207 protein-coding genes and 1 pseudogene (2 of these 208 running past the window's edge) are annotated in these 230,686 nt (G+C 70.7%); 119 read left to right on the forward strand and 89 right to left on the reverse strand.

Annotated elements, in window-relative coordinates; translation table 11 throughout:
* The 4 genes in view from CLV68_RS07415 to CLV68_RS07430 are tightly spaced (each overlapping or abutting the next) and all read right to left on the reverse strand, a layout consistent with a single transcriptional unit that may run on beyond the window.
* Positions 1–1,112 carry the 5' portion of a phospho-sugar mutase gene (locus tag CLV68_RS07415; protein ID WP_121389724.1) on the reverse strand. The gene continues 532 nt to the left of window position 1, outside the view, so 1,112 of the gene's 1,644 nt are visible here — the first part of the coding sequence; the start codon lies at positions 1,110–1,112; the stop codon falls past the left edge of the window.
* On the reverse strand, positions 1,109–1,921 hold the full coding sequence (locus CLV68_RS07420; protein ID WP_121389725.1) for a purine-nucleoside phosphorylase: 813 nt from the start codon (positions 1,919–1,921) through the stop codon (positions 1,109–1,111). Before CLV68_RS07420 ends, CLV68_RS07415 begins: the two co-directional genes overlap by 4 nt.
* A complete protein-coding gene (locus CLV68_RS07425) occupies positions 1,918–2,364 on the reverse strand; it encodes an ABA4-like family protein (protein WP_121389726.1) in 447 nt (148 codons plus the stop codon). Before CLV68_RS07425 ends, CLV68_RS07420 begins: the two co-directional genes overlap by 4 nt.
* Positions 2,361–3,263 (reverse strand): hypothetical protein, encoded by a 903-nt coding sequence (locus CLV68_RS07430; RefSeq protein WP_211346439.1) that lies wholly within the window; start codon positions 3,261–3,263, stop codon positions 2,361–2,363. Before CLV68_RS07430 ends, CLV68_RS07425 begins: the two co-directional genes overlap by 4 nt.
* Positions 3,264–3,329: 66 nt before the next feature.
* Here CLV68_RS07430 and CLV68_RS07435 point away from each other — a divergent pair, with 66 nt between their 5' ends.
* Positions 3,330–4,016 carry a MerR family transcriptional regulator gene (locus CLV68_RS07435; protein ID WP_246009703.1) on the forward strand — a complete coding sequence of 229 codons (687 nt, stop codon included), beginning with the start codon at positions 3,330–3,332 and terminating at the stop codon, positions 4,014–4,016.
* On the opposite strand, the gene CLV68_RS07440 is transcribed toward CLV68_RS07435, so the two are convergent.
* A complete protein-coding gene (locus CLV68_RS07440) occupies positions 4,013–5,650 on the reverse strand; it encodes a serine/threonine-protein kinase (RefSeq protein ID WP_170224346.1) in 1,638 nt (545 codons plus the stop codon). The two genes, CLV68_RS07435 and CLV68_RS07440, sit on opposite strands and share 4 nt — an antisense overlap.
* Before the next feature lie 155 nt (positions 5,651–5,805).
* On the opposite strand from CLV68_RS07440, the gene CLV68_RS07445 reads away from it, so the two are divergent.
* From CLV68_RS07445 to CLV68_RS07465, 5 genes are all read left to right on the forward strand, one after another.
* Complete coding sequence (locus tag CLV68_RS07445) at positions 5,806–7,644, forward strand: methylmalonyl-CoA mutase family protein (RefSeq protein ID WP_121389728.1); 1,839 nt, start codon at positions 5,806–5,808, stop codon at positions 7,642–7,644.
* Positions 7,641–9,824: a methylmalonyl-CoA mutase gene (gene scpA / locus CLV68_RS07450; protein WP_121389729.1), complete on the forward strand. Its 2,184-nt coding sequence runs from the start codon at positions 7,641–7,643 to the stop codon at positions 9,822–9,824. The genes CLV68_RS07445 and scpA overlap by 4 nt, the downstream gene beginning before the upstream one ends.
* Entirely contained in the window at positions 9,817–10,815 is a 999-nt protein-coding gene (meaB, locus tag CLV68_RS07455) for a methylmalonyl Co-A mutase-associated GTPase MeaB (RefSeq protein WP_121389730.1), read from the forward strand. Before scpA ends, meaB begins: the two co-directional genes overlap by 8 nt.
* 42 nt (positions 10,816–10,857) lie before the next feature.
* The gene (locus CLV68_RS07460) at positions 10,858–11,157 is read left to right on the forward strand and encodes a hypothetical protein (RefSeq protein ID WP_147459900.1); all 300 of its coding nucleotides are present in this window, start codon (positions 10,858–10,860) and stop codon (positions 11,155–11,157) included.
* A 203-nt stretch (positions 11,158–11,360) separates the two neighbouring features.
* Entirely contained in the window at positions 11,361–12,665 is a 1,305-nt protein-coding gene (locus CLV68_RS07465) for a M20 family metallopeptidase (RefSeq protein ID WP_121389732.1), read from the forward strand.
* Between the two features lie 55 nt (positions 12,666–12,720).
* Here CLV68_RS07465 and CLV68_RS07470 read toward each other — a convergent pair whose 3' ends face one another.
* The 3 genes from CLV68_RS07470 to CLV68_RS07480 form a co-directional block, all read right to left on the reverse strand.
* Entirely contained in the window at positions 12,721–13,272 is a 552-nt protein-coding gene (locus CLV68_RS07470; RefSeq protein WP_121391031.1) for an AMIN-like domain-containing (lipo)protein, read from the reverse strand.
* 12 nt (positions 13,273–13,284) lie between these two features.
* Entirely contained in the window at positions 13,285–13,854 is a 570-nt protein-coding gene (locus CLV68_RS07475) for an AMIN-like domain-containing (lipo)protein (RefSeq protein ID WP_121389733.1), read from the reverse strand.
* Positions 13,855–13,953: 99 nt separating this feature from the next.
* Positions 13,954–14,415, reverse strand: a complete 462-nt coding sequence (locus CLV68_RS07480) for a gamma-glutamylcyclotransferase family protein (protein ID WP_092778361.1) — start codon at positions 14,413–14,415, stop codon at positions 13,954–13,956.
* A gap of 138 nt (positions 14,416–14,553) precedes the next feature.
* On the opposite strand from CLV68_RS07480, the gene CLV68_RS07485 reads away from it, so the two are divergent.
* On the forward strand, positions 14,554–15,954 hold the full coding sequence (locus CLV68_RS07485) for an NAD(P)H-quinone dehydrogenase (RefSeq protein ID WP_121389734.1): 1,401 nt from the start codon (positions 14,554–14,556) through the stop codon (positions 15,952–15,954).
* An 892-nt stretch (positions 15,955–16,846) separates the two neighbouring features.
* Positions 16,847–17,143: a hypothetical protein gene (locus tag CLV68_RS07490; protein ID WP_147459901.1), complete on the forward strand. Its 297-nt coding sequence runs from the start codon at positions 16,847–16,849 to the stop codon at positions 17,141–17,143.
* A 13-nt stretch (positions 17,144–17,156) separates the two neighbouring features.
* Here the strand turns inward: CLV68_RS07490 and glpK are convergent, their stop codons facing one another.
* Together glpK and CLV68_RS07500 are read right to left on the reverse strand one after the other, a co-directional pair.
* The gene (gene glpK / locus CLV68_RS07495; protein ID WP_121389736.1) at positions 17,157–18,674 is read right to left on the reverse strand and encodes a glycerol kinase GlpK; all 1,518 of its coding nucleotides are present in this window, start codon (positions 18,672–18,674) and stop codon (positions 17,157–17,159) included.
* Between the two features lie 34 nt (positions 18,675–18,708).
* Positions 18,709–19,449 (reverse strand): MIP/aquaporin family protein, encoded by a 741-nt coding sequence (locus CLV68_RS07500; protein WP_121389737.1) that lies wholly within the window; start codon positions 19,447–19,449, stop codon positions 18,709–18,711.
* A gap of 213 nt (positions 19,450–19,662) precedes the next feature.
* Here CLV68_RS07500 and CLV68_RS07505 point away from each other — a divergent pair, with 213 nt between their 5' ends.
* Positions 19,663–21,426 carry a glycerol-3-phosphate dehydrogenase/oxidase gene (locus CLV68_RS07505; protein ID WP_121389738.1) on the forward strand — a complete coding sequence of 588 codons (1,764 nt, stop codon included), beginning with the start codon at positions 19,663–19,665 and terminating at the stop codon, positions 21,424–21,426.
* A 46-nt stretch (positions 21,427–21,472) separates the two neighbouring features.
* On the opposite strand, the gene CLV68_RS07510 is transcribed toward CLV68_RS07505, so the two are convergent.
* The 6 genes from CLV68_RS07510 to CLV68_RS07535 form a co-directional block, all read right to left on the reverse strand.
* Positions 21,473–22,204 carry an ESX secretion-associated protein EspG gene (locus tag CLV68_RS07510; RefSeq protein ID WP_121391032.1) on the reverse strand — a complete coding sequence of 244 codons (732 nt, stop codon included), beginning with the start codon at positions 22,202–22,204 and terminating at the stop codon, positions 21,473–21,475.
* Positions 22,205–22,217: 13 nt separating this feature from the next.
* Positions 22,218–23,552 carry a PPE domain-containing protein gene (locus tag CLV68_RS07515; protein ID WP_121389739.1) on the reverse strand — a complete coding sequence of 445 codons (1,335 nt, stop codon included), beginning with the start codon at positions 23,550–23,552 and terminating at the stop codon, positions 22,218–22,220.
* A gap of 14 nt (positions 23,553–23,566) precedes the next feature.
* Positions 23,567–23,950 (reverse strand): PE domain-containing protein, encoded by a 384-nt coding sequence (locus CLV68_RS07520; RefSeq protein ID WP_147459902.1) that lies wholly within the window; start codon positions 23,948–23,950, stop codon positions 23,567–23,569.
* Positions 23,951–24,100: 150 nt separating this feature from the next.
* Positions 24,101–24,649 (reverse strand): GNAT family N-acetyltransferase, encoded by a 549-nt coding sequence (locus CLV68_RS07525; RefSeq protein WP_121389741.1) that lies wholly within the window; start codon positions 24,647–24,649, stop codon positions 24,101–24,103.
* A 47-nt stretch (positions 24,650–24,696) separates the two neighbouring features.
* On the reverse strand, positions 24,697–25,191 hold the full coding sequence (locus CLV68_RS07530) for a DUF1707 SHOCT-like domain-containing protein (RefSeq protein ID WP_121389742.1): 495 nt from the start codon (positions 25,189–25,191) through the stop codon (positions 24,697–24,699).
* Between the two features lie 67 nt (positions 25,192–25,258).
* Positions 25,259–27,034: an acetyl/propionyl/methylcrotonyl-CoA carboxylase subunit alpha gene (locus CLV68_RS07535; RefSeq protein WP_121389743.1), complete on the reverse strand. Its 1,776-nt coding sequence runs from the start codon at positions 27,032–27,034 to the stop codon at positions 25,259–25,261.
* 141 nt (positions 27,035–27,175) lie between these two features.
* Between CLV68_RS07535 and CLV68_RS07540 the strand changes: the two genes are divergently transcribed.
* Positions 27,176–27,877 carry a hypothetical protein gene (locus CLV68_RS07540; RefSeq protein WP_121389744.1) on the forward strand — a complete coding sequence of 234 codons (702 nt, stop codon included), beginning with the start codon at positions 27,176–27,178 and terminating at the stop codon, positions 27,875–27,877.
* A gap of 42 nt (positions 27,878–27,919) precedes the next feature.
* Here CLV68_RS07540 and CLV68_RS07545 read toward each other — a convergent pair whose 3' ends face one another.
* From CLV68_RS07545 to CLV68_RS07570, 7 genes are all read right to left on the reverse strand, one after another.
* A complete protein-coding gene (locus CLV68_RS07545) occupies positions 27,920–29,281 on the reverse strand; it encodes a dicarboxylate/amino acid:cation symporter (RefSeq protein ID WP_121389745.1) in 1,362 nt (453 codons plus the stop codon).
* A 42-nt stretch (positions 29,282–29,323) separates the two neighbouring features.
* Positions 29,324–29,401 carry a putative leader peptide gene (locus CLV68_RS35960; protein ID WP_425426285.1) on the reverse strand — a complete coding sequence of 26 codons (78 nt, stop codon included), beginning with the start codon at positions 29,399–29,401 and terminating at the stop codon, positions 29,324–29,326.
* 87 nt (positions 29,402–29,488) lie between these two features.
* Positions 29,489–30,103 carry a Maf family protein gene (locus CLV68_RS07550; protein ID WP_121389746.1) on the reverse strand — a complete coding sequence of 205 codons (615 nt, stop codon included), beginning with the start codon at positions 30,101–30,103 and terminating at the stop codon, positions 29,489–29,491.
* Positions 30,104–30,568: 465 nt separating this feature from the next.
* Entirely contained in the window at positions 30,569–32,395 is a 1,827-nt protein-coding gene (locus CLV68_RS07555) for a Xaa-Pro dipeptidyl-peptidase (RefSeq protein WP_121389747.1), read from the reverse strand.
* A gap of 11 nt (positions 32,396–32,406) precedes the next feature.
* Entirely contained in the window at positions 32,407–34,011 is a 1,605-nt protein-coding gene (locus CLV68_RS07560) for a DHA2 family efflux MFS transporter permease subunit (RefSeq protein ID WP_170224151.1), read from the reverse strand.
* 219 nt (positions 34,012–34,230) lie between these two features.
* Positions 34,231–34,443 (reverse strand): acyl-CoA carboxylase subunit epsilon, encoded by a 213-nt coding sequence (locus CLV68_RS34955; RefSeq protein ID WP_246009704.1) that lies wholly within the window; start codon positions 34,441–34,443, stop codon positions 34,231–34,233.
* Between the two features lie 10 nt (positions 34,444–34,453).
* Entirely contained in the window at positions 34,454–36,076 is a 1,623-nt protein-coding gene (locus tag CLV68_RS07570; RefSeq protein WP_121389750.1) for an acyl-CoA carboxylase subunit beta, read from the reverse strand.
* Positions 36,077–36,246: 170 nt separating this feature from the next.
* Here CLV68_RS07570 and CLV68_RS07575 point away from each other — a divergent pair, with 170 nt between their 5' ends.
* The 8 genes from CLV68_RS07575 to CLV68_RS07610 all read left to right on the forward strand — a co-directional run bounded on the left by CLV68_RS07575 (position 36,247) and on the right by CLV68_RS07610 (position 43,121).
* A complete protein-coding gene (locus tag CLV68_RS07575; protein ID WP_121389751.1) occupies positions 36,247–37,041 on the forward strand; it encodes a biotin--[acetyl-CoA-carboxylase] ligase in 795 nt (264 codons plus the stop codon).
* Between the two features lie 86 nt (positions 37,042–37,127).
* Entirely contained in the window at positions 37,128–37,724 is a 597-nt protein-coding gene (locus CLV68_RS07580) for a PH domain-containing protein (protein ID WP_121389752.1), read from the forward strand.
* A 1-nt stretch (position 37,725) separates the two neighbouring features.
* Positions 37,726–38,667 carry a hydroxymethylglutaryl-CoA lyase gene (locus tag CLV68_RS07585; RefSeq protein ID WP_121389753.1) on the forward strand — a complete coding sequence of 314 codons (942 nt, stop codon included), beginning with the start codon at positions 37,726–37,728 and terminating at the stop codon, positions 38,665–38,667.
* A gap of 55 nt (positions 38,668–38,722) precedes the next feature.
* Entirely contained in the window at positions 38,723–39,454 is a 732-nt protein-coding gene (locus CLV68_RS07590) for an SAM-dependent methyltransferase (RefSeq protein ID WP_121389754.1), read from the forward strand.
* A gap of 153 nt (positions 39,455–39,607) precedes the next feature.
* Positions 39,608–40,033 carry a YbaB/EbfC family nucleoid-associated protein gene (locus tag CLV68_RS07595; RefSeq protein WP_246009705.1) on the forward strand — a complete coding sequence of 142 codons (426 nt, stop codon included), beginning with the start codon at positions 39,608–39,610 and terminating at the stop codon, positions 40,031–40,033.
* Complete coding sequence (locus CLV68_RS07600) at positions 40,033–40,338, forward strand: WXG100 family type VII secretion target (protein ID WP_121389755.1); 306 nt, start codon at positions 40,033–40,035, stop codon at positions 40,336–40,338. Before CLV68_RS07595 ends, CLV68_RS07600 begins: the two co-directional genes overlap by 1 nt.
* Positions 40,339–40,347: 9 nt before the next feature.
* Positions 40,348–42,852 carry a glycohydrolase toxin TNT-related protein gene (locus CLV68_RS34960; protein ID WP_246009706.1) on the forward strand — a complete coding sequence of 835 codons (2,505 nt, stop codon included), beginning with the start codon at positions 40,348–40,350 and terminating at the stop codon, positions 42,850–42,852.
* Entirely contained in the window at positions 42,849–43,121 is a 273-nt protein-coding gene (locus tag CLV68_RS07610; RefSeq protein ID WP_121389756.1) for a hypothetical protein, read from the forward strand. Before CLV68_RS34960 ends, CLV68_RS07610 begins: the two co-directional genes overlap by 4 nt.
* On the opposite strand, the gene hisN is transcribed toward CLV68_RS07610, so the two are convergent.
* Complete coding sequence (gene hisN, locus CLV68_RS07615) at positions 43,098–43,877, reverse strand: histidinol-phosphatase (protein WP_121389757.1); 780 nt, start codon at positions 43,875–43,877, stop codon at positions 43,098–43,100. The two genes, CLV68_RS07610 and hisN, sit on opposite strands and share 24 nt — an antisense overlap.
* 39 nt (positions 43,878–43,916) lie before the next feature.
* Between hisN and CLV68_RS07620 the strand changes: the two genes are divergently transcribed.
* Complete coding sequence (locus CLV68_RS07620; RefSeq protein WP_092778371.1) at positions 43,917–44,585, forward strand: response regulator transcription factor; 669 nt, start codon at positions 43,917–43,919, stop codon at positions 44,583–44,585.
* Between the two features lie 3 nt (positions 44,586–44,588).
* Positions 44,589–45,887: a sensor histidine kinase gene (locus tag CLV68_RS07625; protein WP_121389758.1), complete on the forward strand. Its 1,299-nt coding sequence runs from the start codon at positions 44,589–44,591 to the stop codon at positions 45,885–45,887.
* A 5-nt stretch (positions 45,888–45,892) separates the two neighbouring features.
* On the opposite strand, the gene CLV68_RS07630 is transcribed toward CLV68_RS07625, so the two are convergent.
* Both CLV68_RS07630 and CLV68_RS07635 read right to left on the reverse strand, forming a co-directional pair.
* Positions 45,893–46,432: a GtrA family protein gene (locus tag CLV68_RS07630; RefSeq protein ID WP_092778066.1), complete on the reverse strand. Its 540-nt coding sequence runs from the start codon at positions 46,430–46,432 to the stop codon at positions 45,893–45,895.
* 71 nt (positions 46,433–46,503) lie between these two features.
* Positions 46,504–48,744: a sigma-70 family RNA polymerase sigma factor gene (locus CLV68_RS07635; RefSeq protein ID WP_246009707.1), complete on the reverse strand. Its 2,241-nt coding sequence runs from the start codon at positions 48,742–48,744 to the stop codon at positions 46,504–46,506.
* A 184-nt stretch (positions 48,745–48,928) separates the two neighbouring features.
* Here CLV68_RS07635 and CLV68_RS07640 point away from each other — a divergent pair, with 184 nt between their 5' ends.
* The 8 genes from CLV68_RS07640 to CLV68_RS07675 all read left to right on the forward strand — a co-directional run bounded on the left by CLV68_RS07640 (position 48,929) and on the right by CLV68_RS07675 (position 57,983).
* On the forward strand, positions 48,929–49,753 hold the full coding sequence (locus CLV68_RS07640) for a GGDEF domain-containing protein (protein ID WP_121389760.1): 825 nt from the start codon (positions 48,929–48,931) through the stop codon (positions 49,751–49,753).
* A gap of 686 nt (positions 49,754–50,439) precedes the next feature.
* Positions 50,440–51,441, forward strand: coding sequence for a glycosyltransferase 87 family protein (locus CLV68_RS07645; RefSeq protein ID WP_246009708.1), 1,002 nt, complete (start codon positions 50,440–50,442; stop codon positions 51,439–51,441).
* A 12-nt stretch (positions 51,442–51,453) separates the two neighbouring features.
* Positions 51,454–52,638: a 5-(carboxyamino)imidazole ribonucleotide synthase gene (locus CLV68_RS07650; protein WP_121389762.1), complete on the forward strand. Its 1,185-nt coding sequence runs from the start codon at positions 51,454–51,456 to the stop codon at positions 52,636–52,638.
* A gap of 138 nt (positions 52,639–52,776) precedes the next feature.
* Positions 52,777–53,247: a 5-(carboxyamino)imidazole ribonucleotide mutase gene (gene purE / locus CLV68_RS07655; protein WP_121391035.1), complete on the forward strand. Its 471-nt coding sequence runs from the start codon at positions 52,777–52,779 to the stop codon at positions 53,245–53,247.
* A 1,356-nt stretch (positions 53,248–54,603) separates the two neighbouring features.
* Positions 54,604–55,041 carry a hypothetical protein gene (locus CLV68_RS07660; protein ID WP_121389763.1) on the forward strand — a complete coding sequence of 146 codons (438 nt, stop codon included), beginning with the start codon at positions 54,604–54,606 and terminating at the stop codon, positions 55,039–55,041.
* A 74-nt stretch (positions 55,042–55,115) separates the two neighbouring features.
* On the forward strand, positions 55,116–55,940 hold the full coding sequence (locus CLV68_RS07665) for a hypothetical protein (RefSeq protein WP_121389764.1): 825 nt from the start codon (positions 55,116–55,118) through the stop codon (positions 55,938–55,940).
* Positions 55,941–55,942: 2 nt separating this feature from the next.
* Positions 55,943–56,743, forward strand: coding sequence for a hypothetical protein (locus tag CLV68_RS07670; protein ID WP_121389765.1), 801 nt, complete (start codon positions 55,943–55,945; stop codon positions 56,741–56,743).
* A 73-nt stretch (positions 56,744–56,816) separates the two neighbouring features.
* On the forward strand, positions 56,817–57,983 hold the full coding sequence (locus tag CLV68_RS07675) for an acyl-CoA dehydrogenase family protein (RefSeq protein WP_121389766.1): 1,167 nt from the start codon (positions 56,817–56,819) through the stop codon (positions 57,981–57,983).
* Between the two features lie 131 nt (positions 57,984–58,114).
* Here the strand turns inward: CLV68_RS07675 and CLV68_RS33310 are convergent, their stop codons facing one another.
* The gene (locus CLV68_RS33310; RefSeq protein ID WP_147459903.1) at positions 58,115–58,657 is read right to left on the reverse strand and encodes a hypothetical protein; all 543 of its coding nucleotides are present in this window, start codon (positions 58,655–58,657) and stop codon (positions 58,115–58,117) included.
* A 216-nt stretch (positions 58,658–58,873) separates the two neighbouring features.
* On the opposite strand from CLV68_RS33310, the gene CLV68_RS07680 reads away from it, so the two are divergent.
* From CLV68_RS07680 to CLV68_RS07690, 3 genes are all read left to right on the forward strand, one after another.
* Positions 58,874–59,083: a hypothetical protein gene (locus CLV68_RS07680; protein WP_147459904.1), complete on the forward strand. Its 210-nt coding sequence runs from the start codon at positions 58,874–58,876 to the stop codon at positions 59,081–59,083.
* 156 nt (positions 59,084–59,239) lie between these two features.
* Positions 59,240–59,515 (forward strand): hypothetical protein, encoded by a 276-nt coding sequence (locus CLV68_RS07685; RefSeq protein ID WP_147459905.1) that lies wholly within the window; start codon positions 59,240–59,242, stop codon positions 59,513–59,515.
* Positions 59,516–59,610: 95 nt separating this feature from the next.
* Positions 59,611–60,141, forward strand: coding sequence for a DinB family protein (locus tag CLV68_RS07690; protein WP_121389769.1), 531 nt, complete (start codon positions 59,611–59,613; stop codon positions 60,139–60,141).
* Here CLV68_RS07690 and CLV68_RS07695 read toward each other — a convergent pair.
* From CLV68_RS07695 to CLV68_RS07705, 3 genes are all read right to left on the reverse strand, one after another.
* Entirely contained in the window at positions 60,101–60,898 is a 798-nt protein-coding gene (locus tag CLV68_RS07695) for an SDR family NAD(P)-dependent oxidoreductase (protein ID WP_121389770.1), read from the reverse strand. The genes CLV68_RS07690 and CLV68_RS07695 overlap by 41 nt on opposite strands.
* Positions 60,899–61,022: 124 nt before the next feature.
* On the reverse strand, positions 61,023–61,688 hold the full coding sequence (locus CLV68_RS07700; RefSeq protein ID WP_121389771.1) for a TIGR03089 family protein: 666 nt from the start codon (positions 61,686–61,688) through the stop codon (positions 61,023–61,025).
* 10 nt (positions 61,689–61,698) lie between these two features.
* A complete protein-coding gene (locus CLV68_RS07705) occupies positions 61,699–63,273 on the reverse strand; it encodes an LCP family protein (RefSeq protein ID WP_246009709.1) in 1,575 nt (524 codons plus the stop codon).
* 262 nt (positions 63,274–63,535) lie between these two features.
* On the opposite strand from CLV68_RS07705, the gene rfbB reads away from it, so the two are divergent.
* Positions 63,536–64,528 (forward strand): dTDP-glucose 4,6-dehydratase, encoded by a 993-nt coding sequence (rfbB, locus tag CLV68_RS07710; RefSeq protein WP_121389772.1) that lies wholly within the window; start codon positions 63,536–63,538, stop codon positions 64,526–64,528.
* An 8-nt stretch (positions 64,529–64,536) separates the two neighbouring features.
* The gene (gene rfbD, locus CLV68_RS07715; protein ID WP_121391037.1) at positions 64,537–65,427 is read left to right on the forward strand and encodes a dTDP-4-dehydrorhamnose reductase; all 891 of its coding nucleotides are present in this window, start codon (positions 64,537–64,539) and stop codon (positions 65,425–65,427) included.
* Between the two features lie 765 nt (positions 65,428–66,192).
* Here the strand turns inward: rfbD and CLV68_RS07720 are convergent.
* Positions 66,193–67,275 carry a glycosyltransferase family 4 protein gene (locus CLV68_RS07720; protein ID WP_211346441.1) on the reverse strand — a complete coding sequence of 361 codons (1,083 nt, stop codon included), beginning with the start codon at positions 67,273–67,275 and terminating at the stop codon, positions 66,193–66,195.
* Between the two features lie 399 nt (positions 67,276–67,674).
* Here CLV68_RS07720 and CLV68_RS07725 point away from each other — a divergent pair, with 399 nt between their 5' ends.
* On the forward strand, positions 67,675–68,538 hold the full coding sequence (locus CLV68_RS07725) for a glycosyltransferase family 2 protein (RefSeq protein WP_121389773.1): 864 nt from the start codon (positions 67,675–67,677) through the stop codon (positions 68,536–68,538).
* 37 nt (positions 68,539–68,575) lie between these two features.
* Here the strand turns inward: CLV68_RS07725 and CLV68_RS07730 are convergent, their stop codons facing one another.
* Both CLV68_RS07730 and CLV68_RS07735 read right to left on the reverse strand, forming a co-directional pair.
* Positions 68,576–68,998, reverse strand: coding sequence for a hypothetical protein (locus CLV68_RS07730; protein WP_121389774.1), 423 nt, complete (start codon positions 68,996–68,998; stop codon positions 68,576–68,578).
* A 132-nt stretch (positions 68,999–69,130) separates the two neighbouring features.
* The gene (locus CLV68_RS07735) at positions 69,131–70,240 is read right to left on the reverse strand and encodes a mannose-1-phosphate guanylyltransferase (protein WP_121389775.1); all 1,110 of its coding nucleotides are present in this window, start codon (positions 70,238–70,240) and stop codon (positions 69,131–69,133) included.
* Between the two features lie 74 nt (positions 70,241–70,314).
* On the opposite strand from CLV68_RS07735, the gene CLV68_RS07740 reads away from it, so the two are divergent.
* Complete coding sequence (locus tag CLV68_RS07740) at positions 70,315–71,217, forward strand: DNA-3-methyladenine glycosylase family protein (RefSeq protein WP_121389776.1); 903 nt, start codon at positions 70,315–70,317, stop codon at positions 71,215–71,217.
* A 6-nt stretch (positions 71,218–71,223) separates the two neighbouring features.
* On the opposite strand, the gene CLV68_RS07745 is transcribed toward CLV68_RS07740, so the two are convergent.
* From CLV68_RS07745 to CLV68_RS07765, 5 genes are all read right to left on the reverse strand, one after another.
* Positions 71,224–71,715, reverse strand: coding sequence for a tetratricopeptide repeat protein (locus tag CLV68_RS07745; RefSeq protein ID WP_121389777.1), 492 nt, complete (start codon positions 71,713–71,715; stop codon positions 71,224–71,226).
* Positions 71,716–71,839: 124 nt separating this feature from the next.
* Positions 71,840–72,367: an NUDIX hydrolase gene (locus CLV68_RS07750; RefSeq protein WP_121389778.1), complete on the reverse strand. Its 528-nt coding sequence runs from the start codon at positions 72,365–72,367 to the stop codon at positions 71,840–71,842.
* Complete coding sequence (locus CLV68_RS07755) at positions 72,364–73,695, reverse strand: coenzyme F420-0:L-glutamate ligase (protein WP_121389779.1); 1,332 nt, start codon at positions 73,693–73,695, stop codon at positions 72,364–72,366. The genes CLV68_RS07750 and CLV68_RS07755 overlap by 4 nt, the downstream gene beginning before the upstream one ends.
* On the reverse strand, positions 73,688–74,686 hold the full coding sequence (cofD, locus tag CLV68_RS07760) for a 2-phospho-L-lactate transferase (RefSeq protein WP_121389780.1): 999 nt from the start codon (positions 74,684–74,686) through the stop codon (positions 73,688–73,690). Before cofD ends, CLV68_RS07755 begins: the two co-directional genes overlap by 8 nt.
* 70 nt (positions 74,687–74,756) lie before the next feature.
* The gene (locus tag CLV68_RS07765; protein WP_092778106.1) at positions 74,757–75,506 is read right to left on the reverse strand and encodes a site-2 protease family protein; all 750 of its coding nucleotides are present in this window, start codon (positions 75,504–75,506) and stop codon (positions 74,757–74,759) included.
* Between the two features lie 230 nt (positions 75,507–75,736).
* Between CLV68_RS07765 and CLV68_RS07770 the strand changes: the two genes are divergently transcribed.
* Entirely contained in the window at positions 75,737–76,051 is a 315-nt protein-coding gene (locus CLV68_RS07770; protein WP_092778108.1) for a WhiB family transcriptional regulator, read from the forward strand.
* A 183-nt stretch (positions 76,052–76,234) separates the two neighbouring features.
* Complete coding sequence (locus tag CLV68_RS07775) at positions 76,235–79,609, forward strand: glycosyltransferase (protein ID WP_246009710.1); 3,375 nt, start codon at positions 76,235–76,237, stop codon at positions 79,607–79,609.
* On the opposite strand, the gene CLV68_RS07780 is transcribed toward CLV68_RS07775, so the two are convergent.
* Positions 79,567–80,025, reverse strand: a complete 459-nt coding sequence (locus CLV68_RS07780) for a metallopeptidase family protein (RefSeq protein ID WP_121389781.1) — start codon at positions 80,023–80,025, stop codon at positions 79,567–79,569. The genes CLV68_RS07775 and CLV68_RS07780 overlap by 43 nt on opposite strands.
* Before the next feature lie 107 nt (positions 80,026–80,132).
* On the opposite strand from CLV68_RS07780, the gene CLV68_RS07785 reads away from it, so the two are divergent.
* The 6 genes from CLV68_RS07785 to CLV68_RS07810 all read left to right on the forward strand — a co-directional run bounded on the left by CLV68_RS07785 (position 80,133) and on the right by CLV68_RS07810 (position 85,619).
* The gene (locus tag CLV68_RS07785; RefSeq protein WP_211346442.1) at positions 80,133–80,492 is read left to right on the forward strand and encodes a DUF3499 domain-containing protein; all 360 of its coding nucleotides are present in this window, start codon (positions 80,133–80,135) and stop codon (positions 80,490–80,492) included.
* A gap of 121 nt (positions 80,493–80,613) precedes the next feature.
* Positions 80,614–81,966, forward strand: a complete 1,353-nt coding sequence (locus CLV68_RS07790) for a phosphomannomutase/phosphoglucomutase (protein ID WP_121389782.1) — start codon at positions 80,614–80,616, stop codon at positions 81,964–81,966.
* A gap of 52 nt (positions 81,967–82,018) precedes the next feature.
* Positions 82,019–82,234, forward strand: a complete 216-nt coding sequence (locus CLV68_RS07795; RefSeq protein ID WP_121389783.1) for a Trm112 family protein — start codon at positions 82,019–82,021, stop codon at positions 82,232–82,234.
* A complete protein-coding gene (locus tag CLV68_RS07800; RefSeq protein WP_121389784.1) occupies positions 82,231–83,325 on the forward strand; it encodes a hypothetical protein in 1,095 nt (364 codons plus the stop codon). Before CLV68_RS07795 ends, CLV68_RS07800 begins: the two co-directional genes overlap by 4 nt.
* A gap of 88 nt (positions 83,326–83,413) precedes the next feature.
* Complete coding sequence (gene manA, locus CLV68_RS07805) at positions 83,414–84,643, forward strand: mannose-6-phosphate isomerase, class I (RefSeq protein WP_121389785.1); 1,230 nt, start codon at positions 83,414–83,416, stop codon at positions 84,641–84,643.
* 52 nt (positions 84,644–84,695) lie between these two features.
* Positions 84,696–85,619, forward strand: a complete 924-nt coding sequence (locus CLV68_RS07810) for a cation diffusion facilitator family transporter (RefSeq protein ID WP_121389786.1) — start codon at positions 84,696–84,698, stop codon at positions 85,617–85,619.
* A 171-nt stretch (positions 85,620–85,790) separates the two neighbouring features.
* On the opposite strand, the gene CLV68_RS07815 is transcribed toward CLV68_RS07810, so the two are convergent.
* From CLV68_RS07815 to CLV68_RS07835, 5 genes are all read right to left on the reverse strand, one after another.
* On the reverse strand, positions 85,791–87,074 hold the full coding sequence (locus CLV68_RS07815; RefSeq protein ID WP_121389787.1) for a glutamate mutase L: 1,284 nt from the start codon (positions 87,072–87,074) through the stop codon (positions 85,791–85,793).
* Positions 87,075–87,084: 10 nt separating this feature from the next.
* Positions 87,085–88,620, reverse strand: coding sequence for an amino acid permease (locus CLV68_RS07820; protein WP_121389788.1), 1,536 nt, complete (start codon positions 88,618–88,620; stop codon positions 87,085–87,087).
* Positions 88,621–88,754: 134 nt separating this feature from the next.
* Positions 88,755–89,720, reverse strand: coding sequence for a hypothetical protein (locus CLV68_RS07825; RefSeq protein WP_147459906.1), 966 nt, complete (start codon positions 89,718–89,720; stop codon positions 88,755–88,757).
* A 3-nt stretch (positions 89,721–89,723) separates the two neighbouring features.
* Positions 89,724–89,942, reverse strand: coding sequence for a hypothetical protein (locus CLV68_RS07830; RefSeq protein ID WP_147459907.1), 219 nt, complete (start codon positions 89,940–89,942; stop codon positions 89,724–89,726).
* Between the two features lie 229 nt (positions 89,943–90,171).
* Positions 90,172–92,457, reverse strand: coding sequence for a hypothetical protein (locus CLV68_RS07835; RefSeq protein ID WP_170224349.1), 2,286 nt, complete (start codon positions 92,455–92,457; stop codon positions 90,172–90,174).
* Positions 92,458–92,619: 162 nt separating this feature from the next.
* On the opposite strand from CLV68_RS07835, the gene ahcY reads away from it, so the two are divergent.
* The 3 genes from ahcY to CLV68_RS07850 all read left to right on the forward strand — a co-directional run bounded on the left by ahcY (position 92,620) and on the right by CLV68_RS07850 (position 97,715).
* Entirely contained in the window at positions 92,620–94,110 is a 1,491-nt protein-coding gene (ahcY, locus tag CLV68_RS07840; protein ID WP_121389792.1) for an adenosylhomocysteinase, read from the forward strand.
* A gap of 292 nt (positions 94,111–94,402) precedes the next feature.
* Positions 94,403–95,041: a dTMP kinase gene (locus CLV68_RS07845; protein WP_121389793.1), complete on the forward strand. Its 639-nt coding sequence runs from the start codon at positions 94,403–94,405 to the stop codon at positions 95,039–95,041.
* 19 nt (positions 95,042–95,060) lie between these two features.
* Positions 95,061–97,715 (forward strand): NACHT domain-containing protein, encoded by a 2,655-nt coding sequence (locus CLV68_RS07850; protein WP_121389794.1) that lies wholly within the window; start codon positions 95,061–95,063, stop codon positions 97,713–97,715.
* Here the strand turns inward: CLV68_RS07850 and CLV68_RS07855 are convergent.
* A complete protein-coding gene (locus CLV68_RS07855) occupies positions 97,641–98,123 on the reverse strand; it encodes a VOC family protein (RefSeq protein ID WP_121389795.1) in 483 nt (160 codons plus the stop codon). The genes CLV68_RS07850 and CLV68_RS07855 overlap by 75 nt on opposite strands.
* 92 nt (positions 98,124–98,215) lie before the next feature.
* Here CLV68_RS07855 and mtrA point away from each other — a divergent pair, with 92 nt between their 5' ends.
* From mtrA to secA, 6 genes are all read left to right on the forward strand, one after another.
* A complete protein-coding gene (gene mtrA / locus CLV68_RS07860; RefSeq protein WP_121391040.1) occupies positions 98,216–98,893 on the forward strand; it encodes an MtrAB system response regulator MtrA in 678 nt (225 codons plus the stop codon).
* A gap of 13 nt (positions 98,894–98,906) precedes the next feature.
* Positions 98,907–100,586 carry an MtrAB system histidine kinase MtrB gene (gene mtrB, locus CLV68_RS07865; RefSeq protein ID WP_121389796.1) on the forward strand — a complete coding sequence of 560 codons (1,680 nt, stop codon included), beginning with the start codon at positions 98,907–98,909 and terminating at the stop codon, positions 100,584–100,586.
* Positions 100,583–102,298 carry an LpqB family beta-propeller domain-containing protein gene (locus CLV68_RS07870; protein ID WP_121389797.1) on the forward strand — a complete coding sequence of 572 codons (1,716 nt, stop codon included), beginning with the start codon at positions 100,583–100,585 and terminating at the stop codon, positions 102,296–102,298. Before mtrB ends, CLV68_RS07870 begins: the two co-directional genes overlap by 4 nt.
* A 171-nt stretch (positions 102,299–102,469) precedes the next feature.
* Positions 102,470–103,195, forward strand: a complete 726-nt coding sequence (locus tag CLV68_RS07875) for a ComF family protein (protein WP_121389798.1) — start codon at positions 102,470–102,472, stop codon at positions 103,193–103,195.
* A 525-nt stretch (positions 103,196–103,720) separates the two neighbouring features.
* A complete protein-coding gene (gene hpf, locus CLV68_RS07880; RefSeq protein ID WP_121389799.1) occupies positions 103,721–104,428 on the forward strand; it encodes a ribosome hibernation-promoting factor, HPF/YfiA family in 708 nt (235 codons plus the stop codon).
* A gap of 365 nt (positions 104,429–104,793) precedes the next feature.
* On the forward strand, positions 104,794–107,667 hold the full coding sequence (secA, locus tag CLV68_RS07885; RefSeq protein ID WP_121389800.1) for a preprotein translocase subunit SecA: 2,874 nt from the start codon (positions 104,794–104,796) through the stop codon (positions 107,665–107,667).
* A gap of 847 nt (positions 107,668–108,514) precedes the next feature.
* Here secA and CLV68_RS07890 read toward each other — a convergent pair.
* Positions 108,515–108,946 carry an Rv3235 family protein gene (locus tag CLV68_RS07890; RefSeq protein WP_147459908.1) on the reverse strand — a complete coding sequence of 144 codons (432 nt, stop codon included), beginning with the start codon at positions 108,944–108,946 and terminating at the stop codon, positions 108,515–108,517.
* Positions 108,947–109,037: 91 nt separating this feature from the next.
* Between CLV68_RS07890 and CLV68_RS07895 the strand changes: the two genes are divergently transcribed.
* Positions 109,038–109,457, forward strand: a complete 420-nt coding sequence (locus CLV68_RS07895) for an HAD-IA family hydrolase (RefSeq protein WP_121389802.1) — start codon at positions 109,038–109,040, stop codon at positions 109,455–109,457.
* On the opposite strand, the gene CLV68_RS07900 is transcribed toward CLV68_RS07895, so the two are convergent.
* Positions 109,395–110,183 (reverse strand): TrmH family RNA methyltransferase, encoded by a 789-nt coding sequence (locus CLV68_RS07900; RefSeq protein ID WP_246009712.1) that lies wholly within the window; start codon positions 110,181–110,183, stop codon positions 109,395–109,397. The two genes, CLV68_RS07895 and CLV68_RS07900, sit on opposite strands and share 63 nt — an antisense overlap.
* 66 nt (positions 110,184–110,249) lie before the next feature.
* Here CLV68_RS07900 and CLV68_RS07905 point away from each other — a divergent pair, with 66 nt between their 5' ends.
* The 3 genes from CLV68_RS07905 to pruA all read left to right on the forward strand — a co-directional run bounded on the left by CLV68_RS07905 (position 110,250) and on the right by pruA (position 113,929).
* Positions 110,250–111,653: a WS/DGAT/MGAT family O-acyltransferase gene (locus tag CLV68_RS07905; RefSeq protein ID WP_121389804.1), complete on the forward strand. Its 1,404-nt coding sequence runs from the start codon at positions 110,250–110,252 to the stop codon at positions 111,651–111,653.
* A 5-nt stretch (positions 111,654–111,658) separates the two neighbouring features.
* Positions 111,659–112,162, forward strand: a complete 504-nt coding sequence (locus tag CLV68_RS07910) for a DUF6912 family protein (RefSeq protein WP_121391041.1) — start codon at positions 111,659–111,661, stop codon at positions 112,160–112,162.
* A 138-nt stretch (positions 112,163–112,300) separates the two neighbouring features.
* Positions 112,301–113,929, forward strand: a complete 1,629-nt coding sequence (gene pruA, locus CLV68_RS07915) for an L-glutamate gamma-semialdehyde dehydrogenase (RefSeq protein ID WP_121389805.1) — start codon at positions 112,301–112,303, stop codon at positions 113,927–113,929.
* A gap of 68 nt (positions 113,930–113,997) precedes the next feature.
* Here the strand turns inward: pruA and CLV68_RS07920 are convergent, their stop codons facing one another.
* The 4 genes from CLV68_RS07920 to aroA form a co-directional block, all read right to left on the reverse strand.
* Positions 113,998–114,579, reverse strand: a complete 582-nt coding sequence (locus tag CLV68_RS07920; RefSeq protein ID WP_121389806.1) for a response regulator — start codon at positions 114,577–114,579, stop codon at positions 113,998–114,000.
* A gap of 136 nt (positions 114,580–114,715) precedes the next feature.
* Positions 114,716–115,561: a PhzF family phenazine biosynthesis protein gene (locus tag CLV68_RS07925; RefSeq protein ID WP_211346523.1), complete on the reverse strand. Its 846-nt coding sequence runs from the start codon at positions 115,559–115,561 to the stop codon at positions 114,716–114,718.
* 62 nt (positions 115,562–115,623) lie between these two features.
* Positions 115,624–116,631 carry a ribosome small subunit-dependent GTPase A gene (rsgA, locus tag CLV68_RS07930; RefSeq protein WP_121389808.1) on the reverse strand — a complete coding sequence of 336 codons (1,008 nt, stop codon included), beginning with the start codon at positions 116,629–116,631 and terminating at the stop codon, positions 115,624–115,626.
* Position 116,632: 1 nt separating this feature from the next.
* The gene (gene aroA / locus CLV68_RS07935) at positions 116,633–117,901 is read right to left on the reverse strand and encodes a 3-phosphoshikimate 1-carboxyvinyltransferase (protein WP_121389809.1); all 1,269 of its coding nucleotides are present in this window, start codon (positions 117,899–117,901) and stop codon (positions 116,633–116,635) included.
* Positions 117,902–118,036: 135 nt separating this feature from the next.
* Here aroA and CLV68_RS07940 point away from each other — a divergent pair, with 135 nt between their 5' ends.
* The 4 genes from CLV68_RS07940 to CLV68_RS07955 all read left to right on the forward strand — a co-directional run bounded on the left by CLV68_RS07940 (position 118,037) and on the right by CLV68_RS07955 (position 120,614).
* Complete coding sequence (locus CLV68_RS07940; protein WP_121389810.1) at positions 118,037–118,804, forward strand: SOS response-associated peptidase; 768 nt, start codon at positions 118,037–118,039, stop codon at positions 118,802–118,804.
* Between the two features lie 3 nt (positions 118,805–118,807).
* Positions 118,808–119,428 carry an alpha/beta hydrolase family protein gene (locus CLV68_RS07945; RefSeq protein WP_121389811.1) on the forward strand — a complete coding sequence of 207 codons (621 nt, stop codon included), beginning with the start codon at positions 118,808–118,810 and terminating at the stop codon, positions 119,426–119,428.
* 65 nt (positions 119,429–119,493) lie between these two features.
* The gene (locus CLV68_RS07950) at positions 119,494–120,321 is read left to right on the forward strand and encodes an SCO4651 family lipoprotein (protein WP_121389812.1); all 828 of its coding nucleotides are present in this window, start codon (positions 119,494–119,496) and stop codon (positions 120,319–120,321) included.
* A 104-nt stretch (positions 120,322–120,425) separates the two neighbouring features.
* On the forward strand, positions 120,426–120,614 hold the full coding sequence (locus CLV68_RS07955; RefSeq protein ID WP_092778166.1) for a hypothetical protein: 189 nt from the start codon (positions 120,426–120,428) through the stop codon (positions 120,612–120,614).
* A 24-nt stretch (positions 120,615–120,638) separates the two neighbouring features.
* Here CLV68_RS07955 and ybaK read toward each other — a convergent pair whose 3' ends face one another.
* Positions 120,639–121,115 (reverse strand): Cys-tRNA(Pro) deacylase, encoded by a 477-nt coding sequence (gene ybaK / locus CLV68_RS07960; RefSeq protein ID WP_121389814.1) that lies wholly within the window; start codon positions 121,113–121,115, stop codon positions 120,639–120,641.
* 251 nt (positions 121,116–121,366) lie between these two features.
* Between ybaK and CLV68_RS07965 the strand changes: the two genes are divergently transcribed.
* Positions 121,367–121,933 (forward strand): sigma-70 family RNA polymerase sigma factor, encoded by a 567-nt coding sequence (locus CLV68_RS07965; RefSeq protein WP_121391042.1) that lies wholly within the window; start codon positions 121,367–121,369, stop codon positions 121,931–121,933.
* Positions 121,930–122,241 carry a mycothiol system anti-sigma-R factor gene (gene rsrA, locus CLV68_RS07970; RefSeq protein WP_121389815.1) on the forward strand — a complete coding sequence of 104 codons (312 nt, stop codon included), beginning with the start codon at positions 121,930–121,932 and terminating at the stop codon, positions 122,239–122,241. Before CLV68_RS07965 ends, rsrA begins: the two co-directional genes overlap by 4 nt.
* A gap of 84 nt (positions 122,242–122,325) precedes the next feature.
* Here rsrA and CLV68_RS35965 read toward each other — a convergent pair whose 3' ends face one another.
* Positions 122,326–122,400, reverse strand: a complete 75-nt coding sequence (locus tag CLV68_RS35965) for a 50S ribosomal protein bL37 (RefSeq protein ID WP_096498094.1) — start codon at positions 122,398–122,400, stop codon at positions 122,326–122,328.
* 134 nt (positions 122,401–122,534) lie between these two features.
* Here CLV68_RS35965 and CLV68_RS07980 point away from each other — a divergent pair, with 134 nt between their 5' ends.
* Together CLV68_RS07980 and CLV68_RS07985 are read left to right on the forward strand one after the other, a co-directional pair.
* Complete coding sequence (locus CLV68_RS07980) at positions 122,535–122,750, forward strand: biotin/lipoyl-binding carrier protein (protein WP_121389816.1); 216 nt, start codon at positions 122,535–122,537, stop codon at positions 122,748–122,750.
* A 4-nt stretch (positions 122,751–122,754) separates the two neighbouring features.
* Entirely contained in the window at positions 122,755–124,266 is a 1,512-nt protein-coding gene (locus tag CLV68_RS07985) for a sensor histidine kinase (protein ID WP_121389817.1), read from the forward strand.
* 357 nt (positions 124,267–124,623) lie between these two features.
* Here CLV68_RS07985 and CLV68_RS07990 read toward each other — a convergent pair whose 3' ends face one another.
* Positions 124,624–124,878, reverse strand: a complete 255-nt coding sequence (locus CLV68_RS07990) for a WhiB family transcriptional regulator (RefSeq protein WP_054051690.1) — start codon at positions 124,876–124,878, stop codon at positions 124,624–124,626.
* A 264-nt stretch (positions 124,879–125,142) separates the two neighbouring features.
* Positions 125,143–126,072: a diacylglycerol/lipid kinase family protein gene (locus CLV68_RS07995; protein WP_121389818.1), complete on the reverse strand. Its 930-nt coding sequence runs from the start codon at positions 126,070–126,072 to the stop codon at positions 125,143–125,145.
* Between the two features lie 284 nt (positions 126,073–126,356).
* On the opposite strand from CLV68_RS07995, the gene CLV68_RS08000 reads away from it, so the two are divergent.
* Entirely contained in the window at positions 126,357–126,755 is a 399-nt protein-coding gene (locus tag CLV68_RS08000; RefSeq protein WP_121389819.1) for a hypothetical protein, read from the forward strand.
* The gene (locus tag CLV68_RS08005; protein WP_211346443.1) at positions 126,752–127,231 is read left to right on the forward strand and encodes a GNAT family N-acetyltransferase; all 480 of its coding nucleotides are present in this window, start codon (positions 126,752–126,754) and stop codon (positions 127,229–127,231) included. Before CLV68_RS08000 ends, CLV68_RS08005 begins: the two co-directional genes overlap by 4 nt.
* On the opposite strand, the gene CLV68_RS08010 is transcribed toward CLV68_RS08005, so the two are convergent.
* From CLV68_RS08010 to sodN, 4 genes are all read right to left on the reverse strand, one after another.
* Complete coding sequence (locus CLV68_RS08010; protein WP_121391043.1) at positions 127,212–127,676, reverse strand: GNAT family N-acetyltransferase; 465 nt, start codon at positions 127,674–127,676, stop codon at positions 127,212–127,214. The two genes, CLV68_RS08005 and CLV68_RS08010, sit on opposite strands and share 20 nt — an antisense overlap.
* Positions 127,677–127,678: 2 nt before the next feature.
* Positions 127,679–128,215, reverse strand: a complete 537-nt coding sequence (locus CLV68_RS08015; protein WP_121389820.1) for a histidine phosphatase family protein — start codon at positions 128,213–128,215, stop codon at positions 127,679–127,681.
* Positions 128,216–128,230: 15 nt separating this feature from the next.
* A complete protein-coding gene (locus CLV68_RS08020) occupies positions 128,231–129,031 on the reverse strand; it encodes a DUF3885 domain-containing protein (protein ID WP_121389821.1) in 801 nt (266 codons plus the stop codon).
* Between the two features lie 132 nt (positions 129,032–129,163).
* A complete protein-coding gene (sodN, locus tag CLV68_RS08025; protein WP_092778191.1) occupies positions 129,164–129,571 on the reverse strand; it encodes a superoxide dismutase, Ni in 408 nt (135 codons plus the stop codon).
* A 64-nt stretch (positions 129,572–129,635) separates the two neighbouring features.
* On the opposite strand from sodN, the gene CLV68_RS08030 reads away from it, so the two are divergent.
* Complete coding sequence (locus tag CLV68_RS08030; protein WP_246009713.1) at positions 129,636–129,956, forward strand: S26 family signal peptidase; 321 nt, start codon at positions 129,636–129,638, stop codon at positions 129,954–129,956.
* On the opposite strand, the gene CLV68_RS08035 is transcribed toward CLV68_RS08030, so the two are convergent.
* Positions 129,953–130,555, reverse strand: a complete 603-nt coding sequence (locus tag CLV68_RS08035; protein WP_121389822.1) for a dTDP-4-dehydrorhamnose 3,5-epimerase family protein — start codon at positions 130,553–130,555, stop codon at positions 129,953–129,955. The two genes, CLV68_RS08030 and CLV68_RS08035, sit on opposite strands and share 4 nt — an antisense overlap.
* 388 nt (positions 130,556–130,943) lie before the next feature.
* On the opposite strand from CLV68_RS08035, the gene CLV68_RS08040 reads away from it, so the two are divergent.
* Positions 130,944–132,125: an NAD(P)-dependent malic enzyme gene (locus CLV68_RS08040; RefSeq protein WP_121389823.1), complete on the forward strand. Its 1,182-nt coding sequence runs from the start codon at positions 130,944–130,946 to the stop codon at positions 132,123–132,125.
* A gap of 61 nt (positions 132,126–132,186) precedes the next feature.
* The gene (locus CLV68_RS08045) at positions 132,187–134,745 is read left to right on the forward strand and encodes a GGDEF domain-containing phosphodiesterase (protein ID WP_121389824.1); all 2,559 of its coding nucleotides are present in this window, start codon (positions 132,187–132,189) and stop codon (positions 134,743–134,745) included.
* 22 nt (positions 134,746–134,767) lie between these two features.
* Here the strand turns inward: CLV68_RS08045 and CLV68_RS08050 are convergent, their stop codons facing one another.
* Both CLV68_RS08050 and CLV68_RS08055 read right to left on the reverse strand, forming a co-directional pair.
* Positions 134,768–135,595, reverse strand: coding sequence for a hypothetical protein (locus tag CLV68_RS08050; protein ID WP_121389825.1), 828 nt, complete (start codon positions 135,593–135,595; stop codon positions 134,768–134,770).
* 179 nt (positions 135,596–135,774) lie between these two features.
* Positions 135,775–137,262 (reverse strand): bis-aminopropyl spermidine synthase family protein, encoded by a 1,488-nt coding sequence (locus CLV68_RS08055; protein ID WP_246009714.1) that lies wholly within the window; start codon positions 137,260–137,262, stop codon positions 135,775–135,777.
* 152 nt (positions 137,263–137,414) lie between these two features.
* Between CLV68_RS08055 and CLV68_RS08060 the strand changes: the two genes are divergently transcribed.
* From CLV68_RS08060 to CLV68_RS08080, 5 genes are read left to right on the forward strand one after another with little or no spacing between them, the layout of a single operon-like run.
* Positions 137,415–138,542, forward strand: a complete 1,128-nt coding sequence (locus CLV68_RS08060; RefSeq protein WP_121391046.1) for an ABC transporter ATP-binding protein — start codon at positions 137,415–137,417, stop codon at positions 138,540–138,542.
* The gene (locus CLV68_RS08065; protein WP_121389827.1) at positions 138,539–139,201 is read left to right on the forward strand and encodes an ABC transporter permease; all 663 of its coding nucleotides are present in this window, start codon (positions 138,539–138,541) and stop codon (positions 139,199–139,201) included. Before CLV68_RS08060 ends, CLV68_RS08065 begins: the two co-directional genes overlap by 4 nt.
* Entirely contained in the window at positions 139,198–139,935 is a 738-nt protein-coding gene (locus tag CLV68_RS08070; RefSeq protein ID WP_121391047.1) for an ABC transporter permease, read from the forward strand. Before CLV68_RS08065 ends, CLV68_RS08070 begins: the two co-directional genes overlap by 4 nt.
* Before the next feature lie 14 nt (positions 139,936–139,949).
* Positions 139,950–140,885, forward strand: a complete 936-nt coding sequence (locus CLV68_RS08075; protein ID WP_121389828.1) for an ABC transporter substrate-binding protein — start codon at positions 139,950–139,952, stop codon at positions 140,883–140,885.
* Positions 140,886–140,940: 55 nt separating this feature from the next.
* A complete protein-coding gene (locus tag CLV68_RS08080) occupies positions 140,941–142,197 on the forward strand; it encodes an MFS transporter (protein WP_121389829.1) in 1,257 nt (418 codons plus the stop codon).
* A gap of 150 nt (positions 142,198–142,347) precedes the next feature.
* Here CLV68_RS08080 and CLV68_RS08085 read toward each other — a convergent pair whose 3' ends face one another.
* Both CLV68_RS08085 and CLV68_RS08090 read right to left on the reverse strand, forming a co-directional pair.
* Positions 142,348–142,695, reverse strand: a complete 348-nt coding sequence (locus CLV68_RS08085) for a hypothetical protein (protein WP_147459909.1) — start codon at positions 142,693–142,695, stop codon at positions 142,348–142,350.
* A 315-nt stretch (positions 142,696–143,010) separates the two neighbouring features.
* On the reverse strand, positions 143,011–143,790 hold the full coding sequence (locus CLV68_RS08090) for an IclR family transcriptional regulator (protein ID WP_092778215.1): 780 nt from the start codon (positions 143,788–143,790) through the stop codon (positions 143,011–143,013).
* Between the two features lie 72 nt (positions 143,791–143,862).
* On the opposite strand from CLV68_RS08090, the gene CLV68_RS08095 reads away from it, so the two are divergent.
* From CLV68_RS08095 to hutI, 9 genes are all read left to right on the forward strand, one after another.
* Positions 143,863–144,360 (forward strand): SigE family RNA polymerase sigma factor, encoded by a 498-nt coding sequence (locus CLV68_RS08095; protein ID WP_121389831.1) that lies wholly within the window; start codon positions 143,863–143,865, stop codon positions 144,358–144,360.
* Entirely contained in the window at positions 144,357–145,367 is a 1,011-nt protein-coding gene (locus CLV68_RS08100; RefSeq protein WP_147459910.1) for a hypothetical protein, read from the forward strand. The genes CLV68_RS08095 and CLV68_RS08100 overlap by 4 nt, the downstream gene beginning before the upstream one ends.
* A 57-nt stretch (positions 145,368–145,424) precedes the next feature.
* Positions 145,425–145,931 (forward strand): RNA polymerase sigma factor, encoded by a 507-nt coding sequence (locus CLV68_RS08105; RefSeq protein WP_246009716.1) that lies wholly within the window; start codon positions 145,425–145,427, stop codon positions 145,929–145,931.
* Positions 145,928–146,956, forward strand: coding sequence for a hypothetical protein (locus CLV68_RS08110; protein WP_121389834.1), 1,029 nt, complete (start codon positions 145,928–145,930; stop codon positions 146,954–146,956). Before CLV68_RS08105 ends, CLV68_RS08110 begins: the two co-directional genes overlap by 4 nt.
* Positions 146,957–147,642: 686 nt before the next feature.
* Positions 147,643–149,169 (forward strand): histidine ammonia-lyase, encoded by a 1,527-nt coding sequence (gene hutH, locus CLV68_RS08115; RefSeq protein WP_121389835.1) that lies wholly within the window; start codon positions 147,643–147,645, stop codon positions 149,167–149,169.
* Complete coding sequence (gene hutU / locus CLV68_RS08120) at positions 149,166–150,827, forward strand: urocanate hydratase (protein ID WP_246009717.1); 1,662 nt, start codon at positions 149,166–149,168, stop codon at positions 150,825–150,827. The genes hutH and hutU overlap by 4 nt, the downstream gene beginning before the upstream one ends.
* The gene (locus CLV68_RS08125) at positions 150,824–152,014 is read left to right on the forward strand and encodes an allantoate amidohydrolase (RefSeq protein ID WP_121389836.1); all 1,191 of its coding nucleotides are present in this window, start codon (positions 150,824–150,826) and stop codon (positions 152,012–152,014) included. Before hutU ends, CLV68_RS08125 begins: the two co-directional genes overlap by 4 nt.
* The gene (locus tag CLV68_RS08130) at positions 152,011–153,291 is read left to right on the forward strand and encodes a formimidoylglutamate deiminase (RefSeq protein ID WP_121389837.1); all 1,281 of its coding nucleotides are present in this window, start codon (positions 152,011–152,013) and stop codon (positions 153,289–153,291) included. Before CLV68_RS08125 ends, CLV68_RS08130 begins: the two co-directional genes overlap by 4 nt.
* A gap of 713 nt (positions 153,292–154,004) precedes the next feature.
* Positions 154,005–155,162: an imidazolonepropionase gene (gene hutI, locus CLV68_RS08135; protein ID WP_121389838.1), complete on the forward strand. Its 1,158-nt coding sequence runs from the start codon at positions 154,005–154,007 to the stop codon at positions 155,160–155,162.
* Here hutI and CLV68_RS08140 read toward each other — a convergent pair.
* Positions 155,110–157,677: an NACHT domain-containing protein gene (locus CLV68_RS08140; protein WP_121389839.1), complete on the reverse strand. Its 2,568-nt coding sequence runs from the start codon at positions 157,675–157,677 to the stop codon at positions 155,110–155,112. The two genes, hutI and CLV68_RS08140, sit on opposite strands and share 53 nt — an antisense overlap.
* Positions 157,678–157,751: 74 nt before the next feature.
* Here CLV68_RS08140 and CLV68_RS08145 point away from each other — a divergent pair, with 74 nt between their 5' ends.
* From CLV68_RS08145 to CLV68_RS34485, 8 genes and pseudogenes are all read left to right on the forward strand, one after another.
* The gene (locus CLV68_RS08145; protein ID WP_121389840.1) at positions 157,752–158,735 is read left to right on the forward strand and encodes an aldo/keto reductase; all 984 of its coding nucleotides are present in this window, start codon (positions 157,752–157,754) and stop codon (positions 158,733–158,735) included.
* 61 nt (positions 158,736–158,796) lie between these two features.
* Positions 158,797–159,789: an aldo/keto reductase gene (locus tag CLV68_RS08150; protein ID WP_121389841.1), complete on the forward strand. Its 993-nt coding sequence runs from the start codon at positions 158,797–158,799 to the stop codon at positions 159,787–159,789.
* A 250-nt stretch (positions 159,790–160,039) separates the two neighbouring features.
* Entirely contained in the window at positions 160,040–160,351 is a 312-nt protein-coding gene (locus tag CLV68_RS08155; RefSeq protein ID WP_147459911.1) for a hypothetical protein, read from the forward strand.
* Between the two features lie 73 nt (positions 160,352–160,424).
* A complete protein-coding gene (locus CLV68_RS08160) occupies positions 160,425–162,044 on the forward strand; it encodes a SulP family inorganic anion transporter (protein WP_121389843.1) in 1,620 nt (539 codons plus the stop codon).
* On the forward strand, positions 162,041–164,746 hold the full coding sequence (locus tag CLV68_RS08165) for a DUF2309 domain-containing protein (RefSeq protein ID WP_121389844.1): 2,706 nt from the start codon (positions 162,041–162,043) through the stop codon (positions 164,744–164,746). Before CLV68_RS08160 ends, CLV68_RS08165 begins: the two co-directional genes overlap by 4 nt.
* An 82-nt stretch (positions 164,747–164,828) precedes the next feature.
* The gene (locus CLV68_RS08170; protein ID WP_121389845.1) at positions 164,829–166,046 is read left to right on the forward strand and encodes a proton-conducting transporter transmembrane domain-containing protein; all 1,218 of its coding nucleotides are present in this window, start codon (positions 164,829–164,831) and stop codon (positions 166,044–166,046) included.
* Between the two features lie 163 nt (positions 166,047–166,209).
* On the forward strand, positions 166,210–167,352 hold the full coding sequence (locus tag CLV68_RS08175) for a hypothetical protein (RefSeq protein ID WP_121389846.1): 1,143 nt from the start codon (positions 166,210–166,212) through the stop codon (positions 167,350–167,352).
* A 51-nt stretch (positions 167,353–167,403) separates the two neighbouring features.
* A pseudogene (locus CLV68_RS34485) lies at positions 167,404–167,664 on the forward strand (ADP-ribosylglycohydrolase family protein); the annotation flags it as partial.
* 105 nt (positions 167,665–167,769) lie between these two features.
* On the opposite strand, the gene CLV68_RS34965 reads toward CLV68_RS34485, so the two are convergent.
* The 10 genes from CLV68_RS34965 to CLV68_RS08230 form a co-directional block, all read right to left on the reverse strand.
* Positions 167,770–167,949: a DUF6104 family protein gene (locus CLV68_RS34965; protein ID WP_092778251.1), complete on the reverse strand. Its 180-nt coding sequence runs from the start codon at positions 167,947–167,949 to the stop codon at positions 167,770–167,772.
* A gap of 70 nt (positions 167,950–168,019) precedes the next feature.
* The gene (locus CLV68_RS08185; RefSeq protein ID WP_121389848.1) at positions 168,020–171,841 is read right to left on the reverse strand and encodes a multifunctional oxoglutarate decarboxylase/oxoglutarate dehydrogenase thiamine pyrophosphate-binding subunit/dihydrolipoyllysine-residue succinyltransferase subunit; all 3,822 of its coding nucleotides are present in this window, start codon (positions 171,839–171,841) and stop codon (positions 168,020–168,022) included.
* A gap of 1,189 nt (positions 171,842–173,030) precedes the next feature.
* Positions 173,031–176,789: an ABC transporter transmembrane domain-containing protein gene (locus tag CLV68_RS08195; protein ID WP_121389850.1), complete on the reverse strand. Its 3,759-nt coding sequence runs from the start codon at positions 176,787–176,789 to the stop codon at positions 173,031–173,033.
* Positions 176,790–176,872: 83 nt separating this feature from the next.
* Positions 176,873–177,772, reverse strand: a complete 900-nt coding sequence (locus CLV68_RS08200) for a hypothetical protein (RefSeq protein ID WP_121389851.1) — start codon at positions 177,770–177,772, stop codon at positions 176,873–176,875.
* On the reverse strand, positions 177,772–179,361 hold the full coding sequence (locus tag CLV68_RS08205) for an ABC transporter ATP-binding protein (RefSeq protein ID WP_425454825.1): 1,590 nt from the start codon (positions 179,359–179,361) through the stop codon (positions 177,772–177,774). The genes CLV68_RS08200 and CLV68_RS08205 overlap by 1 nt, the downstream gene beginning before the upstream one ends.
* Positions 179,362–179,440: 79 nt before the next feature.
* On the reverse strand, positions 179,441–179,944 hold the full coding sequence (locus CLV68_RS08210; RefSeq protein WP_246009718.1) for a hypothetical protein: 504 nt from the start codon (positions 179,942–179,944) through the stop codon (positions 179,441–179,443).
* A gap of 7 nt (positions 179,945–179,951) precedes the next feature.
* The gene (locus tag CLV68_RS08215; protein WP_092778259.1) at positions 179,952–180,152 is read right to left on the reverse strand and encodes a hypothetical protein; all 201 of its coding nucleotides are present in this window, start codon (positions 180,150–180,152) and stop codon (positions 179,952–179,954) included.
* Between the two features lie 588 nt (positions 180,153–180,740).
* Positions 180,741–181,856: an alanine dehydrogenase gene (gene ald / locus CLV68_RS08220; RefSeq protein ID WP_121389853.1), complete on the reverse strand. Its 1,116-nt coding sequence runs from the start codon at positions 181,854–181,856 to the stop codon at positions 180,741–180,743.
* A 174-nt stretch (positions 181,857–182,030) separates the two neighbouring features.
* Positions 182,031–183,566: a PucR family transcriptional regulator gene (locus tag CLV68_RS08225; protein WP_121389854.1), complete on the reverse strand. Its 1,536-nt coding sequence runs from the start codon at positions 183,564–183,566 to the stop codon at positions 182,031–182,033.
* A 55-nt stretch (positions 183,567–183,621) separates the two neighbouring features.
* Complete coding sequence (locus CLV68_RS08230) at positions 183,622–184,425, reverse strand: SGNH/GDSL hydrolase family protein (RefSeq protein ID WP_246009719.1); 804 nt, start codon at positions 184,423–184,425, stop codon at positions 183,622–183,624.
* 209 nt (positions 184,426–184,634) lie between these two features.
* On the opposite strand from CLV68_RS08230, the gene CLV68_RS08235 reads away from it, so the two are divergent.
* The 4 genes from CLV68_RS08235 to CLV68_RS33315 all read left to right on the forward strand — a co-directional run bounded on the left by CLV68_RS08235 (position 184,635) and on the right by CLV68_RS33315 (position 188,891).
* Positions 184,635–185,939 carry a bifunctional o-acetylhomoserine/o-acetylserine sulfhydrylase gene (locus CLV68_RS08235; RefSeq protein WP_121389856.1) on the forward strand — a complete coding sequence of 435 codons (1,305 nt, stop codon included), beginning with the start codon at positions 184,635–184,637 and terminating at the stop codon, positions 185,937–185,939.
* The gene (gene metX, locus CLV68_RS08240) at positions 185,936–187,015 is read left to right on the forward strand and encodes a homoserine O-acetyltransferase MetX (RefSeq protein WP_121389857.1); all 1,080 of its coding nucleotides are present in this window, start codon (positions 185,936–185,938) and stop codon (positions 187,013–187,015) included. The genes CLV68_RS08235 and metX overlap by 4 nt, the downstream gene beginning before the upstream one ends.
* A gap of 589 nt (positions 187,016–187,604) precedes the next feature.
* On the forward strand, positions 187,605–188,057 hold the full coding sequence (locus CLV68_RS08245) for a hypothetical protein (protein ID WP_147459912.1): 453 nt from the start codon (positions 187,605–187,607) through the stop codon (positions 188,055–188,057).
* Positions 188,058–188,063: 6 nt separating this feature from the next.
* Positions 188,064–188,891, forward strand: coding sequence for a hypothetical protein (locus CLV68_RS33315; RefSeq protein ID WP_147459913.1), 828 nt, complete (start codon positions 188,064–188,066; stop codon positions 188,889–188,891).
* 50 nt (positions 188,892–188,941) lie between these two features.
* On the opposite strand, the gene CLV68_RS08250 is transcribed toward CLV68_RS33315, so the two are convergent.
* The 3 genes from CLV68_RS08250 to CLV68_RS08260 all read right to left on the reverse strand — a co-directional run bounded on the left by CLV68_RS08250 (position 188,942) and on the right by CLV68_RS08260 (position 193,190).
* Complete coding sequence (locus CLV68_RS08250; protein WP_121389859.1) at positions 188,942–191,569, reverse strand: diguanylate cyclase domain-containing protein; 2,628 nt, start codon at positions 191,567–191,569, stop codon at positions 188,942–188,944.
* Positions 191,570–191,580: 11 nt separating this feature from the next.
* On the reverse strand, positions 191,581–192,402 hold the full coding sequence (locus CLV68_RS08255) for an SAM-dependent methyltransferase (RefSeq protein ID WP_121389860.1): 822 nt from the start codon (positions 192,400–192,402) through the stop codon (positions 191,581–191,583).
* Between the two features lie 197 nt (positions 192,403–192,599).
* Complete coding sequence (locus CLV68_RS08260; RefSeq protein ID WP_121389861.1) at positions 192,600–193,190, reverse strand: SACE_7040 family transcriptional regulator; 591 nt, start codon at positions 193,188–193,190, stop codon at positions 192,600–192,602.
* A 159-nt stretch (positions 193,191–193,349) separates the two neighbouring features.
* Between CLV68_RS08260 and CLV68_RS08265 the strand changes: the two genes are divergently transcribed.
* From CLV68_RS08265 to CLV68_RS33320, 6 genes are all read left to right on the forward strand, one after another.
* A complete protein-coding gene (locus tag CLV68_RS08265) occupies positions 193,350–194,138 on the forward strand; it encodes an SGNH/GDSL hydrolase family protein (protein ID WP_121389862.1) in 789 nt (262 codons plus the stop codon).
* A gap of 297 nt (positions 194,139–194,435) precedes the next feature.
* On the forward strand, positions 194,436–196,049 hold the full coding sequence (locus CLV68_RS08270) for a carboxyl transferase domain-containing protein (RefSeq protein ID WP_121389863.1): 1,614 nt from the start codon (positions 194,436–194,438) through the stop codon (positions 196,047–196,049).
* A 2-nt stretch (positions 196,050–196,051) separates the two neighbouring features.
* Entirely contained in the window at positions 196,052–198,031 is a 1,980-nt protein-coding gene (locus CLV68_RS08275) for an acetyl/propionyl/methylcrotonyl-CoA carboxylase subunit alpha (protein WP_121389864.1), read from the forward strand.
* A 1-nt stretch (position 198,032) separates the two neighbouring features.
* Positions 198,033–199,187: an acyl-CoA dehydrogenase family protein gene (locus CLV68_RS08280; RefSeq protein ID WP_121389865.1), complete on the forward strand. Its 1,155-nt coding sequence runs from the start codon at positions 198,033–198,035 to the stop codon at positions 199,185–199,187.
* A gap of 52 nt (positions 199,188–199,239) precedes the next feature.
* The gene (locus CLV68_RS08285) at positions 199,240–199,635 is read left to right on the forward strand and encodes a hypothetical protein (RefSeq protein ID WP_121389866.1); all 396 of its coding nucleotides are present in this window, start codon (positions 199,240–199,242) and stop codon (positions 199,633–199,635) included.
* A 948-nt stretch (positions 199,636–200,583) separates the two neighbouring features.
* Positions 200,584–201,474, forward strand: a complete 891-nt coding sequence (locus CLV68_RS33320; protein WP_147459914.1) for a DEAD/DEAH box helicase — start codon at positions 200,584–200,586, stop codon at positions 201,472–201,474.
* 298 nt (positions 201,475–201,772) lie between these two features.
* Here CLV68_RS33320 and CLV68_RS35970 read toward each other — a convergent pair whose 3' ends face one another.
* Together CLV68_RS35970 and CLV68_RS08290 are read right to left on the reverse strand one after the other, a co-directional pair.
* Positions 201,773–202,009: an NUDIX hydrolase gene (locus CLV68_RS35970; RefSeq protein ID WP_170224155.1), complete on the reverse strand. Its 237-nt coding sequence runs from the start codon at positions 202,007–202,009 to the stop codon at positions 201,773–201,775.
* A 28-nt stretch (positions 202,010–202,037) separates the two neighbouring features.
* The gene (locus tag CLV68_RS08290) at positions 202,038–202,835 is read right to left on the reverse strand and encodes an inositol monophosphatase family protein (RefSeq protein ID WP_246009721.1); all 798 of its coding nucleotides are present in this window, start codon (positions 202,833–202,835) and stop codon (positions 202,038–202,040) included.
* A 97-nt stretch (positions 202,836–202,932) separates the two neighbouring features.
* Between CLV68_RS08290 and CLV68_RS08295 the strand changes: the two genes are divergently transcribed.
* Entirely contained in the window at positions 202,933–203,520 is a 588-nt protein-coding gene (locus CLV68_RS08295; RefSeq protein ID WP_121389867.1) for an HD domain-containing protein, read from the forward strand.
* On the opposite strand, the gene CLV68_RS08300 is transcribed toward CLV68_RS08295, so the two are convergent.
* Positions 203,508–203,984: an NUDIX hydrolase gene (locus CLV68_RS08300; RefSeq protein WP_121389868.1), complete on the reverse strand. Its 477-nt coding sequence runs from the start codon at positions 203,982–203,984 to the stop codon at positions 203,508–203,510. The two genes, CLV68_RS08295 and CLV68_RS08300, sit on opposite strands and share 13 nt — an antisense overlap.
* Position 203,985: 1 nt before the next feature.
* On the reverse strand, positions 203,986–204,810 hold the full coding sequence (locus CLV68_RS34490) for a hypothetical protein (RefSeq protein WP_246009849.1): 825 nt from the start codon (positions 204,808–204,810) through the stop codon (positions 203,986–203,988).
* Positions 204,811–204,986: 176 nt separating this feature from the next.
* Between CLV68_RS34490 and CLV68_RS08310 the strand changes: the two genes are divergently transcribed.
* From CLV68_RS08310 to CLV68_RS08350, 9 genes are all read left to right on the forward strand, one after another.
* Complete coding sequence (locus CLV68_RS08310) at positions 204,987–205,424, forward strand: hypothetical protein (protein ID WP_121389869.1); 438 nt, start codon at positions 204,987–204,989, stop codon at positions 205,422–205,424.
* Positions 205,421–205,753 carry a hypothetical protein gene (locus tag CLV68_RS08315; RefSeq protein WP_121389870.1) on the forward strand — a complete coding sequence of 111 codons (333 nt, stop codon included), beginning with the start codon at positions 205,421–205,423 and terminating at the stop codon, positions 205,751–205,753. The genes CLV68_RS08310 and CLV68_RS08315 overlap by 4 nt, the downstream gene beginning before the upstream one ends.
* Positions 205,750–206,070, forward strand: coding sequence for a hypothetical protein (locus tag CLV68_RS08320; protein WP_147459915.1), 321 nt, complete (start codon positions 205,750–205,752; stop codon positions 206,068–206,070). Before CLV68_RS08315 ends, CLV68_RS08320 begins: the two co-directional genes overlap by 4 nt.
* 36 nt (positions 206,071–206,106) lie before the next feature.
* Positions 206,107–206,445 carry a helix-turn-helix domain-containing protein gene (locus tag CLV68_RS08325; RefSeq protein ID WP_425454826.1) on the forward strand — a complete coding sequence of 113 codons (339 nt, stop codon included), beginning with the start codon at positions 206,107–206,109 and terminating at the stop codon, positions 206,443–206,445.
* 471 nt (positions 206,446–206,916) lie between these two features.
* Positions 206,917–208,071, forward strand: coding sequence for an FtsK/SpoIIIE domain-containing protein (locus tag CLV68_RS08330; RefSeq protein WP_246009722.1), 1,155 nt, complete (start codon positions 206,917–206,919; stop codon positions 208,069–208,071).
* Positions 208,068–208,487, forward strand: a complete 420-nt coding sequence (locus CLV68_RS08335) for a hypothetical protein (RefSeq protein ID WP_121389874.1) — start codon at positions 208,068–208,070, stop codon at positions 208,485–208,487. The genes CLV68_RS08330 and CLV68_RS08335 overlap by 4 nt, the downstream gene beginning before the upstream one ends.
* Positions 208,484–210,085 (forward strand): replication initiator, encoded by a 1,602-nt coding sequence (locus CLV68_RS08340; protein ID WP_121389875.1) that lies wholly within the window; start codon positions 208,484–208,486, stop codon positions 210,083–210,085. Before CLV68_RS08335 ends, CLV68_RS08340 begins: the two co-directional genes overlap by 4 nt.
* Complete coding sequence (locus tag CLV68_RS08345) at positions 210,082–210,282, forward strand: helix-turn-helix transcriptional regulator (protein WP_246009723.1); 201 nt, start codon at positions 210,082–210,084, stop codon at positions 210,280–210,282. The genes CLV68_RS08340 and CLV68_RS08345 overlap by 4 nt, the downstream gene beginning before the upstream one ends.
* 7 nt (positions 210,283–210,289) lie before the next feature.
* Positions 210,290–211,537 (forward strand): tyrosine-type recombinase/integrase, encoded by a 1,248-nt coding sequence (locus CLV68_RS08350; RefSeq protein WP_121389876.1) that lies wholly within the window; start codon positions 210,290–210,292, stop codon positions 211,535–211,537.
* A 103-nt stretch (positions 211,538–211,640) separates the two neighbouring features.
* Here the strand turns inward: CLV68_RS08350 and CLV68_RS08355 are convergent, their stop codons facing one another.
* The 3 genes from CLV68_RS08355 to CLV68_RS08365 all read right to left on the reverse strand — a co-directional run bounded on the left by CLV68_RS08355 (position 211,641) and on the right by CLV68_RS08365 (position 215,250).
* Complete coding sequence (locus CLV68_RS08355; RefSeq protein WP_121389877.1) at positions 211,641–212,831, reverse strand: acyl-CoA dehydrogenase family protein; 1,191 nt, start codon at positions 212,829–212,831, stop codon at positions 211,641–211,643.
* A 17-nt stretch (positions 212,832–212,848) separates the two neighbouring features.
* Entirely contained in the window at positions 212,849–214,144 is a 1,296-nt protein-coding gene (locus CLV68_RS08360; protein WP_121391052.1) for an acyl-CoA dehydrogenase family protein, read from the reverse strand.
* Positions 214,145–214,284: 140 nt separating this feature from the next.
* Positions 214,285–215,250, reverse strand: coding sequence for a D-2-hydroxyacid dehydrogenase (locus tag CLV68_RS08365; protein WP_121389878.1), 966 nt, complete (start codon positions 215,248–215,250; stop codon positions 214,285–214,287).
* 781 nt (positions 215,251–216,031) lie between these two features.
* On the opposite strand from CLV68_RS08365, the gene shbA reads away from it, so the two are divergent.
* Complete coding sequence (gene shbA, locus CLV68_RS08370; protein ID WP_245782270.1) at positions 216,032–216,610, forward strand: RNA polymerase sigma factor ShbA; 579 nt, start codon at positions 216,032–216,034, stop codon at positions 216,608–216,610.
* An 879-nt stretch (positions 216,611–217,489) separates the two neighbouring features.
* Here the strand turns inward: shbA and CLV68_RS08375 are convergent.
* Positions 217,490–218,098, reverse strand: coding sequence for a class I SAM-dependent methyltransferase (locus CLV68_RS08375; RefSeq protein ID WP_121391053.1), 609 nt, complete (start codon positions 218,096–218,098; stop codon positions 217,490–217,492).
* 92 nt (positions 218,099–218,190) lie between these two features.
* On the opposite strand from CLV68_RS08375, the gene CLV68_RS08380 reads away from it, so the two are divergent.
* Complete coding sequence (locus CLV68_RS08380) at positions 218,191–222,291, forward strand: caspase, EACC1-associated type (protein ID WP_121389880.1); 4,101 nt, start codon at positions 218,191–218,193, stop codon at positions 222,289–222,291.
* On the opposite strand, the gene CLV68_RS08385 is transcribed toward CLV68_RS08380, so the two are convergent.
* Positions 222,292–222,939 carry a TetR/AcrR family transcriptional regulator gene (locus CLV68_RS08385; protein ID WP_121389881.1) on the reverse strand — a complete coding sequence of 216 codons (648 nt, stop codon included), beginning with the start codon at positions 222,937–222,939 and terminating at the stop codon, positions 222,292–222,294.
* A 124-nt stretch (positions 222,940–223,063) separates the two neighbouring features.
* Here CLV68_RS08385 and CLV68_RS08390 point away from each other — a divergent pair, with 124 nt between their 5' ends.
* Both CLV68_RS08390 and CLV68_RS08395 read left to right on the forward strand, forming a co-directional pair.
* A complete protein-coding gene (locus tag CLV68_RS08390; RefSeq protein ID WP_246009724.1) occupies positions 223,064–224,533 on the forward strand; it encodes an MFS transporter in 1,470 nt (489 codons plus the stop codon).
* Positions 224,534–224,645: 112 nt separating this feature from the next.
* Positions 224,646–225,398 carry an SAM-dependent methyltransferase gene (locus tag CLV68_RS08395; protein ID WP_246009725.1) on the forward strand — a complete coding sequence of 251 codons (753 nt, stop codon included), beginning with the start codon at positions 224,646–224,648 and terminating at the stop codon, positions 225,396–225,398.
* A 484-nt stretch (positions 225,399–225,882) separates the two neighbouring features.
* Here the strand turns inward: CLV68_RS08395 and CLV68_RS08400 are convergent, their stop codons facing one another.
* Together CLV68_RS08400 and CLV68_RS08405 are read right to left on the reverse strand one after the other, a co-directional pair.
* Complete coding sequence (locus tag CLV68_RS08400) at positions 225,883–226,803, reverse strand: hypothetical protein (RefSeq protein ID WP_147459916.1); 921 nt, start codon at positions 226,801–226,803, stop codon at positions 225,883–225,885.
* Between the two features lie 11 nt (positions 226,804–226,814).
* Positions 226,815–228,014, reverse strand: coding sequence for an OmpA family protein (locus CLV68_RS08405; protein ID WP_121389883.1), 1,200 nt, complete (start codon positions 228,012–228,014; stop codon positions 226,815–226,817).
* Positions 228,015–228,297: 283 nt separating this feature from the next.
* Here CLV68_RS08405 and CLV68_RS08410 point away from each other — a divergent pair, with 283 nt between their 5' ends.
* The 4 genes from CLV68_RS08410 to CLV68_RS08425 form a co-directional block, all read left to right on the forward strand.
* Positions 228,298–229,248, forward strand: coding sequence for a helix-turn-helix domain-containing protein (locus tag CLV68_RS08410; RefSeq protein WP_147459917.1), 951 nt, complete (start codon positions 228,298–228,300; stop codon positions 229,246–229,248).
* Positions 229,245–229,454, forward strand: a complete 210-nt coding sequence (locus tag CLV68_RS08415) for a DUF397 domain-containing protein (protein WP_121389885.1) — start codon at positions 229,245–229,247, stop codon at positions 229,452–229,454. Before CLV68_RS08410 ends, CLV68_RS08415 begins: the two co-directional genes overlap by 4 nt.
* 249 nt (positions 229,455–229,703) lie before the next feature.
* Positions 229,704–229,919, forward strand: a complete 216-nt coding sequence (locus tag CLV68_RS08420; RefSeq protein WP_121389886.1) for a hypothetical protein — start codon at positions 229,704–229,706, stop codon at positions 229,917–229,919.
* Positions 229,920–230,095: 176 nt separating this feature from the next.
* Positions 230,096–230,686: the beginning of a serine/threonine-protein kinase gene (locus CLV68_RS08425; protein WP_246009726.1), read on the forward strand. The gene runs 858 nt beyond the window's last position; 591 of the gene's 1,449 nt are visible here — the first part of the coding sequence; the start codon lies at positions 230,096–230,098; the stop codon falls past the right edge of the window.

Here is a 230,686-nt window from a genome sequence, read left to right on the forward strand (position 1 = left end):
GTAAGGGTCAGCGCATGCCGAGCGCCGTGCGCGGCCGCGATGGACCCCAGCAGCGAGGACGAGACGATCGTGGTCGCCACCAAAGGATCCGGAGCGTCCGTTGTGGACAGCACGTACTCACCAAGCAGTGCCCCGGTCTCGTCCCCCGAGAGCATCCGCCACGCCCCGTCCCGCCCCCGCACCCCAACGGCGCACCGGTCCGCATCGGGGTCGAGCGCGATCGCGATATCAGCGTCCACTTCGGACGCCCGGGCGAGCAGCAAGTCTGTGGCCCCAGGCTCCTCCGGGTTCGGAAAGCCCACGGTCGGGAAGTCGGGATCGGGCAACGACTGCTCGGCCACCAGTGCGACGTCGATGAACCCGGCCCCGTGCAGCGCCAACGCCAACGGTCCGGCCCCAACGCCGTGCAGCGCGGTCGCCGCCACCTGCAACTGCCGTGCCGTCCCCCGGGGCAGCGCGATCACACTGTCCAAATAGGACTGAAGCATGCCATCGTCCACAGTGACGGCCGTGCTGGCCAACGGAACCGACACCGCCGGACCCACCGCGGCGATCGCGGCCTCGATCTCCCGGTCGGCGGGCGGGATGATCTGCGCCCCGCCGTCGACGTAGAGCTTGTACCCGTTGTCCGCGGGCGGGTTGTGCGACGCCGTGATCTGCACCCCCGCGACCGCCCCCAGCGACCGCGTCAGGAACGCCAGCACCGGCGTCGGCAACGGGTGTGCCAGCACCCGCACGTCAAATCCGGCGGCGGCCAGCACCCCGGCCGCGTCGGCGGCGAACTCCTCGGACCCGTGCCGGGCGTCCCGCCCGACCACCACGACCCCGCCCGCGTGCCCCTGGCCCACCAGCCACGACGCCAGACCGGCCGTCGTCCGCACGACCACCGCGCGGTTCATCCCGTTGGGACCCGCCCGCACCGGCCCGCGCAGACCCGCCGTGCCGAAGGTCAGCGGCCCGGCCATCCGGTCCGCCAGTTCGTCCACAGCGGACTCGTCCCCGCCCATCGCCCTGGCCGCGATCTGCTGCAGCTCGGCGCGCGCTGCCGGATCCGGGTCGTCGGCGATCCAGCGCAACGCGCGGTCGCGCAGGTCCGGGGTCAGCCTGCTCACGAGCGCACGACCAGCTCGCGCAGCAGCCCGCCCATCCCCTCCGCTGCCTTGCGCCCGGCCTCCAGCACCTCGATGTGGTCCAGCGGCTCGCCGGTGATGCCCGCCGCCAGGTTCGTCACCAGCGACAGCCCGAACACCTCGACCCCGGCGGCGCGCAGCGCGATCGCCTCCAGCACCGTCGACATCCCGACCAGGCCCGCGCCGAGCACCCGCAGCATGTGGATCTCGGCGGGCGTCTCGAAGTGCGGGCCGGGCAGTCCGGCGTAGACGGCCTCGCGCAGCGTCGGGTCGATCTCCTTGGCGACCGCGCGCAGTCTGGGGGAGTACAGGTCGGTCAGGTCGACGAACTCGGCGCCGACCAGGGGCGAGCGCGCGGTCAGGTTGAGGTGGTCGCTGATCACCACCGGCTGCCCGACCTGGACGCCCTCCATCAGGCAGCCAGCCGCGTTGGTCAGCACGACCGCCTTGACGCCCGCCGCCGCGGCGGTCCGCACACCGTGCACGGCGCGCGCGACCCCGTGGCCCTCGTACAGGTGGGTGCGGCCGAGCAGGACCAGCACCCGCTTGTCACCGACCACGATGGACCGCGCCGTACCGCCGTGGCCCTGGACCGTGGGGGCCAGGAACCCGGGCAGCTCGGCCATCGGCACCTCGGCCTCGGGCGTGCCGAGCTGGTCGACGGCGGGGCGCCAGCCGGAGCCGAGCACCAGGGCGAGGTCGTGGCTGTCGGCCCCGGTGCGATCGGCGAGCGCCTTCGCCGCCTGGTCGGCGGCGTGGCGGGGATCGGTGTCAACGTCGAGAGCGGTCACCCACCGGAGCCTACGCGGACCTGCGCGGCGCGTGCTGGGAATCCCAGGCGCACCAGCAGGTACAGCGGCAGCCCGATCGGGGACAGCAGGATGGTCAGCACCATGATCGGCGCCATGAGCAGCGGGTGGACCCCCCGACCGCGGCTGTCGAGGTACATCCAGCGGCCGATGAACAGGTCCCACGCGAGGACCTGCGCCCAGACGGCCACCACGGCGCCGTCCTGGCGCAGGAAGTCCAGCCAGAACTCCAGCGTCGGCTGGGTGACCCCGGTGACGAGGTCGCCGAACACCGGGACGGCGGCGATGGCCCACACGACCAGCCCGGGCAGCACGATCCACGGCGAACCGGCGATCCGGTGGGTCCACGACCAGGTCGGGACCACGATCATCAGCGCCCAGAACGGCACCACGGCGTAGAAGGCGAAGTTGAACAAGGTGCTCATGAGGGGATCCTCTCGGCCTCGGCGGGGTGCGCGCTGACCTCGGGCTGATTGCGCGCCGACAGCACGCCGAGCGCGACGCCGAACGCGAGTACGCCGAACGCGGTCCCCGTGATCCAGTCCGGCTCGAACAGCGGCTGCCCGCGCAGTGCCTGCCAGGTCGTCAGCACTACCAGGCCCAGGTAGCCCAAGCTGGTCGCCCACACGATCCTGATCGAGGCACGCTCACCGCGGCGGCGGATGGCCAGCGCGAGCAGCGGCAGCAGTTGCAGCGCGTGCATGCCGATGAAGTGCGGCGCGCGCAGGTCGCCGCCGGTGGTACTCCAACCGGTCAGCGGTAGGCCGGGACCACCGTCGACCACGCCGACGCTGTGTGCGCCGGTGATGCCCTCGACGCCGCTGCTCGCCGTCGTCATCAGGATCCCCACGGCCATGCCGAGCAGGGAGATCGCCATGCCGAACCGGATCGCCAGCAGCTCGGCGGCCGGGGCGAGGCGGCGGGCTGCGATGTAGACGCTGAGCACGAGCGTGGCCAGCAGCAGGATGGCGACGGTCGCGCCCATGACGCTGAACAGCAGCGAGTCGAACGCCGTGGTGGTGTTGAAGTGGCTCTGCTTGCCGCGCACCACCTGGCCGATGATGATGACCATCTCCAGCACCGAGGCGACGATGATCACCCACGCGGTGCCGCCGAGGAACCGGGGCCGCCGCTGCGGCAGCGACAGCAGCCACGCCCAGGACAGCCCGAACGCCACGAACGAGATGCTGAACTTCAGCGGTTTGAGCCAGATCGGCGCGCCGAGCAGCACCCGGTCGTCGACGAGCAGGCCGACCGCCGAGACCAGCGCCGTCACCGCCATCAGGCCGCTGAAGACCACTAAGGGTCGGTACCAGGTCCGCATCTCTCGCCCCTCAAACAATGGATAGTAGTGCTGTCTGCTTCCGATAAGTACACTATCCATCTCGGGATGTCGAGTGGCGGGAGCGATGTGCGGATCGGTGAGCTGAGCAAGCGGACCGGGGTCGCGGTGCCGACGATCAAGTACTACCTGCGCGAGGGCATGCTCCAACCAGGCGAGCGCACCAGCCCCAACCAGGCCCGCTACGACGAGACGCACATCCACCGGCTGCGCCTGGTGCGCGCCCTGATCGACGTCGGTGGCCTCCCCGTTGCCACCGTGAAGGAAGTCCTCACCAGCGTCGACTCGCCGTCGGACAACATCGAGAAGTTGCTCGGCACGGTCCAGCACGCGTTGTTCCCCGCCCCGCCGCCCAGCCAGGAGGCGGCGATGCAGGAGGCGGCGGAACAACAGGTGCGTGCCATGATCGACGAACTCGGCTGGTACTGCCGCGACGGCCACCCCGCGGTGAGCGCGTTGGCGACCGTGCTGGTCTCCGCGCAGGCCCTCGGCCACGGCGAGTTCCTCGACACCGTCCGGCGCTACGTCGCCATCGCCGAGCAGATAGGTGTGGTCGACCTGGACTACATCGCCGACCGCCGCTTCGTCGACGGCATGGTCGAGAGCGTCGTCGTCGGCACCGTCCTCGGCGACACGGCCCTGATCGCCCTGCGGCGGCTGGCCCAGGTGAGCGAGTCGGCCAAGCGCTTCCCCGACCGCCGCCGCCCCGAGGGGCAGACCGAGGTCTCGGGCTAGCTGCGGCTCAGTACCCGGAACTCCGGCGCGATCCTGGCGAACAGGCCGCGGCGGCCCGTGTCCTCTTGGTCGATGGGGACGGTCACGCTCACCACCCAGAGGTCCTTCGCCGTGGGGAGGATGTTGGCGATGGAGGTGCGGTTGACGTCGCTGCCGGGGGAGCCGGGGGGGACGACGTCGACGGCGCGGTAGGTGAGTTGGAGTCCTTGTTCGGTGGCGGTGCGGTCGAGGGGGGTGCTGCCGACGGCGCGGTAGCGGGGGGTGCGGAAGTCCAGGACCCGGAGGTACTGCTCGATCGTGTGCTTGGGGTAGAAGTTGGGGAAGCGCTCGATGACGATCTCCGAGGTGCCGTCCGGGGAGACCCAGTGCACGCGGGTGCTGTTGGGCAGGGTGCGGGCCGTGCGCTGTTCGACGAACTTCACCCAGTCGCCGGGGACGGGGACGCTGAAGCTGCCGCCCTGCTCGCCCGCCAGGGTCGCGGCGTCCGCGGTGCGCACGACCAGTTCCCGCAGGGGGGCGGCGGCTTGCTGGGACGCGGCGGGGGTGGCGACCGGGAGGAGCGGCTGGCCCGCGACCGACCTGGTCAGCGCGAACCCGCCGACCGCGGCGCAGGCGAACAGCACCACCGAGACCACCCCGAGCGCCACCGCCGTGCCCCGGCTGCGGCGGGCCCCGGGGCGGTGGAACGGCAGCGGTCCCGGTGCCTGCGCCAGCGGCGGGCTGGTCTCGGTCGGGGCGTCGAGGGACACGTACGGCTTGGTGATCACCGTCCGCGCGTCCTCCGGCGGGGTCGGGTCCAGCCGCAGGCTGTCGTACACCGGGCTGCCCGGCGCGGGCATCAGCGGGTGCAGCCGGTCGCGGACCTCCCGCAGCGACATCCGCGCGTCCGGGTCCTTGGCCATCAGGCCGATGATCACCTCGCGCAGCGGCCCGTCGTGCGCGGGCTGCGGCACCTCGCCGTTGACGACCTGGCTGACGATCTCCATCGCCGGGGCCTCCGCGTCGTACGGCGCGTGGCCCTCGACGGCGGCGAACAGCGTGGCGCCCAGGCCCCACAGGTCCGCGCGCGGGGTGACGGCGCCGCCGGAGGCGATCTCCGGTGCGATGTAGCACGGCGAGCCGAGCATGATCCCGGTGCTGGTCAGGGTGCGCTCGGCCAGGTTGCGGGCGATGCCGAAGTCGGTCAGCTTGACCATGCCGTCCGGGCTGACCAGCACGTTGCCCGGTTTGACGTCGCGGTGCACCACCCCGGCGGCGTGCGCGGCGGAGAGCCCGGCCGCGACCGCGTGCCCGACGATCGCCGCCTGCTCCACGTCCAGCGGCCCGTTGGCGCTGACCAGCTCGGCGAGGCTCGCCGCGACCACGAACTCCATCACCACGAACGGCTCGTCGCCCTCGCGCGCCACGTCGTGCAGGGTGATCACGTTCGGGTGGGACACGACCGCGATCGCCCGCGCCTCGCGCAGGGTCCGCTCCCGCAGTTCCTCGATCTCCTCGGCCGGTGAGTCGTCGGCGGGCAGCCGCACCTGCTTCACCGCGACCGGGCGGCGGAGGAACTCGTCGTACGCCTCCCAGACGGTGCCCATCGACCCCTGGCCGAGCTGCTTGCGCAGCCGGTATCGCCCTGCGACCAGGCGCTGGGGGGTCTCGGGGGCTGACACGGGCGATATTGTCACCCACCCGGCGATGTGCCACGGGTGAAAAGCCGAACGTAGCCGGTACGTACTGACCGGTAACCGCGATCAGCCTCACACGCCGCCCGTCGCGGGTTTCCGTAGCATCACTGACCATGACGGCCCCCGACTTGGTCCTGGCAGGTGAGTTCCCCGCCGCCGACCACGTGCGCTGGCAACACCTGGTCGAGCGGGTCCTGCGCCGCACCGACGCCGTACCGGAGGGCTACGACCGGCCGGTCGAGGACCTCCTGGCGACCAAGACCTACGACGGTGTCCTGGTCAAGCCCCTCTACACCGCCGCGGACGCCGTCCCCGCCACCGGCTACCCCGGCCTGGCCCCGTTCACCAGGGGCGCCCAGCCGGACGGCCACGTCGCCGCGGGCTGGGACGTGCGGCAGCGGCACGCGGACCCGGCGACCACCGCGAAGGCCGTCCTGGCCGACCTGGAGCACGGCGTCACGTCGCTGTGGCTGGTCGTCGGCGACGGCGGCATCCCGGTCGCCGACCTCGGCACCGTCCTCGCCGACGTCTACCTCGACCTCGCCCCCGTCACCCTCGACGCGGGACCGGACTACCGCGCCGCCGCGACCGAGTTGCTCACCCTGTTCGCCGACCGGGGCACCGCGGCCTCGGCGGTCGTCGGCAACCTCGGCGCCGACCCGCTCGGCCACCAGGCCCGCACCGGCGAACCGGCCGACCTAGCTGCCGTCGCCGCCCTCGTCGCGGACACCGCGCACTATCCCAATCTGCGCTCGATCGTGGTCGACGGTCTGCCCTACCACCAGGCAGGCGGCTCGGACGCCCAAGAACTCGGTGCTGCCCTCGCCGCCGCCGTGGCCTACCTGCGCGCGATCACCGCCGCGGGCATCGATGTGGACACCGCCGTCGCCCGGCTGGAGTTCCGCATCGCCGCGACCGCCGACCAGTTCCTCACCACCGCCAAGTTCCGCGCCGCCCGCAGGCTGTGGTCGCGGGTGGTCGAGGTCGTCGGCGCGAAGCCGGTCGGGCAGCGCCAGCACGCGGTGACCTCCCCGGCGATGCTCACCGCCCGCGACCCGTGGGTGAACATGCTGCGCACCACCCTGGCCGCCTTCGGGGCCGGGGTCGGCGGCGCGGACGCGGTCACCGTGCTGCCGTTCGACTCGGCCATCGGCCTGCCAGACGCCTTCGCCCGCCGCATCGCCCGCAACACCCAGGCGGTGCTGCTGGAGGAGTCCCGGCTGGCGGGCGTGATCGACCCGGCCGGTGGTTCCTGGTACGTCGAGAGCCTCACCGACGAACTCGCCAAGGCCGCCTGGGCGTGGTTCACCGAGATCGAGCGCGCAGGCGGCCTCCCCGACGCGCTGACCAGCGGTCTCGTCGCCGACCGCCTCGCCGCCACCTGGGCCGAGCGCGAGCGCAACCTCGCCACCAGGGCCGACGCGATCACCGGCGTCAGCGAGTTCCCGAACCTGGCCGAGCGCGCGCCCGTCCGCGCCCCCGCGCCCCCGGCCCCGACCGGTGGCCTCCCGGTCCACCGCTACGCCGAGGCGTACGAGGACCTGCGCGACCGTTCCGATAGGACACTGGAGGCCACCGGCGCCCGCCCCAGGGTCTTCCTCGCCACCCTCGGCCCGGTCGCCGCGCACACCGCCCGCGCCACCTTCGCCGCCAACCTCTTCCAAGCGGGCGGCATCGAGACCCCGACCGGCGGCGTGATCACCTCCCCCGAGGACGCCGCGACCCGCTTCACCGAGAGCGGCGCGACCGTCGCGGTCATCTGCGGCTCCGAGAAGTCCTACGCCGAGTCGGCCGCCGCCGTGGTCGACGCGCTCAAGGCCGCAGGCGCGACGAAGGTCCTCCTCGCAGGCAAGGGGCACCGTGAGTCCGGAGTGGACGGACACGTGTTCACCGGCTGCGACGCCGTCGCCGTCCTGCGCGACACCCTGACGACCCTGGGGGTCCCGGCATGACCATCCCCTACTTCGGCGACGTCGACCTCGGCGAGCCCGCACCGGCCACCGCCGCCGACTGGCAGGCCGCCCTGCACGCGCGCACCGGCAAGGGCGCCGACGCCCTGACCTGGGAGACGCCGGAGGGCATCGCCGTCAAACCGGTCTACACCGCCGACGACACCCAGGGCCTCGACTTCCTCCAGACCTACCCGGGCATCGCGCCCTACCTGCGCGGTCCCTACCCGACCATGTACGTCAACCAGCCGTGGACCATCCGCCAGTACGCCGGGTTCTCCACCGCCGAGGAGTCCAACGCCTTCTACCGCCGCAACCTCGCCGCCGGTCAGAAGGGCCTCTCCGTCGCCTTCGACCTCGCCACCCACCGCGGCTACGACTCCGACCACCCGCGCGTGGCCGGGGACGTCGGCATGGCGGGCGTGGCCATCGACTCCATCCACGACATGCGCCAACTGTTCGACGGCATCCCGCTGGACAAGATGAGCGTGTCGATGACCATGAACGGCGCCGTCCTGCCGGTGCTGGCGCTCTACGTGGTCGCCGCCGAGGAGCAGGGGGTCGCGCCGCAGCAGCTCGCCGGGACCATCCAGAACGACATCCTCAAGGAGTTCATGGTCCGCAACACCTACATCTACCCGCCGGGCCCGTCGATGCGGATCATCTCCGACATCTTCGCGTTCACCTCGCGGAACATGCCCAAGTACAACTCGATCTCCATCTCCGGCTACCACATGCAGGAGGCCGGGGCGACCGCCGACCTGGAGCTGGCCTACACCCTCGCCGACGGCGTCGAGTACATCCGGGCCGGTCGCGCCGCCGGGCTCGGGGTGGACGAGTTCGCGCCGCGGCTGTCGTTCTTCTGGGCGATCGGGATGAACTTCTTCATGGAGGTCGCCAAGATGCGGGCGGCCAGGCTGCTGTGGGCCCGGCTGGTCAAGGGCTTCGACCCGGCCCAGGACAAGTCGCTGAGCCTGCGCACCCACTGCCAGACCTCCGGCTGGTCGCTGACCGCGCAGGACGTCTACAACAACGTCGTCCGCACCTGCGTCGAGGCGATGGCCGCCACCCAGGGCCACACCCAGTCGCTGCACACCAACGCGCTCGACGAGGCGCTCGCGCTGCCGACCGACTTCTCCGCGCGCATCGCCCGCAACACCCAACTGCTGCTGCAGCAGGAGTCCGGCACCACCAGGGTGATCGACCCGTGGGGCGGGTCCGCGTTCGTCGAGCGGCTCACCTACGAGCTGGCCGCCAAGGCGTGGGGCCACATCGGCGAGGTCGAGGCCGCGGGCGGGATGGCCAAGGCGATCGACGCGGGCATCCCCAAACTGCGCATCGAGGAGGCGGCCGCCCGCACCCAGGCGCGCATCGACTCCGGGCGGCAGCCGGTCATCGGGGTCAACAAGTACCGGCTCACCGACGACGAGCAGATCGACGTGCTCAAGGTCGACAACGCGGGCGTGCGCGGCAGGCAGTTGGCGAAGCTGCGGCGGCTGCGCGAGGAGCGCGACAACGACGCCGTCACCGCCAAGCTCGACGCGCTCACCCGCGCCGCGACCGGCGAGGGCAACCTGCTCGAACTGGCCATCGACGCCGCCAGGGCCAAGGCCACCGTCGGCGAGATCTCCGAGGCGCTCGGCAAGGTCTGGGGCAGGCACTCGGCGCAGATCCGTACCATCTCCGGGGTGTACCGCGACGAGGTCGGCAAGTCGTCGAGCACGGTCGACGAGACCCGGTCCGTCGTGGACGCCTTCGCCGAGGCGGACGGCCGCCGCCCGCGGATCCTGGTGGCCAAGATGGGCCAGGACGGGCACGACCGCGGCCAGAAGGTGATCGCCACCGCGTTCGCCGACCTCGGCTTCGACGTCGACGTCGGCCCGCTGTTCTCCACCCCCGGCGAGGTCGCCCGCCAGGCCGTCGAGGCCGACGTGCACGTCGTCGGGGTGAACTCGCTGGCCGCGGGCCACCTCACCCTGGTGCCCGCGCTGCGCGAGGAACTGGCCGCGCTCGGCCGCGACGACATCGTCATCGTCGTCGGCGGCGTCATCCCGCCGCAGGACTTCGACGAACTGCGCGCCGCCGGTGCGGCCGAGATCTTCCCGCCCGGCACCGTCATCGCCGACGCCGCCGCGCGGTTGCTGCGCACCCTGGCCGAGCGGCACGGGCACTCGCTTGGCTAAACCGCTCGACATCGACACCTATGTCGACGGCGTCCGCGCGGGCGACCGCGGCGTGTTGTCGCGGGCGATCACGCTCGTCGAGTCCCGGCGGGCCGATCACCGCGACCTGGCGCAGCGGCTGCTGGTGCGGTTGCTGCCGCACGCGGGCGGCGCGCACCGGGTCGGCATCACCGGCGTCCCCGGCGTGGGCAAGTCCACCTTCATCGACGCGCTGGGCACCACCCTCACCGCCGCCGGGCGCAAGGTCGCCGTGCTCGCCGTCGACCCGTCGTCCACCCGCACCGGCGGCAGCATCCTCGGCGACAAGACCAGGATGGCCCGGCTCGCGGTCGACCCCGCCGCGTTCATCCGCCCGTCGCCCACCTCCGGCACCCTCGGCGGCGTCGCCAGGGCCACCAGGGAGACCATCGTGCTGATGGAGGCGGCCGGGTACGACACGGTGCTGGTGGAGACCGTCGGCGTCGGCCAGTCCGAGACGACCGTGGCCAACATGGTCGACTGCTTCGTCTTCCTCACGCTCGCCCGAACGGGTGATCAGCTACAGGGCATCAAGAAGGGCGTGTTGGAGCTCGCGGACGTCATCGCGGTCAACAAGGCCGACGGCGACCACGCCACCGAGGCCCGCGCCGCCGCCCGCGAACTGGCGAGCGCGCTGCGGCTGCTGCGCAACCCGGACGCCACCTGGACCCCGCCGGTGCTCACCTGCAGCGGACTCGACAACACCGGGCTCGACGAGCTGTGGGACCAGGTCGAACAGCACCACGAGAAGCTGAGCGCCACCGGCGAGTTGGCCGAGAAGCGCAGGCAGCAGCAGGTCGACTGGACGTGGGCGATGGTCCGCGACACCCTGCTGGCCCGGCTGCACGACCACCCGGTGGTCCGCGAGCTCGCCCCCGGGCTCGAGCGCGACGTCCGCGCCGGGCTGCTCACCGCGACGCTGGCCGCCGAGAGGATCCTTTCGGCCTTCGCGGACAGTGACCGGTCCGACTAGCCTGGTGATCGTCTCTCTCCCCCCGACCTGGAGGGCCGGCCCTTGTCCGTCCGTGTGTCTCGGTTGCTGCCCACCGCGCTGCTGGGGGTCGTGCTCGCCCTCGGTACCGCCACGGCCCCCGCCGCCGCCCAACCGGTCGTCGCCCGATCGGTGACCGCCCCGTCGGTCGCCGGACTCGCCCAGGCCCCGACCGCCCCCGGCGTCGACATCCCGCAGGCGCCGACCGAGGCCGACCGGGACGCCGCGAAGAACAAGATCGTCGTCGGCGTGGTCGCCGTGCTGCTGCTCGGCGCGGTCGTCTGGGGCAACCGGATCCGGTCCAAGCGCAAGAAGAAGGGCTGAGCCCCGCGCTCACAGCAGCACGCGCACCGGTCGTCTTGATCACCCAACCAGTGCGGGCGAACCCTTCCGACCGTTGGTCGCAGACGCGGTACCGCGGACCGTACGGGCGGCGAAACGGCGCTGAGTGACGCGGGCCATAGGGCAGGATCGTGCCAAATGGAAACCGCAACCACGACCGAGAAGACCATCGCCGGAGGGGTCGCGTGACTGTGTTGGATTCACGGCGCGACCTGCCGTCGGAGAGCGGCCGGGGCACCCGGGCGGCGAAGTCGGACCCGGAGTCCGCCGTGCTGATCACCGCCAGTGGGGTCACTATGCCCCCTGTGGAGGATCTCGGTGCGGGGCGCGGGCCCGCGTGGCTCGACCAGTGGCTCGCCGCCAACGCCGCCGACGTGCTGGCCTGGTTCCGGCACATCCACGCCCACCCCGAGCTCTCCCGCCAGGAGTTCGCCACCACCGAGTTGGTCGCTGGCCTGCTCAAGTCGTTCGGCCTGCAGCCCGAGCTGCTGCCCGGGGGCAACGGCCTGATCTGCGACATCGGCACCGGTGAGCGCTGCGTGGCGCTGCGCGCCGACATGGACGCGCTGCCGATGACCGAGGCGACCGGCCTGCCCTACGCCTCGACCACCGCCGAGGCCGCGCACGCCTGCGGCCACGACGCGCACACCACGATCCTGCTGGCCACCGGCATCGCCCTGGCCTCGGCGCCCGAGCTGCCCGGCCGGGTCCGGCTGATCTTCCAGCCCGCCGAGGAGGTCATGCCCGGCGGCGCGCTCGACGTCATCGACGCCGGTGGCCTCGACGGGGTGGAGCGCATCTTCGGCCTGCACTGCGACCCGCGCACCGAGGTCGGCCGGGTCGGCACCAGGGTCGGCGCCATCACCTCGGCCACCGACCTGCTGGAACTGCGCCTCACCTCGCCAGGCGGCCACACCTCCCGCCCGCACCTCACCGCGGACCTGGTGCACGCGCTCGGCACGGTCATCACCGGCCTGCCCGCGCTGCTCTCGCGCCGGGTCGACCCGCGCTCGGGCACCGTGCTGGTGTGGGGCGCGGTCCACGCGGGCGAGGCGCCCAACGCCGTCCCGCAGGACGGGCTGCTGCGCGGCACCCTGCGCACCGGCGACCACGACATCTGGGCGGACCTGGAGCCGCTGGTGGCCGGTCTGGTGCAGTCGCTGCTGGCCCCCACCGGCGTCGGCTACGAGTTGCACCACCGCCGCGGCGTGCCGCCGGTGATCAACGAGCGGGAGAGCACCCAGTACCTGCGCACCGCCATCGAGTCCGCGCTCGGCGAGGACGCGCTGGCAGGCACCAAGCAGTCCGCGGGCGGCGAGGACTTCGGCTGGTACCTCGAGCACATCCCCGGCTCGTTCATGCGCCTGGGCGTGTGGCCGGGCGAGGGCCCGATGCGCGACCTGCACCAGCCGACGTTCCAGTTGGACGAACGCGCGCTGCTGGCCGGGATCCGCGTCATGACGCACACCGCGCTCGCCGCGCTGGCATAGACCACCCGGGGGTCCGCGTGCGGAACGCGGGCCCCCGGGGATTTACCTCACGCGATCACCAGAGGTGCGCGACGTCCACCACGATGCGGGTGCCGCCGTTGTCCCTGGGCAGGGTGAAGACGCGGAACGGCAATCGGGCCCGCAGGCCGATGCCGAGCGTCGTGTCCCCCTCGAAGGTCCCGGCCCACACGACCTGCCGGAACGTTCGCCACCCCGCCACGTTCACCAGTTCGTTCCAGTTCGCCGGGTGGTAGGTCAGCTGGCCGTTGTCGTCGTAGGCCCGCCCGAGGGCCTGGATCTGCAGCTTCCCCGCTCCCCGCGTCGGGACGACGTGCCCCGAGCCGTCGGCGGTGATCTCGTCGACGTACTTCACGTAGTAGCCGTGCCCGCCGGGGGCGTCCAGGTCGATCACGAGCCGGTCGAAGCACTCGTGCTGCCCGCCGCGCACGTCCCTGAAGAAGCCCGCCTCGTTGAAGCCCGCGGTCTTGAGCCCGGAGCCCCAGGTGATCCCGCAGTACGGGTCCGCGGCCGAAGCGGCGACCGGGGCGAACACGACGATCGAGAAGGCCACCGCCACCGCGGCGACGGCCGAGAACAAGCGTTTCACCACAACTCCCCCTTACCAGGCGTGTGCGACGTCGATGACGATCCGCTTGGTCGCGCCGTCGTCGACTTCGAAGACGCGGAACGGCAGCCTCGCCCGGACCCCGAGCGCGAAGCTGTTGTGCAGGACCCGACCGCCGAGGTCGTGGAGCTGGCGGAAGGTCCGGTAGCCGGTCACGTTGACCACCTCGGCCGGGTTGGCCGGGTGGAACACCAGGTCCCCGGTGTCGGGGTCGAGGGCAGAGGCGTCCATGGAGATCCACAGCCCGGCGCCACCGCGCACCGTGACCGGGTTGCCCTCGATGTCCTCGAACCCGTCGAGGTAGCTGACGATGTAGCTGCGCACCCCCGCGCTGCGCACGTCGAACACGAGCCGGTCGAAGCAGTCGTGCCTGCCCGCCCGGGCGCCGGTCAGTGCGCCGTACCCCGACGCGGGGTCACCGGACTTGGATTGGGAGCCCCACGTGATGCCGCAGTACGGCGCGGCGGAGGTGGAAGTCGGGGCGGCGGCCGCAGGGGTCGCCGACAGGATGGCCGCGGCGAGCGCCGCGGTCAGGGTTGTGAGCCAGGATCTTCGATGTGCCATGTCCGTTCTCCTCGGTCCGACCGAAGACACGGCCGGTGAGTGGTGCGGCCGTGACCCGGCCGTACCAGAGGAGACGTGCGACACATCTCGGAGTTGTGCCTAGCTGGCCGCGGCAGGCCCGATTCCACTGCATGGCCTAGTGCGCAGGTCCTCGACGTAGTCCGCTGGCGCTCCGGCGGCCTCCGCGGCGTCGGCGACGACACCCAGGTAGCGCGCGGACGGCAGGCCGCCCTCGTAGGCGTCGAGCACGTAGAGCCAGGAGAGCACGGAGCCCTCCAGGGTCTGCACCCGCAACCGGATCTTGGAGTGCAGCCCCAGCTCGGAGCCCTCCCACCGGTCGAGGTTGCGCTCGTCGTCGGTGACGTCGTAGAGCACGACGAACACCTGCGAGTCCTGGTCCTCGACGATGGTCGCCAACGCGCCTTCCCACCCGAGGTCCTCACCCCCGAAGGTCAGCCGCCAGCCGACGAGCCACCCCGTCCCGGCCATCGGCGAATGCGGGGCTCGCTGCATCATCTGGCCCGGATCCATGTTCGACCCGTAAGCGGCATAGAGCGGCACGCCGGACAGCCTAGCCACACCGAGCGGTGTCGGCAGGCAGCCGCGCGCAGGGATCACCTTTTCGCGGCCACCCCAGACCCGGTCGTGCGCCCCCGGCTACCGTGTCCGCTGGACGCGCGCGGTGAATTGGAGGACCAGGTGACCCGGATCGTGATCATGGGCGGTGGCCCCGCCGGGTACGAGGCAGCCCTGGTCGCCGCCCAGCACGGCGCCGACGTGACGGTGGTCGAGCGCGACGGCCTCGGCGGCGCGTGCGTGCTCTACGACTGCGTCCCGTCCAAGACGTTCATCGCCTCCGCGGGCGCGCGGGTCGCCTTCCGCGACGCCGACGAGCTGGGCATCGGCACCGACGACGTCGACTCCACGGTGCACCTGCCGGTGGTGCGCGGCCGGGTCAAGGGCCTCGCGCTGGCCCAGTCGGCCGACATCCGCAACCGGGTGCAGCGCGAGGGCGTGCGGGTCGTCGTCGGCACCGCCCGCTTCTGCGACGACCGCACCGGCATGGCGGCGCACCGGGTCTCGGTCACCTCCGGCGGCGCGACCGAGGTGCTGGCCGCCGACGTGGTGCTCATCGCCACCGGCGCCACCCCCAGGGTGATCCCCGGCGCCGAGCCGGACGGGGTCAGGGTGTTCGACTGGCGCCAGATCTACGACCTGGCCGAGCTGCCGGAGCACCTGGTGGTGGTCGGGTCCGGGGTCACCGGCGCCGAGTTCGCCTCGGCGTTCATCGAGATGGGCGTCAAGGTCACCGTGATCTCCAGCCGGGACCGGGTGCTGCCGCACGAGGACGCCGACGCGGCCGCGGTGCTGGAGGACGTGTTCTCCGAGCGCGGCACCACGCTGGTCAAGCACGCCCGCGCGGAGAAGATCGAGCGCGACGGCACCGGGGTGACCGTGCACCTCAAGGGCGGCGAGACGGTCCGGGCCAGCCACGCGCTGATGACGGTCGGCTCGGTGCCCAACACCGACGACATCGGCCTCGACAAGATCGGCATCGAGCCGGGGCCCGGCGGGTTCATCACCGTCGACCGGGTCTCGCGCACCGGCGTCCCCGGCGTGTACGCGGCGGGCGACTGCACCGGGGTGCTGATGCTGGCCTCGGTCGCGGCCATGCAGGGCCGGATCGCGATGTGGCACGCCCTCGGCGAGGGGGTGGCCCCGATCAAGCTCAAGACGGTCGCGGCGAACGTGTTCACCCACCCCGAGATCGCCACCGTCGGCATCAGCCAGGCCACCATCGACAGCGGCGAGGTGCCCGCGCGCACCGTCACCCTCCCGCTGGCCACCAACGCCAGGGCCAAGATGGAGGGCCTGCGCCGCGGCTTCGTGAAGCTGTTCTGCCGCCCGGCGACCGGCGTGGTCATCGGCGGGGTCATCGTGGCGCCCAGCGCGAGCGAGCTGGTCCTGCCGATCGCCCTCGCGGTGCAGAACCAGCTGACCGTCGACGACCTCGCGCTGACCTTCTCGGTGTACCCGTCGCTGTCCGGTTCGATCACCGAGGCGGGCCGCCAGCTGATGCGGCACGACGACCTCGACTGAAATTCGCCCAATTCGATGGTTTGTGCCGCAACTTCACACTTTCGTGCATAGTCTGTGCCCCAACACTGCCTTCTCGGTTACCAGATTTCCACGAGAAGGGGTGAAACTCTGGCGTCGGTCTTTTGATCGACCTACCGAGCCGGTACCCCTGGGGGACCGAACCGTTACGTACGGAGGCTGACATGCCGCGTCGGAATGAATGCCCGGAATGCCTGGGCTCAGGGCTCGCCCCGAACCGCAAGGACTTCTGTCCGCGTTGCGGCGGGATCGGACAGATCCCGCGGGTGTGCGCAGTGCTCATCGCACCGCGCACGCCGGACAGAACCCAGGTCTGATCGGCGGGTCCGACCCGCTCTGGCCGCCCTTGGAGGCGGGGGTGGCCAGAGCGGGTTTTCCCGCGATTTGACGAAAAGTAGACAACACGCTCGTATCCGGGGGGATGGCGCGCGCGGGATTTCCCGGGCGGGCCCGCACTGGTCTCCGGAACGGGTATTCCCACCGAGAGACAGGCACTACCCCGATGTCACACCCAGGCCACGCTCCTCGGCCGCACGGCAGGCCGCAGCCCTTCCCGGCACCGCCCGCGCCGCCGTTCCCGCCGCAGGGGCAGCCCTACCCGCAGTCGTACCCGCCGGGCCAGCCCTTCTCGCCGCCGCCATTACCGGCGCCTGCGTACCCAGGACCGCGGCCCCACAGCGCGCCGCCGCCCTTTGTCGCGCCGCCGCACCTGGCCGGGCAGCCGCCGCACCCGCTCGGGCCGCCACCGTTGTTCGGGGCGCCTCAGCAGCTCGGCCCGCCACCACCGTTCGGCTCGCCACCACCGCCCGGCCCGACCCCGCAGTCGTCCGGCCCGCCCTCGCCGCCGTACGCCCCGCCGCAGTCGGCCGGCCTGTTGTCGCGGCAGTTCGGCCCGTCACCACAGCCGTACGGCTCGTCGCCCGCTCGGGTGCCCGCCAACGGCAACGGGGTCGCCGGTCTGGTGGCCAGCGCGCTCGGCCTGGTCGCGATCTGGTTCGCCAACATCGGCCTGGTGCTCGTCGTCGCGGGGGTCGGCCTGTCGGTGGTCGGCATCACCAAGGCCGAGCAGGGGCAGGCGACCAACAAGCCGGTCGCCGTCGCCGGTCTCGTCTGCGGCGGGGCCGCCATGCTGATCTGGTTGGGTGTCCTCGTCGTCTCCGTGCTCGGGTGAGTCCGGTGTGGGCTCAGTCGGTGTCCTCGTCGACCCAGTCCAGGGTGCGGGTGACGGCCTTCTTCCACTGGCGGTAGGCGCGTTCCCTGGCGTCCTGGGCCATCGAGGGCGCCCACTCCTTGTCCTTGGCCCAGTTCGCGCGCACGTCGTCGAGCCCGCCCCAGTAGCCGACGGCGAGACCGGCGGCGTAGGCGGCGCCGAGCGCGGTCGTCTCGGCGACGACCGGGCGGATCACCGGCACGTCCAGGATGTCGGCCTGGAACTGCATCAGCAGCTCGTTGCCGACCATCCCGCCGTCCACCTTCAGCGCGGTCAGCGGCACCCCGGAGTCGGCGTTCATCGCCTCGATGACCTCCCTGGTCTGGAACGCGGTTGCCTCCAGCACCGCGCGCGCCAGGTGGCCCTTGGTGATGAACCGGGTCAGGCCGACGATCGCGCCCCTGGCGTCGGCGCGCCAGTGCGGGGCGGACAGGCCGGAGAAGGCGGGCACGAAGTAGCAGCCGCCGTTGTCCTCGACCGAGCGGGCGTGCTCCTCGATCTCGGCGGCCGAGCCGATCATGCCCAGGTTGTCCCTGATCCACTGCACCAGCGAGCCGGTGACCGCGATCGAGCCCTCCAGCGCGTACACCGGCGCCTCGTCGCCGATGCGGTAGCAGACCGTGGTGAGCAACCCGTTCTCGCTCATCACCGGTTCGGTGCCGGTGTTGAGGAGCACGAAGTTGCCGGTGCCGTAGGTGTTCTTGGCCTCGCCCGGCGACAGGCACGCCTGCCCGAAGGTGGCGGCCTGCTGGTCGCCCAGGATCCCGGCGATCGGCACACCGCCCAGCGCGCCGCGCTCGCGGACCCGACCCAGTTCCGCCGAGGACGACGCGATCCTGGGCAGCATCGACAGCGGAACCCCGACCTCCTCGGCGATGTCGGCGTCCCAGTCCAGTGTGGACAGATCCATCAGCAGCGTGCGGGAGGCGTTCGTCGGGTCGGTCGCGTGTACCCCGCCGTCGACGCCGCCGGTCATGTTCCACAGCAGCCAGGTGTCCATGTTGCCGAAGAGCAGGTCGCCCGCCTCGGCCCTGGCCCGCGCACCGTCCACGTTGTCCAGGATCCAGCGGATCTTCGGCCCGGAGAAGTAGGTGGCCAGCGGCAGCCCGGTCTTGGCCCGGTACCGCTCCTGCCCACCGCCGAGTTCGCCGAGCGCGGTGGCGATCTTGTCGGTCCTGGTGTCCTGCCAGACGATCGCGTTGTAGACGGGTTCCCCGGTGCGCCGGTCCCACACCACCGCGGTCTCGCGCTGGTTGGTGATGCCGACCGCGACGATGTCGGTGGTGTGCAGATCGGCCTTGGCCAGTGCGCCCGCCACTACCGCGCGGGTGTTCGCCCACACCTCGGCCGGGTCGTGCTCGACCCACCCGGCGCGCGGCAGGATCTGCCGGTGCTCGCGCTGGTCCACCGAGACCACCTCGCCCGCGTGGCTGAACACCATGCAACGGGTCGAGGTGGTGCCCTGGTCCACGGCGGCGACGTACTCGGTCATCGGTGTCTCTCCCTCTTCGCCAGGGGCGGGGTGGTCATGTTGGCAGGACGCGGGCGAGCAGGCCCGCCAGCACCGCGCCGAGCAGGGGGCCGACGACCGGCACCCAGGCGTAGCCCCAGTCCGGGTCGCCCTTGCCGCGGATGGGCAGCACCGCGTAGGCGATGCGGGGGGCGAGGTCGCGGGCCGGGTTGATCGCGTAGCCGGTGGGCCCGCCGAGCGAGGCGCCGATGCTGATCACCACGAACGCCACCGCCGCGTACCCGAGCGCGGCGTTGCCGAACTGCGGCAGCCCGCCGGTGTCCATCTTCGCGCCGGGGCTGGTCAGGATCCAGAACACCAGCACGAACGTGGCGATCACCTCGGTCACCAGGTTCCACGGCAGGTTCCGGTGCACCGGGCCGGTGGCGAACACGCCCAGGGTGTTCTCCGGCTCGTCGTGCGCGTCGAACTGGAGTTTGTAGGTCAGCCAGCACAGCACGGCGCCGAGGAACGCGCCGACGAACTGGCCGATCAGGTAGGCGGGCACCTGGGCCAGCGGCAGGTCGCCCGCGGTGAACAGGCCGATGGTGACCGCGGGGTTGAGGTGCGCCTGGCTCGGCGCGGCGATGCTGGCGCCGACGAAGACCGCGAAACCCCAGCCGATGTTGACCAGCAGCCACCCGCCCTGGTGGCCCAGCGAGCCGCGCAGGACGGTGTTGGCGACCACGCCCGCGCCGAGCAGGATCAGCGCCGCGGTGCCGAGTAGTTCCCAGAGGACGATGTGCCAGAAGCCCATGGTGTCTCCCTCGCACTGCCGGGTGGCGAGGTAGGCGCGGCCGGAGCGGGAGGGGTCGGGGACGGGGACGAATGGCGGCGGTGCCCACCCTGAGTGAGATCGGACGTTACCCCCGGTTCGCTCGACTGTCCACGGGTTGCCTGCCGCACCCGGTCCTGGCGGGTAGCGTGGTGCTGGTCGGACGATCCCCGAGGCCGACGCAGGGAGGCGATCATGGCCAACCGCAAGCCCACCGCGCCGCCTGAACCGTCCACTTCGGACACCGTGGCGCCCGGCGGGCGGCTCGGCCCGGCCGAGCGCGCCCGCAGTTGGGCCAGGTTGGCCGACGAGCCGTTCGACGTGCTGGTGATCGGCGGCGGGGTCGTCGGCGCCGGGGTCGCGCTGGACGCGGCCACCCGCGGCCTGCGGGTCGCCCTGGTCGAGGCGCGCGACCTGGCGTCCGGCACGTCCAGCCGGTCGAGCAAGCTCTTCCACGGCGGATTGCGCTACCTGGAGCAGCTCGAGTTCGGGCTGGTGCGGGAGGCGCTGCGCGAGCGGGAGTTGATGCTGACCACGCTGGCGCCGCACCTGGTCAAGCCGGTCAGCTTCCTCTACCCGCTCACCCGCCGGGTCTGGGAGCGCCCGTACACCGCGGCGGGCCTGCTGCTCTACGACACCATGGGCGGCGCGCGGTCCGTGCCCGGCCAGAAGCACCTCACCCGGGCAGGCGCGCTCCGGATGGCACCGGCGCTGCGCCGCTCGTCGCTCATCGGCGGCATCCGCTACTACGACGCCCAGGCCGACGACGCCCGCCACACCCTGACCGTGGCCAGGACCGCCGCCCACTACGGCGCGGTCGTGCGCACCTCCACCCAGGTCGTCGGCTTCCACCGCGAGGCGGACCGGGTCAGCGGCGTGCGGGTGCGCGACGTGGAGGACGGCGCCGAGGTCGACGTCCGGGCGAACGTGGTCATCAACTGCACCGGGGTGTGGACCGACGAGTTGCAGCGGGCCTCCGGCAGCCGCGGCCGGTTCCGGGTCCGGGCGAGCAAGGGCGTGCACATCGTCGTCGCGCGCGACCGGATCGTGTCCGAGACCGGGCTGATCCTGCGCACGGAGAAGTCCGTGCTGTTCGTCATCCCCTGGCGCAACCACTGGATCGTCGGCACCACCGACACCGACTGGAACCTCGACCTGGCGCACCCGGCCGCCACCGAGAAGGACATCGACTACCTGCTCGAACACGTCAACTCGGTCCTCGCCACGCCGCTGACGCACGCCGACATCGAGGGCGTCTACGCGGGCCTGCGGCCGCTGCTGGCGGGGGAGAGCGAGGAGACCTCCAAGCTGTCGCGCGAGCACGCCGTCGCCCGTGTCGCCCCGGGCCTGGTCGCCATCGCGGGCGGGAAGTACACGACGTACCGGGTCATGGCCGCGGACGCGGTGGACACGGCGGCGGTAGACCTACCGGGCCGGTTGCAGCCATCCATCACCGACCGCGTCCCACTTCTCGGCGCCGACGGGTATCACGCGCTGGTCAACCAGGCTGACCTCTTGGCCGCCCGCTGGGGCCTCCACCCCTACCGCGTCCGCCACCTCTTGGATCGCTACGGCTCCCTACTCCACGACGTGCTCTCTTACGCCACCCGCCCCGAACACCTCAAGCCCATCGACGGCGCCCCGGACTACCTGCAGGTGGAAGTCCTCTACGCCGTAGCCGCCGAAGGCGCCCTCCACCTGGAAGACGTCCTCACCCGCCGCACCCGCATCTCCATCGAGTACCCCCACCGGGGCACCGCCTGCGCCCGCCAGGTGGCCGACCTCATGGCCACCCCCCTCACCTGGGACCAACCCCGCGTCGACTGGGAGATCTCCGTCTACAACGCCCGCGTGGACGCCGAACGCTCCTCCCAATCCCAACCCGACGACACCGCCGCCGACACCATCCGGGCCAACGCCCCCGAATCCCGCCGCCACCTCGCCGAACCCATCCTCTGACCTCTCACAGGAAGAGCGTTGTGGCCTGGGAGACGGCAGCGCGCGCTCAGCCAGGGAGCAGTTCGGCGATGTGGTGGTGCAGGCGGCGGGGGTCGGCGGGGGAGATGGTGGTCCAGGACTCGCCGGTGGGGGTTGTGGTGCGGGTTTGCAGGTAGCGGCCGTGGGCGGTGTCGAAGTAGCTGACGACGCGGTCGGTGCGGTGGCGGGTGCCCCAGTGGTCGCGGGTGGCGGCGCCGAACTGGCCGTGGCCGTGCAGGGGGGTGATCATCTCGGCGAGGGTGGTGGCGTCGTCGGCGCGGATGCCCCTGGCGCGCAGGCCCGCTGCGAGGGGGCCGGGGGCGGCGGCCTCGAAGTCGGCCGTCGGGACCGTCACCGAGCGGCCGGGTCCCGCGGCGACCGTGGGGAGGACGGACAGCGCGTACCGCGGTAGGCCGGACGCGTCGGCTGGGCTGAGGGTCACCGCGTCGGGCGACATCGTTGCCAGGACGGCGGAATCGGCGCGGGCGGCGGCCAGGACCCGCAGCGGCCCGTCCGTCCACAAGCGAGCGTCGACCTCCCGGTCCGGCCGGTCGAGCACCCCGATCAGCGACGCCAGCAGCGGGTCGACCCGGCCGGGTGCGCCGAGTCCGCGCGCGGCCAGCCCCCGCCACGCCCGCTCGACCAGACCCGCCCGCTCGGTGTCGGTGCGCCCCGGTGAGGGCACCGACAGCACGAGCGGCACCGACGCCACGCCCAGGTGCTCGGCGAGCACGTCGAACTCCAGGGCGGTGACCGTCATCGCGGTCACCGGCTCAGCCGCCGATCACGCCGGGCGGGAGGTGGTGGTCGTCGCCGTAGACGCTGACCGACTCGGTGACCTGCTCGTCGTCGCGGGCCAGTTCGCGCCTGCGCCCACCGAGGTTCCGCGTGGACGACGAGGAAGACGACGATCCACTGGGCTCCGCGGCGTCCGCGAACCACTGGCTCGACCCCAGGGCCTCCGGCCCGACCCGCCGCACACCGAGCTTGTTGTCCCCGCCGCCCAACGGGCCACCGCCGAGCGCACCGCCACCAGCGGGCGCCATCGGTGTCGCCGCCGCGGTGGAACCCGAGGCCGCCAGCCCCTGCCCTGGCGACCCCGAGCCGGAGAACCCGTCGCCCCCGATGGAAGAACTGCCCGACACCGGACCGCCGCCCCCACCGAGCGGACCGTGCCCGAGCGCCCCACGCGGGGATGCCCCCGGGGCGCCACGCCGGTCGCTGGTCGAGGAGTCGCCGGACCCGGTCACCCGGCCACCGATGCCGATCACCGAGCCCCCCGGCGCCATCGGGGCGGCACCGCTGAACATCCCCGGCGCCACCGGTGCCCTGCGGACGACCTCCGGCGCGTCCCCGAGCGCGGCCGACGACAGGCCGACGCCCTGGCCGCCGCTCCAGTGGTGCTCGCCGCCGCCGGTCTGGCCGCCGAAACCGTGGTACGCGGCCGGGCGGTGCGACTGCTCGTACCCGCCGACCGTCGGCGCCGCGACCGGCGTGCCCGCGAACGACGTGTGAGTGCTCTGCGTGACGCCGTCGCCGCGCTGGCGGTGGTCGCCCTGGTTGCCGCCCAGCAGCTCGGCCGGGCGCGCGAAACCGGTCCTGGCGCGCAGGTTCGTCCTGGTGCTCAGCTCGTAGGTCGCCATGACCTCGTACGCCTTCTGCGCACCGGCCGACCGGGCCTGCTCGACGGCCTCCGCGTCGTCCTGCACCGCGGCCACCTGCACCGCGGCGGCCGCGGCCGGGTCGGGCGCCAGCGACTGCTCACCCTGCGGCGCGGGCATCTCGGCGCGCGCGGTGGCGATGTAGGCGCCCTGGTTGTCCACGGCCTCGCGCATGCCGTCCGCCTCGTCGGCGGCGGTGCGCGCCCAGCTCACCAGCGTGGTCAGCCGGTCCTTCGCCGCGCCAGCGGCCCGCCCGGCCCACACCGCGGCCGACCCGTCGAGGGTCGCCGCGAGGTCGTGGCCGACCTCGTTGAGGGTGGCGGTCAGCTCGGTCCAGCGCCGCGACGGCTCGGTCGACGCCTGCGCGCCGGGACCGTCGTGCAGCATCAGGTACAGCTCCTTGTGGCTGAACCCGCGCCAGCGCGTCCCGCTCGACTGCTCGGTCATCGCTCGTCCCCTCCTCAGCCGCCGGTGCCCTGCTGCGTGACAGTGGCGGCGTTGTCCTCTTCGAGCAGGTGGTACTGCGCCGCGACGCGGTCGAGGGTGTGCACGGCCGTGTCCAACTGGGTGCGGTAGGCGCGCAGCGCGTCGAGAGCGGCGCGCTCGTGGTCGGCGGTGAGCTGGTTGACCCCCGTGGTGGCCTCCTGGCTCACCGGGTCCTTCGCCCACGGCTGCACCCGCAGTGTCGTCTCGCTGAGCTCCAGTTGCCTGGCCACGCGGTCGCGGGCGTCGGCGAAGGCCTCGCGCAGCGCGGGCACCGCGTCCGGGGTGACGTCGAGCAAGTCCGTGCGGTGCTCCCCGCCCCCGCCGTGTCCCCCGTGCTGCCCGCCGTGTCCTGCTGGCACGTCGCCTCCCCACCTGTCGCCGGATCCCCGTCACTACCTGTGGTGCGTCAACTCTATCGAGTCGCCACGATCGGTTTCGACCATTCCCCTGTGGTTTCGTAGACGTGCACCGGATCGGCTGGGTTCCGTCCCCGCACAGCTACACACCGTCTACCCAACGACCGGTTCCCCCGGGGCGTTACGGGCCACCAGGACGACGATGTCGGCGGGCACGGCCAACCCGTGGTCACGGAAAGTGCTGAACCCCAGCTTCGCGGCCACCCGGCCGGAGGCTTCGTTGCCCGCGGAATGCTGGTACGTGACCTCGGTGAGCCCCAGCCCGCCGAACGCGAAGCGCAGCACCGCTGCCAACGACTGGGTGATCATGCCCTTGCCGCGCGCGTCCGGGTGCGCCCACACCCCGGCCTCCGCGGTGCCCGCCGCGAGGTCCACTTCCTTGAGCAGCACCTCGCCGAGCATCACCCCGGTCACCGGGTCCGCGACCGCCCACGAGTAGCGCCGGTCGGCCGCCCAGTCGGCGTCGCGCCGCGCGATGTACTCACCCGCGCTGGCCAGGTCGCTCACCCGCAGGTGCGGCAGCCAGCGCACGAACTCGGGGTCGGTGAAGCCCTCGACGAGCCGCGGGCGGTCGTCGAACCGGGAGTCGTTGCGGATCGCCCGCAGGTAGTACGCGCCCGCGTTGATCTCCACCGGTTCCACGGTGAAGCACGCTACCGCGCGGCACCGACGCCCGGGGAACGAACCGCCTAGTGCCAGCCGCGGCGGTAGTGGCGGCGCCGGTACCCGGGGCCGAACGGCCGGTGGCCGTGGCCCCTGCCGTGGCGCCAGTCGTCGCCGAACAGCGCGCCGCCGATCACCGTCACCACGACCGGCAGCAGCAGCAACGGCCACGCGTGCACGACGAACAGGAACAGCGACAGGCCCGTGATCGCCGAGATCGGCACCAGGGCGGCGAACAACCGCTGCCCCAGCGGCCGGTCGGCCCACGTCGCGGGCAGCGCGGGCGGCGGGGGAGCGGCGGGCAGCGGCGCGGTCGACCGCAGGCCCGGCTTGGGGGCGGGCAGGTCGGCGAACAGCGCGACCAGGTCGCCGGTGGTGCGCGCGGTGGTGATCTTCGCGCTGCGCTCGCCGTACTCCTCGATATCGATGCGGCCCGCGCTCATGTGCTCACCGAGCGCGCGCAGCGCGTCCTCCCGCTCGGCGTCGCCGATGCGCAACTCGGTCGGGGGGATCTCGTCCACACCACGATGCTACGGAAGTCCCGGCCGGACCCGGCTGAGGTTTGTCTCAGCTCACCCGGCGCGGGCGTCAGTCCTTGAGCTCGCAGATGACCGAACCGGTGGTGACCGTCTCGCCCGCCGCCACGGTCAGACCGGTGACCGTGCCCGACTTGTGCGCGGTGACCGGGTTCTCCATCTTCATCGCCTCCAGCACGACGATCAGCTCGCCCTGCGCGACGACCTGGCCGTCGGCCACCGCGATCTTGACGATCGTGCCCTGCATCGGCGCCGCCACCGCGTCACCCGACACCGCGGCGCCCGCCTTGCCCCCGGCCCGCTTGCGCGGCTTCGCCTTCACCGCCGTGCCGCCACCGCCGCCCAGCGACAGCCCGGCGGGCAGCGACACCTCCAGCCGACGGCCACCGACCTCGACGACCACGTTCTGCCGCGGCTCGGCTTCCTCGGCGTCCGCGCCACCGGCGAACGGTTCGATCCGGTTGTCGAACTCGGTCTCGATCCAGCGGGTGTGCACCCGGAACCCGTTCTCGTCGCCGACGAACGCCGGGTCGCGCACGACCACCCGGTGGAACGGCACGACCGTGGCCATGCCCTCCACCACCAGCTCGTCGAGCACCCGCCGCGACCTGGCCAGCGCCTCGTCCCGGTCGGCGCCGGTGACGATCACCTTGGCCAGCATCGAGTCGAACTGGCCGCCGATCACCGTGCCCGACTCGACCCCCGAGTCGACCCGCACCCCGGGACCGTCCGGCGCGCGCCAGGTGGTGACCGTGCCGGGCGCGGGCAGGAAACCGCGGCCCGCGTCCTCGCCGTTGATCCGGAACTCGATGGAGTGCCCGCGCGGGGTCGGGTCCTCGGTGAACCGCAGCCGCTCACCGGCCGCGATCCGGAACTGCTCGCGCACCAGGTCGATACCGGTCGTCTCCTCCGACACCGGGTGCTCGACCTGGAGCCGGGTGTTGACCTCGAGGAACGAGATCGTGCCGTCCGTGCCGACCAGGTACTCGACCGTGCCAGCGCCGCTGTAGCCCGCCTCGCGGCAGATCGCCTTGGCCGAGGAGTGGATCTCGGCGCGCTGCGCGTCGGACAGGAACGGCGCGGGGGCCTCCTCGACCAGCTTCTGGTGGCGCCGCTGCAGCGAGCAGTCGCGGGTGCCGACCACGATGACGTTGCCGTGCTTGTCCGCCAGCACCTGCGCCTCGACGTGGCGCGGCTTGTCCAGGTACCGCTCCACGAAGCACTCGCCGCGGCCGAACGCGCTGACCGCCTCGCGCACCGCCGAGTCGAACAGCTCCGGGATCTCCTCCAGCGTGCGGGCGACCTTCAGGCCGCGCCCGCCGCCGCCGAACGCGGCCTTGATCGCCACCGGCAGCCCGTGCTCCGAGGCGAACGCGATGATCTCCTCGGGGCCGGACACCGGCTCCTTCGTGCCGGGCACCAGCGGCGCGCCCGCGCGCAACGCGATGTGCCGGGCGGTGACCTTGTCGCCGAGGTCCCGGATGGCCTGCGGATCCGGCCCGATCCAGGTCAGCCCGGCGTCGAGCACGGCCTGGGCGAACTCGGCGTTCTCCGAGAGGAACCCGTACCCGGGGTGCACGGCGTCCGCACCGGAGCGCTCCGCCGCGCCCAGCACCTTCTCGACCACCAGGTAGCTCTCGCCCGGGGTCGACCCGCCGAGGGCGAACGCCTCGTCGGCGAGCCGCACGAACGGCAGGTCGCGGTCGGGTTCGGCGTACACGGCGACGCTGGCCAGCCCCGCGTCGCGGCAGGCCCGGATGACCCGGACCGCGATCTCGCCCCGGTTGGCCACGAGTACCTTGCTCAGCGCCTTGGCCGACTCGGACACGCCGGTTCCTCCTTGGTTGGATCGCCGCTTGGGGGGAGTTTACGGACGACCCGCGACACGGGAACCGAGAGCAACCCCACACTCGCCCGCTACCCTCCCCCTGACGTCCGCCGTTGTCGATTCCCCGCCGGGAGGTGTGTCGTGGCTGGTCGGCGCGCCCCCACCGCGGTCGTGCTGGCGATGGTGATCTGCGGCCTCGTCCTCGCCGCCTCGCTCACCGGTGCCGCCGTCCTGCGGGTCCGCTCCGCGCCTGCCAACGCCACCCCGGGCCCGACCCCGGACACCACCACGTCGGCCAGCGCGGTCACCTGCCGCAGGGAGCCGTGCAGGCTGCTGGGCACCGCGACCGTCGGCGGCACGGTCGTCGAGCTGATCGGCGACTCCGGGCTGGTCTCCGGGCGGGTGCGCATCGGCGGCCCCAGCGGCCAGCAGGTCATCGAGATGACCATCACCGACCTCGGGGTCTACCTCGACGACGAGTCGCTGGAGTGCGCGCCGGGGGCGGTGTCGGCCTGCCTGGTCCGCGGCTCCGGCGACAAGGGCACCGCCGGGCAGGTCGTGGTCGGGCGGTCGGACAAGTGGAGCGCGCAGGGCCGGGCGTTCTTCTCGGAGGCGAACTACCTGAGCCTGGCCAACGTCGACGGCGACTCCGCGCCCGAGGTCATCGCCGTGCAGCTGGACTGCGCTTCCGGCGCGGACTGCTCGAAGCGGCCGGTGTACGCGCAGGTGTTCGGCCTCGGCGGGCAGGAACTGGGCTGCACGCGGCTGTTCCCGAGGATCGACCAGCTGCCCGGGTACCCGAAGATCCTGCCCACCGCGGCCCAGTTGCGCGACTGCCCATAAGGAAAACGGCCGCCCCTCGGTGGGGGCGGCCGTCCTTGGTCCTTATGCGGTGACCAGGTCCTTGTCCTTCGGAGCTGGCTCCGCCGGCGCGGGCTGGTCGTCGAGCAGCGGCGGGCCGCTGGGGGCGTTGAGCACCTCGTCGTCGAGCAGGCCCTCGCCGCGGGCCACCAGGACCGGCACGGTGATCTGGCCCGCGACGTTGGTGGCGGTGCGGATCATGTCCAGGATCGGGTCCACCCCGTAGACGATCGCGACACCGGTCGCCACCACCTCGGCGGGCAGGCCGATCGTGCTCAGCGTCAGGGTCAGCATGGTGAACCAGCCGGTGGTGCCCGCGGTGGCGAACGAGCCGAACACCGCGACCGCCACGATGCCCACGTACTGCCAGAAGCCCAGGCTCACCCCGAACAGGTTCGCGATGAAGATCGTCGCGATGGCCGGGTAGAGCGCCGCGCAGCCGTCCATCTTCGTGGTGGTGCCCAGCGGCACGGCGAAACCGGCGTACCCGGGCTCCACGCCGAGGTTCACCGCGGTCTGCCTGCTCAACGGCAGCGTCGCCCCGGAGGACCGCGACACGAACGCGAACTGCAGCGCCGTCCACGCCTTGGCGAAGAAGGTGCGCGGGCTGACCTCGCCGACGAACTTCAGCAGCACCGGGTACACCACGAACAGCACCAGCAGCGCGGCGATGTAGACGGCGGCGATCAACGACAGCAGCGGCTTGAAGAACTGGTTGCCGTAGGTGGCGAACGCGGTGCCGATCAGCCCCAGCACACCGAGCGGGGCCAACCGGATGATCCAGCCGAGGACCTTCTGGATGATGTCGAACGCCGCCTGGTTGAACGCCACGAACGGCGCGGCCCGCTCACCGAGGGCGTAGGTCGCGATGCCGACCAGCACCGCGACGAACACGACCTGCAGCACCTCGCCGTTGCTGAACGCGGTGAACAGGTTGTCCGGCACCAGGCCGTTGAGCACGGTCAGCCAGTCGCCCTGCGCGCGGTCGGCGAGCCGCGCCACCGTCGCCTCGCTCGGTTTCACGCTCACCCCCTTGCCCGCGCCGGAGATCAGGCCGACCACGATGCCGATGAGCACGGCGATCAGCGAGGTGATCCCGAACCACAGCAACGTCTTGCCGCCCAGCCTGGCCGCGGTGCGCCCGCCGCCGAGGCCGCGCAGGCTGGTCACGCCGACCACGATGGCGGTGAACACCAACGGGATCACGGTGAACTGCAGCAGGCTGGTGAAGATGTTGCCGATGGTCTTGAGGGTCGTGGTCAGCCACGCGGTGCCGGTCTGCTTGGCGACGAACCCGAGCAGGGCGCCCAACACGAGGCCCGCGAGCACGGACAGTCCGAAGTAGAGGGTGCGCCGGTTGGTCCTGGTGGACACGTCGGTGGACATGGGGACTCCAGGGAATGGGGAGAGGAGGGGGTGGGGTGGCTCCTAACCTCGACACAGCGCGCTGGCCTGCCGCCGGAGATCGACGTGCAGGCGCACGGTCAGCGCTGGTGAGTACCTCATCTCCGCGATCCAACCAGCCGGTAGGGCGGAAACTTCCCCTCTCACCCGGAGAGCGGAATCACTCTCACCACGTGGAACGGCGTTGGGTCAGTTGGTGCAACGCCACAGCCGGGTGACGCTGATCCCGACCTCGCCGAGCAGCCGCCTGGTCAACGGCAGGCTGATCCCGATCACGCTGGACGGGTCCCCGTCGACCCCGTCGACGAACCACCCACCGAGGCCGTCGATGGTGAACGCCCCGGCCACCGACAACGGCTCCCCGGAAGCGATGTAGGCGTCGACCTCCGCCGCGGTCGGCCTCCCGAACCGGATCGTCGTCGACTCGACCCCCGTGGCACTGCCGACGACCTCGCCGCCCACGACCCGCAACACCGCGTGCCCGGTCAGCAGCACCCCGGTGCCCCCCACCAACTTCCCCCACCGCTCCCGAGCCACCTCGGCCGTCCCCGGCTTGCCCACCAGTTCCCCGTCGAAGTGCAACATCGAGTCACACCCCACCACCACGGCGTCATCCCCCGCCAGGACAACCTTCCTGGCCTTCGCCTCAGCCAACACCCCCACCACCCGCTCCGGCGTCGGATCCACCACAGCGGCCGCCACCGCGTCCTCGTCGACCCCCGACACCCGGACCACCGGATCAACCCCCGCGGCCCGCAAAACCCCAAACCGAGCAGGCGACTGAGACGCAAGAATGAACTCCATTCCCGCAGGCTATCCGCCCCACCGCCCCGCCCCCGCAGGTCCCACCCAGCCAGGCCATGCCCTCACCCCACACAGCCCGCTCACCCCGCGCCATACCCCCGCCCGCAGCCTCGACCATCCGGTCCGGCGACGAACACCGCCAAATCGAGCGAGCCGTCCAAGCCGCCCAAACCGGCCGCAGTAACCCACTGCGCTAAGCCGCCCCAATCGGCTGCGGTAACCCACTGCCGCTAAGCCGCCCTAACCGGCCGCAGATTCCCCCACCGCAACCGCTTCGCGCGCACGCGGTCCCGACCCCGCCCAGCCCCCACCCACACCGGGGGGCGTCCCAGTGCCAGTCTACCGGCACCCCCCGACAGACGATCTTCAAACAGGCCGCCGAAGATCCACATGTGGATAACTTCTGTCCCTGAACCGGGTGAACATCCAAGCCAGGCCAGCAGAAGAACCCACAGCTCAAGCCCCCTACAGCGACCCAACCAGGGGAAGGCGAACGCTGGTCTTGGTGAGGTCGATCGTCAGCCGGGGGTTGGTGCCCGCGGAGCTGATGTACGAGGTGTCGGTGCTGCCGATGACCAGTGCGAGGCGGTGGCCCGCCGGGATGAGTTGGTCGGTGGAGGCGAGGGTGAAGGTGATCGTGTACGGGGTGCCCGCGGTCAGGGTGCGGCGGGTGTCGAGGCCCGCGTAGTGGCCGAGGTCGGCCCAGCCGCGGGCGATGATGTTCTGGGAGACGGTGGTGGTGTTGGCGGCGGTGTCGAGGTAGCAGGCGCTGTCGCCGGTGGTGCTCTCGCCCCAGCAGGTGCGGGTGGTGAGGTTGCGGATGCCCTCGCCGCTGCCGCGGTAGTTGCGGATTGTCGCCGGGCCGTAGTCGACCAGTACCGCCGACACGCGGGCCGCGCTCTGCGACGGTGTGGCGGTCACGGTGATCTGCGTAGTACCGGAAACCCGCACGTCCCTGGCCAGTTCCTCGGTCCGGTAGACGACCCGGGCCGACGAGGTGGTGGTCGGATTGTTGATCCAGTCGTACGAGCTGGTGCGGTTGTCGGTCAGGCTCGCGGTCGACCCGGCGGGCGGTGCCGTTGTCCCCAGGACGCCCACGCCCGCGGTGGTGCCGGGCCGCAGTCGCACGGTGGTCGGGGATGTGGCCAGCGGCCAGGACGGGTCGTCCTTCCACACGTCCGGTCGTTGCTCCACAGTGGACGCGGGCTCGCGCTCGATCCCGTTGTCGATGCCCAGCAGGTAGTGGTCGAACCACCGGTGCAGCGTGTCGACCCACACCGAGCGCCGGTAGTCGAACGGGTCGACGTGGCCGGTCTGCGACAGCCAGATCTTGCGCTCGACGGTCGCGGGCAGCGCGTTCCACCACTGGCCGAAGTTGATCGTCTTCACGTTGAGGTCGTTGAGCCCGTGCACCACGAACACGCTGGTCTTCACCTTGGCAACGTTGACCAGGTAGTCCCGTTCCTTGTACATGGCGGTGTAGTCGCCGCTAGACGGAGAGCCGTTCGTCAACGTTGTCTTGACCGACCCGCAGTTTGCGGCGCCCGCCGAGTTCTCCACCACCTGTGCGAGTCCGGCCGGGCTGCCGCTGGTGAACGTGGCACCGGACGCGCGGTAGTAGTCGTACCAGGAGCTGATCGCACCGATCGGCACGATGGTCTTGAGGCCGTCGACCCCGGTAGCGGCAACGCCGTTCGCGATGGTGCCGTCCCACGACTTGCCGATCATCCCGACCGCGCCGGTCGACCAGCTCGCGGCCACGGTGGTGCTACCGGTCGCGGACGTGTAACCGCTGGCGCGACCGTTCAGCCAGTCGATGACCGACTTCGCGGAGGCAATCTCAGAGCGCCCGCCGATGTCAACGCAGCCGTTAGAGCGGGCTGTGCCGGAAAGGTCAACGAGCGCAACGGCGTAACCGCGCGGGACGAAGTAGTTGTCGTAGTGCAGCGGGAACTGAACCGGCTTACCCGCACTGTCGTAGGTCTTCTTCTGGCTCTCGTTACCCCGCCCGAGCGTGGCGTAGTAAGGGCTCGCGTCCATGATTACCGGAACGCGCCCAGTCGCTTCACGCGGGCGAATGATGTCGGTGGCGACCCGAACTCGCGAACCATTCGGTGCTGTTAGACCTGTGTCGACCCAGACGGTCTCACGCACGGCGTTCGCGTAAGAGTAGATAGGGTCGCTGCGCACGGCGACAGGTGCCGTTGGCGCTGCGGACACGGGAAGCGTGAGCGCGCCAAGGCCCGCGATCACCGCGACGGCCGTGGTGAGCAAGGATCGCCGTATAGCCATGTGTGCAGACGCTACGGTCCGACCCGTTCCCCCGGCAGTCCCGAGTTTTTCGCGTTACCAGTTGGCGCTGTCCGGATGCCCGCCGCGCTGAGCATGCCCAGGATCAGGACGACAACCGGCAACACCAGCGTCGCCTTCGCCGCGTTGGTGAACCCGAGGTGGAACGCGTTGGTGGCCAGTTCGCGCACCTTCTCGACCACGGCCGGTGACCAGTCCGACGGCACCGCTGGACCCTCGCCGCCGAACTGGCTCGCGGTCTGCGCGGCGGCGGTGATCCGCTCGACGAACTCGTCGGCGTAGCGCGGCGGCAGGAACTTCGCGTACTCCCGCGCCGCCTGCGGGACCGCGAACCCCAGCCCGACCTGGAGGAACAGCCCGGTGGTCGCGCTGCCGAGCACCCCGCCGACCTGCCGGGAGGTGTTGAACACCCCGGAGGCGGCCCCGATCAGGTCCGGCGGCATGCCGAGCGTCGCCGAGGCGGTGAGCGGGGAGAACACCAGCCCGATGCCCAGCCCGGCCACCACCAGCCCAGGGACGAGCACCAGCGGCTCCGTGTCCGGTTCCGCCAGCAGCGCCAGCGCGACGGTCCCGGCAGCCAATCCGCCGAGCCCGGTCATGATCAGCGTCCGGCCCGGCAGCCGCGACCGCCCGGCCACCCAGGCCGCGCCACCGGCGGCAACGGCCATCGGCGCGCACAGCAGGCTGGAGGCGACCGGGTCCAGCCCGAGCACCGACTGCACGTAGATGACCAGCGGCAGGAACATCCCGGTCGTGGCGAACCCGAGCGCGGCGTGGGTCAGGTTGGCGTAGCTGAAGATCGGGTTGTGGAACAGCCCGCGCGGCAGCAGCGGGTCCCGCGCGCGCCGCTGGTAGACGGTGAAGGCGCCGATGAGCAGCAGGCCGACGCCGATCACCGGCAGCACGCCGACCGGGCCGATGATCGTCCCCCAGTGGTAGTGCTGCCCGTTCTGCAGCCCGAACACCAGCAGCCCGAGCCCGGCCGAGGCCAGCAGCGCACCGGTCGTGTCCAGCCGCACCCGACCGGGCGGTCGCCAGTCCGGCAGCAGCAGGACCCCCAGCACCAGCCCGACCGCGCCGATCGGCAGGTTCAACAGGAAGATCCACTGCCAGCCGACGTGCTGCACCAGCAGCCCGCCGACCACCGGCCCGGTGATCGTCGCGACCCCGGCGACCGCGCCCCAGACCGCGATCGGCGCCCCGCGCCGCTGCGGCGGGAACAGCCCGGTGATGAACGACAACGTCTGCGGGGTCATCGCCGCCGCGCCGAGCCCCTGCACCGCGCGCGCCGCGATCAGCGAACCCGCCGAAGTCGACAGTCCACACCAGAGCGACGCGCCGAGGAACAGCACCAGCCCGACCAGCAGCACCCGCTTGGGCCCGAACCGGTCCCCGAGCCTGCCGGTGAGCAGCAGCGGCACCGTGTTGGCGAGCAGGTACACGCTGTTGACCCAGATGATCTGGTTCAGCGTGGCGTCCAGGCCGCCCAGCATCGCCGGGATCGCCACGGTGACGATGGTGGAGTCGAGCATGACCATGAAGAAGCACGCGCACAACGCCGCCAGCGCCACCCACGGGCCGCGCACCCCACCGCTCATCAACCCAACTCCAGCCCCGGACCCCGCCACCCGGGCCACCGCCCAAGAGCCTAGGGCCCCGCCGTCGCGCGGGTTGGCCCCGCCCAGGTCAGCGGGGGCGAACGCGCGGCGTCAAGATCGAACCGCGCTGAGCAGCCCCCCGACTCACAGCCTATCGAGGGCGGTGGGGCGGGCCGGTAGTCACGATGTGGCGTTGTGGACAACTCCGGCCCATGGGGACTACCGGGAGCGGCTGGAACCGCGCCAGGCACCCGGACCGTGGGGCAATGGGCGGCGGACTAGGGAGCTCTTGTCCGCCCACGCGCTTGTCGACAATGGAGCCGGGGTGTCCGTAGGGGCGCTGGCGGCGGCCGCCACCACTACCGTCAACGCCGCCAGTTCGGCCGCGTCAGGGTTACCTCGGACGACACGCAGTACGGGTTCGGGGCTCACGGTCGCTCCTCTACAGGGGGATGTTGCCGTGCTTCTTCGGGGGAAGAGTCTCGCGCTTGTCCACCAGCATCCGCAGTGCACGCGCGATGTAGCCGCGAGTGTGCGAAGGCGGGATAACCGAGTCCACATAGCCCCGCTCCGCCGCCACATACGGGTTCAGCAAGGTGTCTTCGTACTCGCGGTCCAACTTCGCCCGCAGTGCGTCCACGTCCTCGCCCGCGTCTAGAGCGGCCTTCAACGTCTTGCGGTGCAGGATGTTCGACGCGCCGGAGGCACCCATGACGGCGATCTGGGCGGTAGGCCAAGCGAGGTTGATGTCGGCGCCGAGGTGCTTGGAACCCATGACGTCGTAGGCGCCGCCGTATGCCTTGCGGGTGATGACGGTGACCAGGGGGACGGTGGCCTCGGCGTAGGCGTAGATCAGCTTGGCGCCGCGCCGGATGATGCCGTCGAACTCCTGGTCGGTGCCGGGCAGGAAGCCGGGCACGTCGACGAAGGTGAGCACCGGGACGTTGAACGCGTCGCAGGTGCGCACGAACCGCGCGGCCTTCTCGGAGGCGTCGATGTCCAGGCAGCCCGCGAACTGGGTCGGCTGGTTGGCGACGATGCCGACGCTGCGGCCGTCGACCCGGCCGAAGCCGACCACGATGTTGGGCGCGAACAGCGGGTGGACCTCCAGGAACTCGCCGTCGTCGACGACCCGGGTGATCACCTCGTGGATGTCGTACGGCTGGTTCGCCGAGTCCGGGATCAGCGCGTCCAACTCGCGGTCGCCGTCGGTGAGGTCGTCGGCCACCGAGCCCTCGGCGGCGGAACCGGGGAACACCGGCGGCTCGGACAGGTTGTTCGACGGCAGGAACGACAGCAGTTCCTTGACGTAGGCGATCGCGTCGTCCTCGTCGGCGCCCATGTAGTGCGCGACGCCGGACTTGGTGTTGTGCGTGCGGGCGCCGCCCAACTCCTCCAGCGTCACCTCCTCCCCGGTGACGGTCTTGACCACGTCGGGGCCGGTGATGAACATCTGCGAGGTCTGGTCGACCATCACCACGAAGTCGGTCAGCGCGGGGGAGTACACGTGCCCGCCCGCGTTCGCGCCCATGATCAGCGAGATCTGCGGGATGACCCCGGAGGCCAGGGTGTTGCGGCGGAAGATCTCGCCGTAGAGGCCGAGGGAGACCACGCCCTCCTGGATCCGCGCGCCGCCGCCCTCGTTGATGCCCACGATCGGGCGGCCGGTCTTGATCGCCAGGTCCATCACCTTGACGATCTTCTCCCCGTACACCTGGCCGAGTGACCCGCCGAACACGGTGACGTCCTGGCTGAACACGCACACCGGGCGGCCGTCGACGGTCCCGTACCCGGTGACGACGCCGTCGCCGTAGGGCCGGTTCTTCTCCAGGCCGAAGTTCGTGGACCGGTGCCGGGCAAGCTCGTCGAGCTCGGTGAAGCTACCGGGGTCGAGCAGCGCGTCGATCCTCTCGCGGGCGGTCTTCTTGCCCTTGGCGTGCTGCTTCTCGACCGCGCGAGCCGAGCCTGCGTTGACGGCCTCGTCGTAGCGCCGGTACAGGTCGGCGAGCTTGCCTGCCGTGGTGTGGGTGTCCGGCTCGCCCGTCGGCTCGGTCGCGCTGCTCATGGCCCGGCAGCCTAGCGACCGAAAGGTGTCACCAGGGGCGAGGCGTAGGGCACACCACAGGGCTCTTGACCTCTACCGCGGTTGAGATCGCAGAGTCATCACCGCCACCCCCGCCCGGCTGTTCCTGCTCCGACCGGCCGGGTACGGGGGTCGGCTCTACCCTTGGGCGCATGGCAGCTCTCGACGCCGGGGCACTGCGCGCCGCGCTTGGCGACACCTACGGCGCTGTGGACGTGGTCGACTCAACCGGCTCCACCAACGCGGACCTCGTGGCCGTGGCAGGTAGTGCCACCGACCGGACCGTGCTCATCGCGGAGCAGCAGACTGCGGGACGCGGTAGGCGCGCACGGGACTGGGTGTCTCCCCCCGCGTCCGGGCTCTACCTGAGCGTCTTGCTCCGGCCGACCGGTGTCCCGGTGTCCCGGTACGGCTCTCTCTCCCTGGTCGCAGGGGTGGCCCTGATCCGCACTGCCCGTCACGCCGGGGTCCTCGCATCCCTGAAATGGCCCAACGACCTGCTCGCGGGCGCGGCCATGGCCAAGTGCGCCGGGGTCCTCGCCGAGGCGACACCGGACGCCGTGGTCGTCGGCATCGGGCTCAACGTCGGTGCGCTGCCCGGCGAGGTCCCGGTCGGCCCCGGCGGGCTGCCCGCGACCTCCTTCGCCCAGGAAGGCGGCACCGGCGACCGCACCGAGGTCGCGATCGCCCTGTTGCGCGCGTTCGACGAGGCCGAGCGGTCCTGGCGCGGCGCCCAGGGCGACCTGGTCACCTCGGGCCTGCTCAGCGAGTACCGCGGCAGCTGCGCGACGCTGGGCCACCGCGTCCGCGTCGAGCTACCGGACGGGTCGAGCCTGCAGGGCCTGGCCACCGACGTGGACGGCGAGGGCAGGCTGGTCGTCGACGTCGGCGGAACCGCCCGCACGCTGTCCGCCGGGGACGTCGTGCACGTCCGCCCGGGAACCTGATCGACGCCAGTTCACCACTCCGCCTGCCTGCGGGGTCCGCCGCCGAGTACGGTAGCCGCGTCACCAGTGATGATCGGGAGGACACCGTGGCATACCCCGATGACGTGCTCAGCGAAGGCGAGCAGGTCGTGCTCCACCGGCACCCGCACTGGAAGATGCTGCTGCTGCCGTACGTGATCCTGCTGATCACCCTCGGCGCGGGCATCTGGCTGGCGATCCTGGCCCAGGACCTGTCCTGGGCGACGGTCGCCTACATCATCATCGGCGCGGTCGCCCTCGTCCTGGTCGTCTGGGGCTTCCTCGCCCCGTTCGTGCGGTGGCGGACCACCCACTTCATCGTGACCACCGACCGGGTCATGTTCCGGATGGGCGTGGTCAAGCGCACCGGCATCGACATCCCGCTGGCCAGGATCAGCAGCGTCCGGTTCGAGCACGGGCTGATCGACCGGATCGTCGGCTGCGGCACCCTGATCATCGAGTCCAGCTCGCAGGAGCCGCTCGAGTTCGACGACATCCCGAACGTCGAGAAGGTGCACACGCTGCTCTACCGCGAGGTCAACGACAACCCGAACGACGACTTCCACCGCACGCCGCGGGTGGATCCCCGCGCGGCCCGCGAGGACTACCGCGACACCCGTGAGCAGGACTACCGGGGTGACTACCCCGAGCAGGGTCGGCGCTGACGTGGGTGCCCGCGAGGTAGGTCTACCGGCGACGGTCAGGGCTGACGGCCTCCCCGAGCGAGTCACCATCTGGGAGGTCGGCGCGCGCGACGGACTGCAGAACGAGTCCACGGTCGTGCCGGTGGAAGTGAAGCTGGAGTTCTTGTCGCGACTGGCCGACGCGGGCTTGGGCGTCCTGGAGGCGACCAGCTTCGTGCACCCCAAGTGGGTCCCGCAGCTCGCTGACGCCGAGGAACTGCTCGCAGGTCTGACCAAGGTCGACGGCGTCTCTTACCCCGTCCTCGTGCCCAACGAGCGCGGCCTCGACCGGGCTCTAGCGGCGGGCGTGCGGCACATCGCGATTTTCGGTAGCGCCACCGAGACCTTCGCCAAGCGCAACCTCAACCGCACCCTGGACGAGCAGTTCGCCATGTTCGAGCCGGTCGTCGCCAGGGCCCGCGCCGAGGGCCTCGACGTGCGCGCGTACGTGTCGATGTGCTTCGGCGACCCGTGGGAGGGCCCGGTCGCCGCCGACCAGGTCGCCGCGGTCGGCAAGCGCCTGGTGGACATGGGCGCCTCGCAGCTCTCCCTCGGCGACACCATCGGCGTCGCCACCCCGGGGCAGGTCGAGTCCGTCATCGCCGCCACCGCGGCCGCGGGCGTCCCGGTCGCCGACATCGCGGTCCACTTCCACGACACCTACGGCCAGGCCCTGTCGAACACCCTCGCCGCGCTGCGCCTGGGCGTCACCACCGTCGACTCCTCCGCGGGCGGCCTCGGCGGCTGCCCCTACGCCGAGTCGGCCACCGGCAACCTCGCCACCGAGGACCTGGTCTGGATGCTCGACGGCCTCGGCGTGCACACCGGCGTCGACCTGGACAGGCTGGCCGACACCAGCGCGTGGATGGCCGAGCGGCTGGGCAGGCCCGCGCCGTCGAGGGTGGTCCGGGCGCTGCGCGGGTAACCCATCGTTGACAGCTCGACACGCTCGGTGAGACGTTGGGCGGGGAGGTTCGACGATGACCGCCAGCGCCCCCTTGCCCACGTGGTCGCCAGCCGCCCACGGCGCGCTCTACGACCTGTGCCTTGGCCCCAGCCACCACATCGGCGCCTGGCTGGCCACCGACGACCACACCGGCACCCCGTGGCAGTGGCTCGACTGGGCGCAGGACCGGGTCGTCGGCCAGGTCGCGGACCTGCTCCGGCTGCGCCCCGGCGACCACGTCCTGGACATCGGCTTCGGCTCCGGGGCCGTCCCGCTGCGGCTCGCGGCGACCGTGGACGTCGCCGTCACCGGCTGCTCGGCCAACCCGGTCGAGGTCGACGCCGCCGCCGACCTGGTCACCTCGACTGTCCACTTCGAACTCACCGGGGCGCTGCTGCCGTACTCCGACGCCGCGTTCGACGCGGTCTGGGTCAAGGAGAGCGTCGAGCAACTGCCCGAGGCGCGGCGGGTGCTCAAGCCAGGCGGGCGCGTTGTCATCACCGTCCCCGTTCCGAACCTGCACGGTCTTGTAGACGCCGTGCACGACACCGGGCTCATCGTCGAGCAAGCGCGTGACCTAGGAGCGGGGCCGCGCGTTGGTCGTACCTGGGACATGTGGGCGCAGTTGTTCCAAGAGCACCACCCAGCGCTGTTCGACCGCTACGGTGCGGAAGGAATCGTGGCCATGGACAACGGCATCACCGTGCTGCTGTCGGTGGTCACGGGCGAGTTGAACTGCGCTGTCGTGGTCGCGCGCGACAGTTGAGACCGCAACGCGGGCCGCGGGTCCGGCGACTACCCGGGTGGGGTTGGCGTGATCACCGGTTCGAGTGGGAACCTGGCCCGGTGGGAACCCGGCCGCGGGGAGCCGCGTCCAACGCGGGCCCGGAGGCTGGCCGATGACGCGGAGGAGGTCGTGGTGTCCGAGCACCGAGCCCAGGTCGAGGACCTCCTCGCCGACTACCGGCGCGGACGGGACCAGCTCGCCGAGGTGCACCGGGCACTCTCGGCGATCAGCGAGTCCGCCACGAGCGACTGCGGTGTGGTCACCGCGACCGTGTCCGCCCAAGGTGCTCTTACCGCGCTCGACCTGCGCGACGACGCCTACCGCGTGTACCGGCCCGCGGACCTCGCCGCCCTGATCGTGCGCACAGCCGCTGTCGCCGACGCTCGCGCCGCCAGTGCGGCCGGGCACGCCGTTGCCCCGGTGCTGCCCTCTGGCACCGATCCGGATGCCTTGCTCCGGGGAACCGCCGATCTGCACCGCGCGGAGATCACGCCGCCGGTCGAAGAGGACAGCTACGAGAACGTGGCCTGGTTAGAACCAGACGCGGGGAGGCCGTGATGGACAGGTTCCAGGTAGACAGCGACCGCCTCGCGTTACGAGCCGGGCAGTTCGACGGGTTGTCCTCGCGCGTGGGCGGCATCCACCGCGAACTCGCCGACCAGGTCAGCGCCGCGGGCGCCTGCTGGGGCGGCGACGACATCGGGCTGCGGTTCGCCTCCACGCACGCCGGGTCCGCGCACGAGACGCTCAAGGCCCTCGGCGCGCTGCCGGGGAAGCTCGACGACGTTGGCGACCGCTTCCGCGAGACCGCCCGCGCCTACCGGCACACCGACGACCACAACGCAGGCGTGCTCGACGCCTAGGGGGACGTGATGGGGATCCAGTTGCCCGCCGAGCTCGCAGGCGTCGCCGCCAAGGTCGGGGTCCGCTGGCCGCAGGCCGACGAGGACAAGATGCGCGCCTCCGCCAAAGCCTGGCGGCACGCGGGCACCCAGGTCGCCGCGCTCGCCGGTGACGCCGACAGCGCCGCGCACGCCGCGCTGTCCACCTTCGAGGGCGACTCGGCCGACGCCGCGGCCAGGTACTGGTCCAGGTTCGTCAAGGCCGACAACGGCCACCTCACCGCGACCGTGAAGGGCTGCAACGCCGCGGCCGACCGGTTGGAGCACGCCGCCGAGGAGATCGGCGCGGCCAAGGTGAAGATCGTGCGCAAGCTGGTCGCGCTGGCCAAGAACCTCGACGCCGCCGACACCGCGGCCGCCGCGGGCGACCAGCGGGCGCGGCTGAGCCTGGACTGGCTGATCAAGGGCACCGCGGCCAACGTCGCGCACATCCGCACCACGCTGCTCAACACCGTCGCCCAGCCGGGCACCAGCGTCCACTTCGCCAACGACCTGGTCAACGACAGCCCCGGCGCCATCGGGTCCGGGCTGGACGGCCTGCTCACCAGCGTCATCAAGCCGGTCACCAAGCTCGTCGGCGCCCTGCCCGGCCAGATCGGCGACGGTCTCGCTCACACCGTTGACGGCATCGGCGAGACCCTCAACGGTGTCAGCAAGCCGCTCAGGGGGATCACGAACGCGGCATCCGGGGCGCTCCCCGACCTCAAGCCGGTGCTCGACGCACCACTCAAGCCGAGTGTGGTCATCCCGCCGGTAGCGCCGGTCGTCGAGCCCATCGTGCACACCCCGCCCGCCGCGCAGCTCCCGCCGCTGACGTCGCCGGTAGTGCAGACGCCGTCGGTGACCCTGCCGGAGATCCCCACCAACGCGCCGCCGCCGCTGCCCGTGGTCACCCAGCCCACCCCGCACATCGGCGTGCCGACCGACGTCGTCCAGGCCGCCTCGGCCGCGGTCATCGACGCGCCCAGCCAGAGCTCCGCGCCGGTCGGCCAGCAGCCAGGCGGCACGCAGGGCGGGTCACCGGTCGGTGGCGTGCAACAGGGCGGGACGACGTCCGCGCCGCCGTCAGGGAACCCCCTCGGCGGCAGGCTTACCGGCGTGAACCCGGGCGCTTTGCCCGTAGTGGGCAACGTCCCGAGCGCGTCCAGCCCGTCCGTCGCGGCGCGGCCGTCCGCCCCCGGGCTCGTTCCCGCTGTTCCCGCGCAGAACGCGAACGGCAACAAGCAGTTGGCCCCGCCGCCGCAGCAGAAGCCGCAGCCGGGGCGCGCCGAGCCAGGCGCCAAGGCCGCCGAGCAGGCAGCCAAGACCGGCGAGCGCGCCCAGCCGGGGGCCAAGGGCGCCAACACCGCCGCGCGCGTCGGTGACCCGACCAGCAGGCCGCTGGGCGACCCGGGCGGGAAGAACACCGAGGCGCCGAGGTCCGCGCCCCGCTCCGGGGAGCGGTCCGACTCGATGGCGAAGCCGGGCGCGCGCCTGGCAGACCTGACCGCCAAGACCGTCGACTCGCAGCCCGGTCGGATCGCCGAGGCGCTGCAAACCGGCAAGCCTGGCGACGCGGCCAAGCCGGGTGACGGCGCCAAGCCTGGCGATGGGGCCAAGCCTGGTGATGGAGCAAAGAGCGGCGACGGCGGCAAGACTGCCGACGGGACCAAGACGGACGCGGGCAAGCCGGGTCCGGGCAGGCTGACCGGTGCAACACCGCAGCCGGACCAGTCGCTGCCCGCGCCCGAGCACGCCGACAACGGCACCGAAAAGCGGGAGCAGTCCGACAGCGCCACCTTGATGGCGGCCGTCGCGGTCGGCCTTCCCCGCGCGCACCCGAACAACAAGGCTCTGCCGAGCAAGTTCCTGGCGCAGATGTTCCCGGAGGGGCACCTGCCGGTCGCGTCCAGCAAGCCCGCCCGGCAGATCCCACCGCCGCCGGAGGAGGTCGACTTCGCCGCCGGTCTCCGGTTCCCGCCGGGCGATCACCCGAGGTCCGACCTGGCCGACAACGCCACCCCGGTCCAACACACCGCTCCGACCCGTGGCCGCACCGCGCCAGACCTGCTGCACGCCTACGACCCGCTCGGTGGCCTCAACGAGCGCGACTGGGACCACCGCTTCCTCGTCCGCCCATTCGACCCGAGCACGCAACGCTCCACTGAGTACGCGTGGCCGACCAGTGAGCTGTTCCCGGAAGGGGGGACCGCGCCAGGTGAGGCAGTCGTGCTGCCCGAGGGCATGCTGATCGACCGGTTCGGTACCGCTAACGGCCGGGTCTTCAGCGCAGACGGCACCAGGTTCGCGCGCCGCGCCCTCCCGCCGCTGCACGCGGGCTCGGGCTACCGCCGCTACCGGGTGCTCCAGCCGCTCCCAGTGTGGCGGACCCTGTCGGCGCCGTGGTTCGGGCAGCCGGGTGGCGGTGAGCGCTACCGCGCCACCCACTCCGCCGCCGAACTCGTCGCCCTCGGTCTGCTGGAGGAGACCCCGTGAACACCGAGACGATCATCGGCCTGCTCGCCGCGATCGGCATCCCGGCCGAGTTCGTGTCCCTCGGCGAGGAGTCCGACAACGCCTGGTGCCTGCTGCACTACGCCGACCAGGGCAGCTGGGAGGTGTTCTGGCGCGAGCAGGGCAACCGCTACGACTGGGCGAGCTTCACCAACGAGCAGGTGGCCTGCCACTACCTCTTCGGCAGGCTCACCTGGTCCCAGGTCGTGCGAGGCGTCGTCGGGGTCCTACCGGTCACCGAGAAGGCTTAGCGCTGCCTCGTGCAGGTGGCCGTTAGAGGTCAGGACAGAGCCGCCGTCGAACCGGTTCACCCCACCCAGGTCCGTGAACCGGCCCCCGGCTTCCTCCACCAGCACCTGGAACGGCGCCACGTCCCACGGGTTCACGATCGCCTCAGCCGCGAGGTCGATCGCGCCCTCCGCGACCAGGCAGTGCTGCCAGAAGTCCCCGAACGCCCGGTTCTCCCAGCACGCGTCCACCAGCGCCAGGTAGCGCTCACGCGAGTGGTACTTCACCCACGACCCCAGGTGCGTGGTCGACAGGTAGGCGTCTTCGAGCGACCGCACACCTGACACTGAGATTCGCTGGGCCTCGCCACCATCTCGGCTCAACCACGCGCCCTCACCCCGCGCGGCCCACCACCGCCTACCGAGCGCGGGCGCGCTAACCACACCCACTTGCGGCACACCGTCGACGACCAACGCGATCAACGTGGCCCACGCGGGCACCCCGCGCAGGAAGTTCTTGGTCCCGTCGATCGGGTCCAGAACCCAGGTCCTACCAGCGCGGACGTCCCCGCCGCGCTCCTCGCCCGCCACGCTGTCGTCCGGTCGGGCCTCGGCCAGCAGCGCCCGCACGGCGTCCTCGACGGCGGTGTCGGCGTCGGTCACCGGGCTGCGGTCCGGCTTGCGCTCGACCACCAGGTCGACGGCCTGGAAGCGGGCACGGGTGATCGCGTCGGCCGTGTCGGCCAGCAGGCGGGCAAAAGTCAGGTCGTCGCTTGACACGGGCGCGATCGTGTCACGCCTACTCTGGAGCACGTGAGCGTGGTACTGCTGGCCGAGGACGACGCGGCGATCGCGGACCCCCTCTCGCGTGCACTGCACCGAGAGGGCTATGAGGTGCGGGTTGTCGGAGACGGCCACGCCGCACTGGAGGTGGCCTCGACCGGCCACCCCGACCTGCTTGTCCTCGACCTCGGGCTGCCCGGGATCGACGGGCTCGACGTCTGCAGGCGCTTACGCGCCGCGGGTCGCGGGATACCGGTCCTGATGCTGACCGCCAGAGCCGACGAGGTCGACTTCGTCGTCGGCCTCGACGCGGGCGCCGACGACTACGTGGCCAAGCCGTTCCGGCTGGCCGAGCTGCTGGCCAGGATCCGGGCGCTGCTGCGCAGGCAGGCCCCCGGCGCCATCGACGTCAACGGCGTGCGGATGGACCTGGCCGCGCGGGTGGTGACCGTCGACGGCACCGAGATCACCCTGGCCAACAAGGAGTTCGAGCTGCTGCGGGTGCTGATCCAGCGGGCTGGGCAGGTCGTGACCAGGGAGGAGATCCTCACCGAGGTGTGGAGCGATCCCGAGCTCAAGACCAGCAAGACCCTGGACATGCACATGTCCTGGCTGCGCCGCAAGCTCGGCGAGGGTGGGCCGCGCTCCACCGAGCGGCGCATCGCCACCGTGCGCGGCGTCGGCTTCCGGTTCAACGCCGAGTAGCACGTGCGCCGCCGCATCCTGCTCGCGATCCTGCTCGCGGTGACCATCACCGCGTGCGCGCTGGGCATCCCGCTCGGCTACACCGCGCTGCAGGTCGTGGAGAAGCTGACCAGGGAGGACCTCGCGGTCCGCGCCCAGCAGATCACCGCGACGCTCGACGACGAGATCGCCAACGGCAGGCCGGTCGACCTGAACAAGGTCCTGCTGGCCGTGCCGACCGGCGGCAGGCTCACCGTGACGCTGCCCAGCGAAGGGCAGCGCACTCTGGGCACTCTTGGCCCGGAGCCGGTCGAGGACGTGGTAGCCGAAGAGGCCCCGATGTCGCGGCAGGGCACTGTGCTGCTGGAGATCGACGCCGGACCTATGCGCACGAGACAGGCCCAGGTCGCTGCCTTGGTCGCCTTGGTGGTTGTGCTGACTGTGGCCGTTGGCACCGTGGTCGCCATGGTCACCGCGCGCAGGTTGGCCAGACCGCTGCGCCACGTCGCCGACCGTGCCACCAAACTCGGCGCCGGTGACTTCCGGCTCGACAAGTCCCGTTACGACCTCTACGAGCTAGACATGGTCGCCGAGGCGCTAGATGCCTCCGCGACCGCGCTCGCCCAGCTCGTCCAACGCGAACGCGACCTGGTCGGAGACGTCTCACACCAGCTGCGCAGCAGGCTCACGGCGCTGCAACTGCGGCTGGAGGCGCTGACGATGGTGCCGGACGCTGACGCGGCCGCGGAGGCCAGCGAGGCCCTCAACCAGGCCGAACGCCTCTCCGACGTGCTCGACGAGCTGCTCGCCGCCGCCCGCGAGGCCCGCGCCGTCGACGCCGAGCCGGTCGACCTGGCCAGGGAACTCACCGCCATCGCCAACGAGTGGCGCGAGATGCTGCGCTCCGAGGGCCGCACGCTGCGCATGAAGCTCACCCCCGGCCTGATGGCCAGGGTCACCCCCGCGCGGCTGCGCGAGACCATCGGCGTCCTGCTCGACAACGCCCTGCGGCACGGCGGCGGCACTGTGGTGCTGTCCTCGCGCGCCGGGGAGTCGGTCGGCGGCGAGACCGTGGTCATCGAGGTCACCGACGGGGGCTCGGGCGTGCCGGACGAACTGGCCCCGCACATCTTCGACCGCGGCGTCTCCGGTGGCGGCTCCACCGGCCTGGGTCTGGCGCTGGCCAGGGCGTTGGTGGAGTCCGACGGCGGCAGGCTGGAGCTGTCCACGGCCAGGCCGCCCACGTTCACCGTGTTCCTGCCGGTGCCCAAGGCGGGCAACATCCCCGGCCTGCGCTGGCCGACCGAGCGGTCGCCGCGCTAGCGGGGTCAGGCGGCTTGCTCGTCCTCGCCGGTCCGGACCGCGCGCAGCGGCCGCACCCGGCCCTCGGCCTCGGGGAACACCCACTTCTTGAACGCCCACCAGCGGAACACCATGGCGATCAGGGTGCCCAGGATGATGCCGAAGCCGAAGTCGGCGATCTCCTGGGTCAGCAGCGTCACGTGCGGCACCTCGAGGTCGAACAGGTACCGCGACACCCACAGCGGCAGCGCGTTGAGCCCGACACCGATGCCGCTGATCAGGAAGAACAGCGCGGCCTCGTGCGGGCGCTCCCGGCCGCCGCGGTCGCGGAAGGACCACTCGCGGTTGAGGATGTACGACACGATCGTCGCGATGATGACGGCCACGATCAGCGCGGTCACCGGGTTGCGGTTGAGCACGGTGAGCTTGAGCGCGTAGTTGACCGCGTTGGTCACGATGAAGCACACGCCGCCGACCACCGCGAACTTGAGCATCTCCCGGTGCTTGATCAGCAACGACCGCACCGGCTGGGGCAGCCGGGCCAGCACCGTGTCCACGAAGGCCATGGCGGCGAAGTCTATCCGCCCTGTTCGCGGGGGGCCCGGCAACCGGGGCGGGTAGTCGTGTCGGTCACTGTTCAGCAGTCCCACTTCCACCACTTCGACCGCGAACGTCCGATTTCCAGGCAGATCTGGATGAGCGGTTTGTCCGCTTCCGGGATGACGACCGGCGGTTCGGGCTTCGGCGTTGGTGCCGTCGTGGCCGGTTGCGTCGTTGGCGCTGTCGTCGTCGTTGGCGCTGTCGTGGTGGTCGGCTTCGTGGGGCTCGTGGTGGTGGTTGGCGTCGTGGTGGTGGTCGTAGTCGTGGTCGGCTGGGGACGGTTCGGCTCAGGCCGGTGCTCGCAGCAGATCGGCCGGTGCGGGATCCGGACCGTCACGCTGTCGGTAGCGGTACCGAGGGCAGCGGTGACGGTCAGGTTCCGCTTCTCCTTGTGGTGACCACGGACTCCAACGATCACCTTCAGCCGTTCACCCGGCCGGAGCGAGATAGTGCTCACGCAGTTCAGGAAGCCCTCTCCTGCCGTGCAGCTGACCTCGCGGTCCGACGACAGGAACTTGGCCTCGCGGTCGAACGTCACCGCGACCGCCTTCGTGCTCTCGCCGGTGTTGGTCGCCCACGCCGCTACGCGAACCTCGCGACCCCACGGCAAGAGCCGCTCCACCAGGCCCTGGTCGTCTAGAGCCGCGGTGAGGTCGACGCCGTCTGGTAGCGGTGTCACCTCGATGCCGATCGTGAACGGCAACTCGATCTGCGTGCCCGCCGTGAGTGTTCCCGCGATCTGCGCGGTGAGCTCCGCGTCGTCCGCGACCAAGCGGTAGACGAGCGTGATCGTCTCGCCTGGCTGGAGCCCGCGTTCGGTGCTGCACACGACGCGACCCGTGCCCGCGGGGCAGTCGATGGTGGTCGCCTGGGCGTTGAGCCGCAGCAGCGGGGGCGCAGTGAGCCTGGCGGGGGATACGGCGCGCACACCTGTCGGAAGCGGTAGGGCTGCCACGACCGGCTCGGAGACAGCGTCACCGGAGTTCGTCACGGTGATGGGGACCTCGGTGGGTGCGCCCGGGGTGAGAGAGACCGGGCCACCCGGGCCTGACGCCGACAGGTTCGGCCGGGGCTGCGGTGGCTCCGGCGTTGGTGTGGTCGTCGTGGGCGCTGGCGTGGTCGTGGTGGTCGGCGCCGTGGTCGTAGTCGTGGGAGCCGTGGTGGTGGGCTCTGGCGCTTCCGTGGTGAGCTCTGTGGTTGGCGGTTCCGGCGTGGTCGGTTCCGGTTCTGGCGGGGTGACTGGAGGCGTCTGCGGCTTGGGGGTCGGGCGGGGAGCGGTCGTCGTCGGGGCGTTTGAGGTAACTGCCGCCGGGACCTGAGTGTTGTTAGGAGCGGCGACTAGCCCTACGACGACGGCAGCGACAAGAGCCGCACCCGACACCGCGACCGTCATGGCCTGCCGCGGGGCGCTCGTGATCGCGCTGAGCACACCGCCACCGCTGGCACCGGCCGCCACACCGGCCCCGACCACCGCGGTCGCCTTCGCCGCGCCGAGGTACCCCGCCACGGCCATCGGACCGAGCACCAGCGGCGCGATGAACAGCCGCAGGCCGCTGTTGACGTCCGCCAGCTCCGCGGCCAGCGCCCGGCACCGGTCGCACTCGTCCAGGTGCGCCTCGACCTGGGCCTTCTCCCGCTTCGACAGGCCGCCGCGCACCCACGCGCCGAGCCGCTCCGCGGTCGCCCGGCAGCGCTGGTCGCCCGCCTCGGCCAGGTGGACCTGCAGGTATGCCTGCTTGAGGCCCTCCCGGGCGCGGTAGGCGAGCGCGGACACCCCGTTCGGGGTCAGCCCGAGCAGCGGCGCCACCTCGGCCGGGGACTGGCCCTCGATCTCGGTGTGCCACAACACCGCCTGCCAGCGCTCCGGCAGCTTCCGGAACGCGCGCGCCGCCAACGACCGCTCAAGACCGGCGATGGCCGTATCCGAGAACGGCACGCTCACCTGGTCCTGGTTGATACCGCTGACCTGGGACACGTCGTCGGAGAACTCGACCTTGCGGTCCCTGCGCGTCTTGTCGTAAGCGGTGTGCCTTAGCGCTGTCAGCAGGTACGCGCGGAACGCGGCATCGGGCCCCCGACCCTGCCGCAGCGTCTCCAGCACCTTCGCGAACGCCTCGGACACCAGGTCGTCCGCCTCGGCCTGCGACCGCGCCAACTGCCTGGCCAGGTTGCGTGCGGCACCCGAGTGGCGCTCGTAGAGCGGACCGTAAGCGGAGGCGTTCCCCGACCGCACCGCATCGATCAGCTCGGCGTCACTCGGGCCGTCGAACTCCGACACTGTGCTCCCCTCGACCGCTGCCACCCCCGGCGTCGCGACCAAGTGTGACTGAAGCTCACCGTAACGTCACGCATCACTCGGGCGGGGGAGATTGTTTTACGCACAATCGATTCACCCGTTCCGCGTCACAACCGCACCCGGGCCGCGTCTTCTCCTTCGGGAACCGGCGAAGGGACTCGAAGCTGTGGCGGTGCGAGAAGCGGGGTCGCGGTGGCGCCGTGACGATGCTCAAGGTACTGACTGCGCGCTGCGGGAGCTGCGGGCGCGGTGGCGCACGGCCAGCACCCGGGCGGGGTGGCGGTTCCCCGGCGACTGGGGCGCCCCCGAGGTCGACGAGGTCTGCGCGGCCGTCCTGGCCGGTGGCGACCTGCTCGCCGCCCTCGGCGACCTGGCCCGCGCCCGTGCGTTCGCCGGTGCCGACCTGGACGAGACGCTGGCCGACCTGGCCGCGCTGCACGCCGTCCTCGAGGGCGACGACCTGGAGTGCCTCGACCTGGACGCCACCCCGGCCGCCCTGCTGCGCTCCACGGCCATCGCCTGGGCCGACGCCGCGCTGAGCCGCCTGCACGCTGGCGACATCACCGACACCCTGTCCGGCCAGGCCAACGCCGACTACCTGCGCGTCCGCCTCGGTGAGATCTACGCCGAGTGCAGGCGCAAGGGCTTCTGCCCCGCCGACCGCTACGTCCTGCTCGTCGCCACCCTCGACCTGACCAAGGTCGACGGCTGGTCCCGCCTGATGGCGATGGTCCTGGTCGGCGACGTCCTCCGCTCCGTCTTCGACGGCGGCGAAACCGTGGCCGTCCTGGGCCCCTCGGTCGCGGTAGTCCTCACCGAACGCGACACAACCCTCGCCGAACGCGCCTCCGACGCCCGGATCCTCATCAAGGACCGCCTCACCCTCGACCCCGACCTCGGCCCGAGCGCCACCCCCGAAGTCCGCATCCAACGCCTCCCCACCGGCGAACCCGCCGCCGTCAACCTCCTCCGCGACATCAGCCGCGCTTGATCTCTGGCGTTTGCGCTGCTCGGGCCTGGTTTCGGGCGTTCTTCGGCCTGTCTGGATTCACCCGGTTCAGGGACAGAAGTTATCCACATGTGGATCTTCGGCGCCCTGTTTCAAGATCGTCTGTCGGGGGGTGCCGATAGACTGGCACTGGGACGCCCCCCGGTGTGGGTGGGGGCTGGGCAGGGTCGGGACTGCGCGCGCGAGGCGGAGTCGGTGGGGGTACCTGCGGCCGGTGGGGGTGGCGTGTCGTGGTGGCGCTTACCGGGGCGCGTGGGGCTACCGGGGTGCGTAGGTGCGCACGCGGGCCGATAGCGCGTTCGGCGAGTGTTGAGCGGCTGGACGGCTCGCTCGACTTGGCGGCGCTCACCATCGGACCAGATGGTCAAGGTTGCGGACTGGGCAGGATCGAAACCGCAGGTCGGAGTGGGTTGGGGGCGGTGAGGTTCCGGCTGGGCGGGTAAATCGGGGGTGGTGGGGCTGGCCACCGCTGGGGGCGTGGTTGGCTGTGGGGTGTGACCGGGTCTCTTGTGCGCGTTCGGCCATTCTGGGTGGCGTTGGTGCTTCCGGTCGTGTGTGTGGTTATGGGCGTCGTGGGGTGGGCGCTTGGGTGGCATCTTGGGGTGGACAACGCGGTTTATCGGTCTGGGGCCGTGGCGCTGTTGCACGGGGAGCCGCTCTATGACCAGATGTTCTTGAGTGATGAGCCGTCGTGGGCGCGGTTGCCGTTTACCTATCCGCCGACCGCGGCCGTGTTCTTCGTGCCGTTGGCGATAGTGCCAACCCAGGTCGCCTGGGGGGTGTTGGCGGCGATCTCCTTGCTGCTCCTCACCTACGTCATCAAGGTATGCATAGAGGCACTGCCAAGTCGTCCACAGTGGATGGACCCCACACGGACCGCGGTCCTGCTGGGTGTTGTCCTGTTCGGACTAGAGCCCGTGTGGCGGACAGTCTTCCTCGGCCAGGTCAACATCGTCCTCATGGCGCTGGTCGTCGTCGACGTCTTAGTGCTCGGCGCGCGCGGGAGCCGCTTCGGTGGCGTGCTGGTCGGCGTCGCAGCAGCAGTGAAGCTGACGCCGCTCGTGTTCGTCGGGCTGCTGCTGCTCAAGAAGCGCTGGGCGGACGCGGCGCGGGCCGTGATCACGTTCGTCGTGCTCCAGGGGCTGGTGTACCTGCTCATCCCGCACGACTTCACCCGGTTCTGGGGGCACGCCGTCCAAGACCCGCAGCGCATCGGCCCCATCTACTGGGCGGGCAACCAGTCGCTGAACGGGCTGGTGCTGAGGCTGACCGACAACGCCGACTGGTCCATGACCGTCGTCGCCCCGATCGCTCTAGTCCTCGCCGTGCCGTGCGTGCTCTGGGTGCGACGCATGAGTCCGCTGCCCGCGCTGCTCGTCACCGCGTTCTTCGGGCTCCTCGTTAGCCCTGTCTCCTGGTCTCACCACTGGGTGTGGGCTGTCCCACTGATCGTCTTCCTCCTCTCGCGCCTGCCGGACCACAACCCCACCCGCGCGCAGTTGGCGCCAACTGTCGCAGTTGTCCTTGTCTTCGCCAGTTGCGTGCTTCTGGCTATGCGCAACGGTAAGGCTGTCGAGTTCGACTGGACAGTGCTCGAGTACGTGGTCGGTAGCGCCTACATGCTCGTGCCGCTGGTGGCTGGCGCCGTTCTCCTGACCAGGCGCAGGTAGAGTCCCCTGCTCGTGGACGCACGTACCGGTTTCCCCGTGGTCGGGATGGTCGGCGGTGGGCAACTGGCGCGGATGACGCACCAGGCCGCCGTCGCGCTCGGCCAGTCGCTGCACGTGCTCGCGGTCGACCCCGCCGAGCCCGCCCCCCTGGTGTCGCCGAACGCCAGCCTCGGCCACCACACCGACCTCGACGCGCTGCGCGAGTTCGCCAAGGGCGTCGACGTGGTCACCTTCGACCACGAGCACGTCCCCACCGAACACCTGCGCGCCCTCGTGGCCGACGGCGTCAAGGTCCACCCGGGACCGGACGCGCTCGTGCACGCCCAGGACAAGCTGGTCATGCGCCGCAAGCTCGCCGGACTCGGCCTGCCGATCCCGGCGTTCGCCGAGGTGAACGCGGTCGACGACGTGGTCGCGTTCGGTGCGGCCGAGGGGTGGCCGTGCGTGCTCAAGGCCGCGCGCGGGGGGTACGACGGTCGCGGCGTGTGGATGGTCGACGACGCCGCCGAGGCGGCCGCGCTGATCCCCGACCTGCTCGCCGCAGGCACGCCGCTGCTGGTCGAGCAGCGGGTCGTGATGCGCCGCGAGCTGGCCGCGCTGGTCGCCAGGTCCCCGTTCGGCCAGGGCGCGTGCTGGCCGGTCGTCGAGACCGTGCAGGTCGACGGCATCTGCGTCGAGGTCCTCGCCCCCGCGCCCGACCTGGACGACGAGCTCGCCCAGCACGCCCAGAGCCTCGCGCTGCGCGTGGCCGACGAGCTCGGCGTGGTCGGCGTGCTGGCCGTCGAGCTGTTCGAGACCGACTCCGGGGTGGTCGTCAACGAGCTGGCCATGCGCCCGCACAACTCCGGCCACTGGAGCATCGACGGCGCGCTGACCTCGCAGTTCGAGCAGCACATCCGGGCCGTGCTCGACTACCCGCTCGGCGCGACCGACCCCGTCGCCCCGGCCGTGGTGATGGCCAACGTGCTCGGCGCGGCGGAAGCCCCGACCATGGGCGTCGACGAGCGGTTGCACCACCTGTTCGCCCGGTTCCGCGACGCGCGCGTACACCTCTATGGCAAAGAGGAGCGCCCCGGCCGCAAGGTCGGCCACGTGACGTTCCTCGGCACCGACCTCGCCGAGACCCGCACCCGCGCCCAACTCGCCGCGCATTGGCTATCCACCGCCGTATGGCTCGACGGCCACGAAATCCATTAGCCCTAACGTGATCCGCTAGTCCTGAGCGTGATCGCTAGCTCTACCGCGCGACCGGCTTGCCCCGCGCGTCCTGCGTTCCCCGCGTTCCCTGAGACAGGAGCACAACCGGTGTCCGACACCCCCGCCGTCGGCTTGATCATGGGCAGCGACTCGGACTGGCCCGTCATGCGGCTGGCAGCCGAGGCACTGACCGAGTTCGGCGTCCCGCACGAGGTCAGCGTCATCTCCGCGCACCGAACCCCGCAGCGCATGCTCGACTACGCCGTCACCGCCGTGGACCGCGGCCTCCAGGTGATCATCGCGGGCGCGGGCGGCGCCGCCCACCTGCCCGGCATGGTCGCCTCCGCCACCGTCCTCCCGGTGATCGGCGTCCCCGTCCCCCTGAAGTACCTCGACGGCATGGACTCCCTCCTCTCCATCGTCCAAATGCCCGCAGGCGTCCCAGTAGCAACGGTGTCAGTCGGCGGCGCCCGCAACGCAGGCTTGCTCGCCGTCCGCATCCTTGCCACAGCAGACCCGATTTTGCGCTCCAAAATGGCCGACTTCCAAGCCTCCCTGCACGACCTGGTCCTGGAAAAGGACGCCGCCCTCCGCGCCTCCCTGACCTGATTTCCCGACCACTTCTCTTGCCGGACTTTCCCTGACCCTGATGGCCTGCCGCACTTGGCTCGCCACCAGGCAATCCGCTGCTGATCTTGCTCCGACTTTCACCCGTTCCAGCGACAGAAGTTATCCACATCTGGATCTTCGGCGGCCTGTTTCAAGATCTTTTGTCGGGGGGTGCCGATAGACTGGCACTGGGACGCCCCCCGGTGTGGGTGGGGGCTGGGCAGGGTCGGGACCGCGTGCGCGCGAAGCGGTTCCCGGGGCCCAGCGGGGCGATGCGTTAGTCGGCGTTGGGACCGCGTGCGCGCGAAGCGGTTGCGGTGGGGGACCGTGACCGGTTGGGGTGGCCAGTTGCGGCCGGGGTATCTGCGGCCGGTTGGGCTGGCTTGGTGTGGTGGCGTTACCGGGCCTTGTGGGTTTACGCGGGTGGGTTGGCGCGCTTGGGGATATCGAGTGGGTGGCGCGCTCGGCCCTGTGGCGCTCGCTGTCGGGCAGGGCAGTTGGGGCATGATCGAAATCGCTTGGGTGCCGTAGGCCGGTATTGCCGGTGGGGCGGTGCTTTCCTGGGCGCTGAGCAGGCTTTCTGTGTTTTGCCGTGCTCGGATGTTCACCCGGTTCAGGGACAGAAGTTATCCACATGTGGATCTTCAGGCGGCCGTTTCAAGATCGTCTGTCGGGGGGTGCCGGTAGGCTGGGACCTGGGACGCCCCCCGGAGAGGGTGGGGGATGGGGCCGGACTGGCGTGCGCGCGCGAAGCGGGTTCGGTTGGGGTAAGCGGGTTTGCGCGGGGTAAGCGTTGGGGTGCGGGTGGGGACCGGCTGGGGTGAAGGTGCTGGTTGGCGGGGGTGTGGGGGCGTGGGTGGTGGGTTTGCGGGGGTGTGGGGCGCGCGTGGAGTGGCTGGGCTGATCGGGTGGGGGTGGTAACCGGGGGCGTGGGCGGGGCGACACCGTGGGTGTTGAGGGGAGAGCCTGATGGCCACGATCGCGCCGGGTGGGGTTCGGGGGGTTGCTGGGCGGGCGTTGGTGCCTGGTGGTCTGATTGTGTTGTTGTTCCTTGCTTGTGGTGTGTTGGCGTTGCTGGCGCCGAATCGGGATGACGGTCGGGGGATAGCCGGGATTTCGATTGAGCACGCAGACGGGGGCCGGGCTCTGATACCGGGCGAGTCATTGGATTGCGTGCGGCAAGATGATCGGACTGCTGTCTGTACGGTCGATGTCCTGGGCAAGCAGTTGCGTGCTGCGATGACCTACGGCGAGTCCCCGAGTCGTAGTGCCTCGTGTGTGGCCGCTTATGCGGGGCAGGCACATCCGTGTTTGCCGAACTTCGGCTCTAACGCGCACCTGTCCGTCGATGCGGCCATGACTGACGGGCTCGGCTTGACCCGCGCCCAGTTCGACCTCGCTGCCGCCAAGGGGATGCCGTGGTGGCGGCTCGGTAGCGGTATGCCGGTTGTCGTGCCTTTCATGGTCTTCGTGCTGCCGTTGGCCGCCGCGCTGGTGGTCGGGTTTTCGCGCCGTGAACCGGCCGCCAAGGCCCGGCTGCTCTTGGCCGCGACGACGGTGGGCTGGATCGCGGTCCTCGCGCTCACCAACGCCCTGAGCAATGGCCTGTTCGGCGGGCTGCTCGTCCCTGCCGCGATGGTCGGCACAGCCGTTGTGATGGCCTGGCAGTGGGCGCTCACGCGTCCGGCGTGGCGCGTCGGTCTCGCTCGCGGCGTGGTCGCGTACGTGGCGGCCACCGTGCCGTGCGTCGTGGCGTTGGCCTTCGCGCTCGTCGGCGGCGGGTACGTCGACTAGCTGGGCTGACCGGGTGAGGCAGGTAACGCGCGCGTGGTCGAGGCGACACGGTGAGTGTCGAGTGGAGGAGCCTGATGTCCGCTATCGCGCCGGTTCGGTTGGGGTGGATCTCGTGGCGGGTAGCGGTACCCGGCGCGTTGATCGTGGCGTTGTACGGGATCGCGATCCTGCTCGCGTTGGCCGCGCCAGGGCGTGGAGATGACGGACAGGTCTATGCCGTCTCGGTGAACGCCGGGCAGGACGACTGGGTCTACATCCCCAGGGCGTCGTTGGAATGCGCTAGGGACGGGCAGGAATCCACGTGCGCGGTGGACGTCGTGGGGCGGCCGCTCTCGGTCGTGATGACCTTCGGGGCCGACGAGAGCAGGGAGATCCGGTGCGCGGAAGCCACGTACGACGGTAAGGCCATCCGCTGCGAGGCGACCTACGCCTACACCGCCGAGGGCGTCGGTGCCGTCGCCGTCCTCCCCGAGGGGCTCGACCTCACGGCGGAGCAGGCCCGGGGCATCGCGGACAGCAGGCCGTGGTGGGCCGATCCCGGGAACGTCACCGACCTGGTGCCCTTCGTCGTCGCCGGTCTCGCGGCGGTGGCCGCGTTGGTCGTCGGGTTCGGCGGGGTCAAGCCGGTCGACAACGGCAGGGTGTGGGTCGTGGCCACCGGCGTGGGGTGGCTGGTCGTCGTGCTCACCGGGTGTTGGATGCTCGGAGATCTCCACCTGGTCTTAGCGCTGCCGGTGCTGTTCTTCATCGGCCCCCCGCTCGTCTACTGGCAATACCTGCTCACCCAGCCCGCGCGCGCACCCGCGATCTTGCGCGCCGCAGGGGCGTTGGCGATGACCGCGCTCGCCTCGTCAGCGGCGCTGTTCGTGTTCCAGCTCAGCGGCGCGTACATCGACTAGCGATGGCCACCACCCGGTTCACCGCCAGGTCCTCCCTCCCCGGTGCCCTGCTGCTCACGCTGTTCGGCGCATGCCTCCTGCTGGCCCTCTTCGCCCCTAGCCGCGAGTACGAGCAGATCCACTACGTCGCCGTGGACCACGGCCAGGACACCTGGACGAACATCCCGCGCGCCGCCCTGGCCTGCGCCGAGCTCAACCGCGTGGAGACCTGCGTGGTCGACGTCGTCGGCAGGCGCCTGGAGGTCGTCCTGCGGCGCGGCCTGACCGACGGCGGCCCCATCTCCTGCACCGCGAGCTACGCCGACAAACCGAAACCGTGCGACGCCACGTTCGCGTACTCGGAGGGCGGCGACGGCGCGGTGGCCGTCCTCTCGTCGGGCATCGGCCTCACCGCCGCGGAGGTCGACCAGCTCACCGACATCCTCCCGGGGCGATCGATCCCCTCGGACGTGGCGTGGGTGGCCATCAGCGCGGTCGTCGGGCTCGCCGTGCTGGCCGCCCTGGTGGCCGGTTTCGGCGGCGCGCACGCAATCGAGGACGGCCAACCAAGGGTCTGGACCGCGGGGCTCGGGTGGTTCGTGCTGCTGTTCTTCGCCATCTCCGTGCTCGGCGGGACGCTGGACGCCCTGGCGTACCCGGTGGTCGTCGTGGTCGGCGTGCTGCTGATGTGCTGGCAGGTGGCGCTGGCCAAGCCGGGGCACCGGCTCGGCGTCGGACGCGCCGTGGTGGCGTTCCTGATGACCGCGCTGACCACGTCCGTCGCGCTGTTCGTGTTCCTGCGCGCGGGCGCCTTCCTGGCCTAGCGGCGCACGACACAAGGACACCGATGTGAACGAGTACTAACATCGGGGTCCGACGCAGGGCTACCGGGAGGTAATGGACGTGGACGCGGGCTACGGGCTCTACCAGCTCGGCGACGAGCACAACGCGCTGCGCGAGGCCGTGCGCGACCTCGCCGAGAAGGAGATCGCGCCGCACGCGGTCGAGGTCGACGAGAACGAGCGGTTCCCGGTCGAGGCGCTCACCGCGCTGAACAAGGCCGGTTTCGCCGCGCCGCACATCGCCGAGGCGTACGACGGGCAGGGCGCGGACTCGGTGGCGACCAACATCGTCATCGAGGAGGTCGCCAGGGTCTGCGGGTCCTCGTCGCTGATCCCGGCGGTCAACAAGCTCGGCACGATGAACCTCATCCTGGGCGGCTCCGAGGCGCTCAAGCAGCAGGTGCTGCCCGCTATCGCCAACGGCGAGATGGCCTCGTACGCGCTGTCCGAGCGGGAAGCGGGCTCCGACACCGCGTCCATGCGGACCAGGGCGCGGCTGGAGGGCGAGACCTGGGTGCTCAACGGCACCAAGTGCTGGATCACCAACGCCGGTGAGTCCAGCTGGTACACGGTGATGGCGGTGTCCAACCCGGATGCCGCGAAGCCTGCCGACGGCATCTCGGCGTTCATGGTGCACAAGGACGACCCCGGCTTCGTGGTCGGCCCCAAGGAGCGCAAGCTCGGCATCAAGGGCTCGCCGACCCGCGAGATCTACTTCGAGAACTGCGAGATCCCCGCCGACCGCATCATCGGCGAACCCGGCCAGGGCCTGCGGCTGGCGCTGCGCACCCTCGACCACACCCGGCACTCCATCGGCGCGCAGGCCCTCGGCATCGCCCAGGGCGCCCTCGACGCCGCGGTCGCCTACGTCAAGGACCGCAAGCAGTTCGGCAAGACCATCGCCGAGTTCCAGGGCGTCCAGTTCATGCTCGCCGACATGGCCATGAAGGTCGAGGCCGCCCGCCACCTGGTCTACGCCGCCGCCGCCAAGGTCGAACGCGGCGAACCCGGCGCCTCCTTCGCCTCCAGCGCCGCCAAGACCTTCGCCTCCGACACCGCCATGGAAGTCACCACCGACGCCGTCCAACTCTTCGGCGGCGCGGGCTACACCCGCGACTTCCCGGTCGAGCGCATGATGCGCGACGCCAAGATCACCCAGATCTATGAGGGCACCAACCAGATCCAGCGGCTGGTGATGGCGCGGTCCCTGCTCAAGGGGTAGTGCGCAGGTCTGTGGAGGCGGTCCGATCCTGGTGGTCGGGCCGCCTTCGGGCTTTCTGGGCCGCGGGCGTTCACGACGAGGTGTGGCGGCTCGAACCCCTGGCGACTTCCCACGGAAGTGTCATACGCGCCCTAGCATTTCGTGACAACGGCGACCTGGGCGATTGCCGCCGGGTGTACGCCGTCGAACGCGGCGACCTGTCCGCGAAAGTCGCACACCCCTGGTTGTAGGACTGCGGCTTGTGAGAAACCTCCGCGCGAGTCGACCTCCACGAAGTCCGAGATGGGGAAGGAAATCGAGTCGGAGGAGAAGATCCTCAACGTGATGGCACTTTCCGGGGAGAATCCCGACCCGGATACCTCGTACGTTCCGCCTTGCTTGACGACCTGGGAGGACAGCGTCAAGGTCGGATAACCTGCCCGCTGGGGCGGATCGGTTGTCACAGGCGGCTTCGGGGGAGGGTCGCCGACCGAGGTGCCACTGCCGCCCGGCGGGGTGTAGGTATAGGGCGGATAGTTGCCACCTGTAGGAGTGGGTGTACCGACACCTTTGTTGGAGTTGAGCGCCACCACCGCGCCGATCAGGGCTGCACCGAGAACTCCCGCCAGCCCGATCCAGGCAACTTTTATCGCGGTCCCATCAGATGAAGAGGCTTCGCTCTTCTTGTCGTGCATTCGCGACATCATACCGTTCGTGTCCGAATCTGAAGCGGCCGTTGAGGTGAATCGATCTCTGCGCAAGGGCCGGTACGCGCGTCCAGAGGCGGTCCGATCCTGGTGGTCGGGCCGCCTTTGCGTCGTTTGGGGGTTTTCGGGGGTGGTCGGTGTGGCAGGTTGATCACTGTGGAGTCTGGTGAGCGGGAGAAGGTGCCGTCCTTCTTCAGGTGGTTGGTGACGACGCGGCATGGGCGTGGGGATCTGTGCATCGTCTTGGGGCTCGGCGCGGTGACGGTAGTGCTGTCGGTAGTGCTGCGGGTGTTCGACGTCGAGGTGTTGGTGGTCGGGTTGGTGATGATGGTGGTGGGCTCGTTGCTGACCTACGCGGGGTGGCGGCATGACTGGGTCAAGGAGAGGTCGGCGGAGAGTGACGGCGAGAAGTAGTCGGATCGGGTCTCGGGTTGAGTACTGAAGATGTCCGCGAGTGGTCCCTGCTCAAGGGGTAGTTCGCACGTCTGTGGAAGCGGTCCCACCCTTGCGGTCGACCGCTTTCCGGTTGTTTGGGGGTTTTCGGGCCGCTGGGGTGGTCGGTCTGGCAGGTTGATCGTTGTGGAGTTTGGTGAGCAGGAGAAGGTGCCGTCGTTCCCCAAGTGGTTGGTGGGAACGCGGCATGGGCGTCGGGATGTGTGTGCGGCTGCGGGGTTTGCGGCGGTGTTGGTGGGGTTGTCGGTGGTGTCGCGGGGGTTTGACGTCGTTGTGGTGGTGGGTGGGGTGGTGATGGTGGTGTTGAGCCCGCTGATGACCTACTTGTGGTGGCGGCGCGACCTGGTCAAGGAGAGGGCGGCGGAGAGTGACGGGGTGGGCGGCGAAAAGTAGTTGGATCGGGGGTGTGGTTGAGGACCGGAGCTGTCCGCAAGTGGTCCTAGTGTTGTCCTCAACGAAGCCGCGAAAGACCACCGGAGGACGCACCGATGAGCAGCCCGCTGGACCTCTCCCTCTCGCCGACCGCCACCGACCTCGATCCCGAGCGGGCGGACCTGCTGCAGACCCTGGCCGTGCACCGGGGGTTCCTGCGCTACACCGCGCAGGGCCTCACCGACGAGCAGGCCGGGCAGCGGACGACGGCCAGCGCGCTCACCGTCGGGGGCCTGATCAAGCACGTCGCCGCGACCGAGGCGGCCTGGTACCGGTTCATGGTCGGGGGCGCCGAGGAGATGGAGAGCGTCGCGCTGGACTGGGAGGACGAGCATCGGATGAACCCGACCGAGTCCATCCAGGCCCACCTCGACAACTACGCCGCGGTCGCCGCCAAGACCGATGAGCTGATCAAGACCGCCGATCTCGGCAAGTCCTACCCGCTGCCCACCGCGCCGTGGTTCGAGGCCGGGGCCGTGCGGTCGGTGCGGCGGGTGCTGCTGCACATCATCGCCGAGACCGCGCAGCACGCCGGGCACGCGGACATCATCCGCGAGAGCCTCGACGGCCAGAAGACGATGGGCTGAACACCCTGCGGACCAGCGGTTGGTACCAGGAGCCGAGCACGCGCGGCAGCAGGTCGATGACGTAAGCGTCAGGGCCGATCAGGACGCGTGCGCGATTGCGGCGGACCCCGTCCAAGATGACGCGGGCAGCGCGGTCTGGGGAAGTTAGTGCTACCCGGTCGAGGGAGCGTCCGAAGGATTCTTTCTCGGCCGGGTCGGACGTCCGCGCGTTGCGGGCGATCGCGGTCTTGATACCGCCGGGGTGCACGCAGGTGACGCCAACGACGCCCGACTGCTCTTGCCGCAACGACTCGGTGAAGCCGCGGACGGCGAACTTGGCCGCGTTGTAGGCGCTCTGCGTGGGCACCCCGATCAGCCCGAACACGCTGGAGACGTTCACCAGGTGCCCGCGCGAGGCCACCAGGTGCGGCAGGAACGCCCGCGACCCGTGCACGACGCCCCAGAAGTCGATGTCCATCACCCACCGCAGGTCGTCATCACTCATCTGGGCGACAGTCCCCTGGAGCGCCACCCCGGCGTTGTTGACCACCAGGTCGACCCGCCCCAGGTCGGCGACCACCTGCTCGGCGTGCGCGTACACCGCGTCCCGGTCGGCCACGTCCACCCGGTACGCCCGCACGGCGTCGGACGCCTCGACCTCGTCGACGTCCGAGGCCGCCACCCGCGCCCCCTCGGCGACCAGCGCCGCCACCAGCGACCGCCCGATCCCCGACGCCGCCCCGGTGACGACGGCGACCTTCCCCGCGAACGACCGCATCAGCCCGGCTCCCCACAACTCATCAGGTCAGGTCCACCCGCATCAGGCCAGGTCCACACACCAGGCCAGGCGCACCCGTCAGGTCCACCCACCAGGTCAGGTCAGGTCAACAGGTCAGGTCAGGTCAGGTCAGGTCAACAGTGGTCCGCTCGGCCCGCCGGTGCGCGTCGACCCGTGCCGGGTTGCTCACCTGCACCACCGACCCACCGGCCAGCAGCGGCGCCACCAGGGCGGCCAGCACCCCGTCCGGCACCGTCCACTCGCGAGTGGACAGCACCCGCGCCCCCGCTTCCAGCCCGGCCGCCCGCGCCAGCACCTCGTCGACCGTCAGCCCGGCGAGCGCGAGCGTGGACCCCGGCACCGGCGCGCCGAAGTAGTCGTCGCCGAAGAGCCGGGCCTCGCCGACGAAGTCGAGCACGCCGCCGGACGACCCGCCCAGGTCGCGGCCCATCGGGTCCAGCGACACGGCGGCGGTCAGGCCGTCGGCGGACTCCCCTGGTGCGACGAAGGTCACTGCCGCCGGGCCGTCGGCTACCACGTGCGCGCCCGCCCACCACGCGCCGAGCAGGACCCCGGCGGTCTGCCAGTGCGCGGGCAGCCGCACCGCGACCGGGGTGCCCGGTTCCACGTCGTGCTCCTCGACCAGCCAGTTCGCGGTTTTCGCCGCCCAGTTCGCGGTGGTCGCGACCGACAGCTCGACCCGCGTGCCCGCGGCGTCGTCGTAGTGGGTGATCAGCGGTTTCGCCGACGAGGCGCGCAGCGGGCGCAGGAGGGTCTCGGTGAGGCTCACCCGGTCGAACCTAGTTGACGCACTTGAGGTTGCCCGCCGCCACCGTGGGACCGTCCACGACCGTGCCCGACCGGGTCGGCTGCGTGGGCTTGGTCGTGCCCGAGGTCGACGCCGTCGGCGGGGCCGTGGTGGTCGTGGTCGGCGTCAGGTTCAGCACCGACTCGCCGGTCAGGTACGCGGTGCCCAGCACGACCCGCACGTGCCCGGTGTCGAGCGTGCCGTCCTCGGTGAAGGTGAACGCCGCGCCGGGCAGGGTGCTGGCGACCGCGTTGGCCTTCGCCAGCTCACCCGAGGCGTACCGGATCACCGAGCCGCGCTGCACCGCCGCGTCGCCGACCTGCCCGCGCAGGAAGCCGTGGCCCGCGAGCCGGTCGAGCACGGTCGTGGCGAGGCCCTTGGTGTTGGACCCGTTGCGCACGTCGACCGTGATCGACCCGGACGGCGTGGTGGTGGTCGGCACCAGAGGGGCCGCGCCGCCCCCGGACGTGCTCGCCGGTGGGCTGCTCGGCCTGCTCGCCACCCCGTCGGCCTGGTCGATGACCTGCTTGACGGTGGCCGCGACCTGCTCCGGGTCGACCTTGATCACGTCGGCGCCGCCGATCCTGGCGTCGCCCTGGGTGGGGATGGTCCGGAACTCGATGTTCCCGCTGCTCAGGCCCTGCATCTGGGCGGCGAAGCGGGACAGGTTCCAGTTCGACGACAGCACGACCGACTTCTGCACCGCGGTCACCAGGTCCCTGGCCCTGGCCGGGTTGGTGAGCAGGTCGGCGGAGAGGACCTTGTTGGCCAGCGCGCCGAGGAAGGTCTGCTGCCGCACGATCCGGTCGAGGTCGCCGTTGGGCAGTTCGTAGCGCTGCCGCACGAACGACAGCGCGGCCGCCCCGGAGATGGTCTGCCGCCCGGCCGGGAAGCGGGCACCGGACTTGGGCTCGTCGACGGCGTTGTTCAGGCACACCTCGACGCCGCCGACGGCCCTGGTGACCTCGTAGAAGCTGGCCAGGTTCACCTCGGCGTACCGGTCGATGGTGACCGCCTTGCCGATCAGCCGCTCGATCGTGGAGATCAGGTTCTTGCGGCCTGCCACGACGGCCTTGGCCTCGAGCTCCTTCTGGTCGCTGACGCCCTGCTCGAGCAGGGTCTTGCGGGTGTCGTTGTAGGCGTAGACGAACGCCGAGTTGAGCTTGTGCTTGCCGAAGCCGCCGCCGACGTCGACCCACGAGTCGCGCGGGAAGGAGAACGCCACCGCCCGCTTCCCGCCCGCCGGGATGTGCACCAGGATCATCGTGTCGGTGTTGCGCTCGCCGTCGGCCTTGCCGCCGTTGAGCATGGCGAGGACCTCCTTCGGCAGCGGGTTGCCGAAGGCGTCGGTGCGGCTGTCGATGCCGACCAGCAGGATGTCGGTCGCGGTGTCGAGCCGGTCGGTGCTCGAGCGGCCGGTCGCCGGGTCGTCGGCCTGCACGTCGATGACGTCGGTGGTGGCGACGTTGTCGTCCAGGCCGCTGAAGGCCCACCAGCCGTAGCCGAAGGCCGCGACCACGGCGACGGACACGACCGTCACCACGGTGCGCACCGCGATGGTGCTCACCCGCAGAAACACCGACGGCCGACGTGACACGGGTAAGTCACCCCCGTGTTCGTCTTCGACCACTCCGCGCGCACGCTCGCCCACGCACGCTCCTCCCCGGTCTGACCTGACGGAACCAGGTTACCCACCTCCGTGTGGAGCGGCAGTCAGCGTCGTCACCGGTAACACGGATCGGTGAGCGTCGACGTTTACTGCGTCAGGGGTGAGACGTGGAAGACTTCTCGCGGCGAGTCCGCGCGGGGTGTGAGGACGGTGGGATTTCATGCGGGTGCTGGTGACAGGCGGGGCGGGCTTCATCGGGTCGCATTACGTGCGGCAGGCGGTGGGCGGGGCGTACCCGTCGCTCGCCGACGCCGAGGTGGTGGTGCTCGACAAGCTGACCTACGCCGGTAACCGGGCCAACCTGGCGCCGGTGGCCGACAGCGAGCGGTTGCGCTTCGTCGAGGGCGACATCTGCGACGCGGACCTGGTCAAGGCCACCATGGCCGGGGTCGACCTGGTGGTGCACTTCGCCGCCGAGTCCCACGTGGACCGCTCGATCCTGGGCGCGGCCGACTTCGTGCTGACCAACGTGGTCGGCACCCAGACACTGCTGCAGGCCGCCGTCGACGCCGGGGTCGGCCGGTTCGTGCACGTCTCGACCGACGAGGTGTACGGCTCGATCGACGAGGGTTCCTGGACCGAGGAGCACCTGCTCGAGCCGAACTCGCCGTACTCGGCGTCCAAGGCGTCCTCCGACCTGATCGCGCGGTCGTACGCCCGCACGCACGGGCTGGCGGTGTGCGTCACCCGGTGCTCGAACAACTACGGGCCGTACCAGTTCCCCGAGAAGGTCATCCCGCTGTTCACCACGAACCTGATGGACGGCCAGAAGGTCCCGCTCTACGGCGACGGCCTCAACGTGCGCGACTGGCTGCACGTCGACGACCACTGCCACGGCATCCAGCTCGTCGCCGACGGCGGCCGCGCTGGCGAGATCTACAACATCGGCGGCGGCACCGAGCTCAACAACCGCGAGCTGACCAGCCTGCTGCTCGCCGCCACCGGCACCGATGAGTCGTTCGTGCAGCCGGTGATCGACCGCTTGGCCCACGACCGCCGCTACTCGGTCGACATCACCAAGATCGCCACCGAGCTCGGCTACCAGCCCCGGGTGTCCTTCGAGGACGGCCTGGCCGCCACCGTCGCGTGGTACCGGGACAACAGGGCGTGGTGGGAACCGCTGAAGAACCGCGCCGCGCTACCCGGGAGCTGACCACCACCGTGTCCCTCGTCCTCCTCGTACCCGGCGGCACCGGCCAACTCGGCCGCGAACTCGCCGCCCTCAGCACCGACGGCGTGGAAGTCATCGCCCCGGGGTCGACCGAGCTCGACATCACCAGCGCGGGCTCGGTCATCGAGGCGGTCTCCACCCTCGCGGGCAAACGCGCGGTGGTGCTCAACGCCGCCGCGTACACGGCGGTCGACAAGGCCGAGACCGACCAGTCCCGCGCCTTCGCGGTCAACGCCGACGGCCCCCGGGTCCTGGCAGCGGTCTGCTCATCGCGCGGCGTCCCCCTGGTCCACGTCTCCACGGACTACGTCTTCCCCGGCGACGCTTCTCAACCGTACGAAGTGGACTCCCCGCCGGGACCCCGGTCGATCTACGGGCTGACCAAGCTCGCCGGTGAGGACGCGGTACTGGGCTCCGGCGCGGACGCGTGGGTCGTGCGGACCTCGTGGGTGTACGGGGCCTGGGGCAAGAACTTCGTCAAGACCATGGCCCGCTTGGAGTCCTCCCGGGACACACTGTCCGTTGTGGACGACCAGGTCGGAAGTCCCACGTGGACTTTCGACCTGGCTCGCGGCCTGGTGGAACTGGCCACCCGGATCTCCGAGGGAACCGGCCCCACCTCACGGGTGCTCCACGCCACAGCCGCCAACTCGGTAACCTGGGCCGGCTTCGCCCGCGCCATCTTCGAAGAACTCGGCGCCGACCCCACCCGGGTGAAGTCCTGCGGCACCGAGGACTACCCCCTCCCAGCCCGCCGCCCCGCCTACTCAGTCCTCTCCAGCACTGCGTGGACTGACGCCGGCCTAACCCCCTTGCGCGGCTGGCGCGAGGCACTCGGCGAAGCCTTCTCCCGCCAGGGCAACGAATTCCGAGCCCAGTAGCACTTGAACAGGGGCCAACAACTCTGGCCCCAGCATGCCCCCCAAACAACGTTGGTCCGCACCCTGCCCTCACAGACGTTGGCCCACAACCGCCCCTCAAACATCGTTGGCCAGCCACGCGCTCCTCGGAGTCCCCGGTCCCAACTGGTCGAGACTGTGCGACGTTGGCCCCACCGTGCCCCTCTACGACGTTGGCCCCAACGCGCCCCTCACAGGCGTTGGCCCCTACACGCCCCCTCTACAACGTTGGCCAGCCAACCGCTCCTCGGATCCGCTGGTGCCAGGCAGGCTCGATGGGGTGGACTTGTTTTGTGTGGGGGGACAGCAGCCGTAGCGTCGTTCACGCGGCAGGGCCTGCTTTTCGGCCCCTGCTTTGTGGTTCTGCCACGGTTGTTGTAGGGGCCCCGCGCAAAACAAGTTCGCCGCATCGAGCTTGGCTCGAAACTCGCGCCCAGGCCAATGCCGAAGGCGAGGCGTTCACCGTCGACGCCGAAGGCGAGCAAGAGAGCCGGAACACCCTCAGCTCAAGATCAAACCAGCCACAGCAGCCCCCGATATACAGCTTACCGGCGAACACCGACAAACCGCGCCGAGCAAGCAGCCACCCTGTGGACAACCCCCACCCACAAGATCAAACCGCGCCAAGCACCCCCCGATATACAGCCTACTGGGACACACCGACAAACCGCGCCGAGCGAGCCATCACCCTGTGGACAACTCCCCGCAATCTCGGCAAACCCGCAGCTCACCACCCCAGCCACAGCCTCACCGCCCAGCAGCAGCCCGATAAGCCGACACCGTCAACTCCGCACACCGCCGCCAAGTATGCGTAGCCGCATGCGCCCGCCGCTCACTGATAGTCCCCGCGGTCAACGGCTTCTCCAACGCCTCCACCAACGCCGCCGCAATCGCGTCAATCTCCCCAAACGGCACCAGATGAGCGTGCCCCCCCGAAACCTCCCGAAGCGCCGGTACGTCCGTGCACACCACCGGCACATCACAAGCCATGGCCTCGATCACCGGAAGCCCAAACCCCTCGTCCCGTGAAGGCAACGCAAGCGCCGAAGCCCCAGCCATCACGCTGCGCAGATCTGCCTCCGACACATAGCCCGTAGTGCGCACCCGCCCACCCGAAGCCGTGTGCCCGGGCCCCACCAACACCAACGGCGGCAACGACGGCGTGTTCGCATGGGCCTTGATCAGCCAATCGAGGGCCTTGCGCGGGCCAGCAGAACCCACGTACAGCAGGTATTCACTAGGCAGATTGAGTCGCCGGGCGAGGTCCGGGTTGGGTGGCCGGGCGGTGAACCAGGCGGGGTCGACGCCGAGGGGGGTGACGCGGACCTTGTCCTCCGGGACTCCCAGGCGGGACACCACTAGTTCGGCGACGGCCTTGGACGGGGTGCAGATGACGCCTGCTCGGTGGGCGGAGACGCGGACCAGCTCCGGCAGGGTGGTGTCGAAACGCGAGAGTTCTTCCGGGTAGTCCAGGAAGCTGAGGTTGTGGACGGTCAGCACGCCGCCTGCGCGGAAGGTCGCGGGGAGCACGAAGTTGGTGCCGTGCACGACATCGGTGAGGCCCGCGAACAGCTCGACCGGCGGGTACGGGGCCCGCAGCCACGCCGCCCGCAGCAGGCCCGCGGGGGACGGGATGCCCCGCGCCCGGACCCCGTGCGGCAGGACGCGGCGCAGGGCCCGCCAGCCGCGCAGGGTGAAGGCGACCGCGCGCATGTCCACATGGGACGACGAGGCGAGCTCCTCGGCCAGTGCCGCGGTGTAGCGGCCGATGCCGGTGCGGTTGCCGAGCAGTGGCGTGCCGTCGATCAACACCCGGATCGGCTTAGGCATGCGGACGTCCCCCTGTCTCGCGCGCGGTCACGGCGCCCTGTCCACGCGCGGGGTCTGCCCGGGTGCGCTGGGCCAACCGTGCCTCCTCGCCGTGCTGCCGCCCTCCGGCGGGGTGTGGCCGCGGTGCCACCTCCGCCATAGCGTGCCTCATCGCAGCGCGTGATGGGTGCTCAACCGCGCGAAACGCCGTGCGCGCACGAGCACCCGCACGCGCACGGCCGCGCGCTGACCCGATCGCCCCAACCGGTCGCGTCCGGTTGGCGCACACCGGACGGATATGTCCAGAGTGGAGCGTGGCGGTCGTCGGAAGTTCACCCGTTCGAGGGGGAGTCGGTGGCTCGGCGCGGCTGCGCTGGGTGAGCGGGGGCGCACCGGCCGGGTCGGGCACAATACCGGGTCGTGACCGCTGAACCCACCGCCTACGGCGACCGGCTCGCCGTGGTGACCGTGACCTACTCGCCCGGCGACACCCTGGAGCGGTTCGTCCAGACCCTCGCCGCCGCCACCAGCCGCGACGTGCGGGTGGTGCTCGCCGACAACGGCTCGGTCGACGGCGCCCCCGAGGCGGCCGCGGCCGCCCACGACCACGTGGACCTGGTCCGCACCGGGGGCAACCTCGGCTACGGCGGCGGCGCCAACCGCGGCGTCGCCGCGCTCGGCCCCGAGTTCGGCTGGGTCGTGGTGGCCAACCCCGACCTGGAGTGGGCGCCCGGCTCGCTCGACGAACTGCTCGCCGCCGCCGAGCGCTGGCCGCGCGGCGGCGCGTTCGGCCCGCTGATCACCGAGCGGGACGGCGCGGTGTACCCGTCGGCGCGCGAGGTGCCGTCGCTGGGCAAGGGCATCGGCCACGGCCTGCTCGGCAAGGTGTGGCCTGCCAACCCGTGGACCCGCGCCTACAAGCAGTCCGCCACCGACGTGCGCGAGCGGGAAGCGGGCTGGTTGTCCGGTTCCTGCCTGCTGCTGCGCCGCGAGGCGTTCGACTCGGTCGACGGGTTCGACACCCGCTACTTCATGTACTTCGAGGACGTCGACCTCGGCGAGCGCCTCGGCCAGGCGGGCTGGCGCAACGTGTACGTGCCGACGGCGAGCGTCATGCACATCCAGGGCGTGTCCACCGCCAAGGTGTCGGAGAAGATGCTGGTCGCCCACCACGACAGCGCCTACCGGTTCATCGCCGACCGGCACCGCGGCCCGGCGTGGGCGCCGCTGCGGGTGGCGATCAAGGCGGGACTGGCCGTGCGGCTGCGCATGGCGACCCGCTGACCGTCCACTTCGGACAAGCCGCGACCGGGCAGCGCGCTCAGTTGTCGCCGTCGAGCCGCTGGGACAACGACGGGCGGCCCTGGTGCTGCCGCGGCCGCGAGGTCGGGACCAGCCCGTCGACCGGCAACGGCCGCTGCGCCGGGTACGGCCGCGGTGGCCGCTCACCGGGGCGCGGCGGGGCGGCGACCGACTGGGTGGCCGCTTCCTGCGCTATGGCGGGCAGTTCCTCGGTCGGCCGGTGGCCGTTGTCGGGCGGGAAGGTGTCCGGCGGGAACACCCCGGCGGGGAAGACCGCGGTGATGTCCGGGTCCTCCGCGTCGATCGCGGCGACCACCGCCCGTGGGATCTGCAGCGTCGCGGACGCGTCCATCGGGGAGATGGCGCTGTCCGGGGTGACGACGTAGGCGCCGCGCGCGCGGGCCCGCGCCAGGATGGCATCGGCCCGGTCACGGGGGTCCATGTGGCGGCCTCTCCTGCGTCGCTGCCAGTGGTGCTCGGTGCTGCTGTACTTCTCCTGCAACCCCGTCAGAGTATCCCGCCCGGCACGCCGCGTCATCGACCCAGGCCGATCACCGTGAGATCCGAGCCGGATTCACAGGTAGTCGGTGTCGCCGTGCTCGCGCAGGATCTCGGTGAGCCGCTTGATGTCCTGCGCCCGGTCCCGGTCGCAGACCAGCACCGCGTCGTCGGTGTCGACCACGATCAGGTCCCGCACGCCCAGCGTCGCCACCAGCCTGCCGCTGTTCGGGACCACGATCACGTCCTCGCCGTCGACCACCACGGCCCTGCTCTGCGGCGCCGCGGGGGAGAACGACCGGCCACCCTGGCCGACATCCGTGCCGAGCAGGCGGACCACGGTCTCGAAGTCGCCGATGTCGCTCCAGCCGAAGTCACCGGGCACGGTCGCGACCTTGCCCTCCTCTGCGGCTGGCTCCATCACCGCGTACTCGACGGCCACCTTGGGCACCGTCGGCCACAGCTCGGCCAGCACGTCCTCCTGCCGGTCGGAGTCCCACGCCGCCGCGATCGCCGCGATCGGCTCGGCCACGTCCGGCCTGCGCGCGGCCAACTCGGCCAGGAACAGGTCCGTCCGCCACACGAACATGCTGGCGTTCCACAGGTACGCGCCGGACTCGACGTAGCGGCTGGCCACCTCCAGCGACGGCTTCTCCTTGAACTCCAGCACCGGCTGGAGCTCGCCGCGCTCGGCCTGGGCGCTCAGCCGCAGGTACCCGTAGCCGGTCTCCGGCCTGGTCGGGGTGATGCCGATGGTCATCAGGTAGCCCTCGCGGGCACCGGCGACCGCCTGCTCGACCGTCCGCTCGAACTCGTCGGTGTCGGTGATCAGGTGGTCCGCGGCGAAGGACGCCATGACCGCGCCCGGGCTGCGCCGCTCGATCACCGCGGCGGCCAGCGCGATCGCCGCGCACGAGTCCCGCGCGAACGGCTCGACCAGGATGTTGCTGTCCGGCAGGTCCGGCAACTGCCGGGCGACCCCGGCGGCGTGCGCGGTCCCGGTGACCACCAGCAGCCGCTCCGGCGGGGCGAGCGGGGTCAGCCGGTCGAACGTCGCCTGCAGCAGCGACCGGTCGGTGCCGGTGAGCGCGTGCAGGAACTTCGGGTTGCCCGCCCGCGACAACGGCCACAGGCGGGTCCCGCTCCCACCCGCGGGAACTACTACGAAGAGTTCTGGCAGCGTCACTGTCAGGTGTCCTTGGTGGTGGGGGCGAGTCCGGTGGCGACAACTGTAACCAACCGGCCGGTACGGTCCCCGTGATGACGTCCACCCGCGCCTGGCGCCCCGGCTACCCGCTCGACCTGGCCCAGGTCCTGCGGCCGCTGCGGCGCGGCTCGGGTGACCCCGCCTTCCGCCAGGACACCTCGGGGGCGTGGTTGGCCGCCAACACCGCCGACGGCCCGGCGACCGTGCTGCTGGCCAGGGCGTCGGGCGAGGTCCGCGCCACCGCGTGGGGACCGGGCGCGCAGGTCCTGCTCGACGGCGTGCCCGCGCTGCTCGGCGCGGACGACGACGACAGCGGGTTCGAGCCGCTGCACCCCGTGGTCGCCGAGGCCAGGCGCGGCGGACCGGGCATCCGGCTCGGCGCCACGGGCCGGGTGTGGGACGTGCTGCTGGCCGCGGTCCTGGAGCAGAAGGTCACCGGCGAGGAGGCGCGCCGGTCGTGGCGCGAGCTGGCCAGGTGGTTCGGGGTGCCCGCGCCCGGGCCCGCACCGGACGGGATGTTCACCCCACCGACCCCGGCGGCCGTGCTGGGGATCCACGACTGGGAGTGGCACCGGGCCGGGGTGGACTCGGCCCGCAGGCGCGCCATCATCGCCGCCGCGCAGGTCGCGGGCCGGTTGGAGCGGGCGGTCGAGCTGCGCGGGGTGGCCGGGCGGCTGCTGCTGCGCAAGGTGCCCGGCATCGGGGTGTGGACCGCGGCCGAGGTGGCGCAGCGCGCGTGGGGCGACCCGGACGCGGTCAGCGTCGGCGACTTCCACATCCCGGCCCTCGTCGGGTACGCGCTGGCGGGCCGCAAGACCGACGACCGGGGCATGCTGGAACTGCTGGCCCCGTACGCGCCGCACCGGCAACGGGTGGTCCGCTACATCGAGGCGAGCGGATTCCGCAAACCGCGGTTCGGGCCGCGGCTCTCGGTCAAGGACTACCGCGGCATGTGACGCATTTCAGCGCGTCAGGTCGAGCAGCGCGCAATTGTCCCAATCGTCGTGCGCGAGACCGAGCGCGCGCCGAGTGCGGTGCCGCGCCATGAGCAGGCTGTTGGCGTAGCTCGAGTGCGCGTCGTCGCGGTCCAGTTCCGCCAATTCGTGCGGCAGCAGGTTCGCGATCGCCAGCGAATACCACTCCACCGCCGAGCGGAGGTCGCCGTGCGCGGCGTGCAGTTCCGCCGCCAGTTCGCACGGCGCCGGGAAGATCGGTTGCTCGTCGCGCAGCAGGTCGAACTGGTGCTCGGCCTCGTCGGCGCGGCCCAGTTCCAGCATCAGGTCGGCCAGGGCGACCCTGGCGAAACCGCGGTCCTCGCCGCCGAGCGCGATCGCGTCGTCGAGGAACCCGATGGCCGCCACCGGCTGGCCCGCGCGCCGCTTGGCGTGCGCCGCCTCCAGCAGAATGTCGCCGCGGTCGTCGTAGCGGAACAGCCAGGCGAATTCCTCGGTCATGCGGTGAAATGTAGCAACTGCCGGTGACCGTGGGCAGCCGGACGACCTATTCACGGGAATGAGAAACAATTCCCTCGGCCGTCCGGCGAAACGCTCACAACTTGCATCACCTAAGAAGGTGAACTCACCGGAGAACGGCCAAGATCGGGTCGATTTCCACTCCGCCGTCGGGTAAGGCGTCCACCGGCCACCAGCGCAGGTCCAGCGACTCGGCGCTGCGCACCGGCTGCGCCCCCTCGGGCGCCCGCACCGCGAACCGCACGTCGAAGTGCCGGGTCGGCAGCCCCAGCGAGCAGGTGATCGGGTGCACGTCCACGTGCAGCGGCACCGGGTCGATGCGCAGTCCCGCGATCCCCGACTCCTCGGTCGCCTCCCGCAGCGCCGCCCCGGCCAGCGTCCGGTCCGACGGCTCGCAGTGCCCGCCCAGCTGCAACCAGCGGCCCACCCTGGGGTGCAGGGTCAGCAGCACGTACTCGCCGTGCGCGTCGAACACCAGCGCCGACGCGGTGATGTGCCCAGGCTCGCAAGCCCGCAGGCACGCGTCCGGCCTGGCGAGCAGGAACCCGAGAAAAGCCTGCCGCAGCGACTCCTGGGTCGGGTCGGCCGGGCGCCACGCGGACATCGTCGCGACCGCGTCGGGGTGCGGGCTCACAGTTCCAGCAACTCCTCGTCCCGCGGCTCGCGCGGGGTCAGCTCCTGCGGGGGCCGCCCGACCGCGACCGCGCCGAGGGGCTCCCAGGACGCGGGCAGCCCCAGCACCGAGCGCACCACGTCCGGGCAGAAGATCGTCGAGGATACCCAGCACGACCCGAGGCCCTCCGCGCCGAGGGCGACCAGCAGCCCCTGCACCGCGGCGCCACCGGCGACGGTGAACATCGTCCGCTCCGCCGCCGCCCGCCGCGGGTCCGGGTAGTCGTGCGCCCCGTCGCGGACCAGGAACGGCAGCACGATCTCCGGCGCCTCGACCAGCAGGTCCCCGCGACCGACCCGGCGCAGCACGGCCGCGTCGTCCAGCCCGTCGCCGCGCAGGTCCGCCTCCCAGGCCGCCCGCATCGCGGTCAACAGCTCCGCGCGATTGGCCGTCAGCCGCACGAACCGCACCGGGCGGGTGTGGTGCGGGGCGGGCGCCGTCAGCGCCGCCGCGACCGCGCGCCTGATGGCCCCCGCGTCGACGGGCTCGTCGGCGAACGTCCGCAGCGACCGCCGCAGCAGCACCGCCTCCCGCCGCCCGCGGGTGATCGCCTCCGCGGTGCCCAGCCGGAACAGGTCGTCCTCCGGCGCGCGCACCAGGTCCCGCGCGACGGACTTGTCGTCGCCGATGGTCATGCCGCGCACCACCGCGACCGGCACCCCGCCGAGCTTGCCCTTCACCAGGTCCGCCGCCGCGGCCACCTCGTCGGCCACCGCGACCACCGTCACCGCCAGCTCGTTGCCGTGCGCGTCCACCGAACCGGCGTAGGAGTGCAGCACCGCCAGCCCGGACGAGCCGATCGCCGCGTCCGTCTGCCCCATCCGCCACGCCCGGCCCATGGTGTCGGTCACCACGACCGCCACCTCGACGCCGAGCCGCTCCCGCAGCCCGTTGCGCAGCGCGATCGCCGACCCGTCCGGGTCGGCGGGCAGCAGCGCGATCTCGTCGCGGGCCACGTTGGACGCGTCCACCCCGGAGGCCGCCTGGACCACGCCGATCCGCTTGTTGACCGTGATCAGCGTCGGCCCCTTGGCCGCGATGACCTGGTCGGCCTCCTCCAGCACCGCGCGCAGCTTGGCCGCCTCCCGACCGGCCGGGTCGCTGGGCACGCGGTACAGCCTGCCCTCCACTTTGGACACGATCTTGCTGGTCACCACCACGACGTCGCCGGAGCGCAGCCACGGCGCCGCGGCCACCACCGCGCCGGTGAGGTCGTCACCCGGCCGGAACTCCGGCAGCCCGGTCACCGGCAGGATCTCGATGCCGCCGGTCGCGGCGTGCTCAGCCAACGTCCACCCCGCCCAGCTCCATCGCGGCAAGCACCATCGCCGCCGTCGCGTCCACATCGGACATCAGCAGCGGAACCGCCCGCACCGCCACCCCCGGCACGTCCGCGGTGTCCCCGGTGGCCACCAGCCAGCCGTCGAGCACCCCGCTCTCCGAGCAGGCCCGCGACCCGTAGTGCCGACCGACCGCCTCGGCCGAGGACGCCAGCCCGATCGCCTCTAGGCACGCGTCGGCCATGCCGCGCACCGGCTTGCCGCCGATGATCGGCGAGACCCCCACCACCGGTGCCTCGGTCTTGCGCAGCGCCGTGCGCACCCCGGGCACCGCCAGCACCGTGCCCACGCTCACCACGGGGTTCGACGGCGCCAGCAGCACGATGTCCGCGTCGGTGATCGCCTCGACCACCCCCGGCGCTGGCGTCGACTCGTCCGCGCCGACCGGCACGATCGACCGCGCCCTCGGCTCCGCGCGGTAGCGGACCCACCACTCCTGGAAGTGCACCGCCTTGCGCTCGCCGGTGCTCGGCTCGTCGATCACCACGTGCGTCTCGACCCGGTCGTCGGTCATCGGCAGCAGCCGCACCCCCGGCTTCCAGCGGTCCGACAGCGCCGCGGTGATGTCGGAGAGCTCGTAGCCCGCGCGCATCATCCTGGTGCGCACCAGGTGGGTCGCGATGTCCTTGTCGCCGAGGCCGAACCACTCCGGCTCGGCGCCGTAGGCGGCCAGTTCCTCCTTGACCGTCCAGCTCTCCCCGGTGCGGCCCCACCCGCGCTCGGTGTCGCTGCCACCACCCAGGGTGTACATGCACGAGTCGAGGTCGGGGCAGATCCGCAGCCCGTGCAGCCAGATGTCGTCCGCGGTGTTCACGATCGCGGTGACCTCGTGCGCGCTGGGCACCTCCGGTGCGCCGACCGGTGGTAAACCGAGGAACTTCTTCACGCCGAGCAGGAACCGGGCTCCCCCGACCCCGCCGACGACAACCACTACCTTCACGGTCGGCGACCCTCGCAAGCTCAGTCGGTGGCCGGTCGACCGGCCACCGAGACGGTTTTCACATCCGGGTTTACTGCCAGAAGAAGAACGCGCGCTGCCCGAGGTACGCGGCGAGCTCGTCGCCGCCGATGGCGCCGAACAGGGCCTGCACCACGTCCCAGAACGCCCCGCTCACGCCGGGCACGCCGATCAGCACCGCGAACAGGATCAGCGGCGCCCACTGCCGCGCCTTGGCGCCGAAGCGGCGCGCCTCGTAGGACAGGAAGGGCTCGATGGCGCCCCACCCGTCCAGGCCGGGCACCGGCAGCATGTTCAGCACGAAGGCCGCGAGCTGCAGCAACGCCAGGAACGACAGGCCCCAGGCGATGCCGGGGGCCGGGTCGAACACGTTCACCGAGACCGTCAGCAGGAACGCGATCACCAGGTTCGAGAACGGCCCGGCGAGTGAGACGGCTGAGTCCACCGCTCGGGACCGCAGCGCGTGGTGGTTGATCCACACCGCCCCGCCGGGCAGCGGGATGCCGCCGATGGCCAGGAACAGCAGCGGCAGCAGCAGGCTCAGCACCGGGTCGGTGTAGCGCCGCGGGTCGAGTGTGAGGTAGCCCTTGAAGTAGACCTCGCGGTCGCCGCCGCGGAAGGCGACGATCGCGTGCCCGAACTCGTGCAGGCACAGCGACACCGCCCAGCCGCCCATGACGAGCAGGAAAACCCCAGCCCGCAGCGCTGTCTCACCTTCCACGAGGGTCAGCAGCGCGCCCCCGACGGTGAGCAGGACGAGGGCAAGGAAGACCGGTGATGGCCGAACCGCTGATCGCTGCACCACACCAGTGTGGCAATGTCGGCCGGTTGGCGGACGACCGGACCGGCAATCGCCGCCGTTTCGGCAGGTACACGATCGGGTACGGGGAGCACATATCCCATCACCCGCTCGGGGGCCGCGCTTGACCCGCCGCGGCGACACGGGTGTAATCACATCGATGTCATTCGCCACGGGGACGGCCGATGGCATCCGCCAGCCGGGGAGTGCGGAAGGCGAGGAGGCGGGCGATCATGCAGGGATTGGGTGACGGGGGCCGCGTCGTGGAGTGGGGCGAGCGGTCGACAGAGGACCTCGGGGTGTTCTCCGGGTTCTTCGACGAGTCCGAGGAGCAGGAGTGGCAGGAGCGCGCACTGTGCGCGCAGACCGACCCCGAGGCGTTCTTCCCCGAGAAGGGCGGCTCGACCAGGGAGGCCAAGCGGATCTGCCTCGGTTGCGAGGTCCGCTCGGAGTGCCTGGAGTACGCCCTGGCGCACGACGAGCGCTTCGGCATCTGGGGCGGTCTGTCCGAACGGGAGCGGCGCAAGCTCAAGAAGCGCGCGGTCTAGGTCGCACCGACCTGGAGCGCGGCGCGGGGACGCCGAGAGCCTGTACTGGGGAGTCCGGGCTCAAGGTGGCAACGGGAACGGTCGATAACGCGGGCTGACCGCCCGCGCCTTCACCACGGTCCAGCGCGTCCCGTCGTACGGTGGGCGGTCACCACGGCCCGCTAACGAGGGAGGTGCCGGTCCGTGCCGTCCCGGTCCCGGTCGGTGTTGGCGCGCGGCGCTCCTGTGCTGCGCACCGCGCCGGTGCTCGCCGTCCTGGTCTGCCACGACGGCGCCGAGTGGTTGCGGCAGGCGCTGTCCGCGCTGCGCCACTCCAGCCCCCGACCCCGGCACGTGCTCGCGGTGGACACCGGCTCGACCGACGGCACCGCCGCGCTGCTCGCGGCCGCGGCCGCCGGACCGGACCAGGTGGTCGACGGCGTCATCACTCTCGACCGCACGACCGGGTTCGCCGCGGCCGTGCACGCCGCGGTGGACCACGCGGTCGACCGCTGGGGCGACCCGGGCGGCTGGATCTGGCTGCTGCACGACGATTCCGCGCCCGACCAGGACTGCCTGGCGACGCTGCTGCTCACCGCCGAGGTGTCGCCGTCGGCCGGGGTGCTCGGGCCGCTGGTGGTGGACTGGCAGGACCCCAGGCTGGTGGTCGAGGCCGGACTGTCCACCGACGCCGCCGGGCACCGGCAGACCGGGGTCGGTCCGTCCGAACCGGACTGGGTGCGGCTCGGCCGCGGCGACCGGGGCCTCGAGCAGAGCACCGAGGTGCTCGCGGTGTCCTCGGCCGGGATGCTGGTGCGCCGCTCGGTGTGGGCGGCGCTCGGCGGGTTCGACCGCGACCTCGGCCTGTTCGGCGAGGACGTCGACCTGGGCTGGCGGGCGAACCTGGCCGGGCACGTGGTGCTCTGCGTCCCCAGGGCGCGGATCCGGCACGCCCGTGCGGTCACCACCAGGCGCAGGCGCGTCGACGTGGCGGTGCCCCGGCTCGGCGGCACCCCGCGCGCACTGGCCAGGGGGCACGGGCTGCGCACGTTCCTGGTGAACTGCACCACGTTCTCGTTCCTGGTCGGGGTTCCCCGGCTGACCGCGCTGTGCCTGCTGCGCGCCTTGGGTTTCGCAATGCAACGCAGGCTCGCCGAGTCCCGCGCCGAACTGCGCGCGGTGGCGTACCTGCTCGGCGGCGGCGCCGGACTGCGGGCCGCCCGGGCCGATCGGGTACGGCGGGGTGCGCGATCGGGCAGTGTTCGCGGACTGTTCACCAGTCGCGCCACGAGGCTGCGCAACGCGGTGCGCGGCGCGGTGTCGACCATGGTCCGCAGGCGCGTGGTCGCCGACGCCGCCCTGGGTCGACTGCCCAGCGACTACGACCCGGCGGCCGTGTGGCTGCCCCCGGAGGCGGTGCCGCGGCCGCCGGTGAGCCCGGACGCGTTGCCCGCCGGGGCGGGTGGGCGGCCGAAGCGGGCCGGACTGCGCCGACCGGACAACGCGATCGCGGTCCCGCTGGTGCTCGCCGAGCCGCCACCGACCGGTCTGGCGCCGAGCCCCGGGCCGCGCCCGTCGCCGGTCCGCCGCGACGGGAGCACGCCGGAACCGCCGCGCGAGGCCCTGCTCGTCCGGGTGGACCGGGCGCGCGTGCTGCGGCAGATCGCCCTGGCGCCGCCGCTGGTGCTGTTCCTCGGGCTGGTCGCGCTGGCGCTCGTGGTGAACTCCGCCCGGCTGGGACTCGACCTCGCGGGCGGTCGACTGGCGCCGGTGGGGTCGCTGGAGCAGGTGTGGGCGGAGTACCTGGCGACCTGGCACGGGGTGTCCGGTGGGACGGCCGCCCCCGCCCCGACGGCGCTGGCCGTGCTCGGTGTCCTGGGAGCGGTCCTCGCACCCGTGGGCGGTCCGGCGGCGGTCGTGGCCGTGCTGCTGTTGGCCGATCTGCCGCTGGCGGGCCTAAGCGCGTACATCGCGACTAGAAGGGCGCCGGTGCGCCGGTGGGTGCGGGCATTGCTCGCGCTCGGGTACGCGTTGCTGCCGCCTGCCGCGTCCGCCGTGGCGCAGGGCAGGCTCGACGCGGTCGTAGTGCACATCCTGCTCCCGTTGGTGGCCTCCGGGATCGCGGCCCTGATCGGTCGCGGCCGGGTCGGTGAGGGCGCCTGGCTCTCGACGACCGCGGGCACGGCACTCGGGTTGGCGGCCATCGGGGCGTTCTCCCCGCTGACCCACCTGACGCTGGTCGTCATGGCGCTCGGCGGGTTCGTCCTGGTGCCCGGCGGCGGCAGCAGGCGTGGTGCGGCGCTGTTCCTGCTGGTGCTCATGCCGTTGGCGTTGCTGCTGCCCTGGCCCGCGGTGGTGATCCAGCACCCCGGGGTCGTCCTGCACGGCATCGGCGCGGTGACCGATTCACCCGCCGCCTCGCTCGTCGACCTGGTGAGCCTCAACGCCGGTGGACCTGGGGCGTGGTCTTACGTCGGGTTCGGTGTCCTGGTGGCGGTCGCGGCCGGGATCGCTTTCGGGGCACGGCGGTCAGTGCTGCCGGGGCTGGGTTTCGCTTTACTGGGCGCGGTCACCGTCGTACTCGTGCGACTGGTGCCCGCGACACCGTTGAGCGGTGGACCCCCGGTCGCCGCCTGGGCCGGTGTGCCGTTGCTGATCGTCGGCTGGGGGCTGGTGTGGGCGCTGCTCGGCGCCTCTCGCACCGGGCGGACGCCGGTACGGCTGCCCGCCGTGTTCGCGGGTGCGGCCGCGTTGGGGGTTCTTGTCGTCGGCGTGATCATCCCGGGCAGGCAAGGTCCACTGGACGACTCCGGCGGCGAGCAGTTGGCCACCACGCTGACCGCGGAACTCGCCAACACCAACCGATCCGTGTTGATCCTGTCCGACCGGCAGCCCCGGCAGGTCACTGGTCGGGCTCCGCTGTTCGGTGACGACGACCTCGCGCCCACCCCGTCCTCGAGCCCTCGACTTGCCGCGCTCGACCGGGAATTGCGCTCAGACTCCCCGGATCGCGTCCAGTCCGCTGTGCAGCGTGCCGCTGCTACGGGAGTCCTCTTCGTCGTAGTCCCTCAGGCCGACGCACAACGCTTCCAAGACCGCGCAGGCACTCTTGTCGCTGACGCGCCCCGCACATCGACCGGTGCCGCCGTGTTCCGGCTGCTTCCACGCTCCGGTTCGGCCTACCTGCTCTCGCCTGACGCGGCGCATCTAGCCCTAACTGGTGCCACGCCCACATCGGACGCGGCGGTGCCTGTCGCAGCCGCGCCACCACAGGTGGCCGTGAAGGTATCCGATGGCGCCGAAGGACGGCTGCTCGTGATCACCGCCGAGGAAGAACCGGGCTGGGAGGCGACAATCGACGGTAGGCCCGTTGCCGTCGTTCGGGCGTGGGGCAGCTCAGTCGCGGTAGCCATACCGACTCGTGCCGCTGAAGTGCGCATAGAGCAACCCACCACCTTGCGCGGGTTGCTCCTGCTCATCCAGGCCGCGGTGGTCCTGTTCGCCCTGCTGACCGCGATCCCGGCCCGCGGCCGGGGTCAGGACTCGCCGTCGATCACACCCGGGTCGAGCCCCAGGTAGGCCGCCACCTGCTCGACCAGCACGTCGTGCACCAGGTCGGCCAGGTCGGCGCTGTCCTTGGCGCGCGCCTCGAGCGGCCGCCGGTAGAGCACGATCCGCGCCCTGGTCGGCTGGCCCCTGCGGTCGACACCGGCCTGCACCAGCCGCGCCAGCGGCACACCGCTGTCGGCGAGCACGCCGTCCGGGGTGTCCGGCGTGACCTCGGGGACGTCGTCCACCGCCACGTCGAGCTTGGTCAGCTCCGTGCGCCAGCGCGCCTCGATGGGCTCGAGGGCGTCGAGAACCAGCGCGTCGAACTTCTCCGCGCGCGTGCTCGACGCGGGCAGCGTCGACGGGTACAGCGGACCCCGCAGACCGCGTCCATGTCGATCGCGATTGCGCCGTCCGCGCCGCCGGGAACTGCGAGCCGTCACCACCCTGAGCAGGGTACGCGGGTCCCCTGCTGGGCCGGTTGGGCGTGTCGGGGGCGTGTCGTGCGGCACTTGGGGCGCGAGCGGCCGCGGAGGCGCTATGGTCACCGATCGTGCGGAGCGTGCGGCGGTGTTCACGGACCGGGTGTCTCGACCCGGCCGTCGCCACGCTGACCTACGCCTACGCCGAGTCGACCGCGGTCGTCGGACCGCTGGCCACCTACTCCGAGCCGCACAGCTACGACCTCTGCGAGGAGCACGCGTTGCGCCTCACCGTCCCGCGCGGCTGGGAGGTCGTCCGCCACGACGGCGCGTTCGCCCTCCCCGAGCCCTCGGTCGACGACCTCACCGCGCTCGCCGAGGCGGTCCGCGAGGCGGGCCGGGTCGACCGGCCGGTGGAGCAACCCGACCAGGGTGCGGCCGCGGGCAGACGCGGTCACCTGCGGGTATTGCCGGACCCGGTCACCGAGTAACGACCTGCTCCGTCGCCGACTGGCGACGCTGGGCGTCGCGGTCGGGCCGCCGCCGGTAGGCTCCTGGCGAGTAGTCGCGGGCTGCCGCAGGGCCAGCCTGCCCGACCCCTGGGAGTACCCCGTGCGCGACCTGTCCGGTGTCTTCAAGGCTTACGACATCCGCGGCGTGGTGGGCGAGCAGATCGACACCGACCTCGTGCGCGCCATCGGCGCCGCGTTCGCCAGGCTGGTCGGCGGGCCCGCCGTGGTGATCGGGTACGACATGCGCGACTCCTCGCCCGCGCTCGCCGACGCCTTCGGCGACGGGGTGGCGTCGACCGGGGTCGACGTGGTCAACATCGGCCTGGCCAGCACCGACATGCTGTACTTCGCCTCCGGCAGCCTGCAGCTGCCCGGCGCGATGTTCACCGCCAGCCACAACCCGGCCAAGTACAACGGCATCAAGCTCTGCCGCGCGGGCGCCGCCCCCGTCGGCCAGGACTCGGGCCTCACCGAGATCCAGGCCGATGTCGAGGCAGGAGCCGACCACCCGGTCGCCGAGACCACGGGGTCCGTCGAGCACAAGGACCTGCTGGCCGAGTACGCCGCCTACCTGCGCGAGCTGGTCGACCTCACCGGTATCCGGCCGCTGAAGGTCGTCGTGGACGCGGGCAACGGCATGGGCGGGCACACCGTCCCGAGCGTGTTCGCCGACCTGCCGATCGAGGTCGTGCCGATGTACTTCGAGCTCGACGGCAGCTTCCCCAACCACGAGGCCAACCCGCTGGACCCGAAGAACATCGTGGACCTGCAGGCCAAGGTGCGCGAGGTCGGCGCGGACGTCGGCCTGGCCTTCGACGGCGACGCCGACCGCTGCTTCGTCGTCGACGAGAACGGCGACCCGGTCTCCCCGAGCGCCGTCACCGCCCTGGTCGCGGTGCGCGAGCTGGCCAAGGACCCGGGCGGCACGGTGATCCACAACCTGATCACCTCGGACGCGGTGCCCGAGATCGTCGCCGAGCACGGCGGCAAGCCGGTGCGCACCAGGGTCGGCCACTCGTTCATCAAGCAGGAGATGGCCCGCACCGGCGCGATCTTCGGCGGCGAGCACTCCGCGCACTACTACTTCCGCGACTTCTGGAAGGCCGACACCGGCATGCTGGCCGCGCTGCACGTGCTGGCGGCGCTGGGCGAGCAGCCGGGCACGCTGTCCGCGCTGACCAGGGAGTACAACCGCTACGCGGCCTCAGGCGAGATCAACTCCACGGTGGCCGACCAGGCCGGTCGGCTGGCCGCGATCCGCGCCGAGTTCGGCGACCGCGACGGCGTCGAGCTCGACGAGCTCGACGGGCTGACCGTGCGGCTGCCCGGCGGCGGCTGGTTCAACCTGCGCGCCTCCAACACCGAGCCGCTGCTGCGCCTCAACATCGAGGCGGCCGACGACACCGCCGTCGCCGCCATCCGCGACGAGGTGCTGGCGATCGTCCGGGCCTGAGCTGCGCCGACCCGCACCCGCCTGGACACTGGACCCAACGAGGAGGACGACCGTGGCAGTCACACTGGACCAGCAGTTGTTGGACATCCTCGCCTGCCCGTCCGACGACCACGCCCCGCTGCGCGCAGGCACCCCGGACGACCCCGACGCCGACGTGCTGACCTGCACCGAGTGCGGCAGGCGGTACCCGGTCACCGACGGCATCCCGGTGCTGCTGCTCGACGAGGCGCAGCACCCGGCCGACCGGCAGAGCGGCCAAGCCCCGTGAGCACCGTCGCCGACGACAGCCTCCTCGACGACCCCGCCCGCTTGGGTGAGGCCGACGTGGACGGTCTGCTGCGGGCGGGCGCGATGGCAGGCGCCCAGGTGCGGGCCACCTCCGACGCCGCGGCGGGCGCGGGCATCGGCAGGCTCGCGGGCACCCGTCCGCGCGCGGTGGTGCTGCTGACCCGCCCCGGGCTCGGCCCCGCGGTGTCGCGGCTGCTCGCCGAGCTGCTGCTGCCCGCGTGCCCGGTGCCGCTGGTGGTCACCGACGTCGTCCCGCCGTGGGTGGGCGCGCTGGACGTGGTGATCGCGCACACCGACGACCCCGGTGACCGGCAGCTGGCCGAGGACGTCGACCGGGCGGGCCGCCGCGGCGCCGGTGTCGTGCTGACCGCGCCGTCGGACGGTCCGGTCGCCGCCGCTGCCGCAGGCAACGCCATCCTGATCACCCCGAGGCTGGTCGTGCGGCCCGGGTTCGGCTTCGCCAAGGCGTACACCAGCGGCCTGCTCGCGCTGCGGGAACTCGACCTGCTGCGCTTCGACGTGGACATGCTCGCCGACGAGCTCGACCGCGAGGCCGAGCGCGACCACCCGCAGCACGAGTCGTTCGTGAACCCGGCCAAGACGCTGGCGCTGCGGCTGGCCGAGCACTCCCCGCTGCTGTGGGGCCTCGATCACGTGGCCACCGCCGTCGGCCGCCACGCGGTGCAGGTGCTGGGCACCCACACCGACCTGGTCTGCGACGTCGCCGGGTACCTGCAGGCCAGCAGCCGCACCGCGCTGCACCGGGCCGCCGTGCGGGCGACCTCCGAGCGCGACATCTTCGCCGACCCGGACTCCTTCGACGGACCGACCGCGCTGCCGCCCCGGGTGCTCCTGCTCGCCGTCCGCGCGCAGCCGGACGACCCGGTGCGCAGGCAGGCGCACGAGACGCTGCCCGCCGCCGACCTGATCGCCCCGGCCGAGGAGATCACCGCGGACGAGCCGACCAGGGCGGCCGTGCTCGCGCTGCGCTTCGAGCTCGCCGCGCTCTACCTCGGCCTCGCCGCGGGCACCACCGGTGGCACCGGCCGTTACGCTCCCGCGAGCGCGTGACCAGGGAGCCTGGTCCGAGGTGACGGTGGGAACGAGCCCGGTGGTCGATGCCGACCCCACCGGGTGGCCCGAAGGAGTGAGTAGTCAGGTGGAGCTGCTGCGCAATGCGGTGCGCCCGTATGCGTGGGGGTCGCGCACGACTCTCGCCGAGCTGCTGGGCAAGCCGGTGCCCGCGCCGCACCCGGAGGCCGAGCTGTGGATGGGCGCGCACCCCGGCGACCCGTCCCGGTTCGTCGACGGCGACGGCGCCGAGCACTCCCTGCTCGACCGGATCGACTCCGACCCGCGTGGACAGCTCGGTGACGCTACCGCGGCCAGGTGGGGCAACCGGCTGCCGTTCCTGCTCAAGATCCTCGCCGTCGAGGAGCCGCTGAGCATGCAGGCCCACCCCTCGGCCGCGCAGGCCGCGGAGGGGTACGCGCGCGAAGAGGCCGCGGGCATCACCAGGGACGCGGCCAACCGCAACTACCCGGACCCCACCGCGAAGCCCGAACTGGTCTGCGCGCTCACCGAGTTCCACGCCCTCGCCGGGTTCCGCGACCCGGTGCGCACCATCGCGCTGCTCGAACAGCTGCGCACCCCCGGCCTGTCCGCACACATCGACCTGCTGGTCGGCCAGCCCAACTCCGACGGCCTGCGTGCGCTGTTCACCACCTGGATCACGCTGCCGCAGACCGCGCTGGAACGGCTGATGCCGGACCTGATCGACGCCTGCGTCGCGCACGTCAAGGCGCACGGCGAGTTCTCCCTGGAGTGCCGCACGGTCCTGGAGCTCGGCGAGAGCTACCCCGGCGACGCTGGCGTGCTGGCCGCGCTGCTGCTCAACCGGCTGGTGCTCGGCCCCGGCGAGGCCATCTACCTGCCTGCCGGGAACCTGCACGCCTACCTGCACGGCACCGGCGTGGAGATCCTGGCCAACTCCGACAACATCCTGCGCGGCGGCCTCACCCCCAAGCACGTCGACGTGCCGGAACTGCTGCGGGTGCTCGACTTCGGCTGCGGCGACATGCCCGTGTCCACCGGCGACCAGGTCGGCCGGTTGCGCTCCTACCGCACCGACGCGCCGGAGTTCGAGCTGTCCAGAGTGGAGTGGGCGCCGGGCGGGCGCGACCGGGTCCCGCTGCCGGTGCGGCGCCCGCAGATCATGGTCTGCACCGACGGCGAGGTCGAGATCGGCGGCCGCAGGCTCGGTCGCGGCCAGTCCGCGTGGGTGCCCGCGTGCGACGCCGACCTGGCGGTGCGCCCGGTCGGCGAGGGTCACACCCAGGTGTTCGTGGCAACCGTGGGCGCCGAGGCCCCCGACCATGACACGCTCTAGGCTGCCACCGATCCACCGACCCGACATATCGGACTAGCACCAGGGAGCGACTGTGTCCGCTGGAGGCAGCACCAAGGCCATCCTCGCCGCGTTGGGCGCCAACGCGGGGATCGCCGTGGCCAAGTTCGTCGGCTTCCTGGTCACCGGGTCGTCCTCGATGCTCGCCGAGTCGGTGCACTCGGTCGCCGACACCTCCAACCAGGGGCTGCTGCTGCTCGGGCAGAAGACCTCGCAGCGGCGGGCCACCAAGGAGCACCCGTTCGGCTTCGGCCGCGACCGGTACTTCTACTCGTTCATCGTGGCGCTGATGCTGTTCTCGCTCGGCTCGGTGTTCGCGCTCTACGAGGGCATCCACAAGATCGGCCACCCGGAGGCGCTGACGTCGCCGTGGGTCGCGGTGATCATCCTGGTGCTGGCCATCGGCCTGGAGTCGTACTCCTTCCACACCGCCATCGTGGAGTCCAAGAAGATCAAGGGCGACGCCACCTGGTGGGGCTTCATCCGCCAGTCGCGCACCCCGGAACTGCCGGTCGTGCTGCTGGAGGACGCAGGCGCGCTGCTCGGCCTGGTCCTCGCGCTCGGCGGCGTCGGCCTCACCCTGGCCACCGGCGAACCGGTCTGGGACGGCATCGGCACCCTGTGCATCGGCGTGCTGCTGGGCATCATCGCGGTCATCTTGATCGTGGAGATGAAGTCGCTGCTCATCGGCGAGGGCGCCACCCCGGCCGAACTGGCCAAGATCGAGGACGAACTGGCCACCGGCAAGGTCCAGCGGATCATCCACCTGCGCACCCAGTACATCGGACCGGACGAACTGCTGGTCGCCGCCAAGATCGCCCTGCGCCCCGGCCTCCCCATGGAAGACGTCGCCCAGGCCATCGACGACGCCGAGGCCCGCGTCCGCAACGCCGTCCCCTCAGCCCGGTTGATCTACCTGGAGCCGGACCTCTACCGCACCACGGTCAGCGCTCCCTGAGCCAGTCCGCCGCAGCTCATGCTCGATAGGGCGAACTTCCTTTGCGCGGGGTGGGGCGCCCGTAAGCTCCCGCGCGGGGGAGGGCCGTCCCTTCAGGCCCCGCCTTTGTGCTCTTCCCAGGGCGCCCCAGGGGCCCCGCGCAAAGGAAGTTCGCCCTATCGAGCCCCCCGCTCAGCCAGCACCGAGTCCCCGCAGAAGTCGGGCCGCCGCCTCGGTGTGGCCGGCTTCAGCGAGCAATCCCGCTGGCGCGAGTACGTAGTCGCGGTCGATGGCGATCCGTGCCGTGCGGAGGATCGGTCGTAGTACCGGGTCGGCGCGGAGAGCGTTCTCCACTTCCTCTTGCGCTGCCTCGCTTGCGTGGCGGAAGACGCCGCCGGAGAGCACGAGCAGCCCAGCTCCGCGCGGGCCCAGTCGGTTGTCGACCATGCGCAGATGCCTGCGGATCGCGATGATCGCGGCGAGGGCGGCCAACTTGGTGTCTACTGTGGACTCTTCGGCCGTGGACGGGACGAAGTCGACGTTCTCGGCCCGGTACTGGGCGGCCGCGGCAAGACTGTCGTCCTCGACCAGTTGCTCCGCCCGGGCCTCCGCGGCGATGCCGGGGGCGGACCAGCGCATCCCGATGTCACCCTCGACCGTCCTGCGGTCGGCAGGCAACGCGACAGTGGCGCCAGTCTCTTCCACTGTGGACACCGCCGAGTAGACGTCCGTCGTCGCGCCGCCGACGTCGACCACCAGCACCGCGCCAGGATCGTCGTCGGTGGCCAGCAGGTGCGCCAAGCGGGACACGCCGACCAGGACCGCGTCCGGGGTCACGGTGCGCACGAGGGAACGGAAGCGCGTGCCCCGGGAGAGGCCCTTGCCGCCGATGACGTGCGCGAGGAAGACCTCGCGGATCGCCCGCCTGGCCGGGCCGGGGTGCAGTTCGCCGACATCGGGCAGCACGTTGTCGGTCGCGACGACGGTGCGGCCGTCCAGCAGCGCCACCGCCTCGGCGCGGGCGTGGGCGTTGCCAGCCAGGACGATCGGGACGCTGAGGCGGTTCTCGGCGAGCCTGCGCGCGTTGTGCAGCAGGACGGTGTCGTCGCCGCCGTCGGTGCCGCCGACGAGCAGTACCAGGTCCGGGCGGTCGGCGCGCAGGGGGCGGAGGCTGTCGAGCTTGCCGGCGGAGACGTGCACGACCTTCGCGCCCGCGGAGAGCGCGACGCGGTAGCCCGCCTCGGCGCTGACCAGCCGCTCCTGGCCGACGACCGCGAGCCGCAGGCCGCCGCCCGCCGACGAGCACGCAAGGACCTCGGCGCTGGGATCACCCAACGCCGAGGTCACTGCCGCTATGCCGTCGAGGACTTCCGGCGGCGTCGTCTCGTGTTGGGCCGTGCCCAGCAGTTCGCCGTCCTGGGCGACGAGGGCGCCCTTCGTCCACGTCGAACCGATGTCCAGGCACAGGAAGGGCACGACCGCGATACTACGGTTCGGACTTGGCGGCTTCTTCGGCGTTGCGCCGGCCGAGCAGCGACCGGCGGCGGCTGTAGGCGAAGTAGACGATCACGCCGAGGACCATCCAGGCCACGAACCGCAGCCAGGTCAGCACGGTCAGGTTCAGCATCAGCCACACGCAGGCGATGATCGCCAGGATCGGCACCAGCGGCACCCACGGCACCCGGAACGACCGCTTGAGGTCCGGTCGGGTCTTGCGCAGCACGATCACGCCTGCGGACACGAGGATGAACGCGAACAGGGTGCCCACGTTGACCATCTCCTCGAGTTTGTCCGCCTCGAAGAAGGTCGCCGCGATCGCCACCAGCACGGCCACCGCGATGGTGGCGCGGATCGGGGTCTGCTTGGCGCTGGTGCGCGCGAGTTGGCGCGGCAGCAGGTGGTCGCGCGACATCGCGAAGATGATCCGGATCTGGCCGAGCATCAGCACCATGACCACGGTGGTCAGCCCGGCGAGCGCGCCGATGGAGATGAGCTGCGCCGCCCAGTCGACCCCGTTGAGGGAGAACGCGGTGGCGAGGGTCTTCTTGTCGGCGCTGCCGTCCGGCTTGATCGTCGTCGCGAGCTGGTGGTAGCTGACCATGCCCACCAGCACCAGCGACACCGCCACGTACAGCGCGGTCACGATCGACAGCGACCCGAAGATGCCGCGCGGCACCGACCGCTGCGGGTTCTTGGTCTCCTCCGCGGTGGTCGCGACGATGTCGAACCCGATGAACGCGAAGAACACCAGCGACGCACCGGCCAGCAGCCCGAACGCGCCGAACGAGCTGCCGTCCCCGCCCGCGATGACCGAGAACAGCGACTGCTCGATCCCGCTCTTGCCGACCACGGGCGGCTGCGACTCCGGGACGAACGGCGTGTAGTTCGCCGCCTTCACGTAGAACAGGCCGAAGACGATGACGAACAGCACGATCGCCACCTTGATCCCGGTGATGACCGCGCTGACCCGCGAGGACAGCTTGGTGCCGATGGCCAGCATCGCGGCCAGGAACACCACGAGGACCAACGCGCCCCAGTCCAGCGTGAGCCCACCGAGCTTGAAGATCGTCGCCGTGCTCTGCGACGGGTCGAACCCGAAGACGTAGCCCAGCACGGTGTTCAGGTAGGCCGACCACCCCTTGGCGACCGCGGCAGCGCCAACGGCCAACTCCAGGATCAGGTCCCAGCCGATGATCCACGCCACGAACTCGCCAAAGGTGGCGTAAGAGAAGGTGTACGCACTACCCGCGACAGGCACGGTCGACGCGAACTCGGCATAACACAACGCCGCCAACGCACACGCCACCGCCGCGATCACGAACGCGACCGACACCGACGGCCCCGCCAGGTCACCCGCCGTCCGCGCGGTCAACGTGAAGATCCCGGCCCCGATCACCACCGCGACCCCGAACACGATCAGGTCCCAGGTCGACAGGTTCCGCCGCAACTTCGTCTCGGCGTCATCGGTGTCCGCGATCGACTGCTCGACCGACTTCGTCCGCCACAGCCCGTTACCAGGCATCCTCGCCCCCCTCTCCGCGCGGGTGAATCAGCCACGAAAGGCTAACGTTCCCGGTGCCTTTCCGCTGAGCAAGCACGCTGACCTGCTTGTCTTACCCGTGAGGTGAGGCGACCACGAGTGTGGCTCCCGCGTAGCTAGCCTTGCTTCCACCTGACGCCGTAGGCCATCCTCGGTTGCAGGTTCCTGAACCGCGCGCGCACTTCGCCCAGCGGATCGATCTCGATGGCAGGCGCTTTCAGCACCCAGTCGACGGTGTCTGCTTGGAGGACGCCGCCCAGGATCTCCACCCGGTCGGGAAGCTCTTCGAACTTGACGGTGAGGTCGAACTCGTCGCAGGAGACGTAAGGCACGAGAGTGTAATATGGCATGATCTCCGCCTCCGGGGGGAGGCGGAACCGCACGGCGTAATCGTAGACCTCGCCCAGCTTCAAGGCCCTGGACAGTTCCAGCGCGAAGCCGACACGTGCGGAGGTCTCTATCTCCACTTCGACGATATTGCCGCCGTGTAGCGCATCGATCGTTAGGAGTCGTTGCGGGGCGACTTCACTGTCCTGCCGCTTCGGCGTGGAGAAGCCCAACTCAATCCGCCTGAGGTCTTTGCTCTCGCACACGATAGTGCGGAACTCAAGAACCTCGATACCGGACTTGCGAACGAGAACGATTGTCCGGACGCTGCGGGCGTGCCAATCCCTGTTCGACCGGGTGGTCGATGTGGCGGCTACGCTCTTGTCCGTCACGATCTCGGCGAACTGGCTCAGGGCCTCATCCATCCAGCGGTGTGCTGTGCGTATGCTGATCTGATGGATGGAAGAGAAGACGTCGAGACGTTCGGTTAGCCTGACGTGATGGCTATACGTCTCGCCGATGCCGAAAGCGGACGCGAGGATGTCAGGCAGGTCGCCTGGCATTTCCGATATCCATTTCTCAAAAGACCGTCGCACCTTGGTGAACGCGTCGTCGTTTGAGTCTTTCGCTGTGACTCCACACAATGCGGCCAACCGTGGGCTTATCTGGGCTGCCTTCGAGGAGAGCGACAAGCCAGGTCCCCGCCTCAGCGCCCGAAATTCGGCGAGTAGATCTGCGCTGGTTGTGGCGGTCACGCGCTACCTCTTATTGTCTTTTGCGGCCAAGGCGAGGGTGATGTGCCGGAGTTCGGTCAGTTGATCCATCAGGTTTCGCTTATCATCCATCAACCTCTGCAACTCAAGTCGGTGTTGGTTTTCGCGCTCGGTCAATCTCGCTTGAAAATATCGCCAGACTCGATGGAAAACCGCGACCGCGCCCAGGCAGAGGGCGAGTGCAACCAGCAGTATCTCGGTCATGCCGTCCACCCTCGCGCCTAGTGACTCTCCATGTCATCATGGTATGGATCTGACATGATCGCTGTCAACTTGCCAGATGGCGTGTCATGTTCTGCGTGGTGGCGCAGGTGCGCTCACGGCCAGCCTGCGCCCGCTGCGGCTGCACAGCGCGTGGCACCCCTGTCGGGCAAGTTTTTCCGCCGGATGGTGACCTGCCCGGCTGATCCCACTTACCGGTCACCAGCGGCGGTCAGGCGTGGCGGCTGGGCCAGGGGAGGGTGGACTTGGGTTCCTCCGGGTCCAGCCCGGCGGCCATGGCGATGGCGCGGTCCCACTCGGGGTCGGCGGTGTAGTTGCCGTGGCCCATGACCCCGGCCACCCAACGGCGGCCGGTGAACGGGCCGCGCATGGGGTCGGGGAGCCAGTGGTCGCCGCCGAGGACCAGGGCGCCGGTGGGGGAGGGGGTGGCGGCGGGGAGGGGGCCGATGGTGCCGTCGGGGCGGAAGCCGGTGCCGAGGAGTTGGTTGTCGCACACCTGGCGGTCCCAGGTGGTGACGGCGCCGCCGAGAGGGTCGGTGCCGCGGCACAGGGAGCGCCAACGGGTGCCTAGACGTTGCGACAGCTCGGCGAGTGACGCGTGTGGCACTGCGCCGGGGAACGCGCGCGGGTATGCCCACTGCAACTGCGATCCCACGGTCACTAGACCCAACCGCTGCCGTTCGGGCTCGTTCAACACATCCATCAACCGGGCCGCGGTAACCGCAACGAGAAGGCTTCCCTGACTGTGGCCCGTCAGCACTACCCGCGTCGATGGGTCCTTCAAGTGTTCCATCACGCGCGCCGCCAGCTCTGGCACGACCTTCAACGCGTAACACGGCGGCACCGTTGGATGTGCCTCACGCGGCCAAAACGACGCCAGGTCAGCGATAACACCCAACCGCCGCCCTGCCTCCGGCTCTTGCGCTGCCGTGTAGATCGCCCGCAACAGCGCGACGACCAACGCGCCGAGCGTCAGGATTCCCATGGTGGGCAACGGGTCCATCCACTGCGGCGGGTGCAGGTCCGCGATCCGGGTGGTCACCGACAAGACCGTCCCCGCCGCGAGCACCCCCGCGAACGCCAGCAACACCCGGTGCGCGTTGCGCCGCTGCCACCCCGCCGCCCGCCATCCGCGTAGTGCGGCCGAGGCGTCCGCGGGTCTGCCCGCGTGCAACATGTCGACTTCCGCGTACCCGCCGGGCGCCATCAACAGGCGTACCGCCGCGACCGCGCCGCACGGGATCGCCACGAGGAGACCGATCACCGCCGCCGCGCCCCACAACAGGGTCACCTGCTCGTAGCCGCGCGGCAGTTCGATCCCGCTGGACCCGACCACCTTGCGCAGCGAGATCGCCAGGCCCGCGCCGAACCCGCCGCCGATCAACGCGCTGATCGCCAGCACCGGCGCCGCCATCCACCCGCCTGCCCACGGCCGCAGCGCCTTGGGCTGGTGCTTCCAGGTGCGGCGGGCGATCAGCGCCGCGGGCACCAGGAACACCCCGAGCAGCACGACCACCGCGATCAACCCGGCCGCGATCGCCTCCACGGTCGGCCCGGTGCCGGTCATCCGCGCGGGGACAGGACCGGTGATCACCCCGGCCGCCACCGCCAGCGCGGCACCGCCCAGCAGCAGCACCGCCCTCGGCACCCGGCCCAGTACGGTCCTCAGGTACCGACCGGCAGTTGAGGGTTCGGCTCCCCGCGGGTCGTCCAAAGCGAGTACACACAAAACACATGTGCCCACCACCGCGAGCGCCGCGACCCACACCCACAGGGCGGGCCCATGCGCCGGTGGCGTGAACGGACCACCCAGCGGCAGCAGCGCTACCAGCGCCAACGCGGCGGTCAGGTGCAACGCGCGCAGCGCGGGGGTGTCCGGGTCGGAGACGAGGTTGCGCCCGGGCAGCTCCACCCGCTGGTTGGGCTGGGCGTCCGGCGGGTTCGGCGCGGCCGGGGTCTCCCAGGCCACCGTCGACACCCGGTGCAGCACCACGATGCCCGCGAGCACCGGCACCAGCCCGACCACCTGGCGCATCGACGTGGTGGTGCGCACCCAGTCCGGCACCCAGTCGAGGCACCCGGTCCCCGGCGCCAGGCACTGCGCGGCCAGCAGGTCCATGCTGACCACGGCGGCCTGCGACACCAGCAGCCCGGTCAGCAGCAACGCGGCCAGGCGCAGCAGCGACCGGTTCACGGTGCCGAGCAGCCGCGCCGTCCGGTGGCCGCTGGGGATCGGTGGCAGCATCCAGTGCGCCATGTTCGCCAGCGAGAACGGGAACAGCAGCGCCCAGGTCGCCTTGGCAACGCCACCGGAGGTCATCGCGCCCCAGACGTACCCCTCGACCACCCTGGGCACCGACCGGCCCTCGGCGCGCAGCACCGGACCCGGCGCGGGCCGCATCAGGCGGTCGGCAGGGCGCACGATGCGGCCCACGCCGTCACCGGCCACATCGACCGCGGCCACCGCGGTCACGAGGTTCTCCGCGGAGGTGCCCATGATGCCGTGCACGCGCAGCTCGACCACGCGAGTCTCCGAACCCGTTAGCAGCACGTCCCTCCCCGGTCACTCTCAGGCACGGATCACTCCTTTTGGTCGCCCCGCGCCCCCTGCTCCAACGGTAGTGTTCGACAGGAACCAGAAGTCTGGAGGATGTTTTCGATGACCGCAGAAGACACGCGGAGCGCGACCGGAGCGAGCTTCGCGCAGACCCGAAACGGCATCGACTTCGCCGTGGCGGACCTCTCGCTGGCCGAGTTCGGCCGCAAGGAGATCCGCCTCGCCGAGCACGAGATGCCCGGCCTGATGACACTGCGCCGCGAGTACGCCGAGGTGTACCCGCTGCGCGGGGCCCGGATCTCCGGTTCGCTGCACATGACCGTGCAGACCGCAGTCCTGATCGAGACCCTCGTCGCGCTCGGCGCCGAGGTCCGCTGGTGTTCGTGCAACATCTTCTCCACCCAGGACCACGCCGCGGCCGCGGTCGTCGTCGGTCCGCACGGCACGCCGGAGGAGCCCAAGGGCGTCCCGGTGTACGCGTGGAAGGGCGAGACGCTGCCGGAGTACTGGTGGGCGACCGAGAAGATGCTCACCTGGCCGGACGGCCCCGGCCCGAACATGATCCTCGACGACGGCGGCGACGCCACGCTGCTGGTCCACAAGGGCGTGCAGTACGAGAAGGCGGGCGTCGTGCCCGCCACCGAGGACGACGACCCGGAGGAGTGGGGCCTCATCCTCGAGACCCTGCGGCACTCGCTGGCCGCCGACTCGGGCAAGTGGACCAAGATCGCCGCCGACATCCGCGGCGTCACCGAGGAGACCACCACCGGCGTGCTGCGGCTCTACCAGCTCGCCGCGGCCGGTGAGCTGCTCTTCCCGGCGATCAACGTCAACGACTCGGTCACCAAGAGCAAGTTCGACAACCGCTACGGCATCCGGCACTCGCTCGTCGACGGCATCAACCGCGGCACCGACGTGCTGATCGCGGGCAAGGTCGCGGTCATCTGCGGCTACGGCGACGTCGGCAAGGGCTCGGCGGAGAGCCTGCGCGGGCAGGGTGCCCGGGTGGTCGTCACCGAGATCGACCCGATCTGCGCGCTGCAGGCGGCGATGGACGGCTACGAGGTCCGCACGCTGGACCAGGCCGTCGGCGACGCCGACATCATCATCACCACGACCGGCAACAAGGACGTGGTGACCGTCGAGCACATGGCCAGGATGAAGCACCAGACCATCCTGGGCAACGTCGGCCACTTCGACAACGAGCTCGACATCGCCGGCCTCACCCGCTTCCCGGGGATCCGCCGGATCAACATCAAGCCGCAGGTCGACGAGTGGGTGTTCCCGGACGGCCACTCGATCATCGTGCTGTCCGAGGGCCGCCTGCTCAACCTGGGCAACGCCACCGGGCACCCGAGCTTCGTGATGTCCAACAGCTTCTCCAACCAGGTCATCGCCCAGGTGGAGCTGTACGGCAAGCACGAGGAGTACGACCGCGAGGTGTACCGGCTGTCGAAGAAGCTGGACGAGAAGGTCGCCCGCATCCACCTGGAGGCGCTCGGCGGCACGCTCACCAAGCTGACCAAGGAGCAGGCCGAGTACATCGACGTCGATGTCGAGGGCCCGTTCAAGTCGGAGCACTACCGCTACTGACGAGTACGCCCCTACTGGGCGGTAGGCAGTTCTTCCGGGCCCCGGCACGCAACCTGCGTGCCGGGGCCCGCGTCTTATGTCACCGAAAGGTGTAACAAACAGACCCGGTCCAGCGATCTTGTGTAGTTCTGGCCTGCGCAGGGGGCAAGCCAGAGCCCAAGGAGCCGCCCCGGGGGGTGGATGGCACCGTGGACGGCGTCGGGCCCGGAGGGGAGAGCCGGGCAGGCGCCGTCCACGGCTGTCGATAGAGCCGTCCGCGGCTGTCGCAGGGCCCGCGTTAGGGTCAACCCCCGTGGGACGTCTGATCGTCATCGAGGGCCTGGACGGCGCTGGTAAGCGCACCTTGGCCGACAAGCTCACCGCCGCGTTCTCGGAGCAGGGCGCGTCCGTGGGGACCCGCGCGTTTCCCCGCTACGGGCTGTCGGTGACGGCCGACCTGGTGCAGGAGGGGCTGCACGGTCGGCTCGGGGGGCTCGGTGACTCTGTCTACGGCATGGCCGTGCTCTATGCGCTGGACCGTCAGGGGGCGCTCGACGACCTCTTGTCCGATCTGGCGTCCTTCGACGTTGTCCTGCTGGACCGCTATGTAGCGTCGAACGCCGCCTATGGCGCTGCCCGCCTGCACGAGTCCGCTACGGGCGACTTCGTGTCGTGGGTGCGTTCGATCGAGATCGAGCGGTTTGGCCTACCCGTGCCGCACGCGCAGTTGCTGCTCCGCGTCTCCGCCCAGTTGGCCGCCGAGCGCGCGACCCACCGCGAGACCGTGGACGCGCGCGCCAGGGACAAGTGGGAATCCGACACCCCGCTCCAGGTCCGCGTCGGCGAGGTCTACGACGACCTCGCCGCCACGTCCTGGCTGTCGCCCTGGCACGTCGTCGACGGCAGCACAGACCTCGACGTCTTGTCGCTAACCGGCACCTTGCTCGCCTGACCCCAGCTACCGTGATCACGTGCGACGTGATCCCCCGATCACCCTGCGTGGCGCCCTCAAGGTACTGGGCCACGACGACCACCCCTGGCTGACCCGCCTCAACGGCCTGCTCGGCGGCGTGATCCTCGCCTCCGGCCCGCTGAGCCCGCTCGCGGCGGTCTTCGGCGCGATCTGGGGCATGGTCGACCAGAAGTCCGAGGCCATGACCGGCATCCGTGGCGCACTCGACGCCGTCGGCGACCGGCTGATGGGCACCGGCGGCCTGCACCGCCAGGACCTCGTGGTCGCCGCGCACTCCACGATCGTGCTCTCCGCGTACTCCGCCGCCGTCGCCGCGCACCTCGGCGTCGACCTCACCGACGAGCAGAAGGTGGCGCTGGCCGACCTGCGACGCACCGAGGGCCAGACCCTCGTCGAGGCTCTCTACACCGCCCCGATCCCCACCCCGTCCGCCGTCATCGGGTTCGAGGCCAACATCGCCGAACTGGAGGGCTGGGCGCGGCGCCTCGGGGTCACCGTGTTCGACGTGTTCGACGTGCGGGGTGACTGGCCCTCGGTCAACCGGCACATCATCAATGACTTCAGCGACCGGTACCGGTCGCACTTCCTGGAGCTGGCGACCAAGGTCCCGGAGTTCAAGATCTGGTCCGACCAGGTCGCCGCAGCGAACCTCGCGCGTGGTCTCGCCGCCATCACCGACCTGCTCGGCCGCGGTCAGGCGGCGCGCGACCACCGCGCCCTGGTGGAGCGGGCCAACCGGAGCGAACTCGGCAAGCCCATCGTCGACACCACCGACAGCCTCGTGCTCTTCCCGTCGGTCGAGGAGATCTTCCGCACCCCGCGCTACCGGCTGACGCTGTCGGGCGGCGAGGGGCGGATCAGCAACGAGAGCTGGTGGCAGCTCCGACCGATCCACCACGACCTGGCGGTCATGCTGGCCAGGCACTTCTGCACGCCGAGAGCGCTGTCGCGGCCGCTGCTGCTGCTCGGGCACCCCGGCGCGGGCAAGTCGATCCTGATGATCGCGCTCGCCGCCCTGCTCCCCGCGTCCGACTACACGGTGATCCGGGTCCGCCTCCGCCACGTCGACGCCGGTGCCTCGATCGCGGGCCAGGTCGCCCAGGCGCTGGAGCAGGCCACCCACAACCGGGTCGGCTGGGCTGACCTCGACGGCGACGGCGACACCGTGCGGGTGGTCCTGCTCGACGGCCTCGACGAGCTCCTCCAGGCCACCACCGCCGACCGCACCGGCTACCTGCGCGACGTCGAGCAGTTCCAGCGCACCGAGGCCGCGATGGGCCAGCCGGTGGCCGTCGTGGTGACCTCCCGAACCCTGGTCGCCGACCGCGTGACCGTTCGTCCGGGAACTCCGGTGGTGAAGATCGAGGAGTTCGACCAAGAGCAAGTCGAGGCATGGCTAGAGGTCTGGAACCGAACCAACGCTGATGTCCGGCCCTTGCCCGTCCAGACCGCGTTGGCTCTACCGCAGCTCGCCGGGCAGCCGCTGCTGTTGATGATGCTTGCCATCTACTGCGCCAATCCAGCGGTTCCCCTACCGGACGCAGATATGTCCCTCGCGGACCTCTACGACAAACTCCTCACCAGCTTCGCTGAACGCGAGGTCGAGAAGTCGGCGGATTCGGTCGAACGCTTGCTCTGGCGCCTGTCGATCGCTGCTCTAGGCATGCTCAACCGCGGGGCGCAGTACATCTCGGAGGCAGACCTCACTGCCGATCTAGCCGCTCTGGGCGACCGAGCCCAGTCCGGCGAACAGGTGCTCAGCCAGTTCTTCTTCATCCACGCCCCTGAAGCCACTACGGCTAGAGGAGCCGTGCGGGGCTACGAGTTCCTCCACGCCACCTTCGGCGAATACCTGGTCGCTCACCGAATCGTCGAAATCCTCCGCGATGTCACCGACGGCTCTTACGGCAGGCGCGCTGTCCACGAACCGGATGACGAGCTCCTGTTCACGCTCTTATCCCACCAGCCACTGGCCATCCAGCGCCCCGCCATCGACTTCATCTGCGACCGCCTGCTGCTACTCGACGACAACGAGCGCAACCGCGTCGAGCGCACCCTCGACCACTTACTGCGTACCTACCGCCACCGCGGGTCCGCGAACCGCTACCCGACTTACCTGCCCGAAGCGGTCGACCAGATCAGCAAGCTCGCGGCCTACTCGGCCAACCTGGTCTTGATCCGCGTCCAGCTGACCGCAGGCGTCGACCTTGAGCGCCTGTGGCCTGATGATGGTTGGGAAGCCGTTCTGCGGCTGTGGACGGCGGGACTCGACCAGCAGGGCTTGTCCGCCGTCGTGCGGTGCCTCAAACGCCGCGGCGATCAACTCGATCTCGCGCACCCGGCGCCGGTACCCGTCGGATTGCTCGTCGCCATGCTCAGCGGCGATGTGTGGACGACCACGCGAATCCAGCTCGGTTCCGTCCTCCTCGACGGCATCCGGGTCAAGGACAACTCCCGCGAGCCTGCCGGACCCGAGGCCCTCATGCGTGCACTGGCCGCCAGGCTGTTCCCGGAGCTGGGGCTGGACTTGCCAGACCTCCTGCCCGCGATCGCGCAGCAGGTGGACGCGCTGATCGAACTACAGAGCGCCGACCAACTCGGTTCCCCAGACGGCGATCTCGGCGGCGATGTCGAGGGGCCTTGGGGGGCCTGACTGTTCCATCTCCTGGGTGATCTTGTCGCGGGGGACGAACCACGAGACCTCGAACTCCACCCCGTCCGGGTCCTTCGCGTACAGCGACTTGGACACCCCGTGGTCCGAGGCGCCGACCAGCGCGCCGACCTCGGTGAGCACCCGCTTGAACTCGGCCAGTTCCGCCAGGGTCTGCACCGACCAGGCCAGGTGGTAGAGCCCGACGCCGCCTGTGACCTGGCCGGGGGCGTCCAGTCCTACCTGGAACAACCCCAGGTCGTGGTCGTTGTCCGAGTCCGGTGCGCGCAGGAAGGCGGCGCCGGGGAACTCGGTGATCGGGCGGAAGCCGAGGACGTCGCCGTAGAAGGCCACGCTGCGCGCCACGTCGCGGACGTAGAGGACGGCGTGGTTGAGCCTGCGGATGCCCATGGGTGCTCCTGCCGGTCGGCCTGTTCAAGTTTCAACGATACTCGACGGCGGGTGCTGCGCGGGCACCCGCGCAACAGTGCGACTATGTGCCCATGAAGGCACGAGTGCTCGTGGTTGACGACGACCCGGCCCTCGCCGAGATGCTCACTATCGTGCTGCGCGGCGAGGGATTCGACACGGCCGTGGTGGCGGACGGCTCCCGGGCGCTGCCCGCGCTGCGCGAGCTGAAACCCGACCTCGTGCTGCTAGACCTGATGCTGCCGGGGATGAACGGGATCGACGTGTGCAAGGCGATCCGCGCGGAGTCCGGTGTGCCGATCGTGATGTTGACGGCCAAGAGCGACACCGTCGACATCGTGCTCGGCCTGGAGTCCGGCGCTGACGACTACGTCGTCAAGCCGTTCAAGCCCAAGGAACTGGTCGCCAGGGTGCGCGCCAGGCTGCGCAGGACCGAGTCGGAACCGGCCGAGACGCTGGGCATCGGCGACCTGACCATCGACGTCCCCGGCCACGAGGTCACCCGCGACGGCAAGGCCATCCAGCTGACCCCGCTGGAGTTCGACCTGCTGGTGGCGCTGGCCCGCAAGCCGCGCCAGGTGTTCACCCGCGAGGTCCTGCTCGAGCAGGTCTGGGGTTACCGGCACGCCGCGGACACCCGGCTGGTCAACGTGCACGTCCAGCGGCTGCGCTCCAAGGTGGAGCGCGACCCCGAGCACCCCGAGGTCGTGCTGACCGTGCGCGGCGTCGGCTACAAGGCGGGCCCTCCGTGATCGCGGATCCCCGGTGAACCCGGCGGCGAGCGGCCCTGGGCAGTGGCTCGTCCGCACTGCTCGCGGCCTGGTCGCCGCGGGCAGGCGCCGCTCCAGCGCGTTCAGCGAGCTGTGGCGGCGGTCGCTGCAGTTGCGCGTGGTGGTCAGCACACTCGCCCTGGGCTCGGCGGTGATCTTCGTGCTGGGCATGGTGCTGCAGAACCAGATCACCGAGCGGCTGCTGGCGACCAAAGAGGAAGCCGCCATCGCGCAGACCAGGATCGCGGTGCAGATCGCGGAGCGGGAACTGGGCGGCACCAGCCCGTTCGACCCCATCCGCGACAGGCTCAACAGCGCGCTCAACAAGCTCACCAGCTCTTCGCCTGACCAGTCCGGGGCAGGCTCCGCAGGCGCGTTCGAACCGGTTCTCGTCAACGACGCCCCGTACATCGCGCCGAGTGACGTCAGAGCCGCTGGACCGTACGAGAGCATCCCGCAGTCCTTGCGGGACTTCTTGCTGAACACGTCCAACCGCACCGTCTCGCAGATCTACACCGTTGACCGCAACGGCGAACGCGTCACCTACCTGATCGTCGGCGTGACGGTGGCGACCGCGAACACCGCCGTGCAGCTCTACATGCTCTTCCCGCTAGCGGCCGAGCAACGGACGATCGGCGTCGTCCAAAGCACGCTCGTCGTCGGCGGCTTGGTGCTACTGCTTCTTTTGGCCGGTATCACGAACCTCGTGACCCGGCAGGTGGTGCTGCCTGTCCGGCGTGCGGCTAGAGCCGCAGAACGGTTCGCGGACGGTGAGTTGGGCGAACGGATGGTCGTCGCCGGTGAAGACGACGTGGCCAGGCTGGCCGAGTCCTACAACGAGATGGCGGCGAGCATCGAACGGCAGATCCGCCAGCTGGAGGACTTCGGGCAGCTGCAGCGCCGGTTCACCTCCGACGTCTCGCACGAGCTGCGCACCCCGCTGACCACGGTCCGGATGGCCGCCGACGTGCTGCACGCCTCGCGCGCGCAGTTCCCGGCAGGTCTGGCCCGCTCGACCGAGCTGCTGGTCGACGAGCTCGACCGGTTCGAGTCGCTGCTCGGCGACCTGCTGGAGATCTCCCGGCTCGACGCGGGCGTTGAGGAGCTGATCGCCGAGCACGCCGACCTGCGGGCCATCGCCAGGCGCGCGGTCGAGTCGGTGCGGGTGATCGCGCGCAACGCCGGGTCGGAGATCGTGCTCGACCTGCCGGAGGGCGACGCGATCGCCGAGGTCGAGTCCCGCCGCGTCGAACGGATCCTGCGCAACCTGCTCGCCAACGCCATCGATCACGGCGAGGGCAAGCCGGTCGAGCTGCGGATGGTGCTCGACGAGAACGCGGTAGCGGTAACCGTGCGGGACCACGGTGTCGGTCTGCGCACCGGTGAGGCTGACCTGGTGTTCAACCGGTTCTGGCGCGCGGACCCCTCCCGCAACCGGCACACCGGGGGCACCGGATTGGGACTAGCGATCAGCCTTGAAGATGCCCGTCTGCACGGCGGTGGCCTTGACGCGTGGGGCGAACCGGGTGAGGGTGCCTGTTTCCGGTTGACCCTGCCTCGCAACCAGGGCGTTCAGTACGAAGACAGCCCGTTGCCGCTACTCCCGCTCGACGCCCGACCCATGACCCAGCCCGCCCCACTGCCCATCTCCGTTCCGGAGGAGGTCTACCCGTGATCCGGCTCGTCCTCGCCCTGGTGTGCGCCACGCTGCTCGCGGGCTGCGCCAACATCCCGGACCGGACGCTGCCGAGGGTCGTGGTCGACGCCACCGAGGAGCAGCCGCGCCAGGTCGGCAAACCCGCGCCGGGGCTCGACCCGTTCAACCTGGTCCAGGAGTTCGTCAAGAACGCGGGTACCCCCGACGCGGCGCGCACCTACCTCACCGAGGAGGCCAAGCCCAACTGGAAGAGCGGCGAGGCGCCGACGATCATCCAGGACGAGTTCAAGACCATCCCGCAGTCGGTGCCGGAGGGCAAGGACCCGACCAACGAGCAGGTCGTCATCCTCACCGCGACCTCCATCGGCGGCCTGGTCGGCGACTTCTCGTTCCTGCCGCAGGTGCAGTCGCTGGAGTACCGGGTGGTGATCAAGCGCCAGGACGGGCAGTGGCGCATCGCCGAGCCGCCCAACGCGGTCCTCATCCGCGAGGCGGACTTCGCGAAGAGCTACCGCAGGGTGAACCTGGAGTTCTTCGACCCCGAGCAGCGGGTCATGGTCTCCGACCCCCGCTACGTGGCGATCGAGCCGCGCCCCGGCCTCTTCGGCCGCGTGGTGTACCTGCTGCTCGGCGGCCCTTCGGAGTCGCTCAAGGGCGCGGTGCGCAACCACCTCGAAGGGCTGGAGATGAGCACCAACATCCTCCCCGAGCCCGACGGCGCCATCCTCATCAACCTCGGCAAGGTCGACAAGCCACTAGAGGACAGACAGCGCATAGCGGCGCAGTTAGTTCGATCCCTGCGCGAAGTCACCACGAGCCCGCTGCGGATCCGGAGCCAAGGACTTCCGTTGGTGCCAGGTCACGAGGACTGGACGACCGGCGACGTGGGTGCGTACGACTCGCTGTCCGCGCTTAAGGCAGACCTCCTAGGACTTGCCGTTGTCGGTGGACGCCTCTACTCCCTGCGCGACGGCAAGAAGCTGGACGGGCCCACAGGAGACGGCAGCTACGACATCGTCAGCGCCGCGCAGTCACTGGACGGCGGCCTGCTGGCAGTCGTGCAACGGACTCCGGGCGGGATGAAACTGCGCGTGGGTAAGTCAGACGGCGATCTGCCCGAGGTGAGCCTGCCTGCCGCGGCCACTCTCACCAGACCCACCTGGCTGTTCGCTGGATCGAACGAGGCCATGCCTAACGAGGTCTGGACGGTGCAAGACGGGACTTTGGTTGTCCGCGTCGTCCGCACCAACGAGGGAAAGTGGGAGGACTACCCGGTCGACGCCTCGGAGTTCACCCGCAACGGCGGCACGATCACCCAACTCCGCCTCTCCCGAGACGGCGCCCGCGTCGCGGCCGTGGTCAACGGCGAGATCCGGGTCGCCTCGGTCGTCAGGCCCAACGACGCCGTCACGATCCGCTCCGGCCGGACCCTGCAAGCGGGGATCGTGAAGGACGTCGTCGGCCTCGACTGGCTCGACCGGCTCACCGTCATCGCCGCGACCGACCAGCCGATCCGGCCGGTGGTGAGCATGTCGGTCGACGGGTACGCGTACACCGCCTACAACAAGACCAACCTCACGCTGCCGGTCACGGCGGTCACCGCGGCCCCCGGTCGGTCGACGATCGTGACCGACGGGTCCGGGATGTGGACCACCGGCGAGGCGGGGAAGGTCTGGCAGTACCACCAGAACAACCTCGGCTCGGCGGCGCTGCCGTTCTACCCCGGCTGACCTGCGGGTTCCTGGCCCTGTGGACAACTTCGGGCACGGCGGGCCGGGGTGGGCGATCCTCACCGCGTGATTCTCGATCTCGTGGTGTCGCTGGTGTCGCTGGTTGTCGCCTGCCTGCCTGCCTGTGGACAACTTCGCGCGTGCCGTCGCGGCAGCGGCCACCCTGCTCGCATGCGGATGCTGCTGGACCTCCTGATCCCCTTGACCTGCGCAGGCTGCGGCGAGCCGGGCACCTCCTGGTGCACCCGGTGCGCCGCGACCCTGGTCGGCCTGCGCGCGGTCGAGCGGAGCGCCACGAAGGGCGTTCCCGTGCTGGCCCTCACGGCCTACGGCGGACCGGCGCGGCGGGCGATCATCGCCTACAAGGAGCGCAACCGGCGCGCGCTGGCCGAGCCGCTCGGGCGGGCACTGGCCGCCGCGTTGCCCGACCTCGCCGAGCGGGTGCCCGCGGTGCGCGCCGCCTGCCCCGGGCTGGCCACCCTGTCGGGCAAGTCGGCTCCGTCACCCGGCGTCGCTCGTGTGGGCGACCCGCTGTGGTTCGTCCCGGCGCCGTCGAGTCGGGCGGCGGTGCGGCGGCGGGGTGGGCACCACATGGCCGGGGTGGCCGAGGTGGTGGCCCGGGTCCTGGTGCTCGGGGGCGTGCAGGCCCGGGTCGCGCCGGTGTTGCTGCTGGCCGGTCGCGCGCGGGACTCGGTGGGGCTCGATGTGGCCGGGCGACGGGAGAACCTGGCGCGGCACCTGTGTGTCTCCGGCCGGGGTGTCCCACCGCCGGGTGCACCCGTACTGGTGCTCGACGACGTCGTCACCACCGGTTCGACCGCCGCCGCCTGCGCGGGCGCGCTGCGGGCGGCCGGGCTGTCGGTACTCGCCGTGCTCGCCTGCGCCGCGACCGTCTGACGAGAGATCCATCCCACAGTCTGATACCCCCGAAAGAGTGAAGGAGAGTCGGGAACCGTACGCCGTTCGGGGCCGTTGGCCGGATATGAGGGTGAGCAGGCGGGTGGTCTTGGACCCGGTGGCGCAGCGGTCGGGTCCGCTCGACCGAACACGCCCTGCCGCTGCTCGGCCCCCGGTGCTGCGCCGCTCGGGGGAACGGGTTCGCCGCGGTGGTCGCGGCCCGCTCCCGGTTCGGCCGCGCGTGGCCGCCCGCCCGTCGCACGACGTCACGCTCGGTCGCGAACGGATGTCGCCCGCCTCGGGGGCTGTTGCTCGGTCGAAACGCGGGCTAACGTGCATCGCTATCACCGTTCCCGGCAAGCGGGGAGGAGGCGAGTAGCCCATGACCCTGGTGCCGGTGGAGCGTTGACCGAAGGGGCCGTAGCCCCAGGTCAGCTCCTGTCCTGGACTTGGAATCCAGACCAGCCCGGCGCCAAGTACCGCAAAGCCGCAACCAGTACTCGCCGTCAGCGAGGGAGGTCGTGTATGGACATCGTGGTTAAGGGCCGTAACGTCGAGGTTCCGGAGCACTACCGGACACACGTCGAGGAAAAGCTGACCCGGTTGGAGCGCTACGACCGCAAGGTCATCCGCTTCGACGTGGAGCTGTTCCACGAGCCCAACCGCAGGCAGTCGAAGAGCTGCCAGCGGGTCGAGATCACCGGGAAGGGCAAGGGCCCCGCCGTGCGGGCGGAGGCAGTGGCAGGCGACTTCTACGCCGCGCTCGACCTGGCAGTCAGCAAGATCGAGAACCGGCTCCGCCGCCAGCACGACCGCAGGCGCGTGCACCACGGTCGGCGCACCCCCACCTCGGTCGGCCAAGCCGTCGCCGCGGCCACCCCGATCACCAACGGGAACGGGCACGCGGGTCTCGTCGCCGGGAGCACCACGCTGCTGCACGCCCCCGAGTACGACGGCGCCACCAACGGCAGCCACCTCGACGCCGACCTGGCCACCGAGTACGGCGGCGTCCCCATGCCCCGGCAGCGCTGGGAGGACGACGAGGACGGCCTCCCCGGCCGCGTGGTGCGCGAGAAGGAGCACCCGGCCAAGCCGATGACCGTCGACCAGGCCCTCTACGAGATGGAACTGGTCGGGCACGACTTCTACCTGTTCGCCGACGCCGACACCGGCACCCCCAGCGTCGTCTACCGGCGCCACGCCTTCGACTACGGCGTGATCAAGCTCGTCTGAGCCCCGACCCACGCACCGCGTGCCCCGGGGGACCAGCTCCCCCGGGGCACCACCATGCCCGCACCCGGCCCCCTATTCGGTGGATTCGCGAGGGTGCCCGGAGGGCGTCGACACCGTCTGACAGGCCGGTGACCGGCGCGGATCGGTCCGCGCGGGCAGACCCCGGTCCGTTCCCAGTTCCCAACTGGCGGCAGGTGCGGAACCTCCCGGCCGGGTGGGCCGTTGGTGCTGTGGCGGGCCTCACCCGGGTAGCCTGCGCCGCGTCGGTGTCGGCGTCGGTGCACGCTGCCGGGCGCGGTGCCTACGATGACGAACAGGAGCGTCCGTAGCGGGCGCACGACTATCAGCTAGCGAGGTCGACTCGGATGGTGCTGTCCCGGATCCTGCGCGCGGGCGAGGGCAAGATGCTCAAGCGGCTGCGCAACATCGCAGCGCACATCAACTCGCTGGAGGACGAGGTCGTCGCGCTCTCCGACGAGGAGTTGCGCGGCAAGACAGCCGAGTTCCAGGAGCGCTACCGCGGCGGCGAGTCGCTCGACGAGCTGCTGCCAGAGGCGTTCGCGGTGGCCAGGGAGGGCGCCAAGCGGGTGCTCGGCCAGCGGCACTTCGACGTGCAGCTGATGGGCGGTGCCGCGCTGCACCTGGGCCAGGTCGCCGAGATGCGCACCGGTGAGGGCAAGACCCTGACCGGTGTCCTTGCCGCGTACCTCAACGCCCTCGCAGGCGACGGCGTGCACGTCATCACCACCAACGACTACCTGGCCAAGCGCGACGCGGACTGGATGGGTCGCATCCACCGCTTCCTCGGCCTGCGGGTCGGCGTGATCCTCTCGGAGATGACCCCGGCCGAGCGCCGCGAGGCGTACAACTGCGACATCACGCACGGCACGAACAACGAGTTCGGCTTCGACTACCTGCGCGACAACATGGCCTGGTCGCTCGACGACATGGTCCAGCGCGGCCACCACTTCGCCATCGTCGACGAGGTCGACTCCATCCTGATCGACGAGGCGCGCACCCCGCTGATCATCTCCGGCCCGGCCGACCAGTCCTCGCGCTGGTACCAGGAGTTCGCCCGGCTGTCGCCGATGCTGCGCCGCGACACCCACTACGAGGTCGACGAGCGCAAGCGCACCGTTGGCGTCACCGAGAAGGGTGTCGCTCTCGTCGAGGACCAGCTCGGCATCGAGAACCTCTACGAGGCCGCGAACACCCCGTTGGTCGGTTACCTCAACAACGCGCTCAAGGCCAAGGAGCTCTACAAGCGCGACAAGGACTACATCGTCCGCAACGCCGAGGTGCTCATCGTCGACGAGTTCACCGGCCGCGTGCTGTCCGGTCGCCGCTACAACGAGGGCATGCACCAGGCGATCGAGGCCAAGGAGGGGGTGGAGATCAAGGCCGAGAACCAGACCCTGGCCACGATCACCCTCCAGAACTACTTCCGGCTCTACGGCAAGCTCTCCGGCATGACCGGTACCGCCGAGACCGAGGCGGCCGAGTTCCACACCACCTACAAGCTCGGTGTGGTGCCGATCCCGACGAACCGGGACATGGTCCGCAAGGACCAGCCGGACCTGATCTACAAGACGGAAGAGGCCAAGTTCCTCGCCGTCGCCGAGGACATCGCCGAGCGGCACGCCGATGGCCAGCCGGTGCTGGTCGGCACGACCAGCGTCGAGCGGTCCGAGTACCTGTCGAAGCTGCTGCTCAAGGCGGGCGTTCCGCACAACGTGCTCAACGCCAAGCACCACGAGAAGGAAGCCGCGATCATCGCGGGCGCAGGCCACAAGGGCGCGGTGACCGTCGCGACGAACATGGCCGGTCGCGGTACCGACATCGTGCTCGGCGGCAACCCCGACCACATCGCCGAGGAGACGCTGCGCGAGCGCGGCCTCGACCCGATCGAGACCCCCGAGGAGTGGCGCGCCGCGCTGCCCGCCGCGCTGGAGAAGGCGCAGCAGGAGGTCAAGGCCGAGAAGGTCGAGGTGCAGAAGGCCGGTGGCCTCTACGTGCTCGGCACCGAGCGGCACGAGTCGCGGCGCATCGACAACCAGCTGCGCGGCCGGTCCGGCCGCCAGGGCGACCCGGGTGAGTCCCGGTTCTACCTGTCGCTCGGCGACGAGCTGATGCGCCGGTTCAACGCGGGCATGGTCGAGCGCGTGATGACCGCGATGAACGTGCCGGAGGACCAGCCGATCGAGGCCAAGATCGTCACCAGGGCGATCCGCAGCGCGCAGACGCAGGTCGAGCAGCAGAACTTCGAGATCCGCAAGAACGTCCTCAAGTACGACGAGGTCATGAACAAGCAGCGCAAGGTGATCTACGCCGAGCGGCTGCGGGTGCTACAGGGCGAGGACCTGCGCGAGCAGATCCTGCACATGCTCAACGACGTGGTCGAGGCGTACGTGGTCGGCGCCACCGCCGACGGCTACTCCGAGGACTGGGACCACGTGAAGCTGTGGACAGCCCTCAAGCAGCTGTACCCGATCTCGGTGGACTGGGAGCGGCTGGTCGACCGCGCCGAGGCCGACGGCAAGGACATGGACCACGAGTTCCTGCTGCGCGCCATCACCGAGGACGCCGAGGCCGCGTACACCGCCCGCGAGTCCGAGATCGACGGCAAGGTCGGCGAGGGCGCCATGCGCGAGGTCGAGCGGCGCGTGATGCTCTCGGTGCTGGACCGCAAGTGGCGCGAGCACCTCTACGAGATGGACTACCTCAAGGAGGGCATCGGCCTGCGGGCGATGGCCCAGCGCGACCCGCTGATCGAGTACCAGAAGGAAGGCTTCGAGATGTTCGGCGCGATGCTCGACGCGCTGAAGGAGGAGTCGGTCGGCTTCCTGTTCAACGTCCCGGTGGAGCCCGCCGAGCCCGAGGTCCAGCTCGCCCCGCAGCCGACCGCGCTGCCGTCGGTCAGCCCCAGCCCCGAGGCCCAGGCCCGCCAGGCCGAACTCCAGGCCCGCCAGGCCCGCGCCCAGGCCGTCCAGGACCGGGTCCGCGCCGAACAGGCCGCGGCCGCCGCCGCAGGCGACAAACTCCCCCCCGCCCTGCGCGGCAAGGGCTTCGAAGGCCCCACCCCCCAACGCCTCAACTACTCCGGCCCCACCGAAGACGGCGGCGTCGAATCCCACTCCGAAACCCCCGACAACGACACCTCCGCCTCCGGCACCCGCCGCGAGCGCAGGCAAGCAGCCCGAGACTCAGCCAAGAAGGGCCGCAAGGGCCCCCGTCGCTGAGTCCTAGCAGTACCTTTCGCTCGGGTGGTGGACCAAGGTCCACCACCCGGGCTTTTTCTTACCCCCCAACCGAAACACTTCTCGCTGCCAACCAAATGGCGGCGCGAGCGCGCCCCTCTGCAACCTTGGCACAACGTGCCCCTCCCGGGCATTGGTCCCCACCCGGCCCTCGCAGACGTTGGCCCTCTCACGCGCCCCCAAACAACGTTGGCCCCAACGTGCCCCTCCCAGGCGTTGACCCCAACACGCTCCCACAACGTTGGCCCCCACCCGGCCCTCACAATCGTTGGCCTCAACGCGCCCCTCTCAGACGTTGGCCCACAACCGCCCCTCTACAACGTTGCCCCCCACCCGCCCCCGAACAACGTTGGCCGACAACCGCTCCTCGGATCCGCTGGTGCCAGGCAGGCTCGATGGGGTGGACTTGTTTTGTGTGGGGGAGGACTGCCCGTAGCGTCGTTCGCGGACAGGGCCATGCTCTTCGGCCCCTGCTTTGCGGTCCTGCCACGGGTAGTTCAGGGGCCCCGCGCAAAACAAGTTCGCCACATCGAGCAAAGCTCAAAACTCGCGCCCAGGCCAATGCCGCAGGCGAGGCGTCAATCGTCGACGCCGCAGGCGAGCACGAGAGCCGCAACCCCTCAGCTCAAGATCAAACCCGCCACAGCACCCCCCAATACACAGCTTACCGAGCAGCACCGACAAACCGCCCCGACCGAGCAGCCCCCTGTGGACAACCCCCACCCACAAGATCAAACCGCCCCAAGCACCCCCCGATACACAGCCTACCGAGACCCACCGACAAACCGAGCCGACCAAGCCACCACCCTGTGGGCAACCCCACCACCCCTCAAAACCCCACCAACCGCAACAACGTGCACCGCCACTCCCCCTCCACCTGCTCCATCCGCCCCAAACACACCTTCACATGCCACCCCTCCGCCCTCTCCAACGGCACGACCCGCACCGTCGCAGCCATCTCCACCACCCCCACCGCCACCTCCTCCACATGCAACCGCAACAACCGATACTGAGTCCGACCCCCCTTGGCTCGCGTCAACAACCCCTCATAAGCCGCCTCAGGCAACATCCCATGCAGATGCGCCACCTGCCGCTTCCCCTCCAGCGCCTCCAACAACAACGTCACCAACCGCCAACAAGCCTCGCGCGGCGCCCCTCGAATGACCCGCGCGGGCACCGGCCAAGCAGGCGGCGTGAACCAGCGTTCCTCGTCAGCCTCAGCCAACGGCGGTTCATACTCAGGCAGCGCGTTGATCCGCACAACAACTCCCTCCGAGTGGTTACCCGGACAGAGCGCGAAAAGACCGCCAGCCCCCACAGCGGTAGCTGAACCTGGTGACAAAATCAGGCCCATGAAGGCCCTGGTAGTGGATTACGCAGGCGTGTTCACCGATGACGGCATGCCCGAGGTGGTCGCCAAGGTGCACGCGCGCGGGATCAAGACCGCGCTGCTGTCCAATGCGGACACCGTGCCCGCGGGCTTGCCGGACGTGTTCGACGCGGTTGTTGTGTCAGGAGCTGTTGGGGTCGCGAAGCCCGATGAGGCGATCTACCGGCATGTGGCGGCGCTGCTCGGGGTCGAGCCGGGCGACTGCGTGTTCGTCGATGATGTGGCGCGGTACGTGCGGGGGGCCGTGCGGGTGGGCATGGTCGGTGTGCACCACCGGGATCTTGAGTCCACTGTGGACGAACTGACCGTCCTGTTCGGTCTAGCGGCCGCGGCGGACCAGTTCGAAGCACAGGACGGCGGCGGCGGTGGCGACGTTGAGTGACTCCACGCCGCCGGACATCGGGATGGAGAGCCAGCGGTTGACGTGCGGGCGGACGCCGTCGGTGACGCCGGAGGTCTCGCTGCCCATGACGAAAGCCGCCTGGGTGGGCAGGTCCGCGTCGAACACCGTGCGGCGGGCGCCCGCGTCCAGGCCGTAGAGCGGGTAGCCCGCGGCGCGCAGGTCGGCTGCTGCCTCGGCCGCGGTCGCGGCGCGCAGCACCGGCGCGGTGAACGCGACCCCGGCCGACGCCTTGACCACCAGCGGGTCCAGCCCGGCCACCCCGCGCCTGGGCACCACGATCCCGCCGATCCCGGCCGCGGTGGCGGTGCGCAGGATCATGCCCACGTTCGCCGGGGTGGTGATGCCGTCGAGCAGCAGCACCGACGTCGGGCGGCGCGACGACGACAGCGCGTCGGCCAGTGTCCGCATCCGGGGCGCGACCACGTCGGCCAGCACGCCCTGGTCCTGCTTGCCGTTGCCCGCCAACACCTTCACCCGCTGCGCCGACGCCCGCTGCACCGGCACGCCCCGGTCCCGCGCGGCGTCGATGATCTCCCGGGCCGCCAGGCCGTGCGCGTTGTCGGCCAGCACGACCTTGTCCACGGTCAACCGGGTGTCGGCCAACGCCTCCAGCACCGGCTTGCGCCCGTAGACGGTCACGAACCGGTCCTTGGGGGACGGCGCCTGCTCGCGGTGGTCTCGGGGTGCGGAACGATCGGGGGACACGGCGAGCAGCATCGCACGCCCGGCGCCCGGCCCTCCGCGCCGCCCGGGTTGTGCCACTATCGGGCCATGCCCGACCGCCTGTCCGCCCTCGACGCGTCGTTCCTCTACCTGGAGGACGCGGCGACGCCGATGCACGTGGGTGGGGTCGCGGTGTTCCGCAAGCCGAAGGCCGGGTTCGACCACGCCCGCCTGGTCACCCTGATCGAGCAGCGGCTGCCGCTGGTGCCGCGCTACCGGCAGCGCGTCGCCGAGGTCCCCGGCCACCTGGCCCGCCCGGTCTGGGTGGACGACCCGGGGTTCGACGTCAACTACCACGTGCGCCGCTCCGCCCTGCCGCGCCCCGGCAGCGACGAGCAGCTGCACGACCTCGTCGCCAGGCTGATGGCCCGCCCGCTCGACCACACCCGGCCGCTGTGGGAGGCGTACCTGGTCGAGGGTCTCGCCGACGGCCACGCCGCGCTGATCACCAAGACCCACCTCGCGCTGGTCGACGGCATCCGCACCATCGACTTCGGGCAGGTCATCCTCGAACCGCACCCGCAGGCCGACGACCAGCCCGTCGACGAGCCGTGGGAGCCGCGCAGGCTGCCCAGCCAGGCCAGGCTGCTGCTCGACGCCGTCGCCGACACCGTGCAGCGGCCCCGCGAGGTGGTGGAGAACGTGCGCGCCGCGGTCGGCGACGCGCTGGCCACCACCCAGAAGGTGGCCGGGGTCCTGGGCACCGTCGTCTCCGCCATCGGCATCGCCGCGCGGCCCGCCCAGGCCAGCCCGCTCAACGCCCCGGTCGGCCGGGCCCGCCGCTACGCCGTCGCCTCGGCCAGGCTCGACGACCTGCGCGACGTGCGCGCCAGGCACGGCGGCACCGTCAACGACGTGGTGCTCACCGTCGTCGCCGGTGCCCTGCGGTCCTGGCTGCTCTCCCGCGGCCTGCAGCTCACCGCGTCCAGCACGGTCCGCGCGCTGGTCCCGCTCGCCGTGCGCGACTCGGACGGCACCGTGCCCGGCATGCTCGGCAACCAGGTCACCCCGCAGCTGGTCGACCTGCCGGTCGGCGAGCCGAGCCCGTTCGTGCGGCTGCACCACATCAGCCACGCGCTGCGCCCGCACAACGACTCGGTCCGCTCGGTCGCCGCGTCCGCGCTGCTGCGCGTCGGCGGGTTCGCGCCACCGACGCTGCACTCGCTCGGCGCGCGGGCCGCCGCCTCGTTCTCCCAGCGGATCTTCAACGTGGTGGTCACCAACGTGCCCGGTCCGCAGGTCCCGCTGTACTTAGGCACCGCAAGGATGACCCGGATGGTCCCGGCGATGCCCCTTACCCGAAACCAGGCGTTGGCGATCGGAGTCACCTCTTACGACGGCGGGGTGTACTTCGGCCTTACCGGTGACCGCACGGCCATGTCTGACGTGGACGTGCTGGCGCGGATGCTGGAAGAGTCCGTCGAAGAACTGTTGACGACTGTGAGAGCGTGAATGAGTTGAGGGTCTACATACCGGCGACGGTGGCGATGCTGCGCGAGTTGAACGCGGACGGTGAGCTGGCCGCGATCACCGGCACGGCGTTCGCGCTCACCCCAGCCCTGCGCGAGTCGTACGCGACCGGCGGCGAAGAGGAACTGGAGTACGTGGCCATGCTCGACGCGGCGAAGGCATCGCTGCGGCTGCTCGGCGCCGAGCTGACGACCGACCCGGACGTGCCGATGCGCCGCGCGGTCATCGCCGCCGACGTCGACGGGGTCGAGCTGCGCCCCGACCTGGACCACTCGGTGGTCAAGCTGTCCGGCCCGGTCCCGCTGAAGGTCATCGCCTCGGTCCACCTGGACACCGAGGAGGCCGCGGTCGCCGTGCGGGCCGCCGTGGCCGCCGTCGACGCCGCCGACATGGGCGACCCGGACGCGGAGTTCGTCCTCGGGGACGCCGAGGACCACGAACTGGCCTGGTACGCGCCGCAGGAGTTGCCCTTCCTGCTGGAGCTGCTGTAACCGGGAGGTCATCCCATGACAGGATGTACGGGGGCGGGGGTCCACGCGCGGCGCTGACGACCGTCGACGCCGTCGCGCGGCACCCCGCCACGACGCACCGCCCTGATGCCATTGACCACGAGGGAGGCGAGCCACACGATGGACGCCGTTTCGTCCGTTCCCGACCCGTCGAACGAGCCGATCAGCTCCTACGCGCCCGGCACCCCGCAGCGCGAGTCGCTCGCGCGCCGGATCGCCGAGCTCGAGGCCGAGCAGCCCGAGCTGACCATGACCATCGGTGGCGAGCAGCGGCTGGCAGGCGGTGACCGGATCGACGTGGTGCAGCCGCACGACCACCAGCACGTCCTCGGCGTCACCGCGCAGGCCACCACCGCCGACGTCGCCGACGCCGTCGCCGCGGCCAAGGCCGCCGCCCCCGCGTGGCGCGAACTGCCCTTCGACGAGCGCGCCGCGGTCCTGCTGCGCGCCGCCGACCTGCTCGCCGGGCCGTGGCGCGACACCATCAACGCCGCCACCGTGCTCGGCCAGTCCAAGTCCGCCCAGCAGGCCGAGATCGACAGCGCCTGCGAGCTGATCGACTTCTGGCGGTTCAACGTCTCCTTCGCGCGCAGGCTCATCGAGGAGCAGCCGGTCTCCTCGCCCGGGGTGTGGAACCGGTTCGACCACCGGCCGCTCGACGGGTTCGTCACCGCGATCACCCCGTTCAACTTCACCGCCATCGCGGGCAACCTGCCGACCGCGCCCGCGCTGATGGGCAACACCGTCGTCTGGAAGCCCTCGCCGACCCAGCAGCTGGCGGCGCACCACACGATGCGCCTGCTCGAGGCCGCAGGCATGCCCGCCGGTGTGATCAACCTGGTCACCGGCGACGGCCAGGCGCTCTCCGAGGTCGCGCTCACCGACCCCGACTTCGCCGGCCTGCACTTCACCGGGTCCACCAAGACCTTCAAGCACCTGTGGCGCCTGATCGGCGACAACCTCGACACCTACCGCTCGTACCCGCGCATCGTGGGCGAGACCGGCGGCAAGGACTTCGTCGTCGCGCACCCGTCGGCCGACATCGCCTCGGTGGTCATCGGCCTGGTCCGCGGCGCGTTCGAGTACCAGGGCCAGAAGTGCTCGGCCGCCTCGCGCGCGTACGTCGCCCGCTCGCTGTGGGAGGGCGGCCTGCGCGAGCAGCTCGCCGACGTCACCAAGTCCCTGGTCTACGGCGACGTCACCGACTTCGGCAACTTCGGCGGCGCGGTCATCGACGCCCGCGCGTTCGCCAAGCACAAGGACGCCCTGGCCGCGGCCGCCGCGAACTCCTCCATCGAGGTCCTCGCCGGGGGCACCGCCGACGACTCGGTCGGCTACTTCGTCCAGCCGACGGTGCTCGTGGGCAGCGACCCCCTCCAGGACGTCTTCACCACCGAGTACTTCGGCCCCATCCTCGCCGTGCACGTCTACGAGGACGCGGAGTACGCGAAGGTCCTAGAGCTCGTCGACACCTCTTCGCCGTACGCCCTGACCGGCGCGGTCTTCGCTACCGACCGCGCAGCCGTGGAACAGGCCCACAAGGCCCTCCGCTTCTCCGCAGGCAACTTCTACGTCAACGACAAGCCCACCGGCGCCGTCGTCGGCCAACAGCCCTTCGGCGGCTCCCGCGCGTCGGGCACCAACGACAAGGCAGGCAGCATCTACAACCTCCAGCGCTGGGTCAGCCCCCGCTCGATCAAGGAGACCTTCGTCCCCCCGGTCGACCACCGCTACCCGCACATGGGCTGAGCACTCCCGCTCGACACCGGGGCAGGCGCATCTCGCGCCTGCCCCGTTTTTCATGCCTCGATGACGTCTCAGCCCACCACCCGCTGGATGACGTCGAGCAGGTCCCACGGCAGGTCGAGGACCGCCACCGCGCCATCGACCTCGCCCGCCGCCCACGCGTTCGCGGTGTAGACGATCACCGGCACCCGGTCGCCCACCAACCGCGCCAGCTCCCGCCCAGCGTCCGGGTCCTCGCCCCGGTGCAGGTCCGTGATCACCACCGCGACGTCCAGCTCGTCGAGGTAGAGGAGCGCGGCATCCGTGCTGGTCGCCTTGACGATGAACTTCCCGAGCCGCTCCAGGGCGATGGTCTCGCGGACGTTGTTGTCCGGGTTGTCGTCCACCCACAGGATCCGCGCTGTCGTCTGCGTCCGCGCGATCTCACGAGCCGCCGCGGCTTGCCCACTGCGTTCGGTCGCCGCCGCGGCCACCGCGGTGCTCGCCTGGGCGACCTCGGCTGCGGTGAGCTTGACGTTCAGGGAGAACAGGTCGGCCACGGATATCCCGGCCTCGACGTTCGCCCCTTTCGCGTGCGCGCGCCCCAGCAGAACACCGAGCACGACGATCACGACCGCCCCCACCACCAAGGCGACCACTGCGACGGTGTCCACTACCTCGACCTCCCCGGTCGGGGCCGCACGAGACTGAACCCGGCCCCGCCCTCGGCGCACCACTGGATGATCATTGTCGATCGCTCCCGGAGCTGGGGACGGCTTCCAGTGGAGATCGACTGGTGTCGCCGGGCTGTTACGCCTCGATCGGGATCGCGGTGCCGGTGACGTGGATGCCGGAGGTGTGGTCGGAGGGGATGCTGACGGTGATGACGCCGGGGCGGCCCAGGTCTTCGCCCTGGTGGATGGTGAGGGCGGCGGGGAGGGTGACCAGGCCGAGTTCGCGGAGGTAGCCGCCGAGGGCTGCCGCGGCGGCGCCGGTGGCGGGGTCTTCGATGACGCCGCCAGGGGGAAAGGGGTTGCGGGAGTGGATGACGGTCTCGGAGGCGCGGTGGACCAGTTGGACGGTGGTCCAGCCGTGCTCGGTCATCAGGGTTGCCAGGGCGGGGTAGTCGTAGTCGAGGTCGGCCAGGCGGGGGCGGGTGGCCGCGGCGACGACCGGGTGCCAGGCGCCCGCGTACGCGGCTCGGACGGGGAGCGCGGGGTCGAGGTCGCCCTCGGTCCACCGCAGTGCCGCCAGCAGCGCGGCCTGGACGGGGGTCGGGATGTCCTCGGTGCGCGGGCTGACGCTGATCAGGGTGGCGGTGATGTACCCGGTGTCGGTCTCGCTCGTGCTGACCTCCACCAGCCCGGCCCTGGTGTGCAGCCGCAGCGGCCCCGACCCGTTGGCCGCCGCGTGCGCGACGGACGCCGCGACGGTCGCGTGGCCGCAGAACGGCACCTCCGCCAGCGGGCTGAAGTACCGCACGTCCAGGTCGCCGTCCTGGCGCGGCACGAGGAACGCCGACTCGGAGTACCCGACCTCGGCCGCGACCGCCTGCATCTCGGCGTCGGGCACCCCGGTCGCGTCCAGGACGACACCGGCGGGGTTGCCGCCGCCGGGCTCGGTGGTGAAGGCGGCGTAGCGGAGGATCTGCACGATCGCAGGCTAGCGCCCAACCCCCCTGTCCATCGGCTCACCCGACGACGTCCACCGTCCGAGAGCTAACTGTCCTCCGACGACTTGGACGCCAGCAGTCTGCGCAGGGACGCGAGCCTGCCCGGGGTAGCCGTGCCCTCTTGCACCACCGTGTCCAGGTAGCAGCCGGGGTCCTCCGGTGCGCCGAGATGCCCGCAGCCGGACGGGCACTCCTCCGCCGCCGCGTGGAACTCCGGGAAGGCGGTGACGATGTCGTCGGGCTTGATGTAGGCCAAGCCGAACGCACGCACGCCTGGTGTGTCGACGACCCAGCCGCCGCTCGGCAGCGGTAGGGCTACCGCCGAGGTCGAGGTGTGGCGGCCCTTGCCGATCCCGCTCACGGCGCCGATCGCGCGCTCGGCGTCCGGCACCAGCTTGTTGACCAAAGTGGACTTGCCGACCCCGGAGTGCCCGACCAGGGCCGAGACCCGGTCCACGAGCAGCGCCCGCACCGCTTCCGGGTCCTCGTCGAACCGGTTCACCACGACCCGCAGCTCGAGTTCCTGGTACAGCCCGATCAGCTCGGCCGGGTCGCCCAGGTCGGCCTTGGTCAGGCACAGCACCGGTTCCAGGCCACCGGCGAACGCGGCGACCAGGCAGCGGTCGATGAAGCCGGTGCGCGGCGGCGGGTCGGCCAGCGCGCAGACGATCAGCAGCTGCGCGGCGTTGGCGACGACGACCCGCTCGTAGCCCTCCGTGTCGTCCGAGGTGCGGCGCAGCACGCTGGTGCGCTCGGCGACGCGGACCATCCTGGCCAGGGTGTCCGGGGCACCGGTGGTGTCGCCGACCAGTTCGACCTGGTCGCCAACGACCACCGACGTCCTACCCAGCTCCCGCGCCCGCATCGCCACGACCAGGTGCTCCGGGTCGTGGTCGACCGCGCAGGTCCACCGGCCGCGGTCCTTGCCGACGACCATGGCGCTGACCGCGTCGGCGTGGTCGGGGCGGAGCTTGCTGCGCGGTCGGGAGCCCTTGCCCGGCCGGACCCGGACGTCTGCCTCGTCGAGCTTGCTCCAGTCGCCGCGCCGCGCCACCTCAGCGCGCCCCGCCGAGCAGGTCTGCCCACATCGCGGGGAAGTCGGGCAGCGTCTTGGCGGTCGTCGCGATGTCGTCGACGCCCACCCCCGGCACGACGAGGCCGATGATCGCGCCCGCGGTGGCCATCCGGTGGTCGGCGTAGGCCCGCCACAGACCGCCGTGCAGCTTCGCGGGGCGGATCGAGAGGCCGTCCTCGGTCTCGGTGGCGTCGCCGCCGACGGTCGCGATCTCGGCGGCGAGCGCGGCGAGGCGGTCGGTCTCGTGGCCGCGCAGGTGGGCGATGCCGCGCAGGACGGACGGGCTGTCGGCGAGCGCGGCCAACGCGGCCACGGTCGGGGTCAGCTCACCCACGTCGCGCATGTCGATGTCCACACCGGACAGTTTGTCCGGACCGCGGACGGTCAACGAGCCGTCGACAAGAGTCACCTCGGCGCCCATCTGCGCCAAGATGTCGCGGATAACGTCACCGGGCTGCGTGGTCTTGGAAGGCCAACCGGTCACGGTGACCTCGCCGCCGGTGACAGCGGCCGCGGCCAGGAATGGCGTCGCGTTGGAAAGGTCCGGCTCGATCACCCAGTCGACAGCGCCAACGGGACCCGGTTCGATCCGCCAGGTGTTGGGCTCCTCGTCATCGACCGCGACACCGGCCGCGCGCAGCATCTCGACGGTCATGTCGATGTGCGGCATGGATGGCACGGGTTTGCCGATGTGGTGGATGGCCAACCCCTTGTCGTACCGGGCGCCCGACAGCAGCAGCCCCGAGACGAACTGGGAGGAGGCCGACGCGTCGATGGTGACCGTGCCCCCGGCGATACCCCCGGTGCCGACCAGCGTGAACGGTAGCGCGTCGCCCTCGACGACGGCGCCGAGCGCACGCAGCGCCTCCAGGATCGTGCCCATCGGCCGCTCGCGCGCGCGGGGATCGCCGTCGAAGCGCACCTGCCCGTCAGCGAGAACGGCGGCAGGTGGCACAAACCGCATGACCGTGCCCGCGAGACCGCAATCGATCTCGGCCGGGCCGTGGAACCCGTCGTTGGTGCCAACGGTGATGGTGGTGCCCTCGACCGTCATCGGAACGCCCAGCGCGCGCCAGGCGGCGATCATCAGGTCGGAGTCGCGGCTGATGAGCGCTCCGGTGAGGGTGCTCGGCCGGGTGCTGAGCGCCGCGAGCACGAGCGCGCGGTTGGTGAGGGACTTGGAGCCGGGGATGGTGACGGTGGCGCTGACGGGACCCGGGGCGACCGGGGCTGACCAGGGCTGCGGCATACCGCAATCCTCGCGCACCGGCCGCCGCATCGGGTGACCGGCTCGCCCCGGCAGGCCCGGCATGTCACGATTCGCCCACACCGTGGGTGGCGGTGGCGCCCCGGCATCCGGGGTGGAGAGGGAGGGTGATCGACCTTGTGTGGCAGGTACGCCTCCGCGAAGGACCCGGCGACGCTGGCCGCGGAGTTCGACGCGGTCGACGCCATGGGTGACGGTGCGCCGGACCTGGACTACAACGTCGCGCCGACGAAGAACGTGGTCGCGGTCGTGCAGCGGCACCCGCGCGACGCCGACGGCACCGCGGACGAGAGCCGGACCGAGCGCACGCTGCGGGTGATGAAGTGGGGCTTGGTGCCCACGTGGGCCAAGGACGCCACCGGCGGCGCCAAGATGATCAACGCGCGGTCCGAGAGCGCCGCGGAGAAGCCCGCCTTCAAGAAGTCCCTCGCCCGACGCCGCTGCATCCTGCCCGCCGACGGCTGGTTCGAGTGGCGGCGCGACAAGACGGCCAAGCAGCCGTTCTACACGACCACGCGCGACGGCAGCAGCCTGGCGATGGCGGGCCTGTGGACGACCTGGCACGACAAGGCCGACCCGTCCGCGCCCGTGCTGGTGACCTGCGCGGTCCTCACGACCGACGCCGTGGGCCCGATCGCCGACATCCACGACCGGATGCCGCTGCTGCTGCGCCGCGACGCCTGGGGCAGCTGGCTCGACCCGGACTCCGACGCGGTCGCGGACCTGCTGGCCCCGCCCGCGCGGGACCTGGTCGACGCCCTGGAGATCCGACCGGTGTCGCAGGCGGTCAACAGCGTCCGCAACAACGGTCCCGAGCTGCTCGCCCCGTTCGAGGCGGGCGCGGTCGACCTGGACGCCCCCGACCTGTTCTCCCCGCGGACCTAGCCGGTGAACCGCGCCGAGATCGACACCCCGCACGGCCCGGCGTTCGCCGAGCTGCACTGCGCCGCCGAGGGCCGCGCGGGGCTCCTGCTCGGTCACGGCGCCGGTGGCGGGATCAATGCACCCGACCTGGTCGCCGCCACGCACGGTGCCACGGCGGCCGGGGTGCACGTCGCGCTCGTCGAGCAGCCCTACCGGGTGGCGGGTCGGCGGGCTCCCGCGCCCGCCGCGCAGCTGGACGCGGCGTGGCTCGCGGTCTCGCACCGGTTGTCCACGCTGTGGTTCGAAGGTCTTCCCCTGCTGTTCGGCGGTCGGTCATCCGGGGCGCGCGTGGCGTGCCGCACTGCGGAGGAGGGGGAGGCCGTAGGCGTTGTGTGCCTTGCCTTCCCGGTGCACCCGCCGGGCAAGCCGGACAAGACGAGGCAGCCCGAACTGGACGCGGTGCACGTGCCGACCCTCGTGGTGCAGGGGGAGAGCGACCCGTTCGGCCAACCGCGAGGTGCCCATCTTCGGGAGATCGTGCGAATGCCGGGTGACCACTCGCTGAAGAAGGACATCCCGGGCATATCCCGTGTCGTCGAGGAGTGGTTGCACCGTATCCTTCGACCGTTGGACCAGCTCGACTGAGCGCGGCGGGTGAGTCCCGGTCTGGGTCACGCGTCTCTGGGGACGTTCGAGGGGATAGCACCGCTATGGGGTTTTTCGGCAAGTCACGTCTGCTCGCGGCCGTCGCGGTCGCCGCGGCACTCACGCTGACCGGTTGTGGCGGCGGTACGGCGCAGTCCGGCGACAACGCCGCCTCCCAGCCGAACGGCGAGGCCAAGAAGAGCGCGTTCGACACGCTGCGCGGCCTCACCGACGCGGTCAAGGCCAAGAGCAGCAGCGTCAAGTCCGCGCACTTCACGCTCACCGGGGACCTTGCGGGTCAGTCCATGACCGGCGAGGGTGACTTCACCTTCGGCGGTACCGCCAACATGCAGATGTCGATGAAGACGCGCGAGGGCCACGTCTCGCTGCGGCTGCTCGACTCGGTCATGTACATCAAGACGCCCGCCGAGATCGAGCCGGGCAAGTCGTGGCTCAAGTTCGACCTCAACGACAAGGACAACCCGCTGGTCGCGATGCTGGGCAAGTCGCTGGACTCGGCCCGCCAGGCCGACCCGACCGCCACCCTGGAGCGCATCGCCGACGTCAGCGAGATCACCGCCGTCAAGACCGAGGAGGTCAACGGCCAGAGCACCACCCGCTACACCCTCGCCGTCGACGTGACCAAGCTCGGCATGAAGGCCAGCGAACTCGGCATGGACGAGGCCGCCGTCGCGCAACTGGGCACCGCGGGGGTCAAGAGCTTCCCCGCCGACATCTGGATCAACGGCGACGACCTGCCGGTCCGCTACGCGATGGAGATCCCGCTCAGCGGCAAGAAGGTCACCATGAAGGCCGACTACACCGACTGGGGCAAGCCCGTCGAGATCGTCGCCCCGCCCGCGGACGAGGTCGCCGAACTCCCGGCAGGCTGATTGATTCCCGAGCGCGCCCCCGTACCCCAGGTGCGGGGGCGTGCCGCTGCCCGGGGCCCGGCATGATTGGACCCTCCGAAGACCCTCCAGGGAGGCGGCCGCAGGTGGACGACGAGGACGAGGACGTACCCGAGCGCGTGCAGACCATCTGCCCCTACTGCGGCGGCGGCGGCATGGTCGCCGACCCCAAACACGCCGTCATCGGCGGCTCCCCCCGCACCATCGACAACGGCCGCCCCTGCCCGCACTGCGACACCGAGGGCCACTTCCCCGGCATCATCCCGCCGCTCTGACCAGGTCCCAGCCAGATCGCGCGCCTACCTGGCGGCGATGTCGGCGACCAGTGCGTCGGCGAGGGTGACCAGGTCCGCCGCGGTGAGTTCTATCTCCAACCCGCGTCGCCCGCCCGAGCAGAACAGGGTGGGGTACGACGTCGCCGAGGTGTCGACCACGGTGCGCAAGCGTTTGCGCTGGCCGAGTGGGGAGATGCCGCCCGCCACGTAGCCGGTTGTGCGTTCGGCCACGGCGACGTCCGCCATCTTGGCCTTCTTGCCGCCCACGGCCGCCGCGAGGGCCTTCAGGTCCAGCTGCGCGTCGACCGGCACAACCCCCACCGTCAAGACCCCGTCGACCTCCGCCAGCAGGGTCTTGAACACCCGCGATGGCTCCACACCCAGCGCCGCAGCTGCCTCTAGGCCGTACGACTCGCGGGGGTCGTGGTCGTAAGAGTGCACCTTGTGCGTGATCTTGCGCTTAGCCAAGAGTGCCGTCGCCGGGGTTCCCTGTCCTGCCACGGCGGTGAGCCTAAGGGAATGAGTCGCGCGCGCCCCGCGTTGAGCAGGACGTGCAGACAGGCGTGTTGCCAGACCGGCGGGTCCCCAGGGTCAAGGTTCCGGCTCGCGGCTCCTCCAGCGAGAGCCGCGTAAGCTCGGAGGTGACATACGCGCACCTGAACGCGGGTGTGCGCGCCCCCGAAAGGAGCCCGGTGCCCCGCACCGACGCCCAGACGAACCCGGAGACCCCGGACACCGTGGAGACGCCCGCGATGCGGGCCGACCGGTTCGAGCGCGACGCCATGCCGCTGCTCGACCAGCTGTACTCCGCGGCGCTGCGGATGACCCGCAACCCCGCCGACGCCGAGGACCTGGTGCAGGAGACCTTCCTGAAGGCTTTCGCCGCGTTCGCGTCGTTCGCGGCCGGGACGAACCTCAAGGCGTGGCTCTACCGCATCCTCACCAACACCTACATCAACGGTTACCGCAAGCGGCAGCGGCAGCCGGTGCAGGCGCCGACCGACGAGATCACCGACTGGCAGTTGGCCAAGGCGGAGAACCACAGCTCGACCGGGCTGCGGTCGGCCGAGGTCGAGGCGATGGACCTGCTGCCGGACGACGACGTCAAGCAGGCGCTGCAGCAGTTGCCGGAGGAGTTCCGGCTCGCGGTCTACCTCGCCGACGTCGAGGGCTTCGCCTACAAGGAGATCGCGGAGATCATGGGGACGCCGATCGGTACCGTGATGTCCCGATTGCACCGGGGCAGGCGCCAGCTGCGCGACCTGCTCGCCGATGTCGCCCGCGAGCGCGGGTTCGTCCGGGAGGTGACCGGCGCGTGAGCGGCCACGACAAGGAGCCCTGCGCGGACGTGCTGTCCGAGGTGTGGCTGTTCCTCGACAGCGAGTGCGACCTGGGCAGGCGCGAGGCGCTGCAGACCCACCTCGACGAGTGCGTTCCCTGCCTGGAGCAGTACGGCCTGTCCGAGCACCTCAAGGTGCTGCTCGGCCGCAAGTGCGGCGGCGACCAGGCCAGCGACGAGTTCCGCGAGCGGGTGCGCGCCTCGATCAGGCGGACCGTCATCCAGCACCGCGGCGGCCGGGTCGAGGTGACCAGCGCCAGGGTCGAGCTCGAGCAGCGCGAGGACTGAGCCCGCTCGCGCGCGGCGAGACCACGCGGAAAGGCCCCGGTGTCCAGCGGATACCGGGGCCTTCGACGTGCTGGGCGCGAACGCTCAGGCGTTGGGGCGCTTGCCGTGGTTCGCGCCGCCCTTCTTGCGGTCGCGACGCTTGCGGGCGCGCTTCGACATGGTGCCTCCTCGGACGAGCGTTGGGCTGAGGTACCGATTTTGCCACGCGGGGCGGTGCCGCCCCGCCGGGGGCCGCCCGTGGTTGGATTGGCGCCGGGGGAGCCGTGCCAGGTGAGCGAAGGGGAACCGGCCCGATGGCCCACGAGATCCACGCCGAGATGGTGGCCAGCGTGCTCACCGTGGTCGCGGGCGAGGGCGACTCGCTCGCGGAGGGTGACACGGTCGTCATCCTGGAGTCGATGAAGATGGAGATCCCGGTGCTCACCGAGGCCGACGGGACCCTCACCAGGCTGGCGGTCCGCGCGGGCGACGTGGTCCAGGAGCACGACCTGATCGCCGTCGTGGAGTAGCGCGGTGTCCACCCTCTCCGACCTGCTCGCCGAGCACACCGGCCTCTCCGGCGGCGCCGTCGACCACCTGCAGACCGTCGTCGCGGAGTGGCAGCTGCTCTCGGACCTGTCCTTCGCCGACTTCCTGCTCTGGGTCCCGGAGACCGCCGCGGACGGGGCGCCGCTGCCGCCGACGGCCGAGCGCCGCTACATCTGCGTCGCGCAGGCCAGGCCGACCACCGGGCCGACCGCGCACCCCGAGGACGTCGTCGCCAGCCACACCACCGCCGACGACCACCCGCAGCTGCGCCGGGCCATCGCCGAGCGGCGCATCTGCCGCGAGGAGGACCCGCGCTGGTACCTGGGGGTGCCGGTGCGCCGCGAGGCCATCCCGGTCAGCTTCGGCGGCGAGGTCGTCGCGGTCCTGTCCCGGGAGACGAACCTGGCCGTGCCGCGGGTGCCCAGCGCGCTGGAGATCGCCTACCTCGGCATCGCGGGCGACCTGTGCCAGATGGTCGCCGACGGGACGTTCCCGACCACCGAGCCCTCGCCGGACGTGCACACCAGCCCCCGGGTCGGCGACGGCCTGCTGCGGCTGGACACCGCGGGCGCCGTCGTGTTCGCCAGCCCCAACGCGCTCTCGGCGTACCACCGGATGGGCCACGCGTCCGACCTGGTCGGGGTGCGGTTGGCGCCGCTGACCCGGTCGCTGATCGCCGACCCGTTCGACGCGACCGAGGTGGCGCAGCGGATCGTGTCCGCGCTCGACGGGCAGCCGGGGATGCGCACCGAGGCCGAGTCCCGCCGCGGCGCCGCGGTGCTGTTCCGGGCGCTGCCGCTGCGGCCGGGCGGCAAGGCGGCTGGCGCGCTGGTGCTGTGCCGGGACGTGACGGAGGTGCGGCGGCGCGACCGGGCGCTGCTGTCGAAGGACGCCACCATCCGCGAGATCCACCACCGGGTGAAGAACAACCTGCAGACCGTGGCCGCGCTGCTGCGGTTGCAGTCGCGGCGCACCAGCAGCCCGGAGGCGAAGGAGGCACTGGCCGAGTCGGTGCGCCGGGTCGCCGCGATCGCCATGGTGCACGAGACGCTGTCCACTTCGGTCGACGAGCGGGTCGACCTGGATGCCTTGGTGGACAAGGTGATCCCCGTCGTCGGGGATGTCGCGGTCGCCGAGAGCCACGTGCAGGTGCGCAAGAGTGGACAGTTCGGGATAGTCGCCGCCGAGACCGCCACGCCGCTGGTGATGGTGCTGACCGAGCTCATCCAGAACGCCGTCGAGCACGCCTTCCCGCCCGGCTCGTCCGGCGAGGTCGAGGTCTCCGCCACCCGCTCGGCCCGCTGGCTCGACGTCCTGGTCGCCGACGACGGCCGCGGCCTGCCCCCCGGCTTCTCACTCGAACGGACCAACGGCCTCGGCCTGCAGATCGTCCGCACCCTCGTCGAGTCCGAACTCCGCGGCTCCCTCTCCCTGCGCCGCCGCCCCGAAACCGGTACGGAAGCCGTCCTCCGCGTACCCCTCTCCCACCGCCGCTAGCCCCTTTGACGAATTTCGCCAACCCCCAACATTCCTCGCCAATCAAGCGAATACCTAATGCGTCGGCAAAGACCCATCAATCAAACCAATGGGTTTTCGCTATACCTCCGGCAAAGCCTGTTCACCGTTAACCGTCAACCCGAGCCCATGTCGGCAACCCCCCCGCATCGGCGACCCGAACAACGACTGCTGACTCAGCCAAACACCGGCCGACCCACGCATCGCTGACCTGCGCCGGGGGGTCCGGGGGGCGAAGCCCTCCCGGCTGGGGGTGTGGGGGCTCGGCCCCCACAAGACACAAAAGAACGACCCCTGTCTGCGCTTTCCGCAGACAGGGGTCGCCCAGTCGTTCGAAACTCAGGCGTTGCTGCGTGCCCGTGTGCGAGCGTTGCGGCGCTTCAGCGCACGACGCTCGTCCTCACTCATACCGCCCCAAACGCCAGCGTCCTGGCCGCTCTCGAGCGCCCATGACAGGCAGTTGGAAGCGACGGGGCAGCGGTGGCAAACGGCCTTCGCCTCGGAGACCTGCAGGATCGCAGGACCGCTGGTTCCCACCGGGAAGAACAGCTCGGGGTCCTCGTCACGGCAGGCCGCGCGGTGGCGCCAGTCCATTTCTACGTGCTCCTCGCTCGGGCGCGGTTGGACGCGCCTCTAGTCGTGATCCGGTCGTCGGGGTGCTTGTGAATGCTTTCACGAACTCGGGAGATGTCAAGGGTTGTTCTTCGCCCGGTGAGTGAACTCACCCGAAAGTGACAGGTCAGCGGCCTGTCGATGCGGAGCGCAACGATTTGATCACGTCGCAGTGCGCTCACGCCGTACGTCCGGGGCAGTGTCCCCACCCGTTCGGGCGGCGCCGTCACCATACCGCTATGTGGTCTAGACCACAGCGACCGAGAGTGCGGCGGGGACGGACACGAACTCCACTCGCGTGCGCTCACCGATGAGGTCGCCGTCGCACTGCAACCGCACCGGCGCCGACGCGCTGACCACGATCCTCGAGACGTTGTCCCGCCGCACCAGGTTTTTCCCGCGCCGCACACCCTTGTCGCTGAGCGCCTGGCGGAAGTGGCGCAGCACGGTCGGCACGCCGAGGGTCCGCAGCCCGAACATGCCGAGCCCGGTCTCGAACCCGCAGCCGGGGTTGAGGTGGATCGGGCGCGCGCCGAGGTAGGTCCACGGGTCGGTGTTGGAGACGAAGGCCAGCCGCAGTCCGGTGATCGGGTCCTCGCCGGGCAGCTGCACCGTCAGGTCCGGGCGGCTGTGCCCCGGCCTGGCGTAGCGCGCGATCGCGACCCGGGCGTACAACGACGGGCTGGCCCGCTTGCCGCGCCTGCGGTCGACGCCCGCGACCACGTCGGCGTCCCAGCCCATGCCCGCGTTGAAGGTGAACCACCGCCGCGACGGCCCCGACTCGACCAACCCCAGCCCGACCCGGCGGCTGCGGCCCTGCTCGATCGCCCGCAGCAGCACGTGCGTCGCCTCGACCGGGTTGCGCGGCAGCCCGAGCGCGCGGGCGAACACGTTCGCCGAACCCCCGGGCACCACGCCGAGCATCGGCACCGCCCCGGACGGGCCCGCGGCGAGCAGCCCGTTGACGACCTCGTTGACCGTGCCGTCGCCACCGTGCGCGACCACCAGGTCGGCGCCGTCCACCGCGGCCTGCGCGGCGGCGGTGAGGGCGTGCCCCCGGTAGTCGGTCTCGACGACCTCCAGCTTCACCTGGCTGGCCAGAGCGTGCGCCAGCACGTCCCGACCCGCCGGGGTGGTGGCGGTCGCCTGCGGGTTCACCACGAGGACAGCGCGCATTACCCGAGCGTAAGCGAGGTGGACCGGATTCCCGACCGCCCTGTGGTGAGAGACGGCACACGCCGCCGTCGGCCACGCCCCTTCCCGTCCGCGTCGGCCTCAGGCTCGGCAGGTGCACCCAGACGACCGTCTGTCCTGTCGATCCGCGAGGAGCTGACACCCCAGATCTTCCCTCGCCCGCTCGCGCCAGACGACCGGCCGTCCGGGTGGCGATAGCATCGGCGGCGTGCACGCAGGGTCACCGCGCGCCAGTCACCGCCGCCGACGACTCGGGAAGGCCGCCCGTGCGACTGTCCTCCACCGCCCCCCGCACCGTGCTCGCCGCGGGCGCCCTCGTCGGCCTGCAAGGGCTCGTCGCGCTCGCGTTCACCGTGCTGCTGCTGGTCAGGGGCCTGTCCGGCGACTCGGAGATGGGCACGAACGTGTTCGGCGAGGCGGCGTACTTCGCGGTGCTCGCGGCCGGGGTGCTCGCCTGCGCCGGGGGGCTGCTGATCGGCAAGACGTGGGCGCGCAGCCCGTCGGTCGTGCTGCAGGTCCTGCTGCTCGGGGTCGCCTGGTACGCGATCGGGCCGTCCGGGCGGCCGCTCTACGGGGTGCCGGTCGCGGTGGTGTCGCTGGTGACCCTCGTCCTGCTGTTCCGGCCCGCGACCAACCTGTGGGCGCAGGGGGAGGAGCCGGAGTGATCACCATCCGGCTGGCCGACGCGGCCGACTGGGAGCGGATCTGGCCGATCTGGCACGGCGTCGTCGCTGCGGGCACGACGTACATGTGGGACCCGGCGACTTCCTACGAGCAAGCCCGCGCGCTGTGGATGTCCGGCGAGGTCTTCGTCGCGGTCGAGGGCGACGAGGTGGTCGGCACGGCGCTGCTCAAGCCCAACCAGCCCGGCCTCGGCGACCACATCGCCAACGCGGGCTTCATGGTCGACCCGTCCCGCGCTGGCAGGGGCATCGGCCGCGCGCTCGCCACCGCGGTCCTGGACCACGCGCGCTCCAGCGGCTACACCGGCATGCAGTTCACCGCGGTCATCTCCACCAACACCGGGGCGGTGACCCTGTGGCGCTCCCTCGGCTTCGAGGTCGTCGCCACCATCCCCGGCGGGTTCCGGCACGCGACCCTGGGCCGCGTGCCGATCCACATCATGTACCGAGATCTGTGAGCGCCTCGTCGGTGAGCCGGAAGACGGTCCACTCGTCCATCGGGATCGCCTGCAGCGACTTGTAGAAGCCGATGGCGGGCTCGTTCCAGTCGAGCACCGACCACTCCAGCCGCTGGTAGCCCTTGTCCACGCACTCCTGGGCAAGGGCCTGCAGCAGCGACTTGCCCAAGCCGTGCCCGCGCATGCTCGGGGTGACGTAGAGGTCTTCGAGGTAGATGCCGTGCGTCCCGCGCCAAGTGGAGTAGTTGAGGAACCACAACGCACAGCCGACGACCTGACCGTCCACTTCGGCCACATGCCCGAAGAGCGCTGGGGTGTCGCCGAAGAGCGACCGGTGCAACTGCTCGGCGGTGAGGTGGCACTCGTGCCGCGCCCGCTCGTACTCGGCCAACTCGTAGACGAGACCGACGATGCTGTCTACATCGGACTCCTGTACCCGCCGGATGGTCAAGACGTGGCTCCTACTCTGGCGATCTGGGGTGACTCCCGCTCGTGGTCGAGCACCGTGAAGGTAGCCGGGTCATGTCGGAAGTGGACACCGAACCCCGCCGTCCGCCCGATCCACACCGCCGCCAGCACCCGGCTGAAGTGCCCATGACCCACGAGGATGACGTCGTCGGCGTTCGCGAGCACCCGCCGCGCGCGCTCGGTGACCTGCTCGGCGGTCTCCCCGTTGGGGCAGGGGTGCGTCCAGACGGTCCAACCGGGCACGGTCTCGCGGATCTGCGGCGTGGTCAGGCCCTCGTAGTCGCCGTAATCCCACTCGGCCAAGTCCTCGGAGACCTCGGTGACGGTGAGCCCGGCCAACTCGGCGGTGTCCAAGGCCCTCGACCTCGGACTGCTGATCACCGGGATACCCCGCGGCAACTGGACCCCCTTGGCCCTGGCCCGCCCAGCCTCCGTGAGCGGCACATCCGTCCGCCCGGTGTGCCTGCCCGTGTCCGACCACTCGGTAGCCCCGTGCCGCAACAGGTAGACGCTCATACCCGCGATCTAACCTCACAACCCCCGCGGATGCCGCGACAACCACCCCAGGTGCCGCCCCCGCTTCCCCAACACCGGGGGCTCCGCACTGCCCGACCACTCGCACGTGATGACCAGGACCTCGTCGCCGCTGAACAACTCGTCCAGCACGGTGTTGTGCCGATGCGGCAGAACCTCGAACTCCGCCCGACTCCCCGGGTACCGCTTCGACCCCGGCAGGCTGTGAAACCGCACCCACCGCTGCGGAAACCGGTGCTTGACCTCATCAGCCACCGGCGGACACCCCGGCCACTGCCGCTCCCACACCCCATCCTCGGCCACCCCCACATCCTCCCCAGCGACCGCGCCCGCGGTCCAACCCAATACCCGGCCGGTGGCCGCACGGACGCCACCGTTGATCGTCCAATGCTGTGCGAAGAAGGCGGAAAGGTTGCTCAGGCCCAAGTGGACGGGTCGTCGAGGGGCTGTGGAATGAGGCCGAACAACGACAAGCGGCGCTGACCGACGGAAGGTTTTGCGCTGGTCAGCGCCATCGGACACGGAGGGTGTCAGCGAAGAAGCTTGCCGGAGCCCGACACCCGCGCCAAGGTCCACGCCCTCCTCGTAGCGCGGGTGAAGCGCATGACGAACGTTCCAGACCTGCCCGGTAGGCCATGGCACGATCACCTGGTCGTCTGCCTTCGGAGGTTTGACGGACTTCCCGGCCATCGGGTGCTTGGCGATCAACTCATCGTCATGCGCGGCCGTGAACATGGCTGACAGGTTGCCGAACAGCGTGTACCTGTACCGGTCGGACAGCTCATCGTCACGGAGCATCCGATCCCACGTGCGGATTGCTGAACTCTTGACCGCCCCCAGCCCGAACTGACCGAGGTGGAACGGGTCCGAACTATGACAAACGGCGCCGACCAGCGGGTGCTGGTCAGCGCCGTTGGAGGCGCTATGGCCTCATGCCTTCTTGGTCTCCCAGAAGATCTTGTCGATCTCGGCGATCAGGTCGAGCAGGGCCTGGCCGGTGGCCGGGTCCATGGAGCCCTTGGTGCCGCTCGCGCCCGCGGCCTTGGTGGCGCGGTTGAACAGGTCGTGCAGGTCGGGGTACTTCTCGAAGTGGGGGGGCTTGAAGTAGTCGGTCCACAGGACCCACAGGTGGTGCTTGACCAGGTCGCTGCGCTGCTCGGCGATGAGGATGGCGCGGGTGCGGAACTCGGGGTCCGAGTTGTCCTGGTACTTCTGCTGGACCGCCTTGACCGACTCGGCCTCGATGCGGGCCTGGGCGGGGTCGTAGACGCCGCAGGGGAGGTCGCAGTGGGCGGTGGCCTCAAGGCGGGGGGTAAGCAGGCGCGACAGGAGTCGCATTGTTCCTCCATGGGCAGGATGCTCCGACGGGACCGACCCTACTCCCGGCATCATCACGGGGCAGGTGGGAGGTGATCAGGTGGTGATGGGCGGGCTGCCCGTGCGCAGGGTCCTCGTCAAGGGGCCGTCGATGTCGCCGACGCTCCAGCACGGGGACGTCGTCGTCGTGGTCGGCAAATGGCCGAAGCCGGGTGACGTTGTCCTGGTGACCTGGGACGACAGGCCCGGGCAGGTCTCGGTGAAGCGCGCCAAGGAGCCGTCAGAACAAGGCTGGCACGTCGAAGGCGACAACCCCTTCGCGTCCACCGATTCCCGCACTCTGGGACCGGCGAGGGTTCACGCGGTCGTCATGTTCCGGCTCTGGCCGCGGCCCGGGCGCCTCTAACTGGCGCGCAGCTTCTCGTACCGGGCGACGCAGTCCGAGTACTGCGGCAGCAACCCAGCGGCCGCGGCCTCGGCCAACGTCGGTGCCGAGGTGTCCTTGTCCGACATCAGCGGCTCCAACTCGGGCGCCCACGGCAGCGCCAACTCCGGGTCGAGCGGGTTGATGCCGCGCTCGGCCGACGGGTTGTACCCCGTGGAGCACAGGTACGAGATGACCGTGTCCTCCTCCAGCGCCACGAAACCGTGCCCGACGCCCTCCGGCACGTACACCGCGCGGAAGTCCACCGGGTCCAGCCGCACCACGTCCCACGCGCCGAACGTCGGCGAGCCGACCCGGATGTCGACGACGTAGTCCAGCAGCGCACCCTGCGGGCAGTACACGTACTTCGCCTGGCCGGGCGGCACGTCGGCGAAGTGCAGGCCGCGGATGGAGCCCTTGCGGGAGCGGCTGTGGTTGGTCTGCGCGACGGTCAGCGGGTGGCCGACCGCCTTGGTGAACGCCTCGCCCTGGAACGGGGAGACGAAGACGCCGCGCGAGTCGGGGAAGGAGCGCGGGGTGAACTCGAAGGCGTCCGGGACGCGCAGCTCTCGTGCCTGCATGGGTGCAGCGTAAGGCGCGCCGCTCGGGGGCCGTCAGCCACCGCTGGTCACGCAGCGAAAACGTGAGCCGCCGCTAGCAAGCCGGACGGACGTCTTGGGAAAACCGCCTCTGACCTGCGGAAAATGCCGCCAGGATGTGATCCCCACCGCAGACACCGGTGTCCGGGTGCTGGCAGACTGTGCCCACCGAAGCGCCGTCCGCACGCGCGCCCCACACCCCGGGGCGCCCGCCCGGGCCCGCACCCAGGCAGCCGAACCACCGACTCCGCACGTCCCGCGGGCCCCCACCGAGCGCACCCAGCTGTGCCGTCGGCGCGCGTCCGCGACCCCATCCGCTCCGCGCCAGCCCTGCGTCGAGCACTCACTTGAGCGAGATCCAGGAGGACGCATGACCGCGTTGAACGAGAGGGCCAGCAGTCCGGTCACCGACGAGGAGATCTTCGCCGCGCACGAGGGCGGCAAGCTCGGCATCGCGGTGACCAAGCCCCTCGCCGACCCCAGGTCGCTGTCGATCGCCTACACCCCCGGCGTGGCCAAGGTGAGCCGTGCGATCGCCGAGGACAACGCGCTCGCCGCCCGCTACACCTGGGCGTCGCGCCTGGTCGCGGTGGTCTCCGACGGCACGGCGGTGCTCGGGCTCGGTGACATCGGCGCTGCCGCGTCGCTGCCGGTCATGGAGGGCAAGGCGGCGCTGTTCAAGACCTTCGGCGGGCTCGACTCGATCCCGCTGGTGCTCGACACCACCGACGTGGACGAGATCGTCGAGACCCTGGTGCGGCTGCGGCCCTCGTTCGGCGCGGTCAACCTGGAGGACGTCTCGGCGCCGCGCTGCTTCGAGCTGGAGGCGCGGCTGATCGAGGCGCTCGACTGCCCGGTCATGCACGACGACCAGCACGGCACCGCCATCGTCCTGCTCGCCGCGCTGCGCGGCGCGAACACCGTGCTCGGCAAGGACATCGCGGGGCAGCGGATCGTCATCGCGGGGGCGGGCGCGGCCGGGGTGGCCTGCGCGAAGATCCTCATCGCCGCCGGTGCAGGCGAGGTGACCATGCTCGACTCGCGCGGCATCATCCACTCCGGTCGGGACAACCTGAACCCGGTCAAGGCCGAGCTGGCCGAGGTCACCAACGCCTCCGGGCTGCGCGGCGGCCAGGCCGAGGCGCTGCGCGGCGCGAACGTGTTCGTCGGGCTCTCGGCGGGCACCGTGCCGGAGGAGCTGGTGGCGACGATGGCCGGTGACGCCATCGTGTTCGCGCTGTCGAACCCGGACCCGGAGATCCACCCGGAGGTGGCCGCCCGGCACGCCGCCATCGTGGCCACCGGCCGCAGCGACTTCCCGAACCAGATCAACAACGTGCTGGCCTTCCCCGGGATCTTCCGCGGCGCGCTGGACGCCGGTGCCAGGCGGATCACCGAATCGATGAAGCTGGCCGCCGCCGACGCCATCGCCGCGGTCGCCGCGGACGACCTCGCGGCGGACCGGATCGTGCCCAGCGCGCTCGACCCGAGGGTCGCCCCCGAGGTCGCGGCGGCGGTCGCACGGGCGGCGCTGGCCGACGGGGTAGCCTGAGAGCCGGCGGGATGCTCGGCAGGTGCCCCACCCGCCTACTCGAGGGTGGAGGGAACGCGCCGTGGCCGAGCATGTCGTGCGCGCCGGACTCCCCGGGGTCGCGTTGCCACCCGGTGGGTTCGACGGCGACGCCGGTCGGGTGCTCGCGCCCGACCTGGTGAGACCGGACGCGGCCGGGCCTGCCGACGACCCCGCGGTGGAACGCGCCCTGCTGCTGGAGGCCCAGCGCATCGCGCGGATGGGCAGCTGGACGCTCGACGTGCGCACCGGTCAGGCGTACCTGTCCGAGGGTCTGCGGAGCCTGTGCGGGCTGCCCGCGCGCGCCACGCTGACCGATCTGCTCGCCTTGGTCCACCCCGAAGACCTGCCCGTGCTCGACGACTTCCAGGTCGCGCTGCGGGCGCGCCGCTCGTCGCAGCCGCTGGAGCTCGAGGTCCGCGACGACACCGGCCAGCGGTCCTACCTGGTCCGCGCCCGCCCGGAGTTCGAGTCGGGCGGGCGCGTGGTCCGGGTGCACGGCACCGTGCAGGACTTCACCCGCTTCCGCGCGCTGGAGCGGCAGCTGAGCCAGGACGGGCGGCTGTTCCGCGAGGCGCAGCGGGTGGCCAGGCTGGGCACCTGGGAGTGGAACACCGTCACCGGCGAGTGCCTGTGGTCGTCGATGCTCTACGAGCTGTTCGGCGTCGAGGCGGGCAGCAAGATCACCTACCGGGACTACCTGCAGCTGGTGCACCCGGACGACCGCAGCTGGGTCGACCAGCGCTGGCAGGAGCTGGCCGGGACGCGGCGCCCGGTCGAGTGCGAGCACCGGGTGATCCGGCCCGACGGCAAGCGCAGGGTGTTCCGGGTGCGCGGCGAGTCGGCCGGTACCGACAGCGACCGCAGCATCATGATCGGCACCGCGCAGGACGTCACCGAGCAGCGCTCGACCGAGACCAGGATGCAGCGCTCCAGCAAGCGGTTCACCGACCTGGTCGCCATAACCCCGGTCGGCATCGCCCTGTTCGACGACTCGGAGCGGCTGGTCGACGCGAACGACGCGCTGTGCTCGCTGCTGGGCCTGGACCTGGAGCGGCTGCGCGGGATGACCGCCGAGCAGCTCACCCACCCGGACGACCGGGAGGGGCGGCGCGGCCGGGAGTCGCAGTCGTTCCACAGCGGGCAGCGGGTCCTGGTGACGGCCACCGGCAAGCCGGTCTACTGCGAGCTCAACGCCACGGTGTCGGTCGCCGACGACGGCCAGCGGTTCTGGCTGGTCGTGTTCGCCGACGTGACCGACCGCCGCCGGGCCGCGGAGCGCCTGCGGTACCAGGCGACGCACGACGAGCTGACCGGGCTGCCCGGCCGCGCGGCGGTCAAGGAGCTGCTGGGCAAGCTGCTCGGCGGGCGCGACTACGAGCGGATCGCGCTGCTGTTCTGCGATGTGGACAACTTCAAGCGGGTCAACGACTCCCTCGGCCACGACGTCGGCGACGAGCTGATCACCGCGCTGGCCAGGCGGCTCGAGCGCGGGCTGCCGCCCAGCTGCACGGTGGCCAGGATGTCCGGCGACGAGTACGTGATCATCTGCTCCGACGTGGAGGAGGCGGGCGGGGTCGAGGCGCTGGCCAACCAGGTGGCCAGCCTGCTGCGCACCGCGGTCCCGGTCCGTGACCAGTTGTTGCGGGTCTCCGCGTGCATCGGCGCCGCGGTGCCCAGCGGCCCGGAGACCAGCGGCGCCGACCTGTTGCGCTACGCCGACGCCGCCATGTTCGCCGCCAAGGCCCGCGGCACCGGCCGGGTCTCCATCGCCTCGGACAAGCTGATCGCCTCGGCCAACAGCCAGATGCTGCTGGAGGGCCAGCTCCGCGAAGCGATCATGAACGACCAGCTGGTCCTGCACTACCAGCCGGTCGTCGGCCCGGACGGCACGGTGCTGTCGGCCGAGGCCCTCGTCCGCTGGCCGCACCCCGAGCGCGGTTTGCTGTACCCGGGCGACTTCCTGCCGGTCGCCGAACAGGGCGACCTGCTCGGCGAGCTGGACCGCTGGGTGCTGCGCGCGGCGTTCATCGAGGCGGCCGAGTGGCCCCAACTGTGCGGCGGCATCCTCGGCGGCGGCGTCGGCATCGCGGTCAACCTGGCCGGTCTCGTCCCCGGCGACCCGGAGTTCGTCGACGTGGTGTCCGCGACCGTCGCCGCGACCGGGATCGCGTGGGACCGGGTCGTGCTGGAACTGGTGGAGACGAGCCTGATCGACCTGCCCTCGCGCAGCCGGGAAGCCATGGCCGAACTGGTCGAGCGCGGCGTCCGCTTCGCGGTGGACGACTTCGGCACCGGGTACTCGTCACTGGCCCGGCTCAAGGAACTCCCCGCCCAGATCATCAAGATCGACCGCCGCTTCGTGTCCGGGGTGGCCACGGACGCGTCGGACTTCGCGGTCGCGCGCGCGTTGGTGGACATGGCGCGGGCAATGGGGCGTAGCTGCGTGGCGGAGGGCGTGGAGAACGCTACTCAGTTCCACGTGCTGCGCGGGGTCGGGGTGGACGCGTACCAGGGGTGGCTGCTGTCGAAGCCGTTGCCAGCCAAGGAGTTCCGGGAGATCCTGAAGCTCGGACCGGTGCACATCCCGCGCGGGAACTAACTCGCCCAGCGGTTGATCGCCGTTACCAGCGAACGGGGCTCACGACCTGGGCACTCGCGGTGATGGCGCCGTCCTCGGTGTGATCGGAGCGGACGACCATGCTGAACTGGGTGTCACCGGTGGACGACCAGAGCTCGGGCAAGTTGTGAGCCAGGTAGTGGACGACGCCGTGGGAGCCGTACGCCGTGATGCCCGCGATGTGGATGACCACCCGGTCGTCGATGAGGTGGCGGGCCAGGTAACCGAGGTCGGAAGCGGTGGGGGTCGGGTCGTTGCGCGGTGACCCGAGTTTGTCGCCGGTGTCGCGGTTGACGATCCACCAGCGGTTGCCGGACTTGGTCATGTCCAGGTGGGGATCGCGGGCCAGGAGGGTCGTGCCGATCGGAGCGGATTTGGGGCCGCAGATGACAACCGCGTCGCCGTCGAAGGGCTCGGCGCGATCGGGCAGGATTGATCGGCCCGTTGCCTGGAGCGAAAGATCGGCCAAGAGGCCCTCAGCCGCCCGCTGGGCATTCGCGTCGGCGGCGTCGATGTAGGTGCGCTTGCGGTCATCCTCCCCGAACCGGAGCGGCACACCCACGACGACCGGCCCGACCCCGAAGAAGGCGCGTTCAGTTGGTGGCGCGGTGGTGCGGATCTGCGTGATCCGCCCCTTGCTCACCCCACAGGCCGCGGCGATCTCGGTGTAACTCATCCCCTGCGCCCGCGCCTCGTCGATGGCGATCCGGCGCAACCGAGCCAACTCGTGCTGCCGCTGCCGATACGCATCCCCAAGTTCCCCAGCCCGCCGCGCCCGCCGGATCGGGTCCTGATCGTCGCGAATCCCGCTCAGCTCATCTCGCCAGCTCACGCTGTTTAGGCCCCCTTGACCCTCTCGTGCGACCGTCGATGCAGTCGTAGTTTATACCCCCTCAACTCTTGCTGCTCGCCCTCTCGCGCATGGGAGAAGAACATGACCACACCGCTGGAAGCACACAGCTCCCTGTGGGCGGAACTGCCCAGGCTGATCGACTGCGTGAATAGGCGGAGCTATTCGGCGGCGGCCAATACTGCGTGGATTCGGTGGAGGGGGAGGTCGATGAGGCGTTCGTCGAGGTCTTCGGGGGGTGCTAGGGCGGTTATCTGGTCGCGGGCTTCGCGTTTGGTGAGGGTGCCGCCGGAATCGGCGATGAGGGCTTCGCGCCAGATGTTGGAGAGTTTGCCGTGGGTTCGGGAGAGGAGGGTGCGGCGGATGGAGTCTGTGGGGACCGGGGTTGCGAGGACCACGGCGTGGCGGCCTGCGGCGAGGCTGCGGTGGTAGGTGAGGGTGTACTTGCCGTGCAGGAGGGTGCTGAGGGCTTCTTGGCCGCGTTGGTCGGCGACGGAGGGGTGGTTGTTGGCCACCAAAGCGCCGACGGTTTCCAGGGGGCCTGCGAGGAGGACTCGGGCCAGCCAGGAGCCGGGGTCGGCGGTGAGGTCGTAGGCGACGGGGCCGTTGGCGCGGACGGGGTCGGTCCATGACGGCACAGTGGGGGCGACGCCGGTGAGGCGGGTCAGTTCGGCCAGGGCCGCGGGGGGTGTGCCGCCCGCTTCGATGGACTGGGGGCCGTGGGTGTAGATGCCGGACACCAACTCGCGGACGGCCGACTCGGCCAAGCGGGACGAGCGGGAAGTCTGTTGCAGGACATAGAGATCGCTGGCGCTGCCGACCGCCTGGGCGCCGTGGTAGCGGTTGAAGGCGGGCAGCACGGCCTCGAACACCAACCCGAGCCGCTGGATCTCCTGCTGCACCTTCAACCCCAGCGCGGGCGTCCGGTCGCTGTACCCGTACGCCACGATCGCGCGCCCGTCCGGGTCGCGCAGGGACTCGATCGCCCGCGCCAGGAACAGCCGCATGCCCTCCGGGGTGTACGGCGGGTCGGTGAACACCAGGTCGGCGGTGCCCACGGTGGACGGCGGCAGCCCGAACCGGAAGTCGGCGTAGCGGCACTGGATGTCCAGACCACGTGCCGCGGCCGTCCGGTCCACGTACTCCAGCAGCCGCTCGTCGACGTCCACCACGGTCGCCGACAGCTCCGGGCGCAGGGTGCACACCGCGAGCGCGGTCAGGTCGTGGTCGCCGACGCAGAGCAGCCGGGCGCCCGCGAGGTCATAGGTCTGGTCCAACCAGCGGGCCCGGCGCAGCATCGTCGCGGCGTCGGCCTGGACGTGGTCGAGGGCGCGGGACGGGGCCGGGACGCCAGTGAGATACACCTCGTACGCGGCCGCGAGCTCGGCGTCCGGGATGTCCGGTCGCGGGGCGGTCAGCGCGCGGTAGCCGTCCACCCCGGACCGGGCGACGCGCCACGAGTCGGCGTCGTTCTCGGCGTCCTCGCCCAGCGCGGTGAGCAGTTCCTGGACGCTGCGGCGGGGTACGGCAGTGGTCCTGACCAGGTCGTCCAGGCTGTGCCAGCCCTCGGTGAGCAGGCCGAGCACGGCGCGCAGGGGGCGGGCGTGCACGCCCCTGGCTGCGAGGTAACTGGTCACGGAGTCGGCCACAAGCCGAATAGCGTAGGAGAGCGCCCCCGGCCACCCGGACCCGGCCGTACGTTCGACGCCACATCGTGGAACGGCCTGCCTGCGTCAGCCGTTCGGGTTAAGGTCGTTCGACCCGCGGCTACTAGGGGGCCGTGCCGACCCAAGGGGTCCGAGTGATCGAGTTCCAGTCCGTGACCAAGCGCTACCCGGATGGCACGGTGGCGGTGGACGGCCTCGACCTCACCATCGACGCAGGCAGGATCACCGTGTTGGTGGGACCGTCCGGCTGCGGCAAGACGACCTCGTTGCGGATGATCAACCGGATGGTCGAGGCGACCTCCGGGACCATCCTGGTCAACGGCGAGGACATCCGGGCCCAGCGCCCGGCAACGTTGCGCCGCGGCATCGGCTACGTCATCCAGAACGCCGGCCTGTTCCCGCACCGCACCGTCATCGACAACGTTGCGACCGTCCCGGTGCTGCTCGGCACCAGGAAGGCCGAGGCCCGGCGCCGCGCCGAGGAGCTGCTCGACACCGTCGGTCTGCCGCGCGAGCTGGGCAAGCGGTACCCGGCGCAGCTCTCCGGTGGCCAGCAGCAGCGGGTCGGCGTGGCCCGCGCGCTCGCCGCCGACCCGCCCGTCCTGCTGATGGACGAGCCGTTCAGCGCGGTCGACCCGGTGGTGCGCGACGACCTGCAGGAGGAGTTGCTGCGCCTGCAGTCGGAGTTGGGCAAGACGATCGTGTTCGTCACCCACGACATCGACGAGGCCATCAAGCTCGGTGACAAGGTCGCCGTCCTGCGCGTCGGCGGCACACTCGCCCAGTACGACACCCCCGCGACCTTGCTGGCCAAGCCGGTCGACGACTTCGTCGCCTCCTTCGTCGGCCGCGACCGCGGTTACCGGGCGCTGGGTTTCCTGTCCGCGCACGGCGCCGAGGTCGTGCCGCTCTCGACCATCCCGCTGGGCAGCCAGGTCGAGCAGGCCCGCGCCGCGCTCACCAACGGGTGGGGCGTTGTCGTGGACGAGAACCGGGCGCCGCTCGGCTGGGTGTCCAATTCCTCGTTGTCCACAGTGGAAGGTGAGCTGCGCTCGGTAGACCTCGTCTCGGGCGGCTCGCTCTACGTCGCGGACTCGCCCAAGTCCGGTTCCCTGCGCACCGCGCTCGACGCCGCGCTGAGTTCCCCGTCCGGGGTCGGCATCGCGGTCGACTCCGGCGGCGCGGTGACCGGCGGGGTCACCGCGGAGTCGGTGCTCAAGGCGCTCGACGAGGCGCGCCGGTCCGGTGAGGTGCCCTCGTGAACTGGGTCATCGACCACATCCCGGAACTGCTGTCCGCGGCCGTCGACCACCTCCAGCTCGCGCTGGTCCCGGTCGTCGTCGGCCTGGTGCTGTCGCTGCCGCTTGGCTGGGTCGCCAACCGCTGGACCGTCGCGCGCGCCATCCTGGTTCCGGTGTCCGGCCTGCTCTACACGATCCCGTCGCTGGCGCTGTTCGTGATGATGCCGCTGCTGCTGGGCACCAAGATCCTCGACCCGATCAACGTGCAGGCCGCGCTGACGATCTACACCGTCGCGCTGCTGGTCCGCTCCATTGCCGACGCGCTGGCCGCGGTGCCCGACTCGGTCGTCCAGGCCGCGTCGGCGATGGGGTACCGCGCTGTCGGCCGGTTCTTCGCCGTCGAGCTGCCGCTGGCGATCCCGGTGCTCGTGGCCGGGGTCCGGGTCGCCGCGGTGTCGAACATCAGCCTGGTCGCGGTCGGGCAGATCATCGGCGTCGGCGGGCTCGGCTACTTCCTGCTGCACGGCGCCCAGTCCAGTCCGCCGAACTACCAGGAGATCATCGCGGGCATCGCGCTGATCGTGCTGCTCGCCCTGATCGTCGACGGGTTGCTCGCGTTGGCCGGGCGGGCGTTGACGCCGTGGACCCGCAGGCAATCGGGCACGGTGGTGTCGCGATGAGCGTCTTCGACCAGGTCGGCGATTGGCTGACCAACCCCGATCACTGGAAGACCACCCTGGGCATCGCGGGCATCCCGCAGCGCCTCGGCGAACACCTCCAGTACACCGGGCTCGCGGTGCTCATCGCCGCCGTGATCGCCATCCCGCTCGGCGCCTACATCGGGCACACCGGGCGCGGCGGCACCGTCGTGGTCGGCGTGGTGAACTCGTTCCGCGCGTTGCCGGAGCTGGGTCTGCTGATCCTGCTCGTGCTCGCCATGGGGCTCACGCTGGCGTTGGAAGCCGTCACGATCGCACTGGTGCTGCTCGCGGTGCCGGTGTTGCTGGCGGGCACCTACTCGGGCGTGCGCAACGTCGACCGGGCCGCGGTGGACGCCGCCCGCGGCATGGGCATGAGCGAGTGGCAGATCCTGCTCAAGGTCGAACTGCCGAACGCGCTGCCGCTGATCCTCGGCGCCGTCCGCTCGGCCACCCTCCAGGTGATCGCGACCGCCAGCATCGCCGCGGCGGTGTCGCTCGGCGGGCTCGGCCGGTTCGTCATCGACGGCAACGCGCTGCGCGAGTACGACCAGATGGCGGCGGGCGCGGTGCTCATCGCCGGGCTCGCGATCGTCGTCGAACTGCTGCTGACCGGCCTGCAGTGGCTGGTCGTGTCCCCCGGTCTGCGCAAGAAGCCGCGCAAGAGGACCAGCGGGCGCACCCGCGCCCGCACCGCAATCCCCACCTCCCGATGACAGGAGTCCCTGGAATGAAGCGCGTACTCGCCGCAGTGGCGACCGCGGTGGCGGCCACGCTCACCCTGACGGCGTGCGGGGGCTCGTCGGACCCGCTGGCCAACCAGTCCACCACCACCGGCGGCACCTCGGCCGCCCCGGCCCCGGCTGGTGCCCTGGTCATCGGCTCGGCGAACTTCCCGGAGAGCACGCTGCTGGCCGAGATCTACGCGAGCGTGCTGGAGGCCAAGGGCGTCAAGGTCACCAAGAAGCTCGGCATCGGCAGCCGCGAGGCGTACTACCCCGGTCTGCAGGACGGCTCGATCGACCTGATCCCCGAGTACACCGGCACCCTGCTGACCCACATCGACAAGACCGCCGAGCAGACCAGCGCCGACGACGTCTACACCGCGCTGCAGAAGGCGCTGCCGGAGAAGCTGACCGTGCTGGACAAGTCCTCCGCCGAGGACAAGGACGCGGTGGTGGTCACCAAGGACACCGCGACCAAGCTCAACCTCAAGTCCATCGAGGACCTGGTCAAGTCCGGCCCGGTGACCTTCGGCGGCCCGCCGGAGTTCCAGAAGCGCGCCGACGGCCTGCCCGGCCTCAAGGAGACCTACAACCTCGAGGTCAAGGAGTACAAGTCGCTCGACGCGGGCGGCCCGCTGACCGTCGACGCCCTCAAGTCCGGCGCGGTGCAGGCCGCCGACCTGTTCACCACCGACCCGGCGATCACCGCCAACGGCTTCGTGGTGCTCGACGACCCGAAGAACAACTTCGCCGCCCAGAACGTGCTGCCCCTCATCACCAAGAGCAAGGCGGACGACACCGTCAAGCAGGCCCTCAACGCGGTCTCGGCCAAGCTGACCACCGAGGTCCTCATCGAGCTCAACGCCAAGCTCAGCGCCCCGGACAAGCCGGACGCCGCCAAGGTCGCCAAGGACTGGCTGACCTCGGTCGGCCTGCTCTAACCGCGCTCGGTCACCACCGGCCCGTCCGCTCACGCGGGCGGGCCGGTGCGCATCGATGCCCCGGTGCGCCCCCCGAACCGGGAGTATCTGGTCAACTGGTGGTGAGTGCTTGGGGGCATGGGTGGAAGCGTTGCGGGTGAGGGACTTCCGGCTGCTGTGGTGCGGTCGGTCGGTGAGCTTGCTCGGGTCGTGGCTGTTGGTGGTCGCGGTCCCGGCGCACGTGTTCGCGGTGACCGGGTCGCTGGTGGCGGCGGGGATCGCGTTGGCGGTGGAGTTCCTGCCGCAGGCTGTGGTCGGGCCGTTCGCCGGGGTGGTGGCCGACCGGTGGGACCGGCGGTGGGTGATGGTCGCCGCCGACGTGGTGCGGGCGGGGGCGGTGCTGCTGCTGCTCGTCGGCGACGTGCGGGTGGTCTACCTCGCGCTGCTGCTGGAAAGTGCGGGGACCGTGGTGTTCCGGCCCGCGGCCCAGGCGCTCGTGCCCGCGGTGGTCGGCACCGGGTCGGCGTTGACCAGTGCCAACGGGGTGAACGCGGTGACCGACGGCCTGGTCCGGCTGGTGGGACCGCCGCTGGGGGGCGCGTTGTTCGCCGTAGCCGGGTTCGGCCTGTTGGTATGGGTGGACTTCGGCACGTACCTGGTGTCGGCGCTCGCCGTTGTCCGCACCGCGTCGCGCCCGGTGCCGAAGTCGGCACGACAGCGGGTGTTGCCGGAACTCCGCGCGGGCTTGGCCTTTGTCGCGGGTAACCGCACCATTCGGTCGCTGCTGGTGGTTTCCGCGCTATTCCTCGGCGCGAACGCGTGCCTCGCGGCGATCGTGGTCCCATTCGGCATGACGGTGCTGGGCGGCGCCACTGCGACCGGTGTGCTGATGTCCGCTCTCGGGATTGGTTTCCTCGGCGGCGGCGCTCTGCAACCGGTGCTGATCGACCGGGTGCCCTTTCTGCTCGCGATAGCGCTTGTGGTCACCGGTGGTGGATTCGCGCTCCTGTTCTCGGCGAGCGCGGTGGTGGTCGCGGTGATCGCGGCCGTGGTGATCGGCCTCGCCGGGTCGTTGGCGCTGGGGACGACGCAGACGGTGGTGCAGCGGGTCACGCCGGACGCGGTGCTGGGCCGGGTGAGCGCGGCGCTGTTCACGGCGGAGGCGTTCGCCGCGTTCGCCGGTGCCGTGCTCGGCCCGGTGCTGGCCAAGGTGACCTCGCTGACCTGGGCGGGGTACGTCGCGGGCGGTCTCGCCGCGCTGAGCGGCGCCCTGGCGGCCGCTTCCCTTGGCTCATCCGATCGGGTAGCGATGCGTACTGATCCGCCGGGATGATCGTTACCTTGGTTTGCCCGCGCAGATGCACGTGCAACCACAACGGGCGGCCCGCCCGCGGCTACCCAGCCGGTCGGAGCGGACGGGCCGCCGTCCCGGACAGGGGAGGTGAGGCTGGTGTTAGGCGCATCAGCCTCACCTTCCCGCCTGTCAGGAGTTGCGGCGCTTGCGGAACTGCGCGACGTACTCGGCGACGAACGGCACCGCCGCTATGACCCCGATCGAGGGCAGGACCTCGGGGGCGACCGCCCAGTAGAGCAGCAGGATGCCCGGCAGCACGACGCTCATCGCGAGCATGGTGATGGCGAAGTCCGTCCGCTCGGCCCGGCACTGGTCGGTGGCCTCGGCCATCTGGCGCAGGAAGTCCCTGGCGTCGGGGTCGGTCGGGCAGGCGATCGGGTAGACCCGACCGCGCAGCGACAGCACCAGGTGGTGGGTGGCGCAATCGGGGTGGTCGTCTGCGAGCGGGTCGCGGGCGACCACTTCCAGGGTTGGCAAGGGTATTACCTCATTTCGGGTGGGGTGGTGATCCGCGCGCACCGGCCATTGTCAATGGGGCGACAACCGGTGCGGATCGCGGGGTTGTGCGGCGCCCGGCGGGTGTTCGCCGAGGGCGGTGACCGCGTAATTCGGGCAGGGGGATGAGGAAGTGTTCGTCTGCACATACTAGCCGGATCGCCTGTTGCGGCGGTGACAATGGCCGGCGATTTCAGCCGGTTGGGTGGAAGGCAACGGAAAACGGTACCGGGATCGGTACATTGCCGCTGATTCGCGCCGCTATTGTCACTCGAAAGAGTGGCAACCTCAGTGTCGTCAGGAACGTCGACCGCTGATCCTGGTGGTCAGTTCGGCGGCCGCGGCCAGGGTGGGTTCGGCCAACTCGGGCCACAGTTGGCCGCATTCGGATTCGCAGTGGTGGCGGAACGTAGTGCTGATCGCGGCTACCGGGTGTTCGGTGTGGTCGAGGACGACAGCGGCCACGGAGGCGAAGCCGGGTGTCACGTAACCGTCCTCCACCGCCCAGCCGCGGCGGCGTTCCGCGGTCAGCAACCCGCGTAGAGCGGGCAGGTGGACGGGTCCGCGGCCGGTGCGGTCGACGAACGCGTCGCGGGTCGGGAAGAGGGCGCGGACCTGGGCGGGGGGTAGGTGCGCCAGCATGGCCCTACCGGACGCGGGCAGGTGCGCGGGGAGCCGGACGCCCACGTCGGTCACCACGGTGTGCGGGTGCGGTGGCTGTTCGCGTAGCAGGTAGAGCGCCTCCCTGCCGTGCAGCACGCCCAGGTGCGCGGTGTGGCCCGTGCGCTCGATCAGCCGCGACAGCACCGGGCGCGCCAGCCGTTCCAGCGGGTCGTGCCGCAGGTAAGCGGAGCCCAGTTCGAACGCGCCGAGCCCCAGGGCGTAGCGCCGGTCCTCCGGCAGGTGCGTGACGAAACCGGCGTCCACCAGTTCGGCGAGCAGGTGGTACACCGTCGACCTGGGCAGCCCGAGCTCCCTGGCGACGGCAGCCGCCGCCACCGGACCCGCCTTGCCCGCCAGCAGCCGCAACACGGCGAGACCGCGGCGGAGGGCGGGGACGTCGCTGCTGGCGCCCATGGGCACCCAGCCTACGACCAGACTCAACAGATCCGCGGCAGCGCGCGTTGACAGGGCGGAAAGGGGGCGGATGTGACCTTTGACGAGTTCCTCGCGCAGCGGCTGGACAGCCTCTTGCGCTACGCCACCACGCTTACCTGCGACCCGCACCAAGCGCAGGACATCGTGCAGGAGGTCGTGCTGCGCGCGCAGCAACGCTGGGGGCGGATCGGACGGATGGAACAACCCGGGGCCTACGTCACCAGGATGGTGACCAACGAGTTCCTGTCCTGGCGGCGCAGGCGGCAGGACATCTCGGTCGCGCCGCAGGCGATGGGGCGACTAGGGGCCACTACGGCGGATCACGCAGGCCGCGTAGATGACCGGCAGGTCTTACTCGCGGGCATCGCCCGGCTGCCGCGCAAGCAACGAGTCGCTGTGGTGCTGCGCTACTACCTGAACCGCACTGACGACCAGATCGCCGATGAGCTGGGTTGCTCTACCGGCACCGTGCGCAGCCACGTCTCCCGTGCCGTCGCGACCTTAAGAGCCGGACTTGCGAGCATCGAACGAGTAGAGGAGGTCCGATGAGGACGGACGAGTTCGAGGACCTCCTGCGTGAGGCCCTAGACCACCAGGCAGCACAAGCACCGGGCGGCGCGCGCGTCCTGGCCGCGTTGGCACCACGAACCCGGCGCCGTAGGTGGTGGATGCCGGTAGGAGGCGTGGTCACGGCCGGGTTGGTCGGTATCGCGATGGTGTCCGCGTCGGAGTCGTACGAGCAGGCGGCGCCAGGGACGAGCCTCCAGGTGAGCCCACCGGCCGAACCGGGGAACGTGTACTGGGAACCCACCTGGCTGCCTTCCGGCATGGTGGAGCAGGAGCGCTCTTACGCGGTGGATGACACCTGGGTCGGGTCGATCTGGGCGAGCGGGCCGGGTACGGCAGCGCCCTGGGTGCACGTCATCAGCGTGGTGCCGGGTCCTGGGCAACCGACGGGGCCGGATCCCGGCCACGAGCAGGTGCTGGTCAACGGCAGGCCCGGCGAGTGGACCGTCAGCTCCGACCCCCGACACGAGGTGCACACCCTCACCTGGTGGGCCGGGTCCCGCCGGTTCGACCTGCTCGGCTCCTCGCTCCCCGATCCCAAGCCCGCCCTGCTCCGCATCGCCGAGTCCCTCCGTCCCACCGCGGTCGAGCCGACCGCGGTGCCGTTCACCTTCGCCGCGGTGCCGGGTGCGCGGGTGGACTGGAGCGGCATCAGCGGTGATCGACCGGACAGGGCGGTGATGATCACCAACCTCGGGTTCGCGGACGTGGGCGTCGCCCGGATCGAGGTCCGCCCCGACCAACCCGTGCTGGAGGGGGCGCGGGTACCGGTGCGGGGTGGCGAAGGCTGGTTCCGGATGACCCCGCTCGGCCTGGACGAGCCGTCGGGCGTCTTGGTGGCGGACCTCGATGGGCGGTGGCTGGTGGTCAGCTTCCTCCCAACCGCGAAGAAGGATCCTGTCGAGCAGTTGGACCTGCTCACCACCGTGGCCAATTCGGTCACGGTAGGGCCGACTCCCGCTGCGCCCTGGCTCGGCCGGAGACCATAAGAGCTGACTCCACATACCGCTGCGCTCGGGCGTTGTATGGGCGAGAGGGGGTGTGCGGTGCCTACGAGCTTCGAGCAGTACGTGCACGACAACGCCCGTGAGCTGTTGCGCTACGCGACCGCGCTGACCTGTGACCCGCACACGGCGCAGGACGTCGTGCAGTCGGTGTTGCTGCGGGCGGGGCAGCGCTGGCCGGGCATCGAGCAGTTGGCGGTGCCCGGCGCCTACGTGCACCGGATGGTGACCAACGAGTTCCTGTCCTGGCGCAGGCGGGCCGTGCGGACGGTCTCGGTGTCGCACGAGGTGATCGAGTCGGTAGCGCCACCGTCCTCGGATGAGACAGACCGGGTTGATCAGCGGCAGCTCGTGTTCCAGGGCATCGCTCTCTTACCGCGCAAGCAGCGGGCCGCGGTGGTGCTGCGGTACTACGCCAACCGGTCGTTCGCGGAGATCGCCGGTGAACTTGGCTGCTCGGAAGCGACCGCGCGCAGCCACATCTCCCGCGGCTTGGCCGCACTAAGAGACCGAATCCCGGCACTAGAGCGTGCGAAGGAGGCGTTGTGAAGACCGACGAACTGGAGAGCCTGGTCCGGGACGCACTCGGTGACCACGCCGACCGCGCCCCGGAGCCCGCCGACACGATCCACGCGGTGCTCGCACCCCGCCACCGGCGGCCGGTGCTGGCCTACGCCGCGGCGGCGGTCGTGGTGCTCACGCTGCTGGTGGCGGCCCCTGCGCTGCTGCGCGACGACGACCGGTCGAGCGGGATCGGCGGGACGAGGCCGTTGCTGCCCGCACCCGCGCTGACGGTGCCGGTGCGCATCGGCCCGACCTGGCTCCCGGACGGCATCACCGAGCTCAGCCGGGCGGCGACGCCGGACGGCAAGGTCCTGTCGCGGCAGTGGTCGGGCAAGCTGCCGCCCCTCAAGGTGACCGACCCGTACGTCAGCGTGACCGTGATGGCGAAGAGCGCCGAGCACAAGCTGGGGGGGTTCCCCTGCTACGGGGACGCCCAACCGGTCGACGTCAACGGCAAGCCAGGCTCCGCGGTGGGCCCGACCCGGGGTGACCCGAGCACGTGCCTGGTGTTCGAGTACGACGATGCCGACGTCGTGCGCGTCAACGTCAACTACATCGCGGACGGGCGGGAGGTCGCGCTGCGGGTCGCCAGCTCGATCGGGCCGGTCGACACCGCGCCCCTGGTCGTCGCCGCCGAGTTCGGTGTGCTGCCCGCGGGCCTGGCCCCCTTCACCCTCGGCATCGCCAAGGAGGAGAGCGGCCTCACCAGCCAGATCCACGCGCTGCCGCCGGGCGGCGGGGACGCCGTGTCCGCCGAGTGGACCCACGCCCGCCCCACCCGGACCGGCGGCAACCCCACCACCGTGCGCGGCAGACCCGCCACCTTCTACCCCATCGAAGCCACCGGGGACGGCGACGAACTCTGGGTCGACTTCGGCGACATGCGCCTGCGCGTCTTCTACTTCTCCAGCCGCGCCAACCGCGGCCAACGCGAGGTCTGGGCGATCGGCATCGCCCAATCGGTCTCCATCCGCCTCCCCCGCAACGACTGGATCGGCGGTCGCTACTGACCCCGGGATAGCGGAACGAGCAGGTGGGCGCCCGCCGCCGAGCACCCGATCGCCGCGCGAGAGTGCGACCGGCAGTGGTCACGCGCCGGGCGCGCCTTCCGCGGGCGATGGACCACGGAGCGGCAGGCGCGTGCCGCGCATCGGAGGCGGGCTTACGCCTGGTGACTTCCCCGGCCAGCGCGCCACGCCGTGTGGCGCAAGCCAGACTTGCCCTGCGGTTGGCAATGCCGCTGAGCCGAGATGACCGGCTCCATCCGCGTGCCCCGCAACGACTGGATCGGCGGCCGCTACTGACCCCGGGATAGCGGAACGAGCAGGTGGGCGCCCGATCGCCGCACGACGACCGGGACCAGCGGTGGTCACGCGCCGAGCGTGTTCCCGCGGGCCACGGAGCGATGTCGCAGCCGCGCATCTGAGGCCGACTTCCTCCTGGCGACCTCCCTCGGCCCGCGCGCCGCGCCGTGTGTTGGAGGCCCGACCTGCTCCGGCCAGCACCGCCTGCCTGCTACGGGGTGGCAGGCTCCATCCGCCTCCCCCGCAACGACTGGATCGGGGGTCGCTGCTGACCCCCGGGACAGCGGATCGACTGGAGCGGCGGCTGTTACTGATCCTGGTGTCTGGAATCCCAGACACTGTCACCCGATCCTGGGTCGTGCCGCGGCGGGGTTCGCGCTGTGATGGGGGGCATGGAACCAGTTGCCCTCGATGGTGGTCCGCTGAGTGTCGCGCAGGTGGTGGCGGTCGCGCGGGGTGACGCCGATGTGGTGTTGACCGCGGGGGCGTTGGACGGGGTCGCCGCGACCAGGGCGCACATCGAGAAGTTGGCCGACGCGACGGAGCCGACCTACGGGGTGTCGACCGGGTTCGGGGCGTTGGCGGTGCGGCACATCCCGGTCGAGCGGCGGGCGGCGTTGCAGCGGTCGCTGATCCGGTCGCACGCCGCGGGGGCCGGGCCCGAGGTGGAGCCCGAGGTCGTGCGGGCGTTGATGCTGCTGCGGCTGCGCACCCTGGCCACCGGCCGCACCGGGGTTCGGCAGTCCACTGTGGAGACGCTGGCCGCGGTGCTCAACGCCGGGATCCTGCCCGTGGTGCAGGAGTACGGCTCGCTCGGGTGCTCGGGCGATCTCGCCCCCCTCTCGTCCATCGCCCTGGCGCTGATGGGCGAGGGCGAGGTCCGGTATCGCGGGGAACTGGTCCCCGCGGCCGACGCGCTGGCGGCCGAGGGCATCGAGCCGGTCGCGCTGGCCGAGAAGGAGGGGCTGGCGCTGATCAACGGGACCGACGGCATGCTCGGCCAGTTGGCGCTCGCGATCACCGACCTGCACGGGCTGCTCGACGTCGCCGACCTGACCGCGGCAATGAGCGTCGAGGCGCTGCTGGGCACCGACCGCGTCTTCGCCGCCGACCTGCAGGCGCTGCGACCGCACCCCGGTCAGGCGGAGTCCGCCGCGAACATCACCGCGTTCCTCGCCGACTCGCCGATCGTGGCCAGCCACCGCGGCCCGGACTGCCCGCGCGTGCAGGACGCCTACTCGTTGCGCTGCGCCCCCCAGGTACATGGCGCCGCCCGCGACACCGTCACGCACGCCGAGACCGTGGCGAGCAGGGAACTGTCCGCTGCCGTGGACAACCCGGTGGTGCTGCCCGATGGCCGCGTCGAGTCGAACGGCAACTTCCACGGCGCCCCGGTCGCCTACGTGCTGGACTTCCTGGCCATCCCGGTCGCCGACGTGGCGAGCATGGCCGAGCGGCGCACCGACCGGATGCTGGACGTGGCCCGCTCGCACGGGCTGCCGCCGTTCCTGGCGCACGACCCCGGCGTCGACTCCGGGCACATGATCGCCCAGTACACCCAGGCCGCGGTGGTCGCCGAGCTCAAGCGGCTGGCCGTGCCCGCCTCGGTCGACTCCATCCCCAGTTCCGCCATGCAGGAGGACCACGTCTCGCTCGGCTGGTCGGCGGCCCGCAAGCTGCGCAAGGCGGTCGACGGGCTGGTGACCGTGCTGGCCGTGGAGTACCTGACCGCCGCCCGCGCGCTCGACTTCCGCGCCCCGCTCACCCCCGCGCCCGCCACGGCCGCCGCCGTCGCACTGCTGCGCGAGCGCGTCCCCGGGCCCGGCCCGGACCGCCACCTGGCGCCCGAGATCGCCGCCGCAGAAGACCTGATCCGTTCCGGCGCCCTGCTGGACGCCGTCAAGAGGAGGACCGTGTGACCACCCCCGGACCCCGGCCGGTGCGCGCCGCCCGCGGCACCACGCTGACCGCGCGGAACTGGCAGACCGAGGCCGCGCTGCGCATGTTCCACAACAACCTCGACGCCGAGGTCGCCGAGCGCCCCGACGACCTTGTCGTTTACGGCGGCACCGGCAAGGCGGCCCGCAACTGGGCCAGCTTCGAGGCGATCAGCCGGGAGCTCACCACCCTCGCCGAGGACGAGACGCTGCTGGTGCAGTCGGGCAAGCCGGTCGGGGTCATGCGGACCCACGAGTGGGCTCCCCGGGTGCTGATCGCGAACTCGAACCTGGTCGGCGACTGGGCGACCTGGCCGGAGTTCCGCCGCCTGGAGGCCGCCGGGCTCACCATGTACGGGCAGATGACCGCGGGCTCGTGGATCTACATCGGCACCCAGGGCATCCTGCAGGGCACCTACGAGACCTTCGCCGCGGTGGCCGCCAAGCGCTTCGGCGGGTCGCTGCGCGGGACCCTGACGCTGACCGCGGGGCTGGGCGGCATGGGTGGCGCGCAACCGCTTGCGGTGACGATGAACGGCGGCGTCGCGCTGGTCGTCGAGGTCGACCCGGTGCGGGCGCGGCGCCGGGTCGAGACCCGCTACCTCGACGAGCTGGCGCTCGACCTCGACGACGCGGTGGCGCGGGTCGAGCGGGCCAAGCGGGAGGGCGAGGCGCTGTCGGTCGGTGTGATCGGCAACGCCGCCGAGGTGCTGCCCGAGCTGCTGCGCCGGGGCGTCGAGGTCGACATCGTCACCGACCAGACCTCCGCGCACGACCCGCTGGCGTACCTGCCGCGCGGTATCGACCTGGCCGACTGGTCGGACTACGCGGCCAAGAAGCCCGACGAGTTCACCGACCGGTCGCGCGACTCGATGGCCGAGCACGTCGAGGCCATGGTCGGGTTCATGGACGCGGGCGCCGAGGTGTTCGACTACGGCAACTCGATCCGCGGCGAGGCGAAGCTGGGCGGCTACGACCGGGCGTTCGACTTCCCCGGGTTCGTGCCCGCCTACATCCGCCCGCTCTTCTGCGAGGGCAAGGGTCCGTTCCGTTGGGCGGCGCTCTCCGGCGAGGCATCCGACATCGCCGCGACCGACCGGGCGATCCTGGACCTGTTCCCGGACAACGAACCCCTGGAGCGGTGGATCCGGATGGCGGGCGAACGCGTTGCCTTCCAAGGGCTCCCGGCGCGCATCTGCTGGCTCGGGTACGGGGAGCGGCACGAGGCCGGGCTGCGGTTCAACGAGATGGTCGCCTCCGGTGAGCTGGCCGCGCCGGTCGTGATCGGCCGCGACCACCTCGACTGCGGCTCGGTCGCCTCCCCGTACCGCGAGACCGAGGCGATGGCCGACGGCTCCGACGCGATCGCCGACTGGCCGCTGCTCAACGCGCTGGTCAACACCGCGTCCGGGGCCAGTTGGGTGTCCATCCACCACGGCGGCGGGGTCGGCATCGGCCGGTCCATCCACGCCGGGCAGGTCACCGTGGCCGACGGGACCGCGCTGGCCGGGCAGAAGATCGAGCGGGTGCTCACCAACGACCCGGCGATGGGCGTCATCCGGCACGTCGACGCTGGCTACGACCGCGCGGACGAGATCGCCGCCGAGCGCGGTGTCGCCGTCCCGATGGCCCGGTCGTGACCAGCCTCGCCGACATCGCGGGGGTCGGCGCCGACCCCCGACGCGGCGGGTACTCCCGGCACGGGTTCGACCGCGTCGAGCTGGAGCTGCGGTCCTGGTTCACCGAGGAGGCCGGTCGACGCGGGCTTTCCGTCGAGTGCGACCGGAACGGGAACCTGTGGGCGTGGTGGGGTGCGCCGGGGGACGGGGCGGTGGTGACCGGCAGCCACCTCGACTCCGTGCCCGGTGGTGGTGCCTTTGACGGACCGCTCGGTGTGGTGGCCGCGCTTGAGGCTGTGGATGTGTTGCGGGCCAAGGGGTTCGTGCCGGGTAAGCCGTTCGCCGTGGTGGTGTTCGCGGAAGAGGAGGGCGGGCGGTTCGGGGTCGCGTGCCTCGGGTCGCGGTTGCTGACGGGTGCCATCTCGGCGGATGCGGCGTTGCGGCTGTCCGATTCGGACGGTGTGACGCTGGCGGAGGCAGTGCGGTCGGCGGGGTTGGACCCTTCTCTTGTGGGGCACGATGCCGAGGCGTTGCGGCGGATCGGCGTGTTCGTCGAGCTGCACGTGGAGCAGGGGCGCGGGCTGGTCGACCTCGGGGCGCCGGTCGGGGTGGCCAGCTCGATCCTGGCGCACGGGCGGTGGCGGTTCAGCATCAGCGGCGAGGGCAACCACGCCGGTGCGACGCTGATGGTCGACCGGCGGGACCCGATGGTGGCCGCGGCACAGGTCGTGCTCGCCGCTCGTCGGGCGGCCACGGCGGTGGAGGGCGCTCGTGCCACGGTGGGGCGGCTGATCCCCAACCCCGGCGGGACGAACGTGATCCCGTCCAGTGTGGACCTGTGGCTGGACGCGCGGGCGGAGGACGACGCGCGGACCCGGGCCGTCGTCGCGGAGATCACTGCCGCCGCGTCGGAGGTCGCTGCTCAGGAGGGGTGCGTGGTCACCGTCTCCGAGGAGTCCTATGGGGACACTGTGGTGTTCGACGCCGGACTGCGGGACTCGGTCTCCGGGGTGCTCGGCGGGGTGCCCGCGCTGCCGACCGGTGCCGGGCACGACGCCGGGATCCTGGCCGGGCACGTGCCGACGGCGATGCTGTTCGTGCGCAACCCGACCGGGGTGAGCCACGCGCCGGAGGAGTTCGCCGAGGCCGACGACTGCGCGGCCGGGGTCGTGGCGCTGGCGTCGGTGCTGGAGGAGTTGGCCCGGTGACCGCGTACTGGTGCGCTTCGGCCTGGCTGCCATCGGGGGTGGCCTCGGGGGTGCTGGTCGACGTGGTGGACGGGGTCATCAACGCGGTGTCCCTTGTGGACTCTCCGGGCGATGCCCACGTGCTGCCCGGGGTGGTGTTCCCCGGGTTCGCCAACGCGCACTCGCACGCGTTCCACCGGGGCCTGCGCGGCCGCACCCACGGCGACGGCGGCACCTTCTGGACCTGGCGCGACCGCATGTACGACCTCGCCGACCGCCTCGACCCCGACTCGTACTACCTCCTGGCCCGAGCCGTCTACGCCGAGATGGCCCTGTCCGGCATCACCTGCGTCGGCGAGTTCCACTACCTGCACCACGCCCCCGGCGGCACCCGCTACAACGACCAGAACGCCATGGGCCACGCCCTGATCCACGCCGCGCGCGACGCCGGTATCCGGATCACGCTGCTCGACACGTGCTACCTGGCAGGCGGGATCGGGCAGCCGGTTTCCGCCCAGCAGCAACGGTTCTCCGATGGAGACGTGCTCGCCTGGGCCAGCCGGGTGGCTGACCTTTCGCCGATCCCGGGCTCGCGTGTCGGTGCCGCGATCCACTCGGTCCGCGCTGTGCCGCGGGACGCATTGCCTGTGGTGGCCGGTTTCGGTGGGCCGGTGCACGTCCACCTGTCCGAGCAGCCCGCGGAGAACGAAGCCTGCCTCGCCGCGTACGGCCGCACCCCGACCCAGGTCCTGGCCGACGCAGAGGCCCTGGGCCCGCACTTGACCGCCGTCCACGCCACGCACCTGACGGCTGACGACATCCGCCTCCTCGGCGAGTCCGGCACCGGGGCCTGCCTGTGCCCGACCACGGAAGCCGACCTGGCCGACGGCATCGGCCCCGCGCGGGAGTTGGCCGACGCGGGATCGCCGCTGTCGCTGGGCAGCGACCAACACGCGGTGGTCGACATGCTCCTGGAAGCCCGAGCCCTCGAACACGGCGAACGCCTGCGAACCGGCCAACGCGGCCGCTTCACGCCGGGTGAACTGGTCGGCGCCATGACCGCCCACGCGAGCATCGGCTGGCCGGAAGCAGGCCGCATCGAGGTAGGCGCCCCCGCCGACCTCGTGGCCGTCCGCCTCGACACGGTGCGGACAGTGGGTTCGACGCCCGAGCAGGTGATCCTGACCGCGACAGCATCCGATGTGGACACTGTGGTCATCGACGGCCGGGTGGTGGTCCGCTCGGGCGAACACGTCTTGGGCGACGTTGGACGACTGCTGGCGGAGGTTGTCAAGTGAGTGCGGCGGACTTCGAGACATCGGGTACCGCCCGCGATGCGACGAGCGGTCGCGCGGCGCTGGATGGTGGCGACCGATGACCAGGAATGCATGGCAGGCTGCGGGTTTGCGGTCAAGCGGGGTCGATCAGGTGGGCCTGCTGGAGATGGTTCTGGCTGGGCTGGGGATGGCCGCGGGCCTGGCCGGTGGTCGTGTGGGAGGTGTCGGATGAGCGGGTTCGCGGATCCGAGTGGGGCGCCCCGTGGTGAGGCGGTGCGCTGCCCCGTTCGCGGTCGCACAGCGCGAGGATGACCACGGTTGCGCGGTCGGTGAGCGTGCTGGAGACGGGTCTGGTTTGTACGAGGGACGGCGGCAGGTGTTGTTGGCGGCTGTGTGGAAGGTGTCTGATGGGTGCGCTGATGGATCCGAGGTGGGGCACCGCTGGTGAGGTGGGGCGCTGTCTCGTTTGCGGTCGTGCAGCACGGGGATGACGGCCAACACGCGGTCGGTGTGTGCTGGAGATGGGTCTGGCTGGGCTGGGGATGGCAGCGGGCGTGGCCGGTGGCTGTGTGGGAGGTGTCGGATGAGTGGGCTCGCGGATCTGAGATGGGTTGCCGCGGTGCGTTGTCTTGTTTGTGTTTGCGCAGCACGGGGATGACTACGAACGCGCGGTCGGTGAGTGCTGGAGACGAGTCCGGCTGGGATGGCGGGCGTTGTGGGTGGGAGGTTGTCGGATGAGTGTGTTGGTGACGAATCTGGGGGAGTTGACCACCAACGACCCCGAGTTGGGGACCGTGCGCGACGCGGCGATCGTGCTCGATGGGGATCGGGTGGCGTGGGTGGGGCACGCGAAGCGGGCGCCGCAGGCGGACAGCCGGGTCGACGGGCAGGGGCGGGCTGGGTTGCCGGGGTGGGTGGACAGCCACACGCACCTGGTGTTCGCGGGCGATCGGACCGCCGAGTTCGGGGCGCGGATGGCCGGGGAGCCGTACACGGCGGGCGGGATCGCGGTCACCGTCGAGGCGACCAGGGCGGCGGATGACGAGCAGTTGCGGGCGGGGCTGCGCAAGCACGTGGCCGAGGCGGTGGCGCAGGGGACCACCTGCGTCGAGACCAAGACCGGGTACGGGCTGACCGTCGAGGACGAGGTGCGATCCGCCCGGCTGGCGGCCGAGTTCGCCGACGAGGTCACCTACCTGGGCGCGCACCTAGTCCCCTCGGGCACCGACCCGGACGCCTACGTCGACCTCGCCGCGGGGGAGATGCTGGACCGGGTCGCGCCGTATGTGCAGTGGGCGGACGTGTTCTGCGAGACCGGCGCGTTCGACGAGGCCCAGTCGCGGCGGGTGCTCAAGGCCGCTGCCGCGCGCGGGCTCGGCCTGCGGGTCCACGGCAACCAGCTCGGCCCCGGCCCCGGTGTCCGCCTCGCGGTGGAACTCGGCGCGGCCAGCGTCGACCACTGCACCCACCTGGCCCAGTCCGATGTGGACGCACTGGCGGGCTCGGACACCGTCGCCACCCTGCTGCCCGCGTGCGACCTGTCCACCCGCCAACCCCTGCCGGAGGCCCGCCGCCTGCTCGACGCGGGCGCCACCATCGCCCTGGCCACCAACTGCAACCCCGGCTCGTCCTACACCTCGTCCATGGCCTACTGCATCGCCACCGCGGTGCTCCAGATGCGACTGTCGGTCCCCGAGGCCGTCCGCGCCGCCACCCTCGGCGGCGCCCAAGCCCTCCGCCGCACCGACGTCGGCGTCCTGCGCCCCGGCGCCCGAGCCGACCTGCACCTCCTCGACGCCCCGTCGGCCACCCACCTCGCCTACCGCCCCGGCGTCCCCCTCACCTGGGCGGTCTGGCGCTCAGGCGCTCCGGCGCGTCCGCCGCGAGGATGACCACCTGCGGCCTGGCCACCTTCCCCGTCCGCCACCAGTCCCACATCGTCGCCGTGGCGGCCACCTGAACCAGCGCCTGTCGTCCGTCGAGTGTGGACTCCGCGGCCAGCGACAGTGCGACGAACCTGATGCGTACGGCGTCGTCAGCCGACAACGACGCTGTGCGCACCCATTCGTCCAGGGCACTCACCAGGTACCGTCGGGCGGTACGGGACCAGGGTGACTCTCCGCTGGTGGGACCTTGCACGAGCGAAGCCAGGGACTCGATGTCGCCGATGGGGTCGATCTCGGCCAGCTTGAGCACGCTGGTGAACCGCGTGTGCACGACGGGCAGGAAGAGTTCGGCGGTCTGGGACACGGCCGAGCGGACCGAGTCCGCGAGAGCGCTGCCGATGTACCTGTGCAGTTCGCTCTCCTCACACCCCCTCTGGGGGATGAACAGGGTCACGGGAAACAGCGGGCTGGTCGCGGTCTTCTCGTGGGGCAGGCTCGCGATGAGCTCGAACAGCCCCAGGCCGGGAGACTGGGTTCGGCGCAACAGTGTCGATAGGACGAACGGGCTGAGGTCCGCGTGGACCTCGTCCGCGAGGGCGGCGTTCGTCACCACGCGTTGAGGTGACGCCGGCATCCACAGCCGTGGCGCGTGGTAGACCGTCTTGGTCCACACCGCCAGATTTCGCACGGCGGGCAGCACCGCCGGGTCGCTCAACTCGTCCAGGTTCGCCAAGCGGAACGAGTGCGGCGACACCCGGGACTGGGTCACCGTCGCCGCGAACCGGATCGCGTCGGACGCCGACATACCCCGCGCGGGTTCGCCTCCCCAACCCTCGACGGTGGGCGAGTTGTCGTACAGCCGGTAGAGGCCGGCAGGAACCGGCGTTCGCCACACCACCGCCCCCGTCGCCGTGCGCACCGCCGAGCGGAGGTGCCGGGACAGCATGGCCTGCAACACCTTCTCCCGCAGGGCCGGGTCGTTCGCCGCGTCGCGCAGGACGCCGTCGAGTTCGGACCGCAGCTTCTCGTCCAGCTCCACCCCCTCCGCGACGCAGTCCAGTGCCAGGCCGAGCGCCGTCGAGGTCCGGGATGCCAGGCAGGCCAGCACGATCGGGTCCGCGTCCGACCCGGCCACGTACAGCAGGGTCGTCTCCCGCCACCAGTCGTCGTCCACCGCGTAGCACAGGGTGTCGACCAGGTTCTTCTCGCGGATGTACGCGGCAGCGAGGTATTCCTGGAAAGTCAGGTGGGCGAAGGCGAACTGGTCCCGCTCCCACTCGACCACCAGGCCGTCGGAGATGATCCGGCGCAGGTGTGCCTCGGCGTCGAGCGGTGTGGACAGTCGCCGCAGGAGGCGCTCGAACTCCGCCAGCACGACCTCGCGGGCCAGTTGGCGCACTCCGTTGGTCATCATCAAGTACGCCAACGACCGCAGCAGCACCATCTTGTGCCTGTTGTTACCGGTGGTCACCAGCTTCTTGGCCTCGTCGCGGTGCCACAGCATGACTTCGCAGATCTCGCGGTAGAGGTCGGCCCGCGACCCGGGCAGCGCCCCCCGGAACTGGTGCACCGTCGCGATCATGGTGAGCAGCAACGGGTTCACGGTGAGGTCGACGAGCGCGGGCGCCTCGTCCAGTCGGGCGAGCAGGTCGCGCGCCTCCTCCTCGGCGCGGTCGTGCGCGTCCGGGGTGACCGTGTTCGCCACCGCGCGGTACCAGCCGTGCACGAAGTCCCGGACCTGGGCCGCGGTGAACGGCCGCACCTGGAGCACCACCGTGCCGTCCACCGGCGCGTCGAGGAAGCCCTGCGGCCGCGAGGTGAGCACGAAGTCGTTGCCGGAGAAGGCGGTGATCTGGTTCTCCACCCACGCCGACACCGACCTGCGGTCCTCGGCCCTGGCCACCTCGTCGAGGCCGTCGAGCATCACCACGCACCGGTCGGAGCGCAGCTTCCTGGCCACCCACTGGTCCGCGTCGACCAGGTCGGACCTGGCCAGGGTCGCGACGACGATCTCGGGCAGGCTCGCACCGCGCAGGATCTGCGCCAGGTGGTCGCGCAGGAACAGCAGCACGGGGGTGCCGCTGTCGCAGATGTCGCGGGCGGTCTTGCGCAGCAGGGTCGTCTTCCCGCTGCCCGGGCCGCCGAGCACGGTCAGCACCTGCGGTCGGGGGTCGTCGAGGAAGTGGGCGAGCGGTCGGCGCCCCTGGACGGTCGTCGGCAACCCGGCCAGCACGTCGGTGCGCACCTGGTGCGGCGGCCGGTGCACCAGGCTGACGTCGACGTAGACCTCGTCCAACTCCAGGCTCGAGTGGCTCAGCGTCTGCAGCCCCTTGAGGTCCACGTAGCGCGCACCCCGGCGCATCCGCGCGATGTACTCCTGCTCGAACCGCTGGTCGGCGGTCAGTTCCGGTTCCGGCACCGGTCTGGAGCGGCGGCGCCGTTCCAGCAGGGCGACCACGCCGGTCCCGGTGCCGAGCACCACCATCGCCGCCGCGAAGACCGACATCAGGATGTCCACCACGCCCGCCCCTCTGCCGGTACCGCGTACGATCCTACGGTCCCGACCTGGAGCAGGTCCGGGGTTAGGTTGAGGTCATGGAGTACACCACTCTCGGTCGCACCGGCCTGTCCGTGTCCCGGCTGGTGCTGGGCACCATGAACTTCGGGCCGCACACCACCGAGGACGACAGCCGCGCCCTGATGGACCGGGCGCACGAGCACGGCATCAACTTCTTCGACACCGCCAACGTCTACGGCGACAAGGGCGGCACCGAGGAGATCATCGGCCGCTGGTTCGACCAGGGCGGGCAGCGGCGGGACAAGACCGTGCTGGCCACCAAGCTCTACGGGGCGATGGGCGACTGGCCCAACGACGGCAGGCTGTCCGCGCTGAACATCCGGCGCGCGGCGGACGCCTCGCTCAAGCGGTTGCGGACCGACTACATCGACCTGTACCAAATGCACCACATCGACCGCGACACGCCGTGGGACGAGATCTGGGAAGCCTTCGAGGTGCTCCGCCACCAGGGGAAGGTCCTCTACTTCGGGTCGTCCAACTTCGCGGGCTGGCACCTCGCGCAGGCCCAGGAGGCGGCGCGCGGCAGGCACTTCCTCGGTCTTGTCGCCGAGCAGTCGCTGTACAACCTGGCGAACCGGTTCATCGAGCTCGACGTGCTGCCCGCCGCGAAGCACTACGGCATCGGCGTCATCCCGTGGTCCCCGCTCAGCAGCGGCATCCTCGGCGGCGTCCTGGCCAAGCAACGCCGCAGCGAGGGCGTCCGCGACACCGCGTGGGCCGGGCCGGAGCTGCTCCAACGGCACCGCACGCAGGTCGAGGCGTACGAGAACCTCGCCGCCGACCTCGGCCACGACCCCGCCACCCTCGCCCTCGCCTGGCTCCTGTCCCGCGACGGCGTCACCGGCCCCATCATCGGCCCGCGCACGACCGCCCAACTGGACGGCTCCCTGACCGCCTTCGACATCACCCTCGACGAAGACACCCTCACCAAGCTGGACGCCATCTTCCCGCCCCCAGCCCCCAACGGCGCCAAGCCCGCCCCCGAGGCGTACGCCTGGTAGCGCTGTAGTCCACCGTCGTCGGTGGCGCGACCTGGAGCCGGTCCGGGGTTAGGTTGGAGCCATGGAGTACACGCACCTAGGGCGTAGTGGGTTGTCGGTGTCGCGGCTGGTGCTGGGCACGATGAACTTCGGCCCGGAGACGACCGAGCCGGACAGCCACCAGATCATGGACCGGGCCCTCGAGCACGGCATCAACTTCTTCGACACCGCGAACGTCTACGGGTGGCAGAAGGGGGAGGGGATCACCGAGCAGATCATCGGCCGGTGGTTCGCCCAGGGCGGGCAGCGCAGGGAGAAGACCGTGCTGGCCACCAAGCTCTACGGCAGCATGGGTGACTGGCCCAACGAGACGTTCCTGTCCGCGCTGAACATCCGGCGCGCCGCCGACGCCTCGCTCAAGCGGTTGCGGACCGACTACATCGACCTCTACCAGATGCACCACGTGGACCGGAACACGCCGTGGGAGGAGGTGTGGGAGGCGTTCAGCGTGCTGCGCCAGCAGGGCAAGGTGCTCTACTTCGGCTCGTCGAACTTCGCCGGGTGGCACCTCGCGCAGGCGCAGGAGGCGGCCAGGGAGCGGCACTTCCTCGGGCTGGTGTCCGAGCAGTCCATCTACAACCTGCTCACCCGCTGGGTCGAGCTCGAGGTCCTGCCCGCCGCGAAGCACTACGGCCTCGGCGTGATCCCGTGGTCGCCGCTGCACGGTGGTCTGCTCGGCGGGATCCTGCGCAAGCAGCGCGAGGGCGGCGCGTCGCGCGGGCTGTCCGGCCGTTCCGGTGACGCGCTCGAGCAGCACCGGGACACCATCGAGGCGTACGAGAAGTTCGCGGCGGAAATCGGTGAGGATCCCGCGCACATCGGACTCGCCTGGTTGCTTTCTCGCGAAGGGGTCACCGGCCCGATCATCGGCCCGCGCACCGCCGAGCAGCTCGACGGGTCGCTGCGCGCGCTGGAGATCAAGCTGGACGCGGACGCCCTCGCGAAGCTGGACGAGCTGTTCCCAGCACCTGGACCCAACGGCGACAAACCTGCCCCCGAGGCTTACGCCTGGTAGTCGACGTCAGCCCCCGGTCCCACCTGGGCCGGGGGCTGACGTATTCCCGCAAAAAGGACATAGCCGTCTGCTATGTTCGGCAGGTATGTCACAGCGTGTTTAAACGCGAATACTCTCCCCTTGACGGTGCTTCCACGCGCCGGAGATGATCGATAAGTCCTGGATCGTCGGCGCAGGCGCATTCTGTGAATCACAGAGCCTATTGCGCGGGTGGCGAACGGGCTCGAATTTCCGCGAGGGGGAGGTCGTGGTGCGCGTTCTCTCGCTCGTCCTGGCCGCGGTCCTCGGCGCGGTGGTCGGCATCGGCGCAGGCACGGTGTGCGCGGTGCCGCACCGCGGCGCCCCGGTCGAACAGATCCGCGCGGACCAGGAGACACTGGTGCGCGGCCTGGGTTTCTCGGCCATCGAGCATCACCACGACCTGGTCGACGACGGCATCACCACGGCACCGTCGCACCACGTTCCCCCGCACCGCACCCCGGCCGACCTCGGCTTACTGGTGATCGCCGCGGAATCCGCGGCAGCCGGACTCCTCGCGCGCGGCCCGCCGCTCGGGCGCTGATTCCCACCCGCCCACGCCTCGTCGGAATTCGACGCAGGCGCCCCTGTCGCGCCCGAAGAACGAGGAATTCACGATGTCCGAACAAACCGAAGCGCCGGTTTCCGGCAACGCGGACCCGGCCAGACGCCGCTTTCCCGCAGGTGACGTCAAGTCCGGTTTCCTGGTCTCGCTCATCGCGTTGCCGCTGTGCCTCGGCATCGCCCTGGCCAGCGGTTTCCCCCCGGTCGCCGGGGTGCTCACGGCGATCGTGGGCGGCATACTCGGCGGCCTGCTCGGCGGCGCGCCGCTGACCATCAAGGGGCCTGCCGCCGGGCTGATCGTCATCGCCGTCGGCGCCGTGCACGACCTCGGCCAGGGTGACGCCGTCGCCGGATACCGGCGGGCGCTCGCGGTCGGTGTGGTCGCCGCGCTCATCCAGATCCTGTTCGCCGCGGTCCGCGCCGCGGGCATCGGCGTGGCCATGTCGCCCTCGGTCGTGCACGGCATGCTGGCCGCCATCGGCGTCATCATCATCGCCAAGCAGGCGCACGTGGTGCTTGGCGTGAAGCCGACCGCGGACACCCCGCTCGGCCTGCTCGCCGAGATCCCGCACAGCGTCGCGCACGCCAACCCGCTGATCGTGCTGATCGGCGTCATCGCCCTGCTCATCCTCTTCGGGTTGCCGCTGGTGCGCGCGCGGTGGAGCAAGTCGGTGCCCGCGCCGCTGGTCGTGCTCGCCGTGGCGATCCCGATCGGGCTGTGGCTGCACCTGTCGAGCCCGCACGACTACCGCTTCGCCGACGCCCCCCACCACCTCGGCCCCGAGTTCCTGGTGCGGCTGCCCGGCTCCGTGCTCGACGCGATCACCTTCCCGGACTTCTCCCAGGTCTTCAGCGGCACCTCGCTGCAGTACGTGGCGATGTTCGCGCTCATCGGCACCATCGAGTCCACGCTGACCGTGCTGGCGGTCGACTCGATGGACCCGACCAAGCGGCCGTCGGACCTCAACCGGGACCTGTTCGCCATCGGCGCGGGCAACCTGACCTCGGCGCTCATCGGCGGCCTGCCGATGATCTCGGAGATCGTGCGCAGCAAGGCGAACCTGGACGCGGGCGCCAAGACCCGCTGGTCCAACATCTGCCACGGCGCGATCCTGCTGCTGTTCGTCGCGCTCATCCCCGGCCTGGTGCAGACCATCCCGCTGGCCGCGCTGGCCGCGATGCTCGTCTACACCGGGTTCCGGCTGGCCAACCCGCGCGAGATCGCGCACGTCGGCAAGATCGGCTGGGACCAGCTGCTGCTGTTCCTGACCACGCTCGTCGTCACCCTCGCCACCGACCTGCTCGTCGGCGTCGCCGCGGGGCTGGCGCTCAAGATCGTGCTGCACCTGGCGCGCGGCGTGCCGCTGCCCGCGTTCGTGCGGCCCCGCCCCGAGGTCACCAGGGACGGCGACGTCCTGCGGATCACGGTGCCCGGCGCCGCGGTGTTCCCCGCGCTGCTGCCGTTGCGCCGCGCGATCACCAAGAACGGCGACGGCGTCACGGAGGTCGTGGTGGACGTCGCGGACGCCGCCGTCGTCGACCACACCTTCCTGACCAGGCTCGACCAGCTGGCCAAGGAACTGCCCGGGGCCACCCTGCGGGTCGAGGGCCTCGACCGGCTCGACCCGGTCTCCGCGCACCCGCAGGCGCTGCGCCGCAGGCGGCGGTCATGATCGGGCCACTCGTCGAGCGGGCCGCCGAACTGCTGCCGCAGCAGGGGCCGTTGCAGACCTTCGTGCACCACAACACGTTGCACGCCTTCGAGGACCTGCCCTTCCACGACGCCGTGGTCCGGGCGGGCGCGCTGTTCGGCGCCGAACCGTTCCCGAGCGAGCAGGAACTGCACGGCTACGTCGAGCAGGGGCGGATCACCGACGCCGACCTGCTGGCTGTGGTGCTCGCGCAGGTCCCGGACGACGGGGTGCCGGTCGTTCCAGGTGGGCCGACGCGGCGCGAGTTCCACGTCGCCCGGCTCCGCCGGTTGCTCGACGTACCGCGCGGTCCCGCGCTGCGGTGGGTCGTCGCCGAGGCCGGTGACCTGGGGCCGACCTGGTCGGCGCTGCTGGCGGCGGCACCCCGCGTGGTGCCGACCGCCGATCCCGCACCACGTCCGGCCGACCGGGTGCGCGCCGAGACCGGCGTCGACCCGGATGCCCTGGTGCACCCCGTGTTGATCCGGCTCACCGCCGCGTTCCTCGACCAGGGCGTGGCGTACTGGCCGATGCCCGAGCGCGACCGCGGCCTGCTCGCCGCGTTCCGGGCGCTCTACGGGAAGGCGGGCGGACCGCCGGACCGGTTCCTGCGTGGCCTGGGCGCGACCCTGCGCGGCCAGGAGCGGTGGGACGCCGAGCGCACGGTGGCGTGGGCGTTGGCCGAGTTGGCAGTGCCGGAGGCCGACTGGGGCGAGGTGATCCTGGCCACGCTGCTGTCGCTGCGCGGCTGGGCGGGCATGGTGCGGCAGTTCGAGGTGCGGCCCGACCGCGCCCCGGTCGCCGCGCCACCGGCCCGGCTGGTGGACTACTTGGCGGTGCAGCTGACCCTGGACGTCTTCGCGCTGCGGCACGTCCTGGCCGAGCACCCCGGCCACGGGCCGGTCGTCGAGGTCACCGCGCGACCGGACGTCGAACTCGCTTACGAGGCGTTCGTCCTGGCCGAGCTGATGGGCGTCGACCCGGCGCCGGACCCGGCGGCCTGGCTGGCGCTGGTCGAGGACTGCGACGGTGTGCGGCGGCGCCGGTTGCTGCACGCCGCTTACGAGCGCAGGCACCGGGTCGGCGTCCTCGACGGGCTCGCCGCGCACCAGCGCCTGTCCACTTCGGATGCCTCGGCGGTCGGGTTCCAGGCGGTGTTCTGCATCGACGAGCGCGAGGAGTCGTTGCGCCGCCACCTGGAGGAGAACACTCCCGTCGCGCAGACCTTCGGGTTCGCGGGCTTCTTCGGCGTGGCGATGAACTACCAGGGTGTGCACGACGTCCGGTCGCGTCCACTGTGCCCTGTCGTGGTCACGCCGACGCACGACGTCGTCGAACGCCCGGTCGCGCCTGCGCGCGGGGTGCTGCGCCGGGTCCGCGGTGGCTGGAGCCACCACGTCGGTGTCGGCAGCCGGACGCTGGCCAGGGGCGGGGTCTTCAGCCTCGCGCTGGGAGCCGTGGGGCTGACGTCCCTGATCGGGCGGTGCCTGTTCCCCCGGCTGGCGCAACGCTGGTCGCACCGGCTCGACGGGCCGCACCCGGCCACCCGGCTCGACATCGGTTACACCGTCGAGGAAATGGCGGGCATCGTCGGCGCGGTCCTGCGCACGACCGGCGTGCTGGCGGCCCCCGCGCCGATCGTGCTGCTGGTCGGCCACGGGTCGTCCAGCATGAACAACCCGCACGAGTCCGCGCACGACTGCGGAGCCACCGGCGGCGGCCGCGGCGGCCCCAACGCCCGCGCGTTCGCCGCGATGGCCAACCACCCGGAGGTCCGCGCGATCCTCGGGCTACCGGACGACACCTGGTTCGTCGGCTCGTACCACAACACGTGCGATGACTCGATGACCTACTTCGACGTGGACCTGGTCCCCGCCCGGTTCGAGGCAGACCTGACCCGGGCCAAGGACTCCCTGGCCCAGGCGTGCGTCCTCGCCGCCCACGAACGGTGCCGCCGCTTCGAGACCGCACCCCCGGACCTCGCCATGGCCGACGCCCTGGCCGAGGCCGAGACCCACGCGGTCGACCTCGGCCAGCCACGACCCGAGTACGGGCACGCGACGAACGCGGTGTGCGTGGTCGGTCGACGGTCGTTGACGCGTGGCCTCTACTTGGACCGCCGCGCGTTCCTCGTGTCGTACGACCCTGCCGCGGACACCGACGACGCACTGCTGACGTCCCTGCTGCAGGCGGTCGGCCCGGTGTGCGCGGGCATCAACCTGGAGTACTACTTCAGCTACGTCGACCCGGCCAGGTACGGGTGCGGGACCAAGCTGCCGCACAACATCACCGGCCTGCTCGGCGTGATGGACGGGCACGCCTCCGACCTGCGCACCGGACTTCCCTGGCAGATGGTCGAGATCCACGAACCGGTGCGCCTGCTGCTGGTCGTCGAGGCCACCCCCGCCCGGCTCTCCGCCATCCTGTCCGCCAACCCGGTACTCGCCAGGCTCGTGGGCAACGGGTGGATCCAACTCGTGGCCTGGGTCCCCGACGACGACGCGATGTTGCTGTTCCAGGACGGGACTTTCCAACCCCACGTACCGGAGATGACCGAGTTCCCGGTCGTCTCGCGGTCGGTGGAGGTGTACGCGGGCGAACGCGGGCACCTGGGGTGCGCGCACGTGCTGGCGGGGGTGGACCTGCCGGTCCCGATCCTCGCCACCGCACAGGACGCGAGGTGAGCGGCCGGGGTACCGCCGCTGTTCCGCTGTTGACGCTCCCGGTGGGTGCGTCGGCTGGTGGTCGGGCTGCGCGGGAGGTCCGGTGAGCGCCTTGGTCGTTGCCGCTGCCGGGGTTCCGTTGGTGGCATTCCTGGTGTTGGCGGTAGCGCTGTGGTTCGGGCGGGGGTGGGGCGAGCGGGTGGTATCCGGCTTGGTGGTCGGGTCTGCCGCGCTGTCCGGACTCCTCGGGGCCGCACTGGCCGTTGTGTGCATTGTGGATGGTCCGGTCCTGGTGTCGCTGGGGTCCTGGTTCTCCGGGTTCCCGGTGCGGCTCAGGGCGGACTGGCTGTCGGTGCCGATGGTGGTGTTGTGCGGGCTGCTGGGCTGCCTGATCGGGGCGTTCTCGCAGCGGTACCTGCACCGGGACCCGGGCTACCGGCGGTTCTACCTGCTGCTGGCCCTGTTCGTCGCGGCCGTGCAGCTCGTGGTGCTCGCCGGGACGTTGGACCTGCTCGTGGTCGGGTGGGAGCTCGCCGGGTTGGCGTCCGCGCTGCTCATCGCGTTCTTCCACCACCGGCCGGGTCCGGTCGCGGGCGGGCTGCGGGCGTTCATCACCTACCGGGTCAGCGACATCGGGTTGGTCGGTGCGGTGGTCGCCGAGCACCACGGCGCCGGTCACGCGGTGATCGGGCTGCTGCTGGTGTGGGCCGTGCTCGGCAAGTCGGCGCAGTTCCCCCTCGGCGGCTGGCTCCCCCGCGCGATGGAGGGCCCGACCCCGTCCAGCGCGATCTGCTACGGCGCGATCTCGGTGAGCCTCGGACCGTACCTGTTGCTGCGCAACGGGATCGACGGCCCCGTGGTCATCGCGGTCGGGGTGGTCACGGCCCTGTACGCGACGCTTGTCGGGCGCGCGCAGACCGACATCAAGAGCAGCCTCGCCTACGCGTCGATGACCCAGATCGCCCTGGTCCTGGTCGAGGTGGGCCTCGGGTGGCACGTCCTCGCCCTGGTCCACCTGATCACCCACGCCGTCCTGCGCAGCGGCCAGATCCTGCGCTCGCCCAGCCTCCTGCACGACCACCACCACCTCGAACAATCCCTCGGCACCCCGGTGCCCGGCACCGGCAGGCACTTCGACCGGATCCTGCCCACCACCCTGCGGACCTGGCTCTACCGCTTCGCCCTGGAACGTGGCTACGTCGACGCCTTCCTGGTCGACCGCGTCCTCGGCGGCCTGGTCCGCACGGTCAACCGAGCGGCCGCCGCAGAAGACCGCTGGACCAACGCGGTTACCGCCGACCGACAGGCGGTGGCGAGATGACCGCCATCGCAGGCCCGGTAGACCGAGCGCTTCGTTTCCACCTATCCGGTGGTGGCACGCCGAACGCGCGGGGCTCGGTGGGCGTTGGTGTGGTCGACCGCCTTGCCCGCGTGGTGGCCGTCGGGTTCTTCCTGGTCGCCGCTGAGCGAGGGGCGGTGGCGAGGTGATCGCGTTGGGGCCGTTGGCTGTTGTGCTCGTGTGGTTGGTCGGCGCGGTCGTCGTCGGGCGAGTGGTGGATCCGCGCCAAGCCAGGCGGGCGGCCACGTGGACGGCCTCGGTGGCGGTGGGGGTGTCTGCGGTGGCGATGGCGCTTCCCGAGGCGCCGTTGGCCGGGCCGGTCAGTGCGGGGGCCGGTGCCGTCGGGTGCCTGGTGATCAGCCTGGCCGGGCTGCTGGTCGCCGCGATGAGTCCGGTCGAGGGAGCGGCACCGGTGCTGGTGGCGAGGTTGCTCACCGTCGCGTGTGGACTCCTCGCGTTCCGGTACGCGGTGGTCGAGGCGGCGCTGCTGGCGCTGGGCACCTACCTCGCCTGGTCCGGTGATCGGCTCTTCGCGCGCTACCAGTTCCCCGGCGCGCTCCTGCTGATCGTCGGCGCGGTCCTCCCCGGTCCGGCCGGGACGGTCCTGCTCGCGGCCGGGGTGGTGATCAGGATGGCTGCTTTCCCCGCGCACGCCTGGTTCCCGCGCTTCGTCGACCGCGCCCCGATGGGTGTCGTCGTGGCCTACCAGGCGGCGCCGGTGGTGCTGCTCGAACCGTCCACTGTGGTCCTCACGGTGATCGGCGCGGTCACGGCACTCACCGCGGCGGTCTTCGCGGCCGCGTCCGACGACGGTCGCCGAGGCTTGGCATACCTGCTGATCACCGCGAACGCCCTGGTCATCACCGGCGCGTCCTGGCTCGTCGGCACCCTCGCCGCCGCGGGGCTCGCGATGACCGTCGGCGCGCTGGCCGCCCGCCGCGAATCCCTGTCCGTCCACGACGGCGGCGACTTCGCGGCGACGCCAAGACTCGCCGTGGCCTACCTGGTCTTCGGCCTGTCACTCGCCGGATTCCCGCTCCTGGCGGGCTTCGCCGAAGGCCACCACCTGCCGCACGCGGTCGCCACCCCGATCGCCGTCGTGGTCGTGATCGCGCTGTCAGTAGCCGGAATCGCGGTCCTGCGGGGCTTCCTCGGCCTGTTCACCCGTCGCCGAGTGGTCGACGGCGAACGCGACCTCACCCCGCTGGAGAACTACGCCGTAGTGGTCACCATGGCGGTTCTAGTGGTGGCCGGCTTGGCACCCGGCCTGCTCTCCCTGGTGACCTGACCACGGTCCGGTGGGGCGGAAAATCCGCTCCACCGGACCGGTCGGTCTGCGATGCTGCTCGGCAACGGCGCCGCCATGCGCGTGGCCCCCCTCGGCGCCTGGTTCGCCGACGACCTCGCGCGCGCCGCCGCCGAAGCCGCCCTGTCCGCCACGGTCACCCACACCCACCCCGAAGCCGTCGCGGGCGCCATCGCCGTCGCGATCGCCGCCGCCGTGGCCACCCGCGGCACCGGCGACCCCCTGGCCGAGGCCGTCGAACACACCCCACCCAGCCAGGTCCGCGACGCCCTCACCCACGCCAAGACCGTGTCCGACCCGCTGGTGGCCGCCGCGCAACTGGGCAACGGCCGCCAGACCAGCGCCCTCGACGAGGTGGACGAGGCCCCCAGATTTGCCGCAGAGTCTGCTGATGCGCCGCTAGTCCTCGATGTCGTCGTCGTCGCGGGCCAGGAAGGTGGCCAGGCGTTCGGTGGCGGTTTCGAATTCGGGGTTGTTGTCGACGAAGGCGCGCATGCGGTCGGCCAGCCAGGCGAGGGTTACTTCTTCCTCGCCTCGGCGGGTCTCGAGTTCTTCGATGCCGCGGTCGGTGAAGTACACGGGGGAGTCCTCGGGAATGCGGCGGGGCCGCCGGGGGTGAAACCGGCGGCCCCGACAGACGAACGGGTGCTTACTCGAATGCCTTCTCGATCAGGGAACGCTGCTCCAGCTCGTGCACCTTGCTCGACCCCGCTGACGGGGCCGACATGGGGCGGCGGGAGACGCGGGTGATGCGGGTGACGCGGTCCGGGAACAGTTCCGGCAGCGCCAGGCCGTAGAAGGGCCAGGAGCCCTGGTTGGCCGGTTCCTCCTGCACCCAGCGGATGTCGGCGGCGTTCGGGTAGCGGTCGAAGATGGCGCCGATCTTGCGCTGCGGCACCGGGTACAGCTGCTCGACCCGGACCACCGCCACGTCGGTGCTGCCGCGCTTGGCCTGCTCGGCGGCGAGCTCGTAGTACAGCTTGCCGGAGACGAACAGGATCTTGCGCACGCCTGCCGGGTCCGGCCTGGTCGGGTCGTCGATGATCGACTCGAAGCGGGTGTCGTCGATGAAGTCCTCGACCGGGGAGACCGCGGCCTTGTTGCGCAGCATGGACTTCGGGGTGAACACCACCAGCGGGCGCTGCACGCCGTCGAGGGCGTGGCGGCGCAGCAGGTGGAAGTAGTTCGCCGGGGTCGAGGGCACCGAGACGGTCATCGAGCCCTCGGCGCACAGCTGCAGCCAGCGCTCGATGCGGCCCGAGGTGTGGTCGGGGCCCTGGCCCTCGTGCCCGTGCGGCAGCAGCACCACCACATCGGACACCTGGCCCCACTTGGCCTCCGACGAGGAGATGTACTCGTCGATGACCGACTGGGCGCCGTTGACGAAGTCGCCGAACTGCGCCTCCCACAGCACCAGCGCGTCCGGGTTGGCCACCGAGTAGCCGTACTCGAAGCCCAGCGCCGCGTACTCCGAGAGCGCCGAGTCGTAGACCATGAACTTGCCCTGGTCCTCGGACAGGTTCTGCAGCGGCAGGTACTCGCGGCCGGACTTGCGGTCGATCACCGCGGCGTGCCGCTGGGTGAAGGTGCCCCGGCGCGAGTCCTGACCGGCCAGCCGCACCGAGCGGCCCTCCAGGGTCAGCGACCCGAACGCCAGCAGCTCGCCGAACGCCCAGTCGACGCCGCCCTCGCGGGCCATCTTCTCGCGGCGCTCCAGCACCGGCTTCACCCTGGGGTGCACGGTGAAACCGTCCGGCAGCATCACGTGCGCGTCGGCGATGCGCTCCAGCACCGAGCGGTCCACACCGGTCGACAGCTTCGCCGGGACCTGCTGGTCGCGCTCGACCGACGGGCTCGGCGAGATCGGGTGCTTCTCCAGCTCCCGCACCTCGTTGAACACGTGCTCGAGCTGGCTGGAGAAGTCCCGCAGCGCCTTCTCGGCCTCCTCGACCGAGATGTCACCGCGGCCGATCAGCGCCTCGGTGTAGCCCTTGCGGACGCTGCGCTTGGTGTCGATGATGTCGTACATGCCCGGCTGGGTCATCGAGGGGTCGTCGCCCTCGTTGTGGCCGCGGCGGCGGTAGCAGACCAGGTCGACCACGACGTCCTTGTTGAACGTCTGCCGGTAGTCCATCGCCAGCCGCGCCACCCAGTAGCACGCCTCCGGGTCGTCGCCGTTCACGTGGAACACCGGCGCCTGGATCATCTTCGCCACATCGGTCGCGTACTGCGAGGAGCGCGAGTGCTCCGGCGCGGTGGTGAACCCGACCTGGTTGTTGATCACGACGTGCACCGTGCCGCCGGTGCGGTACCCGCGCAGCAGCGCCAGGTTCAGCGTCTCGGCGACCACGCCCTGACCGGCGAACGCGGCGTCACCGTGCAGCGCGACCGGCAGCACGGAGAACCCGACGCCGCTCTCGTCGCCCTTGTCCAGCAGGTCCTGCTTGGCCCGCACGATGCCCTCGAGCACCGGGTCGACGGTCTCCAGGTGCGACGGGTTCGCCGTCAGCGACACCCGGGTCTCCCCGTCGCCGAACATCCGGAAGTACTTGCCCTCGGCGCCCAGGTGGTACTTCACGTCGCCGGAACCGTGCGCCTGACCGGGGTCGAGGTTGCCCTCGAACTCCTGGAAGATCTGCGAGATCGGCTTGCCGACGATGTTGGCCAGCACGTTGAGCCGACCGCGGTGCGGCATGCCGATGACGACCTCGTCGAGCTCGTACTCGGCCGCCTTGTCCAGCAGCGTGTCCAGCAGCGGGATGACCGACTCGCCGCCCTCGAGCGAGAACCGCTTCTGCCCCACGTACTTGGTCTGCAGGAAGGTCTCGAACGCCTCGGCCGCGTTGAGCTTGCTCAGCACGTACTTCTGCACCGCGGCGGCGGGCTTCTCGTGCGCGACCTCGACCCGCTCCTGGATCCAGCGCCGCTCGGCCGGGTCGAGGATGTAGGTGTACTCCACGCCGACGGTGCGGCAGTACGAGTCGCGCAGCACGCCGAGCACGTCGCGCAGCTTCATCCGCTCCTTGCCTGCGAACCCGCCGACCGGGAACTCGCGGTCGAGGTCCCACAGGGTCAACCCGTGCGAGCGGACGTCGAGGTCCTCGTGCTTGCGCTGCCGGTAGTTCAGCGGGTCGGTGTCGGCCATCAGGTGGCCGCGGGTGCGGTAGGCGTCGATCAGGCCGATCACCCGCGCGGTCTTGTCGACCGGGCCCTCGGAGATGTCCTCGGTCCAGCGGATCGGCTCGTAGGGGATGCGCAGCGAGGTGAAGATGTCGTCGTAGAAGCCGTCCTCGCCCAGCAGCAACCGGTGGATCTCGCGCAGGAACTCGCCGGACTCGGCGCCCTGGATGATCCGGTGGTCGTAGGTCGAGGTCAGCGTGATGATCTTGCTGATGCCCATCTCGATGAGCGTCTTCTCGCTGGCGCCCTGGAACGGCGCCGGGTACTCCATCGCGCCGACACCCAGGATCGCGCCCTGGCCGACCGACAGGCGCGGCACCGAGTGGTTGGTGCCGATGCCGCCGGGGTTGGTCAGCGAGATCGTGGTGCCCGCGAAGTCGTCCGCGGTGAGCGAGCCGCCGCGGGCCTTGCGGATCAGGTCCTCGTACGCCTGCCAGAACTGCTGGAAGGACATCCCCTCGCAGCCCTTGATGGAGGCCACCACCAGGTTGCGGGTGCCGTCCTTGCCCGGCAGGTCGATCGCCAGGCCCAGGTTGACGTGCGCCGGGGTGACCCCCTGCGGCTTGCCGTCGGTCTCGGCGTAGTGCCGGTTCATGTTCGGGTACGCCTCGAGCGCCCTGAGCATGGCGTAGCCGATCAGGTGGGTGAAGGAGACCTTCCCGCCCCTGGTCCGCTTCAGGTGGTTGTTGATCACGATGCGGTTGTCGGCCAGCAACTTCGCCGGGACCGCGCGCACGCTGGTCGCGGTCGGCAGCGACAACGACGCGTTCATGTTCTTCGCGATCGCGGCGGCGGCACCGCGCAGCGGCTTGCGCTCCTCCTCACCGGAGGACACGGGCGACTGCGGCGGCTTGGCCGGGTTCTTGTTGTTCGCGGGCGCGACGGCCTCGGCCGACCTCGCGGGCGCCGCGGCGGCGGTCGCGGGCGACGTGGTCGGCCTGCCGTTGCCGGACGCGGGCCTGGGGGGCGCCGCGGTCTTGGTGGCGCCCGCGGCGTTGGCCGCGCTCGCGCTGTTAGCGGCTGTGGTGGCACTCGCGGTGCTGGTGGCGCTCGCGGCGTTGGCGGCACTGTTCGCCGGTGCGGCGGCCTTCGCCTTCGCGGCACCGGTGTCGGCCGCGGTCTTGGCCTGAGCGGCCCCCTGGGTCGCTGCTCGCGGTGTTGGCTTGTAGTCCGCGAAGAAGTCGTGCCACGCGGGGTCTACCGACGAAGGGTCCGCGAGGAACTGCTCGTACATCTCCTCGACGAGCCACTCATTCGCACCGAACTGTGACGCAGGGCTGCTGCTGGACACGGCTGGCTCTCGCCTCTATCCATCTCGATCTCGACTTGAACACACTCCCCGTCAGGCTAGTCCCCCGGTCAGGACGGTGGTCACTCAACCAACCGGCCGTGGCGCACCTCATGTGTGGTGCCGCCAACTGTATCGGTTGAGGAACCGATCATGTGGGGTAAGTCGCCGCCCGCCGTCGACCGCCCGTCCACTCTGTGGGCCACCCTTCCCACCCGGTTCACCCCACCGAGTGATCGGCGAACGGTCGCTGAATGGTCCTCGTCCGGACGCCACGCTGCCGGGAACGGGAGGCGAACGGTCGGCTCCCGGGTGCCGGGGCGGTGGTCGTGGTGGTGGGAGGTGGGCACGGGGGGAGGTTTCCCGGCTGTGGAAGGGGAAAACCTGGACACGGTTGTGGATCTATCTGGTGAACGGGTTGCCTGCGGGAGGTTGACTGGTGGGGTGGGTGGCGGGGGGATTGGTGGCTGGGTGGGGTGGGTGTGGTGGTTTGTAGGCGGCGGATGTGGGTGGAGGGTGATCTTGGGCTGGGGGTGTTCCGGCTCTCGGTCTCGGCTTCGCCATCGGGGGATGAATGCCTCGCCTTCGGCATTGGCCTGGGCGCGAGTTTCGAGCTTTGCTCGATGGGGCGAACTTGTTTTGCGCGGGGCCCCGGCACCGCCCGTGGCAGGACCGCAAAGCAGGGGCCGAAGAGCATGGCCCTGTCCGCGAACGACGCTACGAGCGGTGCTCCCCCACACAAAACAAGTCCGCCCCATCGAGCTGGGTTGGCACCAGCGGATCCGAGGAGCGTTGTTCGGCCAACGTCTGAGAGGGGCGCGTGGCTGGCCAACGTTGTAGAAGGCCGGGTGGGGGGCCAACGTTGGGGAGGGGCGCGGGTGGGCCAACGTTGTTTGGGGCGGGTGTGGGCCAACGCCTGTGAGGGCCGGGTGGGGGGCCAACGTTGTGAGGGGCGAGAGGACGGTCCGAGGTTGCCGAGCCCGACTGGGCTGAGCTGCTGCGATGGTCGCCTCTCTGCCTCTCTGCCTCTCTGCCTCTCTGCCTCTCTGCCTCTCTGCCTCTCTGCCTCTCTGCCTCTCTGCCTCTCTGCCTCTCTGCCTCTCTGCCTCTCTGCCTCTCTGCCTCTCTGCCTCTCTGCCTTGTCCCCCCCCCGGAGGTGCGGGAGCGCTCGGGTGGGGATGAAGTCGGAGGGCTAGTGGGTGGGGTTGAGGGTGGGGGGTGGGGTGGTGGGGTCGAGGGTGCCTTGGTGCCAGAGGCGGGCGTAGGGGCCGTTGGTGGTGAGGAGGGTGTGGTGGGGGCCTTGTTCGACTATGCGGCCGTTGGCCAGGACGACTATGTGGTCGGCTTGGGCGGCGGTGGCTAGGCGGTGGGCTACGACGAAGGTGGTGCGGTGGGCGGTGAGGTGTTGGCTGGCGCGCAGGACGGCGGACTCGGTGGCGGGGTCGAGGGCGGCGGTGGCCTCGTCGAGCAGGAGGATGTCGGGGGCGACGAGTTCGGCGCGGGCCAGGGCGATGAGTTGGCGTTGGCCAGCGGACAGGCCCTGGCCGCGTTCGCCGATGGGGTGGCGGAAGCCGCTGGTGAGGGTGGCGACCATGGGGAGGGCGCCGACGTCGCGGGTGGCGGATTCGATGGTGGCCGGGGTGGCGTCGGGGCGGCCGTAGGCGACGTTGCGGGCCACGTCGCCGGTGAACAGGTGGGCCTCCTGGGGGACGACGCCGAGGCGGGAGCGGTACTCGGACGGGGTGTACGAGCGCAGGTCGACCCCGTCGACCAGCACCGCGCCGCCGGTCGGGTCGTAGAAGCGGGCGATCAGCTTGACCACCGTCGACTTGCCCGCCCCGGTGGCCCCCACCAGCGCGACCGTCGACCCGGCTGGCACCCGCAGCGACAGCCCTGACACGGCGGGCCGGTCCGCGCCCGGGTACGTGAAGGTGACGTCCCGCAGCTCGACCTCCCCGTTCAGCCGGTCCGGCACCGGCGTCGGGTCCGCGGGCGGCACCACCGAGGTCGGCGTGCGCAGCAGGTCGGCGATCCGGCGCAACCCGACCCTGGCCTGCTGGTAGCCGTCGAACACGTTCGACAGTTGCTGCACCGGCGAGAAGAACAGCCCCAGGTACAGCAGGAACGCCAGCAGCACGCCGGGGCTCAGGTCCCCGGTCGCCACCCGGTTCGCGCCGACCACCAGCACCGCGGCCTGCCCGAGCCCGGACAGCATCGTCACGAACGGGAAGTACGTCGAGATGTAGCGCTGCGCCCGCAGCCTGGTCCGCCGGTAGGCGTCGCTGCGCTCGGCGAACCGCCGCGCCGACACCTCCTCGCGGGTGTACGCCTGTGCGACCCGCAACCCGGTCACGTTCTCCTGCATGTCCGCGTTGACCGCGCTGACCTCCTCCCTGGCCTGCGTGTACGCCGAGGACGCCAGCCGCTGGAAGACCACGGTCGCGACCACCAGCACCGGCACCACGGCCAACGCCACCAGCGCCAGCGACAGGTCGGTCACCAGCAGGGCCACCGTCACCGCGACCACGGTCACCACGCTGGCCACCGCCGTCGTCAGCCCGGTCTGCAGGAACGTCGACAACGCGTCCACGTCGGTCGTCATCCTGGTCATGATCCGACCGGCCAGCTCACGCTCGTAGTAGTCCAACCCGAGCCGCTGCAGGTGGGCGTAACTGCGCATCCGGAGCAGGTAGAGCAACCGCTCGCCGACGCGCGCGGTCAGCACCGTCGTCACTGCCGTGTTCAGCCACATCACCACGACCAACCCGGCCGCCAGGACCGTGACCAGCACCAGCGTGCTCACCGTCCCGGTCAGCACGCCCCTGTCGATCCCCTGCCGGAACAGCGCGGGCATCGCCACCGCCGTCACCGAGTCGAGGACCACCAGCCCGAGCACCACGGCCAACGCCCACCGCGCGGGCCGCAGCAGCCCGCGCAGCCGGAACCCCGGATCGGGCGCCGTCGGGTCCTCCCCGCGCAGCTGGGGCTCCTCGACGGCAGGCGGCAGGGCCCGCACCTGGGCCAGCAGCTCGTCGGTCGCCGGTATCCCGCTCAGCGCCGCGCTCGTGCCGCCGCCGCCCATGCGCCCACCCCGACCACCGGGCGCCCCGATCGCCTGCTGCGCTGCCCGCACCGCCACCGGCGCGTCCGGCGCGGTGTCCGGCCACAGCGCCGCCGTGATCCCGTCCGGCCCCGGCGCCGCCGCGACCGCGCCCCCCGGCTCCTCGATCGCCTCACCCGGCCCGGCCAGCAGCGCCCGGTACAGGTCGCACCGCCCGGTCAGCTCCGCGTGCGTGCCGACGTCGACCACCTTGCCGCCGTCGAGCACCGCGATCCGGTCCGCCAGCGCCAGCGTCGACCGGCGGTGCGCGATCAGCAGCGTCGTCCGCTCCGCCGTCACCGCCCGCAGCGTGTCGTGGATGGCCGACTCGGTCAGCGTGTCCACCGCCGAGGTCGCGTCGTCGAGCACCAGCACCCTGGGGTCCGACAGCAGCGCCCTGGCCAACGCCACCCGTTGGCGCTGCCCACCGGACAGCGTCAGCCCGCGCTCACCGACCACCGTGTCGTACCCCTCGGGCAGCGCGGTGATGAACTCGTGCGCCTGCGCCGCCCGCGCGGCCGCCTCCACATCCGCCGCCGTCGCGTCCGGCCTGCCGTAGGCGATGTTCGCGCGCACCGAGTCCGAGAACAGGAACGCCTCCTCGAACACCACCCCGACCGTGCCGCGCAACGACGCCAGCCGCAGGTCGCGCAGGTCGACCCCGCCGATCCGGATGGCACCGGACTGCACGTCGTAGAACCGGGGCAGCAGCAGCGACACCGTCGACTTGCCCGACCCCGCCGTCCCCACCAGCGCCAGCGTCTCCCCTGGCGAGATCCGCAGGCTCACCCCGTCGAGCACCGGCTCGCTGCGCGTGTACCCGAACCGCACGTCGTCGAACTCCACCGCGACCGGGCCCGCGGGCACCGCCACCGCGTCCGGCTTCTCGGTCACGTCCGGCTGCGAGTCGACCAGTTCGTAGACCCGCTCCACCCCGGCCCTGGCCAGCTGCGCGTTCACCAGCAGCCCGGCCAGCATCCTGGTCGGCCCCACCAGGTTCGCCACGTACCCGGCGAAGGCCAGGAACGTGCCCAGGGTGACCTGACCGCGCAACGCCATGTACCCGCCGAGCGCCAGCACCGCCACCTGCCCGGCCGCTGGCATCGCCACCAGGGTCGCCGCGGGCCGCGAGGTGATCCGCGCACTACGCATCCGCTCCGCATAGAGCCGCCGCGCCACCCGCTCCAGCCGCGTGACCTCCCTGGCCTCTTGGCCGAACCCCTTCACCACGCGCACCCCGGTGACGGTCTCCTCCACCTGCTGCGCGACGTCGGCAGCGGTCTGTTGCGCCGACCACGTCGCCGGGAACAGTCGCGTCCTGCTCCGCACGGCCACCACCGCGACCACCGGCGTCACCACCAGCGCGACCACGGTCAGCAGCGGCGAGAGCCACAGCATCGCGCCCAGCGCCAGCACCGCGAACACCACCGTGCCGACCGACAGCGGCACCATCATCAGCAGCCCCTGCACCAGTTGCAGGTCGGTGATCGAGCGGGACACCACCTGCCCGGTGCGCAGCGCGTCCTGCTTGCCGCCGTCGAGCCGCTGCACCGCGCGGAACACCGCCTGGCGCAGGTCGTGCTGCACGTCCAGGGCCAGCCTGCCGCCGAGGTACCGGCGCAGGAACGCGCTGGCGAAGGTCAGCACCTCCAGGCCGACCAGCCCGGCGACCAGCCAGCCGAGCCCGACCGTGTGCCCGGCCACCGCGTTGTCGATCACGAACTTGACCAGCAGCGGCCCGGCGGCCTGGAAGCCGACGCCGATCACCGAGGCGGCCAGGGCGGACAGCACCAGGGCGCGGTGTCGCCAGCAGGCGCTGCTGAGTCGGCGGATCCAGCCGGGGGATGTCATCACCCGGCCAGCGTAAGCACGAGGCCGCCCTCCGGGTGGAGAGCGGCCTCGGCCTGTGCACAACCCAGGGGGTTGTGGATGACTCAGGTGATGTCGCGCTTGGCGTTGCGGGCCAGCCCGGCGCCGAACAGCGCGGCCGTCCAGGCCAGGAAGATCAACCCGCTCACCCAGAGCGAGAACGCGCCAGGCGCACCGGCCGCCGCCCGCACCACCGTCTCGATCCGGTCCTCGGTCTCGGCGTCGATCGAGCCGCCCGCGCCCAGCACGATGCCCTGGATCTGGTCGAACAGCAGCGCGCTCGCGGTCGACCCGGTCAACCCGTTCGCCGAGCCGTTGAGCATGACGCCCGCCAGGTTCGGCACCTCCGTGCCCGCCAGCAGCAGCTCGCTGACCGGACCGATGATCAGCGAGTAGACCAGCAGGATCACCACGGACCCGGTGGTCGAGCCGATCAGCGCGCCGACGCCGACCCCGACCAGGGTCCACAGCACGATCTGGATGATCCCGGCGAGCAGGATCAGGAACCACTGCTTGCCCTCGGGCAGGTAGTTGCTCGTCGCCCCGGTCGCGGTGCCCGCGCTGACCAGCAACGCCACCGCGACGCCGTAGATCAGGCCCCAGATGACGTAGGTGATGCCCTTCGCGCCGAGCACCGCCGCCCTGGTCGGCCCGGTCAGGAACGTGGTGGTGATCGTCCGGTGCCGCAGCTCCGAGGAGATCGCCAGCGCGCCGAAGACCATCGGGAAGATCGACGACAGGTTGATCGCCCTGGTCAGCGCGATCACCGACCAGGAGATCTCGTCGATGGGCACCCGGAACCTGGCGAACACCGAGTCGTTGGCCAGGCTGTCGGCCGCGTCGGTGGCCAGCGCCGACCAACCCCACGCGACCAGGAACGCCATCACCAGCGCCGGGATGAGCAGCGCCCACCACAGCTTGGTGGTGAGGATCTTGCGGAACTCCGCCGAGATCAAGTCGCCCATCAGACCTTGCCCCCCTCGCCCGTCGAGCCCTGGCCGGGAGCCTCGCTGTTGGGTGTGTCGCTAGCGGGTGTGTCACTGCCGGGTGCGTCCGGCGTGGTCGGATCGGGTACGCCCGGGGGCGGCGGTGCCGGTGCTACCTCGACGGGCTTGACCTCGGGGGTCGTTGCCTGAGTCGGCTGCTCTTCGGACAACGCGCTCGGCGGCTGCTCTACCGGAGCGGTAGGGGCAGGGACGGCAGGTGGCTGGTACGGCGAAGTGGGCTGCGGCGCCTGGTAGGGCGACTGCTGCTGGTACTGGGCCTGGTACGGATCCACCGGCGCCTGCTGGGGATAACCCTGCTGAGGCACGCCGGGAGCCCCGACTACGCCAGGAGCACCGGGCACGCCGGTAGCACCGGGCACGCCAGGCTGCTGGAACCCGCCGGTCTGCTGCGGGTACCCCGCCTGCTGCTGGTAGGGCGAGGGCTGCTGGAACTGCGGCGCGGCCTGGTACCCGCCGTACTGCGGTGCCTGCTGCTGCGGCACCTGCTGCTGCGGGTAACCCCCGTACTGGGGCGCCTGCGGTGCCGCCTGCGGCGCGCCGAAGCCCGATACCTGCTGCCCGCTGTCGAACCCGGGCGGCGCGTACCCCTGCGCACTCCACTGACCGCTGGTCAGCCGGAAGAACAGCTGCTCGAGGTCGGCCTGCTCCTCCTGCACCCCGTACAGCGCGATGCCCGCCTTGGAGGCGATGTCACCGACCTGCTGCACCGTCGCGTCGACCACCGCGAGCCTGCCGTCCGGCAGCAGCGTGACCGAGGTGTGCCCGGCCTCCTGCAGCGCGGCGGCCAGGGCCTGGGCGTCGGCTGGCTGCACCAGCACCCGGCTCTGCTGCGAGCGGCGCAGGTCGTCGAGGCCGCCGTAGTACACCGTCTGGCCGCGGCTGACGATCACCACCTGGTCGATGGTCTGCTCGACCTCGGCGAGCAGGTGGCTGGAGATCAGCACCGTCCGCCCGGTCGCGGCGAAGGACTTGAGGAAGGTGCGCAGCCACGCGATGCCCTCCGGGTCCAGGCCGTTGGCCGGTTCGTCGAGCACCAGCACCTGCGGGTCGCCCAGCAGCGCGGTGGCCAGCGCCAGCCGCTGCTTCATGCCCAGGGAGAACCCGCCCGCCTTGCGGTTGGCCGCGCCGCCGAGGCCGACCAGCATCAGCACTTCCATCGCCCGCTGGTCGGGCAGGCCCATCGCGGCCGTGTAGACCCGCAGGTGGTTGATGGCCGTGCGCTTGGGGTGGAAGCCCTGGGCCTCCAGCACCGCGCCGACCACCCGCCCCGGGTTGCCGAGCCGGTGGAACGGCTGGCCGTTGATGGTCGCCTCACCCGATGACGGGTTCACCAGCCCCAACAGCATCCGCAGCGTCGTCGTCTTCCCGGCGCCGTTCGGCCCGAGGAACCCGGTCACCGAACCCGGCTCCACCTGGAAGCTCAGGTTCTGGACCGCGGCCACATGGCCGAAGTTCTTGGTCAGGCCGCGCACCACGATGCGACCACTGCCGTCCTGCACAGGCTCCTCCAGCTCGCCAGCCCCGTCGTGGCGGACATCTTGCCCCATGCCCACCCCGGCCCGTGGGGTCGCGGCCGACAAAGTCGCCTGGACTGCCCGAACCGTTCACCGTGCGCCGACCTCGGGGTCACCCCGCGTCAGCGTGCCGTTCTCCTGGGGAGTCGTCGCGCACGACGGGTATCCGGTCGGTCACCTCGCACGGGGACTCCGGCGGGACCAACCTGGCCTGCCTGGCGAACGGGTTGCGCAGCGGCAGTTTCCGCTCCCGGTGCGGCACGCCCTCGCCGATCAGGTGCTCGTGCGCCATCCGCCACACCTGGCACGGCCACCGCTTCCCGCGCAGTCCGCGCAAACCGGCCGGGCACGCCTCGCAGCGGCCTTCCTCGTCGGGCTGGTGGACCGTCAGCAGCAACCGCCACCCGTCGGCGAGCCTGCTGATCTCCGCGCGGGCCAGGGGGAGCAACGTGGACGCGTCAGCGGATCCGGCGGCCTCGTCCAGCAGCGCCAACCGGCGCAGCACCGCGGCGCGCAGCGGCTCGCCCGTGTCCCCGGTTCTGGCGCTGTCGGCGTCGTCGGCGCCCGCCAGGTCACGGCCTACCCGATCACGGTCGGCACCGCCCGCGCGCCACACGGCGCGATCAGCCCGCCGCGCCGTCGAGCGCCCGACCGGCCGCCTGGTCCAGCACCAGACCGAGCGAGCGGGTCTGCTGGGCGGAGAGCACCGCGGAGGCGCCCGGTGGCGGCACGAGCACCACCCGGTCGTCCTCGACCAGCACGGTCAACGCGCGGTCCCTGCCGAACGGGTCGTGGCACCCGACGCACCAACGAGGCTCAGTCACCGATCAAACATCGACCGAACCGGAGCGCCACCCAAGCGGCCACCGCCGGATTCACCCCATCGCGAGCTTTCTCACCCGTTGGAGCCCAATGCCCTCCGACAAGTAATCAGGACTCGCCACCCCCCAGTGCGGCGCCGCGAGCGGATTGCGCTTAAGCTGGATCTCGGTGGCCCGCTCCCAGTGACCCCCAGGCTGGTTGAGCGGGCCGCCCTCACAACACCCCCGTGTGCCCACGGAGATCGTGGGCCGGGGTTGTTTCGTTCGTATCTCCCGGGGGCCGAGCCCCCGGAGCCCCCACGGTGCGGTGGACGTCGGACTCGGCGGATCCAGCCGGGTGTGTTCCTGCTGGACTCAGTGGGTCTCGTTCGGCAATGCGGGTGGCGATTGTTCGCCGTGGTCTTGCTATTGCGAATGGCCGACTACAACGCGTTCGGCCTCGGTGGGATTCGAGGTCGGCGTACCGGCTCCCTGATCCCTGCGTGCAGGGAGCCGGTACACCTCGTTGGCCGTCCGAAGTGGTGATCGGCACCGGGGGAAACCGGGTCCGAACGGCGCTGGGGTCGTGCGTCGGGGGAAGCCCCCGACCGACTAGGCGAGGACGGTGGCGAGCGGGGTGCTCGGCAGCGAGTGCGCTGCGGCCACGGGGGCGTTGGTGAGGTGCCCCTGGTGCGTGTTGAGGCCGAGGGCGAGGGCGTTGTCGCTGCTCAGGGCCTTGTGCCAGCCCTGGTTGGCCAGCGCGACCGCGTACGGCAGGGTCACGTTGGTCAGCGCGAAGGTCGAGGTGTTGGGCACCGCGCCCGGCATGTTCGCCACGCAGTAGAAGATCGAGTTGTGCACCGGGTAGGTCGGGTCGGCGTGCGTGGTCGGCCGCGAGTCCTCGAAGCAGCCGCCCTGGTCGATGGCGATGTCGACGAGCACCGAGCCCGGCTTCATCTGCGCGACCAGCGCGTTGGAGATCAGCGTCGGCGCCTTCGCGCCCGGCACCAGCACCGCGCCGATGACCAGGTCGGCGTCCTTGGCGACCTGCTCGACGGCGTAGCGGTTGGAGGTCAGGGTGCGCACCCGGCCGTTGAACTGGGCGTCGAGCTGGCGCAGGCGGTCGACGTTGGTGTCGAGCACGGTGACGTCGGCGCCGAGGCCGAGCGCGATGGTGGCCGCGTTCACGCCGGACACGCCGCCGCCGATGACGGCGACCTTCGCGGGCAGCACGCCGGGGACGCCACCGGGCAGCACGCCGCGGCCGCCGGAGGGCTTCATCAGCGCGAACGCGCCGACCTGCGGTGCCAGCCGACCGGCCACCTCGGACATCGGGGCGAGCAGCGGCAGCGCGCCGTTGGCGGTCTGCACGGTCTCGTAGGCGATCGCGGTGGTGCCCGCCGCCAGCAGCGCCCTGGTCAGCGCCTCGTCGGCGGCCAGGTGCAGGTAGGTGAACAGGGTCTGGCCCGCGCGCAGGCGGGGGTACTCGACCGCGATCGGCTCCTTGACCTTGAGCACCAGGTCGCCCTCGGCCCACACGTCGTCCGCGGTGGCCAGGACCTTGGCGCCAGCGGCCAGGTACTCCTCGTCGGTGATGGCGGAGCCGAGGCCCGCGCCCGCCTCGACGAACACGTCGTGGCCGCGTGAGGTCAGCTCGTGCGCCCCTGCCGGGGTCAGCGCCACCCGGTACTCGTGGTTCTTGATCTCACGGGGAACGGCGATCTTCACCGGGGCTGTCCTCTCGGGGTCCGTGGCGAGGCCGGCTGCGGCTAGGCCATCTGGGGTGTCGTGTACCACGGTCGTGCAGCGCACGGCGCCTGTCATCGTTCTGCGGCACCGAGAGTAACGGCGGGCCGTTGTGCTCGCAGCACAGTCACCGACGGGTTACCCCGACCGGTCGGGTCAGCTCCAGCGGAGCGCGACGAGCTGGGTGAGCAGCGCCAACCGGGTGTCCGGGTCGCCCAGATCGGCGTCCACCGCGGCGGTGATGCGCGACATCCGGTACCGCAGCGTGTTCGGGTGGATGGACAGCGCCGCGGCCGCCGCCCTGGGGTCGCCGGGGTGGCGCAGCCACTCGTAGAGCGTGTCGAGGTACCAGTCGGCGTCCTCGCGGGAGCGCAGCTGCGCCAGCGGCCCGACGTGCGCGATCCCGGCGCCGGTCGAGGCGACGGCGGTGCGGTGCAGCACCAGCACCGCCCACACGTCGTCGTGCGCGGCGACCGGCCCGGTCACCAGCCCGGCCCGCAGCAGGCTCAGCGCCTCGTCCGCCTCGGCCCTGGACCGGGCCAGGTCGCTGACCGGCACCGGCGTCCCGGCCGCGACCAGCGGACCGGTCGGCGTCGACAGCGCCTCGCGCAGCGCGGACCACCCGCCGGACCCGGCGACGTCCGGCACGATCGCGTAGAGCACCCCGTGCACGTCGGCGACGGCCGGTCGGCGCCCGACGCCCTCGGTCAGCCGCTCCAGCAGCGCCAGCCGCACCCCCTCGGCCCTCGGGTCGTCGGCCTGCGCGTCCATCGCCACCACCCGGTGCGGCTCGTCGGCGAGGTCGAGCTCGGCGGCGACCAGCCGGGCGCTGCCGGTGCCGTCGAGCGCCGAGCGCACCAGCTCCGCCGAGCGCCTGCGGTCGCTGTCCTCGCGGGCCCGCCGCCGCAGCAGGTGCAGCGCGACCACCGGCGCGGTGTCGGCGAACGCGGCGGCCCGCTCGTCGGAGACCGGCCCGGCCACCACCGCCCACATCGAGCCGAGCAGCTCCCCGCCCATCCGCACCGGCACGATCAGCCGCGGCAGCGTGCCGTCCTGCTGCGCGGGCACGAAGATCGCGGTGCGGCCCCGGCTCAGCTCCCGGAACACCCCGCGCGAGCGGAACCGGGCCAGCACGTCGTCGGGCACCCGGCGGCCCATGATCGTCGACACCCGGGCCGGGTCGGTGCGGTCCTGGCGGGCGGAGTAGGCCAAGACCCGGGAGTTGGCGTCCTCGATGGTCACCGGCGCGTCCACCACCGCGGCCGCGGCGTCGGCGAGCCGGAACAGGTCGCCGAACGGGCCGGGGTTGAGCGCGTCGGTCGCCTCGTCCGCCGCCGCGTCGAGCACCGAGCGCAGCAGCCACACCAGCTGCGCCCACGCCGTCGCCGAGTGCACCTCGACCAGGGCGACCCGGGCCTTCTGCGCGGCGGTGCGCACGGCGGTCCTGGCGGCGTGCGGCGGCTTGAACAGGACCGCCGCGGCGCCGTGCTGCCCGCACAGGCGCACCAGCTCCACCGCGTCCGCCGTGGACGCCGTGGCCACGCCGAGCACCAGGTCCCCGGCGGACACCTGGGTGCGCTTGGCGGCCTCGGCGATCACCACGTCGGTCACCACCGGCGTCGGGTCGGGGGTGTGGACGGTGCGCAGCAGCGTGGGACCCATCCGGTCGACCACACCGGGCACCGTGATCATCGCGCCACCTCCAGGTGGTCACGGTAGCGGGAGCGGGCCCGTCGCCTGTGGACGGTCAGCGCGCGGTCGCGGCGGAGAGCCAGGTCAGGCCCGCCACCGCCGTCATACCCGCCTCGTTGGGGTGCATCGGCACCGCGGGCGCGGCGGGGCGCAGCGGCTCGACCCAGCGCCGGTGCGCGGGTTGGCAGGCGTCGTGGGTGATCGAGTACGGGTAAGGGTTCACGAACCGCGCACCCGCTGCTCTTGCCCGCTCGCCCAGCGCTACGTTCAACGCCTTCTCCGCGCGGTCGAAGTACGCGGTGTCCCCGGCTGCGAAGGGGACTTGCGGCCAACACCCCTTGGTCGGCGGCAAGATCCTGAGGTAACCGACAACGATCACGGTCGCGCGCGGGGACCGCTGTTTGATCTCGGCGAGCACGCGGTCGACAAGGCCGCCCACGCGGTCGACCCGGTCGAGCAGTTCGTCACCGCCGCCCGCGGTGTAGTGGTCGCGGCACGGCGAGCCGTTCGGGTCCTGCGCGCCGAGCCGGGCGCAGGTGGACAGGATCTCGCCGAACCCGAAGTCGTTGCCGCCGATCGTGATCGTCACCAGGTCGGTGTCGGCGCGCAGCACGGCGAACTGCGCAGGATTCTCACCTTCGGGCACCTGCTGCGGCTGGGTCATGTGCACAGTCGTCGCGCCGCCGCAACTGACGTCGGTGAATCGGGTGACACGCAGCCACCGCGCCAACTTGCCCGCGTAGTTCGCAGAGGAACGTCCACACCCCGGCGGTGTGCCGTTCTGCGCGGGGATCCCCGGTCCAGCAGCGTAAGAGTCGCCCAGCGCGACGTAGTGCTGGAACACCGGTCGTGGGGTCACTGCCGTCGATGGGGTCGCGGCAGCGCAAACGAGGAACACCGAAAGGGCCATCGCGGCGGCGCGCATGCCCCGATCCTCACCCGGCCGAGTGGTATCAGCAACCGTTTCGGATATTCCAGACTGTGGACGGCCTGCCGGGCACCCGGTCAGCGCAGCTAGCTTCCTCCATACGGCTGTCAGCTAGACGATCACTCCCGAGGAGACCGAACATGACCGACTCCGCCGCCTGGTCGTTCGAGACCAAGCAGGTCCACGCGGGAGCCGCGCCGGACCCGACGACCGGCGCCAGGGCGACCCCGATCTACCAGACCACCTCGTACGTCTTCCGCGACAGCCAGCACGGTGCCGACCTGTTCGCCCTCGCCGAGCCGGGCAACATCTACACCCGGATCATGAACCCGACCCAGGACGTGCTCGAGCAGCGCGTCGCGGCGCTGGAGGGCGGCGTCGCCGCGCTCGCGTTCGCCTCCGGGTCGGCGGCCACCACCGCGGCCATCCTCAACCTCGCCGTGGCAGGCGACCACATCGTCTCCAGCCCGTCGCTCTACGGCGGCACCTACAACCTGTTCCACTACACGCTGCCCAAGCTCGGCATCGAGGTCAGCTTCGTGGAGAACCAGGACGACCCCGAGCAGTGGCGCGCGGCGTCGCGGCCCAACACCAAGGCGTTCTTCGCCGAGACCCTGGCCAACCCGGGCAGCAACGTCCTCGACATCCGCACCGTGGCCGACACCGCGCACGAGGTCGGCGTGCCGCTGATCGTCGACAACACGGTGCCCACCCCGTACCTGCTGCGCCCGATCGAGCACGGCGCCGACATCGTGGTGCACTCGGCCACGAAGTACCTCGGCGGCCACGGCACGACCATCGCGGGCGTGCTCGTCGACGGCGGCACCTTCGACTTCGGCAAGGACCCGGCCCGCTTCCCCGGCTTCACCGAGCCGGACCCGAGCTACCACGGCCTCAAGTACTGGGAGGCCCTCGGCCCCGGCGCCTACGCCGCCAAGGCCCGCATCCAGGGTCTGCGCGACACCGGCGCGTCCATCTCGCCGTTCAGCGCCTTCCTGATCCTGCAGGGCATCGAGACCCTGTCGCTGCGCATCGAGCGGCACGTGGCCAACGCGCAGGCGCTGGCCGAGTGGCTGGAGCAGCGCGACGAGGTGGAGAAGGTGTACTACGCCGGTCTGCCGTCGAGCCCGTTCCACGCCGCGGCGCAGAAGTACCTGCCGCGCGGCGCAGGCGCGATCGTCTCGTTCGACCTGCGCGGCGGCGTCGAGGCGGGCCGCAAGTTCGTCGACGGCACCGAGCTGTTCAGCCAGCTGGTCAACATCGGCGACGTGCGCAGCCTGATCGTGCACCCGGCCAGCACCACCCACAGCCAGCTGGTCGAGGAGGAGCAGCTGTCCTCCGGCGTCACCCCCGGCCTGGTCCGGCTGTCGGTCGGCATCGAGAACCTCGAGGACCTCAAGGCGGACCTGGAGGCAGGCTTCCGGGCCGCCAAGGCCGAACTGTGAGCACCACCCCCCTTCCCGCCACCGGTGCGTGGCGGGAAGGGGACCCCCCGGGGCGCCGCCAGTGGGTCGCGCTCGACGGTCCGGTCCCGGGGGCCCGCATCGCCTACGAGACCTGGGGGACGCTGGCGCCGGACCGGTCGAACGCGGTGCTCGTGGAGCACGCGCTGACCGGCGACAGCCACGCCGCCGGACCCGCCTCGGAAGGCCACCCGACCGTCGGGTGGTGGGACGGCCTGATCGGTCCGGGTCGCGCGGTGGACACGGACCGGTACTTCGTGGTGTGCCCCAACGTCCTCGGCGGCTGCCAGGGCACGTCCGGCCCGTCGAGCCCCGCTCCGGACGGCCGCGCCTGGGGGAGCCGGTTCCCCTTCGTGGGAATCCGCGCCCAGGTCGCCGCCGAGGTGGTTCTGGCCGACGCGCTGGGCATTTCCCGTTGGGCCGCCGTGCTGGGCGGGTCGATGGGCGGCATGCGCGCACTGGAGTGGGCTGTCGCCACACCCGACCGGGTCGCCGCGCTGCTGCTCCTCGCCTGCCCGGCCGCCGCCTCCGCCGAGCAGATCGCCTGGGCCTCGCCGCAACTGCACGCCATCCGCTCAGACCCGTACTGGCAAGAGGGCGATTACCACGACACCCCCGCAGGCCCGGTCGACGGCTTGGGCATCGCGCGCCGCATCGCCCACGTGACCTACCGCAGCGAACCCGAACTCGCCGCCCGCTTCGGCCGAGTCCTCCAACCAGACGGCCGCTTCTCCGTCGAGTCCTATCTGGACTACCACGCCGCCAAGCTGGCCCACCGCTTCGACGCCGCCAGCTACGTCCTGCTCACCGAAGCCATGAACGGCCACGACATCGGCATCGGCCGCGGTGGCATCCCTGCTGCCCTAGCCCGCATCACCGCCCGAACCCTCGTAGCCGGTGTAGACAGCGACCGCCTTTACCCCCTGGCCCAACAACAACTCCTAGCCACCCACATCCCCACCGCAGACACCCTCCACACCATAACCTCCACCGCAGGCCACGACGGCTTCCTCACCGAGACGACCCAACTTTCCGCCCTACTCAAGGAACTCCTCTAGCGCCCGAGGCGTCGTGCGCGTGGTCCCTGCCTCACCCGCTAGGTCGATGAACTCGAACCAGGCGACGGGTTGCTCATTGCCTGCCCGCTAACCCCGTGCAGTCGAAGTCTTGGGTGTGCAGCAGCCCCAACTTCCTCGCATGCAGCCAGCGCTGATCTCTACCCTGCCTTCACGATCATTGGTCCAAACATGCCGCTCTGAGTCGTTGGCCGAACCGCGCTCCTCGGATCCGCTGGTGCCAGGCCGGCTCGATGGGGTGGACTTGTTTTGTGTGGGGGGACGATGCCCGTAGCGTCGCTCACCGTGGCAGGGCCTGCTTTTGGGCCCCTGCTTTGTGGTTCTGCCTGGGTGTCGTAGGGGCCCCGCGCAAAACAAGTTCGCCCCATCGAGCTCTTCGCTTTCTCGCGCCCCACCGCAATGCCGCAGGCGAGCCGTCCACCCCCGTCGACCGCGCAGCCGAGCACAAGAGCCGGACATGGGAAGTGTAACGAGACGCGACGGAAAAACGACCCAAGTGGGAGTGTCGTTGGAAGCTCCATCGCGCCACCGATAACCTCCACGTCAAAGCGATAGTCGAGGAACCTGCAACGTGAACGATGCAATATCTGGTTGGCTGGACCAGAATATGGAGCGTGTTGCCGTTCGGCAGAGGTCTCAAGCCGACACGGCGAAGCTCGTGGTCACCTTCTCCACTGCGGTGTCCGCTACCCTCGTTGGAACAAGTCTCCAGGTCGACATCCCGAATTGGTGGGACACGGCAGCCAGTTTTCTGCTTGCCATCTCATGTCTCCTCGCGATCGCCGTGATTTTCGGTGACAGGCTCCGCGAACCTGACCCCAGGGATGAACTGGTCCGGGCGTATTCCGAGCAGCGAGACGAGTTGGTGGTACTGGCGGAGTTGCGGAGGAGCGCGGTCGAGGCGGCCAAGATCAACGACAGGATCCTCCAAAAGATGTCGTACTTGGTGAATCTCCAGATCAGCTTCGCGGCCTTTGCTGCGATCTTCTCGCTGGTTGCACTCACCTACATCAGATGGGCGTGACCGCGGATGGATGAGGTTGACAGGATACCGTTGAAGATCAGTGGGCACGGTATACTTCGTGGCCCCTGGGAGCGCAAGTGGGAAGCCGCTGCGCGCATCGAGGCGGATGAGTTCATCCAGCAGATCGGCGCGTTGGAGCGAACCTCGGAGGAAAGTCCTGGCGATCCCGCGAGGAAGCAAGATGCTGAGACTTCGCTGGCAGCGGTCGGCGAGCGACGAGCCAGTTCCGAGGTGCATCGACTGCTGGCTGCCACGAGTGGGCCGGTTCGTCAGAAGAGGACACTCGTTGCCCTCTCCGCGGCGGCCGCAGTGCTCGCAATCACGGGGACTGCGGTCGCCCTGCTTCCGCCTGCGGAGCGATTGCGAGGTTCGGATCACTACCAGATCCAGCCGGCATCCCAGATCGGACCGCCAGTGTCCAGAGTGGCTTCTCGTCCATCCGCGAACTTTGTCTCGATAGACGCACGGGAGACCTTGAACGACATCCTGATCGACGACCGCGCCAAGGTCGAGTCCCTGGTGGGGCGGTGGGTTCCGCAGGTTTTCTCGATGGCTCCAGGAACTGACTTCGGGCCGGTTACTTACGACTATCCCGAGATACTGCAGCGAGTCAGGGCTATTCGTGAAGTGTATCCGAATACCCTGTTGCTGAACTCCAGCGACTATACCAGCTTCCAGCGGGGCGGATTTTATGTCGCAGTCATAGACCGGCCGGAGTCCGATGCGGGCGAGGTGTTGGATTGGTGCAAGTCGCAGCGATTTCAACGGGAAGATTGCCTGGCGAAGCGGTTGAGCCATACTGAAGGGCCTGCGACGGCAACCCTGTTGAGGTAGACGAATCAGCCGACCGCCCACCCCAGCAGCCCCTCACACCCAGCAGTGCCTCACTCCTCCCGCACCCACGAAGGCACCGCCAACCCCCGACTAACGCACTCCTCCGACAACCGCAAAGTCCACCGCAACGCCTGCACCATCAACGTCGCCATCTCCTCCGGCGCCGCGTTGGTCAACGCGATCTCGATCTGCGCCTTGGCCCCATCCGTATCCCCGTGCACCTGCGCCAACAACGTCCGCACAGCAGTGCGCACCGGCGGATCGGCCTCGTCGATCGGGACCTCGTGCCCGTCGTCGTCGTACACCTGCATCTTCACCGGCGTGGTCCCGCCGGACCCGAGGGCCGAGACCATGGCGCTGCACTCGTGGAAGAGGAGGAGCATGAGTTCTCGGGCGTCGACGTGGCTGTTGGGGGTTGATCGGACGGCGGCGGCCACGCGGTCGAGGGCGCCGTCGTCCTCGCCCGCGCGCATGGCGGCCAGGGCGCCCGCGGCGGCGTTGGTGAGGCGCTGCCTGCGCGCCGGGTCGGACTCGTCCACGTCCCTCATCCTGCAATAGCGGGCCGCCGCGTGGGGAGGTCGGTCGCTCAGTTGGCGGTGAGCGGTGGTTGGGGGTTCACCCGCGCGCGGGGGCGATGTCGTCCACCCCGCCGGACGGCCGAACGCCGGACCTTCGGCTGTGCGGACGCCCTGCGCGGCCCACCAGGTGGCCTCGGCGTGGTCGCGGACGCCGAGCACGCCGACGGAGGCGCCCGCCGAGCGCAGTGCCGCGATCAGCTCGACGGTGGCCCGGACCGGGACGGCCTCGCGGGGCAGCCAGTCCGGGCGCCATCCCTCGAACGGGTCGGACAGGATGACCGTCCGCACGCCGAACCGCTCCACCATGGCCACCTCGCGGGGACCTCCGGTGAACCCGTGCACCGCGGTGATGACGCCGATGTCACTGAGGGTGCGCAGGTTGTCCTGCGCGTCGCCGCGGCAGCCGAGTACCGCGGCGGTGTCGAGGCCGATCTCCAGGGAGCCGGGTGCCGCGCAGGTCGCGCCGAGCACCGCGTTGACCGTGGCCGACAGGTCGGCGTCGGCGGACTGGGTCGGCGACAGCAGCACCCGGTGCACGGCCTCGTCCTCGTCGACGACCGGCTCGAACCGCGCCAGCCAGCGGTCCAGGTGCTCGGCGGACCTGGTCAGCAGCCACGGCCCGAGCGGCACCGACAGGCCGGTCAGCTCGGCGAGTTCGGCGGCGTCGCGGTCGGCTGTCAGGTGGGCCAGCGCGCGCACCCGGACCGGTGTGAGGTCCGCGAGCCGCACGACCGGCTGGTAGGCGATCCGCAGCTCACCGTTCTCCCAGGCCGCGGGCAGCCCGGTGGCCAGCGTGCCGAGCTTGCGCGCGGCCCGGTCGGCGTGGGCGTCGAACTCGGTCCACTGGTGCTTGCCCAGCGACCGCGCGTGCCGCAGGGCAGCGTCAGCGGCCCGGAACATCTCGGTCGCGGACATCTCCGCCTTGGTGCAACGGACCGCGCCGGTGGTAGCGCTAACCGCGAGCCCGACGCCACCGCCGTCATAGTCCGGTTCGGACAATTCGGCCTCTAGCGCACTCACGAGCGTCGACACCGGCGGCGGAGGGCTCTCATGTGCGATCAGGACCGCGAACTCGTCACCACCGATGCGCGCGACCAATGCCTTCTTGGCCGAGACCGCCGCTGTGAGCCGGTTGGCCACCGTGCGCAGCACACGGTCACCGGTTGAGTGTCCATAAGTGGTGTTGACCAGTGCGAACGCGTCTAAATCAAGGCAGAGCAGCGTGAGCAACCGCTCCGGTGGCATCTGCGCGTGCATCGCCTCCAGCCGCGACTCGAAGTGCATCCGGTTCGGCAGCCCGGTCAACGCGTCGTGCAGGCTCTGGTGGCTCAGCTGGTTGCCGAGCAGTTGGATCTCGCTGAGGTCTTGCACCATCGTGACCCGGTAGCGCGCGACCCCGTTGTCGTCTCTGAGCATTGACGTCGTCAGGTAGACCCACGCGGTGTCACCACCAGGTCTGATCACCCTTCGCCGGTCAGCCTCACCGACCACGAGCGGTGGCTCGTCGTCGTCGGCGATGAACTCCACCAGAGTGCGCTGCCGCAGGTCCTCGGTCGGCCGCCCCAGGATCGTGGCCAGCGCGGGGTTGGTCTCGACGAACGTGCCGTCCAGTTCGGTGATCGCGATACCGACCGCGGCCGCGTCGAACACCTCCCGGAACCGGCTCTCGGTGGCCCTGCGGTCCCGCTCGGCGCGCTGCTTGGCGGTCAGCAGCGCCAGCTTCATGTTCTCCTGCTGGGCCAGCGTCCGCTTGCGCAGCGCCGCGGCGTACCCGGCGGAGACTGACGCGAGCAGCCTGGCCACCGGCCGCGCGCCGTACCCGGCGTCGGTGAGCCCGTCGGCCAGCACGCCGAGGGAGCCCTCCAGGGTGCTCTCCCCGGTCAGCGCCCCCTCGACCATCAGCTCACCGGTCCTGAGCCCGACCGAGGTATCCGGCTCGGCCACGGCGAGCGTGTCGGTCAGCCTGCCGAGCAGGGCGGTGAGCAGTGTGCGCACCTCGGTCGACGACCTGGGCACGTAGGCGGTGGCGGCGACGACGCGCATCCAGGCGGTGACGAGCCCCGCTTGGTCGCCGTCCGGGTCTTGGGCTGGGTCAGGCATGGCTCATGGCGTCAGCGCTTGCGCCCGACGCCCGCGTAGATCCCGGCCCGGTTGGGGTCGCCGCCGTCGTCGAAGCCCAGGTCGGGCCGCCACAGCGCGGTCGGCACGATCCCCGGCTCCACCAGGTCGAACCCGGCGAACAGGGCGGTGATCTCGGCGTGCGAGCGCGGGTACATGGGGTCCCTGCTCGACTTCATGACCTCGACGATGCGGTCCATCTCGGTCGGCATCAGGTCCCTGGTGAACTGGGAGAACGCCAGGTACGACCCGGGGGCGATGGCGTCGCGGTACCGCGCGACCAGCCGCGCCGGGTCCTTCTCGGGCGCGACGAAGTGGAACACCCCGGCCATCAGCAGCCCGATCGGCTGGTCGAAGTCGAGCAGCTCGCGGGTCTGGGGCGCGTCCAGGATGTCCTGCGGGCGGGTCAGGTCGGCCTGCACGATGGTCGCCAGCGGGTTGTCGGCGAGCATCATCGTGCTGTGGGCGTAGGCGACTTCCTCGTAGTCCACGTAGACGACCCGCGACGTCGGGTCCGCGGTCTGCGCGATCTCGTGCACGTTGCCCACGGTCGGGATGCCGGAGCCGAGGTCGAGGAACTGGCGCACCCCGAGCTCGACGAGCATCAGCACCGAGCGCCGCAGGAACGACCGGTTGTGCCTGGCGATCTCGCGCCCGTTGGGCTGCGCCTTGATGAACCGCTCCGCCAGTTCCCGGTCGTGGGCGAAGTTGTGCGCGCCACCGAGCAGGTAGTCGTAGAGCCGCGCCGCGCTCGGCCGCTCCAGATCGATCCCATCCGGGACCCAGCTGGTCGCGTCGGCGCCAGCCCCGTCCATCCCCGGCACGCTCACCCGTCGCCGCCCGTCACTTGGTCTGCTCACCGCTCGGTGACCGGAAGGTTACTCACCCGACAGGGTAGCCGGACAGGAGCCGAACGTCTTGCCGCACCAGGGACGTTGGGCTCGCCCGGCCGGGGCCGAGTGGATGGCGGCATCCGCCCAGGTGAGGCATGGTCTAGGCCATTGACGTCCGTTCAGGCACGTGCAGGCACTAAGGCGGCTAAGGCCATTCCTGTGAGTAGGTCGGCCATCTGGGCGCGGTCGAGGTGCCTGCTGTGCGGGGTCGAGTTGATCAGCCCGAACACCGCGTGCGCCTGGGCCCGCGCGGTCGGCTCCTCCGTCTCGGGCACCGCGGTCCTGACCACCTCGACCCACAGCTCGACGTAGCGGCGCTGCAACCCGCGCACCTTGCGCCGGTCCGGGTCGGTCAGGTTGCCCAGGTTGCGCTCCTGCACGGTGATCAGCGCCGGGTTGTCCAGCGCGAAGTCCACGTGGAACCGGACCAGGTCGCCCAGGGTGTCGTGCGGCGAGCGGGCCGCGCCGACCCTGGACTGGCCGCCGTCGAGCAGCACCTCGCTGATGGAGGTGAGCATCTCGCCGAGCATCGCGTCCTTGGACCGGAAGTGCCGGTAGAGCGCGGGACCGGAGATGCCGACCGCCGAGCCGATGTCGTCGATGCCCACCCCGTGGAACCCGTGTCTTGCGAACAGCTCCGCCGCCGCCGCGAGGATCTGCTCCCGCCTGCTCGGCTTGTCCGCGACGGGCTCCGCTGCTGGTGACACCAGTTCATCGTATGGCAGGGGGGTGTAGGGGGTTAGCGGTGACTAACCGGATGGCGTTCACCAAGTGGCAAGGGTGAATAAGTTACCGAGCAGTTCCGTGTTCGCCCGGTGGCTGGTAGTGATGATCCTGTCGGGAATCCCTCCCTGCCCCGGAGGCTTTTAATGCGTGTCCCCAAGACCCTGCCCATCGTCGTCCTGGCCGTGTTAGCGCTGGTCGGCCTGGCCACCCCCGCCTCAGCCGCCGTCGGCAAGTACGTCGCCCTCGGTGACTCCTATTCGTCCGGACTCGGTGCCGGGAGCTACGGCAGCAGCGGCTCGTGCAAGCGCAGCGCCAACGCCTACCCCCAGCTCTGGGCGAACTCGCACGCCCCGTCCGCCTTCACCTTCGCCGCCTGCTCCGGCGCGGTGACCCAGGACGTGCTCAACGGCCAGGTCGGTTCCGTCACCTCGGACACCGCGCTGGTCACCATCTCCATCGGCGGCAACGACGCCGGGTTCGCCAACGTCATGACCGAGTGCAACCTCAGCTCCGACTCGGCCTGCGTCAGCCGCAACCAGACCGCCCAGAACTTCGCCCGCACCACCCTGCCGGGCAGGCTCGACTCGGTCTACCGCGCCATCCGCGACCGCGCCCCCTCTGCCCGCGTCGTGGTCTTGGGCTACCCGCGCATCTACAAGACCAGCGGCTCTTGCGTCGTCGGCCTCAGTGAGACCAAGCGCGCCGCGATCAACCAGTCCTCAGATGTCTTGGCCACGGTCACCTCGGCCCGCGCCGCCGCCTTCGGCTTCACCTTCGTCGACACCCGCACCACCTTCACCAACCACGAGATCTGCGCCGCCAGCACCCGCTGGCTCAACAGCATCACCTGGCCGGTCGAGGAGTCCTACCACCCCAACACCACCGGCCAGAACAGCGGCTACTACGCCGCCCTCCGCGCCGTCACCGGCTGACCGCGCACCACCTGTTCGGAACCACCTGCTCGGAACCACCTGATCGGACACCTGATCGGACTCACCTGATCGGACTCACGGAGGGGCCGCCCGGCGCTCGGGCGGCCCCTCCGCCGTGCCCGGATCTGTCCCCCGTTCGGGTGCGCGTCCGGTGTGTCCCGCCCCGGCGTCCCACCATGGAGGCACCCCCTGCGGACAGGGCCGGACGGAGCAACCGGGCCGCGCGCTGGACCTGGGTGTTAGCGAGCGCTAACATCCGGGTGGCAGTTAACGGTGGCTAACAGCGCGAGGAGCGGGATGGACGCGCCCAGGTTGCGCAGTGCCGTGGATCCGGCGGACGAGGCTTTCCAGCGCAACGCCAAGTCGCACGACGAGTTGGTGCACGACCTGCGGGACCGCCTCGACCAGGCGGCGCTCGGCGGGCCGGAGAAGGCGCGCGCCCGGCACGTCAGCCGGGGCAAGCTGCTGCCGAGGGACCGGGTCGACTCGCTGCTCGACCCCGGGTCGCCGTTCCTGGAGCTCTCCCCGCTGGCCGCGACCGGCCTCTACGGCGACGACGCGCCAGCGGCCGGGGTGATCACCGGGGTCGGGCGGGTGTCCGGCCGCGAGGTCGTCGTCGTGGTCAACGACGCCACCGTCAAGGGCGGCACGTACTACCCGATGACGGTCAAGAAGCACCTGCGCGCCCAAGAGGTGGCGCTGCAGAACAACCTGCCCTGCGTCTACCTGGTCGACTCCGGCGGCGCGTTCCTGCCCAAGCAGGACGACGTGTTCCCCGACCGCGACCACTTCGGCCGGATCTTCTTCAACCAGGCCACCATGTCCGCCAAGGGCATCCCGCAGATCGCCGCCGTGCTCGGCTCGTGCACCGCGGGTGGCGCCTACGTCCCGGCGATGAGCGACGAGGCCGTCATCGTTCGCGACCAGGGCACGATCTTCCTGGGCGGCCCGCCGCTGGTGAAGGCCGCGACCGGCGAGGTCGTCTCCGCCGAGGAACTGGGCGGCGGCGACGTGCACTCCCGGGTCTCCGGCGTCACCGACCACCTCGCCGACGACGACGCCCACGCGCTGCGCATCGTCCGCTCCATCGTCAGCACCCTCGGCCCGCGCGCCGCGCGCCCGTGGGAGGTCGCCCCGGTCGAGGAGCCCGCGGTCGACCCGTCGACCCTCTACGGCGTCGTGCCGACCGACTCGCGCACCCCGTACGACGTGCGCGAGGTCATCGCCAGGGTCGTGGACGGCAGCCGGTTCCGCGAGTTCAAGAAGGAGTACGGCTCGACCCTGGTCACCGGGTTCGCCCGGATCCACGGCCACCCGGTCGGCATCGTCGCCAACAACGGCGTGCTGTTCGCCGAGTCGGCGATGAAGGGCGCGCACTTCATCGAGCTGTGCGACCAGCGCTCCATCCCGCTGCTCTACCTGCAGAACATCACCGGCTTCATGGTCGGCCGCGACTACGAGGCAGGCGGCATCGCCAAGCACGGCGCGAAGATGGTCACCGCCACCGCCTGCGCCCGGGTGCCCAAGTTCACCGTCGTCATCGGCGGCTCGTTCGGCGCGGGCAACTACTCGATGTGCGGCCGCGCGTACTCGCCCCGCTTCCTGTGGATGTGGCCCAACGCGCGGATCAGCGTGATGGGCGGCGAGCAGGCCGCGTCCGTGCTGTCCACCGTGCGCCGCGACCAGATCGAGGGTGGCGGCGGCGACTGGTCGGCCGAGGACGAGGAGGCGTTCAAGGCGCCGATCCGCGACCAGTACGAGGCGCAGGGCAATCCGTACTACTCGACCGCCCGGCTGTGGGACGACGGGGTCATCGACCCCGCCGACACCCGCCAGGTGCTCGGCCTGGCGCTGTCGGCCGCGGCCAACGCGCCACTGGACCCTGTCCGCTACGGCGTCTTCCGGATGTGAGCATGTTCTCCAGTGTCCTGATCGCGAACCGGGGCGAGATCGCCGTCCGGGTCATCACCACCCTGCGCAGGCTGGGCATCCGGTCGGTCGCGGTCTACAGCGACGCCGACGCGGGCGCCCGGCACGTGCGCGAGGCCGACACGGCCGTGCGCATCGGGCCTGCCGCCGCGCGTGAGAGCTACCTGGCCATCGACAAGGTCGTCGCGGCAGCGGTGAACTCCGGCGCCGAGGCGGTGCACCCGGGGTACGGGTTCCTCGCCGAGAACGTCGAGTTCGCGCGGGCCTGCGCCGCCGCGGGGCTGGTGTTCATCGGGCCGCCCGCGTCCGCCATCGATGCGATGGGCGACAAGATCCGGGCGAAGCTGACTGTTAGCGCTGCCGGGGTGCCTGTCGTTCCCGGGCGCACGCAGCCAGGTATGTCTGACGACGACCTGGTGGCCGCCGCGGAGGAGATCGGCTACCCGGTGCTTCTTAAGCCGTCCGCGGGCGGTGGCGGTAAGGGCATGCGGCTGGTCGAGTCGGGTGATGGGCTGCGCGCGGCCATCGAGTCGGCGCGGCGCGAGGCCCGTGGGTCTTTCGGCGACGAGACGCTGCTCATCGAGCGCTTCGTGTTGCGGCCCAGGCACATCGAGATCCAGGTGCTGGCCGACTCGCACGGGCACGCGATCCACCTCGGTGAGCGCGAGTGCAGCCTCCAGCGGCGGCACCAGAAGATCATCGAGGAGGCGCCGTCCCCGTTGCTGGACGAGGCCACCCGGGCGCGGATGGGCGCGGCGGCGGTCGACGCGGCCAAGGCCGTGGACTACAGCGGCGCGGGCACCGTCGAGTTCATCGTCTCCGCCGACCGGCCGGACGAGTTCTTCTTCATGGAGATGAACACCCGGCTCCAGGTCGAGCACCCGGTCACCGAGCAGGTCACCGGGCTGGACCTGGTCGAGCAGCAGATCCGGGTCGCCGCGGGGGAGCCGTTGGCCCTCGTGCAGGACGACGTGGTGCTGCGCGGGCACTCGGTCGAGGCCCGGGTGTACGCCGAGGACCCGAGCACCGGCTTCCTGCCCACCGGCGGGCGCGTGCTCGACGTGCGGTCGTCCACAGCGGACTGGGCGCGGCTGGACTCCGGGCTGCTGCCCGGTTCCGTCGTCGGCTCCGATTACGACCCGATGCTGGCCAAGGTGATCACCTGGGGCGCCGACCGCGCCCAGGCCATCGACCGGCTGTCCTCGGCGCTGGCGTCGACGGCGGTGCTCGGGGTGGGCACGAACATCGCGTTCCTGCGGGCGCTGCTTGCCGACGAGGACGTGCGCGCGGGCAGGCTCGACACTCAGCTGGTCGAGCGGCGGCTGGACGAGCTGACCAAGGCCGAACCGGTGCCGGACGAGGTGTTCGCGGCGGCGGCGCTGGACGAACTGCTGGCGTTGCAGCCCGCTGACGGCGTGGTCGACCCGTGGTCGGTGCCCAGCGGGTGGCGGGTCGGTCGAGCGGCCGCGATCCCGTTCCGGCTGACCTGCGGTGACCGGGACGTGACGGTCCTGGTGACTGGATCGCCTGCTTCGGCCCAGGTCCAGGTGGGCGACGGGTCTGTTGTGGACGCATCGGTGTCGCTTGTGGATGGCTCGCTCCTGGTGACCTACGGTGGCCGGAACCTGCGGTACGCCAGGGCGTTGGCTGACGAGACGCTGTGGCTGGCCGCTGAGGGCCGGACCTGGGCGGTCGCCGAGCGCTCCACTTCGGAGGGTGCCGCTGCCGCCAGTGGCGGTGGCGGTCCGATCACCAGCCCGATGCCGGGCACGGTGCTGGTCGTGAAGGTCTCGGCGGGCGAGTGGGTGGTCGCGGGCGCGCCGCTGCTGGTCGTCGAGGCGATGAAGATGGAGCACACCATCACCGCGAAGGTCGACGGTGTGGTCTCCGAACTGCTGGTGCACGCGGGCAACCAGGTCGCGCTGAACCAGACCCTTGCCGTGGTAACCCCATCGGAGGACTGACGTGATCGACCTGACCCTGCCCGAGGAGCACGAGGCGCTGCGCAAGACCGTGCAGGAGTTCGCCCGCGAGGAGGTCGCCCCGGTCATCGGCGACTTCTACGAGCGGGAGGAGTTCCCGTACGAGATCGTCGCCAAGATGGCCGCGATGGGCCTGTTCGGCCTGCCCATCGACGAGGAGCACGGCGGCATGGGCGGCGACTACTTCGCGCTGTGCCTGGCGCTGGAGGAACTCGCGCGCGTCGACTCGTCGGTCGCGATCACCCTGGAGGCGGGGGTGTCGCTCGGCGCGATGCCGCTGTACCGCTTCGGCACCGACGAGCAGAAGCAGCGCTGGCTGCCCGCCCTTGCCGCCGGTGAACGCCTGGGCGCCTTCGGGTTGACCGAGCCGGGCGGCGGCTCCGACGCTGGTGCGACCCGGACCACGGCTCGGCTCGACGGCGGCGAGTGGGTGATCAACGGCTCGAAGGCGTTCATCACCAACTCGGGCACCGACATCACCTCGCACGTCACGGTGACCGCGGTGACCGGCGTGAAGGCCGACGGCCGCAAGGAGATCTCGACCATCATCGTCCCGTCGGACACCCCGGGCTTCAGCGTCGGCAAGAAGTACTCCAAGGTCGGCTGGAACGCCTCGGACACCCACGAACTCGCCTTCGACGACGTGCGGGTGCCAGAGGCGAACCTGCTCGGCGAGCGCGGCCGCGGGTACGCGCAGTTCCTGTCCACTTTGGACGAGGGCCGGGTGGCGATCGCGGCGCTGTCGGTCGGGCTGGCCCAGGGGTGCGTCGACGAGTCGCTCAAGTACGTCCGCGAGCGCGAGGCGTTCGGCCGCAAGATCGGCGAGTACCAGGTCATCCAGTTCAAGATCGCCGACATGGAGACCCGCGTCCACACCGCCCGCCTCGCCTACTACGCCGCCGCCGCCAAGATGCTGCGCGGCCAACCCTTCAAGCGCGAGGCCGCCATCGCCAAACTCGTCGCCTCCAACGCCGCCATGGACAACTCCCGAGAAGCCACCCAGATCTTCGGCGGCTACGGCTTCATGAACGAATTCCCCGTAGGCCGCTTCTACCGCGACGCCAAGATCCTCGAAATCGGCGAAGGCACCAGCGAGGTCCAACGCATCCTCATCGCCCGCGAACTCGGCCTGGGCTGAGTCTTCGCTGCTCGGGGGACACCTACCCGGTCCCCCGAGCTAGGTTGTCCTGGTGGACGACCTCAAGACCTTCCGCGGCACCTGCCACGCACTGGCCAGCCGCACCGCGGCAACACGCGTCGAGTTCCGCGTCGCTGCCGGCGTCACTCCGAACTTCCACGAGTGCGTGCTCACTTACTGCATCGAGACGATCGCCGTCGTCGCTACTCGCACGCACGCCCTCGCCGCGGTCGCAAGGCCCACCGTCGCAACCGACTCCGGGCCCTTGACCTTCGTCGATCATCACGCCCTGCTCGCCGAACTGCGCTCGACCCCCTACCGCGCACTGTCGTTCGCCGAACTGGACGCCCCATTCCGCGCTGAGGACTGGCCGCACGTCTTGCCGTACGACATCAAGTACTGGCGCCCCACCACCGTCGGCGAAGCTCTCTTCAACCACTGGGACTAGGCGCTCACTTCAGCTCGGTCGACGACTTGCCGAGCAGGCGGCGGGCCACGATGAGTTGTTGGATTTGTTGGGTGCCCTCGAAGATGTCGAGGATCTTATTCGCCGGATTCGCTGCCTTGGGGGCTAGTTGGGCATATGACCTCTGACCTGGGCGTTTCCGGTGGTCGACGGTCGTTGTCGGTCAACACCGTTTGACGTTTGACGTCTGACGGCCTGGAGACGGCCTGACCTTTCACGGTCTGGTCTTGGTCTCCACCCTCGCAGTCAGCCTGCATCGTGGCGGTGCGAGGCCAATGGACAACGGCGTTCTTCCCTCTAGTTGCCGCGTATCGGCGGGGCACGGTGTCGCTGGCCCTGCGCGGCGTCGGCCTGGGCCTGGCCGTTCTTGAAGACGCGGCCCTGGCAGAGCGCGGAGCCTCGTAGGTGGCCCGTTCTGCCAGTTGGTAGCGGTTCCATATGGAGATCTGGTTGGGGCCTGGGTCGCGGTGGCTGCTGCGCATCGGGTGCTCCCTACAGTGACTCGACGACCTGAGTGGAGTTCGAGGGACTTGGTCGCCTCCGCTTCCTCGCACTGGCCGCCCTAGCGCTGGGAGGGTGGTGTCAAGGGTGGAGCTCGCTCCATCGCGTAGCGACGCCGTAGGCGCCCTTGATGGCGCCATCCCAGCGTTAGACGATTGCGGCGAGAGGAAGCCCCGTCCTCATGCGCCTGGCCCTCATCGACCTATGCCGTGCCGCCTGCGCGGTGCAGCGTCCCGGCCCCGGTCGCCCGGCCGTGCCGCGCGCCCGCGCGGGCGGAGCGAAGCGGGAGCCCGCGCCGTGGCGCGATGGATACGGACCACCAGCGAACCGGTCCGGCCAGCTCGCCGCGCCGCGCAGGCGGCGCGGCCTTGATCCCATAGAGGCAGGTTCAGCAACGATAAGGAGATTCTCGTACGGCATACTCATCTCATGACCAGCGGCGACAGCTTGGACGCAAGTGGGTGGCGGACCGATGCATTTAAAGACTTCGAAAGCAATCTCGCCTACGCGCGCAATCTTGTCGCGGGTGGTCAACATCTTGAAAACCTTCGAGTTGGCGCCTTCGACGTAGCCGACCTCTACCGGGCCGCTTGGGTGCAGGCCGTTTCCGCTCTAGACCATTGGATACATCGAGAGTTATACGAACGGGCGCTAGCCTTTGCTCTCAACTCGGATGCGCCGCGCCCGAAGAAGTTTCTGACACTGCAAATCCCCATGAGCTTGTTTGAGAATGTTCACCACCAATCGGCTACGCTAGAAGGTGAATTCGTCGCCTATCTCGAGAGTCATTTTGGATACCAATCATTTCAGAGTCCGGATAAGATCAAGCAAGCGTTGAGCATCGTGAGCGACGCACCTCTATGGGCTGGCGTGGAGCGGCGACTTGCTGAAGGTAGCGACCCATCAAGCACTTCGGCGGTAGGGGCACTAAGGAGTATCGTACAGCGGAGAAATAGGATCGCACATGAAGCCGATCGAGATCCAAATCGCCGGGGAAATCGATATCCCATATCGGAGTGGGAGACCAAACTGGCGATCGACCACATCTACTACGTCGCCGAGGCGATAGCGCAAGAATTAGGCGCGCCACCGCCTGTCAAGAAGCCGATCGCCCCGAAGGGGCGAGCGGGCAAACACAACGGCAGGGGTTTTGATGACCTCTCCGCTGGAGGCAGAGTTGTTCACGAAAAGTACGGCGAAGGTTTGGTGGTAGATAGATCAGGTGCTGGGGTTCGCGCGACGGCGACCGTCGATTTTGGCGACGCTGGAACTATACGCCTGATGCTGATCGCATCAATCCCTATGACTAAGCGGCAGTGAAACTGCGCGGTTCAACAATCAGATACGTGCTGGTTGGAACTACCAACGTGCTCAGCCCAGGTAGGGCGTGGTCCGGGGGCGCCCAAAGCGAGGTCGTACGGAGGTGCATAGAAGGGGGATTATAGAGGAATGGTGAGGGTGTCGAGGCTGGCGGGGTTGATCCACTTATCGGCATTGGTTTCGGTCCCGTCTTCGTGGCGTGTGCCGTCGGTCCATTCGGCTTCGAAGCAGAAGGATAATTGTTGGTGGGCTTCGCCGTCCGTGTGGGCGACGTGGCGAGGGTCGGTATAGGTGCCAATTAGGCGTAGGACGTGGACGTCGAGGCCGGTCTCGTCACGGGTTCGTGTACGACGGTTTCGGTGATGCGTTCGCCGGGGTCGTGGCCGCCGCCGGGAAGTGCCCAGAGGTTGTTGTTGGCTCTGTGGATGAGCGGCAGGTGTCCGGCGTCGTTGCGGATGACGACGGTGACTGGGGGACGACGCTGTTGACGGCTGGGCGTAGGGGACGTCGAAGTAGTCGATTCGTGCCATGGCAACCGCCCTTCCTAGACTCGAACACTCAGCCTATGGGTTGGCGTCGAGTAGGTGCAGTAGCTCGTCGGCTATTTCGGGGGTAGTGGCGACGGTGGTTGTCGACTGGAAGCTGTGGGGTTGTCCGGTGATGTCGGTGGCGAGTGCTCTGGCTTCGGTGGCGATGAGGATGCCTGCGGCGGTGTCCCAGGGGTTGTTGGACAGGATCACGGTGGCGTCGGTGCGGCCTTCGGCGACCCAGGCCAGGTCGATCGCGGCTGAGCCGAACATCCGGATCCGCTCGACGCGGTCGGCTAGGCGTGTGGTGATGGCCATTTGGTCGCGGTTCTTGTCCTCGGCGTCGGTGCCCACGGCGTAGTCGCCGAGTGAGACGAACGAATCGGCGAGGGACGTGGTAACGCTGGCGCTCATGCGGCCGTGGGCTGAGTAGGCACCGGCTCCCGATACGGCGGTGTAGTGCATGTGCAGGGCCGGGAGGTCGATGACAGCGACCACGGGGCGTTCGTCGACGACCAGGGCGAGGGATACGGCGTAGAGGGGGACGCCGTGGACCAGGTTGGAGGTGCCGTCGATGGGGTCGAGGGTCCACATGGATCGGCCGACGTCGGTGGAGCCTTCTTCCTCGCCGAGGAACCCGATGTCCGGGGTCTGCTCGTGCAGGTAGGCGCGCACGGCTCGTTCGATGCCGATGTCTGTCACCCGGTCACGGTCGCCTTTGTCGTGGACGGCGAGGGGACCCGCTCGGGAGATGTGGTCACGGGCGAGGGAGATGGCGTTCTCGGCGATGGCGAGTAGTGCTTGGCGGCCAGTCGCGGGGGCCATGCGGTTCATGGTCTCGATGTTGGCACCGTGTGGGTGATGTCAGCGGGGGTGGATGACGGCGGCGGATGTTGCGGCGCGTCCGTGGTGGAACTCCTAGTGTTGGGTTATGAGTGGGTCCCCGGTGTTGCAGGGCGAAGGTGCGAGGTTGGTGGAGGCCGCCCGTGAGGTGGCTGAGCGGTTGGTGTCGCCGTTGGGGCGGCGGTGGGATCACGTGCGGGGTGTGGCGCGGCGGGCGGAGGGATTGCGGGCCGCGGTGGGTGGGGGTGCGTCGGGGGATGTACTGGTGGCGGCTGCGTGGGTGCATGACGTCGGGTATGCGCCGGAGATTGGGCGCACGCGGTTTCATCCGTTGGATGGGGCTCGGTACTTGCGGGCGGAGCGGTTCCCGGAGCAGGTCGTCCGGCTGGTCGCTCATCACTCCGGGGCGCGGTTCGAGGCGGCGCAGCGAGGGCTGTCGGCTGAGCTGGCGGCATTCGAACTGGAGACCAGCCCGGTGATGGACGCCCTGGTTACGGCGGACTTGACGACCACTCCATCTGGTGAGCCGTGCACGTATGACCAGCGCATCGACGAGGTACTGCGGCGCTACGAACCCGACCACCCGGTCCACCGGACATGGCTGGTGGCCAGGGAGGAACTGCGTCCTTCGGTCGAACGGACCTTGGCGCGAGTGGGCGAGTCTCAGCCCAGGTAGGGACTGGTGCGGTCGGGGTCCAAGGCGTGGTCGATGCGTAGGCGCATGGAGGGGTGGATCTGGAGTCCGTCGAGATCGGCGGGGTTGACCCACTTCACGGCGCGAGTCTCGGTGCCGTCTTCGCGGGGAGCGCCGCCGGTCCATTTGGCTTCGAAGCACAGGGAGAACTGTTGGCGGACCTCGCCGTCGTCATAGGCGATGACGTGGCGCGGGTCGGTGTAGGTGCCAACCAGGCGGAGGACGCGCACGGCCAAGCCGGTTTCCTCCCAGGTCTCGCGGACAGCGGTGTCGGTGATGCGCTCACCGGGGTCGTGACCTCCGCCGGGCAGAGCCCACAGGTTGTTGTCGATCTTGTGAATCAGCAGCAGGTGCCCGTCCTCATTGCGAACGACAACGGTGACTGACGGGACGACGCTGTTGACTGCCGGGGCATCAGGATCGTCGAAGTAGTCGATTCGTGCCATGTCAACGGCTCTCTTCCCGGGCTCCTGCCCACACGCGGTCGAAGGACTCCATGTAGTGGCGCCACATGTGACCGCCCTCGACCCGACGTAGTTGCAGGACCGGATTCTGCCCGGCGAGCGAGCCGTATGCGTGGCCGTTGACCAGCATCTGATCATCGAACCGATAGATCGAGTTGTAGAGAACCGTGCCGTGCGTGCGGACTTCCACACCTGGAAGCGGGATGATTTCGCGTAGATATCGGCGCATCATCTGCACGCGACCTTCGAGGCCGCCTGTGGTCCCCTCCTCGACAGCGCGCTGAACCACAGCGTCGGCGGACTCGTCCCCGACGACGAACCGGAACCGAACACCATCCTTCACCTTGGCGCGGATGACAGGCACGATGTTGTGTTGCTCCACCAGGAACTGCCCGGAGTACACCAGGACGTCCAGGTTCGCACGCACACTGGTGATCAGCTCAGTCCACAGGTCGTACGGAACTGCCGAGCGAGTGGGATGGACCATGACGAGTTCGCCGGACGACATGGGAACCGCGGCCTGAACCGGCCGGGGAACGACGTTCAGCGCGCCCGCGTAGGGCTCGAAGAGTTGTTCAGCCGTCCAACTGGGGAACATCTCCTCCAAGACTCGACAGTGTTCACCGTAGGGCAAGCTGATGAGCTCACCGGAAAGCCAGCGATAGAACTGCGCTTTGCTGGGGTAGCGGTGCGTCAGGCTGGAGTCCAGCACAGCGGCGGCCTTGCTGTACTCGCGGCAAAAGCTGGGGTAACCACGCACCCTGCGCTGCCTGAGCAGTTCGCGCAACAGCGTCCCGGATTCACCCATCACCGCGCCTCCGTGCGACTCGTTGCGGTGAGCCTACCACGGGCGAGACAAAGTGAGACCGGGCGAGCCTTATTGATCTTAAGCGAGACAGCGACGGTGTCGAGAGTGGACCTACAGCAAGCCGATTTTGTAGTCAGCGGTCAAAGAGCGGCCGGTGACGCAAAGGAGCCAGGCAGATGGGGATCACGAAGGGACACCGTTTCCCGATCACGTTCGCTGACGCGTTCCCGCAGGGGTTGGTGTTGGTGGGTGACGTGGGGCCGAACACGGAGTTTCAGTCGCGGGAGGACAGGGCGGCGGGGCGGCCGGTGCGGCAGCGGGTGGATGAGGTGAGTGGGCAGCGGCAGTGGAAGGCCACGGTCACCGACCCGAGTGAGGTGAACGCGAAGAGGGCGTCGTTCGAGGTGACGTTGTTGGCTGATGTGCAGCCGGTTCCGACGTCGGTGGAGGCGTTGCCGGGGATGCGGGCGGTGGAACTGGTCGGGCTGACGGCGGAACCTCGCGTGTCCGGGAATGGGGAGTTCAAGTACCTGTCGTACATCTACCGGGCTACCGGTTTCGCTGGCGCTGATTCGCGCGGGAAGTCGCCAGAGGCGTCGGGGAAGGCGGCGTGACGGTGATGGGTTTCGCCTCATCCGGTACCCCCGCCGCGAGCATGCCGACTGAACTGGTCGAGCGCTGGGAGGCCGCGTACTCGCGGTACGACGGCGGGCACCTCCACGACATGGCGGAAGTCTCGGCGACGGTAGGGACGTTGTGGCGAGAGATGGCCACCGCCGTGCCCGGAAGTCCGTGGTGGTTGGTCGCGGCGCTGGTCACGGCCGCTGAGGCGTTCGAAGCGCAGTCGCGGGACTGGGCGGGGCGGCAGCGTGCCAGGACTGACGGCCAGGTCCGCCATCTTCCTGGCGCATTCGACCGATCTGCACAAGGTCTGGGGCGGTGAGTGCGGTGGAGTGCGCACGGAACACACAGAAGGTTGCTCCGGTGGGCGGGAATCAGTTCGTGTTGTCCCGGCTCCCGCAGACGACGGCAGAGGTCCGGGCGCGGGCGACGGAATTGGGGCAGGGCTGGCCGGCGTTCGTGCCGACGTTGGTCTCCGATCTCGATGACCTCATCAACTACGCGCGAGAGGTCAAGGAGAGCTTCGCGAAGGAGACCTTCGGCGAAGGGTCTGCGATCGACAACCTGGATTCCACCGCGTATGGGGTGATTGAGGCGTGTCGGTGGCTTCAGGTGTTCCAGTTCAGGGACAAGGACTGACACTTGGAGCGTGGAGGGCCTACGGGGTGGGCCGGTGTGGCGAAGGTGATCACTGATCGGCTGGCCGTGTTGGGGATGCGGCAGCGGGAGTTGGCGGAGCGGGCGAAGGTGTCGCAGGCGATTGTGCGGGAGTTGCAGTACGACACCGATCGGCGGCGGCGTAGTGCGCGCACGCTTGAGGCGATCTCGGTCGCGCTGGGGCTGCACCCGACGCATTTGTTGGATGTGGCGTTGGGGATTGTGCCCAAACCGGTTCCGCTGCCGGAGGACCCGCCACAGGATTTCTTTGTGACGTGGGCGCAAGAGCAGGCGCGGTTGATGGGTCTTGTCGAGGATCTGCACCGAAAAGTCGACGAACTTCGTCGTTCTCGTTGAACGTTTCGTTCTAGGGGCACAGAAGCGGTCAGTGGGTGCGCGCCAGTGCCCGCTTCTGTGCCTGTCTACTCGTGAGGGAGCAGACGTGGAAATCCTAGACACCGTGGCCTGTGGTGCGTGGATGTCGTTTCAGGGACCGCATCGGGTGATGTCTGGTGGTGGTCGGTGATGGGTAGGTGGGCTGATCCGGCGCCATTGGAGGTTTCGCGGCCTCGGTTGCCGTGGTGGACGCTGCTTCCCAGTAAGGCCAAGTTGGTCCTTCTGCCGGTCGCTGCGGTGTGGGTCGCTATATGGCTGGCGGCGCGGGCGCTACGGGTCAGTTGGTATTACCCGGCGACCATGGCGGCCTCTGCGCTCGGGATTGGCGTGTGGGCATGGCGCGGACCGTGGGTGGCGGGTTCGGCGGTCGTCGCGATCGGTGTTGCCGTGTTTGTGTTGTGGTGGCGGGCCACGGACCGGTTCAGCGCTCGGATGTGGTGGGCACGTACGGAGTTCCGGCGGATCACGGTGTACGCGTGGCAGTGGCGCACCGTCATGCGCTTGGCGAACCTGGACGGGCGGGCTCGCGGTCGGGAGTACCTGCCCCGGTTGCGGCGGACACGCTCGGAGGGCTGGCGGGACCGGGTCCGGGTGCGGATGGTGAAAGGTCAGGCACCGGAGCAGTGGGAGGCGCGGGCTTCCGGGTTGGCGCACTCGTTCCGGGCGCGGTCGTGTCGAGTTCGGGTGATCAAGCCGGGGACGATCGAACTGGACTTGGTGCACTCGGACCCGTTGGCCGCACCGGTGACGCTTCCCCAGCTCGGTGACGTGGTCGATCTGCGGCGGGTGACCGTTGGGCGAACTGAGACAGGTAAGCCGTGGCGGCTGCGGTTGCTGGGCAATCACGTGCTCACGGTGGGGGCAACGGGGGCGGGCAAGGGCTCGCTGCTGTGGTCGGTGATCTGGGCGTTGGCGCCGATGGTCAAGGCCGGGGCGGTGCGGCTGGTCGGGGTGGACCCCAAGGGCGGGATGGAACTCGGCCAGGTCCCTGACGTGTTCGACCGGGTCGTCTATGACGGCGGGGAAGCCGCGGTGACCCTGCTCGAACAGACCGCCGCTGACGTGCGGGAACGGGCTGGGTCGTATCGCGGGGTGCGACGCGGGTGGTCCCCGGAGACGGGTGACCCGTTCACGGTGCTGGTGGTCGATGAGCTGGCGGACCTGATCGCCTATCAGCCTGACAAGCGGCTCCGGGAACGCGCGCAGGGGGCGTTGCAAACTATCGCGTCCCAGGGCCGCGCACCAGGACTCGCGGTGCTGGGGTTCGTGCAGGACCCGCGCAAGGAAGTCGTCCCGTTCCGGCACCTGTTCCCGACCCGGGTCGCGATGCGCCTGGACGAACCGACACAGGTGGACATGGTCTTGGGCGACGGCCTGCGGGCACGTGGCGCCAGCGCGCACGAGATCCCCGAATCAACACCAGGCGTCGCCTGGATCAAACAAGACGGACAACGCGACCCGATGCGGGCACGCGCGTTCAACATCACTGACTCAAACCTGGTCGAGCTGCGCCACTACATCACCGGCACAGCCGCCACCGTCATCCCCTTCCCTGAAAACACAACACATGGAGGACAAGCAGCATGACCGCCACACTCGATACCCGCCCGGCCCGCGTCGACATCTGGGCCGAACTGCCCCGGCTCGCACAGGCCGCCCGCGACCACGTCGAACGTCACCCCGAACTGTGGGTGGCCAGCATCGACGTGTTCACCACCGACCTAGGACCCGGCAGCGTGGAGATCTACGTCTGCGGGGACCTGCCGCTCTCCTGCCTGCGGCTGCTGGCGTGGTGGGACACCCTCGCAGGCACCTCGGTGTGTCTGGAGATGGAGGACAACCCCCAGCAGCCCAAGGCCATGCTGTTCGGGCGCCTCCAGGACGGCACCCAGGCATCCGTCGTCGCGCCACTGGCCGCAGAGCACGTCACCGGCGTCGACCGCACCAGGATCGGTGGGTGGGTCCTGGACTGGCTCCGCGCGCACGCCGTGGAGACCGCATGACAGCACAAGTCATCCCCCTCACCCGGGGACCACTCGCCGCAGACGTCATCCGCAGCACCGCCGAACAACACGGCGTGTGCGTCCGGCCGTTCACCATGGAAACCACCGACCCCAACACAGGCGCGATCAACTACGTCGGTGTCCCGTGTGGCTCCACAGTGGAATCCATCTGCCTGCCCTGCGCTCGTAAGGCTCGGTCCCTGCGGATGACCCAGTGCCGAGAGGGCTGGCATCTCGCCGAGGAACCCGTCACCGCTGCCAGCGAGCCCACCGACGAACATCGGACCCTGGTGGAACGGCGCGCTGATCTCGTCGCCGAATACCGGATTTCAGCGGGCGCGGACGCGGATGACCTGCGGGAGGAAATCCGCTCCCTGGACCGCGAGCTTCACCAGCTCGGCGTCCGGGGACGGCTCCCCAACCCCGATGGGGCGGACAAGCGTGCCCCGGTGCGGTCGACCAAGCGGCGCCAGGACGCCCCGAACCTGCCTCGACGGCGGGTGGAGAAGCGCACAGTTGGCCGTGAGTACGCAGGCGGGTTCCGGCCCTCGATGTTCGTGACCCTCACCTGCGACACCTATGGCCCTGTCCGCTCCGACGGCTCGCCGGTGAACCCGGACCGGTATGACTACCGGCGCGCGGCCCGGGACGCGGTCCACTTCGCCTCCCTAGTCGACCGGTGGTGGCAGAACCTCCGCCGCGTCGTCGGCTGGGACGTGCAGTACTTCGCCACCGTCGAACCCCAGAAACGCGCAGCGCCGCACCTGCACGCCGCGTTCCGGGGGACCGTGTCACACGAAGTGCTGCGGCAGGTCACAGCAGCCACCTATCTACAAGTCTGGTGGCCCGCCCACAACCAGCCCATCTACAGCGGCGGGCACCTGCCCGTGTGGTCCCCGGACGCGGCGGGGTTCATCGATCCTCAGTCGCGTCAACCGCTCACCGCCTGGGCTGATGCATTGGACCAGGTCGAAGTCCCGGCACACGTGGCCACCTTCGGTCCGCAGGTGCACTCCAAGGGCATCCTGGGTGGTACCGAGGAAGCCGGGCGGCATGTCGGCTATCTGACCAAGTACCTCACCAAATCAACGGGTGAGGTGGTCCAGGCCGACACCCACACTCAGCGCGACCACCACGACCGGCTCCACGCCGAGTTGGCCGTAACCCCCTGCTCGCCCAGGTGCGCGGTCTGGCTCCTCTACGGCATCCAACCCCAGGGGATCACCTCCAAGACCACCCCCGGGCACTGCAAGGGCCGCGCGCATCGTCGGACAACCCTCGGCCTGCCAGGACGGCGAGTGCTGGTGTCACGGAAGTGGTCGGGCAAAACCCTCGCAGACCACAAGGCCGACAGGTCGGCGTTCGTGACGCAGACGTTGGCCGCGGTGGGCATCGTCAAACCGATCCGGGATGCTTCAGCGCTGGTCTGGCGCAAGCTCGCACCCGGCGATCGGAACGCGCCACCGAGGGATCACCTCGTCATGCGCGCCATCGCCGAACGGGTCACGTGGCGGGCTGAGTACGAACGTGCGCTGCTAGCCGCCCAGGGACCACTCGGTGCCCCTGATGTTTCAGCAACCGGACAGGTGGCCGCATGAGTGGGGACGAGATGGACAACGTGCGGTCGATCGACCGGCTTTGGACCTTGGAAGACGTGGCGCTCTACCTATCCGTGCCCGTCGAGACGATCAGGGCATGGCGGAAGCGGGACTTCGGGCCGCCAGCACGCAAGTTGGGCAAGCATCTCCGGTATGACCCGGTTGAGGTACGCGCCTGGTTCAGTGAAGCCGCGTAGGTGAGCGATGGGTCACATCCAGGACCGCTGGTACCGGGCAGCGAAGCACCCGACTACACGCGAACCGATCCTTGATACCAAGGGCAAGCCGGTACGGGAGAAGACCTCGCTGTATGGCGTTGGGCGCCGCTACAAGGTTCGGTACACCGATCCGTCCGGGGAAGAGAGGTCGGAGTCGTTCCCGGACAAGCAACTCGGCGCGGCAAGGGCTTTCCTGCACAAGGTTGAGAACGACAAGCTAGCGGGAACCTACCTCGATCCGGACGCGGGGAACATCCTGTTCGAGGCGCAGGCGCGGAGTTGGCTCAAGGGGCAGTCACAGGACGCGGCCACTCAACAGACGCTGTTGAGCCGGTTGAACAGCCAATTGATCCCATACTTCGGTAAGCGGCGACTGTCTTCGATCAACCCGGCAGTTGCGCGAGACTGGCTCGGCTCGATGAACGAGGCGGGCATGGAATCGAACTATCAGCTTGTCCTGTTCGACACCATGACGTCGATCATGAGTGCCGCCATTGACGATCGGAAGATCAGCGCCAACCCTTTCCGGGCACGTAGTGTGGTGAAACCCAAACCAGTGCGGCGAAAGATCGTTCCTTGGACCGAAGACCGCTTGTGGTCTGTGCATGACGCCCTGGAACCAGGGTCTCAGCTGGCAGCCAGCCTCGGCGCTGGTGCTGGGCTTAGGCAAGGTGAGATCTTGGCGTTCTCTCCCGATGCCATAGATCGGCGAGCCAAGATGTTGAACGTCGTTCGACAGGTACGCGTTGTTCAGCGGACCTTGGTGTTCGCTCTTCCGAAGGGGAGCAAGACGCGAGAGACACCACTATCTGATGGGGTGTTGGAGGAGATCGACGCCCACGTTGAGCGCTTCGGCACAACTACCGTGACCCTGCCATGGCTGGTGCCGGACGGTAGGCCGGAGACGGTCGACTTGGTGATCCTTCGTGGGGATGGTCGGCCGTGGTCCGGTGACCTGTTCAACAAGGTGGTGTGGCAGGCGGCCTTCAAGGACGCTGGCCTTGAGTACCGCAACCGCTTGGACGGCATGCACGCACTGCGGCACTTCTACGCCTCGACTCTGCTCGCCAACGGCGTCTCGGTCACCGAGCTGGCGGAGTACCTGGGCCACTCGGACGTGAAGACGACCCTGGAGACCTACACGCATCTCATGCCCACCAGTAGTGAGCGCGCTCGTCTTGCTGTCGACACGGTGTTTCGTCCGTCCGACCTGGCTCTGGCTCAGACGGCCTGACCACGGCCTGATCATGAAAGAGTCGCTGTCACGTGCAGGCGCCATCGGCCCCCTGGCTCACAACGGAGTCAGGGGGCCGACGCGTGAAACCGTTGGTAGAAGGTCACTTCAGCTCGGTCGACGACTTGCCGAGCAAGCGGCGGGCCACGATGAGTTGTTGGATTTGTTGGGTGCCCTCGAAGATGTCGAGGATCTTGGAGTCGCGGGCCCACTTCTCCAGCAGGGAGTTCTCGCTGTAGCCGATGGAGCCTGCCAGTTCTACGCAGCGCAGGGTGATGTCCGAGGCCGAGCGGCCTGCTTTGGCTTTGGCGATGCTGGCCTGCAGGGAGTTGGGCTTGCGGTTGTCGGCCATCCACGCGGCTTCCAGGGAGAGCAGGTAGGCGGCTTCCCAGTCGGCTTCGAGTTGGAGGTAGGTGGCGGCTGCGGCGGGTTGGGAGAAGGCGGGGCGGTCGTAGTCGATGGTCACGCCTGCTTCCACAAGGATGCGGAGTACCTCCTCCAGGGCGGCGCGGGCCACGCCCACGGCCATGGCGGCGACCAGGGGGCGGGTGTTGTCGAAGGTCTGCATGACGCCCGCGAAGCCCTGGATCTCCGGGCTGCCGAGGAGGTTGTCCTTGTGGACCCGGACGTCCTCCAGGCGGAAGTGGGCGGTGTCGGAAGCGCGGATGCCGAGTTTGCGCTCCAGCCGCACCAGGGTGAAGCCGGGGGTGCCGCGGTCGACGACGAAGGACTTGATGGCGGCCTTGCCGAGCGACCGGTCCACAGTGGCCCAGACGACCACGCAGTCGGCGCGTTCGCCCGCGGTGACGAAGATCTTCTCGCCGTTGAGCACGTAGTGGTCGCCATCGAGCACCGCGGTGGTCCTGATCGCGCCCGAGTCGGAGCCGGTGTCCGGTTCGGTGATCGCCATCGCCGCCCACTTGCCCTGGTAGCGGGCCAGTTGCTCGTCGTTGGCCACCGAGGCGATCGCGGCGTTGCCCAGGCCCTGCCTGGGCATCGACAACAGCAGCCCCACGTCGCCCCAGCACATCTCGATGGTGCCGAGCAGCAGCCGCAGGTTCGCGCCGTTCTGGTTGCCAGAGGCCGCCGCGCTCCGCCGCACGCCACCAGCACCAGCCCCACCGCCGGACGCGGACAACCCGTCCAGCAGCGCGGCGAGCATGTCCAGCTCCCGCGGGTACGTGTGCTCGGCCTGGTCGTACTTGCGCGAGTGCGGCCGGAAGAACTCGGCGGCCGCCTGGTGGGCCTGGTCGACCAGTTGGGCGAACTTCGCCGGGACGTCAAGGTTGATCATCGTGTCTCCTCCCGCCCTCAGACGAGGACGATCCCCTCGGCCAGCCCGATCGCGCGCAGGTCGCGGTACCAGCGCTCCACCGGGTGCTCCTTCACGAACCCGTGCCCGCCCAGCAGTTGTACGCCGTCGTTGCCGATCCGCATGCCCTTCTCCGCGCACAGCCGCCGCGCCAGCGCCGTCTCCCGCGCGTACGACTTGCCCTGCTCGGCCCGCGCCGCCGCCCGGTAGGTCAGCAGCCGCATGCCCGCCAGTTCGATGCCGATGTCGGCCACCGCGAACGCGACGCCCTGCCGGTGGCTGATCGGCTCACCGAAGGCCACCCGGCTGTTGACGTACGGGATCACGTAGTCCAGCACCGCCTGCGCCGTCCCCACAGCCAAGGCGCACCAAGCGATCCGCGCCAACCGGACGCACTCGGCGTACACCTCGGCCTTGCCGCCGCCGAGCAGCGCGCCTGCCGGGACGACCACCTGGTCCAACCGCAGCTTGCCCATCCCGGCCGCGCGCAACCCCATCCCGGGATCGGACTCCACCGACACCCCGGAACTCCCCGACTCCACAACGAACAGTGCGGGGCCGCGACCGTCCACATCGGCCGCGACGACGAACAGCTCCGCCTCCGACGCCCGCGGCACCATCGACTTCGCACCGTCCAGGACGAACCCGCTCGAAGTCCGATACGCCTTGGTGTGCAACACAAACGGATCGAACAGAGCGCGCGGTTCCTGAATCGCCAACGCCGCGGCCGGGACGTTGTCACCCACGAACGACGGCAAGTAGGTCGCCTGCTGCTCCGCGTCCCCCCACAGCACCAACGCCGTGCTCACCGCCGACGGTGCCAGGCACGCCACGGCCAACCCCATGTCGCCGTGCGCCATCGCCTCGGCCACCAGCACGCCGGTCACCGCCGACCGCTCGTCGCCGACCCCGCCCAGCGCCTCCGGCACGCCCGTCAACGTCACACCCATGTCCGCGACGGTCCGCAGAACCTCACCGGGCGCCGCACACCGGGTGTCCGCCTCGCCTGCGGCTGGGCGCAGCTGTTCGGCGGCGAACTCGGCCACCGTCGCCCGGATCATCGCCTGGTCCTCGGTGGGCGTCAGGTCGAACAGGCCCGGATCGCTGCTCGGTGCGGGACGTTGCGGCGCACCGAGTTCGCGCGCCCCCGCGAAAGTCCGGCTCGCCGCGCCGACAGCGGTGAAACCGCCCTTCGTGACCTGGTAGACCCCGCGCTCCACCGGTTTGCGCAGACCCAGCCGGTCCAGGACGGCGGTGCTCGCCAGCCGGTTCAGCACGGCCAGTGCCGCGCCCATGGCATCGCGCTTGGGGTGTCCGCGCTGATCGGTGCCCGCCATCGTGCTCCTCGGTGCTCGGCCGTCGGCGGGGCGTCGTCCCTACCCCGCAGTACCTACTCTAGAGTAGCAACGACCGGCGATCGAGTCCGGTACGCGGATCAGCGGCCCGCGCGGGCCTTGTCCACCAGGTTGGCCAGCGGGCGGCCCGCCAGGTACGCGGTCAGGTTCTCGGCGAAGCGGCGGACCAGTTCCTCCCGCCTACCCGCGACGTCGCCGGTCAGGTGCGGCGAGATCACCACGTTCGGCATCCCCCACAGCGGCGAGCTCGGCGCCAGCGGCTCGTCGGCGAACACGTCGAACGCGGCACCGGCCAGCTGCCGGGAGTCCAGCGCGTCCACCAGGTCGGTGGTCACCACCAGCCCGGCCCGGCTGATGTTGATCAGGCGGGCGGTCGGCCGCACCACCCGCAGCAACTCGGCGTCGACCATGCCCGCGGTCTGCTGGTTGTGGGCGACCGCCAGGATGATCCAGTCGTGCTCGGCGACCGCCGCTCTCAGTCGCGACATCGGCTGCACATCGCCCAGATCAGGGTCACCCGTGCGGGCGGTGGGGCCGATGGCGTTCACGGTCACCCCGACCGCGCCCAGCTTGCGCCCGATGGCCCGCGCGATGGGCCCGGTGCCCACCACCAGCGCCCGGGACCCGGCGACGCGCTCGGTCTCGCGGTGCTGCCAGCGGCGCCGCTGCTGGTCGCGCAGGGTGGTCGGCAGGTGCTTGGCGAAGGCGAGCACCAGGCCGAGCACGTACTCGGCCACCGGCTCGTCGTAGACGCCCGTCGAGTTCGTCAGTGCGATATCGCTGTCGCGCAGGGCGGGGAACAGCAGGTGGCCGACGGCGGGGCTGGCGACGTGCACCCAGCGCAGCGCGTCGGTGGCGGGCCAGACCCGCTCCAGCGCGGTCGTGCGGGTGTCCCAGACGAACAGGACGTCGGCGCCGTCGAGCGCGCCGCCGAGCCGGTCGGCGGTCGCGTACCGCACGGTCGCGACGGCCTCGACCCGGCCGAGGCCGGGCGGTCGGTCGGCGCCGTGCAGGACCACGACGGTCGGCCGTGGGCGGGTGTCCATACGAGTGGGGCTCCCCGTTCGGGTGAAGGCCGTGGCCAGACAAGCAGGCAACGCTAGGAACCGGCCGGGTCGGTGTCAAACCGCCCGCTGGGCCCGAGTTTCCCCAGGTCAGCGGGGGTGTACTCCTCGGTAGGGTGACGCCGCGAGTGGATCATGCTCGTTTCCGTATGTCTAGTCTTACTCCATTCGTGAGAATGAGTACACGAACGGAGTAATCATGATCGTCCGGCGCTGGTGACGCTCGGCGGTCAGGTGGATCAAGGTTGCCTCGCCGGCGAGAAAACGACACCCCGATAGTGGTTCCCGGATCGGGTCAGCAGCGCTACTGTACGTCTCACCTGGGGATATCCCCACCAGCGCCGAGCATGCACCGAAGTGACCCAGACCACTGACCGGGCGCATGGCGCACCAGACTGTCCGAGAACCGGGGTCCAACCGCGGGCCGGGTAGGGTCGTTGGGCCCTTCCGGCTGTGAGGTTGAATACGAAAACATCGCCCGTATGCAGCAGCGATACCCCTGGTGCACAGTCATCACCCCGGCTAACATCACTCTCCGTCAGGTTCACCATCGCATCCGACGGTCACGCGGGCGGATGCAACGGTGAGCCGGGACACCAGCGCCGTTCCGGACCTCGACGGCGTACCTCCCGCCTTAATCGGTGCGCCGCAACATCTGGGGGCTCATGTGAGTGCGACGACAGCTTCCTCGTCCGTGTCGGAAACGGCTCCGCCCCAGTCGCCGGTTGCCCAGCCCGCCACCAGGACCCCGGGGACCGACGCCGTGTTCGCCCGACTGAAGAGCTCGGCCTTCCACGAACTGGTCGCCGCCTCGCTCGACGGTGAGCAGGAGGCCATCGGCACCCTGTTCACCTGGATCAACCCGGCCATCACGCGCTACTGCCGCGCCCGCATCGGCCGCACCGGCTCCGCGTTCTCCTCCGCCGACGACGTCGCCCAGGAGATCCTGCTCGCCGTCCTCGGTGCCCTCCCACGGTACTCCGACGACAAGGAGTCGTTCCTGCCGTTCGTGTACGGCATCGCCTCCCACAAGGTCGCCGACTACTACCGCCGCTCCGGCCGCGACCGCTCCGACCCCGTCGCCGACGTCCCCGACACCGTGGACCACAGCCTCGGCCCCGAGCAGGTCACCCTCCGCGCCGAGATGCGCACCCGCCTGGCGACCCTGCTCGACACCCTCGCCCCCCGCCAGCGCGAGATCCTCGTCCTGCGCCTGGTCGTCGGCCTCTCCGCCCAGGAAACCGCCGCCGCCATCGGCCTCACCGCCACCGCGGTCCGCGTCGCCCAACACCGAGCCCTCACCCGCCTGCGCGGCAGCCTCTCAGCCACCGACTGGCTGTAGGACCCCCAAGTCTCCTCACCACAGGCCGCTGGGTCGCGTTGTGTGCCGCGACCCAGCGGTCGCTGGTTCCTGCCATTTGATCGCCGCGACACCGCGCAGACGATCAACTCCCGGGTGTCTCGCCCACCACGGCCCCAGGCCGCCGTCCGATCAGGACCGCCCGCCACCCACCACCGGCGCCCCCAAGACCCCTTGACCGCGACCGGCCCCACGCGCCCCGGCCAGCGCACTCCTCGACCGGCCCGGCCAGCGCCGTCCTCGACCGGCCAGCAATCCTCGACCGACCCCGCACGCCCTGGCCAGTGCCGTCCTCGACGGGCGCAATCCTCGACCAGCCTGTGCAAACCCGACCTCGACGGGCCACAACCCTCGACGGGCCGCAATCCTCGACCGGCTGCAACCCTTGACCGGCCCGCAACCCTGACCGGCCACGAGTTCGGGCTGCCTCCCGCGAGCCCGGACCGTCCCCGTGAAAACCGGCTCGCCGCCCACCCCCGGCGGACGGCAGACCCCCACCCACCCGGGGGCCACCCGCATCCAGCCTATCGCTTCGCGGCGTTTGTCAAGAGGGTGAACCGAGGACCTGTGGACAGATCCAGCCCATGTGGACAACTCAACGGTCGCACCGGATCGCGGCCCGCACCGGCCTTCGGCCCCGCCGTGGATCTTCGCGCTCGCACCGGGTTCGCGGCTCCCCGTGGTTTCTCGGCACGGCAGTGGATCCTCTGCGGCCGCGGCAGATCGCGTTGTCGCGCGAGCCGCTGTGCCGGGCCAGGCTGCCGTGCCGTGCCAAAGATCTTGACGCCGCAAGGATTCGCGGAGCGGTGCGGGGCGCGGCAGTGGATGTCGGTGTGGTGGGGGAGCGGGGTCCCGGGTGCGTCAGGCGGCGCGGGCGCGGAGGTAGAGCTGGACCTCGATGCGGCCCGGTTCGGCCTCGGCCTCGAACTCGCGCAGGGTCACGTCGGTGAAGCCCGCGGCGGTGACGATGTCGCGGAGTTGGTCCGGGGGGTAGGCGGAGACGGTGGTGGGGGCGCCGAGGAAGTTGACCGGGAAGGTGTCGAAGTCGCCCTGGACCATGCTCAGCAGCAGGAGGCGGGGGCCGGTGAGGACGCTGTGGATGGCGCGCAGGGTGGCCTCGATGTCGGCCTTGGGGAGCATCAGCAGGGCGAAGAACGCGACCACCGCGTCGAAGGTGCCCAGCTCGTCGAGCTCCCGCAGGTCGCCGTGCCGGTAGTCGGCGCCGGGGGCGTTGTCGGCCGCGAGGTCCAGCATCACCCGCGACTCGTCGACGCCGACGACCGACAGACCGGCCGCGAGCAGCTGCTGGGCGGTGGGCAGGCCGCTGCCGCAGCCGAGGTCGAGTACGCGGGCGCCAGCCGGTAGCTGGTCGACCAGCCACGCCGCTTCGGCGATCTGGACGTCGCGCTCCACGAACGACTCGTCGTACCGCTTGCCGATCAGGTCGAACGCTGGGTTCTCGGTAGCCACGCGCACAGCATGCCGCCGTGGTCGCGAACGGTCCAGGTCTGTGCCCGGATGAGATCAACCACCGCTACCCTCGGTCGCGGCGAGGGGAGACCATGGCTGACCTTGCGGCGGCGCGGGTCGTGTTGATCGCGACCGCGAACCACGACGGGACGCGGCTGCCGTCGCTGCCCCCGGTCGAACGCACCTTCCACGACCTGCGCGCGGCCCTGCTCGACCGCTGCGGTGTCCGCGAGGACCGGTTGACCGCCGTGCTGGACCCGGCGGACGCGCGCACCATGGCGTCGGCGGTGGCGCGCGAGGCCAGGCTCGCCGACGAGGTCCTGGTCGTCTACTTCGTCGGCCACGGCCTGCTCGGCCCCGGCGACCAGCTCTACCTGGCCGCGCGCGACACCGACGAGCTGGAGCCGGGGCTCGCCGAGCACCAGGCGCTGTCGTTCGCGAGCCTGCGGCAGGCCCTCGCGGTGTGCCGGGCGCCGTCGGTGGTCGTGGTGCTGGACTGCTGCTTCTCCGGCCGCGTCTCGCTCACCGACCACCCGGTGCTCCCGCTCGACCCCGCGCACGGCCGCTACCTCATCGGTTCCGCGGAGCAGGTCGCCGCCGCGCCGGTCGACGCCGAGCACACCGCGTTCTCCGGCGCTGTCATCGACGTCCTCACCAACGGCGACCCGCGTGGCCCTCGCGACCTCACCCTCGACGACTTGTACGACGCCGTCTTCCGCACGCTGCGCGACCAGGGCAAACCGCTGCCGCGCCGCCAGGCGGGCGACCGGTCCGGCGGCCTGGTCCTGACCAGGAACCGGTTCGACGACCACAGCCAGCTCGAAGACCCCGCTCCCGGCCGCTGCCCGTACCCCGGCCTGGACGCCTTCGGCGTGGACGACGCGGGCGTGTTCTTCGGCCGCGAGGAGATGACCGCGCGGCTGGTCGACGCCCTCGCGGAGCCCGGAGTCGTCGCCCTGGTCGGCGCCTCCGGGTCGGGCAAGTCGTCGTTGCTCAACGCGGGCCTGCTTGCGAGCGTGCGGTCCAACCGCATCCCGGGATCCGCTCGATGGACAACGTTGCGCGTCACCCCCGGCGCGCACCCGCCAGCCGTGGCTGACCTGGCCGCCGATCTCGTGCTGGTGGACCAGTTCGAGGAGCTGTTCACGCTCTGCCAGGACCCCGCGGAGCGCAACGCCTTCCTCCGCGCGCTCACCGCGAGCACCAACCGCGTGGTCATCGCACTGCGCGCCGACTTCTACGGCCAGGCCACCGCCCACCCCGAGCTGCTCGCCGTGTTGCGCGACCGCCAGGTGCTGGTCGAACCCATGACCCGGGAGCAACTGCGCGCCGCCATCGAACGCCCGGCGGCAGCGGCGGGCCTGGTGCTCGACGACGGGCTCGCCGACGTGATCCTGGGGGAGGCCACCGAGGGCGCGCTCCCGTTGCTCTCGCACGCGCTCTGGTCGACCTGGCGGCACCGCAACGGTTCCCGGCTGACCGTGCGGGGCTACCGCGAGGCGGGCGGCATCGAGCAGGCCATCGCCACCACCGCCGAGGCCGTTTTCACGGCACTGGACCGGGCCGACCAGGATATCGCCAGGACACTGCTGCCCCGCTTGGTCCGCGTCGGCACCGCGGATCTTGCCCACCCCGTCGACCGCGCCGCCCTCCCCGACAACGTGGCCACCCGGCACGTCCTCGACGAGTTCACCCGTGCCCGCCTGCTGACCCTCGACCGCGGCACCGTCCGGCTCAGCCACGAGGCGCTCCTGCGCGCGTGGCCGCGGCTGCGGGAGTGGGTCGACGCCGACCGCGACTCGCTGCTCGTGCGCCAGCAGGTGGTCGACGACGCCGCGGCTTGGGAACGCGCGGGCCGCGACACTTCCTTGCTGTACCGGGGAAATCGGCTCGCGGGTGTGCGCAAGTGGGTAGCCGGGCTGGAACCGGCGCAGGCCGAGTTCGTCGCCGTGTCGTACGGCCAGGAACGGCGGGGCAGGCGCAGGACCCGCACCGCGATCGCCCTGCTGTCGGTGCTGGCCCTGCTGGCGGGCGCAGGCGTCGTCACCATGGTGCTGTTCCGGCAGGAGTCGACCAAGGCCGCCGACCGGGACCTGGCCCGCCACCTCGCCGCCGAGGCCGGGAACCTGCGGGAGGGGAACCCCGGCCTGGCCAAGCAACTCGGCCTCGCCGCCTACGACATCGACCCGGACATCGGCCTGGGCGCCGTCCTCGACAGCCAGCGCACGCCGGGTGTCATCAACGCGGGCGAGCAGGCCCTGGAGATCGCACAGGGCAACGGAGTGCTGGCGATCGCGACCGGGAACTCGGTCGAACTCAGGGGAAAGGCCGGACCCGCGCTGATCGACGACGTGCGCACCGGCCTGATCGCGGTCGACGGCTCGGACCTGGCGGTGGTCGAGTCGGCGAAGTCGGTCCGGCTGTGGGACATCGGCGACTACCACGCCGCCCGCGACACCGCGGTGTGGACGACCCAGGACCCGGTCACGGCCATCGCGACGGGTGGCGGGATCGTCTACGCGGGTACCGAGTCGGGGGCGATCCTTCGGTGGGACGCCAAAGGCGGGACAGTGTCCACTGTGGTCACCGATGGCCCGGTGCTCTCGCTCGCGGTGTCCGCCGAGCGCGGACTCCTCGCGGCCGCGAGCGCCAACGGCGTGATCCGGTTGTGGGACAAGGCAGGCGCGCAACTGGCCGCATGGCGGGAGGTCGAGTACGGCCACCCGGACCACCAGCAGGCGAACCCGCTGCACCGGGTCGCGTTCAACCGTGCGGGCACCCTGCTGGCCACCGCCGGACTGGCCGACCGCCCGGACGTGTGGCGGCTCGACGACCCGGCCAAGCCCGCCCGGGTCCCGTACCAGCAGGAACGGCAGCTGTGCCAGGCGCCGGAGGGCGCGGAGTTCCTGACCTTCAGCCCGGTCGAGGACACCCTGATCGCCGTGTGCGACGGGCTGGTCGTGGTGAGGTACGACGGCTCGGTGCTGGTGCCGGGGGCGTCGTCCGCGTCCGACACCATGATCGGGACAGTGCTCCTGGACCGGGACAACCCCAGGCGCCTGCTCGCCGCCACCCAGTCCGGGGTGCACGTGACCGACTTCACCAACCCGGACCAACCCGGCGTCGTCGCCTTCCTGCCGTCACCGCTGCTGGCCGGATCCGCTTTCTCGACCGGCGGTACCGCCGGTCGCGAGATGCTCGCCGTGCAGGGTTCCGACCATGATCTGCTGTGGGACATCACGGAGGTCGCCGCGCCGCGCGAGATCGCCGTCGTTGCGCGCGAGGGTCGGGACTACCGCTCGTCGGCCATCGCGCTCAACCGCGACGGAACGGTCCTGGCCACCACGGACGGTCCCGACGGGCGGCGTTTGGTGTTGCGTGACACCACCGCGCCCGGTGTGCCGGTTCTCGGTTCGATCGACGACATCGCGGTGGGCATCGCGTCCGTCGCGTTCCACCCCGATCGGCCGCTGCTGGCCGTGTCGGACACGCGCTACCACGGACCGTCACCGACCATCCGGATCTACGACATAGCCGACCCGGGGCATCCTCGGCCGCTGTTCGAGACCGGGCAGCAATCCCGACAGCTCGCCTTCTCCCGGGACGGCACGATGCTGGTCACCCTTGGCGACACCAGTGTGCAGGGGTGGGACATCACCGACCCGGCCCGGCCCGCCCGCCGGTGGGAGGTCGCGGTGTCGGAGACGGCAGGCTCGTTCGCCGTCAGCCCGGACGGGGAACTGGTCGTGGTGCACGACACCGGAGGCAGTCTGGTGCTGGTGCGGCTGAGGGACCACCTGCCCGCGGGCGCCCCGGTGATCACGACCGTTGGTAGCGCGGGGACCGGTGAGATCGTGTTCGACCCCACGGGCACGAAAGTCGCCCTACTGAGCCTGCACGGCGAGCTCGGACGCGAACTCAGCCGCCCTGAGATCTGGGACGTCTCCACCGGCGGCGCGCCCGTGCTGCGCTACTACCTGCCCATCTCCCAAGACGCAGGCGTGGAGGCAGTCGCGTTCACCCCGGACACTGACGTACTCGCCGTTGCCCGCAACGGCACAGGCGTCGAACTCTGGCCCACCGACGCCCCCCGGATCCGGGCCGCGATCTGCGCCACCGCAGGTGATCCGATCAGCCAACGGGACTGGCGCCGCTACATGGGTGACCGTCCGTATGCCCCGCCGTGTCGGTGATTACGGTCTGGCTGAGCTGATGGCTGCCATGAGTCCGTTGTGTGACACCCGGTTGGGGTGCAGCTCGGCGGTTCCGGGTGCGCGGATGCCGTCGAACAGCAGGTCGAGGTAGCGGCGCCACAGGTCGGGGTCGGCGCTGCGGGTGGCGGTGCTCACGGCGGAGAGCATGACGATCACCGGGCTGATGTCGGTCCCCGTGATGTCCGCGCGCACCGCGCCAACCGCCTTGGCCCTGGCGACCAGGTCGTCGACGGCGGGGACGTAGTGCGCGGCGATCCGGTCGAGCTGGCCGAAGTCGGCCCTGGTGCAGATCTCGACCACGCCGCGGTCGCCGGACTGGCGCTCCAGCACCGAGGTGACCAGGCGCACCAGGCCCGCCAGCGGGTCCGGGTCGGCGGCGCAGGAGTCGATGACGTCGATGATCTCGGCGACGACCTGGTCGAAGACCGCGGACAGCAACGAGTCCTTGGTCGGGAAGCGCCGGTAGAGGGTGCCGATGCCCACTCCGGCGGCGCGCGCGACGTCGTCGAGGGAGGCGGCGATACCGTGGTCGGCGAAGACCACCCTGGCGGCCTCGACGATCCGCGCGCGATTGCGCTCAGCATCGGCGCGCAGCGGCCGATTACCGCTCTCGGTGTCTGAGGTCACGCTCTCAGCTTAGCGCAAAAGTGGAGGATGAACCTCCGCTTCCGTGTTAGCGTCGCCACGACACCACAGTGGACATCCGCAGCAGGGGGAGAAAACCTTGACTCTGTCCGATTCCAGCCCACCCGTGACCACACCTGCACCCCAGGACACCCAACCGGACCACGGTCACGCCAAGCGCTGGCTGATCCTCGCGGTCATCGCCATCGCACAGGTCATGGTCATCCTCGACGCCACCGTGGTGAACATCGCGCTGCCGTCCGCCCAGCAGGACCTGCTCTTCAGCGACGACCAGCGGCAGTGGCTGATCACCGGCTACGCGCTGAGCTTCGGCAGCCTGCTGCTCATCGGCGGCCGGGTCGCCGACCTGTTCGGCCGCAAGATCACCTTCCTGATCGGCGTCGCGGGCTTCGCCATCGCCTCTGCCGTCGGTGGTGCCGCTGGCAGCTTCGAGGTGCTCGTCGCCGCCCGTGTCGGGCAGGGCGTGTTCGCCGCGCTGCTGGCCCCCGCCGCGCTCTCGCTGCTGACCACGACGTTCACCGACCCGTCCGAGCGCGGCAAGGCGTTCGGCATCTTCGGCGCCATCTCCGGTGCCGGTGGCGCGATCGGCCTGCTGCTCGGCGGCGTGCTCACCGAGTACCTCGACTGGCGCTGGTGCATGTACGTCAACCTGATCTTCGCCGCGATCGGCTTCTTCGGCGGCGTCTCGCTGCTGACCAAGGGTCGCGCGGCCGCCGAGCGCCCCAAGATCGACCTGATCGGCGTCGTCACCGCGACCGCTGGCATGTTCGCCCTGGTGTTCGGCCTCGGCAACGCCGAGTCCGAGTCGTGGAGCTCGCCGAGCACCTGGGGCTTCCTGATCGCCGGTGGCGTGCTGCTGACCGCGTTCGTCGCCTGGCAGACCAAGTCCGCGCACCCGCTGCTGCCGCTGCGCATCCTGCTGCACCGCAACCGCGGCGGCTCGTTCCTGGCCATCTTCGTGCTGTGCGCCGGGATGTTCGTCATCTTCCTGTTCCTGACCTACTTCATGCAGGTCAACCTGCGGTTCACCCCGGTGACCAGCGGTCTTGGCTTCCTGCCGATGATCGGCACGCTGATGGTCGGCGCCACCCTGGCGACCACCGTGCTGCTGCCCAGGGTCGGGCCGCGGCTGCTGGTGACCGTCGGGATGCTGCTCGCCGGTGCGGGCATCGGGCTGCTCGCGCTGCTGGAGGCCGACAGCAAGTACGCCTCTGCGGTGCTGCCCGCACTGCTGGTCGCGGGCTTCGGCATCGGCCTGACCATGGCGTCGGCGATGAACGTCGGCATCGCGGGCGTCGACCCGCAGGACGCCGGTGTCGCGTCGGCGGCGATCAACGCGGTGCAGCAGATCGGTGGTTCCATCGGCACCGCGCTGTTCAGCACCATCGCCGCCAGCGCGGTCACCGCCTCGCTCACCGAGGGCAAGAACCCGATGGCCGCCGCGGTGTCCGGCTACAGCGCCGCGTTCACCTGGAGCGCCATCCTGTTCGGCGTCGGCGGCGTGATCTGCGCCTTCGTGCTGCGCCCCAGCGTGCCGGAGGAGCTGCGCACCGCGGGTCCCGCCGTCCACATGTGACAGTCCACAAAGGGCTCTCGACCACGGTGGTCGGGGGCCCTTTGTGCGTTCCGGGGGCGGTCGGGCCCGGCGCCGGCTACGCTTGTCGCAGGGCAAGGGTGGAGGACTGACTGTGGCCGAGATCGACCCGGAGCGACCGCACCCCGCGCGGATCTACGACTACCTGCTCGGCGGGGCCTGCAACTTCGAGCCCGACCGCGCGTTCGCCGAGCAGTTCCTGCGGGTCATGCCCGGCGCGGCCGACGCGGCCCGCCTCAACCGCGCCTTCCTGCGCCGCGCCGTGCGCACCTGCGTCGAGGGCGGCATCACCCAGTTCCTCGACCTCGGCTCCGGCATCCCCACCGTCGGCAACGTCCACGAGACCGCCCCCGGCGCCCGCGTGCTCCACGTCGACAACGACCCCATCGCCATCGCCCACAGCGAGATCGAACTCGCCGACACCCCCAACGCCACCGCCGTCCTCGGCGACCTGCGCGACCCCGACGCGGTGCTCACCGCCGCCGCCCAGGTCCTCGACCTCACCCAGCCGGTGGGCCTGCTCATGCTCGCGGTCCTGCACTTCGTCGAAGCCCCCGAAGAACCACTCCGCCGCTACTTCGACGCCCTCGCCCCCGGCAGCCACGTGGCCATCACCCACGGCACCGCCGACGAAGAGCCGGAGAAGCGCGAAGACGTCCTCCGCCTCTACGCGGGCAGCGGCTCCCCGGCCACCCCCCGCACCCGCACCCAGGTAGCCGCCCTGGTCGAAAGCCTCACCCCCCTCCCACCCGGCGTCGTCTGGACCCCCCTCTGGCGCCCCGACGAACCGGTCACCACCAACCCCGCCCACTCACTCACCTACGCCATCGTCGCCCGCAAACCCTGACCAGCCGGGGCTTCGGCCCCAGCCACCGCCGATGGCTGTTCGGCGTGCTGTCCCGGCCGAGCGGGCGGCCTCGCGCATTGGCGCTGGATTGGTGAATCAGGCAGCCGACGGCTGTTCCGGCATCTCGCTGGCTTGTTGTTCGGTGTGTTCTCGTGGCCGTTCGCCCAGGTAGTCATCGCCCGCAAGCCGCGATGAGCCTGCCTCAGCCACGGCCGCACGTGCTTGTGCCAGGGGAGTGGCGAGTGGAGTTCGGTCACGTGGCACCAACGGATTCGGGTGTCGGGGAGCGGGCGTCTGACGCCCGGCTGGCTGCGGGTTCCACCGGATCCACTCTCCGCCATGCCTGATGGGCGCAGACCTTCGTGGGATGCCCAGGTGTTGGTCGATTGCCGTGCTCGCTCGGCGGGCAGCCCGCGTGCGGGGGCAGGTGCCCGTGACCACCCGGCCGACCGGGCAGCCTCGCGCATCGGCGCTGGATCGGTGATCAGGCCGCCGATGGCTGTTCCGGCATCTCGCCGATTTGCTGTTCGGCGTGTTCTCGCGGTCGTTCGCCCGCAAGCCGCCATGAGCCAGCCTCGGCTTCTGCCCCAGCCACAGCGGCGCGGGCCTGTTCCAGGGGAGTGGTGAGCGGCGTTCGATCCACCGGCAACCGGATCGCCAGGCCCGTGCCCGGTGTGGTTGGGCCGGGCGGGTGATCGGGGGATGGATCGGTGAGGGAGCGGGACAGCAGGATGGTTCGGTGGGCGGGGAGGTAGTAGCGGGCGGCGCGGGCTAGGGCTCGGTCGTGTTCGTGGTGGATGCGGGCGGTCAGGCGGCGGGCTCGGGTGAGGTGGCGGTGCGCTCGGCGGAGGTGGCGGTGGTGTTCGGCGTCCGCGCGGGTGATGACGCGGGTGAGGGTGGCGGCTCGGCGGGTCAGCGGGGAGCCGTCGAGGTTGAGCAGCAGGGCGAAGACGGTGAACAGGGCCACCGCGTCGACGGCGAGCAGCAGGTAGGCGATCGCGGTTATCAGTCGACTTCTGCTCTGGTGGTGGGTCGTCACGCCCGCCGACACCTCTTCATCGATGGTGCGCAGCGTCGCGACGAGCAGCGGGCGGGCCTCTGTTGCGCTGATGGCCCATCCCCGCGCGGCCGTTGTGTGGTAGGAAAAACCGAGGACACGAGTGGTGTCCGCGGCAGCGCGGGCGCAGGCGCGGTTGGCGGTCGAGGCGGCCGCCGCCGAACAGGCCCTCTTGCTCCACCGACCCAGCCTGCGGGAGCGGCGGTGGACGAGCCTGCCCGCCCTTCCCAGGCCCCGGGCCTCGTGCGCGAGTTCACCGTTCTCGGTGCCCCGCGCCAGGAACGTGGCGTTCGCGGCGACGACGGGGTGTCGCAACCACAGCGGCAGCGGCAAGTGACGGGATCGCATGGCGGGTCTCCCTACTGGCGGGTCACGATGAGCGAGACGGACCGGTTGCGTTGCGCCGCGGCGGGGATGAGCGCCCCGCCGGGGTCGCGGTCGGGGACCAGCGGGGCGTCGAACCCCAGTCCCTCGACGGTCAGCGCCGCCGCGGGCACGCCGTGGGCGGCCAACGCGTCGCCGACGGCGCGGGCGCAGCCCAGGCTCAGCGCCCGCGCGGAGTCCGGGGCGCCGACCGAGGCCGTGCGGCCGAGGAGGTGGACCCGCGCGCCCGCGGGCAGCGCGGCGGCGAACCCGGCCAGCAGCGGGTCGGCCTCCGGGAGCAGCGCGGCCGAGTCCGGGCCGAACAGGATGTCGCTCGGCAGCTCCACCGGCCCCGCCGCCACCGCCGGTGCGGTGATCGCGGGCAATTGGGGGATGGCGACCGTCGGCACCGGCGTCGTGGACCGGGGTTCACCGCCCGCCAGCGGTTCGGTGTCGACCGAGCAGTCACCGCCGCCCGCCTGGCAGAACCGGGTCCACATCGCGGCCAGCCGGTCCCGCAGCGGCGCGGGCAGCGGCTCCTGCGGCCGCCTGACCTCGCCCAACCCGCTCAGCACCACCCGTTTGCCGCGCAGATCGGGCACCAGACCGTCCCGGGCGGCCTGGTCGACGACCTCGGCGGCCCCGATCCGGTCCCAGCCGAGCGCCGCGACGGCCAGCGGGCCGGATGTCCGCAGGCCAGAGCTGATGACGACGGCCGTGGCCGGTCCCGGCACCCGGGCGACCGCGTCGAGCAGCCCGACGAGGTCCAGCTCGGCCGCCGCGCTGTCGGCGTCGCCGAGCACGGAACCGATCCGCAGCACCTCTTGCCTGGTCAGCTCGGCTCTGCGGGCGGCGTCGTGCTCGACCTGCGTGCCCCGGCGCAATCGCATGTCGCCGTCCTCCAGCACCCTCGCGCGCTCGGCCCCGCCGATCACGATCCGCAGTCGGCCCCGGTCGGTGCCCAGGGCGGCGGCGACCTCCGCCTTGGCCGTGGTGGTGAGCGTCGGTCGTTGTTCGGTCGCCACCGCGGTCACCGCGATCACCAGCGTGACGTCGGTACCGGTCCGGTCGCGGGCACCACCGCAGGCCGCGGCGCCGAGGCAGGCCGCCACCGCGGTGGTGATCATGAACAGCGCCTTCGCGGCTTTCGGTCGCTGCCTGCCGCCGTGCTCGCCGTGCCTCGGTCGTCTGGTCATCGCGCGCTCCCCTCGGGCCGGGGCCGCCCGCCGGGGGCGGCTACGCAAGTCCGTCCTCGGATTCCGAGATTCACGCGCGTGAGACAAGTGCTCAGTGCAAGTGCATGAGGCAAGTGCGTCGAAATTCGGCCACTCGCCGTCGTTCCGTACACCGTTCGGGGCATACCCGTTCGGGTGTCGTGCACTTGCACCGTGCAAGTCCGCGACCTGCGGTCCTCAGTGGATCGAGCCTGGTCACGGGCGGCAGGAACAGGCCATCCGCTGGTCGTGCCAACTTCAACCAGTGGTACCGTCGAACATCGATCCGGGCGAGCAATCCCGTCCGGCAATTGCATGGCGCGAGGAGGCGTTGATGCCGTCGCAAACGCCGCTCATCCCGCGGCGTCGCCTGGGGCAGGAACTGCGCAGGCTGCGTGAGCTGCGTGGGCTGCACCTCGAGGACGCGGCCGACCACCTTGAGTGCTCGCCGTCGAAGATCAGCAGATTGGAGACCGGGCAGGGAGTGCCCAAGGCACGGGACGTGCGCGACCTGCTCGACCTCTACGGGGTCGGCGACCAGCGGTTGCGCGATCAGTTGCTGCGGCTGGCCGGGGACGGCCGCAGGCAGGCGTGGTGGCAGGACCTCGCGGATGTGGTGTCCAGTGCGATGGACACCTTCATCTCGCTGGAATCCGAAGCCTCCAACATCCGCTACTACGTGCAATCGACATTTCCCGGAATGTTCCAAACGGAGGAGTACGCGCGCGAGTTGTTCCGCGCCATCTACCCCCGGGATGACGATGTCGAACGCGAGAAGCGGGTACGCCTGCGCCTCAAGCGCCAGGATATTCTCGTCGAGCGCGAGGACCAGCCCAGGATCGGTGTCATCGTCGACGAGGCGACGCTGCACCGCGTCGTCGGCTCGTCGGAGGTCATGGCCGACCAGTTGGCCGCGCTGCTGCAGGCGAGTGAGCGTCAAGGTGTCACCCTGCGCGTCTACCCCTTCGCGGCAGGGCCCGATATCGCCATCCAGTGCACGTTCGTGGTCTTCACGTTCGAGAGCGAGTACGACCGCAACTCGGTCCACATCGAACTCAGCGCTGGTGATCGGTGGCTCGAGCAAGAGAGCGACATCACCCGCTACACGCGGATTTTTGATGACCTCGGCCGCAAGTGCCTCTCCGTCGAGGACAGCCGGGACATGATTCGTTCGATGATGGAATACTATTCGAGCAAGGAAGAACCGCCCCGATGAACACCATTTACCGGCAAAGCACCTTCTGCTCCACTGGCGGCTGCGTCCAGGTCGCCGTGCTCGCGGACGGCACCGTCTCGCTGCGCGATTCCAAGAACCTGACCATTCCCGCGCACACCTACACCGCTGAGGAGTGGGTCGCGTTCACCGCGGGGGTCAAGAACGGCGAGTTCGACCTCGTGCCCGGCGGGCTGCTCGCAGGCTGAGGTCCACCACCCGTCCTCTCGTCGCCACCCTCCGCGACCGCGTGCCAGCGGGTCGCGGAGGGTATTGGCGCGTCTCGTAACCATCCGGTAACCTGAGGTGACGAGGTCGCCCGACGTCGTGACCCGAGCGGTGTGGCCGTGCAGCGGATGCGACCACTCGCGGTGTGCTCGTTGTCCGGCACTGGTCGCCCGCGCCCGGCGCGCGTCGTCCACCGGGTCGTCGGTGTCGGGGCAGGGAGGGGGCGGCCCATGTCCGGTGTGACGTCGAGCGAGTCGGGACCAGGGGGGACCGGTTTCCGGCGCAGTTCCCGCTGCACCACCGGCGCGTGCGTCCTGCTGTCGACCTCCGGCGGCCTGCTGCGCGTGCGCGGCAACGACCCCCGGCGCGAACTCGGCTTCCCGGCCTCGGCCAGGCGGCCGCTGCTGCGCGCCATCACCGACGGGCTGCTCGCGCCCGATCGGTGATCGCACCGGCGTGCCGGAGTGACCCCGGACCGTGAACTCGCTGTGACGAACCGAATCCAGCAAACCACCACACGTGGACGGATGATCGCCCGTCGGTGTGATTCGCTACTCTCGGTCCCTCCACTCGGGGGTCAGTCCACGCACGCGAGGAGTACCTGGTCATCGAACAGGGTGAGTTGATCGCCGGGCGTTACCGGCTCGAGGAGCCAGTCGGCAGCGGCGCTATGGGTGTGGTGTGGCGGGCGCGCGACGAGCGCCTGGAGCGGGTCATCGCCCTCAAGCGGTTGATCATCCGGCCCGGGCTGACCCCGGCGCAGACCGACGAGGCGCGCCGCAGGGCCATGCGGGAGGCGCGCATCGCCGCCCGGTTGCAGCACCGCAACGCGATCGCGATGCTCGACGTCGCCGAGCACGACGGCGACCCCTGCCTGGTGATGGAGTTCCTGCCCTCGCGCAGCCTGTCCGCGGTCATCGCCGAGGACGGCCCGCTGCCGCCGGAGCAGGTCGCCGCGATCGGCTCCCAGGTCGCCGCCGCGCTCGCCGCCGCCCACGCGGCCGGGATCGTGCACCGCGACGTGAAGCCGGGCAACATCCTGCTCGCCGAGGGCGGCACGGTGAAGATCACCGACTTCGGCATCTCCCGGGCCATCGACGACGGCACCGTCACCGAGACCGGCATGCTCGCGGGCACCCCGGCCTACCTGGCCCCGGAGATCGCCCGCGGCACCGAACCCAGCCAGTCCTCCGACGTGTTCTCCCTCGGCGCC

The sequence above is a fragment of the Actinokineospora cianjurensis genome (assembly GCF_003663795.1).
Taxonomy (GTDB): domain Bacteria; phylum Actinomycetota; class Actinomycetes; order Mycobacteriales; family Pseudonocardiaceae; genus Actinokineospora; species Actinokineospora terrae.

Coding starts and splice junctions, on each gene's coding strand:
- CLV68_RS07425 (WP_121389726.1), bottom strand. CDS start 2,364: ATGAGCACCTTGTTCAACTTCGCCTTCTACGCCGTGGTGCCGTTCTGG.
- CLV68_RS07430 (WP_211346439.1), bottom strand. CDS start 3,263: ATGCGGACCTGGTACCGACCCTTAGTGGTCTTCAGCGGCCTGATGGCG.
- CLV68_RS07435 (WP_246009703.1), top strand. CDS start 3,330: ATGTCGAGTGGCGGGAGCGATGTGCGGATCGGTGAGCTGAGCAAGCGG.
- CLV68_RS07445 (WP_121389728.1), top strand. CDS start 5,806: ATGACGGCCCCCGACTTGGTCCTGGCAGGTGAGTTCCCCGCCGCCGAC.
- scpA (WP_121389729.1), top strand. CDS start 7,641: ATGACCATCCCCTACTTCGGCGACGTCGACCTCGGCGAGCCCGCACCG.
- CLV68_RS07475 (WP_121389733.1), bottom strand. CDS start 13,854: ATGGCACATCGAAGATCCTGGCTCACAACCCTGACCGCGGCGCTCGCC.
- glpK (WP_121389736.1), bottom strand. CDS start 18,674: ATGACCGAGTACGTCGCCGCCGTGGACCAGGGCACCACCTCGACCCGT.
- CLV68_RS07500 (WP_121389737.1), bottom strand. CDS start 19,449: ATGGGCTTCTGGCACATCGTCCTCTGGGAACTACTCGGCACCGCGGCG.
- CLV68_RS07505 (WP_121389738.1), top strand. CDS start 19,663: ATGGCCAACCGCAAGCCCACCGCGCCGCCTGAACCGTCCACTTCGGAC.
- CLV68_RS07510 (WP_121391032.1), bottom strand. CDS start 22,204: ATGACGGTCACCGCCCTGGAGTTCGACGTGCTCGCCGAGCACCTGGGC.
- CLV68_RS07515 (WP_121389739.1), bottom strand. CDS start 23,552: ATGACCGAGCAGTCGAGCGGGACGCGCTGGCGCGGGTTCAGCCACAAG.
- CLV68_RS07545 (WP_121389745.1), bottom strand. CDS start 29,281: ATGTCCACCGACGTGTCCACCAGGACCAACCGGCGCACCCTCTACTTC.
- CLV68_RS35960 (WP_425426285.1), bottom strand. CDS start 29,401: ATGAGGTACTCACCAGCGCTGACCGTGCGCCTGCACGTCGATCTCCGG.
- CLV68_RS07550 (WP_121389746.1), bottom strand. CDS start 30,103: ATGGAGTTCATTCTTGCGTCTCAGTCGCCTGCTCGGTTTGGGGTTTTG.
- CLV68_RS07555 (WP_121389747.1), bottom strand. CDS start 32,395: ATGGCTATACGGCGATCCTTGCTCACCACGGCCGTCGCGGTGATCGCG.
- CLV68_RS07560 (WP_170224151.1), bottom strand. CDS start 34,011: ATGAGCGGTGGGGTGCGCGGCCCGTGGGTGGCGCTGGCGGCGTTGTGC.
- CLV68_RS07570 (WP_121389750.1), bottom strand. CDS start 36,076: ATGAGCAGCGCGACCGAGCCGACGGGCGAGCCGGACACCCACACCACG.
- CLV68_RS07575 (WP_121389751.1), top strand. CDS start 36,247: ATGGCAGCTCTCGACGCCGGGGCACTGCGCGCCGCGCTTGGCGACACC.
- CLV68_RS07590 (WP_121389754.1), top strand. CDS start 38,723: ATGACCGCCAGCGCCCCCTTGCCCACGTGGTCGCCAGCCGCCCACGGC.
- CLV68_RS07600 (WP_121389755.1), top strand. CDS start 40,033: ATGGACAGGTTCCAGGTAGACAGCGACCGCCTCGCGTTACGAGCCGGG.
- CLV68_RS34960 (WP_246009706.1), top strand. CDS start 40,348: ATGGGGATCCAGTTGCCCGCCGAGCTCGCAGGCGTCGCCGCCAAGGTC.
- CLV68_RS07630 (WP_092778066.1), bottom strand. CDS start 46,432: ATGGCCTTCGTGGACACGGTGCTGGCCCGGCTGCCCCAGCCGGTGCGG.
- CLV68_RS07645 (WP_246009708.1), top strand. CDS start 50,440: ATGTTCTTGAGTGATGAGCCGTCGTGGGCGCGGTTGCCGTTTACCTAT.
- purE (WP_121391035.1), top strand. CDS start 52,777: ATGGGCAGCGACTCGGACTGGCCCGTCATGCGGCTGGCAGCCGAGGCA.
- CLV68_RS07660 (WP_121389763.1), top strand. CDS start 54,604: ATGACTGACGGGCTCGGCTTGACCCGCGCCCAGTTCGACCTCGCTGCC.
- CLV68_RS07665 (WP_121389764.1), top strand. CDS start 55,116: ATGTCCGCTATCGCGCCGGTTCGGTTGGGGTGGATCTCGTGGCGGGTA.
- CLV68_RS07670 (WP_121389765.1), top strand. CDS start 55,943: ATGGCCACCACCCGGTTCACCGCCAGGTCCTCCCTCCCCGGTGCCCTG.
- CLV68_RS07675 (WP_121389766.1), top strand. CDS start 56,817: ATGGACGTGGACGCGGGCTACGGGCTCTACCAGCTCGGCGACGAGCAC.
- CLV68_RS33310 (WP_147459903.1), bottom strand. CDS start 58,657: ATGCACGACAAGAAGAGCGAAGCCTCTTCATCTGATGGGACCGCGATA.
- CLV68_RS07690 (WP_121389769.1), top strand. CDS start 59,611: ATGAGCAGCCCGCTGGACCTCTCCCTCTCGCCGACCGCCACCGACCTC.
- CLV68_RS07695 (WP_121389770.1), bottom strand. CDS start 60,898: ATGCGGTCGTTCGCGGGGAAGGTCGCCGTCGTCACCGGGGCGGCGTCG.
- rfbB (WP_121389772.1), top strand. CDS start 63,536: ATGCGGGTGCTGGTGACAGGCGGGGCGGGCTTCATCGGGTCGCATTAC.
- CLV68_RS07720 (WP_211346441.1), bottom strand. CDS start 67,275: ATGCCTAAGCCGATCCGGGTGTTGATCGACGGCACGCCACTGCTCGGC.
- CLV68_RS07730 (WP_121389774.1), bottom strand. CDS start 68,998: ATGGACCCCCGTGACCGGGCCGATGCCATCCTGGCGCGGGCCCGCGCG.
- CLV68_RS07740 (WP_121389776.1), top strand. CDS start 70,315: ATGACGTCCACCCGCGCCTGGCGCCCCGGCTACCCGCTCGACCTGGCC.
- CLV68_RS07745 (WP_121389777.1), bottom strand. CDS start 71,715: ATGACCGAGGAATTCGCCTGGCTGTTCCGCTACGACGACCGCGGCGAC.
- CLV68_RS07770 (WP_092778108.1), top strand. CDS start 75,737: ATGCAGGGATTGGGTGACGGGGGCCGCGTCGTGGAGTGGGGCGAGCGG.
- CLV68_RS07820 (WP_121389788.1), bottom strand. CDS start 88,620: ATGCCTGGTAACGGGCTGTGGCGGACGAAGTCGGTCGAGCAGTCGATC.
- CLV68_RS07830 (WP_147459907.1), bottom strand. CDS start 89,942: ATGACCGAGATACTGCTGGTTGCACTCGCCCTCTGCCTGGGCGCGGTC.
- CLV68_RS07835 (WP_170224349.1), bottom strand. CDS start 92,457: ATGGGCACCTCCGCGGAGAACCTCGTGACCGCGGTGGCCGCGGTCGAT.
- ahcY (WP_121389792.1), top strand. CDS start 92,620: ATGACCGCAGAAGACACGCGGAGCGCGACCGGAGCGAGCTTCGCGCAG.
- CLV68_RS07855 (WP_121389795.1), bottom strand. CDS start 98,123: ATGGGCATCCGCAGGCTCAACCACGCCGTCCTCTACGTCCGCGACGTG.
- mtrA (WP_121391040.1), top strand. CDS start 98,216: ATGAAGGCACGAGTGCTCGTGGTTGACGACGACCCGGCCCTCGCCGAG.
- CLV68_RS07875 (WP_121389798.1), top strand. CDS start 102,470: ATGCGGATGCTGCTGGACCTCCTGATCCCCTTGACCTGCGCAGGCTGC.
- hpf (WP_121389799.1), top strand. CDS start 103,721: ATGGACATCGTGGTTAAGGGCCGTAACGTCGAGGTTCCGGAGCACTAC.
- secA (WP_121389800.1), top strand. CDS start 104,794: ATGGTGCTGTCCCGGATCCTGCGCGCGGGCGAGGGCAAGATGCTCAAG.
- CLV68_RS07895 (WP_121389802.1), top strand. CDS start 109,038: ATGAAGGCCCTGGTAGTGGATTACGCAGGCGTGTTCACCGATGACGGC.
- CLV68_RS07905 (WP_121389804.1), top strand. CDS start 110,250: ATGCCCGACCGCCTGTCCGCCCTCGACGCGTCGTTCCTCTACCTGGAG.
- pruA (WP_121389805.1), top strand. CDS start 112,301: ATGGACGCCGTTTCGTCCGTTCCCGACCCGTCGAACGAGCCGATCAGC.
- aroA (WP_121389809.1), bottom strand. CDS start 117,901: ATGCCGCAGCCCTGGTCAGCCCCGGTCGCCCCGGGTCCCGTCAGCGCC.
- CLV68_RS07950 (WP_121389812.1), top strand. CDS start 119,494: ATGGGGTTTTTCGGCAAGTCACGTCTGCTCGCGGCCGTCGCGGTCGCC.
- CLV68_RS07965 (WP_121391042.1), top strand. CDS start 121,367: ATGCGGGCCGACCGGTTCGAGCGCGACGCCATGCCGCTGCTCGACCAG.
- CLV68_RS07980 (WP_121389816.1), top strand. CDS start 122,535: ATGGCCCACGAGATCCACGCCGAGATGGTGGCCAGCGTGCTCACCGTG.
- CLV68_RS07990 (WP_054051690.1), bottom strand. CDS start 124,878: ATGGACTGGCGCCACCGCGCGGCCTGCCGTGACGAGGACCCCGAGCTG.
- CLV68_RS07995 (WP_121389818.1), bottom strand. CDS start 126,072: ATGCGCGCTGTCCTCGTGGTGAACCCGCAGGCGACCGCCACCACCCCG.
- CLV68_RS08015 (WP_121389820.1), bottom strand. CDS start 128,215: ATGAGCGTCTACCTGTTGCGGCACGGGGCTACCGAGTGGTCGGACACG.
- CLV68_RS08020 (WP_121389821.1), bottom strand. CDS start 129,031: ATGCTCCGTGACGATGAGCTGTCCGACCGGTACAGGTACACGCTGTTC.
- sodN (WP_092778191.1), bottom strand. CDS start 129,571: ATGCGACTCCTGTCGCGCCTGCTTACCCCCCGCCTTGAGGCCACCGCC.
- CLV68_RS08035 (WP_121389822.1), bottom strand. CDS start 130,555: ATGCAGGCACGAGAGCTGCGCGTCCCGGACGCCTTCGAGTTCACCCCG.
- CLV68_RS08040 (WP_121389823.1), top strand. CDS start 130,944: ATGACCGCGTTGAACGAGAGGGCCAGCAGTCCGGTCACCGACGAGGAG.
- CLV68_RS08070 (WP_121391047.1), top strand. CDS start 139,198: ATGAGCGTCTTCGACCAGGTCGGCGATTGGCTGACCAACCCCGATCAC.
- CLV68_RS08075 (WP_121389828.1), top strand. CDS start 139,950: ATGAAGCGCGTACTCGCCGCAGTGGCGACCGCGGTGGCGGCCACGCTC.
- CLV68_RS08080 (WP_121389829.1), top strand. CDS start 140,941: ATGCCCCGGTGCGCCCCCCGAACCGGGAGTATCTGGTCAACTGGTGGT.
- CLV68_RS08090 (WP_092778215.1), bottom strand. CDS start 143,790: ATGGGCGCCAGCAGCGACGTCCCCGCCCTCCGCCGCGGTCTCGCCGTG.
- CLV68_RS08100 (WP_147459910.1), top strand. CDS start 144,357: ATGAGGACGGACGAGTTCGAGGACCTCCTGCGTGAGGCCCTAGACCAC.
- hutH (WP_121389835.1), top strand. CDS start 147,643: ATGGAACCAGTTGCCCTCGATGGTGGTCCGCTGAGTGTCGCGCAGGTG.
- hutI (WP_121389838.1), top strand. CDS start 154,005: ATGAGTGTGTTGGTGACGAATCTGGGGGAGTTGACCACCAACGACCCC.
- CLV68_RS08145 (WP_121389840.1), top strand. CDS start 157,752: ATGGAGTACACCACTCTCGGTCGCACCGGCCTGTCCGTGTCCCGGCTG.
- CLV68_RS08150 (WP_121389841.1), top strand. CDS start 158,797: ATGGAGTACACGCACCTAGGGCGTAGTGGGTTGTCGGTGTCGCGGCTG.
- CLV68_RS08160 (WP_121389843.1), top strand. CDS start 160,425: ATGTCCGAACAAACCGAAGCGCCGGTTTCCGGCAACGCGGACCCGGCC.
- CLV68_RS08165 (WP_121389844.1), top strand. CDS start 162,041: ATGATCGGGCCACTCGTCGAGCGGGCCGCCGAACTGCTGCCGCAGCAG.
- CLV68_RS08195 (WP_121389850.1), bottom strand. CDS start 176,789: ATGACATCCCCCGGCTGGATCCGCCGACTCAGCAGCGCCTGCTGGCGA.
- CLV68_RS08200 (WP_121389851.1), bottom strand. CDS start 177,772: ATGGGCGACTTGATCTCGGCGGAGTTCCGCAAGATCCTCACCACCAAG.
- CLV68_RS08205 (WP_425454825.1), bottom strand. CDS start 179,361: ATGGGGCAAGATGTCCGCCACGACGGGGCTGGCGAGCTGGAGGAGCCT.
- CLV68_RS08225 (WP_121389854.1), bottom strand. CDS start 183,566: ATGATCACGGTGCCCGGTGTGGTCGACCGGATGGGTCCCACGCTGCTG.
- CLV68_RS08235 (WP_121389856.1), top strand. CDS start 184,635: ATGACCGACTCCGCCGCCTGGTCGTTCGAGACCAAGCAGGTCCACGCG.
- CLV68_RS33315 (WP_147459913.1), top strand. CDS start 188,064: ATGGATGAGGTTGACAGGATACCGTTGAAGATCAGTGGGCACGGTATA.
- CLV68_RS08250 (WP_121389859.1), bottom strand. CDS start 191,569: ATGCCTGACCCAGCCCAAGACCCGGACGGCGACCAAGCGGGGCTCGTC.
- CLV68_RS08255 (WP_121389860.1), bottom strand. CDS start 192,402: ATGGACGGGGCTGGCGCCGACGCGACCAGCTGGGTCCCGGATGGGATC.
- CLV68_RS08265 (WP_121389862.1), top strand. CDS start 193,350: ATGCGTGTCCCCAAGACCCTGCCCATCGTCGTCCTGGCCGTGTTAGCG.
- CLV68_RS08270 (WP_121389863.1), top strand. CDS start 194,436: ATGGACGCGCCCAGGTTGCGCAGTGCCGTGGATCCGGCGGACGAGGCT.
- CLV68_RS08275 (WP_121389864.1), top strand. CDS start 196,052: ATGTTCTCCAGTGTCCTGATCGCGAACCGGGGCGAGATCGCCGTCCGG.
- CLV68_RS33320 (WP_147459914.1), top strand. CDS start 200,584: ATGACCAGCGGCGACAGCTTGGACGCAAGTGGGTGGCGGACCGATGCA.
- CLV68_RS08290 (WP_246009721.1), bottom strand. CDS start 202,835: ATGAACCGCATGGCCCCCGCGACTGGCCGCCAAGCACTACTCGCCATC.
- CLV68_RS08295 (WP_121389867.1), top strand. CDS start 202,933: ATGAGTGGGTCCCCGGTGTTGCAGGGCGAAGGTGCGAGGTTGGTGGAG.
- CLV68_RS08300 (WP_121389868.1), bottom strand. CDS start 203,984: ATGGCACGAATCGACTACTTCGACGATCCTGATGCCCCGGCAGTCAAC.
- CLV68_RS34490 (WP_246009849.1), bottom strand. CDS start 204,810: ATGGGTGAATCCGGGACGCTGTTGCGCGAACTGCTCAGGCAGCGCAGG.
- CLV68_RS08310 (WP_121389869.1), top strand. CDS start 204,987: ATGGGGATCACGAAGGGACACCGTTTCCCGATCACGTTCGCTGACGCG.
- CLV68_RS08330 (WP_246009722.1), top strand. CDS start 206,917: ATGTGGTGGGCACGTACGGAGTTCCGGCGGATCACGGTGTACGCGTGG.
- CLV68_RS08335 (WP_121389874.1), top strand. CDS start 208,068: ATGACCGCCACACTCGATACCCGCCCGGCCCGCGTCGACATCTGGGCC.
- CLV68_RS08340 (WP_121389875.1), top strand. CDS start 208,484: ATGACAGCACAAGTCATCCCCCTCACCCGGGGACCACTCGCCGCAGAC.
- CLV68_RS08345 (WP_246009723.1), top strand. CDS start 210,082: ATGAGTGGGGACGAGATGGACAACGTGCGGTCGATCGACCGGCTTTGG.
- CLV68_RS08350 (WP_121389876.1), top strand. CDS start 210,290: ATGGGTCACATCCAGGACCGCTGGTACCGGGCAGCGAAGCACCCGACT.
- CLV68_RS08355 (WP_121389877.1), bottom strand. CDS start 212,831: ATGATCAACCTTGACGTCCCGGCGAAGTTCGCCCAACTGGTCGACCAG.
- CLV68_RS08360 (WP_121391052.1), bottom strand. CDS start 214,144: ATGGGCGCGGCACTGGCCGTGCTGAACCGGCTGGCGAGCACCGCCGTC.
- CLV68_RS08365 (WP_121389878.1), bottom strand. CDS start 215,250: ATGGACACCCGCCCACGGCCGACCGTCGTGGTCCTGCACGGCGCCGAC.
- CLV68_RS08380 (WP_121389880.1), top strand. CDS start 218,191: ATGGCTGACCTTGCGGCGGCGCGGGTCGTGTTGATCGCGACCGCGAAC.
- CLV68_RS08400 (WP_147459916.1), bottom strand. CDS start 226,803: ATGCGATCCCGTCACTTGCCGCTGCCGCTGTGGTTGCGACACCCCGTC.
- CLV68_RS08405 (WP_121389883.1), bottom strand. CDS start 228,014: ATGACCAGACGACCGAGGCACGGCGAGCACGGCGGCAGGCAGCGACCG.
- CLV68_RS08415 (WP_121389885.1), top strand. CDS start 229,245: ATGAACACCATTTACCGGCAAAGCACCTTCTGCTCCACTGGCGGCTGC.
- CLV68_RS08420 (WP_121389886.1), top strand. CDS start 229,704: ATGTCCGGTGTGACGTCGAGCGAGTCGGGACCAGGGGGGACCGGTTTC.